This is a genomic window from Achromobacter sp. MFA1 R4, from assembly GCF_900156745.1.
In the GTDB taxonomy this organism is placed as follows: Bacteria; Pseudomonadota; Gammaproteobacteria; order Burkholderiales; family Burkholderiaceae_B; genus Achromobacter.
Genome location: NZ_LT707065.1, coordinates 5453842 through 5676937, shown reverse-complemented (window position 1 = coordinate 5676937; position 223096 = coordinate 5453842). Strand labels below are relative to the sequence as shown.

212 protein-coding genes (2 of these 212 running past the window's edge) are annotated in these 223096 nt (G+C 67.8%); 108 read left to right on the top strand and 104 right to left on the bottom strand.

Going from position 1 to position 223096, the window contains the following annotated elements; genetic code table 11:
- From BXA00_RS25985 to BXA00_RS25970, 5 genes are all read right to left on the bottom strand, one after another.
- Positions 1 to 90 carry the 5' end (the start) of a BcpO-related WXXGXW repeat protein gene (locus tag BXA00_RS25985; RefSeq protein ID WP_076521250.1) on the bottom strand. 1425 nt of this gene lie to the left of the window's left edge, so only the first 90 of its 1515 coding nucleotides appear in the window; its start codon is at positions 88 to 90; its stop codon lies beyond the left edge, outside the window.
- Between the two features lie 31 nt (positions 91 to 121).
- Positions 122 to 280 (bottom strand): hypothetical protein, encoded by a 159-nt coding sequence (locus BXA00_RS29130; RefSeq protein ID WP_172805890.1) that lies wholly within the window; start codon positions 278 to 280, stop codon positions 122 to 124.
- Positions 281 to 534: 254 nt separating this feature from the next.
- A complete protein-coding gene (locus tag BXA00_RS25980; RefSeq protein WP_076521249.1) occupies positions 535 to 942 on the bottom strand; it encodes a DoxX family protein in 408 nt (135 codons plus the stop codon).
- A gap of 191 nt (positions 943 to 1133) precedes the next feature.
- The gene (gene dbpA, locus BXA00_RS25975; protein WP_076521248.1) at positions 1134 to 2522 is read right to left on the bottom strand and encodes an ATP-dependent RNA helicase DbpA; all 1389 of its coding nucleotides are present in this window, start codon (positions 2520 to 2522) and stop codon (positions 1134 to 1136) included.
- 49 nt (positions 2523 to 2571) lie between these two features.
- On the bottom strand, positions 2572 to 3345 hold the full coding sequence (locus tag BXA00_RS25970) for an IclR family transcriptional regulator (RefSeq protein WP_076521247.1): 774 nt from the start codon (positions 3343 to 3345) through the stop codon (positions 2572 to 2574).
- Positions 3346 to 3506: 161 nt separating this feature from the next.
- On the opposite strand from BXA00_RS25970, the gene xsc reads away from it, so the two are divergent.
- The 11 genes from xsc to BXA00_RS25915 all read left to right on the top strand — a co-directional run bounded on the left by xsc (position 3507) and on the right by BXA00_RS25915 (position 16606).
- A complete protein-coding gene (gene xsc / locus BXA00_RS25965; protein WP_076521246.1) occupies positions 3507 to 5318 on the top strand; it encodes a sulfoacetaldehyde acetyltransferase in 1812 nt (603 codons plus the stop codon).
- 92 nt (positions 5319 to 5410) lie between these two features.
- A complete protein-coding gene (locus BXA00_RS25960) occupies positions 5411 to 6331 on the top strand; it encodes a bifunctional enoyl-CoA hydratase/phosphate acetyltransferase (protein WP_076521245.1) in 921 nt (306 codons plus the stop codon).
- A gap of 124 nt (positions 6332 to 6455) precedes the next feature.
- A complete protein-coding gene (locus BXA00_RS25955) occupies positions 6456 to 8033 on the top strand; it encodes an ABC transporter substrate-binding protein (protein WP_076521244.1) in 1578 nt (525 codons plus the stop codon).
- A gap of 11 nt (positions 8034 to 8044) precedes the next feature.
- Positions 8045 to 9013 carry an ABC transporter permease gene (locus tag BXA00_RS25950; RefSeq protein ID WP_076521243.1) on the top strand — a complete coding sequence of 323 codons (969 nt, stop codon included), beginning with the start codon at positions 8045 to 8047 and terminating at the stop codon, positions 9011 to 9013.
- Positions 9010 to 9912: an ABC transporter permease gene (locus BXA00_RS25945; RefSeq protein WP_076521242.1), complete on the top strand. Its 903-nt coding sequence runs from the start codon at positions 9010 to 9012 to the stop codon at positions 9910 to 9912. Before BXA00_RS25950 ends, BXA00_RS25945 begins: the two co-directional genes overlap by 4 nt.
- Positions 9909 to 10910, top strand: coding sequence for an ABC transporter ATP-binding protein (locus tag BXA00_RS25940; protein WP_083714343.1), 1002 nt, complete (start codon positions 9909 to 9911; stop codon positions 10908 to 10910). The genes BXA00_RS25945 and BXA00_RS25940 overlap by 4 nt, the downstream gene beginning before the upstream one ends.
- Positions 10907 to 11929, top strand: coding sequence for an ABC transporter ATP-binding protein (locus tag BXA00_RS25935; RefSeq protein ID WP_076521241.1), 1023 nt, complete (start codon positions 10907 to 10909; stop codon positions 11927 to 11929). The genes BXA00_RS25940 and BXA00_RS25935 overlap by 4 nt, the downstream gene beginning before the upstream one ends.
- Before the next feature lie 78 nt (positions 11930 to 12007).
- The gene (locus BXA00_RS25930; RefSeq protein WP_076521240.1) at positions 12008 to 13663 is read left to right on the top strand and encodes an amidohydrolase; all 1656 of its coding nucleotides are present in this window, start codon (positions 12008 to 12010) and stop codon (positions 13661 to 13663) included.
- A 1-nt stretch (position 13664) separates the two neighbouring features.
- Positions 13665 to 14669, top strand: coding sequence for a GTP-binding protein (locus BXA00_RS25925; protein ID WP_076521239.1), 1005 nt, complete (start codon positions 13665 to 13667; stop codon positions 14667 to 14669).
- Positions 14670 to 14789: 120 nt separating this feature from the next.
- A complete protein-coding gene (locus tag BXA00_RS25920; protein ID WP_076521238.1) occupies positions 14790 to 15182 on the top strand; it encodes a nuclear transport factor 2 family protein in 393 nt (130 codons plus the stop codon).
- An 8-nt stretch (positions 15183 to 15190) separates the two neighbouring features.
- Positions 15191 to 16606, top strand: a complete 1416-nt coding sequence (locus BXA00_RS25915; protein ID WP_076521237.1) for an FAD-binding oxidoreductase — start codon at positions 15191 to 15193, stop codon at positions 16604 to 16606.
- A 21-nt stretch (positions 16607 to 16627) separates the two neighbouring features.
- Here the strand turns inward: BXA00_RS25915 and BXA00_RS25910 are convergent, their stop codons facing one another.
- From BXA00_RS25910 to BXA00_RS25880, 7 genes are all read right to left on the bottom strand, one after another.
- The gene (locus BXA00_RS25910) at positions 16628 to 18178 is read right to left on the bottom strand and encodes a PLP-dependent aminotransferase family protein (protein ID WP_076521236.1); all 1551 of its coding nucleotides are present in this window, start codon (positions 18176 to 18178) and stop codon (positions 16628 to 16630) included.
- A gap of 107 nt (positions 18179 to 18285) precedes the next feature.
- Complete coding sequence (locus tag BXA00_RS25905) at positions 18286 to 19113, bottom strand: ABC transporter permease subunit (protein ID WP_076521235.1); 828 nt, start codon at positions 19111 to 19113, stop codon at positions 18286 to 18288.
- Entirely contained in the window at positions 19106 to 19939 is an 834-nt protein-coding gene (locus BXA00_RS25900) for a taurine ABC transporter ATP-binding protein (RefSeq protein WP_156902871.1), read from the bottom strand. The genes BXA00_RS25905 and BXA00_RS25900 overlap by 8 nt, the downstream gene beginning before the upstream one ends.
- A gap of 41 nt (positions 19940 to 19980) precedes the next feature.
- Positions 19981 to 21012 (bottom strand): taurine ABC transporter substrate-binding protein, encoded by a 1032-nt coding sequence (tauA, locus tag BXA00_RS25895; RefSeq protein ID WP_076521234.1) that lies wholly within the window; start codon positions 21010 to 21012, stop codon positions 19981 to 19983.
- A gap of 267 nt (positions 21013 to 21279) precedes the next feature.
- Positions 21280 to 21825, bottom strand: a complete 546-nt coding sequence (gene folE / locus BXA00_RS25890; protein ID WP_076521233.1) for a GTP cyclohydrolase I FolE — start codon at positions 21823 to 21825, stop codon at positions 21280 to 21282.
- Positions 21826 to 21967: 142 nt separating this feature from the next.
- Positions 21968 to 22624, bottom strand: coding sequence for a response regulator transcription factor (locus BXA00_RS25885; protein ID WP_076521232.1), 657 nt, complete (start codon positions 22622 to 22624; stop codon positions 21968 to 21970).
- The gene (locus BXA00_RS25880) at positions 22621 to 24042 is read right to left on the bottom strand and encodes a cache domain-containing protein (RefSeq protein ID WP_076521231.1); all 1422 of its coding nucleotides are present in this window, start codon (positions 24040 to 24042) and stop codon (positions 22621 to 22623) included. The genes BXA00_RS25885 and BXA00_RS25880 overlap by 4 nt, the downstream gene beginning before the upstream one ends.
- A 313-nt stretch (positions 24043 to 24355) precedes the next feature.
- On the opposite strand from BXA00_RS25880, the gene BXA00_RS25875 reads away from it, so the two are divergent.
- Together BXA00_RS25875 and BXA00_RS25870 are read left to right on the top strand one after the other, a co-directional pair.
- Positions 24356 to 26443 (top strand): carbon starvation CstA family protein, encoded by a 2088-nt coding sequence (locus BXA00_RS25875; protein ID WP_076521230.1) that lies wholly within the window; start codon positions 24356 to 24358, stop codon positions 26441 to 26443.
- Between the two features lie 21 nt (positions 26444 to 26464).
- A complete protein-coding gene (locus BXA00_RS25870; protein WP_085945451.1) occupies positions 26465 to 26677 on the top strand; it encodes a YbdD/YjiX family protein in 213 nt (70 codons plus the stop codon).
- Between the two features lie 638 nt (positions 26678 to 27315).
- On the opposite strand, the gene BXA00_RS25865 is transcribed toward BXA00_RS25870, so the two are convergent.
- From BXA00_RS25865 to BXA00_RS25850, 4 genes are read right to left on the bottom strand one after another with little or no spacing between them, the layout of a single operon-like run.
- Positions 27316 to 28524 (bottom strand): MFS transporter, encoded by a 1209-nt coding sequence (locus BXA00_RS25865; RefSeq protein WP_076521229.1) that lies wholly within the window; start codon positions 28522 to 28524, stop codon positions 27316 to 27318.
- Between the two features lie 40 nt (positions 28525 to 28564).
- Positions 28565 to 29095 (bottom strand): RidA family protein, encoded by a 531-nt coding sequence (locus BXA00_RS25860; protein WP_076521228.1) that lies wholly within the window; start codon positions 29093 to 29095, stop codon positions 28565 to 28567.
- A complete protein-coding gene (locus tag BXA00_RS25855) occupies positions 29083 to 29964 on the bottom strand; it encodes a PhzF family phenazine biosynthesis protein (protein WP_076521227.1) in 882 nt (293 codons plus the stop codon). The genes BXA00_RS25860 and BXA00_RS25855 overlap by 13 nt, the downstream gene beginning before the upstream one ends.
- Positions 29957 to 30925, bottom strand: coding sequence for a tripartite tricarboxylate transporter substrate binding protein (locus BXA00_RS25850; RefSeq protein WP_076521226.1), 969 nt, complete (start codon positions 30923 to 30925; stop codon positions 29957 to 29959). Before BXA00_RS25850 ends, BXA00_RS25855 begins: the two co-directional genes overlap by 8 nt.
- Before the next feature lie 217 nt (positions 30926 to 31142).
- Between BXA00_RS25850 and BXA00_RS25845 the strand changes: the two genes are divergently transcribed.
- Positions 31143 to 31931, top strand: coding sequence for a helix-turn-helix transcriptional regulator (locus tag BXA00_RS25845; RefSeq protein ID WP_076521225.1), 789 nt, complete (start codon positions 31143 to 31145; stop codon positions 31929 to 31931).
- A gap of 24 nt (positions 31932 to 31955) precedes the next feature.
- Here the strand turns inward: BXA00_RS25845 and BXA00_RS25840 are convergent, their stop codons facing one another.
- The 3 genes from BXA00_RS25840 to gcvA all read right to left on the bottom strand — a co-directional run bounded on the left by BXA00_RS25840 (position 31956) and on the right by gcvA (position 34268).
- Complete coding sequence (locus tag BXA00_RS25840; protein ID WP_076521224.1) at positions 31956 to 32456, bottom strand: hypothetical protein; 501 nt, start codon at positions 32454 to 32456, stop codon at positions 31956 to 31958.
- A gap of 97 nt (positions 32457 to 32553) precedes the next feature.
- Positions 32554 to 33297: an MBL fold metallo-hydrolase gene (locus tag BXA00_RS25835; RefSeq protein ID WP_076521223.1), complete on the bottom strand. Its 744-nt coding sequence runs from the start codon at positions 33295 to 33297 to the stop codon at positions 32554 to 32556.
- A gap of 89 nt (positions 33298 to 33386) precedes the next feature.
- Positions 33387 to 34268 (bottom strand): transcriptional regulator GcvA, encoded by an 882-nt coding sequence (gene gcvA / locus BXA00_RS25830; RefSeq protein ID WP_076521222.1) that lies wholly within the window; start codon positions 34266 to 34268, stop codon positions 33387 to 33389.
- A 127-nt stretch (positions 34269 to 34395) separates the two neighbouring features.
- On the opposite strand from gcvA, the gene BXA00_RS25825 reads away from it, so the two are divergent.
- Positions 34396 to 35379 carry a tripartite tricarboxylate transporter substrate binding protein gene (locus tag BXA00_RS25825; RefSeq protein WP_083714487.1) on the top strand — a complete coding sequence of 328 codons (984 nt, stop codon included), beginning with the start codon at positions 34396 to 34398 and terminating at the stop codon, positions 35377 to 35379.
- Positions 35380 to 35405: 26 nt separating this feature from the next.
- Positions 35406 to 36779: an amidase gene (locus BXA00_RS25820; RefSeq protein WP_076521221.1), complete on the top strand. Its 1374-nt coding sequence runs from the start codon at positions 35406 to 35408 to the stop codon at positions 36777 to 36779.
- Here BXA00_RS25820 and BXA00_RS25815 read toward each other — a convergent pair.
- Both BXA00_RS25815 and BXA00_RS25810 read right to left on the bottom strand, forming a co-directional pair.
- A complete protein-coding gene (locus tag BXA00_RS25815; protein WP_076521220.1) occupies positions 36755 to 37918 on the bottom strand; it encodes an NADH:flavin oxidoreductase in 1164 nt (387 codons plus the stop codon). The two genes, BXA00_RS25820 and BXA00_RS25815, sit on opposite strands and share 25 nt — an antisense overlap.
- Before the next feature lies 1 nt (position 37919).
- Positions 37920 to 38312, bottom strand: coding sequence for a RidA family protein (locus tag BXA00_RS25810; protein ID WP_076521219.1), 393 nt, complete (start codon positions 38310 to 38312; stop codon positions 37920 to 37922).
- Between the two features lie 169 nt (positions 38313 to 38481).
- Here BXA00_RS25810 and BXA00_RS25805 point away from each other — a divergent pair, with 169 nt between their 5' ends.
- Complete coding sequence (locus BXA00_RS25805; RefSeq protein ID WP_076521218.1) at positions 38482 to 39423, top strand: LysR substrate-binding domain-containing protein; 942 nt, start codon at positions 38482 to 38484, stop codon at positions 39421 to 39423.
- Positions 39424 to 39527: 104 nt separating this feature from the next.
- Here BXA00_RS25805 and BXA00_RS25800 read toward each other — a convergent pair whose 3' ends face one another.
- Positions 39528 to 40838: a sigma-54 dependent transcriptional regulator gene (locus BXA00_RS25800; protein ID WP_076521217.1), complete on the bottom strand. Its 1311-nt coding sequence runs from the start codon at positions 40836 to 40838 to the stop codon at positions 39528 to 39530.
- On the bottom strand, positions 40835 to 42220 hold the full coding sequence (locus BXA00_RS25795; protein WP_076521216.1) for a HAMP domain-containing sensor histidine kinase: 1386 nt from the start codon (positions 42218 to 42220) through the stop codon (positions 40835 to 40837). The genes BXA00_RS25800 and BXA00_RS25795 overlap by 4 nt, the downstream gene beginning before the upstream one ends.
- Positions 42221 to 42564: 344 nt before the next feature.
- Between BXA00_RS25795 and BXA00_RS25790 the strand changes: the two genes are divergently transcribed.
- The 4 genes from BXA00_RS25790 (at position 42565) to BXA00_RS25775 (ending at position 46454) form a co-directional block, all read left to right on the top strand.
- Positions 42565 to 43050 (top strand): tripartite tricarboxylate transporter TctB family protein, encoded by a 486-nt coding sequence (locus BXA00_RS25790; protein WP_076521215.1) that lies wholly within the window; start codon positions 42565 to 42567, stop codon positions 43048 to 43050.
- Between the two features lie 3 nt (positions 43051 to 43053).
- Positions 43054 to 44580, top strand: a complete 1527-nt coding sequence (locus BXA00_RS25785) for a tripartite tricarboxylate transporter permease (RefSeq protein ID WP_076521214.1) — start codon at positions 43054 to 43056, stop codon at positions 44578 to 44580.
- Positions 44581 to 44653: 73 nt separating this feature from the next.
- Positions 44654 to 45145, top strand: coding sequence for a hypothetical protein (locus BXA00_RS25780; RefSeq protein WP_076521213.1), 492 nt, complete (start codon positions 44654 to 44656; stop codon positions 45143 to 45145).
- A gap of 49 nt (positions 45146 to 45194) precedes the next feature.
- Positions 45195 to 46454, top strand: coding sequence for a putative Na+/H+ antiporter (locus BXA00_RS25775; protein WP_076521212.1), 1260 nt, complete (start codon positions 45195 to 45197; stop codon positions 46452 to 46454).
- Between the two features lie 37 nt (positions 46455 to 46491).
- Here the strand turns inward: BXA00_RS25775 and BXA00_RS25770 are convergent, their stop codons facing one another.
- From BXA00_RS25770 to BXA00_RS25760, 3 genes are read right to left on the bottom strand one after another with little or no spacing between them, the layout of a single operon-like run.
- Positions 46492 to 47994: a fumarate hydratase gene (locus BXA00_RS25770; RefSeq protein WP_076521211.1), complete on the bottom strand. Its 1503-nt coding sequence runs from the start codon at positions 47992 to 47994 to the stop codon at positions 46492 to 46494.
- 12 nt (positions 47995 to 48006) lie between these two features.
- Positions 48007 to 48987: a tripartite tricarboxylate transporter substrate binding protein gene (locus tag BXA00_RS25765; RefSeq protein WP_076521210.1), complete on the bottom strand. Its 981-nt coding sequence runs from the start codon at positions 48985 to 48987 to the stop codon at positions 48007 to 48009.
- Between the two features lie 51 nt (positions 48988 to 49038).
- Entirely contained in the window at positions 49039 to 50394 is a 1356-nt protein-coding gene (locus tag BXA00_RS25760; RefSeq protein ID WP_076521209.1) for an adenylosuccinate lyase family protein, read from the bottom strand.
- A gap of 136 nt (positions 50395 to 50530) precedes the next feature.
- Between BXA00_RS25760 and BXA00_RS25755 the strand changes: the two genes are divergently transcribed.
- Both BXA00_RS25755 and BXA00_RS25750 read left to right on the top strand, forming a co-directional pair.
- The gene (locus tag BXA00_RS25755; protein WP_076521208.1) at positions 50531 to 51253 is read left to right on the top strand and encodes a GntR family transcriptional regulator; all 723 of its coding nucleotides are present in this window, start codon (positions 50531 to 50533) and stop codon (positions 51251 to 51253) included.
- A gap of 206 nt (positions 51254 to 51459) precedes the next feature.
- Positions 51460 to 52458 (top strand): tripartite tricarboxylate transporter substrate binding protein, encoded by a 999-nt coding sequence (locus BXA00_RS25750; protein WP_076521207.1) that lies wholly within the window; start codon positions 51460 to 51462, stop codon positions 52456 to 52458.
- Between the two features lie 81 nt (positions 52459 to 52539).
- On the opposite strand, the gene BXA00_RS25745 is transcribed toward BXA00_RS25750, so the two are convergent.
- Positions 52540 to 53472 (bottom strand): LysR family transcriptional regulator, encoded by a 933-nt coding sequence (locus BXA00_RS25745; RefSeq protein WP_076521206.1) that lies wholly within the window; start codon positions 53470 to 53472, stop codon positions 52540 to 52542.
- A gap of 113 nt (positions 53473 to 53585) precedes the next feature.
- On the opposite strand from BXA00_RS25745, the gene BXA00_RS25740 reads away from it, so the two are divergent.
- The 5 genes from BXA00_RS25740 to BXA00_RS25720 are packed head-to-tail and all read left to right on the top strand — an operon-like array spanning position 53586 to position 58683.
- Complete coding sequence (locus BXA00_RS25740) at positions 53586 to 54263, top strand: RraA family protein (RefSeq protein WP_076521205.1); 678 nt, start codon at positions 53586 to 53588, stop codon at positions 54261 to 54263.
- A 2-nt stretch (positions 54264 to 54265) separates the two neighbouring features.
- Positions 54266 to 55648, top strand: coding sequence for an amidase (locus BXA00_RS25735; protein WP_076521204.1), 1383 nt, complete (start codon positions 54266 to 54268; stop codon positions 55646 to 55648).
- A gap of 58 nt (positions 55649 to 55706) precedes the next feature.
- Positions 55707 to 56765, top strand: a complete 1059-nt coding sequence (locus BXA00_RS25730; RefSeq protein ID WP_076521203.1) for a TRAP transporter substrate-binding protein — start codon at positions 55707 to 55709, stop codon at positions 56763 to 56765.
- A 16-nt stretch (positions 56766 to 56781) separates the two neighbouring features.
- Positions 56782 to 57390 (top strand): TRAP transporter small permease subunit, encoded by a 609-nt coding sequence (locus tag BXA00_RS25725; RefSeq protein WP_076521202.1) that lies wholly within the window; start codon positions 56782 to 56784, stop codon positions 57388 to 57390.
- A gap of 3 nt (positions 57391 to 57393) precedes the next feature.
- Positions 57394 to 58683, top strand: a complete 1290-nt coding sequence (locus BXA00_RS25720; RefSeq protein ID WP_076521201.1) for a TRAP transporter large permease — start codon at positions 57394 to 57396, stop codon at positions 58681 to 58683.
- Between the two features lie 21 nt (positions 58684 to 58704).
- Here BXA00_RS25720 and msrA read toward each other — a convergent pair whose 3' ends face one another.
- Genes msrA through BXA00_RS25695 form a run of 5 tightly spaced genes read right to left on the bottom strand, consistent with a single transcriptional unit; the run spans position 58705 to position 61837 of the window.
- Positions 58705 to 59424 carry a peptide-methionine (S)-S-oxide reductase MsrA gene (gene msrA / locus BXA00_RS25715; RefSeq protein WP_076521200.1) on the bottom strand — a complete coding sequence of 240 codons (720 nt, stop codon included), beginning with the start codon at positions 59422 to 59424 and terminating at the stop codon, positions 58705 to 58707.
- Between the two features lie 35 nt (positions 59425 to 59459).
- Positions 59460 to 59984: a peptide-methionine (R)-S-oxide reductase MsrB gene (gene msrB, locus BXA00_RS25710; RefSeq protein ID WP_076521199.1), complete on the bottom strand. Its 525-nt coding sequence runs from the start codon at positions 59982 to 59984 to the stop codon at positions 59460 to 59462.
- 60 nt (positions 59985 to 60044) lie between these two features.
- Positions 60045 to 60371 (bottom strand): pentapeptide MXKDX repeat protein, encoded by a 327-nt coding sequence (locus tag BXA00_RS25705; RefSeq protein WP_076521198.1) that lies wholly within the window; start codon positions 60369 to 60371, stop codon positions 60045 to 60047.
- Positions 60372 to 60411: 40 nt separating this feature from the next.
- Entirely contained in the window at positions 60412 to 61203 is a 792-nt protein-coding gene (locus BXA00_RS25700; RefSeq protein ID WP_076521197.1) for a molybdopterin-dependent oxidoreductase, read from the bottom strand.
- A gap of 10 nt (positions 61204 to 61213) precedes the next feature.
- Complete coding sequence (locus tag BXA00_RS25695) at positions 61214 to 61837, bottom strand: cytochrome b/b6 domain-containing protein (protein ID WP_076521196.1); 624 nt, start codon at positions 61835 to 61837, stop codon at positions 61214 to 61216.
- A 146-nt stretch (positions 61838 to 61983) separates the two neighbouring features.
- Between BXA00_RS25695 and BXA00_RS25690 the strand changes: the two genes are divergently transcribed.
- Both BXA00_RS25690 and BXA00_RS25685 read left to right on the top strand, forming a co-directional pair.
- On the top strand, positions 61984 to 62703 hold the full coding sequence (locus BXA00_RS25690; RefSeq protein WP_076521195.1) for a response regulator transcription factor: 720 nt from the start codon (positions 61984 to 61986) through the stop codon (positions 62701 to 62703).
- Entirely contained in the window at positions 62700 to 64178 is a 1479-nt protein-coding gene (locus BXA00_RS25685) for an ATP-binding protein (protein WP_076521194.1), read from the top strand. The genes BXA00_RS25690 and BXA00_RS25685 overlap by 4 nt, the downstream gene beginning before the upstream one ends.
- Here the strand turns inward: BXA00_RS25685 and BXA00_RS25680 are convergent.
- From BXA00_RS25680 to BXA00_RS25635, 10 genes are all read right to left on the bottom strand, one after another.
- Entirely contained in the window at positions 64175 to 66769 is a 2595-nt protein-coding gene (locus BXA00_RS25680) for a PEP/pyruvate-binding domain-containing protein (RefSeq protein WP_076521193.1), read from the bottom strand. The genes BXA00_RS25685 and BXA00_RS25680 overlap by 4 nt on opposite strands.
- Positions 66766 to 67413: a TetR/AcrR family transcriptional regulator gene (locus BXA00_RS25675; protein WP_076521192.1), complete on the bottom strand. Its 648-nt coding sequence runs from the start codon at positions 67411 to 67413 to the stop codon at positions 66766 to 66768. The genes BXA00_RS25680 and BXA00_RS25675 overlap by 4 nt, the downstream gene beginning before the upstream one ends.
- A 117-nt stretch (positions 67414 to 67530) precedes the next feature.
- A complete protein-coding gene (locus BXA00_RS25670) occupies positions 67531 to 68490 on the bottom strand; it encodes a DMT family transporter (RefSeq protein WP_076521191.1) in 960 nt (319 codons plus the stop codon).
- A gap of 141 nt (positions 68491 to 68631) precedes the next feature.
- On the bottom strand, positions 68632 to 69498 hold the full coding sequence (locus BXA00_RS25665; protein ID WP_076521190.1) for an AraC family transcriptional regulator: 867 nt from the start codon (positions 69496 to 69498) through the stop codon (positions 68632 to 68634).
- Between the two features lie 33 nt (positions 69499 to 69531).
- Positions 69532 to 70818, bottom strand: a complete 1287-nt coding sequence (locus BXA00_RS25660; protein WP_076521189.1) for an RNA polymerase sigma factor — start codon at positions 70816 to 70818, stop codon at positions 69532 to 69534.
- A complete protein-coding gene (locus BXA00_RS25655; protein WP_076521188.1) occupies positions 70815 to 71222 on the bottom strand; it encodes a VOC family protein in 408 nt (135 codons plus the stop codon). The genes BXA00_RS25660 and BXA00_RS25655 overlap by 4 nt, the downstream gene beginning before the upstream one ends.
- A gap of 78 nt (positions 71223 to 71300) precedes the next feature.
- On the bottom strand, positions 71301 to 71714 hold the full coding sequence (locus BXA00_RS25650; protein WP_076521187.1) for a YciI family protein: 414 nt from the start codon (positions 71712 to 71714) through the stop codon (positions 71301 to 71303).
- 451 nt (positions 71715 to 72165) lie between these two features.
- Entirely contained in the window at positions 72166 to 72519 is a 354-nt protein-coding gene (locus BXA00_RS25645; protein ID WP_076521186.1) for a YciI family protein, read from the bottom strand.
- An 82-nt stretch (positions 72520 to 72601) separates the two neighbouring features.
- Positions 72602 to 72793 carry a helix-turn-helix transcriptional regulator gene (locus tag BXA00_RS25640; protein WP_076521185.1) on the bottom strand — a complete coding sequence of 64 codons (192 nt, stop codon included), beginning with the start codon at positions 72791 to 72793 and terminating at the stop codon, positions 72602 to 72604.
- Positions 72790 to 73176 carry a hypothetical protein gene (locus BXA00_RS25635; protein ID WP_076521184.1) on the bottom strand — a complete coding sequence of 129 codons (387 nt, stop codon included), beginning with the start codon at positions 73174 to 73176 and terminating at the stop codon, positions 72790 to 72792. Before BXA00_RS25635 ends, BXA00_RS25640 begins: the two co-directional genes overlap by 4 nt.
- Positions 73177 to 73384: 208 nt before the next feature.
- Between BXA00_RS25635 and BXA00_RS25630 the strand changes: the two genes are divergently transcribed.
- Positions 73385 to 74104 (top strand): DUF6088 family protein, encoded by a 720-nt coding sequence (locus BXA00_RS25630; RefSeq protein ID WP_076521183.1) that lies wholly within the window; start codon positions 73385 to 73387, stop codon positions 74102 to 74104.
- Positions 74101 to 75171, top strand: a complete 1071-nt coding sequence (locus tag BXA00_RS25625) for a nucleotidyl transferase AbiEii/AbiGii toxin family protein (protein WP_076521182.1) — start codon at positions 74101 to 74103, stop codon at positions 75169 to 75171. Before BXA00_RS25630 ends, BXA00_RS25625 begins: the two co-directional genes overlap by 4 nt.
- Positions 75172 to 75391: 220 nt before the next feature.
- On the opposite strand, the gene BXA00_RS25620 is transcribed toward BXA00_RS25625, so the two are convergent.
- The 3 genes from BXA00_RS25620 to BXA00_RS25610 all read right to left on the bottom strand — a co-directional run bounded on the left by BXA00_RS25620 (position 75392) and on the right by BXA00_RS25610 (position 78040).
- The gene (locus BXA00_RS25620) at positions 75392 to 76405 is read right to left on the bottom strand and encodes an OmpA family protein (protein WP_076521181.1); all 1014 of its coding nucleotides are present in this window, start codon (positions 76403 to 76405) and stop codon (positions 75392 to 75394) included.
- Entirely contained in the window at positions 76402 to 77295 is an 894-nt protein-coding gene (locus tag BXA00_RS25615) for a motility protein A (protein ID WP_076521180.1), read from the bottom strand. Before BXA00_RS25615 ends, BXA00_RS25620 begins: the two co-directional genes overlap by 4 nt.
- A 169-nt stretch (positions 77296 to 77464) precedes the next feature.
- The gene (locus BXA00_RS25610; protein ID WP_076521179.1) at positions 77465 to 78040 is read right to left on the bottom strand and encodes a GNAT family N-acetyltransferase; all 576 of its coding nucleotides are present in this window, start codon (positions 78038 to 78040) and stop codon (positions 77465 to 77467) included.
- A 111-nt stretch (positions 78041 to 78151) separates the two neighbouring features.
- Between BXA00_RS25610 and BXA00_RS25605 the strand changes: the two genes are divergently transcribed.
- A complete protein-coding gene (locus tag BXA00_RS25605; protein ID WP_076521178.1) occupies positions 78152 to 79897 on the top strand; it encodes an NYN domain-containing protein in 1746 nt (581 codons plus the stop codon).
- Between the two features lie 25 nt (positions 79898 to 79922).
- Here the strand turns inward: BXA00_RS25605 and BXA00_RS25600 are convergent, their stop codons facing one another.
- Entirely contained in the window at positions 79923 to 80795 is an 873-nt protein-coding gene (locus BXA00_RS25600) for a helix-turn-helix transcriptional regulator (protein ID WP_083714340.1), read from the bottom strand.
- Positions 80796 to 80869: 74 nt separating this feature from the next.
- On the opposite strand from BXA00_RS25600, the gene BXA00_RS25595 reads away from it, so the two are divergent.
- The 3 genes from BXA00_RS25595 (at position 80870) to BXA00_RS25585 (ending at position 82097) form a co-directional block, all read left to right on the top strand.
- Complete coding sequence (locus tag BXA00_RS25595) at positions 80870 to 81130, top strand: hypothetical protein (protein WP_076521177.1); 261 nt, start codon at positions 80870 to 80872, stop codon at positions 81128 to 81130.
- A gap of 153 nt (positions 81131 to 81283) precedes the next feature.
- Positions 81284 to 81790, top strand: coding sequence for a DUF523 domain-containing protein (locus tag BXA00_RS25590; RefSeq protein WP_076521176.1), 507 nt, complete (start codon positions 81284 to 81286; stop codon positions 81788 to 81790).
- Positions 81780 to 82097, top strand: a complete 318-nt coding sequence (locus BXA00_RS25585) for a hypothetical protein (protein ID WP_076521175.1) — start codon at positions 81780 to 81782, stop codon at positions 82095 to 82097. Before BXA00_RS25590 ends, BXA00_RS25585 begins: the two co-directional genes overlap by 11 nt.
- Positions 82098 to 82109: 12 nt before the next feature.
- Here the strand turns inward: BXA00_RS25585 and BXA00_RS25580 are convergent, their stop codons facing one another.
- Positions 82110 to 82679: a hypothetical protein gene (locus BXA00_RS25580; RefSeq protein ID WP_076521174.1), complete on the bottom strand. Its 570-nt coding sequence runs from the start codon at positions 82677 to 82679 to the stop codon at positions 82110 to 82112.
- A 226-nt stretch (positions 82680 to 82905) separates the two neighbouring features.
- Between BXA00_RS25580 and BXA00_RS25575 the strand changes: the two genes are divergently transcribed.
- On the top strand, positions 82906 to 83517 hold the full coding sequence (locus BXA00_RS25575; protein ID WP_076521173.1) for a TetR/AcrR family transcriptional regulator: 612 nt from the start codon (positions 82906 to 82908) through the stop codon (positions 83515 to 83517).
- A 77-nt stretch (positions 83518 to 83594) separates the two neighbouring features.
- Here BXA00_RS25575 and BXA00_RS25570 read toward each other — a convergent pair whose 3' ends face one another.
- From BXA00_RS25570 to BXA00_RS25560, 3 genes are read right to left on the bottom strand one after another with little or no spacing between them, the layout of a single operon-like run.
- Complete coding sequence (locus BXA00_RS25570; RefSeq protein WP_156902869.1) at positions 83595 to 84482, bottom strand: DUF6708 domain-containing protein; 888 nt, start codon at positions 84480 to 84482, stop codon at positions 83595 to 83597.
- 56 nt (positions 84483 to 84538) lie between these two features.
- Entirely contained in the window at positions 84539 to 87370 is a 2832-nt protein-coding gene (locus BXA00_RS25565; RefSeq protein ID WP_076521171.1) for a toxin VasX, read from the bottom strand.
- A 10-nt stretch (positions 87371 to 87380) separates the two neighbouring features.
- Entirely contained in the window at positions 87381 to 88409 is a 1029-nt protein-coding gene (locus BXA00_RS25560) for a DUF4123 domain-containing protein (protein WP_083714339.1), read from the bottom strand.
- A 377-nt stretch (positions 88410 to 88786) separates the two neighbouring features.
- Here BXA00_RS25560 and BXA00_RS25550 point away from each other — a divergent pair, with 377 nt between their 5' ends.
- Positions 88787 to 91192, top strand: a complete 2406-nt coding sequence (locus BXA00_RS25550) for a mechanosensitive ion channel domain-containing protein (protein ID WP_076521168.1) — start codon at positions 88787 to 88789, stop codon at positions 91190 to 91192.
- Between the two features lie 6 nt (positions 91193 to 91198).
- Here the strand turns inward: BXA00_RS25550 and BXA00_RS25545 are convergent, their stop codons facing one another.
- The gene (locus tag BXA00_RS25545) at positions 91199 to 91900 is read right to left on the bottom strand and encodes a hypothetical protein (RefSeq protein ID WP_076521167.1); all 702 of its coding nucleotides are present in this window, start codon (positions 91898 to 91900) and stop codon (positions 91199 to 91201) included.
- A 244-nt stretch (positions 91901 to 92144) separates the two neighbouring features.
- On the opposite strand from BXA00_RS25545, the gene BXA00_RS25540 reads away from it, so the two are divergent.
- The gene (locus BXA00_RS25540) at positions 92145 to 93074 is read left to right on the top strand and encodes an MBL fold metallo-hydrolase (RefSeq protein ID WP_076521166.1); all 930 of its coding nucleotides are present in this window, start codon (positions 92145 to 92147) and stop codon (positions 93072 to 93074) included.
- Here BXA00_RS25540 and BXA00_RS25535 read toward each other — a convergent pair.
- From BXA00_RS25535 to BXA00_RS25505, 7 genes are all read right to left on the bottom strand, one after another.
- On the bottom strand, positions 93058 to 94458 hold the full coding sequence (locus BXA00_RS25535) for a M20 family metallopeptidase (protein WP_076521165.1): 1401 nt from the start codon (positions 94456 to 94458) through the stop codon (positions 93058 to 93060). The two genes, BXA00_RS25540 and BXA00_RS25535, sit on opposite strands and share 17 nt — an antisense overlap.
- On the bottom strand, positions 94455 to 95435 hold the full coding sequence (locus tag BXA00_RS25530; RefSeq protein WP_076521164.1) for an ABC transporter ATP-binding protein: 981 nt from the start codon (positions 95433 to 95435) through the stop codon (positions 94455 to 94457). The genes BXA00_RS25535 and BXA00_RS25530 overlap by 4 nt, the downstream gene beginning before the upstream one ends.
- Entirely contained in the window at positions 95432 to 96421 is a 990-nt protein-coding gene (locus tag BXA00_RS25525; RefSeq protein ID WP_076521163.1) for an ABC transporter ATP-binding protein, read from the bottom strand. The genes BXA00_RS25530 and BXA00_RS25525 overlap by 4 nt, the downstream gene beginning before the upstream one ends.
- A gap of 2 nt (positions 96422 to 96423) precedes the next feature.
- Positions 96424 to 97341 carry an ABC transporter permease gene (locus BXA00_RS25520; protein ID WP_076521162.1) on the bottom strand — a complete coding sequence of 306 codons (918 nt, stop codon included), beginning with the start codon at positions 97339 to 97341 and terminating at the stop codon, positions 96424 to 96426.
- A gap of 1 nt (position 97342) precedes the next feature.
- A complete protein-coding gene (locus BXA00_RS25515; RefSeq protein ID WP_076521161.1) occupies positions 97343 to 98260 on the bottom strand; it encodes an ABC transporter permease in 918 nt (305 codons plus the stop codon).
- Between the two features lie 63 nt (positions 98261 to 98323).
- Entirely contained in the window at positions 98324 to 99895 is a 1572-nt protein-coding gene (locus BXA00_RS25510) for an ABC transporter substrate-binding protein (protein ID WP_076521160.1), read from the bottom strand.
- 23 nt (positions 99896 to 99918) lie between these two features.
- A complete protein-coding gene (locus tag BXA00_RS25505) occupies positions 99919 to 100632 on the bottom strand; it encodes a GntR family transcriptional regulator (protein ID WP_076521159.1) in 714 nt (237 codons plus the stop codon).
- Positions 100633 to 100867: 235 nt separating this feature from the next.
- Between BXA00_RS25505 and BXA00_RS25500 the strand changes: the two genes are divergently transcribed.
- The 3 genes from BXA00_RS25500 to BXA00_RS25490 all read left to right on the top strand — a co-directional run bounded on the left by BXA00_RS25500 (position 100868) and on the right by BXA00_RS25490 (position 104283).
- Positions 100868 to 102064 (top strand): alanine--glyoxylate aminotransferase family protein, encoded by a 1197-nt coding sequence (locus tag BXA00_RS25500; RefSeq protein ID WP_076522123.1) that lies wholly within the window; start codon positions 100868 to 100870, stop codon positions 102062 to 102064.
- A gap of 22 nt (positions 102065 to 102086) precedes the next feature.
- The gene (locus tag BXA00_RS25495) at positions 102087 to 103145 is read left to right on the top strand and encodes a serine hydrolase (protein ID WP_076521158.1); all 1059 of its coding nucleotides are present in this window, start codon (positions 102087 to 102089) and stop codon (positions 103143 to 103145) included.
- A 127-nt stretch (positions 103146 to 103272) separates the two neighbouring features.
- Positions 103273 to 104283: an aldo/keto reductase gene (locus BXA00_RS25490; RefSeq protein WP_076521157.1), complete on the top strand. Its 1011-nt coding sequence runs from the start codon at positions 103273 to 103275 to the stop codon at positions 104281 to 104283.
- 51 nt (positions 104284 to 104334) lie between these two features.
- On the opposite strand, the gene BXA00_RS25485 is transcribed toward BXA00_RS25490, so the two are convergent.
- Positions 104335 to 104907, bottom strand: coding sequence for a TetR/AcrR family transcriptional regulator (locus BXA00_RS25485; RefSeq protein WP_076521156.1), 573 nt, complete (start codon positions 104905 to 104907; stop codon positions 104335 to 104337).
- Between the two features lie 215 nt (positions 104908 to 105122).
- Here BXA00_RS25485 and BXA00_RS25480 point away from each other — a divergent pair, with 215 nt between their 5' ends.
- The 3 genes from BXA00_RS25480 (at position 105123) to BXA00_RS25470 (ending at position 110981) form a co-directional block, all read left to right on the top strand.
- Positions 105123 to 106298: an efflux RND transporter periplasmic adaptor subunit gene (locus BXA00_RS25480; protein ID WP_076522122.1), complete on the top strand. Its 1176-nt coding sequence runs from the start codon at positions 105123 to 105125 to the stop codon at positions 106296 to 106298.
- A gap of 93 nt (positions 106299 to 106391) precedes the next feature.
- Positions 106392 to 109541 carry an efflux RND transporter permease subunit gene (locus tag BXA00_RS25475; RefSeq protein ID WP_076521155.1) on the top strand — a complete coding sequence of 1050 codons (3150 nt, stop codon included), beginning with the start codon at positions 106392 to 106394 and terminating at the stop codon, positions 109539 to 109541.
- 3 nt (positions 109542 to 109544) lie between these two features.
- A complete protein-coding gene (locus tag BXA00_RS25470; protein WP_076521154.1) occupies positions 109545 to 110981 on the top strand; it encodes an efflux transporter outer membrane subunit in 1437 nt (478 codons plus the stop codon).
- Between the two features lie 19 nt (positions 110982 to 111000).
- Here the strand turns inward: BXA00_RS25470 and BXA00_RS25465 are convergent, their stop codons facing one another.
- Both BXA00_RS25465 and BXA00_RS25460 read right to left on the bottom strand, forming a co-directional pair.
- On the bottom strand, positions 111001 to 112341 hold the full coding sequence (locus BXA00_RS25465) for an MFS transporter (protein ID WP_076521153.1): 1341 nt from the start codon (positions 112339 to 112341) through the stop codon (positions 111001 to 111003).
- Positions 112342 to 112429: 88 nt separating this feature from the next.
- Complete coding sequence (locus BXA00_RS25460) at positions 112430 to 114091, bottom strand: GMC family oxidoreductase (protein WP_076522121.1); 1662 nt, start codon at positions 114089 to 114091, stop codon at positions 112430 to 112432.
- 134 nt (positions 114092 to 114225) lie between these two features.
- On the opposite strand from BXA00_RS25460, the gene BXA00_RS25455 reads away from it, so the two are divergent.
- A complete protein-coding gene (locus BXA00_RS25455; protein ID WP_076521152.1) occupies positions 114226 to 115098 on the top strand; it encodes an IclR family transcriptional regulator in 873 nt (290 codons plus the stop codon).
- A 37-nt stretch (positions 115099 to 115135) separates the two neighbouring features.
- Here BXA00_RS25455 and BXA00_RS25450 read toward each other — a convergent pair whose 3' ends face one another.
- Positions 115136 to 115564 (bottom strand): VOC family protein, encoded by a 429-nt coding sequence (locus BXA00_RS25450; RefSeq protein WP_076521151.1) that lies wholly within the window; start codon positions 115562 to 115564, stop codon positions 115136 to 115138.
- Positions 115565 to 115730: 166 nt separating this feature from the next.
- On the opposite strand from BXA00_RS25450, the gene BXA00_RS25445 reads away from it, so the two are divergent.
- From BXA00_RS25445 to BXA00_RS25405, 9 genes are all read left to right on the top strand, one after another.
- Positions 115731 to 116342, top strand: a complete 612-nt coding sequence (locus BXA00_RS25445; protein WP_076521150.1) for an LON peptidase substrate-binding domain-containing protein — start codon at positions 115731 to 115733, stop codon at positions 116340 to 116342.
- Positions 116343 to 116369: 27 nt separating this feature from the next.
- Positions 116370 to 117260 carry a hypothetical protein gene (locus tag BXA00_RS25440; protein ID WP_076522120.1) on the top strand — a complete coding sequence of 297 codons (891 nt, stop codon included), beginning with the start codon at positions 116370 to 116372 and terminating at the stop codon, positions 117258 to 117260.
- Between the two features lie 180 nt (positions 117261 to 117440).
- On the top strand, positions 117441 to 118121 hold the full coding sequence (locus BXA00_RS25435) for an RraA family protein (RefSeq protein WP_076521149.1): 681 nt from the start codon (positions 117441 to 117443) through the stop codon (positions 118119 to 118121).
- Positions 118118 to 119320, top strand: a complete 1203-nt coding sequence (locus tag BXA00_RS25430; RefSeq protein ID WP_076521148.1) for an aminotransferase class I/II-fold pyridoxal phosphate-dependent enzyme — start codon at positions 118118 to 118120, stop codon at positions 119318 to 119320. The genes BXA00_RS25435 and BXA00_RS25430 overlap by 4 nt, the downstream gene beginning before the upstream one ends.
- 72 nt (positions 119321 to 119392) lie before the next feature.
- The gene (locus BXA00_RS25425) at positions 119393 to 120214 is read left to right on the top strand and encodes an ABC transporter substrate-binding protein (RefSeq protein WP_076521147.1); all 822 of its coding nucleotides are present in this window, start codon (positions 119393 to 119395) and stop codon (positions 120212 to 120214) included.
- 134 nt (positions 120215 to 120348) lie between these two features.
- Positions 120349 to 121038: an amino acid ABC transporter permease gene (locus BXA00_RS25420; protein ID WP_076521146.1), complete on the top strand. Its 690-nt coding sequence runs from the start codon at positions 120349 to 120351 to the stop codon at positions 121036 to 121038.
- Positions 121031 to 121720, top strand: a complete 690-nt coding sequence (locus BXA00_RS25415; RefSeq protein WP_076522118.1) for an amino acid ABC transporter permease — start codon at positions 121031 to 121033, stop codon at positions 121718 to 121720. Before BXA00_RS25420 ends, BXA00_RS25415 begins: the two co-directional genes overlap by 8 nt.
- 11 nt (positions 121721 to 121731) lie before the next feature.
- Positions 121732 to 122466, top strand: a complete 735-nt coding sequence (locus tag BXA00_RS25410) for an amino acid ABC transporter ATP-binding protein (RefSeq protein ID WP_076521145.1) — start codon at positions 121732 to 121734, stop codon at positions 122464 to 122466.
- A gap of 67 nt (positions 122467 to 122533) precedes the next feature.
- A complete protein-coding gene (locus BXA00_RS25405; protein ID WP_076522119.1) occupies positions 122534 to 123469 on the top strand; it encodes a LysR family transcriptional regulator in 936 nt (311 codons plus the stop codon).
- Here the strand turns inward: BXA00_RS25405 and BXA00_RS25400 are convergent.
- The 4 genes from BXA00_RS25400 to imuA form a co-directional block, all read right to left on the bottom strand.
- The gene (locus BXA00_RS25400; RefSeq protein ID WP_076521144.1) at positions 123466 to 123843 is read right to left on the bottom strand and encodes an I78 family peptidase inhibitor; all 378 of its coding nucleotides are present in this window, start codon (positions 123841 to 123843) and stop codon (positions 123466 to 123468) included. The two genes, BXA00_RS25405 and BXA00_RS25400, sit on opposite strands and share 4 nt — an antisense overlap.
- 143 nt (positions 123844 to 123986) lie before the next feature.
- Positions 123987 to 127226 carry an error-prone DNA polymerase gene (locus BXA00_RS25395; protein ID WP_076521143.1) on the bottom strand — a complete coding sequence of 1080 codons (3240 nt, stop codon included), beginning with the start codon at positions 127224 to 127226 and terminating at the stop codon, positions 123987 to 123989.
- A gap of 1 nt (position 127227) precedes the next feature.
- Complete coding sequence (locus tag BXA00_RS25390) at positions 127228 to 128697, bottom strand: DNA polymerase Y family protein (protein ID WP_076521142.1); 1470 nt, start codon at positions 128695 to 128697, stop codon at positions 127228 to 127230.
- Positions 128627 to 129331 carry a translesion DNA synthesis-associated protein ImuA gene (gene imuA / locus BXA00_RS25385; RefSeq protein ID WP_076521141.1) on the bottom strand — a complete coding sequence of 235 codons (705 nt, stop codon included), beginning with the start codon at positions 129329 to 129331 and terminating at the stop codon, positions 128627 to 128629. Before imuA ends, BXA00_RS25390 begins: the two co-directional genes overlap by 71 nt.
- A 289-nt stretch (positions 129332 to 129620) precedes the next feature.
- Between imuA and ypfH the strand changes: the two genes are divergently transcribed.
- Positions 129621 to 130325: an esterase gene (gene ypfH, locus BXA00_RS25380; RefSeq protein WP_076521140.1), complete on the top strand. Its 705-nt coding sequence runs from the start codon at positions 129621 to 129623 to the stop codon at positions 130323 to 130325.
- A 44-nt stretch (positions 130326 to 130369) separates the two neighbouring features.
- Here the strand turns inward: ypfH and BXA00_RS25375 are convergent, their stop codons facing one another.
- From BXA00_RS25375 to queE, 7 genes are all read right to left on the bottom strand, one after another.
- Entirely contained in the window at positions 130370 to 131791 is a 1422-nt protein-coding gene (locus BXA00_RS25375) for an efflux transporter outer membrane subunit (protein WP_076521139.1), read from the bottom strand.
- A 66-nt stretch (positions 131792 to 131857) separates the two neighbouring features.
- On the bottom strand, positions 131858 to 132772 hold the full coding sequence (locus BXA00_RS25370; RefSeq protein WP_076521138.1) for an HlyD family secretion protein: 915 nt from the start codon (positions 132770 to 132772) through the stop codon (positions 131858 to 131860).
- On the bottom strand, positions 132769 to 132987 hold the full coding sequence (locus BXA00_RS25365) for a DUF1656 domain-containing protein (protein WP_076521137.1): 219 nt from the start codon (positions 132985 to 132987) through the stop codon (positions 132769 to 132771). Before BXA00_RS25365 ends, BXA00_RS25370 begins: the two co-directional genes overlap by 4 nt.
- Positions 132984 to 135035 (bottom strand): FUSC family protein, encoded by a 2052-nt coding sequence (locus BXA00_RS25360; protein ID WP_076521136.1) that lies wholly within the window; start codon positions 135033 to 135035, stop codon positions 132984 to 132986. Before BXA00_RS25360 ends, BXA00_RS25365 begins: the two co-directional genes overlap by 4 nt.
- A gap of 2 nt (positions 135036 to 135037) precedes the next feature.
- Positions 135038 to 135511, bottom strand: coding sequence for a MarR family winged helix-turn-helix transcriptional regulator (locus BXA00_RS25355; RefSeq protein WP_076521135.1), 474 nt, complete (start codon positions 135509 to 135511; stop codon positions 135038 to 135040).
- 160 nt (positions 135512 to 135671) lie between these two features.
- On the bottom strand, positions 135672 to 136115 hold the full coding sequence (queD, locus tag BXA00_RS25350) for a 6-carboxytetrahydropterin synthase QueD (protein ID WP_076521134.1): 444 nt from the start codon (positions 136113 to 136115) through the stop codon (positions 135672 to 135674).
- 28 nt (positions 136116 to 136143) lie between these two features.
- Positions 136144 to 136776, bottom strand: coding sequence for a 7-carboxy-7-deazaguanine synthase (gene queE / locus BXA00_RS25345; protein WP_076521133.1), 633 nt, complete (start codon positions 136774 to 136776; stop codon positions 136144 to 136146).
- Between the two features lie 225 nt (positions 136777 to 137001).
- On the opposite strand from queE, the gene arfB reads away from it, so the two are divergent.
- From arfB to BXA00_RS25325, 4 genes are all read left to right on the top strand, one after another.
- Complete coding sequence (gene arfB, locus BXA00_RS25340) at positions 137002 to 137418, top strand: alternative ribosome rescue aminoacyl-tRNA hydrolase ArfB (RefSeq protein ID WP_076521132.1); 417 nt, start codon at positions 137002 to 137004, stop codon at positions 137416 to 137418.
- A 9-nt stretch (positions 137419 to 137427) separates the two neighbouring features.
- Complete coding sequence (locus tag BXA00_RS25335) at positions 137428 to 138120, top strand: DUF2238 domain-containing protein (protein ID WP_076521131.1); 693 nt, start codon at positions 137428 to 137430, stop codon at positions 138118 to 138120.
- Between the two features lie 69 nt (positions 138121 to 138189).
- A complete protein-coding gene (locus BXA00_RS25330; RefSeq protein ID WP_076521130.1) occupies positions 138190 to 138537 on the top strand; it encodes a helix-turn-helix transcriptional regulator in 348 nt (115 codons plus the stop codon).
- 28 nt (positions 138538 to 138565) lie between these two features.
- The gene (locus BXA00_RS25325) at positions 138566 to 139621 is read left to right on the top strand and encodes an alkene reductase (protein WP_076521129.1); all 1056 of its coding nucleotides are present in this window, start codon (positions 138566 to 138568) and stop codon (positions 139619 to 139621) included.
- A 111-nt stretch (positions 139622 to 139732) separates the two neighbouring features.
- Here the strand turns inward: BXA00_RS25325 and BXA00_RS25320 are convergent, their stop codons facing one another.
- Positions 139733 to 140581, bottom strand: coding sequence for a CPBP family intramembrane glutamic endopeptidase (locus BXA00_RS25320; RefSeq protein ID WP_076521128.1), 849 nt, complete (start codon positions 140579 to 140581; stop codon positions 139733 to 139735).
- A gap of 155 nt (positions 140582 to 140736) precedes the next feature.
- On the opposite strand from BXA00_RS25320, the gene BXA00_RS25315 reads away from it, so the two are divergent.
- Positions 140737 to 141111, top strand: a complete 375-nt coding sequence (locus BXA00_RS25315; RefSeq protein WP_076521127.1) for an MAPEG family protein — start codon at positions 140737 to 140739, stop codon at positions 141109 to 141111.
- 50 nt (positions 141112 to 141161) lie between these two features.
- Here the strand turns inward: BXA00_RS25315 and BXA00_RS25310 are convergent, their stop codons facing one another.
- The 10 genes from BXA00_RS25310 to BXA00_RS25265 all read right to left on the bottom strand — a co-directional run bounded on the left by BXA00_RS25310 (position 141162) and on the right by BXA00_RS25265 (position 151254).
- Positions 141162 to 141596, bottom strand: coding sequence for a carboxypeptidase-like regulatory domain-containing protein (locus tag BXA00_RS25310; RefSeq protein WP_076521126.1), 435 nt, complete (start codon positions 141594 to 141596; stop codon positions 141162 to 141164).
- A 204-nt stretch (positions 141597 to 141800) separates the two neighbouring features.
- Complete coding sequence (locus BXA00_RS25305; RefSeq protein WP_076521125.1) at positions 141801 to 142595, bottom strand: NRDE family protein; 795 nt, start codon at positions 142593 to 142595, stop codon at positions 141801 to 141803.
- A 3-nt stretch (positions 142596 to 142598) separates the two neighbouring features.
- On the bottom strand, positions 142599 to 144560 hold the full coding sequence (locus tag BXA00_RS25300; protein ID WP_231952159.1) for an FUSC family protein: 1962 nt from the start codon (positions 144558 to 144560) through the stop codon (positions 142599 to 142601).
- Positions 144561 to 144599: 39 nt separating this feature from the next.
- On the bottom strand, positions 144600 to 145082 hold the full coding sequence (locus BXA00_RS25295; protein ID WP_076521124.1) for a YbaK/prolyl-tRNA synthetase associated domain-containing protein: 483 nt from the start codon (positions 145080 to 145082) through the stop codon (positions 144600 to 144602).
- Positions 145083 to 145150: 68 nt separating this feature from the next.
- A complete protein-coding gene (locus BXA00_RS25290) occupies positions 145151 to 145876 on the bottom strand; it encodes a response regulator transcription factor (RefSeq protein ID WP_076521123.1) in 726 nt (241 codons plus the stop codon).
- 132 nt (positions 145877 to 146008) lie between these two features.
- A complete protein-coding gene (locus BXA00_RS25285; RefSeq protein WP_076521122.1) occupies positions 146009 to 147478 on the bottom strand; it encodes an efflux transporter outer membrane subunit in 1470 nt (489 codons plus the stop codon).
- Between the two features lie 5 nt (positions 147479 to 147483).
- Positions 147484 to 148629, bottom strand: coding sequence for an ABC transporter permease (locus BXA00_RS25280; RefSeq protein ID WP_076521121.1), 1146 nt, complete (start codon positions 148627 to 148629; stop codon positions 147484 to 147486).
- Positions 148626 to 149573: an ABC transporter ATP-binding protein gene (locus BXA00_RS25275; RefSeq protein WP_076521120.1), complete on the bottom strand. Its 948-nt coding sequence runs from the start codon at positions 149571 to 149573 to the stop codon at positions 148626 to 148628. The genes BXA00_RS25280 and BXA00_RS25275 overlap by 4 nt, the downstream gene beginning before the upstream one ends.
- Positions 149570 to 150523, bottom strand: coding sequence for an HlyD family secretion protein (locus BXA00_RS25270; protein ID WP_076521119.1), 954 nt, complete (start codon positions 150521 to 150523; stop codon positions 149570 to 149572). Before BXA00_RS25270 ends, BXA00_RS25275 begins: the two co-directional genes overlap by 4 nt.
- Positions 150524 to 150525: 2 nt before the next feature.
- The gene (locus BXA00_RS25265; protein WP_076521118.1) at positions 150526 to 151254 is read right to left on the bottom strand and encodes a TetR/AcrR family transcriptional regulator; all 729 of its coding nucleotides are present in this window, start codon (positions 151252 to 151254) and stop codon (positions 150526 to 150528) included.
- Between the two features lie 162 nt (positions 151255 to 151416).
- Here BXA00_RS25265 and BXA00_RS25260 point away from each other — a divergent pair, with 162 nt between their 5' ends.
- The 3 genes from BXA00_RS25260 (at position 151417) to BXA00_RS25250 (ending at position 153887) form a co-directional block, all read left to right on the top strand.
- Positions 151417 to 152466, top strand: a complete 1050-nt coding sequence (locus tag BXA00_RS25260) for an NADP-dependent oxidoreductase (protein WP_076521117.1) — start codon at positions 151417 to 151419, stop codon at positions 152464 to 152466.
- Positions 152463 to 153158 carry a type 1 glutamine amidotransferase domain-containing protein gene (locus tag BXA00_RS25255; protein ID WP_076521116.1) on the top strand — a complete coding sequence of 232 codons (696 nt, stop codon included), beginning with the start codon at positions 152463 to 152465 and terminating at the stop codon, positions 153156 to 153158. Before BXA00_RS25260 ends, BXA00_RS25255 begins: the two co-directional genes overlap by 4 nt.
- Positions 153159 to 153287: 129 nt before the next feature.
- Entirely contained in the window at positions 153288 to 153887 is a 600-nt protein-coding gene (locus BXA00_RS25250; protein WP_076521115.1) for an HD-GYP domain-containing protein, read from the top strand.
- Positions 153888 to 153893: 6 nt separating this feature from the next.
- Here BXA00_RS25250 and BXA00_RS25245 read toward each other — a convergent pair whose 3' ends face one another.
- Positions 153894 to 155492 (bottom strand): glycerol-3-phosphate dehydrogenase/oxidase, encoded by a 1599-nt coding sequence (locus BXA00_RS25245; protein ID WP_076521114.1) that lies wholly within the window; start codon positions 155490 to 155492, stop codon positions 153894 to 153896.
- 93 nt (positions 155493 to 155585) lie between these two features.
- Positions 155586 to 156377 carry a DeoR/GlpR family DNA-binding transcription regulator gene (locus tag BXA00_RS25240; RefSeq protein WP_231952158.1) on the bottom strand — a complete coding sequence of 264 codons (792 nt, stop codon included), beginning with the start codon at positions 156375 to 156377 and terminating at the stop codon, positions 155586 to 155588.
- Positions 156378 to 156597: 220 nt separating this feature from the next.
- Between BXA00_RS25240 and BXA00_RS25235 the strand changes: the two genes are divergently transcribed.
- From BXA00_RS25235 to BXA00_RS25200, 8 genes are all read left to right on the top strand, one after another.
- The gene (locus BXA00_RS25235; protein WP_076521112.1) at positions 156598 to 157683 is read left to right on the top strand and encodes an ABC transporter ATP-binding protein; all 1086 of its coding nucleotides are present in this window, start codon (positions 156598 to 156600) and stop codon (positions 157681 to 157683) included.
- The gene (locus BXA00_RS25230; protein ID WP_076521111.1) at positions 157683 to 158771 is read left to right on the top strand and encodes an ABC transporter ATP-binding protein; all 1089 of its coding nucleotides are present in this window, start codon (positions 157683 to 157685) and stop codon (positions 158769 to 158771) included. The genes BXA00_RS25235 and BXA00_RS25230 overlap by 1 nt, the downstream gene beginning before the upstream one ends.
- Positions 158768 to 159658, top strand: coding sequence for a carbohydrate ABC transporter permease (locus tag BXA00_RS25225; RefSeq protein ID WP_076521110.1), 891 nt, complete (start codon positions 158768 to 158770; stop codon positions 159656 to 159658). The genes BXA00_RS25230 and BXA00_RS25225 overlap by 4 nt, the downstream gene beginning before the upstream one ends.
- On the top strand, positions 159651 to 160463 hold the full coding sequence (locus BXA00_RS25220; RefSeq protein ID WP_076521109.1) for a carbohydrate ABC transporter permease: 813 nt from the start codon (positions 159651 to 159653) through the stop codon (positions 160461 to 160463). The genes BXA00_RS25225 and BXA00_RS25220 overlap by 8 nt, the downstream gene beginning before the upstream one ends.
- Before the next feature lie 11 nt (positions 160464 to 160474).
- Positions 160475 to 160783, top strand: coding sequence for a DUF2160 domain-containing protein (locus BXA00_RS25215; RefSeq protein ID WP_076521108.1), 309 nt, complete (start codon positions 160475 to 160477; stop codon positions 160781 to 160783).
- A gap of 137 nt (positions 160784 to 160920) precedes the next feature.
- Positions 160921 to 162651, top strand: coding sequence for an ABC transporter substrate-binding protein (locus BXA00_RS25210; RefSeq protein WP_076521107.1), 1731 nt, complete (start codon positions 160921 to 160923; stop codon positions 162649 to 162651).
- A 173-nt stretch (positions 162652 to 162824) separates the two neighbouring features.
- Entirely contained in the window at positions 162825 to 165959 is a 3135-nt protein-coding gene (locus BXA00_RS25205) for a 3'-5' exonuclease (RefSeq protein ID WP_156902866.1), read from the top strand.
- Between the two features lie 221 nt (positions 165960 to 166180).
- Complete coding sequence (locus BXA00_RS25200) at positions 166181 to 167053, top strand: alpha/beta hydrolase (protein WP_231952157.1); 873 nt, start codon at positions 166181 to 166183, stop codon at positions 167051 to 167053.
- A 15-nt stretch (positions 167054 to 167068) separates the two neighbouring features.
- Here BXA00_RS25200 and BXA00_RS25195 read toward each other — a convergent pair whose 3' ends face one another.
- A complete protein-coding gene (locus BXA00_RS25195) occupies positions 167069 to 168124 on the bottom strand; it encodes a sensor domain-containing diguanylate cyclase (RefSeq protein WP_231952297.1) in 1056 nt (351 codons plus the stop codon).
- A gap of 107 nt (positions 168125 to 168231) precedes the next feature.
- Complete coding sequence (locus BXA00_RS25190) at positions 168232 to 169128, bottom strand: NAD(P)/FAD-dependent oxidoreductase (protein ID WP_076521103.1); 897 nt, start codon at positions 169126 to 169128, stop codon at positions 168232 to 168234.
- A 302-nt stretch (positions 169129 to 169430) separates the two neighbouring features.
- Here BXA00_RS25190 and BXA00_RS25185 point away from each other — a divergent pair, with 302 nt between their 5' ends.
- From BXA00_RS25185 to BXA00_RS25175, 3 genes are all read left to right on the top strand, one after another.
- Positions 169431 to 170252, top strand: a complete 822-nt coding sequence (locus tag BXA00_RS25185) for a glucose 1-dehydrogenase (protein WP_076521102.1) — start codon at positions 169431 to 169433, stop codon at positions 170250 to 170252.
- A 7-nt stretch (positions 170253 to 170259) separates the two neighbouring features.
- Entirely contained in the window at positions 170260 to 172080 is a 1821-nt protein-coding gene (locus BXA00_RS25180; protein WP_076521101.1) for a glycoside hydrolase family 15 protein, read from the top strand.
- A 125-nt stretch (positions 172081 to 172205) separates the two neighbouring features.
- Complete coding sequence (locus BXA00_RS25175) at positions 172206 to 173333, top strand: acyl-CoA dehydrogenase family protein (protein WP_076521100.1); 1128 nt, start codon at positions 172206 to 172208, stop codon at positions 173331 to 173333.
- Between the two features lie 25 nt (positions 173334 to 173358).
- Here BXA00_RS25175 and BXA00_RS25170 read toward each other — a convergent pair whose 3' ends face one another.
- The 5 genes from BXA00_RS25170 to BXA00_RS25150 form a co-directional block, all read right to left on the bottom strand.
- Positions 173359 to 173751, bottom strand: a complete 393-nt coding sequence (locus BXA00_RS25170) for a DUF2784 domain-containing protein (protein WP_076521099.1) — start codon at positions 173749 to 173751, stop codon at positions 173359 to 173361.
- 51 nt (positions 173752 to 173802) lie between these two features.
- Positions 173803 to 174378: a restriction endonuclease gene (locus BXA00_RS25165; RefSeq protein WP_076521098.1), complete on the bottom strand. Its 576-nt coding sequence runs from the start codon at positions 174376 to 174378 to the stop codon at positions 173803 to 173805.
- Positions 174379 to 174411: 33 nt separating this feature from the next.
- Positions 174412 to 174654 (bottom strand): RNA-binding S4 domain-containing protein, encoded by a 243-nt coding sequence (locus BXA00_RS25160; protein WP_076521097.1) that lies wholly within the window; start codon positions 174652 to 174654, stop codon positions 174412 to 174414.
- A gap of 27 nt (positions 174655 to 174681) precedes the next feature.
- Positions 174682 to 175431, bottom strand: a complete 750-nt coding sequence (locus BXA00_RS25155) for a DUF502 domain-containing protein (RefSeq protein WP_076521096.1) — start codon at positions 175429 to 175431, stop codon at positions 174682 to 174684.
- Between the two features lie 157 nt (positions 175432 to 175588).
- Positions 175589 to 176056: a winged helix-turn-helix transcriptional regulator gene (locus BXA00_RS25150; RefSeq protein WP_076521095.1), complete on the bottom strand. Its 468-nt coding sequence runs from the start codon at positions 176054 to 176056 to the stop codon at positions 175589 to 175591.
- Between the two features lie 135 nt (positions 176057 to 176191).
- Here BXA00_RS25150 and BXA00_RS25145 point away from each other — a divergent pair, with 135 nt between their 5' ends.
- The 3 genes from BXA00_RS25145 to BXA00_RS25135 all read left to right on the top strand — a co-directional run bounded on the left by BXA00_RS25145 (position 176192) and on the right by BXA00_RS25135 (position 181473).
- On the top strand, positions 176192 to 177493 hold the full coding sequence (locus BXA00_RS25145) for a D-amino acid dehydrogenase (RefSeq protein ID WP_076521094.1): 1302 nt from the start codon (positions 176192 to 176194) through the stop codon (positions 177491 to 177493).
- A gap of 168 nt (positions 177494 to 177661) precedes the next feature.
- Entirely contained in the window at positions 177662 to 178789 is a 1128-nt protein-coding gene (locus BXA00_RS25140) for a DNA repair exonuclease (RefSeq protein ID WP_076521093.1), read from the top strand.
- Entirely contained in the window at positions 178786 to 181473 is a 2688-nt protein-coding gene (locus tag BXA00_RS25135) for an AAA family ATPase (protein WP_076521092.1), read from the top strand. The genes BXA00_RS25140 and BXA00_RS25135 overlap by 4 nt, the downstream gene beginning before the upstream one ends.
- Here the strand turns inward: BXA00_RS25135 and BXA00_RS25130 are convergent.
- On the bottom strand, positions 181470 to 182426 hold the full coding sequence (locus tag BXA00_RS25130; protein WP_076521091.1) for a hypothetical protein: 957 nt from the start codon (positions 182424 to 182426) through the stop codon (positions 181470 to 181472). The genes BXA00_RS25135 and BXA00_RS25130 overlap by 4 nt on opposite strands.
- Positions 182427 to 182843: 417 nt before the next feature.
- Positions 182844 to 183830 (bottom strand): tripartite tricarboxylate transporter substrate binding protein, encoded by a 987-nt coding sequence (locus BXA00_RS25125; protein ID WP_076521090.1) that lies wholly within the window; start codon positions 183828 to 183830, stop codon positions 182844 to 182846.
- Positions 183831 to 184415: 585 nt separating this feature from the next.
- On the opposite strand from BXA00_RS25125, the gene BXA00_RS25120 reads away from it, so the two are divergent.
- From BXA00_RS25120 to BXA00_RS25040, 17 genes are all read left to right on the top strand, one after another.
- Entirely contained in the window at positions 184416 to 187331 is a 2916-nt protein-coding gene (locus BXA00_RS25120) for a monovalent cation/H+ antiporter subunit A (RefSeq protein WP_076521089.1), read from the top strand.
- Positions 187331 to 187675, top strand: a complete 345-nt coding sequence (locus BXA00_RS25115) for a Na+/H+ antiporter subunit C (RefSeq protein ID WP_076521088.1) — start codon at positions 187331 to 187333, stop codon at positions 187673 to 187675. The genes BXA00_RS25120 and BXA00_RS25115 overlap by 1 nt, the downstream gene beginning before the upstream one ends.
- Positions 187672 to 189303: a monovalent cation/H+ antiporter subunit D gene (locus BXA00_RS25110; RefSeq protein WP_076521087.1), complete on the top strand. Its 1632-nt coding sequence runs from the start codon at positions 187672 to 187674 to the stop codon at positions 189301 to 189303. The genes BXA00_RS25115 and BXA00_RS25110 overlap by 4 nt, the downstream gene beginning before the upstream one ends.
- Entirely contained in the window at positions 189303 to 189785 is a 483-nt protein-coding gene (locus BXA00_RS25105) for a Na+/H+ antiporter subunit E (protein ID WP_076521086.1), read from the top strand. The genes BXA00_RS25110 and BXA00_RS25105 overlap by 1 nt, the downstream gene beginning before the upstream one ends.
- Positions 189782 to 190063 (top strand): K+/H+ antiporter subunit F, encoded by a 282-nt coding sequence (locus BXA00_RS25100; protein WP_076521085.1) that lies wholly within the window; start codon positions 189782 to 189784, stop codon positions 190061 to 190063. The genes BXA00_RS25105 and BXA00_RS25100 overlap by 4 nt, the downstream gene beginning before the upstream one ends.
- Positions 190060 to 190401 (top strand): monovalent cation/H(+) antiporter subunit G, encoded by a 342-nt coding sequence (gene mnhG, locus BXA00_RS25095; RefSeq protein ID WP_076521084.1) that lies wholly within the window; start codon positions 190060 to 190062, stop codon positions 190399 to 190401. The genes BXA00_RS25100 and mnhG overlap by 4 nt, the downstream gene beginning before the upstream one ends.
- Positions 190402 to 190557: 156 nt before the next feature.
- Complete coding sequence (locus BXA00_RS25090; RefSeq protein WP_076521083.1) at positions 190558 to 191058, top strand: hypothetical protein; 501 nt, start codon at positions 190558 to 190560, stop codon at positions 191056 to 191058.
- Positions 191059 to 191131: 73 nt separating this feature from the next.
- Positions 191132 to 191980: an HAD family hydrolase gene (locus tag BXA00_RS25085; RefSeq protein WP_076521082.1), complete on the top strand. Its 849-nt coding sequence runs from the start codon at positions 191132 to 191134 to the stop codon at positions 191978 to 191980.
- Positions 191981 to 191990: 10 nt separating this feature from the next.
- Entirely contained in the window at positions 191991 to 192482 is a 492-nt protein-coding gene (tadA, locus tag BXA00_RS25080; protein ID WP_076522116.1) for a tRNA adenosine(34) deaminase TadA, read from the top strand.
- Entirely contained in the window at positions 192479 to 193540 is a 1062-nt protein-coding gene (locus tag BXA00_RS25075) for an LD-carboxypeptidase (RefSeq protein WP_076521081.1), read from the top strand. The genes tadA and BXA00_RS25075 overlap by 4 nt, the downstream gene beginning before the upstream one ends.
- Positions 193541 to 193649: 109 nt before the next feature.
- On the top strand, positions 193650 to 195254 hold the full coding sequence (locus BXA00_RS25070; protein WP_076521080.1) for an ABC-F family ATPase: 1605 nt from the start codon (positions 193650 to 193652) through the stop codon (positions 195252 to 195254).
- Between the two features lie 140 nt (positions 195255 to 195394).
- Positions 195395 to 196621: an MFS transporter gene (locus BXA00_RS25065; RefSeq protein ID WP_076521079.1), complete on the top strand. Its 1227-nt coding sequence runs from the start codon at positions 195395 to 195397 to the stop codon at positions 196619 to 196621.
- Positions 196622 to 196730: 109 nt separating this feature from the next.
- Positions 196731 to 197501, top strand: coding sequence for an ABC transporter ATP-binding protein (locus BXA00_RS25060; RefSeq protein ID WP_076521078.1), 771 nt, complete (start codon positions 196731 to 196733; stop codon positions 197499 to 197501).
- A 67-nt stretch (positions 197502 to 197568) separates the two neighbouring features.
- Positions 197569 to 198567 carry an ABC transporter substrate-binding protein gene (locus BXA00_RS25055; protein ID WP_076521077.1) on the top strand — a complete coding sequence of 333 codons (999 nt, stop codon included), beginning with the start codon at positions 197569 to 197571 and terminating at the stop codon, positions 198565 to 198567.
- The gene (locus BXA00_RS25050; protein ID WP_076521076.1) at positions 198564 to 199337 is read left to right on the top strand and encodes an ABC transporter permease; all 774 of its coding nucleotides are present in this window, start codon (positions 198564 to 198566) and stop codon (positions 199335 to 199337) included. Before BXA00_RS25055 ends, BXA00_RS25050 begins: the two co-directional genes overlap by 4 nt.
- A 16-nt stretch (positions 199338 to 199353) precedes the next feature.
- Positions 199354 to 200160: a transporter substrate-binding domain-containing protein gene (locus tag BXA00_RS25045; protein ID WP_076521075.1), complete on the top strand. Its 807-nt coding sequence runs from the start codon at positions 199354 to 199356 to the stop codon at positions 200158 to 200160.
- Between the two features lie 32 nt (positions 200161 to 200192).
- A complete protein-coding gene (locus BXA00_RS25040) occupies positions 200193 to 200780 on the top strand; it encodes a YigZ family protein (protein ID WP_076522115.1) in 588 nt (195 codons plus the stop codon).
- 83 nt (positions 200781 to 200863) lie between these two features.
- On the opposite strand, the gene BXA00_RS25035 is transcribed toward BXA00_RS25040, so the two are convergent.
- From BXA00_RS25035 to BXA00_RS25025, 3 genes are all read right to left on the bottom strand, one after another.
- A complete protein-coding gene (locus BXA00_RS25035; RefSeq protein ID WP_076521074.1) occupies positions 200864 to 201238 on the bottom strand; it encodes a co-chaperone YbbN in 375 nt (124 codons plus the stop codon).
- Between the two features lie 174 nt (positions 201239 to 201412).
- Positions 201413 to 202435: an LLM class flavin-dependent oxidoreductase gene (locus tag BXA00_RS25030; protein WP_076521073.1), complete on the bottom strand. Its 1023-nt coding sequence runs from the start codon at positions 202433 to 202435 to the stop codon at positions 201413 to 201415.
- 251 nt (positions 202436 to 202686) lie between these two features.
- Positions 202687 to 203979 carry an NCS2 family permease gene (locus BXA00_RS25025; protein WP_076521072.1) on the bottom strand — a complete coding sequence of 431 codons (1293 nt, stop codon included), beginning with the start codon at positions 203977 to 203979 and terminating at the stop codon, positions 202687 to 202689.
- A 110-nt stretch (positions 203980 to 204089) separates the two neighbouring features.
- Between BXA00_RS25025 and tsaD the strand changes: the two genes are divergently transcribed.
- A complete protein-coding gene (gene tsaD, locus BXA00_RS25020) occupies positions 204090 to 205121 on the top strand; it encodes a tRNA (adenosine(37)-N6)-threonylcarbamoyltransferase complex transferase subunit TsaD (RefSeq protein WP_076521071.1) in 1032 nt (343 codons plus the stop codon).
- A gap of 51 nt (positions 205122 to 205172) precedes the next feature.
- On the opposite strand, the gene plsY is transcribed toward tsaD, so the two are convergent.
- Positions 205173 to 205811: a glycerol-3-phosphate 1-O-acyltransferase PlsY gene (gene plsY, locus BXA00_RS25015; protein WP_076521070.1), complete on the bottom strand. Its 639-nt coding sequence runs from the start codon at positions 205809 to 205811 to the stop codon at positions 205173 to 205175.
- 179 nt (positions 205812 to 205990) lie between these two features.
- Here plsY and surE point away from each other — a divergent pair, with 179 nt between their 5' ends.
- The 7 genes from surE (at position 205991) to rlmD (ending at position 212796) form a co-directional block, all read left to right on the top strand.
- Positions 205991 to 206749: a 5'/3'-nucleotidase SurE gene (surE, locus tag BXA00_RS25010; protein ID WP_076521069.1), complete on the top strand. Its 759-nt coding sequence runs from the start codon at positions 205991 to 205993 to the stop codon at positions 206747 to 206749.
- The gene (locus BXA00_RS25005; protein ID WP_076521068.1) at positions 206734 to 207558 is read left to right on the top strand and encodes a protein-L-isoaspartate(D-aspartate) O-methyltransferase; all 825 of its coding nucleotides are present in this window, start codon (positions 206734 to 206736) and stop codon (positions 207556 to 207558) included. The genes surE and BXA00_RS25005 overlap by 16 nt, the downstream gene beginning before the upstream one ends.
- Positions 207559 to 207574: 16 nt before the next feature.
- The gene (locus BXA00_RS25000) at positions 207575 to 208426 is read left to right on the top strand and encodes a peptidoglycan DD-metalloendopeptidase family protein (protein ID WP_076521067.1); all 852 of its coding nucleotides are present in this window, start codon (positions 207575 to 207577) and stop codon (positions 208424 to 208426) included.
- Positions 208423 to 209202 (top strand): 3'-5' exonuclease, encoded by a 780-nt coding sequence (locus tag BXA00_RS24995; RefSeq protein ID WP_076521066.1) that lies wholly within the window; start codon positions 208423 to 208425, stop codon positions 209200 to 209202. Before BXA00_RS25000 ends, BXA00_RS24995 begins: the two co-directional genes overlap by 4 nt.
- 189 nt (positions 209203 to 209391) lie before the next feature.
- The gene (locus BXA00_RS24990) at positions 209392 to 210018 is read left to right on the top strand and encodes a hypothetical protein (RefSeq protein WP_076521065.1); all 627 of its coding nucleotides are present in this window, start codon (positions 209392 to 209394) and stop codon (positions 210016 to 210018) included.
- Positions 210019 to 210374: 356 nt separating this feature from the next.
- Positions 210375 to 211127 (top strand): TorF family putative porin, encoded by a 753-nt coding sequence (locus tag BXA00_RS24985; RefSeq protein ID WP_076521064.1) that lies wholly within the window; start codon positions 210375 to 210377, stop codon positions 211125 to 211127.
- 175 nt (positions 211128 to 211302) lie between these two features.
- Positions 211303 to 212796: a 23S rRNA (uracil(1939)-C(5))-methyltransferase RlmD gene (gene rlmD, locus BXA00_RS24980; RefSeq protein WP_092575572.1), complete on the top strand. Its 1494-nt coding sequence runs from the start codon at positions 211303 to 211305 to the stop codon at positions 212794 to 212796.
- Positions 212797 to 212905: 109 nt separating this feature from the next.
- Here the strand turns inward: rlmD and cueR are convergent, their stop codons facing one another.
- Positions 212906 to 213298: a Cu(I)-responsive transcriptional regulator gene (gene cueR / locus BXA00_RS24975; protein ID WP_076521062.1), complete on the bottom strand. Its 393-nt coding sequence runs from the start codon at positions 213296 to 213298 to the stop codon at positions 212906 to 212908.
- Positions 213295 to 215577 carry a heavy metal translocating P-type ATPase gene (locus BXA00_RS24970; RefSeq protein ID WP_076521061.1) on the bottom strand — a complete coding sequence of 761 codons (2283 nt, stop codon included), beginning with the start codon at positions 215575 to 215577 and terminating at the stop codon, positions 213295 to 213297. The genes cueR and BXA00_RS24970 overlap by 4 nt, the downstream gene beginning before the upstream one ends.
- 153 nt (positions 215578 to 215730) lie before the next feature.
- Here BXA00_RS24970 and BXA00_RS24965 point away from each other — a divergent pair, with 153 nt between their 5' ends.
- From BXA00_RS24965 to BXA00_RS24955, 3 genes are all read left to right on the top strand, one after another.
- Entirely contained in the window at positions 215731 to 215931 is a 201-nt protein-coding gene (locus BXA00_RS24965; RefSeq protein WP_076521060.1) for a heavy-metal-associated domain-containing protein, read from the top strand.
- A gap of 181 nt (positions 215932 to 216112) precedes the next feature.
- Positions 216113 to 216841, top strand: coding sequence for a glutathione peroxidase (locus BXA00_RS24960; protein WP_076521059.1), 729 nt, complete (start codon positions 216113 to 216115; stop codon positions 216839 to 216841).
- Positions 216842 to 216974: 133 nt separating this feature from the next.
- The gene (locus BXA00_RS24955) at positions 216975 to 218405 is read left to right on the top strand and encodes a dihydrolipoyl dehydrogenase (protein WP_076521058.1); all 1431 of its coding nucleotides are present in this window, start codon (positions 216975 to 216977) and stop codon (positions 218403 to 218405) included.
- Positions 218406 to 218493: 88 nt separating this feature from the next.
- On the opposite strand, the gene BXA00_RS24950 is transcribed toward BXA00_RS24955, so the two are convergent.
- Together BXA00_RS24950 and ugpQ are read right to left on the bottom strand one after the other, a co-directional pair.
- On the bottom strand, positions 218494 to 219384 hold the full coding sequence (locus tag BXA00_RS24950) for a 23S rRNA (adenine(2030)-N(6))-methyltransferase RlmJ (protein ID WP_076521057.1): 891 nt from the start codon (positions 219382 to 219384) through the stop codon (positions 218494 to 218496).
- 12 nt (positions 219385 to 219396) lie between these two features.
- Positions 219397 to 220146, bottom strand: coding sequence for a glycerophosphodiester phosphodiesterase (ugpQ, locus tag BXA00_RS24945; protein WP_076521056.1), 750 nt, complete (start codon positions 220144 to 220146; stop codon positions 219397 to 219399).
- A 316-nt stretch (positions 220147 to 220462) separates the two neighbouring features.
- Here ugpQ and BXA00_RS24940 point away from each other — a divergent pair, with 316 nt between their 5' ends.
- Positions 220463 to 222427, top strand: coding sequence for a SurA N-terminal domain-containing protein (locus tag BXA00_RS24940; RefSeq protein WP_076521055.1), 1965 nt, complete (start codon positions 220463 to 220465; stop codon positions 222425 to 222427).
- Positions 222428 to 222443: 16 nt separating this feature from the next.
- Here BXA00_RS24940 and BXA00_RS24935 read toward each other — a convergent pair whose 3' ends face one another.
- The gene (locus BXA00_RS24935) at positions 222444 to 223091 is read right to left on the bottom strand and encodes an arylesterase (protein WP_076521054.1); all 648 of its coding nucleotides are present in this window, start codon (positions 223089 to 223091) and stop codon (positions 222444 to 222446) included.
- On the opposite strand from BXA00_RS24935, the gene BXA00_RS24930 reads away from it, so the two are divergent.
- On the top strand, positions 223090 to 223096 hold the beginning of the coding sequence (locus BXA00_RS24930) for an ABC transporter ATP-binding protein (protein ID WP_076521053.1). 671 nt of this gene lie beyond the right edge of the window; the window shows 7 of its 678 coding nt (coding positions 1–7); it begins with the start codon at positions 223090 to 223092; the stop codon falls past the right edge of the window. The genes BXA00_RS24935 and BXA00_RS24930 overlap by 2 nt on opposite strands.

The following is a 223096-nucleotide window of genomic DNA, read 5'->3' as shown; positions in this document are numbered from 1 at the left end:
GACGGTTTGCGCACTGGCCGCCGCACTGGCCGCCAGCAGGACTGCGGTGGCCAGCGGCCGCCATCGGGCAATCTGGAGGGAAGGGCTCATGGGGATGTCCTTGACGCAGCGGGTCCGCGGATCAATAGCCGCGGTAGTAATAGTGGGGGGCCGGGTAGTAGTAATAGTGCGGCGTGTAATAGACCGGGGTTGGCCGGTAGTAGGCGGGCCGCGCCGGCACGACCACGCAACCGCTCAGGGCACTTGCCATCGCCATCAACAACAACACAGTCTTCTTCATTTTGCGGCTCCCGCCAGGCGCCAGGCGCGAGGCACGCCTACATTGCGCTCATGGGGATTAGGCCACAGCCGCGACCGCGAGTTCGGGACTGTAATCGTTCCGAAACAGCTTTCGCGTGACCGATGTTTGCGTCGGCGTGACGGTCGATGACGTTCGTATCAATGCTGTAAAAAAAGGGACCGCTGTATGCGGTCCCTGCGGGGAGGCGACGTTGCGCCCGCGGCGTTGCGCCGCAGGCGGGACGGGGCCAGGCCTCAGTTCCAGCGGCCGCCGTTGCCGGCCAGGCTGAAGCGGCCGGCGCCCATGAAGGCGATCGCCAGGCCGGTGAAGAGAAACATGCCTTGCAGTTCCAGTGCCCAGCCGCCGTTGTTGGTCATGCTGCCGATCTGGCCGCTGTGGGCGAGCAGGATCGCGACGAGCATGTTGATGGCGATGATCAGGCCGCCCAGGCGGGTGTAGACGCCGATGATCAGCAGGACGGGAGCGATGATCTCGCCCACGTAGACGCCGTAGGCCAGGAACCCCGGCACGCCGTGGGAGGACAGCATGCCGCTGATGCCGCCGACGCCGCCGCCGGTCAGTTTGGCCAGGCCGTGGAGCAGAATCAGGATACCGAGGGTCAGGCGCAGGATCAGCTTGCCGGTGTCGTCGGACTTGATCATGGTGAGTTTCTCTTGTGATGGTTAAGGGGGACAGCGCGCTGCTTGGAGCGCGCCGCTTGCCTTTGGTTCCGCGCCCGCGGGCAAGCTGAATGGCAGCTTACCGGCGTGCAGGCGCGCCATTATGGCAAAGCCCGAGTGAAACCATCAAGCGTTGCGCGCGGGCGCGGCCATGGCGGGCCGCGCCCGCGGCATCAGAATTCTTCCAGGAACCGCATGCGGAACCGGCGGCCCTTGATGTTGCTGTTCGAGACCCGCGCAAACGCCTGCTTGGCGATCTGGCGGTCCAGCGCAACGTAGGACGTGAATTCGGTGATGTTGATTTTCCCGACCTGTTCAAAGGTCAGGCCGCCGTCGCCGGTCAGCGCGCCCAGCAGGTCGCCCGGACGCAACTTGTCCTTTTTGCCGCCCTGGATGCTCAGCGTGATCATGGGCGCGCGCAGGGGCCGGTCGGCCTTGGGACGCAGCGATTTGAGGTCGCCCCACACCAGCGGGGACCCCTGGTATTGCTCGATCAGGTTGGCCCAGCGCATTTCTTCGGGCGAGCACAGGCTGAGCGCCAGGCCCTTCTGGTCGCCGCGGCCGCTGCGGCCGATGCGGTGGACGTGGACTTCGGTGTCCTTGGTCACGTCCACATTGATGACGGCGCCCAGGTTCTGGATGTCCAGGCCGCGGGCGGCCACGTCGGTGGCGACCAGCACGGCGCAGCTCTGGTTGGCGAACTGGATCAGGATCTCGTCGCGCTCGCGCTGTTCCAGGTCGCCATTGAGGGCCTGCGCGCTGATGCCTTCGGCCTGCAGGCGTTCGACCAGGTCATGGCTGCGGATCTTGGTGTTGCAGAAGGCCAGCGTGGACGCCGGCCGGAAATGCGCCAGCAGCCGCACCACGGCGTCCAGCCGCTCGTCTTCGCGGATCTCGTAGAAGATCTGCTCGATGCGGCTGGCGTCGTGCTGCGCCTCTACCTTGACCTCGGCCGGGTTGCGCAGAAAGCGCGCGCTGAGCTTGCGGATGTTGTCGGGGTAGGTGGCCGAAAACAGCAGCGTCTGGCGCTTGGTGGGGCAGTGCGAGGCGATGGCGACGATGTCGTCGTAAAAGCCCATGTCCACCATGCGGTCGGCTTCGTCCAGCACCAGCGTGTTCAGGCCCGCCAGGTCCAGGCTGCCGCGTGCCAGGTGGTCCTGGATGCGGCCGGGCGTGCCCACCACCAGATGCGCGCCGCGCGCCAGCGATTCGGCCTGCGGCCGCGCCGCGGCGCCGCCGCACAGCGTCAGGATCTTCACATTGGGAATCAGGCGCGCCAGCCGGCGCAGCTCTTGCGCCACCTGGTCGGCCAGCTCGCGGGTGGGGCAGACGACCAGCCCTTGCGGCGCCAGGCGGTTGACGTCCAGGTTCTGGAGCACGCCCAGCCCGAACGCCGCGGTCTTGCCGCTGCCGGTCTTGGCTTGGGCGATCAGGTCGCGGCGCTCCAGGATCAGGGGCAGGGCTTGCGCCTGGATGGGCGTCATCTGCTCGAAACCCAGGCTTTGCAGATTGTCGAGCAGGGCGGGCAGGAGGGGGAGGGTGGAGAAGGCGGTGTCGGTCACGGGGGGCGGATCCGGAAAGGATCGGAGAAAGGCTGAATAGACCGCTAGTTTACGGCCTGGGGGATGGGACCGGCGCCTGATACGTCCCCGCCAGCGCCCGTGCCGCCTCCTGCATCCGCGGCAGCCACGCTCGGGCGCCGTCGATCGACAGCCTTGCCACCGGCGCATGCAGCGCCACCGCCGCGATGGCCCGCGTCCCGTGCAGGATGGGCACCGCCATGCAGACGATCCCCAATAAAAATTCTTCGCGGTCGAAGCTGGCGCCTTCCTTCCTGATGACGCGCAGTTCCTCTTCCAGCGCCGCCACGTCGCACAGCGTGTTGGGCGTGTAGCGCGGCAGCGCGGCCGCCGCGAGCAGCCGCTGGCGCGTTTCGCGGCGCATGTAGGCCAGGAACAGCTTGCCGCTGGCAGAACAGTGCAGGGGCACGCGCGAACCCGATTGCAGGTTGACGCGCAGGGGCCAGGCGGTTTCCACGCGGTCCAGGTAGATGACCTCGTCGCCGTCGAGCATGGTGCAGTTGCAGGTTTCGCCGATTTCGTCGACCAGGCTGTCCAGGATGCGGTGGCGCTCGCCCCGCAGCGGCGAGTTCAGCAGCGTGTCGCGGGCCAGGGCGCCCAGGCGCGGGCCGCTGACATAGCTTTTGCCCACGGGTTCGCGCAGCAGCATGCCGGCGTCGACCAGGCGCGACAGGATGCGCAGCACCGAGGGTTTGGGCAGGCCGGTGGATTCGGTCAGCTCGGCCAGCGAGACGGGCTGGGCGGAGCGGGCCACCTGTTCCAGCAGGGTCAGCGCGCGCAGCGCGGCGGAGGACTCGTCTTTCATCTTTCAATATTTGAAGATTCGGCGAATGGCTGCCCATCCTCGCACAGAAAATGCAGAAAATGAAACGGCGAGGGGTGGGAACCCGCGGATTTCTGGCGCAGTATCGGATCACACCGGCCAATGAGCAATCGGACGAGCGCCGGCCCGCCAGGAGAGAGACCATGAGCAGCAAGCAACACATGACCCCCAGCGAAGCGTTTGTCGAGACGCTGGTCGCGCAGGGCGTCAAGGATGTTTTCGGCATCGTCGGTTCGGCCTTCATGGATGCGCTGGACCTGTTTCCCGCGGCCGGCATCCGCTTCGTGCCGACGGTGCACGAGCAGGGCGCGGCGCACATGGCCGACGGCTATTCGCGCGTGACCGGCAGGCATGGCGTGTGCATCGCGCAAAACGGCCCCGGCATCACCAATTTCGTGACCGGCGTGGCCGCCGCGTACTGGGCGCACAGCCCGGTGGTGGCGATCACGCCCGAAACGGGCACTTCGGGCATGGGCCTGGGCGGCTTCCAGGAGACCGAGCAACTGCCCATCTTTTCCCGCATCACCAAGTACCAGGCGCACGTGAACCGTCCGGACCGCATCGCGGAGTTCACGGCCAAGGCGTTCGATAACGCGATGGCCGAACGCGGTCCCGCGCAGCTCAACATCCCGCGCGATTATTTCTACGGCGAGATCGACGTGGCCATCCCCGAACCGCGCCGCGTGCGCCGCGGCCCCGGGGCGGAAGAGGACCTGGAAGCGGCGGCGCGCATGCTGGCCGAGGCGAAATTTCCGGTCATCGTGGCCGGCGGCGGCGTGCTGTTTTCGGATGGGCAGGCCGAATGCGTGGCGCTGGCCGAATTGCTGGGCGCGCCCGTGGTGACCAGCTACTTGCATAACGACGCGTTCCCGGCCAGCCATCCGCTGTGGTGCGGCCCGTTGGGATACCAGGGCGCCAAAGCCGGAATGAAGCTGCTGTCGCAGGCGGACGTGGTGCTGGCGCTGGGCACGCGGCTGGGGCCTTTTGGCACCTTGCCGCAGCATGGCCTGGAATATTGGCCGCAGAACGCGCGCATCATCCAGGTCGACGCCGATCACCGGATGCTGGGCCTGGTGCGCCCGGTGTCGGTGGGGATCTGCGGCGACGCCAAGCCGGCGGCCGCGGCGTTGACGGCCCGGTTGCAGCAGCGCGACGTGGCCTGCATCCGCACCAAGGACCAGCGCGCCCGCGAAATCGCCGCGCAGAAGTCCGAGTGGGAACAGGAGCTGGACGGCTGGTCGCACGAGCGCGACGACTGGAGCCTGGACATCATCGAGCAGGGCGGCGGCCGCATGCATCCGCGCCGCATGTTGCGCGAGCTTGAACGCGCGATGCCCAAGCACGTGATGGTGTCCACGGACATCGGCAACATCTGCTCGGTGTCCAACAGCTACCTGCGTTTCGACGAGCCGAACTCCATGCTGGCCGCGATGAGCTTCGGCAATTGCGGCTATGCGCTGCCCGCGCTGATCGGCGCCAAGCTGGGCAGGCCCGACCGGCCGGCGGTGGCCTATGTGGGCGATGGCGCATGGTGCATGAGCTTCCAGGAGCTGCTGACCTGCGTGCGTGAACAGATTCCGGTGACCGCGGTGGTGTTTCACAACGGCCAGTGGGGCGCCGAGAAAAAAAACCAGGTCGATTTCTACGGCCGGCGTTTCGTGGGCAGCAATCTGCGCAATCCGAATTTCTCGGAGCTGGCGCGCGCCATGGGCGCCGAGGGCATCCGCGTGGAGCATGCCGACCAGGTCGGCGCCGCGCTGCAGGCCGCCTGCCAGGCGCAACTGGAAGGCAAGACCACCGTGCTGGAAATGATGGTCAGCCAGGAGCTGGGCGACCCGTTCCGCCGCGACGCCTTGAAGCAGCCGGTGCGGTTCCTGGACAAGTACCGCAAGTACGTGAACCAGCCGTTCCAGGCCGGCGAGGTGCCGCTCTCGATCGAGCCGGCCGGACGCTGACCGGCGCGCGCGGCGCGGCCCGGGGCGTGGCATCGGGCCGCGCCGGTCATCCACCGGGCCGCCGCGTGCGCGCCCGCGGCAGGAGCCAAGACATGGCATTCGACCGTTTGTTCGAGCCGCTGCGCGTCGCTGCGCTGGCGGCGGGGCGCTTGCGCACCGCGGTGGCGTACCCGCTGTGCCCCGTGAGCCTGCGCGCCGCCGCGCAGGCGCGCGAGGCCGGCTATATCGAGCCCGTGCTGGTCGGGCCGGCGGACCGCGTGGCGGCCTTGATGGCGCAGGAAGGCATGCGCCCCGGATCGATGGAGATCGTCGACGCCCCGGACGATGAGCTGCAGACCGCCCGCGCCGCCGCCGCGCTGGCGCGCGATGGCGCCGTCAGCATGCTGATGAAGGGCAGCCTGCACACCGACCATTTCATGGCGGCGGTCGTGACGCGCGAATCGGGCCTGCGCACGGGCCGGCGCATCAGCCATGCCTTCGTGATGGCCGTGGCCGCCTATCCCAAGCTGCTGATCCTGACCGATGCCGCCGTCAACATCGCGCCCTCGCTGCAGGAAAAGGCGGACATCGCGCAGAACGCCATCGACCTGGCCCGCGCGCTGGGCGTGGAGCGGCCCAAGGTGGCCGTGCTGTGCGCCACCGAATCGGTGAACCCCGCCATGCCGGCCACGCTGGACGCGGCGGCCTTGTCCAAGATGGCGGACCGGTTGCAGATCCGCGGTGGCGACATCGACGGGCCGCTGGCCTTCGACAACGCCATCTCGCGCGAGGCGGCGGACCAGAAGGGCATCGTGTCGCGCGTGGCGGGCGACGCCGACATCCTGCTGGTCCCGGACATCGAGGCCGGCAACATGCTCTACAAGGAGCTCACCTGGCTGGCGGGCGCGGGCGCGGCGGGCCTGGTGCTGGGCACGCGTGTGCCGGTGCTGCTGACCAGCCGCTCCGATTCCATGGAGGCGCGGGTCAACAGCTGCGCCGTCGCCGCGCTGTACGCCCGCGCGCTTGCCGGTTGACCGCGAACGGTCCTGGCACCACCAAGTCCGGCGGTTTGGTACTAAGCGCGCATCCAGGGGATGACTACGCTAGTCCGCAAGCCATCCATGAATGGTCCACGCCAATACATCAAAGGGGTAGCACATGCGCAGCGCAAGACTCGGCCTGGCCACGATTCTGTCGGTGTTCGCGATGGCGGGAGGCGCCGCCGCGGCGGACGCGCCCAAGCCGGGCGGCACGCTGGTCATCGGTTCCACCCAGGTGCCACGGCACCTGAACGGCGCGGTGCAGTCGGGCACCGCCACGGCGCTGCCCAGTTCGCAGCTCTTTGCCAGCCCGCTGCGCTACGACGCGGACTGGAAGCCGCAGCCCTACCTGGCCGAGTCCTGGGAGCTGGCGCCGGACGGCAAGTCGCTGACCCTGCACCTGCGCGGCGACGCGCTGTTCCACGACGGCAAGCCCGTGACGTCCGAGGACGTGGCGTTCTCCATCATGGCGGTCAAGCAGAACCATCCCTTCCAGACGATGTTCGCGCCCGTCGAGCGCGTGGACACGCCGGACGCGCGCACCGCCGTGCTGCGCATGAGCAAGCCCCATCCGGCGATCCTGCTGGCGCTGTCGCCCGCGCTGATGCCGGTGCTGCCCAAGCACATCTACGGCGACGGCCAGGACCTGAAGACGCACCCGCGCAACTCCGCGGACGTGGTGGGCTCGGGGCCGTTCATCCTCAAGGAGTTCAAGCCGGGCCAGGAGATCGTGCTGGAACGCTTCGACAAGTTCTTCCTGAAGGGCAAGCCGCTGCTGGACCGCGTGGTGGTCAAGATCAATCCCGATGCGACCAATCTGCTGATCGGCCTTGAGCGGGGCGACATCGGCGCGCTGCCTTTCATGACCGAGCCGACCATCCTGCGCCGCGCCAAGGACAACCCGTCCATCGTCATGACCAGCAAGGGCTATGAAGGCATCGGCGCGCTGAGCTGGCTGGCGTTCAACACGGCGCGCAAGCCGCTGGACGACGTGCGGGTGCGGCAGGCCATTGCCTATGCCACGGACAAGGGCTTCATCACCAAGGCGTTGAACGCGGGTTTTGCCGCGCCGGCCCATGGCCCCATCGTGGGCACCAGCCCGTTCGCCAGCGACGACGTCAAGAAGTATCCGCTGGACCTGAAGCAGGCAGAAAAACTGCTGGACGAGGCCGGCTTTAAGAAGGACGACAAGGGCGAGCGCATGACGCTGACGGTGGACTACATGCCGGGCAGCGACGTGCAGGGCAAGAACGTCGCGGAGTACCTGCGCAGCCAGTTGAAGAAGGTGGGCATCAACGTGCAGGTGCGGGCGTCGCCGGACTTCCCGACTTGGGCCAAGCGCATCGCCGGCAAGGATTTCGACATGACCACCGACATCGTCTTCAACTGGGGCGATCCGGTCATCGGCGTGCACCGCACCTACATGTCGTCCAATATCCGCGACATTATCTGGACCAACACGCAGTCGTACAAGAACCCGAAGGTCGACGCCCTGCTGGAGCAGGCGGGCACCGAGACCGACCTGGAAAAGCGCCGCGCGCTGTACGCCGAGTTCCAGCGCCTGGTCACCGAGGACGTGCCCATCGACTTCCTGACCGTCATCCCGTACCACACGCTGTCGTCCAAGAAGGTGCACGGCCTGCCCACCGGCATATGGGGCATGCTGTCGCCGCTGGATGAGACCACCGTGCAGTAGCGGGAGCCGTCATGCTGCGATATCTCGCGCGACGCCTGGCCTACGCCGCGATCCTGCTGCTGGCCGTGGTGACGCTGAATTTCCTGCTCATCCACATTTCGCCGGGCGACCCCGTGGAGACCATCGCGGGGTCCATGGGCGGCATCAGCGAAGACCTGCGCGCCCAGTTGCGCGTGCAGTACGGGTTGGACAAGCCTTTCCTCACGCAACTGGGCATCTACCTGTCGCAGGTGCTGCGGGGCGATCTGGGCTATTCCTACTTCTTCAATGTGTCCGTCGCCCAGCTGATCTGGGACCGCGTGCCCGCCACGCTGCTGCTGGTGGTGACGTCGGTGACCGCCGCCTTCCTGGCCGGCACGCTGCTGGGCACGCTGGCCGCCCGCAAGCCCAACGGCGCGCTGTCGCAGGGCATCACGCTGCTGTCGGTGGTGGGCTATTCCGCGCCGGTGTTCTGGACGGGCATCATCCTCATCATCCTGTTCGCCTCGATGCTGCCGATCTTTCCGGTGTCCGACATGCGATCGGCGGGCGGTCCGCAGGACGGGTGGGCGGGCGTGGCGGACGTGCTGCACCACCTGGTGCTGCCGGCGTTCACCCTGGCTTTCGTCTACCTGGCGCAGTACAGCCGGCTGGCGCGCGCCAGCGTCATGGACGCCTTGTCGGCCGACTACATCCGCACCGCGCGCGCTAAGGGCCTGCCCGAAAGCACCGTCCTCTACAAGCACGCGCTGCGCAACGGCGTGCTGCCGGTGGTGACCATGCTGGGCCTGCAGTTCGGCAACGTGCTGGCCGGGGCGATTCTGGTGGAGACGGTCTTCAACTGGCCGGGGCTGGGACGCCTGGCGTTCGACTCGGTGCTGCGCCGCGACTATCCGACCCTGCTCGGCATCCTGCTCTTTGCCTCGTTGCTGGTCGTGGTGATGAACCAGCTCACCGATCTGGCCTACCGCCTGATCGATCCCCGGATCAAGACATCATGAGACCCGCACCCCTTGCCATGCCCGGCGCCGCGCGCGACGACGCCCGGCCCAAGCCGCCGCCCCGGCCGTCCTACGAGGCGCTGCGCGTCTTTGCGCGCAACCCCAGCGCGCTGGCCGGCGTGCTGCTCCTGGCCGCGATCCTGGCGCTGACGATCTTCGGCCCGATGGCGATGCAGGCCGATCCGTTCGAGATTGCCGCGGCGCCCATGGAGCCGCCTGGCGGCGAGATGCTGCTGGGGTCGGACTACCTGGGGCGCGACGTGCTGACCGGCATGATCTACGGCGGGCGCGCGACGCTGCTGGTGGGCGTGGTAGCCGCGGTGCTGTCCATGGCCATCGGCATTACCATCGGCGCGCTGGCGGGCTATTACGGCGGCTGGATCGACGAAACGCTGATGCGCATCACGGAATTCTTCCAGGTGCTGCCCACCTTGCTCTTTGCCATGGTGCTGGTGACGCTCTTCACGCCGTCGCTGGCCACCATCGCGGTCGCCATCGGCGTGGTCAGCTGGACGGGCACCGCGCGCCTGGCCCGCGGCGAGTTCCTGCGGCTCAAGCGGCGCGAGTACGTCCTGGCGGAAAGGGTGATCGGCGCCGGCGACGCGCGCATCATCTGGCGCGTGATCCTGCCCAACGCGCTGGCGCCGCTGATCGTGTCGGCCACGCTGGCCATCGGCACCGCGATCCTGTTCGAGGCGGGCCTGTCGTTCCTGGGGCTGGGCGATCCCAACGTGATGAGCTGGGGGCTGATGATCGGCAGCAACCGCCCCTACATCCTGACCGCATGGTGGGCGGTGACCTTGCCCGGCGCGGCCATCTTCCTGACCGTGCTGGCCGTCAGCCTGATCGGCGACGGCCTGAACGACGCCCTCAATCCGAACTCCCGGGGCCGGGCATGAACGCCGCCGACATGGCCCCTGTACTGGAAGTGGACGGCCTCAGCCTGGCGTTCCACACGCGCGGCCGCGCCGCCGAGGTGTTGAGCGACGTGAGCTTCGACCTGCGTCCCGGCGAAACGCTGTGCCTCGTGGGCGAGTCCGGCTGCGGCAAGAGCATGACGGCGCTGGCCATCATGCGGCTGATTCCGCCGCTGGCGCGGATCGGGGCGGGCCGGGTGCGGGTGCGCGGCGCGGACCTGGCCATGCACGACGACGAGGCGATGCGCCGCGTGCGCGGCAACAACATCTCGATGATCTTCCAGGAACCCATGACGGCGCTCAATCCGGTGTACACGGTGGGCGACCAGATCGGCGAGCCGCTGCGGCTGCACCAGGGACTGTCCAAGCGCGAGGCCCGCGAGCGCGCCATCGACATGCTCAAGTCCGTCGGCATTCCGTTGCCGGAGCGGCGCGTGGACGATTATCCGCACCAGTTGTCGGGCGGCATGCGGCAACGGGTGATGATCGCGATTGCCCTGGCCTGCGACCCGGACGTGCTGATCGCCGACGAGCCCACCACCGCGCTGGACGTCACGGTGCAGGCCCAGATCTTCGACCTGTTGCGCGAACAGCAGGCGCGGCGCGGCACCGCCGTGCTGCTGATCACGCACGACATGGGCGCCGTGTCTGAGATGGCGGATCGCGTGGTGGTCATGTACGGCGGGCGCGTGGTGGAGCAGGGCAGCGTCGGCCAGATCCTGGCGCATCCGCGCCATCCGTACACGCAGGGCCTGATCGCCTGCCTGCCGGAGCTGGACCGCGAGCCCGGCGACGAGCGGCCCGACCTGCCCGAGATTCCCGGCGTCGTGCCGTCGGTGTGGGAGCGCGGCCTGGGCTGCCCCTTCGTCGACCGCTGCAGCCACGCCATGGCGCGCTGCAGCCGCGAGTTTCCGCCCATGACCGTGCTGGACGGCGGCCAGGGCGTGTCCTGTTGGCTTTACCCGGAGGCATCGCAATGAGCCAGGCGCATTCGTCATCCCTGTTGTCGGTGCGCGACCTGTCGGTGCATTTCCCGGTGGGCGGCCGCGGGCGCGATGGCAAGCCGGTGGTCGTGCGCGCGGTGGACGGCGTGTCGTTCGAGCTGGAGCGCGGCCGCACGCTGGCCATCGTGGGCGAGTCCGGCTCGGGCAAGACGACGACCGCGCTGTCGGTGCTGCGGCTGGCGGACCCGACCGGCGGCAGCATCCATTTCGACGGCAGCGACCTGACCGCGATGCGCGGGTCGGCGCTGCGCCGGATGCGGCGGCGTCTGCAGCTCGTTTTCCAGGACCCGTATTCGTCGCTCAACCCGCGCCAGCGCGCCGAGGAGATCGTGCGCACGCCGCTGGACCTGATGGGCATCGATCCGCCCGGCGGGCGCGAGGCGCGCGTGGCGCTGATGTTCGAGCTGGTGGGGCTGCGGCCCGAACAGCGCCAGCTCTTTCCGCACCAGTTCTCCGGCGGCCAGCGCCAGCGCCTGAACATCGCGCGGGCGCTGGCCAGCGCGCCCGACCTGATCGTCTGCGACGAGCCGGTGTCGGCCCTGGATATCGCCATCCGCGCACAGATCCTGAATCTGCTGCGCCGGATCCAGCGCGAGCACGGCCAGTCGTTTCTCTTCATCTCGCACGACATGGCGGTGGTGGAGCATGTGTGCGACGACATCGCGGTCATGTACCTGGGCAAGATCATCGAACGGGCCTCGCGCCGCGCGTTTTTCTCGCGGCCGCTGCATCCGTACAGCGTGGCGCTGATGTCCGCCGTGCCGACCGTCAAGGGCGGCCGCGAAACGGCCGCGCGCCGGGTCCGGCTGTCGGGCGATCCGCCCAGCCCGGTCAACCCGCCGCCGGGCTGCCGCTTCGCCGGCCGCTGCCCGGCCGCGCAGGCGCTGTGCGCCACGCGCGAACCCGAGTTGCGGGAAGTCGCGCCGGCGCATCACGTGGCCTGCCATTTCGTCGAGACGCGGGACGGCGTGACGGTGTCGCCGCTGCAGGGCTGAACCGGCCATGCGAACCGTCCGGCCCGCAGCTCGCCAGGCCTCCCGATCCCCAGCTCCCCAGACCGCCAAGGAAATCCGATGAATCCGCCCTCCGGCCAGACCACCCTCTACGTCGCACGATCCATCCTCACCATGAACCCCGCGCAGCCGCGCGCGACCCACGTCGCCGTGCGGGACGGGCGCATCCTGGGCGTGGGCAGCCGCGAGGACCTGGCCGGCTGGGGGCCGGCGCGGGTCGACGACCGCTACGCGGACAGCGTGCTGATGCCGGGGCTGGTGGAAGGGCATTGCCACCTGCCCGAAGGCGGGATGTGGAAGTTCGTGTACGTCGGCTATTACGACCGGCGCGGGCCGGACGGCACGCTGTGGCCGGGGCTGAAAAGCTTCACGGAGGTGGCGGGCCGCCTGCGCGAGGCCGAGCGGTCGCTGGCGCAGGGCGAGACGCTCATTGGCTGGGGCTTCGATCCCATCTTCTTCGGCGGAGACCGCATGAGCATCCACCACCTGGATGCCGTTTCGGCCGAACGGCCCGTGGTGGTGATGCACGCCAGCATGCACCTGATGAACGTCAACACGCCCATGCTGGCGCGCGCGGGCATCGACCGCGACACCGACATCGAAGGCGTGGCGCGGCTGGCGGATGGGCGCCCCAGCGGCGAGCTCTGCGAGTTCGCGGCCATGTTCCCGGTCATGCGGCTGATCGGTAGCCCGTTTCGCACGGTGGGCCTGACCGAAGAGGGCCTGCGGATGTTCGGCAAGGTGGCGCAGTGGGCGGGCGTGACCACCGCCACCGACCTGGTCAACGAGCTGAACGACGACGGGCTGGCGACGCTGGCGCGGGTCACGGCCGAGCCGGACTATCCGGTGCGCATCGTGCCGGCGGCGTCCGCGCTGACCTATGCGGGCGACCCCGCGCGCTGCCTGGAGAAGCTGGCGGCGGCGCGGCGCCTGAACCACGGCAAGCTGCGCCTGGGCATGGTCAAGCTCGTGGTCGACGGATCGATCCAGGGGTTCACGGCCCGGGTGCGCTGGCCCGGCTACTACAACGGCGCGCCCAACGGCATCTGGGTCATCGCGCCCTCGGAGCTGGATGCGATGGTGCAGGCCTATCACGACGCGGGCGCGCAGCTCCACATCCACACCAACGGCGACGAGGCCACGCAGCTTGCCATCGAGGCCGTGGACCGCGCGCTGCAACGCACCCCGCGCCGCGACCACCGCCACACCCTGCAGCACTGCCAGATGGCCGACGCCGCCCAGTTCCGCCGCATGGCCAGCCTGGGCATGTGCGTCAACCTCTTTGCCAACCACATCTATTACTGGGGCGACGCGCACTATGCGCTGACCATGGGACCGGACCGCGCCAACCGCATGGACGCCTGCGCGTCGGCCGCGCGCGCCGGCGTGCCGTACGCCATCCATTCGGACGCGCCCATCACGCCGCTGGGACCGATCTTCACCGCCTGGTGCGCCGTGAACCGGCAGACCGCCTCGGGCCGCGTGCTGGGCGAATCCGAGCGCATCGGCGTCGACGCCGCGCTGCACGCCATCACGCTGGGCGCCGCCTACACGCTGCACATGGACCATCTGGTCGGATCCATCGAAGTCGGCAAGCATGCGGACTTCTGCGTGCTGCGGGACGATCCCACCGCCGTGGCGCCCAAGGACCTGAAGGACCTGGAAGTGCTGGGCACGGTCGTCGGCGGGCATCCGCTGCCGCTGCGGGAAGCGTGAGATGGCGCGCATTCCGCTGACCGTGGTGGGCGGCTTCCTGGGCGCGGGCAAGACCACCTTGCTGAACCATGTGCTGGCGGCCAGTGCGCGGCGCGCGGCGGTGCTGGTCAACGATTTCGGGCCGGTGGACATCGACGCGGGCCTCATCGCAGATCGCGCCGACAACGTGATCCGGCTGGCCAACGGCTGCGTGTGCTGCTCGATGGCGGGCGGGCTGGACGATGCGCTGGCGCGCGTGCTGGCGCTGGACCCCTTGCCGGAGTGGATCGTCATCGAGGCGAGCGGCGTGTCCGACCCGGGGCGCATCGCGCAGGTCGGCATGGCCGACCCGATGCTGCAACTGGAAGGCGTGGTGGTGCTGGCGGACGCCGGCGGCATCCGCGACGCGGCGGGCGATCCCCTGCTGGCCGATACCGTGCAGCGGCAACTGCGCGCAGCGGACCTGCTGGTGCTGAACAAGACCGACCTGGCCTCGCCCGCCGACCTGGCGGCGTTGCGTGCCTGGCTGCGCGAGACGAGCGGTGGCGCGCCCGTCGTCGAGACCCGCGAGGGGCGGATTGACCTGCGGTATCTGAGCGGCGAGGCCGTGGCGCCGGATGCGGGACACGGCGGCGCGGACCACGTCTGCGATGGGCGGTGCGCGCATGCGGCGCCGCGGCTCGATCCGACCGCGCCGGCGCATCCGTTCCAGGGCTGGTTATGGCGCGCGCCCGCGCTGCTGGATGCCGACGCGCTGGCTGCGCGCCTGCGGCGACTGCCGCGCGACGTGCTGCGCGCCAAGGGTTGGGTCCGCACCGACCGCCACGGCTGGGTGCTGGTGCAACTGGCCGGACGGCGCGTGCGCTTTGACACGCAGGCGCGCAGGCCGGCTGGCGTGCAGGCGCCGTCGCTGGTGCTGATCGGCATGCGCGGGGGCATCGATCTGGATTGCATCGCCGCGTCGCTCGATCCGGCTGCGATGGCGGACGCCGGGTTGGCGGCCCCGGAGGCCGCGCACGCGCGCTAGCGCCGGTTGCTGGTGCAAGCGATTCCCCGCGTCTGGTCCTAGTCCCCGGCATGCCCCGCACGTACCTTGAGGGTTCAGCGTGGACGCATCTCGCGCCGCGCCAGAGAAGGAGGGTAGGCAATGCAAAAGACCGTCACCGTGGACATGCTGGCCGAGTTTGCGGCCGCCTGGAACCGGCACGACATCGACGCCCTGATGTCGTTCATGAGCGACGACTGCGTGTTCGAGACCGTGGGCGGACCCGAACAGTACGGCAGCCGCCATTCGGGACCGGAAGCGGTGCGCGCGGCGTTTGCCGCGGCCTGGAAGAATTTCCCGGATGCCCAATGGGAGAACGGCCGGCACTGGGTGGCCGGCGACCGCGGCGTGTCCGAATCCACGTTCCGCGGCACGGCGGCGGACGGATCGCGGATCGAGGCCGACATGGTCGATGTCTTCACCTTCAAGGACGGCAAAATCCGCGTGAAGAACGCCTTCCGCAAGCAGCGTCCGGCCTTGCCTGCCCGGACCTAGACGACGCCATGGATACGCAAATGTCGGCCGGCATTCCCCGCCCGGCGCCCGCGCCCGGCGCCGCCATCAATGCCTACAACCCGGCCTACGACCCGCTGGTGTCGCCGCCCGGCCAGGGGCAGGACTATGCGCCCACCTACTGGGTGGCGACGGCCGGCGCGCCGCCCGAGGACGACGGGCCCATCAACGGAGACATCGACGCCGACGTGGTGATCGTAGGCTCCGGCTTTACGGGCCTGTCGGCGGCGCTGACGCTGGCGCGCGACTTCGGCGTGAAGGCCGTGGTGCTGGAGGCCAACCGCGCCGTGTGGGGCTGCACCAGCCGCAACGGCGGCCAGGGCCAGAATGCGTCCGGACGCCTGTACCGCTCGCAGTGGATCGCGCGCTGGGGCCTGGACACCGCCAAGCGGCTGGATGCGGAGATCCGCGAGGGCTTCGAATACTGGAAGAGCCTGGTGGCGCAGGTGGACTGCGACGCGCAGCCCGGCGGCCACCTGTACACGGCGCATCGCCAGAAGAAAATGGCCTTCCTGGAGAACGAAGCCCGCGTGATGCGCGAGACCTTCGGCTACGACGTGAAAATGCTGACGCGCGCCGAACTGCGGGAACGCTATGTGGATGATCGCGAGGCGGTGGGCGCGATGCACGAGCCGGACGGCGTGGGCGTGCATCCGCTCAAGCTCGCCTACGGTTATCTGCGCCAGGCGCGGGCGCTGGGCGTGCGCATCCATCCGTCCAGCCCGGTGCTGGGCTGGCGCATGGAAAACGGCATGGTGCGGTTGCAGACCCCCGCCGGCACGGTGCGCGCGCGGCGCGTGGCGTTCGCCACCGGCGGCTACACCGCGCAGGGCGTGAACCGGCTGCTGGACAACCGGATCATGCCGGTCCTGTCCAATTCCATGGTGACGCGGGTGCTGTCGCCCGCCGAGCGCGAGGCGGCGGGGTTAAAGAGCACGGTGTTCATCACCGACACCCGGACCTTGCGCTTCTATTACCGGCTGCTGCCCGACGGCCGCATGCAGATCGGCAGCCGCAGCGCGCTGCGCGGGGCGGACGCCGAGAACCCCCGTCACCTTTCGCTGCTGCGCGAAGGGCTGGCGCGCAAGTTCCCGGCGCTGCGCGGCGTGGACGTGGCCTATTCGTGGTGGGGCTGGGTGGACGTCAGCCACGACATGATGCCGCGCGTGACGCAGCCCGATCCGGCGCAGCAGGTGTATTACGCCTTCGGCTACGGCGGCAACGGCGTGGCGTTTTCGGCCCACGCGGGCCGGCGGCTGGCGCAGCGGATGATGGGCCAGGACGGCATCGCCTGGAACCTGCCGATCTACGACACGCCGCTGCCAGGGCACCTGTTTGCGCCGTTCCGCCGAATCGGCCAGGGGTTGCTGTATCGGTGGTACTACTTGCGGGACGAGTTGCTGTAGCGGGGCCGGTGCCAGCGTTCTTCAGCCGGTCGGACAGGCGGCCAGGTCTTGCGCGGCGCGGCGCTGGCCGTCCACCACCCTGGCCAGCCGCGCGATGCCGGGCTCGATGTGTTCCGGACGGATGGACGTGAAGCCCACGCGCAGGAAATTGCGGGGCGCGTTCGCGCCGTCCATGAAGAACACGTCGCCCGGCTCGACGACGACGCCTTCGGCCAGCGCCGCGTCGGACAAGGCGACGGCGTCGAGCCATGCCGGGCCCTGCAGCCAGCACGAGGACGATCCGGTGATGGGAATGACCTTGAAATCCGGCAGGTGCCGGGCCAGGGCCTGCGCCAGCACGGTGCCGCGCTTCTGGTAGGCCTGCGACTGGCGGCGCAGCAGCGAATGGTGGTGTCCCAGCGAGATGAACAGCGAGAACGCGCGCTGGATGTAGGCCGAGGGATGGCGCAGCATCAGGCGGCGCAGCGCGCGCAGTTCGGCGGCCAGCTCGCGCGGCGCGACGATGTAGCCGATGCGCAGCCCGGGCGCGAAGGATTTGGCCAGGCTGCCCACGTAGATGACGCGGCCGTCGCGGTCCAGGCTTTTCAGCGCGGGAATCGCGCCTTCGCCCCAGCGGCTTTCGCTTTCGAAATCATCCTCGATGACCAGGCTGTCGGCCTGCCGCGCCAGCGCCAGCAGGGCGGCGCGGCGTTCCATGGACAGCGTGACGGTGGTGGGGCACTGGTGCCCCGGCGTCACGAAGAGGTAGTCGCAGCCCAGCAGTTGCGTGCCGGTGCGCAGGCCCTGTTCGTCCACCGGCAGGGGCAGCAGGTGGCGCGTGTGGCTGGCAAAGATGTTGCGCGCGTCCGGGTAGCCCGGATCTTCCATGCCGACCACCGTGTCCTCGTTCACCAGCAGGTCGGCCAGCAGGTAGAGCGCGTGCTGCGCGCCCACGGTGATGACGATTTCTTCGGCATCGGCCCAGACGCCGCGGCGCGGCAGCACCTGCGTGCGGATCTGTTCGATCAGCGCGGGGTCGTCATGCGTGATGAGGTCGGGCGCCCAGCTCCGGATGTCCAGCACCGACAGGGCCTTGATGCAGCATTCGCGCCATTCGGCGGTGGGAAAGAGGTCCTGGTCGAACTGGCCGTAGACGAAGGGGTAGGGCTGCTTCTGCCAGTCGCGCGGCTTGGTGATGTTGCGCTGGCGCGAGGGCCGGAAACGCAGGCGCTCGTCCCACCGCACGCCGCAGGATTCGCCGGCTTGCGCGGGCGCGGCGGCTTCGGCGGCCGGGCCCGAATGGCCCTGCATGACGCTGTCGCTGACGAAGTGGCCGCTGCGCTCGCGCGACACCAGGTAGCCTTCGCACACGAGCTGCTGGTAGGCGAACACGACGGTGTTGCGCGCGATGCGAAGCTGGTCGGCCAGATAGCGGCTGGAAGGCACCGGCATGCCGGGCGGCAGATGGCCGCTGAGGATGGCCGACACCAGCATCTGGCGCACGCGCCCCTGCAGGCTGAGGTTGGGCGCGCTGGCTTTTTCGAACAGGCGTTCCCACAACACAGGCTTGAGCATCGAGGCCTGGCTGGACATGGATGGCTCCTTGTGACTGCGGCACGAATGGACGCGCGCTGCCGCGCCCGGTGTTCCTGCCTCAGGATAAAGGAGCCGGATGGGGGAAGGAATGCGGGATTGCCCGGTCAGACGCGCCCCTTCCACGGGATGGCGAAGCGTTCCAGGTAGCGCACCAGCAGATCGAAGGCGAACGCGAAGAGCCCGATCACGATGATGCCCATGATGACGGTGTCGCTGGCCAGGAACTGGGCGGCGTTCAGCACCATGAAGCCCAGGCCCCGGTCCGCCGCAACCATCTCGGCGGCGACCAGCGTGGTCCAGCCCACCCCGATGCCGATGCGCATGCCCGTGAAGATTTCCGGCATGGCCGCCTTCAGGATCACGTGCCAGACGATCTGGCGGCTGGTGCCGCCCATGGCGTAGGCGGCGTGTATCTGTTCGATGGACACCGAGCGCACGCCCGCGCGCGCGGCGATCGCCATGGGCGCGAAGATCGCCAGGTAGATCAGCAGGATCTTCGGGAACTCGCCGATGCCGAACCAGATGATGATGAGCGGCAGATAGGCCAGCGGCGGCAGCGGGCGGTAGAACTCGATCGGCGGGTCGAAGACGCCGCGTGCGTACCGGTTCACGCCCATCAGGATGCCGACGGGGATGGCCGTGACGCAGGCCAGGAAGAACGCGCCGAACACGCGGCCCAGGCTGGCAAGTGCGTGCTCGGTCAGCGTGGAATTGGCCACGCCCTCGGTCATGGCGAAGACGAACTTGTCGTACACGGCGATGGGCGAGGGCAGGAACAGCGGCCGCACCCAGCCGGCGCTGGTGACCAGGAACCACAGCGCGATCAGCGCCAGGCTGGTGAGCAGGCTGATGTGGCCGCTATAGCCCGCGCCCGGCGCCCCGTAGACCTTGCCGGGCGCCGCGGGCGTGTGGCCGGGGCGGCGCTCAGGCATGGAAGGCGTGCGGGGCGGCGGCGCGCTCGTCCCCGTAGATGATGCCGAGGACTTGTTCGCGCATGGCGATGAAGTCGGGACTGGATTTGATGCCACGGCCATCGCGGGTCTCCAGGTAGCGCCGGTTGAAGGCCGGCTCGAACGTGTGCGTGATCCGGCCCGGGCGCGGCGACATGACGATCAGCCGGGAACCCAGGAAGAGGGCTTCTTCCACGCTGTGGGTGATGAAGAAAAACATCTTGTCGGTCTGCCGCCAGATGTCCAGCAGCAGCTCCTGGATGGTCTCCCGGGTCAGCGCGTCCAGCGCGGCCATGGGCTCGTCCATCAGCAGCATGGCCGGGTCGCAGGTCAGCGCGCGCGCGATCCCCACGCGCTGCTGCATGCCGCCCGACAACTGGTAGATCATGTGGCGGTGGAAGTCCTGCAGGCCCACCAGCTCCAGGTTGCGGCGGGCGCGGGCGCGCCGCGTCGCCTTGTCCACGCCTTGCAGCTTGAGCCCGAATTCCGTGTTCTCCAGCACGTTCAGCCAGGGCAGCAGCGCATGCTTCTGGAACACGACGCCGCGGTCGGCGCCCGGACCGACGATGGGCTTGCCGCCCAGCGTGATCTCGCCTTCGGTGGGGGACAGAAAGCCGGCCAGCAGGCTGAGCAGCGTGGTCTTGCCGCAGCCCGACGCGCCCAGCGCGACGACGAACTCGCCCGGCTGGATGGTCAGGTTGACGTCGTGCAGCGCGATGACCGGGCCGCTGTCGTGCAGGCCGGGATAGGTGACGCCGACGCCTTGCGCGCACAGGCGCTGCGCGGCGGTTGTGGACTGCATGGTCATGCCGTTCCCCCTGATCTGTGGGACGCCGCAAGCGCGTGGCCCTACTTGCCGGCGGCCGCTTTCGCGTACTGGTCCGTGACGAAGGGGCTGTAATCGTCCAGCGCCTTGTCGATCTGCTTCTGGTCCTTCAGGAACTTGGCGCTGGCCGCGAAGGCGCGCGCGGCGCCCGAATCCTTGCCGCCGCCCAGCCAGGTGGTGGAGGCCTGTTCCTCCACGGTCGGGAAGACCAGCAGGCCCAGCGCCTCGACGATGTCTTCCGGCTTGCCGCCGATCAGCTTCACGATACCCTTGACCTGCGGGGAATCCGCCGTCCACTTGGCGCCATTGGCGCGATAGTCGGCATAGGACTTGGCCAGCACGCCGGTAAAGGCGGCCATGAACTTCGGGTGCTTCTGCGCCCAGGCCTTGTCGACCACGATGCCGTCGAAGGTGGGCACGCTGGCGGCGCCGATCTGCTCGGAGTCGGCGATGATCTTGCCGGTCTTGGCGATCTCGGTCAGGGCGGGCGGCCAGACGTAGGCGGCGTCGATGTCGCCGCGCGTCCAGGCGGCCACGATCTGCGGCGGCTGCATGTTCAGGATGCGCACGTCGCGGGGCGGCACCTTCCAGACCTGCTCCAGCCCGACCAGCAGGTGAAAGTGCGAGGTGGACACGAAGGGCGTGGCGACACGCTTGCCCTTCAGGTCGGCGGTGCTGTTGATGCCGGACCCGTTGCGCGCCACCAGCGCCTCGGATTTGCCGATGTTGTCCAGGATCCAGAAAAGCTGCATGTCCACGCCGCGCGTCACGCCTGACGTGATGCCGGTCGAACCCAGCACGCCGACCGGCACGTTGCCGGAGGCGAGGGCGGTGGAGATGTCGCCGCCGGACGTGAACTGGCGCCAGTCCACCTGGTAGCCGGCCTCTTTGACCGCCTTGTCGAAACTGCCATCCGCGATCGCGGACAGGAAAGGCCCTACGATGAGCTGGTAGCCGACCACGAGCTTGGTCTGCGCATAAGCTGGCGCGGCGGTCAGCGCGGCGGCCAGGCCGGCCAGGGTGCAGCGGCGTATCAGGCGGTATATCGCGTTCATGGAGATCTCCGGGAGAGAACGGCCGCGCCCCGGCGCGACCGGCTTGCTGGTTCCAGTTTGCCCGGATGGGACCAGAACGCTAGGGCCAGATGTCCGGATCAGTAGGAGCCAAAAGCGCAGGCCTTAACCAAGCCTGAAACGCAGGAGCCCAAAACGGCCGGGCCCGCCTGCCGCGCCGGCGACGCCGGAAACGGCATCGTCGTCGCAGCGGGCGGGCCCGCGATATGCGCCAAAAGGATGAGGGACGGTGTCAGGCACCGCTACCCATCAGCGGATCAGGCTGAGGAATTCGGCGCGGGTGGAGGGGTTGTCGTGGAATTCGCCCAGCATCACCGAAGTGACCATGGAGGAATTCTGCTTTTCGACGCCGCGCATCATCATGCACATGTGCTGCGCTTCGATGACCACCGCCACGCCGGCCGCGCCGGTGACGCTTTGGATCGCCTCGGCGACCTGGCGGCTGAGGTTCTCCTGGATCTGCAGGCGGCGGGCGTACATCTCGACGATGCGGGCCACCTTGGACAGGCCCAGCACCTTGCCGGCCGGCAGATAGGCGACGTGCGCCTTGCCGATGAAGGGCAGCATGTGGTGCTCGCACAGCGAGTACAGCTCGATGTTCTTGACCAGCACGATCTCGCGCGTGTCGGACGTGAACAGGGCGCCGTTGACGATTTCGTCCAGGTCCTGGCCGTAGCCGCGGCACAGGTGGCGCATGGCCTTGGCGGCGCGCGCGGGCGTATCGGCCAGCCCTTCGCGGGACGGATCTTCCCCTAGTGCTTCAAGAATGGCGGTGTAATGCTTTTCCAATGACATGGGGAACTCCTGGCTGCGCGCGCCCTTTGGCGCGGGTGATGCGTATTGTGGCGAGTGGTGATGCGTCGGTGAACGCAAGTCTACCTCAGCGGGGCAGGCAGTCTGCGGGCGGTCCGGCGGCATGTGGGGGTATTGCCGGCATTCAGACCCCGCGATTTTCGACCGCGTATTTGATAAGTTCGGCCTGGCCGTCGATGCTCAGCTTGCGCTTGATGTTCAGGCGGTGCGTTTCCACCGTGCGCACCGACAATCCCAGCAGATGGGCGATCTGCTTGTTGGCGTGGCCGTCGGCAATGTGGCGCAGCACGTCGCGTTCGCGGTGGGTCAGCAGGGTCGCCAGGGCGCTCGCCTGCGACAGCCGGACTGCCGCCGCCGCGCTGAAGTAGCTGCGGCCGGCCATGACCGCCTCGATGGCGGTGATGATTTCCTGCGCCGGTTCATCCTTGAGCAGGTAGCCGCGCGCGCCGGCCTTTACGGCCTGCACCATGTATTCCGGATTGTCGTGCATGGACAGCACCAGGACCGCGATCTGGGGATAGCGCTCATGCAGCAGCTCGGTCAGCTCAAGCCCGCCGACCCCCGGCATGTTCAGGTCCATGAGCGCCAGGTGCGGCAGCGTGCCGCCCAGGGGATCCTCGGCCAGGCAGGCAGCCAGAAAGGCCTGGGCCGCGGCGGCGTTGCCGGCTTCGCCCACGACCCGCAACTGCGGCACCGTTTCCAGGCGCAGGCGCAGGCCGTCGCGCACCAGGGGGTGATCGTCGATCAGCAGGAGGCGGACGGTGTCGGGCAGGTCGGTCATGCTTGGGGATTCGCAAGAGGGGCGCCGGCGGGCGGCAGCGGTAGCCACGCCTGCAAGGTCGTGCCTTGGGCGGTGGAATGGAAGGTCAGGGTGCCGGCCAGCGCGTTCATGCGTTCGCGCATATTGCGCAGGCCGATGCCGCGCTGCGGGTCCTGCTGCACCTCGGCGTCGTCGAAGCCGCGGCCGTCGTCGCTGATGGTCAGGCGCAGATCGCGCGCGGAATAGGCCAGCGTCAGGTCGGCGCGGGTCGCGCCGGCGTGGCGCAGGACGTTGGTCAGCGCCTCCTGGGTCACGCGGAACAGCGCGGTGGCGTAGGCATCGGGCAGCTTGACGGGCTGCCCCGTGGTGCGCAGCGCCACCGCCAGCGGCGGCGCGCCGTCCTCGGCGCGGATGGCGAATTCCCGGCCCAGGTGTTCCAGCGCGGCGGGCAGGCCCAGGTCGTCCAGCAGGGTGGGGCGCAGGTTGTGCGAAATGCGCCGGACCTCGCCCACCGCCGTGTTCAGGCGGTCCAGGGCGCCGCCCAGCGGCGTGTCGATGTGCGCGAGCGCGCGCGGATTGTCCGAATGCGCCTGGCGCAACCGTTCGCGCGCGGCTTCGAGCGACAGCTTGACGGACACCAGCACCTGGCTGATCCCGTCATGCAACTCGCGCGACAGGCGGGCGCGCTCGTCTTCCTGCGAACGCACCACCTGCCGGGCCATCAGGCGCAGCTTGGCGTCGGACTGGCGGTGGTCGCTGATATTGAGGGCCAGGCCGCAGGCCGCCACGCCCAGGATGGACACGGCGGCGATGCCCGCCACCCAGGCGAACATGTCGCGGATGTTGGCCTGCGCGGCGGCGTCGATGCGCACCAGGGCCTGCTCCACGTCGTCCAGGTAGATGCCGGTGCCCAGCATCCAGCCCCAGCGCTCCAGCACCACCACGTAGCCCAGCTTCTCGACGGTGCGGTGGGTGGAGGGCTTTTCCCACAGGTAATGCACCACTTCGCCCTGTTGGCCGCCGCGGCGCGCGGCCGTCAGCAGGTTCTGGATGACGGCCTGACCCTTCGTGTCGCGCAGATTCCAGAGGTCCTGGCCGACCAGTTCCGGCTGGCGCGGATGCATCAGGTTGCGGCCGTGCAGGTCGTAGACGAAGAAATAGCCGTCGTGGCCGAACTCCATCTGCGCCAGCAGGTCCAGCGCCCGCTGGCGAGTGGCCTCGTCGTCGCCCGACGCCTGCAGCGGCGCGATGGCGCTGTAGGCCAGGTTCACGTAGTGGCGCAGCTCGCCTTCCTTGCTGGCAAGCCAGGCGGTTTCGACCACCTGTTTTTCGCGCTGCGCAAGCTGCAGTCCCTGCACGTACACAGCGACCGTGATGGCGGCGACGGCCGCCAGCAGGGGGACCGCCGCGAGCAGCAGGATTTTGAGGCGCAGCTTCATAAGGATTTGTATCAGCGCGGGCTGGGATTGCTGCGGCGCGTCAGGGACGGAGCGCCGGGAGGAAACGCGGAAATTCCCGTGGGATTTTACGTTTTCCACGAAATTTTGCTGCGCCGCACGGCGTAGTAACACGTAGCCGGCTTGCGTAGTTCCGCGCTTGTTGGGGTGGCGCCGCGGCGGAATACTGGCGCCCGCGTCGACGGGACGCAGTGCGGACGTGCGCGTCCGCCACCCCACAACAATGAGTCTGCCTTCCGCGGGACGAAAAAAGCGTTTCACGCCAAGAGCATGGCGGGAGGCAAGAGGAGCACTTATGCATACCAGCAGTAAGGGACTGGGTCAGCACCTGGTCTGGCTGGCGGTTGCGGTACTGGGCGCGTTCGCGCTGGGCACCGTGGCGCTGGCCAGAGGGGAGACCATCAATGCGCTATGGGTGGTGATCGCCGCCGTCTGCGTCTATCTCATCGCCTACCGCTACTACAGCCGGTTCATCGCGCGCAAGGTCTTCCAGCTGGACCCCACGCGCATGACGCCGGCCTGGAAGTACAACGACGGCCTGGACTACGTGCCCACCAACAAGCACGTGCTGTTCGGCCACCATTTCGCCGCCATCGCCGGCGCCGGTCCGCTCGTCGGCCCGGTGCTGGCCGCGCAGATGGGCTATCTGCCGGGCATGCTGTGGATCCTGGCCGGCGTGGTGTTCGCCGGCGCCGTGCAGGACTTCACCATCCTCTTCATCTCCACCCGCCGCGACGGCCGCTCGCTGGGCGACCTGGTCAAGTCGGAACTGGGCAAGATCCCGGGCGTGATCGCGCTGTTCGGCGCGTTCATGATCATGGTCATCATCCTGGCCGTGCTGGCGCTGATCGTCGTGAAGGCGCTGACGCATTCGCCGTGGGGCACGTTCACGGTGGCCGCCACCATTCCCATCGCGCTCTTCATGGGCGTGTACCTGCGCTACATCCGTCCGGGCAAGATCGGCGAAGTGTCCGTCATCGGCTTCCTGGGCCTGATGGCGGCCATCACCTTCGGCCAGGACGTGGCCGCGCACCCGGTCATCGGCCCGATGTTCGACTTCGACGGCAAGGGCCTGACCTGGATCCTGATCGTCTACGGCTTCATCGCCTCCGTGCTGCCCGTGTGGCTGCTGCTGGCGCCGCGCGACTACCTGTCGACCTTCCTGAAGATCGGCACCATCGTGGGCCTGGCGATCGGCATCGTGGTCGTGGCGCCCGAGCTGAAGATGCCCGCGCTGACGCAATTCGTCGACGGCTCCGGGCCGGTGTGGTCGGGCAACCTGTTCCCGTTCCTCTTCATCACCATCGCCTGCGGCGCGGTGTCGGGCTTTCATGCGCTGATCTCCTCGGGCACCACGCCCAAGCTGATCGAAAACGAAACCCAGGCCCGCTACATCGGTTACGGCGGCATGCTGATGGAATCGTTCGTCGCCATCATGGCGCTGGTGGCCGCCTGCGTTATCGAGCCCGGCATCTACTACGCCATGAACAGCCCGGCCGCCGTGATCGGCACGACGCCGGACCAGGTGGCCCAGGTGGTGTCGAGCTGGGGCTTTGTCATCACCCCGGCGGATCTGGTCCAGACCGCCAAGGACGTGGGCGAGAGCACCATCATCTCGCGCGCCGGCGGCGCGCCGACGCTGGCCGTGGGCATGGCCCACATCCTGCACCAGGCGATGGGCGGCCCGGGCATGATGGCGTTCTGGTACCACTTCGCCATCCTGTTCGAGGCGCTCTTCATCCTGACCGCCGTCGACGCCGGCACCCGCGCGGGCCGCTTCATGCTGCAGGACCTGCTGGGCACCTTCGCCCCGTCGCTGAAGCGCACGGACTCGCTGCCCGCCAACCTGATCGCCACCGGCCTGTGCGTGGCGGCGTGGGGCTACTTCCTGTATCAGGGCGTGGTCGATCCGCTGGGCGGCATCAACACGCTGTGGCCGCTCTTTGGCATCGCCAACCAGATGCTGGCCGCGATTGCGCTGACGCTGGGCACGGTGGTCCTGTTCAAGATGAAGCGCGACCGCTACGCCTGGGTGACGGTGCTGCCGACCCTGTGGCTGCTGGCGTGCACGCTGACCGCCGGCCTGCAGAAGCTGTTCCATTCGGACCCGCGCGTGAGCTTCCTGGCCCACGCCGACAAGTACAACGCGGCGATCGCCGAAGGCAAGGTGCTGGCGCCGGCCAAATCGCTGGGCGAGATGTCGCGTGTCGTGATGAACGACTACATCAACGCCGGCCTGTGCGCGATCTTCATCTTTGTGGTTGTCAGCATCGTGGTGTTCGGCCTGAAGTCCGTGCAACGCGCCCGCGACGAAAACAAGCCGACGTCGCGCGAGACGCCGTACGAGACGCTGCCCGCAGCCGCCGCTGCAGGCGCCGACTGATCGCCCACCAGGAGAGGCCGCATGCTGTTCAGCAACATGACTTCGGCAGCCGGCGCCGCCGGCCGGTATCTGGGGCAGACGCTCCGGTTGATGGTCGGCGTGCCGGACTACGAGACGTATGTGGAACACATGCGCCGCACGCATCCTGACCAGGAGCCGATGAGCTACGAGGATTTCTTCCGGGAGCGCCAGGAGGCGCGGTACGGGGGGAAGAAACGGATCGGGTGCTGCTGATTGAAGTTGAAGGCCTTGCTGGTGCGAGGCCTTTTTTTCGGCTATTGGAGTTCTTCGTAGGTCTGCTTGTTCGGGGCCGTTGCATCAGATCTTCGTAGGTCGCCCGACGCCGCGGTCGCCGAGGCGGGGGCGCTTGCGCGCTGACCACGAGGAGCTTGCTGATGGCAGGGGAGTGCCAGCCTCAACAAAAACCCAGATACAGTACAGCCACACGCGAAGCGTCATAGCAACGACGCAAGACCCCGCGTAAGCCCCCAAAGGCCGCCCGCGCGGCCGGCCGGGGGCGGGCCCCGCAAGACGCTCCAACACCCAACCATCGCAGGCAAGAACCTAAAGAACCCCACCCGTCCCAGCGCCCGCAAAGCTGAAACCACAATAGCCCGGTGTGGCGTGGGCCTGGGGTGGGCGGGGCGTTTAGGTGCGCCCGGCGGAATCCGAAGGCAGCCGCCGGAGGCGGCAACGAGGATGAGCACGGGGTAGTCCGGAGCGAAGGCTCCGGACCGCAACCGGAGCCCCGCCCGCCCCAGGCCCACGCCGCGCCGGGCGTCAAAAGAACTCAAAAGCCCGCAAGCCCCCACCTACACTCGCAAGAAAAATCACAGTAGTAGCAAAAATAATCACGATAGAGATACCCCCCATCACCCCCCCAACCCCCGCCGCAACCGATCCGAATACACCACCAACGGCACCGCCCCCACCGCACACACCGCCATGACAAGAAACCCTCCCGGCGCATAGCTGCGATACACCGCACCGCCCAACTGGATACTGGCGAACATGAACACGCCGCCGGAAAGCAGGGCGTACAGGGCAATGGCAGAGGTCTTGCACGCGGCCGGGACGTGGCGCGTGATGTACCACATGATCGCGGCGTTGTTGCCGGCCAGCGTGAAGCACTGCAGCACCTGCAGTCCGCCGATGACGGCAAGGTCCGTCGACGCGGACAGCCCGGCCCAGCGAATGGCGGTCATGATGGCCGACGTCAGGATCAGCCATTGGGCTCCCGTGCGCGCCAGGATGCGCGGCGCCAGGAAAAAGAACACCACCTCGCTCGTCACCCCCACCACCCACAACAGGGAAATCTGCGCCGTGGACAGCCCGTTCGCCGTCCAATGAAGCGTCGAATAGGAATACAGAAACCCATTGCTCGCCTGCACCAGCGACGTCGCCGCGATGCACATCAGAAGGGGGCGATCGCGCAGCACCTCCCGCATCGGAAACCTGACGCGGCCGGCCCCCGCCGCATCAGCCCGGGACGTGTCAGCCCGAAGCTCCGCACCCGCCGGTCGCGCCGCGTGCGGCAAGAAGCGCACGCAGGCCAGGCAAGCCACGATCAGCAGGATCGACAGCCACATCACCCAATCCGCATCGAACGTCTTGATCAGATACCCGCCCGCCACCGTCACCGTCGCAAACCCCAGCGACCCGCACGCGCGCATCACCGTATAGGAATTGCCCTGTCCGCGCCCACTGGCGATCGCCATGCGGTCCATCAGCGGCAGCACGGCCGGGAACACGGCGTTCAAGAGCAGCGTCACCGCCAGCAGGCAGGCCGGCGTCTGGCTGAACGGATAGCAGATGAAGAGAATCAGCGATGCCGCCAGCGCCGACGCAATCAGCCCATGCGCGCGGCCGGTCTGGTCCGCCACGTGGGCCACCACCGGCGTCGACAGAATCTTGGGCAGGAACGACGTGGCGACGATCAGCCCGATCAGCGCCGGGTCCAGGCCCCGGCTGGCGAACCACAAAGGCAGGAACGGGATGCTCACGCCCTGCAGGCCGTAGTACAGAAAGTAAAACCCGTGCAAAGCGATGGCGCCTTGCCTGGCGTCGGGATTGCCGCGCATGGTGCAAGAGGGATCAGAGGGGGATGCGAAGCGGCGTAGCTTACTCCTTGGCGGCGCCCGCTCCCCTTGGCAGCGTGCAATCCTCCAGCAGCGCGCTGATTTCGATTTCGGCCCAGCAACGGCCCGGCAGGCTCGTCACGCCGATCGCGCTGCGGGCCGGACGCGGCATGTGCGGAAACGCCGCTTCCAGCACTTGCGACGCGCCGTCCAGCACCGCGCTGTGTTCTTCGAAATCCGCCTCGCTGCGCAGATAGCCGCGCAATTGCAGGACGGCGCGGATCCGGCCCAAATCGCCCGCGCACGCCAGGCGCAGCGCGCTCAATGCGCTCAGCGCCGCTTGCGCGCAAGCCGTGCGCGCCATGGCCAGATCGGCACCGGGCCGACAGACCCCGACGATGGGCATGCCATCCCGGCGGCTGGCCTGGCCGCTCACGCAGACCAGCGTGGCGCCGTGCAACGACGCCAGATGATAGGGGGCATAGGCGCCGCGCGGGACCGGCGGCGCGGGCAAACGCCAGCCGGCCGCGGCCAGCCGCGACGCTGCCGCGTCGGGGCCGTTCAAGCCATCCATTGCGTTTCGCCGCTCAGCCAGCATCCGGGCGCGTCGCCGCGCCGGCGCAGCTGGATCGCCGACGGCGAGCCCATGGCCACGCCCTGACGAACCGTATACACCTGGTCGGGCGGCACGCTGCCGGTTTCGTTCAAGTAGCCCCACAAGGCCGCGGCCGCAATGCCGGTGGCAGCGTCCTCGGGGTAGCCGGACGCCTTGGGAAACTGCCGCGCGCTGGCGCCGTCCCCGGTCAGCGCATAGGGGTACAGGCCGGTCGAGCCGATGGCCTCGCACACGTCGCGCACGGCGTCGAAGTCGGGCGCCAAAGCGTCCAGCGCCGCCACGGTCGGAAGCCTGACCAGCGTTTTCACGCGGCTCGTGCTGGCGTTGATCATGTGCAGTCCCGGCAGCGCCGGATCAATGCGCAGCACGGCGGCGACCGCGCGGCATTGGGCGGGCGTCATGGCCGACGTGGCGACGGCGGGTTGCGAGACCCAGGCGCGGTTGCCGGCCTCGTCCCACGCGATGTCCACGCTGCCGCTCAAGGTCTGAACGCGCGCATGCGGCGTCGTCCACCGCCCCCACTGGCGCAGCGCCCAGAGCGTGCCGACGGTCGCGTGGCCGCACATTTCCATTTCGTGGCCGGGGACGAAGAAGCGAAGCCGGCACAGGTGGTCATCCAGACCGGCCGGAAAGACAAAGGAAGACTCGTGGCCGTAATGCGCGGCCAGGGCCTGCATCTCGCTTGCCTGCATGCCACGCGCATCAAGCACCAGCGGCACGGGGTTTCCGCCTTGCAGCGGCTGCGTGGAATCGACAAAGACACGCAGCAGCGCCGCTTCGCCGGCAGCGGGCTCGGCGGGCAGGCCGATGGGGTGTAGGTCAGTCAAACTGGACTCCGGTCGTGGTGATGAGATCGCTCCAGAAAGCGAGGTCTTGGGAAACGGTGCGGGTCATGGCCTCGGGCGTGTCGGGACGGACATCGACCCCCTTGGCGGCCAGGTCCGCCGCAATGGCCGGATCCCGCAGCGCCGCGTTCAGCGCAAGATTCATCTTCTGCACGATGGCTGGCGGCGTGCCCTTGGGAAAGGCCAGTCCATACCAGAGGGACTGCGTGTAGGCCGGCATGCCCTGTGCCGCGAACGTGGGGACGCCCGGCAGAATGGGCGTCGCGCGGGTGGTGGCCACGGCGATCAGCTTGCCGCTTTGCACGAAGGGAGCCAGGCCGACGGGGTTGTCGAACATGATGTCGACCTGGCCGCCGATCAGGTCCGTGTAGGCGGGCGCCGCCCCGCGGTAGGGCACATGCGTCAGGTCCAGCTGCTTGTCCTTCTTGAACATTTCACCCAGCAGATGCGACACCGTGCCCGCGCCCACCGAGGCATACGTGCCAACGCGGCGCGCCTTCAGCGCGTCGACCACTTCGGGGACCGTGGTTGCCTTCAGCGCGGGCTGCACCGCGAGGACATAGGGCGAGGTGCCGATGAAGCCGATGTAGTCGAAATCCTTTTCCGGGTTGTACGGCAGGTTCTTGTAGAGCTTGGCGGCCAGCGCGGTGGTGCTGGTCGTCACGGCGAGCGCGGTATGGCCGTCTGGCTTGGCGCGGGCCGCCTGGCCCGACCCCACCGTTCCGCCCGCGCCGCCGGTGTTCTGGATGATCACCGTCTGGTGCAACGCGCGCGATAGCGCCGGCTGCAGCGTGCGCACCACGAGGTCCGTGCCGCCTCCAGGCGGGAAGGGCACGATCAGGGTGACCGGCTTGTCCGGCCATTGGGACTCGGCCAGGGCGCGGGTGGCCGGCAACGCCATCACGGCGGCAGACAGCAATGCGATGGGTAGTGCGCGGTTCATGGTTTTTCCCCTTGTCTGGTTTCAACGATCCAGATCGTAGGCAGGGGCCGGCATGCCGGCGAACCGAGGCGCGACAACGGATGATCCCGCACGCGACAGGGGCAACGCGGCCGCGATGGGGCGCTTGCGGGAATTGCGCCACGCGCCGATACTGGCTCGACGGCCAATCCGGCCGTTGGCTGCCTCGCCTGATCCCGCCTTCGCCCAGCAAGCCCTCATGCCGCGTTCCGTCCCGCTTTCCTCCAAACAGGACCTGATTGCCCAGACAGGGTTTGCGCTCGCCGCCAGCCGGCAGCCGCGTTACGCCTTTCATTGGCATGAGCACGACTGCGCCATGCTGCTATGGCCGCGCGCCGGCGCCCTGGACAGCGCCTGGCGGGATGAGACCGGCGCGCGCCAGCGCTGCCGGCTGGTCAGGGGGCACGCTCTGTTGCTGCCTTCCCATGTTGAACACAGCACGCGGTCCGAAAGCGTGGCGCAGCAGCATGGGGAGCTCTATCTGGCCCCGGAACTGCTGCGGGCCTGCCGCGCCGGCGGACTGATGCAGCTGGACGGCGCCGCGCAGGCGATGCTGGATGCGCTATGGATGCCGGCGCTGTCGCCGTCGGCGCTGCCCGCGCTGGTGACGGCGCTTATCACCCAGCTCGACGCCAGTCACAGGCTGCAGGCCCGGACCCATGCGCAGCCGCCGCTGCCGCTGGCGCACCAATGGATGGCGCTGCTGCGTCAACGCCTGGAGGCCGGCCAGCCGTTGCCGGCGATTGCCGATTCGGCCGCCATCCTTGGCGCCACGACACGCACGCTGCAGCGCGCCTGCATCCAGTCCTATGGCCGATCTCCCATCGCCTTGCGCCGCCTGGTGCTGGCGCAGGCGGCGCGCCGGCGTCTCGCGCTGGGCGAGCCGGTCGCCAGGGTCAGCGCAGACCTGGGATTTTCCAGCAGCGGGCATCTGGGGCGGCTGCTGCGGGCAGTGGATGAGGCGGACGACGGCGTCTGGGCTCAGTAGGCCAGGGGCCGGCGTTCGCGCCTGTCAGCCTTGCTTGCCGAACCCGCCCGCCGCCCACGCCGACGCGCGATCCACAGTCAGCTTATACGTCGGCGGCACGCGGATTTCGGCCAGCGATTCCCCGAATTCGTCATAGGCGCTCAGCACGGCATAGGGCTCGTCTTCATCGGGAACGATATCCAGCTTGACGGTCAGGCGGCCGTCGTCGGTATCGATCTTCACGCTCTTGTGCAGCGTGGCATGCAATTGCTGTTCATGGCGGCGCAAGACTTCATTGGCCGTCTTGACCAGCGTGATGAAGGCCGGCGAGTCGAGCGGCTTGGGGTTCTTCTTGTCGCGGCCCATGGTCCAGGGACCCACGAGGGCGGGCTCGGCCTGGCCGTCCTTGGTCATCTCGACCGCCCAGCCGTCGTCGTCTTCGTTCTTGATGATGCGTGCCGTCCAGCCGTCGTCGCGCCAGAGCGTGGCTTGCTGTTCCTTGGGTGCATCGGAAATGCCGCTATCCGGCATGAGGGTGTCGTTCACTGCGTACTGCTCCTGAAGAATGGGGCGGCGCGGACTTGCCGGGCCACCCGCACTGTAGCCTACGGCGCGCATGGCCGTCCCGGCCGCCCGGGCGCCGTCAGGTCCGGTCCTCGTCTTGCTCGACGCTGTCGGCCAGCGCGCGCAACAGGGCCCCGCCATCGCCGCGCCACGCGCTGCCGTGCATGCAGGCCAGCGTGGCCGGCTGCAAGGCCGCCAGGCGTTCCAGCATGGCGCGGGCATGCTTGGTGTGCGAGAAATAGTCCATCTGGCGGCGGAACGCCTCGCTCGGCCCGAGGATGTCGCTTTCGGTCAGCGCGGGGGTGTGCGCGCCGCCCTGGGTGAACAAGTCGCCGCAGAGCAGCGTGGCGGTCGCGGTCTCCATCAGAAACCCGCATTCCCACGCATGGGGCAGATGCGGCGTATCCAGCCAGCGCACGCAATGCTGACCGAGCGAGAGCATCTCGTCGTCTTTCAGCGCGCGCGGCGGTCTGTCGGCGAAGTCTCCCACGGAGACCATGGCCGCCACCTGGCCGCACAGCGGTTCCGCGCGCGGCGCGACGGCAAGAAACGCATTGAGCGCGCCGCACTCGTCGGCCTCGAAATGCGAAAAGCCGATGTAGCGCAACTGATCGATGGGCAAGATCCGCGCGACCGCGGCGCTGACGACGGGAAACAGCTTGCGCAGGCCGGTATGGAACAGCAGCGGCGCATCGTCGTCGATGAGGTATTGGTTGAAGGAAAATCCGCCGGCGCCGGGGATCTGGACCGGGGTGGATATGCGGTAGATGCGGGGGGCAATCTCGTCGATCGCCGTGTCGCTGGAATGCGCTTGGGTCGCCATCGCGGGCTCCTTGGTTGAGCAACGGGCGTGGGCACTAGACTAACGGCCCTGCGCCCGGCGCGCCAGCGCCTGGCGCAAGACGCGCGGCGCTACACCGCGCAGGACGCCGCCCAGGCGCGAAACTGCGTCAGCTCGGGCGAGGGCCGCCGGTAATCCTCCGGCGGCAGTACAAAGTAATAGCTCTGGGCGCCCAGGTCCACCGTCAGATCGAACGGCGCGACCAGGCGGCCTTCATCCAGCTCCTTCTGCACCAGGGGCTTTTGCGCGATGGCCACGCCATAGCCTTCGAGCGCGGCCTCGTAGGCCAGGGCCGACGACTCGTAGCGCAAACCGCGCGAGACGTCGATCTGCGTCAGGCCGGCCGCCCGCAGCCAGATCTCCCAGTAGTCGGGCCGCGCCAGCGTATGCAGCAGGATCTCGCCCTTCAGGTCAGCGGGCGTGCGCAGCCGCGCGCATTTGTCGGGGACGCAGACCGGCAGCAGCTCGTTGACCATCAGCTTGTGGCTGATCAACCCGCGCCAGTGCCCATTGCCCATGCAGATGCCGGCATCGACTTCCTCGCGCTCGAAATCCGGCGGATCGACCGAGGTATGGAGCTTGACGTCGATGTCGGGGTACTGGCGGTGAAACCCGGACAGGCGCGGCAGCAGCCAGCGCATGGCGACGCTGTGGGGCGCCTTGATGACGAACTGCCGGCGGCGCGACCGCTCGCCCAGTTCCGACGTCGCGCGCTGCAGCCCCCCGAACCAGCGCGCAATATCGGCGTGATACCCCGCGCCCATGGCGGTGAGCACGATGCGGCGGTGCTGGCGCAGAAACAACTTCAGCCCCAGGTGTTCTTCAAGCAGGCGGACCTGGCGGCTGACGGCGGCGGGCGTCACGCTGAGTTCCTCGGCCGCGCCGGTGATGCTGCCCAAGCGGCCCACGACCTCGAAACAGCGCAGCGCATTGAGCGGGGGCAGGGCGGTCATGTCGGTGGTTCAGTTAACAAAAAGTTAAGTGTGCCATAGATAAAGTCGTTTGAACCCCGCCGCGCAAGCGCCCAAGATGGCACGGCCGCTCGACTTCGCGGCCAAGAACAGCCATAAGGGGAAATCCATGTTCAGAACGTTGGCTCGACGGATTGGAATTGCCGCCTTCTGCGGCGCCGCGGCGCTGGCCGGACCCGCTTTTGCGGCCGACTATCCGCAGCGCCCCGTCAGCATCGTGGTGCCGACCACGCCCGGCGGAACCGCCGACATCCTTGCCCGCCTGATCGGCCCCCGGCTCGCGGAGCGCTGGGGGCAGGCCGTCGTGGTGGAAAACAAGCCGGGTGCGGGCACGCTCATCGGTTCCGACTACGTGGCCCGGGCCAAGCCCGACGGCTACACCTTGATGTTGACCTTCAATGAGCTGGCCACGCTGCCCGCCCTGAATCCCAATGTCAGGCTGGATGTCGAAAATGGCCTGGCGCGTATCGGCAAGATCGGCAGCCTGCCCGTGCTGGTGCTGACGCGACCGGGCATCGACGATCCCGGCCTGCCCGCACTGATCGCGCGTTTTCGCGCCAATCCCGGCCAATACACCTACGCCTCGAATGGGGCGGGGTCATCGCTGCAGCTGTTCACCGAGATTTTCAAGCGCGAGGCCGGCGTGGATGTGATGCACGTGCCTTACCGCGGCGCGCTGGAGGCCTCGATGGCGGCCATCGGCGGCGAGGTCGACCTGCTGGTGCAGTTCGCCTCGGGCAATGTCATCAACCATGTGAAGGGCGGCAAGCTCAAGGCCTACGCCGTGGCTTCGCCGCAGCGCCTGGAAGCCTTGCCCGCCGTGCCCGCCGCCGCCGAGGCCGGCCTGCCTGAACTGCGGCTGGAGGCCTGGTATGGGCTCTTCGCGCCGGCCGGACTGCCCGACGATCTTGCGCTGAAAATCAACCGTGACCTGAACGACGTCCTGGCCGAGCCGGCGATCCGCGAACGCTTGAAGGGGATCAATCTGCAGGTGCAGACCGGCTCGCCCTCGGACTTCGACACGTTCTTCCGCGCCGAATATGCCCGATGGAGCGGCTTGATTCGGACCCTCGGCATCAAAAGCAGTGAATGACTGAACAAGCCCACCGGAGCCACGCCTTGACCTACGACCCACGCACCCGCGCCGCCCTGACTTTCCATGACGCGCGCGCCCGCTTTGCCGAACGCCGCGACACGCCGCGGGACTACCTGGAACGCTGCCTGGACGTGATCGGCAGGCGGGAGGGCGAGCTCAAGGGCTGGGTCGTCCTGAATGAAGCCGGCGCGCGCGCGGCCGCCGACGCCAGCGCCCAGCGCTATCGCGACGGGCGCCCGCTGTCGGCCATCGACGGCATGCCGGTCGGCATCAAGGACCTGATCGAAACGCGCGACATGCCCACGCAGATGGGCTGCGCCGCCTTTGACGGCAACTTCCCCAAGAATGACAGCGCCGTGGTGCGCGCCCTGCGCGACGCCGGCGCGATCGTCCTGGGCAAGACCGTCACCACGGCGCTGGGGTTTTTGGATCCCGGTCCGACGACCAATGCGTTCGATCCCCTGCGCACGCCGGGCGGATCCTCCAGCGGCTCGGCCGCCGTCGTGGGCGCCAACATGGTGCCCATGGCCATCGGTTCGCAACTCGTGGGCTCCGTCCTGCGACCGGCCAGCTTCAACGCCAATTGGGCCTTGAAGCCGACGTTCGGCGCCCTCAACCGCGGCGAGCGGCTGGGACTGAGCCAGGCCCATATCGGCATCCATGCCAATAGCGTCGAGGACATGTGGACGGCGGCCGCGGAAATTGCCCTGCGCGCCGGGGGCGATCCTGGCCATCCGGGGCTGTATGGACCGCTGCATCCGCCCGCCGCCCGCAAGCCCGCCCGCCTGGTCGCGCTGGAAACCGAGGGCTGGGAACGCGCCGAGCCGAACGCCCGCCAGGCGTTCGAGGCCTGCCTCGACGACCTGTCCCGCCAGGGCGTGTCGATCATCCGGCGCGGCGACTCGCCGCTGGTCGAGGCGCTGGAACGCGCCATCGCGCAGGCCGCGCCCCTGTCGCTCAGGCTCATCTCCTGGGAGCAACGCTGGTCGCTGGCCAACCTTGTCGACAACCATCCCGACACGCTCGGGCCCAGCCTGGTGCGGCAGCTTGAGAGCGGTCGCGGCATGACCCTGGCGGATTACCGCGAATGCCTGTTGCTGCGCGAACACGCCCGCCAGCGCCTGGCGGCCCTGGCCACGCAATGCGACGCGCTGGTGAGCCTGAACGCGTGCGGCGCGGCGCCGGTCGCGGCGGATATCCGCGACAGCAAATACCCCACCGGCGACGTCTCCTTCGCCTGCGCGTCGTCGCTGCTGGGAGCACCGGCGATCAACGTCCCCTTGATGGCCGTCGATGGCTTGCCGCTGGGACTGCAAGTGATGGGCATGCCGCACGGCGACGCCGCGATCACCGCCATCGGGGCGTGGCTGCTTCAGGCCTCGCGGCAACCCGCCTGATGCGCCGCCCGCCGGCGGGCCGCATTGGCCAGGTCGGCGATCGGCGCAAGCAGCCCGCGGTCGAAAGCCTCAAGCCGCGCACCGGCGCGCAGCCTGTCCGGCCAGTCTGCATGCGTGAGCGCGCCGCGGCCCAGCGATACGAAGTCCGCCTCCTGCCTGGCCAGCATGCCCGCGGCCTGCGCCGGATCATGCAGCGAACCGTTGGCCAACACCGGCACCGCGACGTGCCCGCGCGCCAGCGCCGCGAGACTGGGACCGTCTTCGCCGAAGGCGGGCCGCCAGGCCTCGAATTCGGTCGTATGCAGGTAATCGATCGGCTGACGGCCGAGCGTGCCGAAGATTCGTGCTGCCTCGTTCGCGCCGCCTTGCCACTTGTGCGTGAAGTCGTTGACCTTGCCTTGCGAGACGCGCACGCCGACGGCGAAGCGGCCGGTGGTCGATGGCCGGACCGCCTGGATCACCTCCACGGTCAGGCGCAGCCGGTTGTCCAGACTGCCTCCATAGTCGTCATCGCGCAGATTGGTGTGCGCGGTGAGGAACTGGTCCAGCAGATACCCGTTGGCGCCGTGGATCTCGACGCCGTCGAATCCGGCCGCCTGCGCCCGGCGCGCGGCTTGCGCGAATCCTTCGACCGCCCGGGCGATGTCGTCGCGGGTCATCGGCTCGGGCATCGGATAGGGGCCCGCGCCTCGGTAGAACGTCATCTGCTGTCCGGCCGGCATCACGGCCGATGGGGCCTTGTTGGTGCTGCGGTAGGGATTGCCCTGCGACAACGCGCCCGCATGCATGAGCTGCGCGACGATGCGCCCGCCTTGCGCCTGCACGCGCTCGACCACGGGCCGCCATGCCTCGCGCTGGGCGTCGTCGGCCAGGCCGGGCTGGTAAAGGTAGCCCTGCGCATGGGCCTGGTCCGTGTAGATGCCTTCGGTGATCACCAGGCCGAATCCGCCCGCGGCGAAGGCCGCATAGTAGTCGGCCATCTGCGCGGTGGCGTGGCCGTGCGCGGTGGCGCTGACCCGCGTCATGGGCGCGACGGCAAGGCGGTTGGGCAGGCGCAGTCCGCCCACCTGCAGCGGCTCGAACAGGCCGGCGTGGGGCCCGGGCGCGGCGCTTTCCGGACGATTGGCGGGCGTGCCCATGTCAGCGGCCCTCCTGCGGGATGGCGGCAATCGCTTCGATCTCGATCATCGCGGCGGGATCGTACAGCGCCTTGATTTCCGCGATGGTGTCGGCCGGGTAGGGCGCCGAAAAGAAGCGCCGCCGCAGCGCGACCACGTCGTCGAAGTGCCCCATGTCGGTCACGAAGATGGTGACTTTGATGACGTCCTTCAGGCTGGAGCCGCCCGCTTGCAAGGCGCGCTGCAGGTTCAGGAAGGCCTGCTCGCCCTGGGCCGCAAAGCCGCCGTCGACGATCTTGCCGTTGTCGCCGGCGCCTGCCTGGCCGGAGATGAAGAGCAGGTTGCCGAACTGGATGCCCTGCGACAGCAGGAAGGGGGCATAGTTGTCGGGCTGGGTGATGATCTGTTTGAGCATGGTGCGAATTCCTTCATCTATGTCCGGCCGGGGACGGGGTGGAGTGGGGTGGCGTAGTGAGGGCAAAGTGTCGGCCGATGTCGTCAATGTATGAGGGCCAGGGACGCGTGACAAAGGTTCGTTTGTCAGCTATAAGACGAGAAAAACTCATCTATAAGAGACGCCCGCCATGCAACGACGATCCCTCCCGCTTTCCGCGCTGCGCGCGTTCGAGGCGGCTGCCCGCCTGGGCAGCTTCAAGGCCGCGGCCGAGGAGCTGGCCGTCACGCCCACCGCGGTCAGCCACCAGATCCGCGCCCTGGAGGCCGGCACGGGCCTGGTCCTGTTCGATCGCCAGGTACGCAAGGTGACGCTCACCGAGGCAGGGGCGCAGCTGTACCCGGTGCTGCGCGACGGCTTCGATACCTTCGAGGCCACGCTGGCGCGGCTGACGCAGCGGCGCACGCGCGCGCAGGTCAGCATTTCCGCGACCAATGCCTTCACCGTGAAGTGGCTGGTGCCGCGCATGGCGGACTTCCGGCGGCGGCATCCTGACATCGACTTGCAGTTGCAGGCCAGCGACGACCTTGCCGATCTGCGTTCGGCCACGGTCGATATTGCCATCCGCTACGGGCGGGGGCCGTATCCCGGGCTGGTGACCCGGACGCTGTTCACCGACCGCTTTGCGCCCGTGGCCAATCCGCGCCTGGGGGTGGTCTCGCCCGATGATCTGGGCCGCGTGCCGTTGATACGCTTCGACTGGAAGCGTGCTCAGCCAGAGAATCCCACCTGGGAACGTTGGTTCGCCGTCGCCGGACGGCAACCGCCGCCGCTGGGCGGCCAGCTACGCTTTTCGGACGAAGGGCATGCGATCCAGGCGGCCGTGGCGGGACACGGGATTGCGTTGGTCAGTCTGGCGCTGGTCGATGAGGAACTGAAGGCGGGCCACCTGGTGCGGCCGTTCGGGCCCGAGATCGACGGGCACACGTATCGTCTGGCCATGTCCGGAGAGCGGACGCCCTCCGGGCCCGTGACGGCGGTCGCGGATTGGCTGTGCGCGCAGGCGGAAAGCGCGGGGAGGGCGGCGGAGGAATCGGCGGGGAAACGGGCGGCGAAATCGGCGGCGGAATAGGTAGCGCAGTTGGCAGCGGCGTCGGCGGTGCGGCGCCCCGGCGGCGTCGACTGGCGCGGTGCCGTGGCGGCGGCGTGGAGACGGGCCCCCGAGCCTGCGGCCGGTCAATCCGCTCCGGACTCGTTGCGGCCTGTTTTCAGCTTCTTCCACAACGTTGTGCGCGAAATGCCAAGCAGCCTGGCCGCCTGGCCCATATGGCCGCCGGATTCGGAAATGGCTTGCTGGATGGCGCGCTGTTCGGCGTCGAGCCGGGTGGCCGCCAGGTCCGGCTTGTCGACGAGCTTCTGTTCGGGGAAGAGGTCGCTGCCTTGCAGCAGGGCGCCGTCCGCCATGACGACGGCGCGCGCAATACGATTCTTCAACTCCCGCACGTTGCCGGGCCAGGCGTACTTCTGCAGGGCCTGGAGGGCGTCGGACGACAGCGACGCCTGCGTGGCGGATTGCTCGGCCAGGATGGCCCGCGCCAGGACGGGCAATGCACCGGGGCGATGCCGCAGCGGCGGCGTCGCGAGTCTGGCCACGGCCAGCCGGTAGAACAGGTCCGCCCGAAAACTGCCTTGCGCCATCGCGGCCTGCAAATCCGTGCACGTGCTGGCCAATACCCGGCAATGCGTCTGGCGCGCGGTGCTGTCGCCCAGCGGGCGGTACTGGCCGTTTTCCAGCACGCCCAATAGCGCGGCCTGCGCCCGGGGCGTCAGTTCCGCCACTTCGTCCAGATACAGCGTGCCGCCGGCTGCTTGCGAAAACAAGCCCTCGCGCGCCGCGCTGGCGCCGCTGAATGCCCCTTTCAGGTGGCCGAACAGCAGGCTCTCCACAAGGTCCGTCGCCAGCGTCGCGCAATTGACCGCGACGAACGGCCCGTCACGGTAGGGCGAGCGCGCGTGCAGATAACGGGCGGCGCGGTCTTTGCCCGAGCCGGTCTCGCCTTCGAGCAGCACCGGCAGGGTGCTGGCGGCAAGCCGTTCAAGCGCCTGCGCCAGCGCATGGGTCTCGTCGTTGAGCGCGTAGGGGTTTTCAAGCACCACGTCGTGCTGCCCGGCGGGCTGCGCGGCGATGACGGACCGGATACGCGCCACCAGCGCGTCGGTGTCGTAAGGCTTGGTCAAGTAGTCGTTCGCGCCCGCCGAGACCAGGCGGACGGCCTGGGCGATGTCGCCATAGGCCGTCGCGAACACCACGGTCGTGCTGGCCAGGTGCGGAATCAGGCGTCGATACAGATCTTCGCCCGAGCCATCCGGAAGCCGGATATCGGCCAGCAGGAATGCCGGCCGCAGGCGCGTCCGGCGAAACAGTTCGACGGCCTGCCCGCAGCTCTGCACCCACTGCGTGGAAATGCCTTCAAGCCGCAAGCGCTGCAGCAACGCGCCGCCCAGCAGTTCGTCGTCTTCGATCAGCAATACCTGTATGTCGTTCAACGCGCTTCTTCCTGTACACCGAAGGGCAGGCGCACGGTGATGCACGTGCCGATTGCCATGCGCGTGACGCGCAGGCGCCCCTGCGTGGCTTTGATCAGATCCGCCACGATACCCAATCCCATCCCGTCGCCATCGGTCTGCCCGCCGGTCAATGCCCGTTCCGCGGCCGCCGGCAAGCCGCTGCCCGCATCGGCCACGTGCAGTATCAGCGCATCGGCGCGCGCACGCGCAACGACCCGCACCAGCGCGCCCGGCGGCGAGGCCTGGATCGCGTTGAGCACCAGATTGAGCAGCATCTGCCGGACGGCGCCGGCCGGAAGCGCCAGGTGCCGGTCGCCCAGGCCCTCGCAATGCAGTTCGACGCGCACGCCGCCGCGATCGGCCTGGGCTCCCGCCATCAAGCGGATATCCGCGATATCTGCTTCGCGCAACAAGGCGGCGCCCGGGCGAAAGGTGCGCAGGCTGGCGTCCACCACGGTCTGCAAGGCTTCAACGCCGCGCTCGATGAAGTCCAGCGATTCGGCGCGCACGTCGCCGCGCTCGCCGAACTGCCGCAGCGTCTGCACGGCGGTTCGCAGGCCGCCCAGCGGATTGCGGACTTCGTGGGCAAGCGCCGCCGACATCCGCCCCAACAGGGCCTCGCGCTCGATGCGCGCATTGCGTTCGGTGAGCGCCTCGCGTTGCAGCACGCTTTCGGCCATCCAGTTGTATGCCGACAGCAATTCCGCGATTTCGGGGTCGGACGTTGTCAGCCGCATCGGGCGCATGCGATCGTCCGGCCCGGCGCGCAGCGCGTCGGTCAGCGAAATGATCGGGCGCTGAAGGCGCCGCGCCATGCCAAAACACAGTCCAGCCCCGATCAGGCTGATCGCCAATCCCACCAGGCCCAGCTCCCAGGCCAGCGCCTCGCGCTGCCGCAGAAAGTCGCTGACATCGAGATTGGCCACCAGCAGGCCCAGCGCTGGCCGTTCGTCATCCAGCGGGCGCCAGGTCCACACCCCCGCGGATCGCAGGCTGACGAGCGTGCCGGAGGGGGCCGTCAACAAGGCCAGCGGAATCGGTTCCACCTCGGGATAGCGTGCCACGTGCGCGACCATGCGGTGGTCCGGGGTGACGACGGCAAGCGTGCGGTCGATCACGCCCAGATGCGTGTCCAGCGCCCGGTTGAGCACGTCGATCATCTGCGCCTCGTCCCGGGCGCGCACCGCCGGCAGGATCGCGGCCGACAATCCATCCAGGTATACCTGTCCCAGATCGCGGACCTGCCTGTCGAACTGCCGGGACACGCCATGCAGCGCCAAGGAAATGAGCGCGGCGGAAATCACCAGGAACAGCAGCGACACCGCAAGGGGAATACGCACGGTGAGGGGCAGACGTAGCATGGCGGCGCGTTCAAAACCACAAAGACGCGATTATGCCTTGGCCCGCCGGGCGCGGGATTTGCAAGAAATGGAAAGCGCCACGCGCGCGGGAAATAACCGTGCCAACTGCCTTTTCAGGGGCGAATCTCGCCCGTGTTGTTCACAAAAGTGAACATCGGCTGTTAAGCGTTGCGCAGGGCTGTTCAGCCGTGCGAACAGCCCTTTGCCGGGCTGCTGGTTTTCCCGAAGGACGCGCCGTGGGCCGTGAAAGCAGATTGCAAGGCGTCATCCTTAAAGTGCCCCTCCTTCGGCTCGCGGCATCGAGCGCGGCCGGAGCATGTCGATAACGAACAGGGGGGCAGGCCGTGGGCAGCACCATATTTTCCAGGAAGCGTGATCTGTGGGGCGGTGCATTCGTCGCCCTATGCGGCGCGCTCACCATTCTTCAAGCAACGTCTTACAACATCGGAGAGCTCGCCCGGATGGGCCCGGGCTACTTTCCGCTGATGGTCGGCTGCTTTCTCGTCGCGCTGGGCATCCTGATTCCGCTCAGCCCGGATCCGGATGAAGTGCAGGAAGAACTGATCGAAGAGCACATGCCTCAGCCCACGCGCCACGAGCGCGTGCGCGGCATGGCCTGCATCGCGGCCGGCATCGCGCTCTTCATCGTCCTGGGAAGCTATCTGGGATTTCTGCCCGCCACGTTCGCGCTGGTGTTTGTTTCGGCGCTGGGCGACACGTCCAACTCCGTCAAGTCCGCCGCCATCCTCGCGATTGCGATGACCGTGTTCGGCGCGGTGGTGTTTTCCTGGGCGCTGCAATTGCAGTTTCCGATGCTGCGCTGGGGGTAGAAAATGGATTTGTTCGACAACGTACTGCACGGCTTTTCCGTGGCGTTGCAGTGGGAAAACCTGCTGTGGTCGCTGTTCGGCGTCTTCATGGGCAACATGATCGGCGTGCTGCCGGGCATGGGTGTGCTGGCGGCCATTTCGATCCTGCTGCCGCTGACCTACGCGATGACGCCGGTGGCCGCGCTGATGATGCTGGCCGGCATTTACTACGGCGCGCAATACGGCGGCGGCATCACCTGCATCCTGCTCAACCTGCCGGGCACGCCGTCGCATGCGGTGACGTGCCTGGACGGCAATCCGCTGGCCCGGCAAGGCAAGTCCGGATCCGCGCTGTTCATGCTGGTCATGGCCTCGTTCGTCGGCGCCAGCGTGGGCATCGTCATCATGATCCTGTTTTCGCCCTTGCTGGTTGAAGTGGCGTTTCAGTTCGGGCCGGCCGAGTATTTCTCGATGATGATGCTGGGCCTGTTCGCCGGCGCCACGCTTGCCAAGGGCTCCGCCATCAAGGGCATCGCCATGGTCTTTCTTGGCCTGCTGCTGGGCGTGGTGGGCACGGATGTCAACACGGGCACCATCCGCTACGGCTTCGGCATCATCGAACTGAGCGATGGCATACCGCTGGTGGCGCTGGCCATGGGCCTGTTCGGCCTGGCGGACTTCTTTGCCAACGTCAATCGCATCGGCAAGGCCACGACCGTGGGCGCCGGTCCCAAGATGTCGGTGCGGCCGGAACCGGGCGACATCAGGAAGTCGGCCATGCCGGTCGCGCGCGGCAGCGCCATCGGCGCGGTCCTGGGCATCCTGCCCGGAACGGGCGCGACCATTGCGTCGTTCATGTCCTACGCGGTCGAAAAGCGCGTCTCAAAAACGCCCAAGCGCTTTGGCAACGGCGCCATCGAAGGCGTGGCAGGTCCCGAAGCAGCCAACAACTCGGCGGCGCAGACCAGCTTCATCCCCACGATGAGTCTGGGCATCCCCGGCGACTCGGTGATGGCCTTGATGCTGGGCGCGCTGATCATCCACGGCATTCAGCCGGGTCCGCAGATGGTGACCGAACACGCGGATCTGTTCTGGGGGCTGATCGCCAGCTTCTGGATCGGCAACATCATGCTGGTCGTCATGAACCTGCCGCTGATCGGGATGTGGGCAAGATTGCTGAAGGTGCCCTACAAGTATCTGTTCCCGTCCGCGCTGTTCTTCGTGTGCGTGGGCGTCTACAGCACGAACAACAACCTGTTCGACGTGGGCATGGTGCTGGTGCTGGGCCTGGTGGGGTATCTGTTCCTGAAGCTGCGGTTTTCGCCCGCGCCCCTGCTGCTGGGGTTCGTGCTGGGGCCGATGGTCGAAGAGAACTTCCGCCGTGCGCTCCTGTTGTCGCGCGGCAGCATGAGCGTGTTCATCGATCGTCCGATCAGCGCCGGATTCGTCTATGCCATCCTCGCGCTTGCCGTCTGGCTGGTGTTCTCGACCGTGCGCAACCGCAAACGGGTTCGCGAACTTGAGCGGACCCAGGCGCAGGCCGGGGCCTGATCGCACTCGGGTCCGGTATTGAACGGGGGGACCGCAGTCTGGTTCCCCCTTTTCTCATTGACGGGAGGGCCTCATGGAATCATTGACGCGGCATCGAGAGGGCGATGGGCCGTACGGCGCGCAGACCGTCGTTCGCGCGCTGCCTTTTGTGGAATTCATCGAGCTGCTTGAATTCAGCCACCTGCGTTTCGACCTGCCCGAACACGGCTCGACGACGCTGGTCGGTTCTCAGGAATGGCTGCGTGACATCCGGGAGGAATCGGCGCAACCCGGCTCCGTCTATGTCTGCACCACGCTCGATGCCCTGCATCAGGCCGTATTGGCCCCCGACAACGCCGAACTCAGCATCGACATGCCGTCCGACAGCCGGGTGCGTCTGCGCGCGCTATCGCGGCAACGCGGGCGCGCGGCGCCGGAACCTTGCGTGCGGGTAGACTTGCAGACACTCATTCGGCGCGTCCTGGTGCCCGCCAGCGCTCCCGCGCATCTCTTCGACCTGGTCCGGCGGGTCGTCATGACGCGCCTGTGGGTCGACGTCGCGCGGGTATCGTCCTCTCGGATCTGACTTGCGCGGATCCTTCCCTCTCATCAGAAACTGAAGCAGGAATAGACACGTGACAGAGTCCGGCCTCGAAATCATCGCCGCCATTGTTTTTGCCATTGCCTTGCTGCACACCTTTTCGGCGCCGGTGTTTCTGCGCCTGGCGCACCGTAGCAAGCGCCATGGCGGACTGCTGCACCTGTTGGGCGAAGTCGAAGTCGTGTTCGGCTTCTGGGCGGCCATACTGCTGATCCTGATGGCGTTGGCGGCGTCCGGCGAGACGGCCATGGCCTACGCCGAGTCGCGCAATTACACCGAGCCTGCCTTCGTGTTCGTGGTGATGGTCATCGCGGCGTCGCTGCCCGTGCTGACGGTCGTGATGCGCCTTGTCGAGCGCCTGGCGCGCCTGCTTCCGGTACGCGACCAGACGGCCAAGGCCTGGCTGTGCCTGGCCCTGGTGCCCCTGGCCGGATCGCTGGTCACCGAGCCGGCCGCGATGACGATTGCCGCGATGATGCTGGCCCCGCAGGTGTTTCACCGCGAGATGCCGGAACGGCTGAAGTACCTGGCGCTGGGTGTCCTGTTCGTCAATATCTCGGTCGGCGGAACGCTGACGTCGTACGCGGCGCCGCCCGTCTTGATGGTGGCTTCGACCTGGGGATGGGACAGCGCCTTCATGTTCAGCCATTTTGGCTGGAAGGCGGCGCTGGCCGTTCTGATCAATGCCACGCTCGTGACCCTGGTGTTGCGTCCGTACCTGCGTTCGGGCGATGTGCTCTCGCTGAAGGCATCCGCCCCGCCCATGTCGCCGGTCGTCATCGCCGTCCACCTGTTTTTCCTGGCCGCGGTCGTACTCAGCGCGCATCATCCGATCATCTTCCTGGGTCTTTTCCTGTTTTTCATCGGCTATACCCAGGCCTATAAGGCGCACCAGAGCCCGCTCATCATCAAAGAAGCGTTGCTGGTGGGCTTTTTCCTGGCTGGCCTGGTGGTGCTGGGCGGCATGCAGCAGTGGTGGCTGCAACCCATCGTCAGCGGACTCGAGCCCGACGTGCTGTTCATCGGCGCCCTGGCGCTGACGGCGATCACCGACAACGCCGCGCTGACCTACCTGGGCTCGCTCATCGACGGGATCTCCAGCCAGGCGCAGTACATGCTGGTGGCCGGCGCGGTCGCCGGCGGGGGGCTGACCGTCATCGCCAATGCGCCCAACCCCGCGGGCGTGGCGTTGCTTCGAGGAGGGTTCGCCAATGGGGGGGTGAGTATGCTGGGGTTGCTGATGGCTGCGTTGGGGCCCACGGCCATTGCGGCGGCGATGCTTTTCTTTCTTTGATGCCGTGGGTGCAAACGTGGCAGGCTGAACCCGTCGACTACGCCGCCTTGATCCTGAAAAACGCATGGGTCGTCCGGCCCGCCGCATCCACCGCTACCGTGACCGGCATGTCGCGCACCTCGAATTCGTAGATGGCTTCCATGCCCAGGTCGGCAAATGCCACGACGCGCGACGATTGGATCGTGCGCGACACCAGATAGGCGGCGCCGCCCACGGCGGTCAAGTAGGCCGCGCCGTGCCGTTTGATGGCCTCCATGGCGAGCTTGCCGCGTTCGGCCTTGCCGATGGTGACCAGCAGGCCGGTCTGCGCCAGCAATTGCGGCAGGAATTTGTCCATGCGGGTCGCGGTGGTGGGGCCGGCCGGACCGACGGCCTCGCCCGCCACGGGATCGACGGGTCCCACGTAGTACAGCGTCCGGCCGCGCAGCGGCACCGGCAGGGGCTGGCCGCCATCCAGCAGGTCCGCCATGCGTTTGTGCGCCGCATCGCGGCCGGTCAGGAGCTTGCCCGAGAGCAGCAAGGTGTCGCCGGCCGTCCAGGTGGCGACTTCCGCGGACGTCAGCGTATCCAGGTCGACGTGCCGGCCGGCTTGCGCGGGCAGGGTGTCGGGAATGCCGTCCCAGAGGCCGGGATCGGCAGGCGGAAAATGCGCAGGGCCGTCCGCCGGCATGCTGAACGAGACGAACCGTGTGGCGGCGCAGTTGGGCACGAGCGCCACCGGCAGAAGCGCCGCATGCGAGGGCGCCGTGGCCACCTTCACGTCCAGCACGGTCGTATCGCCGCCCAGTCCTTGCGCGCCGATGCCTAGCGCATTGACGCGCTGGTAGACGTCTGTGCGCAAGCGTTCCTCGGGCGTATCCGCGCCGCGTTGCAGCAGGGCAGGCATGTCGATGGGGGTGAACAGGGCGCGCTTGGCCAAGGCCATGGCCTGTTCGGGCGTGCCGCCCACGCCCAGTCCCAGCACGCCCGGCGGGCACCAGCCCGCGCCCATGCCGGGCAACTGCGACACGACCCAGTCGGCGACGGAGTCGCTGGGGTTCAACATCGCGTAGCGCGCTTTGACGTCGCCGCCGCCGCCCTTGGCGACGACGGTCAGGTCCAGGCCGTCGCCCTCCACCAGCTCCACCTGCACGATGGCAGGCGTGTTGTCGCGCGTATTGCCGCGGGAACCCAGAGGGTCCCGCACCATCGAGGCGCGCAACGGATTGGATGGAAAGCCGTAGGCGCGCGCGACCGCGCGGTTCGCCAGGGTTTGCAGGCTGGGCGTGGGCCCGGCGCCGTCGTGCCGGACGCGCACGTCCATGCCCATGCGCACATACACGTGCACGACGCCGGTGTCCTGGCAGACGGGCCGCCGGGCCTGCGCGCTGAGCTTGCTGTTGATCAGCAGTTGCAGCAGGGCCTGCCGGGCGGGCGCATGCGTTTCGGCCGCATGGGCCGCTTTCAGCGCCTGCACGAAATCGGCGGGATGCGTGTGGCTGATGGCCTGCAGCGCATCCGCGATGCTGGTTTCGATGTGGTCGGCAAAGACGGCGCGCATGGCGGACGCTTCCTATTGCAGGGTGATGCCGGCTTGCTTGATGACCTTGGCCCAGCGCTGGCCTTCGTCCGCGGTGAACTGCTGGAAAGCGGCCGGGGCGTACTGGTCAGGCGGCAGAAGCTGGATGCCTTGTTCGACCATCTTGCCGGTGAAGGCGTCGTCCGCCAGCGCCTTCTGCCAGGCCTGGTAGAGCGTTTGCACCACGTTGTCCGGCGTGCCCTTGGGGGCGTAGAGGCCATACCAGGTGGACACCTGGAAGTTCGGGATCGCCTTTTCCGCCATCGTCGGCACGTCGGGAAATTGCGCCATGCGCTCGGAGGAGGTCAGCCCCAGCGCGCGGACCTTGCCGCCCTTGGTCTGCGGCAGCGCCGTGTTGGTCTGGTCGAACATGGCGTCCACCTGATTGCCCATCAGGTCGTTCAGCGCCGGCCCGGCGCCCTTGTAGGCGACAGGCGTGATGTCGATGCCCGCCTGGCTGGCGAACATGGCAGCGACCAGATGCGACGTGGACCCGACGCCGGCGTTGCTGAAGTTCAGCTTGCCCGGGTGCTGCTTGCCGTAAGCGATGAGATCGGGGACCGTCTTGTAGGGCGACGATTCTCCCACCAGCAGCACCAGCGGGGTATCGGGAAAGCGGAACACGGCCTGGAAGTCGCGGGTCGGGTCATAGGGCAGGCGGGCATAGAGGGACGGCGCCGCCGCCATGTACCCGATGTGGCCCACCAGGAACGTGTACCCGTCGGGCGGGGACTTGGCCGCCTTGGCCGAGCCGATGGTGCCGCCCGCGCCGCCCACGTTCTCGATCAGGATCGTCTGCTTCAGCTCCTGCGAGACACGGTTTGCGACGTTGCGCGCCATGGCGTCGGTCGGGCCGCCGGCCGCGAACGGGACGATCCAGGTGATCGCCCGCGCAGGGTAGTTGTCTTGTGCTTGCGCGCCCATCGGCAGGGCGAACGCGCCCGCGACGGTCAGTGCCGCCATCCAGTTCTTCATGAGTTGTCTCCGTCCTGTTGTGGTGTCTTCTGGTAAGGGATGGGCGGCCGGTCAGGCTTGCCCGGGATAGGGGCGGGCCCGCACGCGGTCCACCATGGCGGGGGCAGCCCCCAGGTAATTGGCGGGATCGCACAGGCGCTCGATGGCGGCGCCATCCAGGCGCTGCGTCACCCGCGCGTCCTCTTGCAGCACGTCGGCCAGGCGGCGGCGCGACGTGGCCGCATTGCGGCACGCGTCGTACACGACGTCGTGCGCGGTCTGGCGGCCGATGTGCGGGGCCAGCCCCATCATCACGGCTTCGGCCACGATCAGTCCGCCCGACAGGTCCAGGTTGCGCGCCATGCGCGCCGTGTCCACTTCCAGCCCGCCCAGCATGAACCGGGCCTGGTGCAGCGCGCCCGCCGTCAGCACGAAGGCTTCGGGCACGGCCGACCATTCGATGTGCCAGGGCCCCGTGGCGCGCTCGAAGTCCTGCAGCATGGCGTCCAGCGCGAGGCCGGCGTGCTGGCGCACGGTCTTGGACGCGCTCCACATCAATTCGCAGGAAATCGGATTGCGCTTTTGCGGCATGGTGCTGGAGGCGCCGCGGCCCTTCACGAAGGGCTCGAAGGCTTCGCCCAGTTCATTGGTCATCATCAGCATGATGTCCACGGCGATCTTGCCCAGCGAGCCGGCCACCAGCGCCAGGAACTGCACGGTCTCGGCCAGGCCGTCGCGGGCGACGTGCCAGGTGATGGGGGTGGCGCCCAGATCCAGCTCCTGCATCAGCGCGGCGTGCACGGCCAGCCCCTCGTCTCCCAGGGACGCCAGCGTGCCGGCGGCGCCGCCGAACTGCCCGATCAGCACGCGCGGGCGCAGTTGGGCCAGCCGTTCGCGATGGCGGCGGACCATCAGCAGCCACACGGCGGCCTTGTAGCCGAAGGTGATCGGCAGCGCATGCTGCAAATGGGTGCGCCCGGCCATGGGCGCATCGCGATAGCGCAGGGCCAGGGCGTCCAGGATGCCATCCAGCGCGGCGAGGTCCTCGTCGATGATCGCCAGCGCATCGCGCACCTGCAGCACCGTGGCGGTGTCCATGATGTCCTGCGTGGTGGCGCCCCAGTGCAGGTACTCGCCTTCGGGGCCGCACATCCGGGACAACTGGTGGACGAGCGGCAGGATGGGGTAGCCGACGATCTCGGTTTCGACGCGCAGCTCGTCCATGTCGATGGCGGCGGCGTCGGCGCGCGCCTCGATGGCGCGGGCGGCCTCGGGCGGAATGATGCCCAGCCGGCCCTGCACGCGGGCGAGCGCCACTTCGGTGTCGACATAGCGCCGCACGGTGGCGGCGTCGTCGAAGACGGCGCGCATCGCGGCGGTGCCGAACATGTCTTTGAACAGGGCGGATTCGAGGACGGAGACTGGCATAAATGTACGCTCTTAAGAAGTTGTACGTACATTTAAGCAGGGGCAAACCGGGACGTCAACGCCGGGGATTACCCGTAGGCGCTGCGTGGCGGGTGGCAGCAGATAGAATGCGGGAGTCGCCATTCCGCACCCTGCCATGTCCATCACGCTGTATACCCGCATCTCGGAAGAACTGGCGCGCCGCATCGCCGCCGAGGTGTATCCCGTGGGCGCCGCGCTGCCTGCCGAAAACGCCCTGGCCGAGGAGTTCGACGCCAGCCGTCACACCGTGCGCGCCGCCTTGCGTCAGTTGCAGGACTTGGGCCTGATCGCGCGTCGCCGGGGCAGCGGCACGGTCGTCATGGCCACGCGCCCCAAGGCAGGGTTCAGCCAGTCGCTGCGGTCCCTGGAAGACCTGGTGCAGCTTGCCGCCCGCACGCCGCGCAGCATCCGGCAGGTGCAGGAAGTGGTGGTGGACGTGGATCTGGCCGCGCGCCTGGGCGTGGGCCCCGGGACGCGCTGGTTGAAGTTTTCGTCCACGCGCGGCGCCGAAGGACAGCCGTCGGTGGTGTGGACCGAGCTGTACGTCGATGCCCATTACAAAGGCGTGCGCAAGCTGGCGCGCGAGCATCCCGACCGCCTGGTGTCGGACTTGATCGAAGAACATTACGGCCGGCGGATCGCGTCGGTCGAGCAGACGATTTCCGCCTGCGCCTTGCCCCCGGCGGTCGCCCGGGAACTGGAAGCGCCGCCGGAGTCCCCGGGCCTGTTCATCCTGCGGCATTACAAGGACCACGCAGGGAGCATCGTCGAAGTGTCGTGCTCCTACCATCCGGCGGGCCGCTACGAGTTTTCGACGACGTTGATACGAGAGCGCTAGGCGCCGCGTTGCGCGGCATCCGGCCTTCCACCCCTCGACGCCGGGATTACCCGTAATAAGAAAAATCTCTCAATTCAGCGGGCATTTGTGATTACTGGCGGCCCGAACCCGCATGCTAATTTTTCCCTGCAGTTCGAAGATCGCTTCATCACACACAGGGGAATCACACCATGCACGCCGTGGGTAAAGCATGCCGCAAGGCAGGGATGGCATCGTCCGTTCGCAGCACGTTTCTGAAGTTGATGGCGCCGGCGCTGATCGCTGGCATGGTCCTCGGCGCGGCCGCCGCGCCGGCGCGGGCCGCGGATTTTCCGGGCGACAAGCCGATCAGCCTGGTCGTGCCGTTCCCCGCCGGCGGCGGTACCGACTTCATCGGCCGCCTGTTGGCGTCGGAGCTGGGCAAGGCGCTCAAGACCACGATCGTGGTCGAGAACAAGGGCGGCGCCAACAGCAATATCGGCACAGCCTACGTGACCCAGGCCCGGCCCGACGGCCACACGCTGCTGGTGTCGGGTGTGGGGATCGCCACCAACCAGGGCCTCTACAGCAAGCTGCCTTACAAGCTCGGCCAGCTCGACCAGATCGCCGTCCTGGCCTTCGGCGCCGATGTGCTCGTGACCGCGCCCGATTTCCCGGCCAAGACGCTGGGCCAGTTCGTCGAGCTGGTGCAACAGCAGCCCGGCAAGTATTCCTATGCCTCGTCGGGCAACGGCACCACCGGCCACCTCGGCATGGAAATGCTCAAGCAGCGCGCCAAGCTCGACATCATGCATGTGCCCTATAACGGCGGATCGGCCGCGATCAATGATGTGCTCGCGGGCCGCGTCGACGTGCTGTTCGTGAACCAGGATACGGCACTGCCGCATGTGCGCGCCGGCAAGCTGCGCGCGCTCGCCATTGGCAGCGCCCAGCGTAATCCCACCTATCCCGACACGCCCACCGTGGCCGAAAGCGGCTATCCGGGCTTCTCGTCGGAGTACTGGTTCGGCCTGAGCGCACCGGCCGGCTTGCCGGCGCCGGTGTTCCAGCAATTGTTCGAGGCCACCCGCAGCGCCATGCAGTCGCCCGCCATTCAGGAAAGGCTCGGCGCGGTGGGCCTGGTGATTCCGCCGCTCACCGACCGCAAGCAGTTCGCGGTGTTGGTGGACGCCGAAGTGCGCAAGTGGGGCGAGGTCGTGCGGGTATCGGGCGCACGTATCGATTGAGGCGGACGCAGCGCGGGCCGGGCGAGCCGGGCCGGGCGCGATCACGGGACGCCGGACAGGGGCCGCTTACGCGGCCCTTTGTCATGCCTTGTCGGCGTGCGCAGGCGTGGCTTCGATGGGCGCCAGGAAGTTCAGGCGCGTGAGCGTGTCACGTGTGATGTCCACGATCGAGTCGATGTGGGCGCCATGCGAAGCCGTGAGGTACGAGATATAGAAGCGCGCTGGGGGGATCGGAGGATCGGCGGGCAGGGCGCGCAGCACCCCCATGTTCAGCATGTCCTGCAGCAGCGGTACCGGCAGGATGCCGATGGCGTGGCCGGCTGCGATCAGGCGCGAGATGAGCGCAAGCGAATTGGTGGTGCTGGGGCCCGACATGTCGACGCCGCCTGAGGCCAGCCAGTTTTCGACCACGGTATAGAGGGTGGACGGTGGCGAGTGCGTGGCGATGTGATGGCCGCGCGCGTGCTCAGCGCGAAATGGATCGGCCGTGATGTGCAAAGTGGGCGAGGCTACCCAATGAAACGTCATCCAGCCGATAAATACGTCGGTGACGGTGTCGCCCGTGGCCGGGTTGGTGAGCAGCGCCATGTCGAGCTCGCCCGCATTGAGCTTGCTGTTGAGCACCGAGCCCACGTCCACCGTCATCTCCAATGCCAGCGAAGGGTAGTGCTCCTTGAGTTGCGCGATCACCGCGGTCAGCCCGACGTTGGCCGAACACTCATCCGCGCCCAGCCGCAGCTTGCCGCCCAGGCTGCGATCTTTGCCGAAGTGTTCGAGCTGGCGTGTGCTGTGCAGCGCGCTTTCGGCGTGGCGCAACGCCGACTGTCCCACGTCGGTGAGGCTCACGCGCTGGCGCGAGCGGTCGAAGAGCTGCACGTCCAGCGCGCCTTCGAGTTCGCGGATGCGTGCCGATACGGCGGGCTGCGTCACGTGCAAATGGCGCGCGGCCGCGTGGATGCTGCCCAGCTTCGCCGTCCAGTAGAAGGCCTCGAGCTGGCTTAGGGTTATCCGCATGATAAGGAGTCTTTTTCAAACTGCGCCGAAACTTTGATTATTGGGCCGGAAAGCCTGCGTGATACCTTTTTTCCAACGGGTTTCGGCCCATCTCATTGTAGTGAAGACACACGATGTATCTGATTCATTCCTTGCCCGATGCGCTGCCGAGCGATGATCTGGCGCTGCTGCAGAAGGCTGAGCCGGCCACCATCGGCCATTTCCAGACCATGGGTTTCATGCGCAACGATATTCGCGCGCACCAGCGTGACGTGCGCATCGCAGGGACCGCAGTGACCGTTCGCATGCCGGGCAGCGATGGCGGCATTCTGCACCATGCCATGGCATGCGTACGGCCGGGGGACGTGCTGGTGATCGACCGCTGCGGTGAGACTGTTACTGCCGCTTTCGGCGGCGCCATGGCCTACGCCGCCAAACAGGCGGGCGTGGCGGGCATCATCGTGGATGGCGTGGTCACCGACCTGGGCGAGTTGCGCCAGCATGGCATGCCGGTGTGGTCCAGGGGACCGTCGGTGATCACCACCAGGCTGCTCGGTCATGAAGGCGAGTTCTGCGGCACGATCCATTGCGGCGGCGTCACGGTGTGCGCCGGGGCCGCCGTGCTGGCTGACGAAAACGGCGTGCTGGTGCTTGAGCGCGGCGCCGTGCGCGCCGCAGCCCAGCGCGCGATCGACTTCCAGGCCCAGGAGCAGACCACGCTGGCGCGCTTGCGCGCCGGTGAGAAATTTCCCGATATCGTGGGCTCGCGCGCGCTGATCGAACGCGCCATCGCGGCTGTCCAAGGAGTGTGAAGATGAGCATCGACCTCGACATCACCGAACTCGCTCAGCGGCTGCGCCGCCGCGAACTGCGCGCCGAAGCGCTGGTGGGCGACTATCTGGCTCGCATCCGCGCGCTCGACCCCTGGCTGCACGCCTACGTGGCGGTCTATCCCGACGAGGCGCTGGACGCGGCGCGCGCCGCCGATCTGCAAATGGATCGGGGCATCTGGCTCGGCCCACTGCACGGCGTGCCGATCGCACTGAAAGACCTGATCGACATCGCAGGCCGGCCCACCACCATCGGCTCGCCGATCCATGCCGAGACCATCGCCACGCGCACCGCGACGCTGGTCAGGCAACTGCAGCAGGCCGGCGCCATCATTTTGGGCAAGACGCACATGGTGCAATTCGCCATGGGCGCATGGGGCCCCAATCAGCATATGGGCACGCCGCGCAATCCCTGGGACGACGCTGTGCACCGCATCCCGGGCGGTTCGAGCAGCGGCTCGGCGGTGGCGGTGGCTGGCCGCCTGGCGCCAGCCGCGATCGGCACCGACACCGGTGGCTCGGTGCGCGTGCCGGCCAGTTACTGCGGCATCACGGGCCTCAAGCCGACCGTGGGCCGCATCTCGTCGCAGGGCGTGGTCACGCTGAGCCAGACGCTCGACAGCGTCGGCATCTTCGCCCACAGCGCCGCGGACGCGCGCCTGGTGTTTGACGCGCTTGCGCCGGCCGCGCCCGGCGAGTGGCGCGAGCCGCTCGACGCGTCGCGCTTTGGCATCGCTGGCGCCACGCTCGGCCGGCTGCCGGAGGCGTTCATCGCCGACGTCACGCCCGCCGTGCGTCGGGCCTACGAGGAATCGATCGCGCTGTACCAAAACCTGGGCGCGCAGATCGTGGAGATCACGCCGCCCGCGACGCTGGCTGAATTCAAGGCCGTGACCGGGGACATCATGATGACGGAGGGGGTGGCCTCGTTCGAGCGCGAGATGACCGATTTCTCGTTGCCGGTGGATGAGTCGGTGCGCCCCCGCCTGCTGGTAGGGCTGGACGTGCCGGCGGTGCGATATCTGGCTGCGCTGCGCGAGCGCGATCGGCTGCAGGCGGCGATGCAAGGGCGCCTGCGGGGCGTGGCCGGTTTGCTCACGCCCACCACGCTCACCACCGCGCTGCCGCTTACCGAGATCGATCATGGCAATGCGCCGGTGCATTACACCCGCATCGGCAACCTGCTGCAGATGTGCGGGATATCGGTACCCAACGGCCGCGACGACGCCGGCCTGCCCACCGGCCTGCAGATTCTTTGCCCCGGCGGCGAAGACCGGCTTGCGCTGTACCTTGCCGAGGTGTTCCAGCGTCATTCGGATTGGCATCGCGAGCGCGCCGAGGCGCGGGCGCCGGCGAACGCGGACTGACACGCCGCCGCATTCGGGCACGCGCTGCGCGCGGCTCTTCTCGAAAACAGGGGGAATTATGAAATGCAGCACTTTGGCGGCGCTGCTGGCGGCCGTCGCGACCTCATTCGCCGCGGCCGGACCGGCCCGCGCCCAGACCGGCGCCTTGCCCGAGACCCACTTCGCGGTGGTCGGCGGCGGCAGCCACAACTACACCTTTTCGGCCGTGGAAAAGCCGTTTTGGGAGAAGACGCTGCCGGAAGCGTCCGGCGGCAAGGTCACAGCCGAGCTGATCGGCTTGTCGGAGAGCGGCCTCAAGGGCCCGGAGATCGTGCGGCTGATGCGTGCTGGCGCGCTCGACGTGGGCATGGGCGTGTTCGCCTTCGTGAGCGGTGACGACCCGACCTTCGAGGGGGTGGACCTGCCGGGCATGGCGACCGACTTCGCCACCGCGCGCAAGATGGTGGCCGCCTACCGGCCCGTGCTGGAGCAGCGCATGCTCAAGCGCCACGGCGTGCGGCTGCTGGCCACCGTGCCCTACACGGCCCAGGTGTTCTTCTGCCGTGCGCCGGTGAATAGCCTGGCGGACCTGAAGGGGCGCAAGGTGCGCACGCGCGGCAGCAACATGGCCGAATACGTGCGCACCCTGGGCGCCGCGCCGGTGACCATCCCGTTCGCTGAGGTCATACCCGCCTTGCAGACGGGCGTGGTCGATTGTGCCGTCACCGGCATCGGCTCGGGCAACGCCGCGAAATGGTATGACGTGGCCAAGAACCTGTATCTGTTGCCGATCGACTGGTCCATCGGCTTCTACGCCATTGCCGAACGCCGCTGGCAGAAGCTTGATCCCGCCGTGCAGCGGTTCATGCTCAAGGAGGCGCAGGTGCTGGAGCAGCGCCTGTGGGACGAGACCGGCCGTGAGGGCGACTACGCGCTGGCCTGCAACACCGGGCAGGGCGAATGCCGCATCCACACCCAGGCCGACATGCAGGCTTCGGCCCCCACCGAGGCAGAGCGCGCCACGCTGCGCGAGGTGGCCACAGACATGGCAAGCCGCTGGGCGCGGCGTTGCGGCGAGGAATGCGCCGCCAACTGGAGCGCATCCGTGGGCCAGGCCCTCGGCGTGACGCTGCGCTGAACTTCAAGGAATCCTCATGACGACAGAAACGCATGGTTCGCTTCGCCTGCTCGAACGCGTGGCCCGCATCGGCGCCTGGATAGGCGGTCTCGGGCTGCTGCTCGTGTCTTGGCTCATCGTGATCGACTTGATCGCGCGCAAAGTCGCGGGCTTTTCGCTCGGTGGGGCGGACGAACTGGCTGGCTACACCCTGGCGGTGGCGAGTGCCTGGGCTTTTCCCATCACCTTGCTGCGCCGCTCGCACATCCGGGTCGACGTGGTCTACACCCATCTGCCCGCCAAGGCGCGCGTCGTGCTCGATCTGTTTGCGCTGGCGTGCCTGGGCGTGTTCGTGGGCACGCTGACCTGGCACGCATGGTTCGTGCTGGCCGATTCCATCGCCTTCCAGTCGGTGTCCAACACGCCGCTGCAGGTGCCGCAGTGGATTCCGCAGTCGCTCTGGTTCGCCGGCTACGCGTTCTTCCTGCTCACCATCGTGGTCCTGGGCGCTTGCGCGCTGGGCCGTGTGATGCGCGGCCGCTGGCAGGCGGTCAATGCGCTGATCGGCATCCATTCGGTGCAAGAGGGTATTGAAGAAGAAACCGCCGATGCACTCGTGCCGGCGCGCACACAACCCCAGGACTGATCCATGTTGATAATGACGATTTCCATGCTGCTCGGCCTGCTGGCGCTGAGCGTGACGGCGGCGGCCACTGTGGGCCTGCTGGGTATGAGTCTGGCCGGCGCGTATTCGCCCCTGAAACTGAGCAACGCCATCGGGGAACTGGCCTGGGGCACCAGCGCCGAATTCCTGCTGGTGGCGATTCCGCTCTACGTGCTGATGGGCGAGCTGCTGGTGCATTCCGGCGTGGCAGGCCGCATGTATGGCGCCGTGTCCAAGTGGGTGTCTTGGCTGCCGGGCGGGCTGATGAACGCCAACATCGGCGCCTCGGCCCTGTTCTCGGCCACCAGCGGATCGAGCGTCGCCACCTCCGCCACGATCTCCACGCTGGCGCTGCCGGAGCAGCGCAAGGCGGGCTACAACGCGCCGCTTTTCCTGGGTTCGATCGCGGCAGGCGGTACGCTGGGCATCCTGATCCCGCCGTCGATCAACATGATCGTGTATGCGCTGATCGCAAACGTGTCGGTGCCCAAGCTCTATCTGGCCGCCACGCTGCCGGGCGTGCTGCTCACCCTGCTGTTCGTCGGGCTGATCGTGGGCCTGTGCGTGTGGCGGCCGGGCCTGGCCGGCAAGCGCCCAACGGTGAGTTGGAATGAGCGCATCGCCGCCTTGCCGCACCTGCTGCCACCGCTCGCGATCTTTGCGCTTGTGATCGGCGTGATCTACGGCGGCATCGCCACAGCCAGCGAGTCGGCCGCGCTCGGGGTGGTGGCCGCCACCGTGCTGTGCGCCTGCAAACGGGTGCTAGGTTGGGCGATGCTGGGCCGCGCCTTCGAGGCCACGCTGCGCACTACCGGCATGATCATCTTGATCACGCTGGCGGCGTTCTTCCTGAACTTCGTGCTGTCCTCGATCGGTCTCACCACCTTGCTGGTGAATGCCATGACCAGCCTGGACCTGCCGCCGCTGGGCATGATGCTGGCCATCATTCTCTTCTACATCCTGCTCGGCTGCTTCATGGACACGCTCGCCATGCTGGTCACCACCGCGCCGCTCACCGTGCCCATCGTGGTGGCGCTGGGTTATGACCCGGTGTGGTTTGGCGTGATGCTGATCGTGTTGTGCGAAATGGGCCAGCTTACGCCACCCTTCGGCATGAATCTGTTCGTGGTGCACAGTGTGCGCGGCCAGGGCAGGTTCATGGACGTCGTGGTGGGCGTGCTGCCGTTCCTCGTCATGCTGTTGCTGATGATCGTGTTGCTGCTGGCCGTCCCGCAACTGGCGCTCTGGCTGCCGGGCCAGATGTCGACCCTCTGAGCAACTCACGGCGAAGCCTGGTTATCGGTTGTGTTCAGCCACCAGAACCGGCTTCTCCCGATACCGCTCCGGAAACGTCTTGGCCAGATTCTCCACCTTCGGAACGTCATTGATCACGATGTACAGGCTGTTCGGGTTGCGCACCAGATAATCCTGGTGGTAGTCCTCGGCAGGGTAGAACGCCTGCAGCGGTTCCAGCGTGGTCGCCAGCGCCTTGGGGTAGACTCCCGACTTGTTGAGCTGGGCGATGTAGGCTTCGGCCACCTTGCGCTGGCTGTCGTTGGCGGGGAATACGGCGGAACGGTATTGGGGGCCGTGGTCCGGGCCCTGGCGATTGAGCTGGGTCGGGTCGTGGGCGACCGAGAAATAGATCTGCAGCAGCTGGCCATAGCTGATCTGGCGCGGGTCGTAGGTGATCTCGACGGCTTCGGCGTGGCCGCTGCGTCCGCCGCTGACGGCGTTGTAGTTGGCCGTGGCGGCCTGGCCGCCGGCGTAGCCGGAGACGGCGTTGCTGACGCCTTTGACGTGCTGGAACACGGCCTGCACGCCCCAGAAGCAACCGCCGGCGAGGATGGCCTTTTCTTGCGTGGCGGCCTGGCCCGCGGGAGCCGCGGTCGTGTCCGCGGCGGGCGGGGGAATGATGAAGGCGCGTTCCGCGGCGGGCGCGGGGGCCGAGGCCAGCAGGCCGGCGGTGGCGGCCAGCGCCGCGCAGAGGCGGCGGATCGTGGGATGCTTGGACATGGTGCGAGGGTCCTGTGTAGGTTGCGGGCCGCGGGTCAGGCCTGCGGGGCGAAGGTCATGGCCACGCCGTTCATGCAATAGCGCAGGCCCGTGGGGCCTGGGCCGTCATCGAATACGTGCCCCAGATGGCCGCCGCAGTTGGCGCAATGCACGGCGGTGCGGACCATGCCGAAGCTGCGGTCGCGCGTCTCGCCGACCGCGCCGGGCAGGGGTTGCCAGAAGCTGGGCCAGCCGGTGCCGCTGTCGAACTTGGTGGACGAGGAGAACAAGGGGTGTGCGCAGCCCGCGCAGGCGAAGGTGCCTGGGCGGTGCTCGTCGTTGAGCGGGCTGGAGTAGGGGCGTTCCGTGCCGTCGCGGCGCAGCACCTGGTACTGCGCCTGCGTCAGCCGTTCGCGCCATTGCGCGTCGGTGAGCGTGTAGGGAAAGGTCGCGGCCGGCTTAGGCGCGGCCGGCGAAGCCGCTTGCGCCAGACCGCTGCGCGCGGCCAGCAGCGGAGCCAGGCCGGCGGCGGCAGCGGCCGCGCCGCCCAGGCCCAGGAAATGTCTGCGGTTCAAGTTCATGGCGATTTCCGTGCGGGTTGCGTTCAGGCGGGGGGCTGCAAGGGCGGCCCCCGCCCGGGATCACTTCTGCATGCCGTCCTTTGACATGCCGTCCTTGCCCATCGTGCCTTTCGACATGGAATCCTTGGACATCGACCCCTTGGACATCGAATCCTTGGACATCGAATCCTTGGACATGGAATCCTTCGACATCGAATCCTTCGACATCGACCCCTTCGACATCCCGTCGCGCGACATCGAGTCCTTCTTCATGCCGTCCTGCGCGGGCGCTTCTTTCGACATGCCGTTCTTGGTCATGCCGTCCTTGCTCATGGTGTCGGCGGCGTGGGCTGCCGCGGCGCCGAAGGCCAGGCACAGGGACAGAGCGGCGGTGGTCAGTTTCTTCATGATGCTTTCCTTTTGACAGTGGGAAAAAGACAGAATTCACCTAGCTTCCGCCGAACCAGTTGTAGCCCTGGTCCTCCCAGTAACCGCCCGGGTAGGTGTTGGTGACGAAAATCGCCTGGATGTGCTTGGGGTTTTTGTAGCCAAGCTTGGTGGGCATGCGCAGCTTCATGGGGAAGCCGTATTCGGGGGGCAGCGTCCGGCCGTCGTAGGTGAGGGCCAGGATGGTCTGCGGGTGCAGCGCGGTGGGCATGTCGATGCTGGTGTAGTAGTCGTCGGCGCACTTGAAGCCGACGTACTTGGCAGACAGGTCCGCGCCCACGCGCTTGAGGAAGTCCGAAAACGGCACGCCGCCCCATTTGCCGATGGCGCTCCAGCCTTCGACGCAGATGTGCCGCGTGACCTGGTCCACCTGCGCCATGGCGCGCAGTTCGTCCAGGCGCCAGCGGCGCTTGTCGGCGACCAGGCCGGTGACTTCCAGGCGGAACGCGTCCTCGTCCACCTGCGGCACGGCGTCGATGCCGTAGAAGGCATTGAAGGGAAAGGGCCGCGTGATCATGGATTCCGGGTAGGTCGGCGCGAGCTTGTTCGGATCGAAGATCCAGCCTTGCACGCGGTCGTTGAAGCGGGACACGGCCGAGAGCGCCTGCTCGACGTTTTCGTCGTCGGACAGCGAGCCTCCGGACAGCATGGCCAGGCCGCCCAGCGTGAGCCCGCGCCGCAGGAAGGCGCGCCGGGCGGGCTGCTCCACGCGCTTGTCCAGCAGTTTTCCGGCTTCGCGCAGGATGGCGGGGCCGTCCAGGCCCGGCAGCGGGGGGCGTCGCTTTTCGCTCATGGATGGCTCCTTATTTGCCGCGGATCATGGCGAGCAGGCTGCGGGGCACCAGCGCGACCATCGCCAGGTGGACAGCGACGAACGCCACCAGCAACGCCATCGCGACGAAGTGCACGCGGCGCGCGGCTTCGTAGCCGCCCATCAGCTCGCGCAAAAGGTCGAATTGCACGGATTTCCACAGCACCAGCCCGGACAGGATCAGCACGGCGATATCGGCCATGACAAACAGATAGGCCAGGCGCTGCACCTGGTTGTAGCGGCGCGGGTCCGCGTGGGACAGCCTGCCGCGCAGGGCCGAAACCAGGTCGCGCGCCACGCCGCCCGCGCTGACGGGCAGGAACTTGCGCCACAGGCGGCCGGTGGCGATGTTCATCGCCAGGTAGAACAGGCCATTGAAGAACAGCAGCCACATGCCGGCAAAGTGCCACTGCAGCGCGCCGCCCAGCCATCCGCCGAGCGTGATGCCGTTGGGAAACGTGAACGCGAAGAAGGGCGCGGCGTTGTAGATGCGCCAGCCGCTCATCACCATGATGACCACGGCAAGCGCATTCAGCCAATGCGCCACCCGCAGCCAGGCGGGGTGGATGGGCGCGTTCTGTGGCGGCAAGTCGTCGATTGCGGGTCGAGCCAGCATGGCGGTCTCCGGTGGGGGGGCTGTCGTTGGAGGCATTCTTGCCCCGCGCCAATATCGAAGTCCTCACGCAAAGTTAAATTAAATGTGAACTTTCACCCCCGCCGATTGGCGACAATAGGCGCATCGATCACGCCCCAGGTAGCCCCATGGATACGCCCCGCCGCGTACTGATAGTTGAAGACGACGCCCACATCGCGGAACTGCTGCGCCTGCACCTGCGCGACGAGGGCTATGACGTCGAGCACGCGGCCGACGGCGACGCGGGCATGCGCATGCTGGAAGAGGGCGGCTGGGACGCGCTGGTCCTGGATCTGATGCTGCCCGGCATCGACGGGCTGGAAATCTGCAAGCGCGCGCGCGCGATGGCGCGCTATACGCCCATCATCATCACCAGCGCGCGGTCCAGCGAAGTCCACCGCATCCTGGGCCTGGAGCTGGGCGCGGATGACTATCTGGCCAAGCCGTTTTCAATGCTGGAGCTGGTGGCGCGGGTGCGTGCGCTGCTGCGCCGCAGCGACGCCATCGAGCGCAATGCGCGCCTGGATGCCGGCAGCCTGGCTGTCCACGGCGTGTCGATCGATCCGATCGCCCGCACGGTGGACGTGGACGCGCGCCGCCTGGACCTCACGCCCCGCGAGTTCGACCTGCTGCATTTCTTTGCGCGGCATCCGGACAAGGTGTTTTCGCGCATGGACCTGTTGAACCAGGTGTGGGGCTATCAGCACGAGGGCTACGAACACACGGTCAACACGCACATCAACCGGCTGCGCACCAAGATCGAGGCCGATCCGTCCAACCCGCAGCGCATCCTGACCGTGTGGGGGCGGGGGTACAAATTTTCGGCGGCCCCGGGGGGACAGTCATGAAACGTTTCACGCTGACCCAGCGCCTGTCCGGCGTCTTCGCCTTGCTGCTGCTGGCGTGCTGCGGGGCATCCGCCTGGCTGCAGATCGCCGCCAATTCGCGCTACGAACAGGAGGTCGTGCAGCGGCTGTCGAGCGGGCTGGCCCAGCACATTGCCGGGTCCACCGAGCTGATGGACGCCGGCGGCTGGAAGCCCGGCGCGGTGCGGTCGCTGTTCGACATGCTGATGGCGGTGAATCCGGCCGTCGAGGTCTATTTGCTGGCCAGCGACGGACGCATCGTGGCCGATGCCGCGCCGCCCGGGCAGATCAGGCGCGACCGGGTGGATCTGGGCCCGGTGCAGCGCCTTCTGGCGGGGGGGATGCTGCCCATCGCGGGCGACGACCCGCGCAGCCTGGACGCGCAGAAAGTGTTCAGCGCCGCGCCGGTGCGCGTGGACGGCCGCGAGCAAGGCTACGTCTACGTGGTGCTGCAGGGCCAGGCGCATGATGCGCTGGCGATGGATGTGTCGCGCAGCTCGGTGCTGCGCACGACGCTGTGGTCGATCGCGTTGGTGGCCTTGCTGGGACTGGTGGCGGGCCTGGCCGCGTTTGCGCTGATCACGCGGCCGTTGCGCGCGCTGACGCGCGCGGTGCGCGCCTTCGATGGCGACGAAGGCCAGGCGCTGGCCGCGCTGGCGCCGCCGGACGAGCTGGCGGCGCGCGGCGGCGACGAGATCGCGGTGCTGCGGCGCACGTTTGCGCAAATGGGGCGGCGGATCTCCGAGCAGTGGCGCGAACTGACGCGCCAGGACCAGCAGCGGCGCGACCTGGTCGCCAATATTTCGCACGACCTGCGCACGCCGCTCACGTCCCTGCATGGTTATCTGGAGACGCTGCGCTTGAAGGACGAGTCGCTGGACCCGGCCGAGCGCCGCCGCTACCTGGACATCGCGCTGGCGCAAAGCCGCAAGGTCGGCCGGCTGGCGCAGGAGCTCTTCGAACTGGCGCGGCTGGAGTCGGGGCTGGTGCGCCTGGAGCCCGAGACGTTCTCGCTGCCCGAACTGGTGCAGGACGTGATCCAGAAGTTCGAACTGGCCGCCGAGGCGCGCGGCCAGCGGCTGACGACGGCCATCGCGCAGGCGCTGCCGCCGGTGCGCGCGGACCTGGGGCTGATCGAACGGGTGCTGACCAATCTGCTGGACAACGCCATCCGCCACAGCCCGCCGGGCGGGCGGATCGAATTGCAGCTTGGCGTGTCGCGCAACCGGGTGCAGGTCCAGGTCAGCGATTCCGGCACCGGCATTCCGGAGGAACTGCGCGCGGGGCTGTTCACGCGCGCGTCGGCGCTGAACCGGGGACCTGGCGACGCTGGCGGGCTGGGCCTGGTGATCGTGCAGCGCATCCTGCAGCTGCATCAGAGCGAGATCCGGCTGGTCGACGGGGCGGCCGGCGGTGCGGTGTTGCAGTTCGATCTGGCGGCGGGAAACCCGGCCTAGGGCATGTCGTCCGGCACGCGCCGGACCACGCCGCGCACGGCGTCCACCGCCAGCATGTCCCCCGTGGCGACGCCTTGCAGGATGCCCTGCACGTTCACCACGGCCGGAACGCCGAATTCGCGCGCCACGATGGCGGCGTGCGACAGGTAGCCGCCGGCTTCCATCACCACCGCGCCCGCGCGCAGGAAAAGGGGCGTCCACGCAGGGTCGGACGACGCCGCGACCAGGATGCCGCCCGCAGGCATGGCCAGGCCTTCGTCCGGCGTGCGGGCAACGAACGCGTGGCCGCGGGCGTGTCCGCCCGCCACCGGCGTGCCGCGCCACGAATCGCCCGGCGCTGCCCCGGGCGGGGGCGTTTGCGGTACGCCAACCCGCACGCCACCCCGCACGCCAACCGCCGCGTCGCCGGTGGCGTACTCGGTGATGACATCGGGATCCGGCAGCGCGGCCCAGGCCTGCAGTTGCTCGCGTCGTGCCGCCGACCGCCGGCCCAGGGCGGCGGGGGATATCCGGCCGTCCGCCAGCGCGAATATTTCGGCGGCGTTCAGATGGAAGATGTCGTCCGGGACGGCCAGCCCGTCCGGGCCGGCGGTGCGCCGGCCCAGTTCCTGCGCGCTTCTGCGGGCTACGGCCAGGTAGGCCACGAGCACGCTGCGCGCGGCCTCGCGCTGGTTGCCTTCCAGGCGGGACGCGGCCAGCAGTTTGGCGGCCAACGGCCGTTGCCAGAAGGGCAAGGCGCGGCGCACGCGCTGCCAGGCCTGCCGCGCCGCGTCGGCCTGCCGTGCGCGCAGCGCGGCGGGGTCGGCGCCGATCAGGTTCAACACGCTGTCCAGCAGGTAGCCCGGGGCCTCGCGCCAGCGCGGATTGCGCAGATACGTCTCGTAGACGGCGCGGTGGCCATAGCGGCGCAGAAAGTCCGCAAACGCCGTCTTGAACGGGCTGCCGTCCGGGAGGGCAGCCTGCCACGCGGCGCTGTCGCGCCCCGGCGCACGCAGCCAGGCCAGCGCCGGGGCGTCGTCCGCGGCCAGTTGCGCCAGCCGCATGAGTGCGTAGCCTTGCTCGGCGGTCACGCTGGGATCGCCGCCCGCCATCAGGGCGGCGGTCAGCGCGTGGCCTTCGCCGGGGGCGGCGCGCTCCACCATTTCCAGCAGCTTGGATAGCGCGCCGCCGCCCGAACCCTGCAGGAAAAACAGCTCATCGGCGGCCAGCACGGTCTGGAACTGCTCGCGCAGTTGGGCGCCCAGGGCGGCGTTGGAAGCGGGCAGCGGCGCATCCAGCCATGCCTGCGCGCGCGCCATGAACCGGGGCAGGTCGGCAGCGGCCTGGCGGCGCAACGGGGTGGCCCGGCGCAGATAGCGCACGAGGCGCAGGCCATGGCGCAGGCGCTGCGTAGCGGTCAGGGGCGGCACGCGGATCTCGGGCTGCGGGCCGCCCAGCAAGGCATTCATGTCGCGCGGCTTGACCCCCAGCGCGTCGTAGCCCACCCATTGGATGACCGACGCGTTCAGGTAGGCGCGGCCCTGGAACAGCGCCGCGAGCCGCACGCCGGGCAGCGTGCCGTAGCCGCTCAATTCAAAGCCGCAGGTGAGCATGCGCTGCGCCATGACGCGGCCCGCGTCCCATTCCAGCGCCGACATGGCCTGCGGCAGCACCTCGCGGGTGTTGCCGCGCGACCAGTAATCGGGCTGGTCTTGCAGCGCGGGATAGGTGCGGCGGGCGGAGGCGGTGACCGGCCGGGCCTGGACGATCCAGAACCGCTCGCCGTCCCAGGCCCACTCGATGTCGTAGCCCCCGCCGCCGTAGTCCAGCGCGCGGGCGGCGTCGCGGGCAATGTCGCCCAGGGCCTCGGCCTGCGCGTCCGTCAGCACGGCCCGCGCGGCGACCGCGTCGGGCGTGGCGGCCAAGCGGGTGCCCGCGCCGCGCGGGACAGGCTGCGTCGCGTGGCGCTTGGCGCCGATGCGCCGGGCCGCCAGCGGCCAGGCCTGGCGCAGGGTGTGTTCGCGCAGGCGGTATTCGTCGCCCTCGGCCTGGCCGTTCACGAGGGATTCGCCCAGGCCCCAGTTGGCGTGGATGATCATCTCGTCGTGGCGGCCGGTGGCGGGATCGATGGTGAAGACGATGCCCGAGGCCGCCGCCTCGATCATGGGCATCACCACCACGGCCATGCCATCCGCGTCGCTGCCGGCCAGGCCGAGGCGCTGGCGGTAGGCCTGGGCCTGGGGCGTCCATCGCGAATCCCAGATGCGCCGCAGCGCCTCCTGCGCCGCGTCCGGTCCGCGCACATTCAGGCACGAGAGATGGATGCCGGCGAACGACGCGCCCGCGGAATCTTCCTGCGGCGCCGACGAACGCAAGGCCAGCGGACGGTCCAGCCAGCCGCGGGCACGCAAGGCCTCCAGCAAAACCTGCGCGATGCCGGGGGGCAGATCCTGGCCGGGCCGATGCGCGTGGCTGGCCTGCGCCGCCAGCACGAAGCCGTCGGGCACGGGCACGCCGAATTGGGCCATGCGGCCCAACTGCCATCCTTTGCCGCCCGCCGCTTGCGGGCCGGCGTGGGCCGCCGCCGCCCAGTCCAGCACCAGGGCGGTCATGCCGCGCGCCGGTCGACGCCGTCCATGAAAAGGCCGATCGCGGCGTCGAACTCCGTCTTGAGCGACGCGCCGGGCTGGTCCAGCCAGCGCAGCAGGGCGCCCAGGTAGAGAAACTGCAGGTGGTGAGCCAGCAGATCCGCGGCCAGGTCGGACCGCGCCTGGCCCGCAGCCTGCGCGTCCTGGATCAAGGCGGCAAAGACGGCCTGCATGCCGCTGCGGGGGGAGCGCGCATCGTCGCGTCCGCCCGGCTGCACCGTGGCAAGGCGGTAGCGCAGATAGGGGCCCAGGTAGGCGCGATGCGATTCGGACCAGTGCGCCGAGGCATGCAGCAGGCGCGTGAGCCGCGCGGCAAGCGTGGGCAGCGCTTTCAATGCGGGCCCCAGGCCAGCCAGCGACGCCGCCAGTTCGCCATGGAACCGGTGCGCCAGCAGGGCTTCCTTGACGGGGAAATGGTTGTAGAGCGTGCCCTTGGACACGTCCGCCTGCGCCGCAATCTGTTCCATCGTCACCGCGTCGTAGCCCAGCGTTTCGAACAGGCGCCACGCAGTCTGGGTCAGATGCGCCAGGGTCTGCTGGCGCTTGCGCTCGCGGCGGCCGGTGTCGGTGGCGTCGGCGTCTGGAAAAACGGGGATGGCGTCGGGCATGGCGGATCCAATTGTTAGACAGCGTAGAAAATTATACGCCGTCTAACAATTTGCGAGTTGCCCGCCGGCGGTGGGCCGCCGCATTGGTGGTAGCGGGCGGCCCCCGCAGGCGCCGCTTCACGCGGCCGCCGCCACCGCCTGCGGCTTCACCCGCACGGCCCGCAGCACGCCCACCATCAGGCACGCAATGCCTACCAGCGTCAGCGGCGCCGGCATGCTTCCGCGCAGGATGAACGCATAGGCCAGCGCCGCCAGGGTTTCGAACACGATGAGCTGGCCGGCCAGCGCCGTGGGCAGCCGCTGGCTGGCTTCGTTCCAGCACAGGGTGCCCAGCCAGGACGCGAACAGGCCGATGGCGATCATCAACCCCAGAAACACGTCGGGGCGAGGCCCCAGCGGCATGTCAAACCCGCTGCCGGCGGCCGCCATGCCGATCCACAGCAGGCCGTAGCCCGCCAGCGCCAGCGGCAGCGTGGCCACGCCCTGCGCGGTGGCCCAGGTGCGCGGACTGCGGCCGGGATGGTCGCGCAGCCAGTCGGCGTTGCGCAGCGGATACCACGTCCAGCACGCCACCGCGCCCAGCGCGAGCAAGGCGCCGATCGCGTGGCGCGACATATCGGCGTCCGCCTCCTGGCGCAGCGCCTGCAACTCCACCTGGTTGACGCAGGCGATGCCGAGCGCGATGAGGCCCAGCGACGGCGCCAGCCGCCGCCAGGGCAACCGGCCGTCGCGGCGCGCATTGCGCAGATTGGCGCAGATGGCGATGACCACGGGCAGGGTGCCGATGATCATCGTCGGCACGGGTCCGCCCGCGCGTTGGATGGCGCTGGCCAGGCACAGGTAATACAGCAGATTGCCGATGGCGGCGAGCTTGAGCGCCTCGATCCAGTCGGCGCGGGTCAAGAGGAGCAGGTTGCGGCGGTCCAGCCAGGCGAGCGGCAGGGCGATGAGGCCGAACGCCAGGTAGCGCGCCACGGATTGCAGCGCGGCCGGATACTCCGGCAGCAGCAGCGGACCGATGAACACCAGCCCCCACATCAGGCCGGCGGCCAGGGCGTAAAGGGTTCCAGCCCACATACATCGCACTCCAGGTCTTGAATGCGGCCAGTCTAGCCAGGAGGGCGGGGCCGAATCTTGTACCAGATTGCGGCGCCGGCGGCGGGCCCCGCACCGGCAGTCATGCGCCCATTACCCGCGCACCCACTACCCGCGCACCTGTTACCCGCGCACCTGTTTCTGATAACGCGACGGCGTGACGCCATAGCGGCGCGAAAACGCGCGCGTGAGATGCGCCTGGTCGGTCAGCCCGGCCGCCAGCGCCACCTGGGCCGGCGCCACGCCCGCCGCCAGCAGGCGCTTGGCCTCGAACAGCCGCAGCGCCATCAGCATCTGCTGCGGCGTGGCGTGGTGATGCGCCTGGAAGCTGCGCAGGAAATGGAAGGGGCTCAGTCCGGCCACCGCCGCCAGCTCGTCCAGCGTCAGGCGGCGCGACAGGTTCGCGTGCAGGTAGTCGATGACCGGCGCGAAGCGGGGCGCGCCTTCGGCCGCGGCGGGACGCGGCACGCGGGCATGGCGGCGGAATTCGTCCAGCAGCGCGAACAGCGCGCTGTCGAAGGCCAGCGGCTCGGATGCGTGCCACAGCGCATCGAGCAGCGCAGTGACGCGCTGCGCGCCGGCGGCATCGCGGCCCACGGCGGCGCCGAACCACCAGCCGGTCTCCCCGGTCACCCGCGCGGCGACGTCCGGATCGATGTAGGCCATGCGGTAGCGCCAGCCGCCTTCGGTTTCGGCGCGTCCGGTGTGCAATTCGTCCGGGTTCATCGTCACCAGCGAGCCGGGGGGCGCCAGGTGGTCGGCGCCGCGGTAGCGGAAGCGTTCGACGCCGGATTCGATGGCGCCCAGTCCGAACGCCTCGTGCGTATGCGGTTCGAAAGCGTGGCGGACGATGTGGGCGCGGTACAGCTCCACCCCGGGCTGGTGGGCCGCGCGGCGAAACTGCGCGCGGTCATCGGGATGGTCGAACGCCGCCGGCACGCCCGTGAGGGGCGGCGCGGCGGGATCGGGCGTGGCGGCGGCGCGTGGCATGCCTGGGATTTAAGCACGCCACGTCGGGCCCCATCATTCCTCCGGCGCCGCGGCCATGTCGCGGGCCCGCGCCAGCAGCAGTTCGCGCTCGCGGGCGTTGCGCGTCATGCCGGCCGCGCGCTCGAATTCCTCGCGGGCTTCGGCCTTGCGGCCCAGCCGGGCCAGCAGGTCGGCGCGCACGCTGGGCAGCCAGTGATAGTTGGCGAGTGACGGGTCCGCCGCCAATTCGTCGACCAGATCCAGCCCGGCCTGCGGGCCGTATGCCATGCCGACGGCGACGGCGCGGTTCAGCGCCACCACCGGCGACGGCGCCGCCTGGGCGAGCGCATCGTACAGGGCCACGATGCGCGGCCAATCCGTCTCCGCGGGTGTGCGGGCGCGGGCGTGGCAGGCGGCCAGTTCGGCCTGCAGGGCATAGGGGCCACGCGCGCCGCCCAGCGCCTCGACACGCGCCAGCGCCGCCAGCCCGCGCCGGATCAGCAGCGGATCCCAGCGCCGGCGGTCCTGGTCCATCAGCAGCACCGGCCGGCCCGCGGCATCGGTGCGCGCATGCAGGCGCGACGCCTGCAGCTCCATCAGCGCGACCAGCCCGTGCACGTCGGCCTCGTCGGGCGTCAATTCTGCCAGGATGCGGCCCAGGCGCAGCGCTTCGTCGCACAGGCCAGGGCGCATCCAGTCCTCGCCCGACGTCGCCGAATAGCCTTCGTTGAATATCAGGTAGATGACCTCCAGCACCGAGGCCAGGCGGGGCGCCCGGTCCGCGGCCTTGGGCACCTCGAAGGGCACGTTGGCGGCGGACAGCGTGCGCTTGGCCCGCACGATGCGCTGGGCGATGGTCGATTCCGACGCCAGGAAGGCGCGCGCGATTTCGGCCGTGGTCAGCCCGCCCAGCAGGCGCAGCGTCAGCGCTACGCGGGCCTCGGTGGACAGCAGCGGGTGGCAGGCGGTGAAGACCAGCCGCAGCAGGTCGTCGCCGATGTCGTCCTGACGCGCCGCATCCAGCGCGTCGACGAAATCGGGCTCCACGTCGGCCTGCAAGGCCTCCAGTTCGTGGCCGATCTGTTCATGCTTGCGGGCGTGCAGCGCATCCAGCCGCAGGCGGTCGCGCGCGCGGTTCTTCGCGGTGGTCATCAGCCATGCTCCGGGATTGTCCGGCACGCCCGTCTGCGGCCAGCGTTCCAGCGCCGCGACCAGGGCGTCCTGCGCCAGTTCTTCGGCCAGTCCCACGTCGCGCACGAGGCGCGCAACGCCGGCGATGACGCTGGCGGCCTCGATCCGCCAGACCGCCTCGATGGCGCGATGCGTGGCCGCCTGCGTCATGCGCCAGCCGCTTCGCCCGGGACCATGTACGCCAGCTCCCAGATGTGCCCGTCCAGGTCTTCGAAGCCGTGCGCGTACATGAAGCCGTGGTCCTGCGGCGCGCGCGGCGCCGTGCCGCCCGCCGCCACCGCGCGCGCGACCAGGTCGTCGACCTCGGCCCGGCTCTCGCAGGACAGGCAGACCAGCACTTCCGTGCTTTGGGTGGCGTCCGCCACCGGCTTGCCGGTGAAGCCCTGGAAGAAATCCTTCACCAGCAGCATGACGTAGAGGTTGTCGCCGACGACCATGCAGGCGCCCTGGTCGTTGGTGAAGTCGGGATTGAAGTCGTAGCCCAGCTTCCGGAAGAATGCCTGGGACTTCTGCATGTCGGCGATGGGAAGGTTGACGAAAATCTGCTTGTGCATGGCGTGTCTCGCTTTGTGTGGGGGGCGTTTTGGTATGAGTTTTGGGTCTGCGTCTGCGGTGCGCGGGGGCTGGCGGCTTCAGTGGCTGGGCGAGGGCATCTGGCGGAAGCGCTCGACCTGCGGGCTGGGCTCGAAATCCTCCAGCTCGAACACCTGGCGCACCTCGATCTCGCATGCCTGGCCGGGGAAGGGCGACGGAAAGCGCATCGCCCATTGCATCGCCTCTTCGCGCGAGCGCACCTGGATCATGGTGTAGCCGGCGATCAGTTCCTTGGTCTCGGCGAAAGGCCCGTCGATAAGCCGGCGTTCGCCGCCGCCGTCATAGCGCACGCGCCAGCCCTTGGACGTGGGCTGCAGTCCATTGGCGTCCAGCAGCACGCCGGCCTTGACCAGGGCTTCGTGGTAAGTCGCCATCGCGGCGAGCAGGCTGTCGTCCGGCATCTTGCCGGCTTCGCTGTCGGGCGTGGCCCGAACGAGGATCATGAATCGCATCGGTGTGATCTCCTGGATCGATGGGCAAGTCCCGGAGGGGGGCTTGTATTGCATCGACGAACGGCGCTGATGCGGATCGACAAAGTTTTTGTGACCCTAGGGTAAACACCAGGTCAAACGGGGGCGATTCGCAGTTGGTTACGAAGATCCAGCCCTTGTTGCTGGCGCCTTCCCTACACTCGCAAGCTTTCCAAACGCCTGAAGCCACGATATGAAAGTCCTGTGCAGCCTTGCCCTTGTTGCCTCCTTGTTGTCCGGCTGTGCCGTGTACACGCCGCAAGGGTCTGTCGTCGTCGACCCGCATGATGGCGGCGGCCGAGGGGGCTTCTGTCCGCCCGGACAGGCCAAGAAGGGCAATTGCTGAAGCAGCCGCGTGTCCGCGTGGTGACGCCGGGCTGGCGGGGCGCCCCAGACGCCACGGACGCTATAGACGCCCCAGACGCCACAGACGCTACAGGAAGCAGGGCCCCAGCTCCCTGACCTCGACCGTGGCCCAGTGCGCCGCCGGGCATTCGGCGGCCAGGGCCAGCGCCTCTTCGCGCGAGTCGCAGGTCAGGAGGAAGAATCCGCCAATCATCTCCTTGGCTTCGGCATAGGGGCCGTCCACGATCTGCCGTTCTCCGTCGCGCACGCGCAGGCGCGCGCCTTCGGCCTCGGATTTCAGGGATTCAGCGCGGGCGAGCAGGCCGCGCGATTGCAGGGATTCGGCGTAACGCAGCATCTGCGCATAGGCCTCGCGGCCTTCTTCGGGCGTGCGCTGGGCGCGCTGGCCCACCGGTTCTACGATCAGAAGCAGGTAAGACATGGGGACTCCCGGGGCGGACTGCGAACGCCGCGAGCGGCGGGTCCGCTAGGTTAACGCCGATCCCCGCGTGCGCGCCACGGCGTCATTCTTCCTGGAAGATCGATTCGATCGCGGTGTCGAACACGCGGGCGATGGCGAACGCGAGCGGCAGGCTCGGGTCGTAGCGGCCCGTTTCGATGGCATTGACCGTCTGGCGCGACACGTCCAGGCGTTCGGCCAGCGCGGCCTGGCTCCAGCCGCGTTCGGCGCGCAATTCGCGGATGCGGTTTTTCATCGATGGCGCAGGGTGTCGACGAGGGTCGTGCATGCCCAGACCCCGCCCATCAGCGGCCAGACCACGAACATGCTCAGCTTCGGAAAGCCCGCGATCTCCAGGAAGCCATAAGTGAACGTGACGCCGGCCGTGACGGCGGCGGCGATGCCCAGGTGTTCCAGCGTGGTCTTGCGAATGAACTCGTCCGAACTGCGCACCGCGCGCACGACGGCGCGCAGCGCCAGCAGGAAGGCGAGCATGGGCGTGAGCAGCACGGCGGTGCGCAAGGCGCCTGCCGGCATGTCCAGGCTGAGGCGCAGGGCGCCCATCAGCAGCACGATGTAGAGGGCGAACGCGATGCCCAGTTCCTTGAAATAGCGGCGCTTTGCCTGGTTTTGATTCATGGGAATGCCTGTGTGGATGTAAAGCGTGCTTGACATTCTGGCGGGGTGGCCGGGGTGTGTCAAGCGTCCTTTACATGTCCGGTGTGGGCGCTTCGTCCGTGTTTGCACGCAGGACAGCGTTCATTACGTCCGAAATAAAACTACAAATTTCGGACAAGACATCGTCAAATGTCCGAAAAAGATATATAAATATCGGACAGGAGAGACAATGTCCGCACTCAAATCTCACATCTCTGCTCTGATTGAAGCGGCTGAACCCGGACAAGTTTGGGTGCCAACCGACTTTGCACAGTTGGGCAGTCGTGATGCCATCGACAAGACTCTGCAGCGCATGGTGCAGGCCGGAGAGTTGCGTCGCATCGACCGAGGCCTATATGACAGCCCCAAGATCAGTAGCCTGACCAAACGTCCAACAACCCCAGACTACCGCGCGGTGGCGCAAGCCATCGCCCGCCGCGATCACCTGCGCCTGCTGGTGGACGGTATGACCGCTGCCAATGATCTCGGTCTGACCGACGCGGTACCCGCTCGCGTCACCATCCATACCGAAACCCGTCGACGTGCAGTTCAACTCGACAAGCTCACCATCGAGTTCAAGCAGACCGCGCCCAGTCGTCTCTACTGGGCGGGGCGCCCGGCCATGCGCATCGTGCAGGCGCTGTACTGGTTAAAGGACACACTGACTACCGAGCGTTCTTCCATTCAAGGCAAGCTGACTAAAGTGCTGGCCGATCCCGTTCATGGTCCGACGATCCGCCAGGATCTGCTCGATGGTTTCAATGCATTGCCGGCGTGGATGCAAAGCTTTATCCGAGAACTCCCTGGGTGTGACCCGCAGGAAACAAGGGCCGCAACACCCCAAACTCTCGACACCAAAAAATCTCCGCCTGTACGCCGCCGTGCGGCCAAACACGGGGAGGCCCGGTGAATCCCGCATTCAGTACCATCATCACAGCTAGCGATGCCGACCGGCGAGACTTGTTTCTTGGTGCCTCAACCCGCCTCGGTACAGCGGTTCAGAACATCGAAAAGGATTTCTGGGTCTGTTGGACACTAGATGCTCTGTTCAACCGCCTGAAAACGGGTGGCCCGCGCCTGCTGTTCAAAGGAGGCACTTCGCTCTCTAAGGCCTTCGGCCTGATCTCCCGCTTTTCCGAAGACATAGACATCACGGTGTTTCGTGACGACTTGGGACAAAAGGCCGAAGTTGCCGATTTGGATGCGCTGACCGGCAAGAAGCGCCGAGCACGTCTTGAAGCCATCCGCAATGCGTGCCAGGCCTATATCGCGGGTCCATTGACCGCGCAGTTCACTCATCTCGCGGCATCGGTCATTCCCGAGAGCCGCTTTCGGCTGGAACTCGACCCCGACGATAAGGATGGTCAGAGTTTGCTGTTCTGGTATCCCTCCGTCACAGCCACCACCGGCGACTACATCCGCTCAGCGGTCAAGATTGAGGCCGGTGCGAAATCGGCACTTGATCCGCATATCACGGCTTCCGTCACTCCGTACGTCATACGGGATCTGCCCGACCTGGACTTGAACGTGACGAACGTAATCACCGTGAAACCCGAACGCACCTTCTGGGACAAGGTCATGATCTTGCACGGGCTACGCCAGTGGCATGACCGTCGCGGTGAGCTACGACACGGCGGGCAACGTGTATCACGTCATTACTATGACTTGCATCAACTGATGCAGGCACCGTTGGCGGCCACCTGGCAGGCGGATTACGTACTCGCGACCAACTGCGCTCACCACGCGAGGCTGTTCTTCGGCAGCGCCGATTTGGGGCTCGACAGTGCAGTACCCGGCACGTTCACGCTGACACCGAATAGGGCGATGCGAGAGGCACTCAGAAAAGATTATGAAGCGATGGCTGGCATGATTTTCGGCGATGTCCCTTCGCTCGATGCGGTGCTGCACAGCGCAGAACACTTCGAGCAGATCGTCAATGGCGCTGCAATAGCCGCGCTCACCACAAAAGGACCATAGCGATCGTGAACGATTACTTCGGTGATCGAGAGAATGGCCCTCGCGCCCGTACCGGTCAGGTGCTCTCGCCTGTCGTGTGGGCAGGGTTGGTGGGGACGGTGCAGGCATTAGCTAATAGCGGAGCTTTTTGGTCTGCGGTTTCCGCAACGATGCAGTGCCGGGATGGAGTCACGGTGCAATAAAAAAACCGGCTTGCGCCGGTTTCCGAAGGGAATCGCGATCAGGACCGGGCCGGCGCCTTGGCGGCGGTCTCGGCGGCTTTGGCCGCCGCGTCGGGGCGCGACGCCGGCTTGCCCGCATCGGCCGCCTGCGGGGTGGCGGCCGCTTTGGTCACCTGCTGCGGCGTGATGTCCATGATCAGCTCGACGCGACGGTTGGCGGCGCGCCCGGCGGCCGTGTCGTTGGACTCGATGGGGCGCGTTTCCGCATAGCCCACCGCGCGCAGGCGCTGCGGGTCCACGCCGTCGCGCACCAGTTCCCGCAGCACGCTGGTCGCGCGGCTGCTGGACAGCTCCCAGTTGGAGGCGAACTGTTTGGTCAGGATGGGCACCGGATCGCTGTGGCCTTCGACCGAGACCTGGTACGCGTTCTTGTTGAGGATGCCCGCCAGGCGCTTGATCACGTCCAGGCCTGCGTTGCTGAGCGTGGCCTGGCCCGAGGCGAACAGCAGCTCGTTGCTGATGCGAAAGCTCACCGACTGTTCATTGACGATCACATCCACCGAATTGCCCAGGTCCGCCAGGCCCAGCGACTCCTTGGACGGGGCGGTCAGCGGCTTGGCGGCCTCGGCCACCACGATTTCGTCGTCGGCCGCGGGGGGCGCGGATGACGCGACGACCGGGGCGGGGGGAGCAGGTAGTTCCTTCCAGCTGGCGGGGATGGCCACGCTGTCGAACTCGGAATACTCGCCGTCGTAGGCGGGCAGTCCGGCCGCGGCCAGGGTGCCGACGACTTCCACCGCTTGATCGGACTTGCCATAGCCGCCGCCGTGCAGCGCAATGGCCAGCATGACGACAAGCATGGCGAGCAGCAGCGTGATGAGGTCCAGATAGCTCAGCAGCCAGTTTTCGGAATCCTGTTCGACGGATTCCTCGACGTGCCAGCGCGCGTAGCGGTCCTGGCGGTCGCTTTCGCTGGGCCGCCAGCCGCTATTGGCGGCCGCTTTCTGTGCGCGTAGCTGCGCCTGGCGGGCCTGCTCGATCCGCTGGGCGAGGGAAGGGGAAATCAGGCTCATTGACGCGCGGCTGCCGGGCGGACGAGGGTGGCGGGAGCGCCGGCGGCGTTGCCTGCCGCGGCGGCGGGCGCCGGCTTGCCCTGGCCTTCCGGCTTGGCCTTCGGCCGGGCGTCGGCGCCGCCATCGTAGATTTCGTCTTCGACGTGCATCACGAACGAATTCAGGGTCTCGCGCACCATGGCCGGGCCGCGCTTCTCGCACATCATCGAGATGCCCTGCAGCACCATGTTCATGGACTCGACGCGGCGCGCCGTGCGGCGTTCCAGCTTCAGCGCGATCGGCTTGCAGACCAGGTTGGCGAGCAGGATGCCGTAGAACGTGGTCATCAGGCCGATGGCCAGTTGCTGGCCGATGGTCTGCATGCTGCCGTCGCCCAGCACGGCCATCAGGTTGATCAGGCCGACCAGCGTGCCCAGCATCCCGAAGGCCGGCGCAAACGTGGCCATGACGCGGAACATCTGGGCTTCGGCCTGCTCGCGGGCGCGCAGGCGGGCCACGCGCCACTTCAACAGCTCGATGATCTGCTCTTCGGGCGTGTTGTCGATGATGAGCTGCACGCCCGTGCGCAGGAACGGGTTCGAGACCTTCTTGAGCTCGTGCTCGACCTTGTGGACGTCGGCGTTCATCCAGAGCTGGGCCATCCCGACCAGTTCTTCGATGTCGCGCTGCTGGTCGTGCTGGTCATTGCGGAACACGGTGCGCACCAGCTTGAAGACGCGCACGACTTCCTGCAGCGGATACGCGATGAACAGCGCGGCGCAGGTGCCGCCCAGCACGATCGCCAGGCCCGGCAGATTGAAGTACAGGCTGGAGTCGTTGGCGGACAGCGCCACGACGATGACCAGGGTGAGCAGGCCGACAACGGCGCCGATGACGGTAGACGGATTCATGGATGTTGCCCGATGACAAGGCATCCCACGCGCGGAATGCCGGATTTTCGGGAATTCTAGCCAGCGCGGGCCCAGGTCAATCGGCCGGAAAGCGGGGCGAAATAGGCGATAAGCGCCGGGTTGACCGGCCAGGCGGCCGGCCGAGACGCCCGTCTTAATCGGGGACGAACTAGGCCGTGGGCGAGCCGGCCTGGCGCGCCATCCATTCGTCGCGGGTGATCTCCCAGATTTCGCAGGCATGGCGGCCGCTGACCAGGCCGCGTTCCTCGGTGGCCACGCAGCGCATGCCGCTGCTTTCCGATATCCGGCGCGAGGCCGTGTTGGCGATGGCCTTGGGCGCACGCAGCACGGGCTTGCCCAGCACGCCAAACCAGTAGGCCGTGACGGCGGCGCAGGCTTCGGTCATGTAGCCCAGGCCCTGCTGGGCTGGATCCAGCCAGAACCCCCGGTTGTTGCCGGGGTCGTCGTCCATCAGGCTGATGACGCCGATCAGCTGGTCCGGCTGCGCGCGCGTGCGGATCGACCAATGCCACTGCGTCCCGCGGCGCGCGGCGGGCAGGGCGGCCTGCTCGATGTACTGGCGCGCCCCGTCGTCGGGGTACGGCCAGGGCACCTGGTCGGCCAGGAATCGCACGACGTCCCATTGGGCAAAGATGCGCTGGATGGCGTCCGCGTCCGCCAGGCACAGGGGCCGCAGCAGCAGTCGAGCGGTGGTCAGTTCAGGAGGCGGAGCGGCGTCGGGCATGGCGGTAGCGGACTGGGAGGCCGGAGAGGTCAATCGGAAATGTATATCATGGGCGGATTGTGGCGGCGCCCAGCCCGGCTTGGCGTGGGCCGCCGCGGAATTGGAGAGAACATGAACAACCCCAACGAAAACGTCAGCATGGCGCTTTTCTGCGACTTCGAGAACGTGGCGCTGGGCGTGCGCGACACCAAATACCAGAAGTTCGACATCCGGCCGGTGCTCGAGCGCCTGCTGCTCAAGGGCAGCATCGTCGTCAAGAAGGCCTACTGCGACTGGGAGCGCTACAAGGAATTCAAGGCGCCCATGCACGAGGCCAACTTCGAGCTCATCGAAATTCCGCATGTGCGGCAGTCGGGAAAGAACTCGGCAGACATCCGGCTGGTCGTGGATGCGCTGGACTTCTGCTACACCAAATCCCACGTCAACACCTTCGTGATCATCAGCGGCGATTCCGATTTTTCGCCGCTCGTGTCCAAGCTGCGCGAGAACGACAAGAAGGTCATCGGCGTGGGCGTCAAGCAGTCCACCTCGGACCTGCTCATCGCCAACTGCGATGAATTCATCTTCTATGACGACCTGGCACGCGAAGGCCAGCGCACCGCCGACGCGCGCCGCGACACCCGCGGCGCCAGCGTCCAGCGGCGCTCGCCGGACGAGGAACGCCGCCGCAAGGAAGAGCAGGAAGCCCGCAAGACCCGCGCCGTGGAGATGGTCGTCGAGACGTTCGAGGCCCTGATGGCCGAACGCGGCGACAGCGGCAAGATCTGGGCCTCGGCCCTGAAAGACGCGCTCAAGCGCCGCAAGCCGGATTTCAACGAGTCCTACTATGGCTTCCGCGCGTTCGGGAACCTGCTGGAAGAGGCGCAGTCGCGCGGCTTCCTGGAGGTCGGCCGCGAAGAAAAGTCGGGCACCTATGTCTACCGCGACAGCACAGGCGGCGAGCGCGTCGCGGGCGGCGATGCGCCGGCCGAATCCGCGCCGGAAGGCGTGGCCGACCAGGCGGACGCGCAGGCCGGCGGCGGCAGGAATTCGCGCAAATCCCGCGGTGGCCGCAAGTCGGCGGGCGGGCGGACGGCGGCTCAACAGGGCGGCGCGGACCGGGATGATGGCGCTTCGCCGTCCGCGGATCATGCCGGCGAGCCGGACGCCTGGAAACAGCCCGATGCGCCCCGCCAGACCGAAGGCGGCACGGTCGTCGACGCGCCCGCGCTTGCGGGGCAGATGGCGGGCGCCGATCAACCGGAGGATGCCGGGCAGGCCCGCGGTCACGATCAGGACGAAGGACGTCCGCCCCGCAATGCGCGGCAGGCGGACCGGCGTTCGCGCGGCGCCAGGCCGGCAGGCGGTGCGCGGCGGGCGCGGGACGAGGCGCAGGCCGACGCACCCAGCCAGCCGGACGCGGCGCCTGCGGGCGACCGTGTGCCGTCCGACGCATCCCAGGCCCCGGCGGTCCGCCCGCCGTCCTTCGGCCGGCCCCCGCAACCCCTGCCGCAATCGGCGCTCGTGCCCATGCCGCCGCCGGTCGTGAACGTGGGCGAATGGACATTCGTCACGCCGCCGGTCCAGGCCGAACGCGAACGCCCTGCGAAGGCGGCCGATCCGGTCACCGGCCCCGCAGCCAGCCCGGCCGCCGAACCCGCACCCGCCGCCAAGCGAGGACGCGGTGCGCGCAAAACCGCCGCGAAGGGCGAAGACGGTGCGCAGAGCGAGGCCAAGCCCGCCGCGGGGAAATCCGCGCCCGCCAGGTCCGCGGCCGAGCCGGCGGCGGCAGAGGCCGCAACGCCCGCCAAGCCGGCGCGCAAGACGGCCCGCAAGACCGCGCCGCGCGCCGCCAAGAAGGCGGCCCAGGAGGGTTGAGCGCGCCAGGGCGGGGTGCCAGTGCTTAATCCGCCTGGCGGTCCGCCCGTGGCCTGAACCGGCCCGGCGTGGCGCCCAGTTCGCGCTTGAACATGGCGATGAACGCGCTGACGTTGTCATAACCCAGCTCCAGCGCCACCGTGGTCACCGCAGCCCCCGCCGCCAGCATTTCCTGGGCGCGCATCAGGCGCGCGCGCTGCCGCCATGCGCCCACCGGCAAACCCGTCTCGGCAAGAAAACGGCGCGCCAGCGTGCGCGGGGCCATGCCGACGGCGGCCGCCCATGCCTGCAGCGGCCGCGTGTCCGCGGGGTGATCCGACAACGCCAGCGCCAACTGCTGCAAGCGCGCATCGCGCGGCAGCACGAGCGCGACCCCGGCGTGCGGCAGGCTACGGATCTCGTCTCGAATCACCTCGACGATGCGCCGGCGCGCCGGATCGGCGGTGTCGTCGTCTTCTCCCCAGCTTGCCGCGCGTTCGATCGCGGCCAACAGCAAAGACGAGGCCTGCAACACGCACGGCCGTTGCGGCAGCCCTGCGCAGGCCGCGGGGCTGAGATAGGCGCTGTAGCCGGCGTAGGGGCCGTGCGATCGCAGCCCATGCGGGTGACCGGGAGGAATCCAGACGGCATGCTGCGACGGGACGACCCACTGCTGGTCTGCCGCGTAGACGGTCAGCAGGCCTTGCCACGCGCCCAGCAATTGACCCCGCGCGTGCTCGTGCATGGCCGTGTGCCGAAGCGCGCCGTCCTGCCGGGCGACGGCGATGAGCCGCGGGCCCCCACGCGCGCGGGCGCGCTCGGGAGCCAGCAGCGGCGCGCCCGGGGCGCAGGAAGAAGCGGACGCCGGACCGGGGCGGACGCCGGGACGCGGAGCGGGTGGCTGAAACGCGGTATTCATTGGCCAGACTGACGCAGTTATGCCGAAAGATAGGGCTTATCGTAGCGCCTGTACCCAACCCTCAGGAGTCAATCATGAAAGCCCAGGATGTGCTGCCGGACGGCAAGGACCAAGGAATCTTCCACGGTGTGGCGGTGCGCAAAGGCACGGTCGGCGCGTTTCTGGCCAATGCCCGCGTGTGCGTCGATCCGGCGGCGCCGCCCGAGGCCGTCGCCGCCGCGCGGCGGGACATCCAGCACGCGATGCCCGCCCTGCAGGCGCTGGGCCTGTTCGACATACTCCAGGTGCGAGATCCGGCGCTGCGGGACTGGATGCAGGCGTTGCCGGGCAACTAGCGGACCGGTTCCGCGGGCAAGGGCGCATGGCCGCGTTCGTGTTCTATGATTCGAGCCTCGGACGCCGGTCTGTACGTTCGGCCCCGGATTTCCGGCCCCGGCCCGCCCCAATCCACCGTCCGCCTCCACCGACTCCCCATTTCCCGGTCCTGCATGCATTACGTTCTGGTCAGCTCCTGCCTGTTGGGCAATCCCGTGCGCTACGACGGCCGCAGCGTGCAGCAAGGCGATGCCGTGCTCGACCGGTGGCTGCAGGAAGGCCGGGTCGTCGCGGTCTGTCCCGAGGTAGCGGGCGGCATGCCGATCCCCCGGCCGCCCGCCGAGATCGAGCCGGCCAAGGACGCGGCCGCGGTGCTGGCCGGCCGGGCGCGCGTCGTGGCGGTGACGGGCGACGACGTCACGCAGCCGTTCGTGCGCGGCGCCCACGAGGCGCTCGTCGCGGCGCAGGCGCGCGGCATCCGCATCGCCGTGCTGAAAGAAGGCAGCCCGTCCTGCGGCAGCGGCTATGTGTACGACGGCCATTTCGCCGGCCGCCGCCAGCCCGGCGTGGGGGTGACCGCTGAATTGCTCCGCCGCGCGGGCCTGCAGGTCTTCAGCGAAAAGCAATGGGGCGAAGCCGCCGCCTGCCTCGCCGCGCTGGAGGCGGGCGATGCTGACTGAAGCCGCTGACTGGCTGGTCCTGCTGGGCGTGGCCGCATGCGCCTATGCGGCATGGAAAAGCGCGGCGCGCGCGGGCCGCAGCCGTGCGATTGCGCGCGTGGCGGCGCTTTCCTGCCTGGCCTTGTCCGCATTCTTCTTCTACGCATGGTACGCGCAGTACCTGAAATGGGACTTCAACGAACTGGGCCGCTACTACGATCCGGTCGATCAGGTGGTCTATACGGACGCAGGGTTCGTCTGGGTGCTGCCGGCCGCCGCGCTGTTGATCCTGGGCCTCTTGTACGCCCGGCGCGGCTGGCGGCGCTGATCGCGCGGTGCGTCAGTTGGCGCGATACCCGCGGCTGGTCATGCAGGAATCCAACGCGCGGTTGTAGGTGTCCACCATGATCTGGGTGGTCCAGGCGTTGATGGTGGCCGGATCGTACCCGCTCTGGTTCATGGCCCAGCGCCGACAGTCGGTCGTGGCGTTCGCCTGGGCGGTATTGACCGCGGGGGCCGGTTCATACTGCACCGGCGCGTATTGCGGCACGGGCGTCGAATAGGCAACGGGGGGCGCTTCATACACCGGCGCCGCTTCATAAACCGGGGCGCCATACGCCGGCGCCGCATAGAGGGGAGGGCTCGTGTACCCCACGCCGGACGAATACACCCCGGTCTGCACGTAGGAAGGCCCCGAATTGGCCGCCAGCAGCAGCCCCACTGTCGCCAGCGCAAATGCGCCGCCGATCCACCAGCCGTCCGAACTGCTGCCGCCGCCACCGTGATGGTGGTGATAGCCGCCGCCATGGCCGCCGCCCCAATATCCGCCACGCCCGCCAGCCACCGCCGGCGCGCTGGCCACCGCCAGCGCCAATGCCGCCATGGCCACCCGGCCTGAAAACCGCTTCATGATCTTGCTCCTCGGCCGCCCGGAACCGGCACCGTGCACGGCGCCGGACGACAGCCTTACTTTACTGCTCCGTCGCCGCAATAAGTTGTCGCAAGCGATACGGGGATTTCAAGTGATTTCAGGCGCGTGACCGAGGCCGGGAACGGGTTGCACGCAGTGGCCGACCCGTGGCCGAAGCGTCCTGCCGCGTGTGGCGCAAAGGGGGGATAGGTAGTACTTTCTCGCGATGAACACGGCACTACCCATTTCGGCATCGCAAGACAAGCGTCTCACCAAGGGTGAGCGCACGCGGCTGCTGCTATTGGCCGTCGCCGCGGCAGAGTTCGCCGAGCGGGGATTCCAGTACACCCGGGTCAGCGACATCGTCGCCCGCGCCGGCGTGACCCAGCCCGTGTTCTACCAATACTTCGCCAGCAAACAGGCGGCCTACGACGAACTGGTGGGCCTGTTCGCCCAGCGCCTGCGCCAGGCCATCAGCCAGGCGCGCCTGCCCGGCGACCTGCAAGGCGCCGAACTAGCCGCCCGCATCCGCCAGGGCGTGGGCAGCCTGCTCGCCATCTTGCAGGAAGATCCCAACCTGACCCGCATCGGCTTCTTCCAGGCCGACGCCGCCGAGGCGCTCAAGGACGAACTGGTCGCCATGATCGCGGACAACGTGCGCGCCGAGCAGCAGGCCGGCCTGTTCCGCCCCGAAATATCACCCGAGTGGTTCGGCCAGTCCCTCATGGGCATCATCGAACGCTTCACCCGCCAATCCCCCGACGCCGCCCGCCAGCAGGCGCTGGCGGAATTCATCACGGATCTGCTGCTGGACGGGATGCGCAGGCGGCCAGGATAGGGGCGTTTCGCTTGTGGGCCTGCGATGGAGCGTGTGTTTGCGCTGCGTGTAATGGGGCGATGACACGTGAAGGTGATTTACGGCTCGATCCGCTCGCCGTTGACGCGAATGACCGGTGTGCGCTTGTCATCAAAGCCGCAGAGCCGGTCGATTTCCTTGGGAAACTGCGCGTAGGGCACGTTGTATTGAATGAAGGCTTCCACGCTGTCGGGAAAGGCGTTGATGAATAGCCAACCCAGCCAGAGCGGAAGGGTGATGGGTGCCTTTAGCCAGCCAAAGGGCTTGGCCAGCCTGCGCCGCAAACCGGCATACCAGTCCCGGTAAGGCTGAAGGGTTTCTTCTATGCGGGTTCGTCGGGGTGGCAGAGGAGCGGGTTCCGGCAGGCCCTCCGGGCCATGTGTCATAAAGACCTGCAGGTAAGACCAGAGCGTCTTGGCCGACCGATCTCCGTCGAACAATCCTAGATTGCCGCATGCTGCACAGATTTCAGTTGGCGGGTCCATGTTGTAGTCGACGCCGATCAAGTAGAGAGGATGCCTGCTGGCGTAGCCGCTTGCGGAGATGATGGGAATGTATCCGGCCAGGGCTTCAAGCTGGTCCCAATCGAGAACGTGCAGCCGCTTCTTGCGCGGGTAGACGAAGTAGAGCTTGCGTGTGCCTCGGTGAATGCGGATAAAAGCGCCTTTGCTCCGATTTGCTCCGCCAGCAAGGTAAAAAATGAATGCCATGACTGTTAAGGCAGGTGACATCGCGAGCATCGCCGTAACCCGCTCATGAGTCATATTTTGAATCCCCAGGGCGAAGACGGCGACGATGTACGTGGCGACGGTGATAATGACGGACATGCCGATAAAGCCCACCGCTCCGCGTTGCACATAATTTGCATATGTCTCGAGTTCGACGCACGTTTCGTTGACGCGTCGCACGCCATCTGGTTGTGGTGCAATGGCTATGGAGCTACTCACGTATAGCGGCGTACCCCCAAACCGAAAGCTCTTCGGCAAGCGTTTAATTGCGCTAGTCATTTTGGCACCCTGACAGGCTCAAGTTTCGAAGGATCGATCGAGTCGGTGAACCACCCGGCGGCAGTGAACACCAATGGGTGGGGCGCGTTTGGTTGCTGTAATGCGAGTTCGGGGTGTTTTTCGGGATCAGGGAAATACAGGTATTCCACAGTCACTACGGCGTCTTCATGCATCTGGATGGCCCAGCCACATTCTCTACCCGTGCCGCCCAAAGGCGTGACCAGGCACTCGCGGCGATAGTCGATTGGGTTTGTGCCTGGGGCGAACGCAATGGGTCCTGCGATCGGATAAAGCTTGTCGTCATCCAAGGTAAATGACAATCTCGTCTGAAATCTTTTCCCAGGCATGTCATCCACCCCGGGCAACTGGCATCTGATGCGGAGGGTGCCTACCGAATAGAAGGTGGCCTTGGACCATTCAGGTAGCAACCGTGGCCGATAGTACAGACTGTGGACAGCGTCCAATTCCTCTCGATTTGTGTAATGTCGTCGATCTACGCCCCATGCGCTGTGTTTGAGCCAGATTTCGACCGGCCCGTGCTTGGTCACGTCTGCAGCGAAGGCAAATCCGATGAGGAATGCCACCGCAGTACCCGCAACAATCGTCCATCCCAAGGGGGTAAGGCCGAGCACGGCAACGGCGCCCCCGCCGGCGCTAATGGTCGCCGCTGTGGCTGTACCGCCCGCCCATGTCGCGACTGTCAGCACGCCGCCAGCGAAAGCAGATCCGAGGAGCATTCTTCCATGTTCCGGGTTGTTGTCGCTAAATGCACTGATCGCTTTGATGGAGTCGGCAAGGGTCATAAGTCCCGCCCCTCCAGCTCCGAAGAGCGCTACCCCGAGCTTTGCCGAAACAGTTCTCGCGCCGATCTGCAAGACTGTGTTCCGTTGTCTCGCAGTACCAATAGCAATAATGGCTGAACCAATTTCTACGCTTGCGCCTACAAGCGCACTAGCAGCTCCTAATAAGGCTGCCAGGTTGGCGGCAACTTCATTCGGTTTTTGATAGTCTCTCCAAGCATTCCCCAGTCCCTTCAACGCCAAATATCCACCGAGGCCGGTGAACAAATGCCCACCAGGGCCACGCAAGCGATTCACCATATTGATGAAGGGATTGCCCTCCATTTGGACCGTACGCGCAGCCGGGAGCGCGGACGCTTCGGACGATCCTCGGTCGATCTCGCGATACGTTGTCTCACCGACCTTCACCCAGTCGAAAATCAGGACGCGTGCATCAAGATCGACCTGGCTTACCTTCGGAGACGGCATCTTCCACGCCCGCAGTCCTTCTTCACCCAGCGTTTGATACCCCTGGAATTCATAAGCAGCACGCTGCAGGTCCGCCCTGCTGACGTCGTACACAACAATGGTTGCATTAGCCCGGATTTCCATCACGTGCCGCAGGCGTCGTACCAATACGTCCGCCCGCCCGGCTTCCGGCAATGCCTGCAACAACCCGATCAAGGCATTGGTGGCGGGCGTGGCCATGTGCTCTTCGATGTACTTGTCCATGACGCTGAACACGTTCTTGGCGATATCGCCCGCACTGGATTTCAGGCGGGCAAGCAGGATCTCGTTGCCGTTGGCCAGCGCGAGCCAGTAGGGACTTTTGTCTACGGGCGTCATGACCAGGTCGCTCATCACCTGGATCCCGTCTTTGCCATGAATCAGGCCGCCGATGCATTGGAATACGGCATGCTCATAATCGCGCGCGTTGTGGATCACGCCGAGGTCAAAGCAACGCAGGGCTTTGCCCAGCAACCGGGAAGGGTCGATGAGGTGCACCCATGCGACGGAATCTCTGACCGCCGCGCCGATGCTGCGGTCAAACGTCTTGATCGTATTGGCGTAGATGTCGGGGAAGGCCATGGCGCCGGCATAGTTCACCAGGTTGCGCTGCCTGGCGAGGGCGTGGGTCAGGTCTGGTGAATTGGCCGCCTGCTGCTTCGTGGCCTGGAAATAGTTGCCGATGAGCGTTGCGCTCTGCAGCTTGTGCGCGTTCTGGCCGGCATACCGGGTCTTGTTGGCGACGGCATCCGTGATCAGGTAGTGAAGCTCACTGGCCACCCCGATGGGGTCTTGCAGGGCGACCGCGAGGGGTTTGATATCCATGCGCGGGCGCAAGGCGATATACATCTCGCCCAGGATGTTGCCATGGCTTGGCGCCCCGTCTGAAAGATGGATTTCGCTCCAGTCGAAATGCGTGGGACTGCCATACACCGCGGGCGGGACGAGTTCCCGCGTTGCGTTACCCAGCAGCGCGGCATCGAAGGCGTGTCGTTGAGGGGCTCCGCCGGTTGGCTTGCATGGGGTGGCCAGCGTGTCGCGCAGGCCATCCTTATTGGTTTCGAGGTTCCAGAGGGTGCGATGGGACAGCAGCGTATCGCTGACCAGGACGTGGACGACTTCCGCGGTGCTGGTTTCGGGGGCCAGGAGATAAGGTTTCGCGCCTGTCGTATCCGGGCGAGCCAGCCGGCCCGGGGTCGCATCGTTGTCATCGGCATGGCTCCACCAGATGCGGGCAAATCGGACGTCCTCGGTCACCTGATAATGCTGCGTCCACATGCGCGCGTTTTCGAAATAGCAGAGATAGACGTAGGTGCCCGGACGCAGCACGCGTAAGCCGTAGGCCTTACCTGCCAAGAGCGTGGGATAGTTTTCGGTGCCCAGGGTCGGAAACACCTTTTCATCCAGCGGTTTGTCGGCGATGCCATAGCGCAGCGGGTAGAGGGGCACGCCGCGTTCGCAGGGTGGGGGAGAAATGGCCTTGGCGAGCCGCTTCTCGTTGGGGGGCACCGGTCCCAAGGCCTTCTTATAAGTCGCGTTCATGGGGTTTCCTTCAGGACGTTGGGGTGGCCAAGGCCGCCAGCCGCGCTTCGGCTTCGATCAATCGCTGTTTGCCCTGAACGTGTCGGTTGACCAGGACGCTGCGCAGGGCGGCATCGTTCACGAAGAATTCCTGGGGGTAGCGAAGGCGCAGTTCCAGGTAGTGGCGAACGTCGCGCTCCGTGGTAAGCGCCAGTTGATCGGTCGCCTCTTGAACGAAAAGGTCCACATGCCGCCAAAGCGCGGGTTCGTCGTCTGGATGGGCGTAGGCCGGGATGTGCTGGCGAAAGCCGCGCACGCAGTCGCGCATGAACCACGCGAGGCTGGCATGGTCGAGCGAAAGCTCGTCGAACTCCGTCAAGGCGATGGGCTCGTCCTGGCCCGAGCTGGCTTGCTCCCACGCGGGGGCGTCCGCACATACCCATTCGCCCGATCGCTCTGTGCCGGCATACCAGATGATGCGGTGGATGGGACCGAACAGCGCAGCCAGGCGATGGGGCGGCAAGGCTTCACAAAGCTCTTCAAGCTGGCGCGCGGCATGAAGGCTGAAGCTGATGGTGGAACCGTCGGATCCTCTCAGCGAATGCAATGTCTGAAGGTGGGCGACCAGGTTGTCGCCATCTTCCGGGCCCAGCAGGATCAATCCGACCCGCTGGTGGAGCCAGTTGTCTTGCGCGTGGGCGTACAGCGCCTCGGTCAGCGGGATCAGCAGGGGGCCGTGGCGATAGCCGGGGGAGCCATACTCCCACGCGGTATCGCGCCAAACCCACCGATACGCAAAATTCCTGGTGATCGCCTGAACGTCTTGTTCGAGTGTCTGGCTGTGAGCGCCATCCAGGCAGAGCCAAGGGCGCCTTTCGGGTTGAATCGTGGCCCAGTTCATGCATGGGAGGGTTTGCACTACCCGGCGAGACCACTTGGATTGCTCGATCGTCAAATTAACCGCCTCTACAGCCAGGTACACGTCACGAAATAGCGAGACCGTGAAGGGAATGTGAATGAAACATGAACGGAAAAAAAGCCGTTCAGTCTGATTCGACATTCACCCGCGTGCCTATATGAATATTTCGAAAATCATGCGGCCCGCCTGGACATGACGACGGCGCCGACGCGCGGCCGTGCTGGCACCCTAGATCCCGCGAACCTGGGGCCCCAGCCCATGCTCCCCCTCGCGCCACACCGCCCGCGCCCTGGGGGACAGACCCATGGGCTTTATCATGTGCCCTGTGCCCAAGCACGCGACCTTGTTCGCGTGCCCGCTTGATTGCCTGACATTCATGCCCTGATCGCAGAGGAGATTCATTAGTGGTTCGATCCGCAACGACAGCATCCCTATCCCTTCCCACCCGCCATCACGCCGCCATTTCCTGGCGGCGCAGACGGGAGAGACCCTGGCTGGCGGTCCTGCTGCTGGGGGCGATGCTGAGTTGCCTGTCGGTGTTCTGGCACGCAACCGCGATGGCCGCGCTTCCGCTGCTGTCACAGACCCAGACACAGGAACCCGCGGCCGCGTCTCCGGCGCTGACGCCCGCCGCGCTGGCTGACCTGCTGGACAATCCCGAGGCGCGCCAGGCCCTGATCGACCAGTTGCGGGCGCAGGCGGCCGGGGATAAGCCGGCGGCTGGCGGAACGGCGCCGGCGCGGACCGCGTCGTCGCAGGCGCCGCCAGCCGAGCCGGCCGAACCCACGCTGCTTGAGCGCATGACCGATGGCGTGCAACGCTTCCTGACCGGCGTGGCCGCCGACATGGGGCAGGGCGTCGACGACATGCGCGCGCTGGCCTCGGGCCGCAGCCTGCGCCTGGACAGCGGCACCGCGGGCGCCGCGCTGCTGCCGCTGGCATTGGCCGCCGCGGTCACGCTCGTCGCGTTCCTCCTGCTGCGCATGATCGCCATGCGCATCTACACCCGGATCGACCATTGGGTGGCCGAGCTGGGTTGCGATGCGGCGGCGTCACCCGCGCGCGGCGCGCCCGCGTCCATGCGGGTGCTGGCCCGCCGGGCGGGCGCCATCGTGGGGGCGCTGGCGATCGACGTGGTTGTCGTGATGCTGGCCGTCATGGCGGGCGGCGCCGCGGCGCTGTGGGGCACGCCCGGGCGCGGCGCGCTGGATGCGCTGGCGGCCGTGTTCCTGCAGGCGTTCGTGGCGGTGGAGATCGTCAAGGTGCTGATCCGCACGGTGTTCGCCGTCCGCCATCCGCACCTGCGGCTGCTGCCCATGTCGGATGAGCTGGCCAGGTACTGGTGCGGCTGGCTGTTGCGCATCGCGGCGATGGCCGGCTACGGCACGCTGCTGGTCGGTCCCGTGATGGCGGCGACGCTGTCGCCGGCGCTGGGGCGGCTGGCGACCATGCTCATCATGCTGGCGGTGTACATCTATGCCGTGCGCGTCATCTGGCAGAACCGCCGGGCCGTGCGCGAGCGCCTGGACCGGCGCGCCGCGGGGGCGGCCACGTTCATGGGATCGAGGCTGCGTTTCCTGTCGCGCGTCTGGCACGTGTTGGGGATCGGCTATTTCACGATCCTGCTGGTGGTCAGCCAGGTCGATCCGACCAACGCGCTGCCCTTCATGGCCCGTGCCACGGCGCAGACCTTGCTGGTCATCGGCGTGGGCAGCCTGCTGATCCTGCTGCTCAATACCGTGCTGGCCAAGCCCATCCGACTGTCGGACGACCTGCGTCGGCGCCTGCCGCTGCTGGAGGCGCGCGTCAACGCCTACGTGCCGGCCACGCTGAAAGGGGTCGGCTGGATCATCCGCATCGTCATCGTGCTGCTGATCCTGGATGCGTGGCAGGCCTTCGACCTGTCGCGCTGGCTGGCCTCGGACGCCGGCGCCGCCGCGATCAAGGTGGTGCTGAACATCGTCATCGTGCTGCTGATCGCCACGCTGGCCTGGACCGTCATCGCCAGCATCATCGAGCATCGCCTGAGCCAGAGCGAAGAGCGCGGCATGCCCAGCGCGCGCGAACGCACGCTGCTGGCGCTGTTCCGCAACGCGGCGCTGATCGTCATCGTGACGATGACCTTGATGGTGCTGCTGTCGCAGATCGGGATCGACGTCGGCCCGCTGATCGCGGGTGCCGGCGTGGTCGGCCTGGCCATCGGCTTTGGCGCGCAGAAGCTGGTGCAGGACATCATCACGGGCGTCTTCATCCAGCTGGAAAACGGGATGAACGAGAACGACGTGGTGCAGGTGGCGGGCGTGTTCGGCACCGTCGAGAAGATGACCATCCGCTCGGTCGGCATCCGCACGCTGGATGGCGGTTATCACCTCGTGCCGTTCTCGTCGGTGGATGTGGTGGCCAACCATATGCGCGACTTCTCGTACCACCTGGGCGAATACACCATTGCGCACCGCGAAAGCATCGACGACGCGATCGAGCATCTGCGCGCGGCCTTTGCCGAGCTGATGACGGATTCGGTGCTGGGACCGGAGATCCTGGAAGAGATGACCGTGGCCGGCGTCACGGCGGTCAACGACAAGGGCGTGACCATCCGCATCCTGATCAAGACCACGCCCGGCATGCAGTGGGCGGTGCAGCGCGGCTACAACCGGCTGCTCAAGAAGCACTTCGACGCCGCGGGCATTGAGCTGCCGTACCCGCACACGGTGGTGTACTTCGGGCAGGACAAGCGCGGCTACGCGCCGCCGGCCAACGTGGCCCTGCAGACTGAACGCGTCGACGAAGGCGAGAATGCCCGCGCCGCCGGCCACACGCGCCGCCGGCTCAAGCCGGAGGCGGCCGGCGAGGACTCGGCCGAGGTCCTGGGCAACGAGCTGGAGGCCCGGGAGGAGCCCGACGCGGACCCCGCCCGGACGTCGTGACGGTCTTCAGTCGATGACCTTGACGCCTGCGGCCCGCAGGCGTTTTTCGACGGCCTGGTATCCGGCCTGCGTCATGTCGGTCTTGCGGATGGCCTGGTCGCACGCCGCGCGGTCGTCGGGGCAGCCGGACTTGGCCGGCATGTCGCCCGCGACCACGAAGTAGTCGATGACGAACTGCGCGACGTGCTTGCTGGTGGGCTTGCCTTGCAGGAAGCCGGCGATGTCGGCGCGGAATGTTGCGACGGTCTTTTCGGCGACGGGCTTCCAGTCCTGGCATTGCGAGAACGTCACCACGCCCTCGGCCCACGCCAGCTTGCGGCACAGGAGCATCGCGTCGGCGGGCGCGGCGCCCGCGGGCAGGGCGACGCGCACCGTGGCGCCGCTGGTGCCGGCGAAAGTGAGCACCCCGGCCTGCGCCGCGGCGGCATCGATCCTGGCCTTCAGCACGAAGGCTTCTTCGATCACGGCCGGCAATTGCTTTTTGGGGCCCGTCGCGTACATGTCGGAGACGACCTCGGCATCGACGCGGGCCAGGTCCATCTGGCGGCCCAGCAGGCGGCGCTCGGCCAGGAGCAAGCCATCGTGCTCTTCACGGATGGCGTATTCGAGCACGGCTTGTTCTTTGGCGTTGGGCGTGTAGGCGGCGTGGGCCAGCGAAGGCTGCAGGGCGCAGGCCGCGGCGGCGAGTGCGAGGGAAAGCGATTTCATGAAGGCTCGGCGGAGGGTGAAAGGCCGCAAGCGTAACCGAGATTGCGCGACGTGATCACGGCTTGCCCGCGCGCATTGGTGCGCATCGCACAACATCGTGCTTCCGGCGCCGTGTCTACCGCGCGCACGGCCCCGGTCCTACGATGCCCTCACTGTCTCTTCCCTGCCTGAGGCCCCCCATCAAGGATGCATCCGACCCGGGGCGCCGCACGGCCTGTCCGCCCGCCATCAAGGAGCTTTCGCCATGTATTCCGCAGACACCCAGGATTCCATTACCCAGGATTCCATCACCCAGGAACTCATCGACCTGGTCCCGTCCCGCTACGCCGTGCAGATCGGCGACATCGACGCGCTGGTCGTCAGCGACGGCGTGCTGCCGCTGCCCACCTCAACCATGGCGACCAACGCCGATCCCGCCGACCTGGCCGTCTGGCTGGACCACATGTTCATGCCGCCGGACGCCTTCGACTGGCCGCTGAACGTGATGGTGGCGCGCAGCGGCGACCAGACCATTCTTATCGACGCGGGGCTGGGCGGCCAGTTCCCGGGCTTTCCGCGCGCGGGCATGTTCCCGCAGCGCCTTGCCTCGGCCGGCATCCCGCTCGAAACCGTGACGGACGTGATCATTACGCACATGCACATGGATCACGTGGGCGGGCTGCTGGTCCCCGGCGTCAAGGAGCGCCTGCGCCCCGATGTGCGCATCCACGTGAATGCGACCGAGGTCGCGTTCTGGACCTCGCCGGATTTCTCGCAGACGGTCATGCCCAAGCCGGTGCCCGCGGTGCTGCGCTCGACCGCGACGAGCTTCTATGAAACGTACCGCGACCGGATCCGCGTCTTCGAGGACCGCCACGAAGTGGCCCCGGGCGTGACCGTGCGCCTGACCGGCGGGCACACGCCCGGCCACTGTGTCGTGGACCTGGTCTCGGGCGGCGAACGCCTGACGTTTGCCGGCGACGCCGTGTTCCCCGTGGGCTTTGACCATCCCGAATGGCACAACGGCTTCGAACACGACCCCGAGGAATCGGCCCGCGTGCGCTTTGCGCTCTTTAACGAACTGGCCGAAAACAAGGGCCTGCTCGTGGCGGCACACCTGCCGTTCCCGTCCGTGGGACGGGTGGCGGTGGAAGGCGATGCGTTCCGCTGGGTTCCGGTCATCTGGGATTACTGATCGCGGGCGTATTCCCCGCGCCCAGATCCCAGTACAGCCCGGTCATCAGGCTGAGCGCCTGCCGCAGCAGTGCCGGCGGCAGGTGTTCGTTGGGCGCGTGCTGCGAGCAGCCGGGATAGGAGTGGGGCACCCAGATCGTGCGCAGGCCCAGCACGTCGGTGAAGATGTCGTTGGGCAGCGAGCCGCCCAGGTTGGGCAGCAGCGCGGCCTTCTGGCCCGACGTGCGTTCCAGCGATTCCACGGCCCAGCGCACCCAGGCGTCGTCGGGATCGATGCGCGTCGCGCGGAACATGGATTCGCGGGTCAGGGAGATCTTGACCATCGGAAAGCCGTGGCTGTCCAGGTGCCGGCGCAGGGCGGGGATGAGGTCGTCGGGGTCCACGCCCACCACGAAGCGCAACTGGCAGCGCGCCCAGGCGCGCGGGGGGATGGCATTGACGGGCGTGTCGGGGTTGCCGGTCTTGTAGGCCAGCACCTCGAACGAGCACCAGCCGAACACGCGCTCGGCGGGCGACAGGCCCGGTTCGCCCCAGTCGGGCTCGATGTCGGGGCCGTCCGCGCCGCCGTCGACTTCGCAGTCGGCGAGCGCGCGCCGCACGGCGGCCGGCAGCGCCTTGGGCACCCACTCGGGGATGAGGATCTTGCCGGTGGGCGAGGCGATGCTGGCGATCGCGTGGGCAAGCTGCAGGCCGGGGTTGGAAATCAGCCCGCCCCAGTTGCCGGAATGATGGCCGCCGGCGCGCGCCTCGATCGTGAGATCGAAATTCAGGCTGCCGCGCGCGCCCAGGAAAATGGTGGGCCGATTGGCGCTCAGGCGCGGGCCGTCCGAGGCGATCAGCAGATCGGCCGCCAGCAGGTCCCTATGCTCGGCGCACAGTTCGCGCAGGCCCATGGAGCCGGTTTCCTCGCCCATCTCGATCAGGTACTTGGCGTTAAAGCCCAGCGCGCCGCGCGTTTCCAGCACCAGCCGCAGGGCCTCCATGTTGATGGTGTGCTGGCCCTTGTTGTCGGCGATGCCGCGGCCGTACCAGCGGCCTTCGGCCTCGGTCAGCGCCCACGGCGACAGGCCTTCCTTCCATTCGCGTTCCAGGCCCCGGATGACGTCGCCATGCCCGTAGCCCAGCACGGTGGGCAGGGCGGGATCCTCGATGCGCTCGGCATAGAGAAAGGGCGCCAGCGCCTTCGGATGCGTGAGGGTGCGGCAGGTAAAGCCCAGGGCCTCGAAGGCCGGGCGAATCTCGCACTCGAGGTAGTCCGCCAGCACGGCGGCGCGTTCCGGGTTCTGGCTTTCGGTGGGCAGCGCCAGCCGGCGCGCCAGCAATGCGCGGAAGGCGCCGGAATCAAAGCATTGTTCCGCCTGGGCGATGGCGTGTGCGCGGGTCATGGCTGGGTAACTCCCTGGGAGATGGGGGTGACGGACGGATAGAGGTGGCAGGCGACGAGCGCGCCGTCGCGCTCGGCCAGCGCGGGGCGCTCGGTCTTGCATTGCGCCATGGCGTGCTGGCAGCGCGGATGGAAGGGGCAGCCGGAAGGCGGGTGCAGCGGATCGGGAAACGACAGGCCCAGGCCCATGTCGGGAATGCCCAGGCCGGGCTCGGGCGTCAGCACCGACGCCAGCAGCGCCTGCGTGTAGGGATGGCGCGGGTCATGGAAGAGGCGGGCGGTGGGCGCCGACTCCACCACGCGGCCCAGGTACATCACCGCCACGTGGGTGGCGATGTGCTCGACCACCGCCAGGTTGTGGCTGATGAAGACATAGGTCAGGTTGAAGTCGCGCCGCAGATCCATCAGCAGGTTCATGATCTGCGCCTGCACCGACACGTCCAGCGCGGAGGTCGGCTCGTCGCAGATCACGATCTCGGGTTGCATCACCAGCGCGCGCGCGATCGCCACGCGCTGGCGCTGGCCGCCGGACAGTTGGCCCGGCGTGTTGTGGGCCAGCCGCGGCGGCAGGCCCACGCGCTCCAGCATGTCGATGGCCTTGTGCATCCTGGGATTGGGGATGCCATGCACCTCCAGCGGCAGGGACACGATGGAGGCGATGGAGCGGCGCGGGTTGAGCGACGAATACGGATCCTGGAAGATGGGCTGCACGCGCCGGGCCAGCGCGCGCCGGTCTATCTGGCGGATGTCCTGGCCTTCCAGGCGGATGGCGCCTTCGCTCGGCGGGGTCAGGCCCAGCAGCATGCGCGCCAGCGTGGACTTGCCGCAGCCGGACTCGCCCACGATGCCCAGCACCGCGCCGCGGTCCACGGCCAGGTCCACGCCATTGACCGCGTGCAGGGTGGCGCGCGGGCGGAACATCCCCGCGCGGACGGTGAATTGCCGGCTGACGGCGTCGGCTTGCAGCAGCGCGCTCATGCCGGCACTCCTTCGGCGCCCAGGATGCAGCGCCATTGCTGGCCAGTCGCCTGGCCGTGGACGGGAACCGCTTGCCTGCATTGCGGCTGGGCATGCGGGCAACGGTCGGCGAAGGCGCACCCGCGCAGCTCGCCCACCAGGGACGGCACGACGCCGGGAATGGTGCCCAGCGCCTGGCCGGGCGCCGTGCGGCCGGGAACGGGAATACAGCCCAGGAGCCCCTGCGTGTAGGGGTGGTGCGGCGTGGCGAAGATGTCGGCCACGGGGCCTTCCTCGACGATCTGCCCCGCGTACATCACCGCCACCTGCCGCGCGATGCGCGCCACCACGCCCAGATCGTGCGTGATCAGCACCATCGCGATGCCCAGTTCGGCCTGCAGGTCGGCCAGCAGCCGCAGGATCTGCGCCTGGATGGTGACGTCCAGCGCGGTGCTGGGCTCGTCGGCGATCAGGAGCTCCGGCCCGCACATCAGCGCCATCGCGATCATGACGCGCTGGCGCAGCCCGCCCGACAACTGGTGCGGATACTGCCCCAGGCGCTGGCCGGCCGACGCGATGCCGACCTTCTCCAGCAGCTCCACGGCGCGGTCGCGCGCCTGCTGGCTGCTGGCCTTGCGGTGGTGGATGTAGTGTTCGGTGAGCTGTTCGCCGATGGCGTAGGCGGGGTTGAGCGCCGTCATGGGCTCCTGGAAGATCATTGCCATCTTGCTGCCGCGCAGCGCGTTGATGCGCCGGCCGCGCGCCGTGGACAGGTCCTCGCCCAGCACCGCCAGCCGGCGCGTGCTGCGCCGGGCGGCCTTGGGCAAGAGGCCCATGATGGCCAGCGAGGTCATGGACTTGCCGCAGCCCGATTCCCCCACGAGGCACAGCGTTTCGCCGCGGCGGACCTGGAAGGACACGTCGCGCACCGCGTGCAGCGCGCCGCGCGGCGTGGCGATGTCGACCGTCAGGCCCTGGACGTCCAGGACGATATCCGTGCTGTTCATGCTCAGGCCCTCTCTTCAGGCGTCAGGAGTTGATGCAGGCCGTCGCCGGCCAGGTTGATCGCGAAGATCAGGAGCGCCAGGGCCGATCCCGGGATGGCGATCAGCCAGAACGAGAAGAACATGTAGGCCTTGGCTTCGGAGATCATCAGGCCCCAGGACGGCAGCGGCGGCTGCACGCCCAGGCCCAGGAACGACAGCGACGCCTCCAGCAGGATGGCGCTGGCGGCTTCCAGGGTGGCGATCACGATGAGCTGCGGCACCACGTTGGGCAGGACCTCGCCCCAGACGATGCGCCAGGTGCTGGCGCCCGCGGCCTGCGCCGCGGCCACGTACTCCAGCGAGCGCACCTGCTGCGTGGCGCTGCGCATCACCACGGCGTAGCGGTCCCACTTGAGCAGGCCCAGCACCAGGATCACCACCCACAGCGATCCGCCGACGATGGCCACGGTGGCCAGCGCCACCAGGATCACCGGCATGGACAGGCGCGTGGTGATGAGGAACGACACGGCCATGTCGACCTTGCCGCCGAAGTAGCCGGCGGCCATGCCCATCGCGGTGCCGATGAGCCCCGAGATGAGCGCCACGCTGATGCCGATCAGGAGCGAAATGCGCGCACCGTAGAAGAGCCGTGACATGTAGTCGCGCCCGAGCTGGTCGGTGCCCAGCGGGTGCAGCCAGGTGCCTTTTTCGTACCAGACGGGCGGCGCGGTGCGGTAGGCCAGGTCCTGGAAGTAAGGATCGTGCGGCGAGATCCACGGCGCCAGCAGCGCGATCAGCACGATGACGAGCAGGATGCCGCCGCCGGCCAGAAGCGCCTTGTTGCGGCGCAGCCGGCGCCAGCGCAGCGCGGAGGCGGACAATTCCAGCGGCGCCGGCGCGGGCGCGCCGGGCGCGGAAGGAGTGAGGATAGGCGTGTTCATGTCAGGACACCCGGATGCGCGGATCGAGCCACGCGTTGGCCACGTCGCTGGCGAGCGTCAGCAACACGTACAGCACCGACAGCAGCAGCACGATGAGCTGCATGACCGGGTAGTCCTTGTACGTGATGCTCTGGTAGGCGAGGTACCCCAGGCCGTCCAGCGCGAAGATGGTCTCGATGACGACCGAGCCGCCCAGCAGGTAGCCCAGTTGCACCGCGGCCAGCGCGACTACGGGCACGATGGCGTTGCGCAGGGCGTGCTTGAAGATGATCTTCCTGGCCGGCAGGCCCTTGGCCCGCGCGGTGCGGATGTAGTCGGCGCCCAGCACCTCGATCATCCCCGCGCGGATCAGGCGCATGAAGGCCGGCGCCACGTAGTAGCCCAGCGCGATGGCCGGCATGACGAAGTGCTGCCACGTGCCGCTGCCCGACACCGGCAGGATGCGCAGCGAAATGGAGAACAGCATGATCAGGATCAGCGCGAAGAAGAAATTCGGCAGCGCCTGGCCCAGCACGGCGATGGCCAGGCAGACACGGTCGATCAGGCTGCCCTTGTACAGCGCGGCCAGCACGCCCAGCGGGATCGAGATCAGGAGCGCGAAGGCCAGCGCGGCCATGCCCAGCTTGAGCGTGGTGGCCAGCTTGGACAGGATCAGCGGTCCGGCCTCGGTCTTGAAGTACACCGAGGTGCCGAAGTCGCCCTGCAGGATGTGCCAGAGCCAGTCGGCGTACTGGACGATGATGGGCCGGTCCAGCCCGTAGGTCTTGCGGATCAAGTCGATGTCGGCCTGCCGCGCGCCTTCGCCGGCCAGGGCCAGCGCCGGATCGCCCGACAGGTGCAGCAGCAGGAACGCCAGGACGGACACGGTCAGCGCCACCAGGGCCGCCAGGCCCAGGCGCCTCAGCGTGAAATAAAGCATAGGACTACCTCTCTGTTCAGCAGCGCCGGGCAGGCACGGGGCCGGCCCGGCGCGGACCGCGCCTTACTTCCAGCTCATGTCCCAGAAGCGCACCAGCTCATCCGAGTAGGGCTTGAAGTTCACGTCCTTGGTGGCGACGTAGTAGGCGGGCAGCGTCCACAGCGGCACCGCGTAGGCCTTTTCCGCGATGATGTCCAGCGCCTCTTTGTAGGCTGCCTTGCGCGGCGCGAGATCGATCGTGTGGTCGCCCTTGTTGAGCAGGTCGCGCACCTTGGGATCGCGGGTAATGTCGTCGTTGCCGAAGGCGAAGTACACCGGCGTGGACGCGGACACGTCGTTGACCAGGTTCGAGCCCCAGGTCTGGTGCGTGAGCGACGCCTTGTTGGCGCGGATCATGTCGCGCATGGCGGCGTACTGCAGGAAGTTCAGCTTGGCCCGGATGCCGACGGCCTGCAGGTAATTGATGATGGCCTCGGTCTGGTTGCGCTCGCGGTAGGCCACGATGTCGATGTCAAAGCCATTGGGATAGCCCGCCTCGGCCAGCAGCTTCTTGGCCTGCGCCGGATCGTACTTGTAGGTCGGCGCGCCTTCCTGCGTGCAGCCCACCTGCGAGGGCGTGCAGATGGTGTTGATGAGCCCGCCGCCTTCGCCCACGATGTTCTTGAGCATGGATTCGCGGTCGATCGCGTGGATGATGGCGCGGCGCACGCGCTCGTCCTTGAGCTGCGGCGCGGGCGTGCCCTCCAGGATGTTCATCTGCATGAACACGATGCGCATGGTGTTGCCCGTGACCATCTGCAGGTTGGGCATGCCGCCCAACTGTTCGGCCTGGTCCTTGGGCACGCTCATGATGAGGTCTTCGCCGCCCGAGATCACTTCCGCCATCTGCGTCTGGCGGTCGGGGATGAAGCGGATGACCACCTTGCCGATCTTGGGCTGCGCCTTGGGCGAGTCCTTGAAATAGTCGGCGTTGCGTTCCAGGGTGATGGACTTGCCGGGCTGGTAGTCCACCACCTTGTAGGGACCTGATCCGACCGGCTTGGCGTTCATGCCCTTGGGGCCGACTTCCTGGTAGTACTTGGCGGGATGGATGGCGGCCGTGGTGGACAGGTATTCCTTGGCGCCGGGGAAGGGCTGCTTGGTGGTCAGGCGCACCGTGTATTTGTCGATCTTCTCGACCTTGTCGATCCACGACACGTTCTGCTGCGTGACCGCCTTGTTCTTGGGGTCGGCCACGAAGTTCAGCGTGTACACCACCGAGTCGGCGTCGAACTCCTCGCCGTTGTGGAATTTGACGCCTTGGCGCAGCTCGAACTCCATGGTCTTGTCGTCGATCTGCTTCCAGCTCTTGGCAAGCTGGCCCTTGTACTCATTGGTGACCGGGTCGCGGTAGAGCAGCGTGTCCCACACGTTGGCGGCGATGATGACGCCGATGCGCACGTTGTTGAAGTAGGGATCGACGCTTTCCGGCGCCTGGTCGTAGGCCATGCGCAAGGTGTCGTCTTTCTTGCCGGCAAAGGCCGGCTGGGTGGCAAGGGCGGCGCAGGCCAGGAGCGAGGCGGCCAGGGCCTTGAGCGCGGGCGTGCGACGGGAGGACAGCGCAGGTGTAGCAAGGGTGAAGCGACAATCAGCCATGGTGAAGGCTCCTCTTGAAGACACTACATGTGTTGCGTATCTATCGTCTCGCTCCGGCTTTTGAGCGCCGCCTCGCATTTGCGCTGCAGGTGCTGCCGCATGATGGCTGCCAGCCGGTCCGCGTCGCGCGCGGCCAGGGCCTCTGCCATTTCTATGTGTTCGCGCATCGCCAGATCCCATTTCTGGCGGTTTTCGTTCGACACGAAGCGCAGGTTCTGAATCCGTGCGTTCTGCGCGTCGTAAAGCTGTTTCAGCAGGCTGTTGTGGGCCGCCAGGCTGATGCGTTCGTGGATTTCCCGGTTGATCCGGAAGTACGTCGGCAGATCGTGGCGGGCATGGCTGGCCATCATTTCGAAGGTCAGCGCGCGGATCTCCGCGATCTCCACGGCCGAGGCGCGTTCGCAGGCCAGCCGGCAAGACATGGCTTCCAGGCCGCCGATGACTTCGAAGATCTCGCGGATGTTGGCCAGCGACAGCGCCACCACCTGCGCGCCGCGGTTGGGTTCGATCTGCACCAGGCCTTCGGCGGCCAGCAGGCGGAACGCCTCGCGCAGCGGCGTGCGCGACACGCCGAGCAGGTCGCACAGCGCGCGTTCGTTCAGCCGTGTGCCGGGCGGGAACTCGCCCTGGATGATGCGTTCGCGCAGCGCGCCCGCCGCCGTGCCCGCCAGCGTGCGGCCGTCGCCGGCGGCACGGGCCGCCGGTTGCGGCGCGGGATCGGGCGAGGCATCGGCCATCGCGTGATCCGGCATCAGGCTAGGATCGCTGCGCATTGGTATACAAAAATTCCCCTTGTTTTCGCAGACTATAAACCTGACTTTGTCTCCGCTCTGATGGGTGCATACCCTAGGTTATCCAGGAAAAAACAATGGGATAGAGTGACGCATGCCGCATATCCGCCTGCCGGCAGCGCGCGGCTCGCCTGCCGCGCCGCACCGGCTGGTATACAAATCGTCCACCTTGGGGCCCCGCATGCTCACGCTGAACTCCCATCCGTCCGGCCGGCATTTCCTGCAGATTCCCGGACCCACCAACGTGCCGGACCGGGTCCTGCGCGCCATCGACCAGCCCACCATCGATCACCGCGGACCCGAGTTCGGCGCGCTGGGGCGGGCGGTGCTGGCGGGCATCAGGCAGGTCTTCCAGACCGAATGTCCCGTGGTCATCTTTCCGGCCTCGGGCACCGGGGCGTGGGAGGCGGCGCTGGTCAACACGCTGTCGCCGGGCGACCGCGTGCTGATGGTCGAGACCGGCCATTTCGCCAGCCTGTGGCGCAAGTTGGCCGGGCGCCTGGGCCTGGAGGTGGACAACATCGAAGGCGACTGGCGCCATCCGGTCGACCCGGACGCCATCCGCGCCCGCCTGGCCGACGACGCCCAGCACCGCATCAAGGCGGTCTGCGTGGTGCACAACGAGACGTCCACCGGCGTCACCAGCGACATCGCGGCGGTGCGCGCCGCCATGGACCAGACCGGCCACCCGGCGCTGCTGATGGTGGACACGATTTCGTCGCTGGGCTCCATCGACTACCGCCACGACGAATGGGGCGTGGACGTCACGGTGGCCGGCTCGCAGAAAGGGCTGATGCTGCCGCCGGGCCTGTCGTTCAACGCGGTGGGGCCGCGCGCGCTGGCGGCGGCCGAGACCGCGCGCCTGCCGCGGTCCTACTGGGACTGGCGCGAGATGCTGGGGCCCAACGAGAAAGGCTATTTCCCCTACACGCCGTCGACCAATCTGCTGTATGGCCTGCATGAAGCGCTGGCCATGCTGCACGCCGAAGGGCTGCCGCGCGTGTTCGCGCGCCACCAGCGGCACGCCCGCGCCACGCGGCTCGCGGTGGCGGCCTGGGGGCTGGAGCTGCTGAGCCTGGACCCGGCCGCGCACAGTCCGGCGCTGACCGCCGTGCTGATGCCCGAGGGCCACGGCGCGGACGCGCTGCGCAAGGTGATCCTGGACCGCTACGACATGTCGCTGGGACAGGGGCTGGGCAAGCTCTCCGACCGCATCTTCCGCATCGGCCACCTGGGCCATTTCAACGATCTGACGCTGTGCGGCACGCTGGCCGGGGTGGAGATGGGGCTGGCCGCGGCCGGCGTCCCGCACCGCGCGGGCGGGCTGCAGGCGGCCATGGAATTTTTGTCCCGCGCGCCGGAACGCGCGGCGGGCTGAACCAATCACTACGAGGGAACCGATGAATACGCTCATGCAGCAGGCAATCCAGTTCGCCAATGACCACGAATCGCCCTGGGACCGCAGCGTCAAGGGCAATTTTGGCGTGCACCTGAATGATCCGCCGCCCTGGAACCGCCTGCTCGGCCCCATCCATGACCGCGGGCCGGTGTCCGGCGTGGTCGTGGTGGACGGCAAGACGGTGGCCGCCTGGGGCGAGCCCGACCGCGCCGACCTGACCTTCAGCGTCGCCAAGCTGTACCTGGCCATCCTGGCGGGCGTGGCCCATGACCGCGGCCTGCTGCCCGACGTGGACGAGCCCGTGGGCAAGCGCGTGCCGGGCATCGGCTTTGACGAAGGCCGCAACGCGTCCATCACCTGGCGTCACCTGTTGCAGCAGACCAGCGAGTGGGAAGGCGAACGCTTCGGCGTGTCCGACCAGGCGGACCGCTACCGCGCCGTCACCTTCGGCGTGCCGCCCGACGGCAAGAAGGGCGATGCGCGCCCGTTGCAGACGCCCGGCACGTACTGGGAATACAACGACGTGCGCATCAACCAGCTGTCGTATGCGCTGCTGCACCTGTTCAGGAAGCCGCTGCCGGAGGTCTTCCGCGAGGCGGTCACGCGCCCCATCGGCTGCAGCGAAGACTGGCAGTGGGTGGGCTACGACAACGCCTGGGTCGAGATCGACGGCCAGCGCATGCCGTCCGTGCCGGGCGGGTCGCACTGGGGCGGCGGCATGTCCATCAGCGCCAACGACCAGGCGCTGATCGGCCAGATGCTGCTGAACGACGGCCAGGCCAATGGGCAGCAGATCCTGTCGCGCGAATGGCTGCAGGCCATGCGCACGCCGTGCGACATCGCGCCGTACTACGGCTACCTGATCTGGCTGAACCACGAGGGCAAGGTGTTCCCCAGCGTGCCGTCGTCCAGCTTCTTCGGGGTGGGGGCGGGCAGTTCCTTCACGTGGGTGGAGCCGGAGCGCAAGATGGTGGTGATCGTGCGCTGGCTCAACTCGGCCCATGCGGATGCGCTCTTCGGCAAGATCCTGGCCGCGGTGGATGCTGGCGCCGGTGTCTGACACCTGGCAAAGCCCGGCGCACCGCGCGGGTTTTGCGGCGTGTCAGGATTTTTCGGGCAAGATGTGGCGTTCGGCCGCGCGGCTGCGCGGCCACGCCTGACCTCTTCATCCGATCAAGGAAAACGCCATGAATTACCGCCGACTGGGAACCAGCAATCTCCGGGTGTCGCCGCTCTGCCTGGGCACCATGATGTTCGGAGAGCAGACGCCCGATGACGAGGCCGCGCGCATCGTCGCGTCGGCGCGCGACCATGGGCTCAATTTCATCGACACGGCCGACGTCTACAACGAGGGCCGTTCGGAAGAGGTGGTTGGCAAGCTGCTCAAGGGCCAGCGCCACGACTGGGTGCTGGCCAGCAAGATCGGCAATCCCGTCGGCAAGGGGCCGAACCTGGCGCATTACTCGCGCCAGTGGCTGATCCGCGGGGTGGAGCAGAGCCTGTCGCGCATGGGCACGGATTTCATGGACATCCTGTACCTGCACCGCGACTACCACGAGGAAAACCTCGAAGAGGCGCTGTGGGCGCTGGGCGACCTGATCCGCGCGGGCAAGCTGCGCAGCTTCGGCCTGTCGAACTTCCGGGGCTGGCGCATCGCCGAAGTGATGCGCCTGTGCGAAAAACTGGGCGTGCCGCAGCCGGTGGTGTGCCAGCCTTACTACAACATGCTGAACCGCGGACCGGAGGTCGAGATCCTGCCGGCCTGCAAGCATTACGGGCTGGGCGTGGTGCCGTACAGCCCGATCGCGCGCGGCGTGCTCACGGGCAAGTACCTGCCGGGCCAGGCCCCCGCGGCGGATACGCGCGCCGGGCGCGGCGACCGCCGCATCCTGGCCACCGAGTTCCGCGAGGAGTCGCTGCAGATCGCCCAGAAGCTCGTCCAGCACAGCGCCGCGCGCGGCGTGCAGCCGGGGCATTTCGCCACCGCCTGGGTGCTGGCCAATCCTGTGGTCACGGCCGTCATCGCCGGCCCGCGCACGCTGGCGCAGATGGACGACTACTACGCGGCGCTGGACGTGACGATCACGCCCGAAGACGAGACCGTGGTGAACGACTGGGTGACGCCGGGCCACGCGTCCGCGCACGGCTACAACGATCCGAGCTATCCGTTCTATGGGCGTCCGGTGACGGCTGTGTAGCGGTCAAACCCGCGGTCAACCCCGCGGTCAACCCCGCAGTCAGCCCAGCGATCATCCCCGCGCCGCCGAGGGCTCGGCGGCGATGCCGTGCAGCATCATCTGTTCGGCGACCTGGGCGATCCCCATGCGGGCGATGCGCCCGCGCCGCTCGGCGTCCACCATGCTGGTGATGACGGCAATCAAGAGTTCGCTCAGCGCGGCGGCGGTCATGTCCACGCGAAAGACGCCTTCGCGCTGGCCTCGCAGGAAAAACGCGTCCAGCGTTTCCTGATACCCGGACCAGCTGTTCATGATGTCCGGCTCCAGTTCGGTGTCGGGCTTCCAGTTGTAGATCAGGAACGCGGTCAGCTCCTTGTGCGCCAGATGCTGTTCGATCAGGCTGCGCAGCGCCGCGCGCGGCGGGGCCGTGTCCAGCTGCGAATCCGCCAGCGCCTGCTTCATGACGTGCGCGCAGTGCGTCATGAGCCGCAACACCAATTGGTCCCGCGTCTTGCAGAACCGGTACAAGGTCGCCTTGCTGACGCCGACCGCCTTGGCCAGTTCCTGCAGCGTCGCGCGCGGCTGGTCCACCATGGCAAGCGCCAGCGCGACGAGCAGCCGTTCGTGGCCGGCTTCTTCAGACATTGCTTCCTCCCCGTTTTTGCTTATCCCTTGGGCCGGTATTGGATCATGGTCGATTCACTTTGTACAAACTTTGGTCATTTGATCAAGTAAAGACTTGTTTTTGGTCAAAGTCAGTCTGCATAGCCGCAAATGAATCATTATTGATTCAAATCATCCTTTAAGGTAGCATCGGCGTCTCTTTGAATTCAAGACGCGGTGCGCGGGGGATGTGAATGATGTGGAACAAGGCATGGCGACTGCCCCTGGCGGCGTTGGCGGCGGCAACCTTTCTGGCCGCGTGCGGCGGGAAGGAGGGCGGCGAGCCGCAGGCGGCCGGACCGCGTCCGGTGCAGGCGCTGGCGGTGCAGCCCCAGCGCTACGCGCTGACCAGCGAACTGCCCGGCCGCGTCGAGCCCATGCGCGTGGCCGAAGTCCGCGCCCGCGTGGCCGGCATCGTGCTCAGCCGGGATTTCGAGGAAGGCGCCGACGTGCAGGCCGGCGACGTGCTGTTCCGCATCGACCCGGCGCCGTTCAAGGCCGCCTTGTCGCGCGCGCAGGGCGAGCTGGCCAAGGCCGAGGCCGCCGTGTCCGACGCGCAGGCCGTCGTCAGGCGCTACGCGCCGCTGGTCAAGATCGAAGCCGTCAGCCAGCAGGACTTCGATACCGCCAACACCACGCTCAAGAGCGCCGTGGCCGCGCGCCGCTCCGCCCAGGCCGACGTCGAGACCGCGCGGCTGAACCTGGACTACGCCACCGTGAAGGCGCCCATCTCGGGCCGCATCGGGCGCGCGCAGGTGACCGAAGGCGCGCTCGTGGGCCAGAACGAAGCCACCGTGATGGCGACCATCCAGCAGCTCGATCCGGTCTACGTGGACTTCAACCAGCCCGTGGCCGACATGCTGCGCATGCGCGCCGCCATGCAGGACGGGCGCCTGGGCGCCGGTGAGGGCGCCAGCATCTCCATCACCATCGACGGCACCGACCAGCAGCGCGAAGGCCGTCTGCTGTTCTCGGACATCGCCGTGGACCGCGGCACGGGCCAGGTCGCGTTGCGGGGCGAGTTCGCCAATCCCGACGTGTTGCTGTTGCCCGGCATGTACGTGCGCGTGCGCACGCAGCAGGGCGTGGACCCCGAAGCGATCCTGGTGCCCCAGCGCGCCGTCACGCGCAGCACCGATGGCAAGCCGCAGGTGCTGGTGGTGGGGGCGGATGACGTCGTGGAGAGCCGCGCGGTGCAGACCGGCACGATGCGCGGCGGCGACTGGCACATCACCGAGGGACTGGCGCCGGGCGACCGCGTCATCGTCGGGGGCGCGAGCGGCGCTGTCCCCGGCCAGAAGGTCAGCGTGACGCCCGTGAACCCGGCCAAGCTGGCGGACGCCCGCGATGCCGCCGCGCCTGCCGCGCAATGAGCGGGCTGTGTGATCGGCCTCTGTTTGATCGGCTATTTGATCGGCCTGTGTAAGCAGCCTGCGATGCATCGCGCGCAAACCCGAAGGTAGAACATGTCCAAGTTTTTCATTGGCCGCCCCAATTTCGCCTGGGTGGTGGCCATTTTCATTTCGCTCGCCGGCCTGCTGGCGATCCCGTCGCTGCCGGTGTCGCAGTTTCCGGAGGTGGCGCCGCCGCAGGTGACCATCGCGGCCACCTATCCCGGCGCGTCCGCGACCGTGCTGGTCGATTCGGTGACCAGCGTCATCGAAGAGGAGCTGAACGGCGCGAAGAACATGCTGTACTACGAGTCGTCCAGCAGTTCCAGCGGCAGCGCGGAAATCACCGTCACGTTCGAGCCGGGCACGGATCCCGACCTGGCGCAGGTGGACGTGCAGAATCGCATCAAGAAGGCCGAGGCGCGCCTGCCCACGGCCGTGACGCAGCAGGGCGTGCAGGTCGAGCAGGCCAGCTCGAACTTCCTGATGATCTATGCCCTGACGTACAAGGGCGATGACGCGAACAAGGACGTGGTGGAGCTGTCCGACTACGCCGCGCGCCACATCAACAACGAGATCCGCCGCGTGAACGGCGTGGGCAAGGTGCAGTTCTTCGGGGCCGAAGCCGCCATGCGCGTCTGGATCGACCCGCAGAAGCTCTTGGGCCTGGGCCTGTCCGTGGCCGACGTGAACGCGGCCATCGCCGCGCAGAACGTGCAGGTGCCGGCCGGCAGCTTCGGCAGCCGTCCCGGCGCGCCCGAACAGGAGCTGACCGCGACGCTGGCCGTCAAGGGCACGCTGGACAATCCCGAGGAGTTCGGCCGCATCGTGCTGCGCGCCAATCCGGACGGTTCGTCCGTGCGCCTGGCCGACGTGGCGCGGCTGGAAGTCGGCCGCCAGAGCTATGACTTCGAAACGCGCCTGAACGGCAGGAAGTCGGTCGGCGCGGCGGTCCAGCTTGCGCCGGGCGCCAACGCCATCGACACCGTCAAGGCCGTGAAGGCCCGGTTGCAGGAACTGTCGGCCTCGTTCCCCGAGGACGTGGCCTATTCGGTGCCGTTCGACACGTCCAAGTTCGTCAGCGTGGCGATCACGAAAGTGGTGCACACGCTGTTGGAAGCGATGGTGCTGGTGTTCCTGGTGATGTTCCTGTTCCTGCAGAACTTCCGCTACACGCTGATCCCGACCATCGTGGTGCCGGTGTGCCTGCTGGGCACGTTTGCGGTGATGTCGGTGCTGGGCTTCTCGGTGAACATGATGACGATGTTCGGCATGGTGCTGGCCATCGGCATCCTGGTGGACGACGCCATCGTGGTGGTCGAGAACGTGGAGCGGATCATGGCCGAGGAGGGCCTGTCGCCCCGCGAGGCCACGGTCAAGGCCATGGAGCAGGTGTCCGGCGCCATCGTCGGCATCACCCTGGTGCTGTCGGCGGTGTTCCTGCCGCTGGCGTTCATGAGCGGGTCGGTCGGCGTCATCTACCAGCAGTTCTCGCTGTCGCTGGCGGTGTCGATCCTGTTCTCGGGGTTCCTGGCGCTGACGTTCACGCCCGCGCTGTGCGCCACGTTCCTCAAGCCTATCCCGAAGGGCCACCACGAGGAAAAGAAGGGGTTCTTCGGCGGATTCAACCGCGTCTTCAACCGCCTGACGGGCCGCTTCGAGGCGCTGAACTCGCGGCTGGTGCGCCGCACCGGCCGCTACATGGTCATCTACGTCGCCATTGTCGCGGTGCTGGCCGTGCTGTACGTGCGCGTGCCGGAGTCCTTCGTGCCGCCGGAAGACCAGGGGTATGTCATCGTCGACGTGCAGTTGCCGCCGGGCGCGACCCACATGCGCACCGACAAGGTGGTGGCGGATGTGGAGGAGCACCTGTTGTCGCTGGACGCGATGGGCGACGCCTTCACCGTGATGGGATTCAGCTTTTCGGGCACCGGCCAGAACGCGGGCATCGCGTTCCCGACGCTCAAGGACTGGTCCGAGCGCGGCGAGGGCCAATCGGCCACCGACGTGGCCGACAGCGTGAACGCGCGCTTTGCGGCGATCGACGACGGCGCGGTCATGGCCGTCAATCCGCCTCCCATCGACGGGCTGGGCAATTCGGGCGGCTTCGCGCTGCGGCTGCAGGACCGCGGCGGCCTGGGCCGCGCGGCGCTGACCGACGCCCGCAACCAGTTGCTGGCGCAGGCCAACAGTTCGCCGGTGATCGCCTACGCCATGATGGAAGGCCTGGCGGATGCGCCGCAACTGCGGCTGGACATCGACCGCGAAAAGGCCGAGGCGCTGGGCGTGGGGTTCGACGTGATCAGCACGGCGATCTCGTCCGCTTACGGGTCGGCCACGATCAATGACTTCGCCAATGCCGGCCGCCTGCAGCGCGTGGTGGTCCAGGCCGACGTGCGCGACCGCATGACGCCCGAAAGCATCCTGCAGCTGAACGTGCCGAACAAGACGGGCGGGATGGTGCCGCTCAGCGCGTTCGTCAAGACGGACTGGGAGACCGGGCCGGTGCAGATCTCGCGCTACAACGGCTATCCGGCCTTCAAGATCGCGGGCGACGCGATGCCGGGCAGCAGCACCGGCGAGGCGATGGCCGAGATCGAGCGCATCGTGGCCGGACTGCCCGAGGGCATCGGCTACGAGTGGACGGGCCTGTCGTACCAGGAGAAGTTCGCCGGTTCGCAGGCGCCCATGCTGTTCGCGCTGGCTTTCCTGGTGGTGTTCCTGGTGATGGTTGCGCTGTACGAAAGCTGGGCGATTCCGGCTTCCGTGATGCTGATCGTGCCCATCGGCGCCCTGGGCTCGGTACTGGCGGTGACCCTGCTGGGCATGTCGAATGACGTGTACTTCAAGGTGGGCCTCATCACCATCATCGGCCTGGCGGCCAAGAACGCCATCCTGATCGTGGAGTTTGCCAAGAGCCTGCGCGAACAGGGCCACACGCTGGCCGACGCCGCCATCCAGGCCGCCAAGCTGCGCTTTCGGCCCATCGTGATGACGTCGCTGGCGTTCATCCTGGGCGTGGTGCCGCTGGCGCTGGCCACCGGCGCGGGCGCGGCCAGCCAGCGCGCGCTGGGCGTGGGCGTGATCGGCGGGATGCTGACCGCCACGCTGCTGGGCGTGATCTTCGTCCCCATCTTCTTCGTGTGGGTGCTGTCGCTGGTGCAGCGGTGGCGGGGCAAGTCCTCGCCGGCATCCGCCGCCGCGCCGCGCACGGTGCAGGAGTAATCCATGATGCAGACCTTCTTTCCCTTGCGGATTTCCGCGCTGGTCCTTGCCGCGGCGCTGGCCGGTTGTTCGATGGCCCCGGTCTACGAACGCCCGGCCTCCCCGGTAAGCGAGCACTGGGGCAACGCCACGGCCGGTCCCGGGCGCTCGGCCGCGACGACGCTGGACTGGCAGTCCTTCGTCACCGACGACGCCTTGCGCAAGCTGGTGGAACTGGCGCTGGAGAACAACCGCGACCTGCGCCAGTCGCTGCTCAACATCGAAGCCGCCCGGGCGCAGTACCAGATCACGCGCGCGGACCGGCTGCCGACCCTGGACGCGCAGGGCACGGGCACGCGCCAGCGCGTGCCGGGCGACCTGAACACCACCGGCTCGTCCGGCGTGCAAAGCAGTTACCAGGCCGGCGTGGGCCTCACGGCGTTCGAGATCGACCTTTTCGGGCGGGTGCGCAGCCTGTCCGATGCGGCCCTGCAGGAGTTCCTGGCGACCGAGGCCACCGCGCGCAGCGCGCAGATCAGCCTGGTGGCCGAGGTGATCCAGGCCTACGTGGCCCGCGACAGCGCGCAGCGGCGCCTGGACGTCACGCGCCAGACCCTCGCCAGCCGCGAGGCGTCGCTGGAACTGATCGTCAAGCGCCGCCAGGCGGGCACGGCCACCGCCCTGGACTACCAGGAGGCGCTGGGCCTGACCGAACAGTCGCGCGCCGAGCTGGAACGCATGGACCGCGAGGTCCGGCAGGCCGGCAACGCGCTGGGCCTGCTGGTGGGCGTGCGCGACCTGTCTCCCTATCTGCCCGCGCGCACGGCGGATGCGCCCATGCTGGTGCAGGAGATCGCGGCCGGCGCGCCGTCGGACCTGCTGGAGAACCGGCCGGACATCCTGGCCGCCGAGCGTCAGTTGCAGGCGCGCAATGCCAGCATCGGCGCGGCGCGGGCGGCGTTTTTTCCCAGCATTTCGCTGACCGGCCTGTTCGGCAGTTCCAGCGCGGACCTGTCGGGCCTGTTCGACTCGGGCCAGCGCGCCTGGTCGTTCACGCCGCAGATCACGCTGCCGATCTTTGCCGGCGGGCGCAACATCGCCAATCTGGACCTGGCGACCGTGCGCAAGGACATCGCCGTGGCGGAGTACGAAAAGACCATCCAGACGGCGTTCAGGGAGGTGTCCGACGCGCTGGTGGCCACCGAGACGCTGCGGCGCGAAGAGGCCTCGCGCCGCGCGCTGGCGCAGTCCAGCCTGGTCGCGATGCGCCTGTCCGAGGCGCGCTACCGGGGCGGCGTGGACAGCCATCTGCGCTATCTGGACGCGCAGCGCAGCGCGTACACGGACCAGATTGCCTACATCGACGTCAGTGCGCAGCGCCAGGCGGCGCTGGCGACCCTGTTCAAGGCGCTGGGCGGCGGCTGGCCGGCCCAGCAGCCGCCGCAGGCCGCGCGGGACTGAGGCGCGGCCGGCCTTCCGGCTACGCCTTGCGCAGGCCGGCCGCCTGCATGGACGGCTGGTTGGCGCCGTCCAGCTCGGCCGGCTGCCTGCCGCGGCCGATCAGCCAGGCGCACACCGCCGACACCACGCCCGCGAACATCACGTACAGGCAGATCAGCCAGGGCTGGCCACCGCCTGTCTTGAGCAGCGCCGTGGCGATGATGGGCGTGATCCCGGAGGCGAAGATGCCGGAGAACTGATAGACGAAGGAAATGCCGGTGTAGCGCACCTTGGCGTCGAACAGCTCGCAGAACAGCGCGGCCTCCGGCCCGTAGACGGCGGCGTACAGGATGCCGAACGGGATGATGATGGCCAGCCAGATCAGCATCACGTTGCCGCCGCTGTTGATCATCATCCAGAACCCCGGGAAGGACGCGGCCGCGGTGATGAGCGATCCCCAGAAATACACGCGGGTGCGCCCGATGCGGTCGGACAGCCGGCCAAAGAACGGGATGAAAAAGCACATGACCAGCGCCGCGGCCATCACCCCGATCAGCGCCTCGGTTCGCGTGATCTGCACGGTCTGCGTCAGGAACGAGATCGAGAACACGCCGAACACGTTGAAGAACACGCCGTCGATGTAGCGCGCGCCCATGCCCTTGACCACGTTGCCCGGATAGCGCCGCATCATGTCCATGAAGGGGATGCGGCTCTCGGCGTTCTGCGCCTTGACCGCCGAGAACTCCGGCGTTTCCTTGATGTTCAGCCGGATGTACATGCCCACGGCCACCATGACGGCCGACACCAGGAACGCGACGCGCCAGCCCCAGGCCATGAACTGCTCGTCGGTCAGCAAGACGGACAGCAGCGCCACGGTGCCGGAGGCCAGGCACAGCCCGATGGCCAGGCCGATCTGCGGCAGCGACGCGTAGAAGCCTTTCTTGTCGGGCGGGGCGTATTCATACGCCATGAGCACCGCGCCGCCCCATTCGCCGCCCAGGCCGATGCCCTGGAACACGCGCAGCAGGAGCAGAAGAATGGGCGCCCAGACGCCGATGGTCTCGTAGGTGGGCACCAGGCCGATCAGGAAAGTGGCCACGCCCATGATCATCAGCGTCATCACCAGCATGCTCTTTCTGCCGATGCGGTCGCCGAAATGGCCGAAGATCAGCCCGCCCAATGGCCGCGTCACGAAGCCGACGGCAAAGGTCGTATAGGCCAGCATGGTGGAAACCAGCGGGTCGCCCGCCGGAAAGTACAGCTTGTTGAATACGATGCCGGCGACGACGCCATACAGGAAAAAGTCGTACCACTCGATGGTGGCGCCGATCAGCGAGGCGGTGACGACTTTGCGCACCGCCGCTTCGTTTTGCTTGGCCATGTCTAGTCTCCTTTGGTGGGTCGGCCGGGCACTCTGCGTTGCCGCGGACCGGGTCTGTCTGCGATATGCGATATGCGATATGCGATTCCTATCCTGGGTCCGTCATTGCCACGCGGGCCGGCGCGCGCACGGCCTGCGCACGCGCCTGCCGCACGTCCTGCAGCATGAAATCCGCCGCGCGCTCGGCCAGCATCACGACGGGCGCGTTGGTGTTGCCCGAGACCAGCGTGGGCATGATCGAGCAATCCACCACGCGCAGCGCCGACACCCCGTGCACGCGCAGCCGCGCGTCGACCACGGCCATGGGATCGCTGCGCGGGCCCATCTTGGCCGTGCCCGACGGATGGAAGATGGTGGCGCCGTATTCGCGGCAGAAGTGCAGGATCTCGTCGTCGGAACGCACGTGCGCGCCGGGGCGGAACTCGCGTTTCATCAGGCCGGCCAGCGGCTCGGTCGCGGCGACCTGGCGCGCATAGCGCACGGCGGCGACGGCCATGCGGCGGTCCAGCTCCGTCGACAGGTAGTTGGGCTGCATCGACGGCGCCTCGAACGGATCCGCGCTGCGCAGGCGCACGCGTCCGCGCGAGGTCGGGCGAAGCTGGCATACGGAATAGGTGCAGCCCGAGAACGGATGCACCTTGCCGCCGGCCATGTCGGCCGACAGCGTCGCGAAATGGAACTGGGTGTCGGGCGTGCGGCTGGCCGGATCGACCCGGCAGAACAGGCCGCCCTGGTTGATGCCCACGGCCAGCGGGCCGCTGCGCAGCAGCAGCCATTGCAGCCCCATGCGCAGGCGTCCGGTCAGCGTGCGCAACTGGTCATTGGTGGTGATGGGCCGGGTGGTCTCGTAGATCAGGCGGATCTGCAGGTGGTCCTGCAGGTTTTCGCCCACGCCGGGCAGGTCGCGCACCACGCCGATGCCGAATTCGCGCAGCAGGCTGGCCGGGCCCACGCCCGATAGCTGCAGCAATTGCGGCGATTGCAGCGCCCCGGCGCACAGCACCACCTCCCGCCGCGCGCGCAGGGTGCGCACCTGGCCGCCCTGGCGGTAGCGCACGCCGCAGGCGCGCGTGCCTTCGAACAGCACGGCCATGGCGTGCGCGTCGGTCTCGATGCGCAGGTTGGGCCGGTCCTGCGCCGGACGCAGGTAGGCCACGGCGGTGGAACAGCGGCGGCCGCGGCGCGTGGTGAGCTGGTAGTAGCCCACGCCCTCCTGGTCGCCGGTATTGAAGTCGCGCAGGTGCGGGATGCCCAGTTTCCCGGCGGCGCCGATCAGCGCTTCGACCAGCGGGTGGGGCGACTTGATGGACGTGGCATTCAGCGGGCCTTGCGTGCCGCGGGTGGGGCCGGGGCCCAGGTCGTTGTTTTCGAGCTTGCGGAACCAGGGCAGGCAGTCGTCCCAGCTCCAGCCTGGATTGCCGGCGTCGGCCCAGGCGTCGTAGTCGCCCTGCTGGCCGCGGATGTAGATGAGGCCATTGATGGCGCTGGAGCCGCCCAGCGTGCGTCCGCGCGGCCAGTAGATGCGGCGGCCCAGCATGTTCGGATCGGGGTCGGTGTAGAAGCCCCAGTTCACGACCTTGTGGAACATCGTCTTGCCGTAGCCGATGGGGATATGAATCCACGGATAGGTATCCCGGGGGCCGGCTTCCAGCAGGCAGACGGCATGCGCGCCGTCCGCGCTCAACCGGTTCGCCATCACGCATCCGGCCGAGCCGGCGCCCACCACGATGTAATCGACGGTATCGGACATTTCCACGCGGTCTCCCTTATATTTGTCCGGCAGGGCCGCGGTCCGCGCTACGCCATGCGGACCGGGCGGGCATCTGAGGCGATTCTAGGAAGCGCGCGCACAGAACAAAGCACAACACGCGCAGGGGCGGAGAAATGGAACAGAACATGCAGCTTCGGTTTCAAAATCGCAGTGCAGCATCGGACCAGGCGGCCGATGGCCGCGCCGACGACGCGGGCGGGCAGCAGGAGGCCGCGCGGTCGTTGCGGGCGCTGCTGGTGCTGGATCACCTGGCCCGCGCCCAGCATCCGCCCACGCTGGCGCAGTTGGCCCAGCGGCTGGACATGCCCAAGACCACGCTGATGCGGCTGCTCGCCGCCATGCAGCGCGCCGGCTACGTGGCGGCCACGCCCACCGAAAACGGTTTCGTGCCCGGACCGCAGGCCACCTCGCTCGCGCTTGCCACCTTGCGCGCCTGCGCCTTCACGCGCGCCTGCCGCGCGGTGCTGACCAAGCTGGTGGGCACGCTGGGCGAGACCTGCAACCTCACCGCGCCGGACGGCGACCGGGTCGTCTATATGGAACGCGTCGAGACGTCGGAGCCGCTGCGCCTGTTTTTCGCGGTGGGCAGCCACGTGCCCATGCATTGCACCGCGAGCGGCAAGCTGTTCCTGGCGTCGATGAACCGGCTGGAGCGCAGCCGCGTGCTGGCGCGGCTGCCGCTCACGCGCAATACGCCGCGCACGCTGACCGATCCGGCCCGCCTGGAAGCGGAACTGGAGCGCCTGGCCGCGCGCGGCATCGGCATCGACAACGAGGAATTCGTGCGCGGCATGAGCGCGGTGGCGGTGCCGGTGCGCGACGGCGAAGACCGCGTGGTCGCGGCGGTGGCCTGCCATGCGCCCACGGCGCGGGTCATGCTGGACGATCTGCTGCGCGCGGTGCCGGTGCTCCAGGGCGCGGCGCAGGCGCTGCACGAGGTGCTGGCGGCGCACCGGCCGGGCGGCCAGGGCGCAGCGCGGCCCTGAGGGCCGGGCCGGCCGCCCGGGCTGGCCGCCCGCGCCCTCAGTGGCTCAGGCGTCCGCCGCTCACCATCCAGCGGGTGCCGTAACGGTCGATCAGGGCGCCGTAGGCTTCCGCCCAGAACGTCTTTTGCAGGGGCAGGGTGACGCTGCCGCCCTCGGCCAACTGGTCGAACACGCGGTGCGCGTCGGACACCGTGGGATAGGCCAGCGCCAGCGCCACGCCCTGCTTGCCCGGATACGGGTGCCCGGCGGTGGCGTCGCTGGCCAGCAGCGTCTGCTCGTCCAGCGTCAGCCGCGCATACATGACGCGCGCGGCGTCCTCGTCGGACAGCACGGGCATGGCGGCGTCCGCGGGCGCATCCGCATAGCGGACGAGGGCGTCCAGGCGGCCGCCGAGCACACGTTCATAAAAGCGCATGGCCTCGGCGCAATTGCCGTCGAAACTGAGGTAGGCGGATAGCTGGGGCATGATGTCTCCGTGCGGGATGGGGGCCGGTGCGCGCGCCTGGCCAAGGCGAGCCGCGAAACGGGCCTATGATGGGAGTCTGCCGCGAAACGGTGGCGGCGTAACGTGTTTTTTCACCTGCAGGTGCCCGTGGAAGATGTCTTCCACGTGACATGAACTGGAGGCGGCCATGTCGCTGATTCCCTTGTTTCCGCTATCCAATCCGCTGTTTCCGGGCGGCGTCGTCCATCTGCGCATCTTCGAGGTGCGCTATCTGGACATGATCCGCCGCAGCATCGCGCAGGGCGCCGAGTTCGGCATCGTGGGGCTGCTGGCGGGCAGCGAGGTGCGCTCTCCGGAAGGCGTGGAGACGCTGTCTCCAGTGGGCACCATGGCGCGCGTGGATACCTGGGAAGCGCCCATGCCGGCCCTGCTGGAAATCCGCTGCATGGGCACCACGCGCTTTCGGCTGCGGTCCAGCGAGGTGGCAAAATACGGGCTTTGGATGGGCGAGACCGAGCCCATTCCCGATGACCCGCCCACCCCCGTGCCGGCGGCCATGCAGGGCAGCGCCGATGCGCTGGGCCGGCTGGTGGCCCAGTGGCAGCAGGAAGGCGTGCCCGCCCGGAAGATGCCGCTGGCGCCGCCGTTCCGGCTGGACGATTGCGGCTGGGTGGCGAACCGCTGGTGCGAACTGCTGCCGCTGCCGCCGGACGACAAGGCCACGCTGCTGGGGCTGACCGACCCGGTCGCGCGCCTGGCGGCGATCCAGGACGTGCTGCGCGGGCAGGGGCTGGCGTAGGGCGGGGCCGTACACGATTTGGACACCATGGATATCAGGATAGATGAAGGCCTGCGCGCCTATATAGACCCGCTGACCGAAGACGAGCACGCCGCGCTGGAGCGCAGCCTGCTGGCCGAAGGCTGCCGCGACGCCCTCGTCCTGTGGGGCGACCTGCTGATCGACGGCCACAACCGCTATGCGCTGTGCATGAAGCACGGCATCCCGTTCCGCACGACGCAGAACACGCACTTCAAGTCCATGGACGACGTGCATCTGTGGATGATCGAAAACCACCTGGGCCGGCGCAGCGTGTCGGACTTCCAGCGCGGCGTGCTGGCGTTGCGCAAAAAGGAAATCCTGCAGGCGCGGACCGCCGCCGAGCAAGCGCCGGTCGAGGGGGCGCCGCAGGACGGACCGCCCGATGACGGCTCTCCGCCCTGGGATGAGGACGCTCCGGCGCAGGAAGGGGCCGCGCCCCGCATGCCGGCCAACACGAACTGGAAGCCGGCCGTGCCCAGCCGCCAGGCGCTGGCGCGCGCCGCCCGCATCAGCAGTAATACGCTGGGCCAGATCGAGAAAATCCAGAAGAGCGCGGCGCCCGAATTGGTGCGCGCCGTGAAAGCGGGCGCGATTTCCATCAACGCCGCGGCGGCGGTGGCGTCGCTGCCCGCCGAACGCCAGGCCGCGGCCGTGGCCGGCGGGCGCAAGGAACTGCAGCAGGCCGCCAGGGAAGTGCGCCAGGCCAAGGCGCCGGCGCCGCGCGAGGCGCCGCCCGAGGTGCCGATTGAAAGCATCGAGGACATGCCCGCCGAAATTGCGCGGCTGCGGCAGTTGCTGGCCAGGCTGACCGACGAGCGCGACCAGTTGAAGAAGAAGGTCATGCATCTGACGGTGGCCTTGTCCGAGGCGCGCAGCGCGGCCGGCGGGGACGATTGACGGCGTTGTCCAAGGCCGTCCGCACCCGGATGCACGAATAAGGGATAACCCTTAAGGCCTGAAATCCACGAAAAAAATTCGTGGATCGATGGGAATTTATATCGTTTTGAGGAAAGGCTTGTGCGGCTTTGTAATGCAGGTTCGCTTTAACGCATCCCGCATTCACACCTGACTTCCCTTATGAATCCCATCGGATATCGCATACTTTCCCGGCCTGGGCCGGCCGTCGCCGCCGACGTGCTGGCCGGCTTCGCCAGCATCGGCTCGGCCCAGATCAGCGACTGCATGAACCGCCTGTATGGCGTGTCGGGCCTGCGGCCGCTGCATGGCGGCACGCGCCGCACGGTCGGCCTGGCGCTCACCGTCAAGACCCGTCCGGGCGATAACCTGATGATCCACAAGGCGATTTCGCTGGGCGGCGCGGGCGACGTGATCGTCGTGGACGGCGCGGGCGACACCAGCAATGCGCTCGTCGGCGAACTGATGATGATGGACGCGCAGTCGCGCGGCATCGAAGGCTTTGTGATCGACGGCGCCGTGCGCGACGCGGACGTGTTCGCGCAGGGCGAGTTCGGCTGCTTTGCGCGCGCCGTGTCGCACAAGGGTCCCTACAAGGACGGCCCCGGCGAGATCAACGTGCCCGTGTCGGTGGGCGGCCAGGTGGTCCAGCCCGGCGACGTGATCGTGGGCGACGCCGATGGCGTGGTGGTGATCCCGGCCGAACATGCCAGCGCGGTGCTGGCCCTGGCCCTGAAGAAGGAAGCCGACGAAGCCGTGGCCAAGGAAAAGCTGCGCGCCGGCACGTACACCAAGCCGTGGCTGGAAAAGACCCTGGCCGAAAAGACGGGGGCGGCCCAATGAGCATCGTCGCCGACCGCATCAAGCGCATCAAGCTGTCGCCCAGCGTAGCCGCGCGCGCCATCATTGCCGAACTGCGCGAGCAGGGCCGCCGCATCATCGACCTGACCATCGGCGAGCCGGATTTCTCCACGCCCGAACACATTCGCCAGGCGGCCACCGCCGCCATGAACCGCGGCGAGACCAAGTATCCGCCGGCGCAGGGCACGGTCGCCCTGCGCAAGGCCGCGGCCGCCCATCTGCGGGAAGCCACCGGCGTGGAATATCCGGCCGCGCGCGTCATCGTCAGCACGGGCGCCAAGCAGGTGATCTTCAACGGCCTGGCCGCCACGCTGAACGACGGCGACGAAGTCCTGATCCCGGCGCCGTTCTGGGTGTCGTATCCGGACATGGTGCTGGTCAACGGCGGCGTGCCCGTTGCCGTGGAAACGTCGCCCGCCACGGACTACAAGGTGACGCCGCAAGCGCTGGAACGCGCCATCACGCCGCGCACCAAGTGGCTCATGATGAATGCGCCCAGCAATCCCACCGGATCGGTCTACAGCGCGGACGAGCTGCGCGGCCTGGCCGAGGTCCTTCAGCGCCATCCGCACGTCTGGCTGATGACCGACGACATCTACGCGCGCCTGAACTTCACGGGCGAGCCGACGGTGCACCCGTTGCAGGTGGCGCCGGACCTGGCCGCGCGCACGCTGGTGGTCAACGGCGTGTCCAAGGCCTATGCCATGACCGGCTGGCGCATCGGCTATGGCGCCGGTCCGGACGAACTCATCAAGGCGATGGCGATCCTGCAATCGCAAAGCACGTCGGGCGCCTCGTCGGTCAGCCAGGCGGCCGCGCTGGAAGCCCTGACCGGCCCGCAGGACTGCGTTGTCGAGTTTGCCAAGGTGTTCCGCGAACGCCGCGACCTGGCGATCGCCGAACTGTCCGGCGCGCCGGGCCTGGACATCGTCGTGCCGCAGGGCGCCTTCTATGTCTTTCCGGACTGCTCGGGCCTGTTGGGCAAGAAGACGCCGGCCGGCGATGTGATCGCCACCGATACCGATTTCACGCACTACCTGCTGCGCGAAGCCGGTGTGGCCGTCATCGACGGCCACGCCTACGGCGCGCCGGGCACGTTCCGGCTGTCGTTCGCCGCATCGCTGGACGATATCCGCCAGGGATGCGCCGCCATCCGCGAGGCCTGCGCCAGGCTGGCCTGACGCCCGCCGGAGCGATTCATTCAGCGCCACATCCAGTCTGTTCACCACACAACCATTCAAGGGGAATCAACAATGAAGCGTCACACTCTATTTGCCGCCTGCCTCGGCTTGGCCTCGCTGGGCATGGCCGGACTTGCCCATGCCGACCAGGTGGACGACATCAAGGCGCGCGGCGAGCTGATCTGCGGCACGCTGGGCACCTCGCAGCCGTTCAGCTTCCAGGATGGCGCGACGCGCCAGCTCGTGGGCTACGACGTGGACGTCTGCAAGCTCGTCGCCGACAAGCTGGGCGTCAAGATCAACTACAAGCTGCTGTCCGTGGCGGCGCGCGTGCCTGAACTGAACGAAGGGCGCGTCGACATCCTGGCGGCCAACCTGGGCTATTCGCCCGACCGCGCCCAGCAGATCGCCTTCAGCCACGCCTATTACGTCAGCCCGCAAAAGCTGCTGGTGCGCAAGGATTCGGGCCTGGATTCGATCGAAGCCCTGAACGGCCGCCGCATCGGCGCGACCAAGGGCTCCAGCTCCGAGCGCGAAATCAAGCGCATCCTCGACAAGTCGCAGGTCATCGGCTATGGCGACAGCTCGGCCACCTACCTGGCCCTGCAGCAGAAGAAGGTGGACGCGCAGTTCGCCTCCGAGCTGGTGCTGGTGCGCCTGGTGCTGCAAAGCCCGCCGACGGCGCCGGTCAGCGTGATCCCGAAGGCGGTGTTCGACGAGCCCTGGGGCCTGGGCGTGCGCAAGTCCGAACCGCGCTTCCTGCAAACGGTGAACCAGGCGCTGGATGAGGCCGAGGCCTCGGGCGCGGCCGGCAAGCTGTTCGACAAGTGGTTCGGCCCGGAAACGCCCTACAAGCTGGAACGCAGCTTCAAGATCGGCCCGATCGCCGGCTGAGGGCGCGGACCGCAGCGCTGTCTTTCGCCAGGCCCCGTCACGGCTTCCCGCGTCTTGCAAGGCAACGCCAGGCAACGCGCGGGGAGCCGTGACGCTTGGCGTCGAGTGCCCGATCGCAGGAGATTGATAGTTTTATGAGCTTTCTAGACGCTTCCCAATACCAGCTACTGCTCAGCGGCATGGCCGTCACCGTGCAGCTTTTCCTGGTCGCCTGGGTCATGGCGTTTTCCATCGCGGTGACGCTGGTCGTGGTGCGCGCCACCAACCTGGCCCCGTGCCGCTGGCTGGTCGACGCCTATGTCGAATACCACCGCAACGTGCCGCTGCTGGTGCAGGTGCTGTTCTGGTATTTCGGCATGCCCGAGCTGCTGCCGGAAGGCTTTCGCATGTGGCTGTACGCGCACAACGCCGAGATGTCGCTGGCGGCGATCGCGCTGGCGCTGGGTTCGGCCGCCTACATCGCCGAAGACATCCGCAGCGGGCTGCGCGCCATTCCGGGCACCCAGTTCGAGGCCGCGCGGGCGCTGGGCGCAAGCTATCTGCAATGCATGCGCTTCGTGATCGTGCCGCAAGCGGTGCGCATCTCGATTCCGCCGCTGGTCGGCCGCGCGCTGCTGCTGTTCAAGAACACCAGCGTGGCCATGGCGATCGGGGTGATGGAGCTGACCTACCAGGCGCGGGAAATCGAAAACGAGACCTACCGCACCTTCGCCACCTTCGGCGCGGCGACGATCATGTACCTGCTGGGATCGTTCCTGATCATGGCATTGGGATCGCGCCTCTACGCCCGTTATCGTCTGAACCGCGGAGGCCATGGTGCTTGATCTCCTGATGCAATACTGGCCCACGCTGCTCGTGGGCCAATACCCGAACGGCCCGCTGGGCGGACTGGCGCTGACGCTGATTCTGGCGGCCCTGGGCCTGGCCATGTCGCTGCCGCTGGCGCTTTTGATCGCGCTGGCCCGGGTCAGCCCCTACGGCTGGCTGCGCACGGCGAGCAAGGCGCTCGTCAATGTGGTGCGCGGGATGCCGCTGCTGATGCTGATCTTCTGGGCGTATTTCGTCGTGCCCAAGCTCACCGGCCAGGTGGTCAGCGGCTTCTGGACGCTGATCTTCGCGCTGGTGGTCTATGAAAGCGCCTATCTGTCCGAGGTGATCCGCTCCGGCATCGAGGCGGTGCCGCGCGGTCAGATCGAGGCCTCGCGCTCGCTGGGCGTGGGCTATTGGACGACGATGCGCAAGGTGGTGCTGCCGCAGGCGCTCTTTAACGTGCTGCCCAGCATGACCAGCCAGTTCGTCTCCACCATCAAGGAAACCTCGCTGGGCTATGTCATCAGCGTCAACGAACTGACCTTTGCCGCCAATCAGGTCAACAACCTGGTGCTGACCCAGCCGCTGCAGGTGTTCGGCATCCTGGCCATCATCTACTTCGTGGTGTGCTTCAGCCTGAGCCGCGGCGTGAGCTGGCTGGACCTGCGCATCCGCCGCTCGCGCGCCATGGCCTAAAGGAACAAAACATGATCAAACTCGAGAAAGTCAACAAGTGGTACGGCGAGCATCATGTGCTCAAGGATGTGGACCTGGCGGTGGCGCGGGGCGAGGTCGTGGTGGTGTGCGGCCCGTCGGGGTCGGGCAAGTCCACCATGATCCGCACCGTCAACCGGCTGGAGCCCATCGAGAAGGGCCGCATCCTGATCGATGGCGCCGATATCTACGAGAAGGGCGCCAACCTGAACGCGCTGCGCCAGAAGATCGGCTTCGTGTTCCAGCAGTTCAACCTGTTCCCGCACATGAGCGTGCTGGAGAACGTGATCTTTGCGCCCGTCAACATCCGCAAGCAGCCGCGCAAGCAGGCGGTGGAACTGGCGCGCGGCCTGCTCGACCGCGTGGGGCTGGCGCACAAGATCGACGCCTATCCGGGATCGCTGTCGGGCGGCCAGCAGCAGCGCGTGGCGATCGCGCGGGCGCTGGCCCTGCAGCCGCCGGTGATGCTGTTCGATGAGCCGACCAGCGCGCTGGACCCGGAGATGGTGGGCGAGGTGCTGCAGGTGATGAAGGGCCTGGCCAAGGACGGCATGACGATGGTGTGCGTGACCCACGAAATGGGCTTCGCGCGCGACGTGTGCGATCGCGTGGTGTTCATGGACGCGGGCGAGATCCTGGAAGTGGACACGCCCGAGCGCTTCTTCAGCGCCCCGGCGCATCCGCGCGCCCAGCGTTTCCTGGCGGACATCCTGCATCCGCGCGGCTGAACTCCCGGGGCCGCGCGGCCGCGAGGATAATGTGAGGGTTTCCATGCGCTTTTCTTCGTCCGCGGCGATGTACACCCTCAAACAGCTAGAGGCTTTCTACTGGAGTTCCGAACTGGGCAGCTTCAGCGCGTCGTCGCGCAAGCTGCACACCACCCAATCGGCCGTGGCCAAGCGGGTGGGGGAACTGGAGGCCTTTGCCGGCTCGCCCTTGTTCGAGCGGCGGGCCAAGAAGCTGCTCATGACGCCGCAGGGCCGCAAGCTGTTCGAGCTGGCGGGCCAGATGCTGGAACTGAACAGCCGCATCGTCCAGAACATGGCCGATCCGGCCAGCTTCGAGGGCGTGGTGCGGCTGGGCGTGACGGAACTGGTCGGCATGACCTGGCTGGCGGGGCTGATCAAGCAGATCAGCCAGCGCTACCCGCGCGTGCAGCTGATGCCCGAGATCGACGGCGGCATCACGCTGTACGAGCGGCTGGAAAAGGACGAGCTGGACCTGGCGATCATGCCGGGGCCGTTCTGGGGCTACCAGTACGATTGCACCCACCTGGGCGCGGTCACCAATGTCTGGATGGCCAGTCCGGCGCTGGATATCGATGTCTCGGCGAACCTGACGCCGCAGGACCTGGCGCCCTATCCGGTGATTTCCCAACCCACGAATTCCGCGCTCTCGCACCTGTATGACGCCTGGTTCGCGGAGCAGGGGATGCCGGTCAAGCGCGTGCTGACGTGCAACAGCCTGGGAATGATGGCCCAGCTGACGATGCTGGGCCTGGGCATCAGCTACCTGCCGGGCGCGTATTTCGCGCCCTTGGTGGCGCGCGGGGCGCTGTGCCGGCTGAATGTGCAGCCGGACCTGCCGACCATCAATTACTACGCGGTCCATAAGAAGAACATCGTCAACCCGGTGGTCTCCCGGGTGATCGACATCGCGCGCGAAGAGTGCGCGTTCGAAGTGGCGGGGGCGTTCCTGCCCCATGTGCCGCCCGCCGCCGGAGTGGCCTAGCCGCAGCGGATCGCGGTCATGACGTCCTTGTCGTCCACGATGAGGTTCAGGCGGGTGTTGTTGTATTCCATCGTGACCACCTGGCCCGGGCGCAGCATGCGCGCGGTGGTGCTGCCGCTGCGCGTGCGCAGGTCTTCCATGACGGACGGCGTGGCCTTCTGGCCGATCTGCGACTGCAGCGGGCCCGCGTCGCAGGTCTTGCCGCTGGTGCTGCCGGGCATGGCCGACGACGAACCGTAGGAAGTCCCGGCGCCGACGCTCGAGGACGCATCCGAGGAGCTGGAGGCCGGCGCGCTGGACGTGCGCGAGCCGCCGGTATTGGCGCACGCGGCCAGGCTGGCAACCAGCAGGAAGGGGATCAGCTTGCGGATCATGTAGGACTCCTTACAACGAGCGGACAAAAAGCCATGATAGACCAGCGGCGAGGCGCTGTGCTTAGGGCGCGCCGGGCGCGTGCACGCCCTGCAACGGTCCGCGGCGGGCCGGGGGCCCCGAAAAGGGGCCAGGTCGGAAAACCTCAGTGAAAGTTGCGGCTGTGCGCCGCCAGTCCGCCCAGCAGGTCGGACATGTCCACCAGCCGCTGCGCGATCAGGTGGCGCACGCCGTCGACGCTCTGCCAGGCGCCGAACACGCCCAAGAGCGTAGCGCCCAGGAGTTCACGGCGCTGGCGTTCGATCAGGTCGGGGCGCACCACCACGTTGACGGGGCCCGTCTCGTCTTCGAGCGTCACGAAGATGACGCCCTTGGAGGTCTGGGGGCGCTGGCGCACCGTGACGATGCCGCAGGCGCGCGCGACGCGCTTGTTGGGGTAGCCGTTCAGCACCGAGGCCGGCTGGAAATTGCGCGCGGCCAGTTGGGGGCGCAGCAGCGCCACGGGATGGCTGTGCAGCGTCAGGCCCACGCTGCGGTAATCGGCGGCCACGGTCTGGCTTTCGGTCGGGGCGGACAGTTGCGGGGCCTGGGCGTCCACGATTTCGGCATCGCGCAGCAGGTCGCGGCTTTGCACGCTGGCGGCGGCCTCCCAACTGGCCTGGCGCCGGTGGCCCGCCAGCGTGCGCAGGGCGTCGCCAGCGGCCAGCGCGTTCAGGTCGTGGCGGTTGAGTCCGGCGCGCCGGGCCAGGTCGGCCGTGTTGGCAAAGGGCGCGTCGGCCCGGGCGGCCTCGATGCGGCGGACGGCGTCCTCGCGCATGCCCTGGATCAGGCCCAGGCCCAGCCGCACGGCGGGGCGGGGCGGCTCGGCCGGCGGCGCGTGGGCGTGCGCGCGGCGCGCGGCGCCCGGATGGCCGGGAGGCGGTTCTTCCAGCGCGGCGTCCCAGCCGCTGACGGTGACGTCGGCGGGCAGGATGCAGACCCCGTGGCGCCGGGCGTCCTGCACCAGTTGCGCGGGCGCGTAAAAGCCCATGGGCTGGGAATTGAGCAGGGCCGCGAGGAAGGCTTCCGGTTCGTGGCGCTTGAGCCAGGAACTGGCGTAGGCCAGCAGGGCGAAGCTGGCGGCATGGCTTTCCGGAAAACCGTATTCGCCGAACCCCTCCACCTGCCGGAACAGGGCCTCGGCGAACTCCAGCGTGTAGCCGTGCGCCAGCAGCCCGCCCACCAGCTTGACGCGGAACTTGTCCACGCCGCCCTTGCGCCGCCACGCGGCCATGGACCGGCGCAACTGGTCGGCCTCGCCGGGCGAGAAGCCGGCCGCCACCACCGCGATCTGCATCACCTGTTCCTGGAAGATGGGCACGCCCATGGTCCGGCTGAGCACGCCGCGCACCCTTTCGCTGGGGTAGGTTTCGGGCTCTTTCTTCTGGCGGCGCCGCAGGTAGGGGTGGACCATCCCGCCCTGGATCGGTCCAGGGCGCACGATGGCCACCTGCACCACCAGGTCGTAGTATTCGCGCGGACGCAGGCGCGGCAGCATGGTCATCTGGGCGCGCGACTCGATCTGGAACACGCCGATGGTGTCGGCATCGCAGATCATGTCGTAGGTGGGCGCGTCGCCTTCGGGGATGTCCTGCAGGGTCAGCGGCCGGCCCCGGCGCTGGCTGGCCAGTTCCAGCGTGCGGCGCAAGGCCGACAGCATGCCCAGCGCCAGCACGTCCACCTTCAGCAGCTTCAGGGCGTCCAGGTCGTCCTTGTCCCACTGCACGACGCTGCGGTCCTGCATGGCGGCGTTCTCGATGGGCACCAGGCGCGAGAGCTTGCCGCGCGAGATCACGAAACCGCCCGGATGCTGCGACAGGTGGCGCGGAAAGCCCATCATGGTCTGCGCCAGCGACGCCCACTGGCGAGCCACCCGGGATTCGGGGTCCAGGCCGCAGGCGCCCAGCGTGCGCAGCATTTCTTTTTTGCCGTCCCACCACTGGTGAGCGCGGGCCACGGCATCGATGACGCCCGGGTCCACCCCCAGCGCGCGCCCGGTATCGCGCAGCACGCTGCGCGGCCGGTACGAGATGACCACGGCGGTCAGGGCGGCGCGTTCGCGGCCATACTTGCCGTAGATGTACTGGATGACTTCTTCGCGCCGCTGGTGCTCGAAGTCCACGTCGATGTCGGGCGGTTCGTTGCGCTCTTTGCTGATGAAGCGTTCGAACAGGTTGTTGCCGCGCTGCGGGTCCACCGCGGTGATTCCCAGGCAATAGCACACGGCGGAGTTGGCGGCCGAGCCCCGGCCCTGGCACAGGATGCCGATGCTGCGGGCGTGCTGGACGATGTCGTAGACCGTCAGGAAGTAGGCTTCGTAGCCCAGGTCGGCGATCAGCTCCAGCTCTTTTTCGATCTGCGCGGCCACGTTGTCCGGCACGCCCGCCGGAAAGCGCCGGCGGGCGCCGGCCAGCGCCTCCTGGCGCAGGTAGCTGGCCGGCGTATGGCCGGGCGGCACGATCTCGTCGGGATATTCGTAGCGCAGCTCGTCCAGCGAAAACGTGCAGCGGCGCGCCACGGCCAGGGTCTGCGCCAGGGCGTCGGGCGGGTACAGGCTGGCCAGCCGCATGCGGCTGCGCAGGTGTTGTTCGGCATTGCCGGACAGTTCGTAGCCGCATTGCGACACCTGCCGGCGGGTGCGGATGCCGGTCAGCGTATCGTGCAGCGGCTTGCGCGAGCGGATATGCATCTGGACCTGCCCGACCGCTACCACGGGCAGTTGCGACGCCTGGGCCGCGTGTTCGACGGCGGCGCGGTGCAGGTCGTCGCGCGACTGGTGCAACAGGGTCAGTCCCACCCAGGCGCGGCCGGGGAAAAGGCGCGCCAGCCAGCTCGCCTGCTCGGCCATGCGGTCGGCGTCGGTGCCGTAGGCGGGCGTCAGGATGGCCAGGCATTCCGGCAGGCTGCGTAGATGCGCGTAGCCGCCGGGCGGATCGGCGAGGTCTTGCGGGGAGAGCCGGTACTCGCCCTTGGGCGCCCGGGTGCGGGCCAGCGTGATGAGTTCGGAGAGGTTGCCGTAGCCTTCGCGCGTCTGCGCCAGCAGGGTCAGGCCCAGCGGCGCGGCATCGGGCGCGGCGCGCAACTGGAAGGTGGCGCCGACGATCAGGGGCAGCTTCAGGGTCTTGGCCTCGGTGTGGGCGCGCACCACGCCCGCCAGCGAGCATTCGTCGGTCAGGGCCAGCGCGGCGTAGCCGAGTTCGGCGGCGCGCGCGGCCAGTTCCTCGGGGTGCGAGGCGCCCTGCAGGAAGGAAAAATTGGACTGGCATTGCAGCTCGGCATAGCCGGGCAAGCCGGCCAGGGTGTCAGCCGGGTCCAGCGGATCGGGGGCGTCGTCGTCGTCGCGCATGTCAGGCGTACAGTCCGTGCAGGAACCAGCGGGCGTCCTCGGCATCGCGCTCGCGGTAGATCCAGTAGCGCGCGCCGGCCGCGTCTTCGGCGACGAAGTAATCGCGCACGGTCAGGACCGGATCCCACCAGCCGCTTTCGATGCGTTCGGGACCGCGCATCAGCCGCAGCGCCTGCCCGCCGTATTGGGGCCGATGGCCGGACAGCTTCAGGGGCTGCGGGGTTTCCAGCAGCCAGAAGGGACGTTCGAGCAGGGGCGGCAGCGGGTCGGGGCGCTGGGGCGCGGCCAGCGCGTCGCCCCAGGCATTGGCGGTCTCGGGGCGGTGGTCGGCGACGGGCCGGGCGTGGCGCACCCGGTCGCGGCCCAGGCGCGCCACCAGCAGGTCCAGGAGCCGCGCGTGGTCGGCGGCGGTGCCGCCCGGCTCGGGAAACAGGGTGGTGCTGGCGGCGGGCTGCTCGACCGTGTCGGGCGCCTGCAGCGTGACGGCGATGACGGGAGCTTCCAGCGTGAAGTGGTTCAGTTTTTCGCGCAGCAGCGGCAGGAGCTGCCGCGCCTGCCAGACGGGCTGCGCGAGGGCCAGTTCCAGTTCGGTGGGCGGCCGGGCGTGGCGGCCGCGTTCGTGGTCCATGCTGAGCACCACGCGCTGGACGGCCAACTGCCGGGCGGCCAGCCAGCCGCCCAATTGTTCGGCCAGGCGGCCCGCGACGGCCAGCACCGCGTCGGTGTGCTCCATATAGTCCATGAGTTCGATGCGCCGCGAAAACCGATGCGGCGGTTCGATCCAGCGGTGGAGTTCGGGCACCTGGCCGTAGGCGGCGTCCAGGGCCTGCAGCAGGTCGGGCGCGCTGCGCCGCTGCAGGCCCGCGCGCGGCAGGGCGCGCAGGTGTGCCAGCGTGTGGCAGCCGATGTCGTCCAGCCAGTGCCGGCGGTCGTGCGCCTGGGGCAGCAGCGACAGGGGCAGGGCATCGAGCCGCCGCGCCAGGGTGGACAGCTTCAGCGTGCGCCGGGGGACGCCCCGGCCGGCACGCCGCGCCAGCAGCCAGGCGCCCGTGGCGGTGGGGGCCATGCCCAGGGTCATGCGCAGGTCCAGCGCGCGCAGCGTCGCGGCCACCCGCCGTGCCAGTGCGCGCGGCCCGCGGAAGAACATCAGGCTGGCGCCCACGTTCAGCAGCACGGTGTCGCCGTCGGCCAGCGCGATTTCAGGGGTGTACTGCAGCAAGGCCAGCGCCGCGCCCTGCAGGGCCTCGGCTTCGGCCTGCGCATTGCGCGGCAGCAGTTCCACGCCGGGGGCGATGGCCGCCGCGCCCGCGCGGCGCATGCCGGGCGTCACGCCGGCCTGGCGGGCGGCGGGTGTCAGGGCGGCGACCCGTTCCTGGTCCAGAACGGCGAACGCCTCCTGTTCATGCGGCCAGTGCGGGCGTATGACGTCCAGCGGCAGGCAGCGCAGGCAGGCGGCGATCCAGAGGCGCATGGCGGGGAGTGGAAGGGGTAAGGGCGCCGGGCTCCAGGCCCACGTACAGCGGGGTGTCGCAGACAGGCCCCCGGCGCTTGAGGATGTGCACGGACAAGCCGCCCGGCGCAGGCGCCAGCGCCAGCCGCAGGGCGGCGGGCGTGGCGTTCTGCGCGGCGCGGGACGGGCGCACGGCGATGAACAGCAGGTCGCTGGCCTGGGCGGCCAGGTGCAGGCGGCGCAGGGATTCGGGGCGCACATGGGGCAGCCAGCAGATCAGCGCGCCGCAACTGCCGTTTTTCAGGATCTGTTCGGTGGCCCACAGGGCGTCGACCGGCTTTTCAGGCGCCACCCAGAGCAATTGCCGGGGATCCAGCCGCCAGCTCATCCAGCTGGCGATGTGGGGAACATGCGGCGGCTGCACCAGGGCAATGGGACGGCGTGTTTCCAGCTGGGCAAGGGCGGGACGCAGCAGGCGGATTTCTCCGATGCCGGGGTGCGGGGTCAGCAGTTCGACGAGCGATCCCAGCGGCCAGCCGCCGTCGGGCAGTTCGGCCGAGAGCGCCGCATGCCCGGTAGGCAGGGTGCGTGCGGCGCCCTGGGCCAACTGCGTGGCGCGCCACAGCGCGGGATGGATACGTTCGGGGGACTGCATGGCGGGGACGCCTGGTGGTAAATGACTGTATGAATATACAGTATTGTACCGGCTTTGGCGCCGGGGACCGGGCTGGGGGGCCAGACTTAGACCCGCCGGACGTATCGCCATGTGCTGCGCCGCGGGCCACGAACGGGCCGGTGCCCAGGGCTCGTCCCGGCGCTATCATGGCCAGGTGACGCGCCGGGCGGCGCGCAGCAAACCCGGGCAGGCTCCCAGGCGGCGCGCCTTTTACAATGCGGCAATCGGGGCGCCGTTTGACGTCCCCAAGCCAGTACGGAGCGGTTTCATGGCGTCTTCCAGTTCTATCGAATTTCTTCCCGATCCGGGCGTCGACGTGCGCCAGCTCTTCATTCTGCTGCACGGCGTGGGCGGGTCACCCGACAACCTGGCGCCTCTCGCCCAGGCGCTGCGCGCCGCCTTCCCGAGCGCGGCCGTGCTGATCCCCGAAGGCTTCGAACCGTTCGACGGCGGCGGCGCCGGCCGGCAGTGGTTCTCCGTGCGCGGGGTCACCGAGGAAAACCGCGCCGACCGCGTGGCCCAGGCAATGCCGCCCCTGGAAGCCTACGTGCGCGACGCGCAGGCGCGCTTCGGCCTGCTGCAATCCGACACCGCGCTGGCCGGTTTTTCGCAAGGCGCCATCATGGCGCTGGAACTGGTGCAGGCCCACGACGGCATGGCCGGCCGCGTCCTCGCGTTTTCGGGCCGCTACGCGCAACTGCCCAAAACCGCGCCGCAATACACCACCATTCATCTGCTGCACGGCGCCAACGATCCCGTCATGGCCGTGGCCAACGCCCAGGCGGCGCAGGCCCGGCTGGCCGAACTGCACGGCGACTCCACCATCGACATCGCCTCCCAGGTCGGCCATGAACTGCATCCCGCCCTGATCCAGCGCGCCATCGTGCGCCTGCAGACCTGCGTGCCGCTGCGCAGCTGGGAAGCGGCGCTGGGGCTGAACCAGACGCCGCCGGATGGGACGACGGTGCATTGAGCTGACGCGCCTGCATCGTCCGGCCGAAGCGGCCGGAAACGTCCTTACTTCTCCCACCCCCCGCCCAACGCCAGAAACAACGCAATCTGGTCGCTGCTCAGCTCCGCCTGCGACGCCGCCAGCGCGCTTTCGTTGCTGGCCAGCGTGCGTTCGGCGTCCAGTACGGTCAGGTAGTCGGTCTTGCCGTACTGGAACAAGCGCCGAGCCTGCGACGCCGCTTCGGCGCTCTGGTCGCGGGCGGCGCGCAGGGCGGTGTCGCGGTCGAGCTGGCGGGCGTAGACGACCAGCGCGCTCTCGGTTTCGCGCAGGGCGTTCAGCACGGTGGCGTCAAAGCGCGCGGCGGCGGCCTTGGTGTTGGCTTCGGCTTGCGCGATGCGCGCTTGCGCGGCGCCGGTGTTGGGGATGGTCCAGGAAATGAGGGGGCCGACGCTCCAACTGAAGGTGCCGCGGTCGCCGAACAGGGTGGCCGGGCCGCCCGACGCGGCCGACAGGCCCAGTGTGATCTTGGGATAGAGGTCGGCCGTGGCCACGCCGATGCGCGCGGTGGAGGCGGCCAGGGTGCGCTCGGCCTGGCGGATGTCCGGGCGGCGGCGCAGCAGTTCGGCCCCGTCGCCGACCGGGATGGTGTCGGTCAGTTTCGGCGCGGTGGCGCATTGCAGCAGCGCCGGGGAGATCTCGTGCGGCGTCTGGCCGGTCAGCGCGGCCAGGCGGTACAGCGCGGTGCGCTGCTGGGCCTGGAAGGGCGGCAGGTTGGCCTGCAATTGTTCGAGCTGGCTGCGCGCGCGGGTGACGTCCAGCGTGGTGCCGCGGCCGGCGCGCTGCAGGCGGCTGACGGCGTCGAGCGATTCCTTCTGGACCTGCACGGAGTGCTGCGCCGAGGCGAGCTGCATGCCCGCGGCACACAGGTTGGCGTAGGCACGCGCGGTCTCGGCGGCGACGGTGACGCGGGTGGCGTCGTAGGCGGCCTGCGCGGCCTGCGCGTCATCGGTGGAGGCTTCCACGGCGCGGCGGATCTGGCCGAAAAGGTCGAGTTGATACGACACGCTGGCGCCGGTGGAATACGACCAGCGGTTGGGAGGATCGATGCCGGGTTGCAGTTCCTGCAGGCCGGACACGTGACCGAAGGTGGGCGACGCGTTGACGCCGAGGGTGGGCTGCTGCTGGGCGCGGGTCTCCTGCAGCGCGGCCTGGGCGCGCTCGAGATTGGCGCTGGCCACACGCAGGTCGGTGTTGGCGGTCAGGGCCTTTTCCACCAGGCCGTCCAGCATGGGGTCGTTGTACAGGCGCCACCAGTGGCCGGGCACCGCCTCTTGCCGGTACACATCGTCCTGCGCTTCTACGAAGGACGATTGCGCGCTCGGCCGCTGGGACACCGACTCCGGCGGCACCTTGTAGTCGGGGCCCACGGAGGCGCATCCGGCCAGCGCGAGGGCCAGCGTCAGCGGGAGGAGAAGTCTGGTTTTCATGGCAGGTACGGCTTGGCGTCGATAGGAAGTTGAGGGCTTCGAAATGGCGTGCGGCGTGCGCTCGCGTCAGGAGGCGTGGGGCGCGGTGGCTGCGGCCTGGGCGGGGCGGTCGTCGACGGAGACGGTGGCGGTCTGGCCGGCGACCAGGCGCACGCCGTCGGGCACGTCGTCGATCTTCACGCGCACGGGAATCCGCTGCGCCAGGCGGACCCAGTTGAAGGTGGGGTTCACGTTGGGAAGCAGGTTGGCGCCCGTGCTGCGGTCGCGGTCGGCGATGCCCATGGCGATGCTCTCGACGTGGCCGCGGATGTGGCGCGATTCGCCCATCAGGGTCACGGTCACGGGATCGCCTTCGTGGATGCCGGGCAGCTTGGTTTCCTCGAAGTAGCCTTCGACGTAGAAGGAGCCGGCGTCCACCAGCGCCATCACGCCGTGGCCGGCCGTGGCGTAGGAGCCCGCGCGCAGGTCCAGGTTGGTGACGCGGCCGTCGCTGGCGGCGACGACGCGGCTGCGTTCCAGGTTCAACCGCGCGGTGTTCAGTTGCACCTGCGCCTGCGCCAGCGCCGCTTCGGTCTGCTGCACCTTGGTCTGGCTTTGTTCCAGCGTTTCGGCCGCGACGAGCTGTCCGAGCGACCGGTTGCGCTTGGCGTCGCGCAGCGCCTGGTCGTGGGCGACCTGCTGCGAGCGCACGGCGGCCTCGGCCTGGTCGTACGCAAGCTGGAAGCGGGCGCGGTCTATCTCGAACAGCAGGTCGCCGGCCTTCACGTCCTGGTTGTCGTGCACGGGCACGCGGGTGACCAGGCCGGAGACGTCGGGCGCGACCTGCACGACATAGGCCTTGACGCGGCCGTCGCGCGTCCAGGGTTCGACTTCATAGTGGTCCCAGAGCTGCCAGCCGGCGTAAGCGGCGGCGGCGACGACGACGGCCGTGACCGCGAACTTGCCGATGGCAGCAGGACGAAGGGCATTGGGGAGTTTCATACCGGTCTTTGCAGAAAATAGGGGGAAATGAGGGAGACGCCGTACAGCAGCACCACAAAGAGCGCCAGGTCAAAGAGCGCGGGGTGCCACACCAGGCGGTAGAGTCCGGCGCGGGCGAGCACGCGGCGCACCGCCCAGGCCACGCCCAGGGTGATGACGCCCAGCACCAGCAGCCAGGGGAAATAGATGCCGTAGAGATTGAATTCGCCGATCATGATGCTTGGCTCTCCAGCGTGGGATGAGCGGGTTGGTAGTCGGGCGCCTCGGGGAAGAACGCGCGGCGCAGGCCGACCAGCGCCACCACGGCGCGGTCGCGCGCGTGAGGGCCGTGCGGCGTGGCGGCGACGCTGCCCAGCGCGCGGTCGATCTGCGCCAGGAACTCGGGCGTCTTGTCCTGCACGCGCCCCGATGAACGGACCCGGAAAAACTGCGCCAGGCTGTCGAGCACCGGCCCGATCGTGGCGTCGGCCATCGGCAGGTGACGGCGGGCCCGTTGCAGTTCGGTGATGTCGCGCCCCACGCGCAGGTCTTTCAGCGCGTCGGCCGCGACCAGGTCGTCGGGCCGCCTGGCCAGCGCCAGCCGCGGCTGCAAGAGGCCGATGCGGTCCAGCATGCGGGCGGTGTACGTATGGCGTGAAGGCGCGCGCGGCGAGCTGGCCAGCGTCGCCAGCTCTTTCCAGTTGGCGGCCTGGATGCGGCGCGCGCTCCAGTCGGCGCTGACGGTGCGGAAGATGGCGGCGATGATCGCGGCCGTGGCCACGCCCATGCACTGTGCGACCTGCGTGTCGATGAAGGAAACGACATTGGCGGTGTTGGTGTCCTGCAGGGCCATGGTGCCCAGAAAGCCGAACAGCATGGCCATGCCTTTGCCGGTGCTGGCCGGCCGGGCGATGAAGATGCCCAGCACGAAGGCCGTCGGCAGCATGGACAGCGCCAGCATTTCGAACGAGTGGATGGCCGGCATGATGCCCAGCAGATACAGCGCCGACAGCGGGATCGAATACACCGTGTAGGTCAGGAACTGCATGATGCCCGGCACGGGATTGTCCTGCGAGGCGAAGAAGCAGCTGAAGATCGCGGCCATCAGCGCGGCGGTGGCGCCATTGCTCCAGGCCGTGCCGATCCAGAAGGCGCAGCAGACCGAAATGGCCAGGCCCGCGGCCAGCGCGGACAGCAGCGCCAGGCCGTGATCGCGGTGCAGCGCCGAATTGGGGTCGCGGGCCGCGCGCGGGGCCCGCACCGGCGCGCCCGCCAATCCCGCATGGATGTCGCGGCGCAGGGCGAGGCATTCGTCATAGGTGTCAATCAGCTCGCGCAGCCGCGTCATCAGGCTGGCCAGGAGCGCATCGCGCCAGGTCGAGCGGCTGTCGATGCCGGGCGTCAGCCGGGTGACGGCGGCGCGCAGCCGCACCGCGGTCTCGTGCGAGGCCTGCGCGCCGGCGTTGATCCATTCCGAAATGTCGGACAGCAGCGACTGCACCGGCTCGGGCAGGTCCTGGCCGTTGGCCTGCAAGGCGCGCATGCGGTCCTCGACGGCCGACACGGCGGGCGTCAGCGCGGCGATCTGGTCCTGCATGGCGCGCACGGCGCCCGCGGTCCAGCGCAGGTTGCTGGTGTCGAAGGGAACATGGGTGGACAGCAGACGCAATTGCGTGATGTCGTTGGCCAGCACGCGGCGGTCCTTGTCGCGCTGTTCGGCGTTTTTGCCGCTCAAGGTGTCGTGCATCCAGTTGCGCGCGTCGCGCACCGCCTTGTCCAGTTGCAGCGTCAGCGCGGGGGCAAGGCCGCGCGGCAGGATGATGCTGTGGATCAGCGTGGCGCACACGATGCCCAGGCTGATCTCCTCGACGCGCGCAAGCGCCGTGTCGAAGACGAGGGAAGGGTCGGTGACGCTGGGAAAGCCGATCATCGCCGCGGTGTAGCCCGCCAGCATGAACAGGTAGGACCGCGGCGTGCGGTCCAGCACCGACATGTACAGGCAGGCGCCGACCCACAGCACCATCGCCCCGGTCATGACGACCGGCGAATTCGACAGCCGGGGCACCAGGTAGACGGTGGCGGCCGACCCGAAGAAGGTGCCCACCAGGCGATACAGCGCCTTGGACCGCACGGCGCCCGACCAGGGCTGGGCCACGACATAGGCGGTGGTCATGGCCCAGAACGGACGCGGCAAACCGATGCTGTAGGCCAGGTAGAGCGCCATGATGGCGCTCAGGTAGCTCTTGAGCGAGAAGACCGTTTCGCGGACGTTGGGCAGATTCACTTTCATGGCCGCGCGTCCTCTTGCGCCCCGGCGCCGCTGCGGCCCAGCGACACCTTCATGGCGTCGAAGACGCGCAGGCAGGCTTCGAGGTCGGACTCGCTGATGCCGTTGAAGATGCGGCGGCGCAGTTCGACCAGCACGTCTTCGACCTGGGCGCGCAGCGCGTGGCCGGCTTCGGTGAGGTGCAGGGTGCGGGCGCGGCGGTCGTGGGGGTCTTCGCGGCGTTCCATCAGCCCGGCGGCGACCAGTTGGTCCAGCACGCGCACCAGCGAGGGGCCTTCGACGCCCAGCGCCTCGGCCAGCGCGCCCTGGCGCACCCCATCGCCCAGCCGGCCGGCCAGGATGACGGGCCAGGCGGTGGCCTGCGACAGGCCGTAGTCGACGAGCGCCTTGTCGGCGGCGCCGCGATAGGCGCGCGACAGCACCATGAGGTTGGCGGTGGTGGCCATGAGCTGGGAGTCGGAAGGAGTAGGCATGGAATAGATTGTATCCTATCTATTAGCTTACTAATGATTGAAAATGACGACTATCTCGATAGATCTTTTCAATTGGAAAAATAGGGGGGCGGTTTTCCGTGGGTGGAAAACCGGGGACAAAACTGCGGCCGGCCGGCGCGACGGCAGCCGGCCTATCCGGTCAACCGTTGCAGTCGGCCCAGCAGTTCGGCGTTTCGTAGAGGCGCACGCGCGTCAGGCGCAGTTCGGCGCCGTAGTGGCCGTGGTAGTGCGGGGCCAGCGTTTCGAAGACGATGGCCGCCAGGTTTTCGGCGGTGGGGATGCGGTCCAGCACCACGGTCTTGTGGCCGGGCAGGGAATCCAGGAATCCGCGCACGGCGGCATCGCCTTCATAGACCAGGAACGCGTGGTCCCAGACGTCCACGATGTGCGTCTTGGCGATGTGCTTGATCTCGGAGAAGTCCATCACCATGCCGTTGTCGGACTCGCCGGGCGCCTGCACCACGTCGCCCGTCAGGGTGATCTCCAGCACGTAGCGATGGCCGTGCAGGTTGCGGCACTGGCTGCGGTGGTCGGGGATGCGGTGGCCGGCGTCGAACTCGAGCCTGCGGGTCACGGAAATCATCGCGCGCTCCGCACGGCGTGGGGGTGAATCATGGAATGCCTATGTATTTGTGGGTTTGCAGGCTGAGCCGCCATTGCGGGTGCTGCATGCAGTACTGGACGGCCTGCTCGGTGTTGGCCGCGCGCGCGGGTCCGTCCATGGGTTGCAGGAAGAAGTGTTCGAAATCGAGGTGCGCGAAGGCGTCGGGCAGGGCATTGAGCTGGGGGTAGACCAGCTTGAGCTCGTTTCCGCGCTCGACCACGACCGGCGCCGTGCCTTTGGGACTGACGCAGATCCAGTCGATCCCCGCGGGCGGCTTGATCGTGCCGTTGGTTTCGATGGCGACGGTGAACCCGCGGGCATGGATGGCGTCCAGCAGCGGCGCGTCCAGTTGCAGCAGCGGCTCGCCGCCCGTGAAGACCACGTAGCGGTTGTGCGTGTCCGGACCCCAGGCCGCGGCGATGGCGTCGGCCAGGAGGTCGGCCGAGGCGAACTTGCCGCCGCCGTCGCCATCGGTGCCGATGAAGTCGGTGTCGCAGAAGGTACAGGCGGCGCTGGCGCGGTCGCTCTCGCGGCCGGACCACAGGTTGCAGCCCGCGAACCGGCAGAATACCGCCGCGCGGCCTGCGTGGGCGCCTTCGCCTTGCAGGGTCTTGAAGATTTCTTTGGCGGTGTAAGTCATAGGGGGGCGGGCGGCCGGGCGCCGCGCGATTCGAGCAAAAGCGCGCTATTTTACTTGGCGCGGCGGATATGCGCCGAAAGACCCTGCTGGGCGGGGGTTCGGCGCAGCCGCGCGAGCCGCCGGCGCCCCGGCCCGCTCCGCCCCGCGTCCGCGTCAATCGCCGGCCCCGCGACCCGCCGGCCCACGCCGTGCAGGAAGCGTGGCGGCCCTGTAGACTTCCCGCCTATGTTTCACGTCCAAGACTCGCTTTTCATCGACGAACGCGACCTGACCTTCTCCATGATCCGCGCCCAGGGCGCGGGCGGGCAGAACGTCAACAAGGTGTCCAGCGCCGTCCATCTGCGCTTTGATGTGCGCGCTTCCCGTCTGCCGCCCGAGGTACAGGACGCGCTGTGCGCGCTGAGCGACCATCGCATCTCCAAGGAGGGGGTGATCGTCATCAAGTCGCAGGCGTTCCGCAGCCAGGAAAAAAACCGGGCCGAGGCCATCGAGCGCCTGGTGGCCATGGTCCGCGCGGCGATCCGGGTCGACAAGCCGCGCCGGGCCACCAAGCCGACGCGGGCCTCGCAGCGCCGGCGCGTGCAGCGCAAGGTGCTGCACGGCGAGGTCAAGCGGCTGCGCGGCCGGGTGCAGGGCGAATAGGAGGGGATCATGTCAGACGCGCGCCGCCGCTATCTGCTCACGCTGGCCGGGGTGTTCGCCGTCATCTGGACGGCGTTGGCCATCGATCCGCACGACCGCTCGGCCTGGGCGCTGGAAAACGCGCTGGTGCTGGCCCTGGGCGCCGTGCTGTTCGCCACGCGGCACGCGTTCGTGTTTTCGCGCGCGTCGTACACGCTGATCTTCCTGTTCCTGTGCCTGCACACCGTGGGGGCGCATTACACCTATTCGCTGGTTCCGTACGACGAGTGGTGGCGCGCCCTGACCGGCCACAGCCTGAACAGCCTGCTGGGCTGGGAGCGCAACAACTTTGACCGGGTCGTGCACTTTTCCTACGGGTTGCTCCTGGCCTATCCGATCCGCGAGATCTTCCTGCGCGTGGCCGAGGTGCGCGGCTTCTGGGCGTATTTCCTGCCCCTGGACGTGACGCTGTCCACCTCCGCGCTCTACGAGCTGATCGAGTGGGGCGCCGCGGAGTTCTTCGGCGGCGACCTGGGCGCAGCCTATCTCGGCACGCAGGGCGACATCTGGGACGCCCAGAAAGACATGGCGCTGGCGGCGCTGGGCGCGGTCATCGCCATGACCGTGACCGCGCTGGTCAACTGGAAGGCGCAGCGCGATCTGGCCCGCGATTGGGCCGACAGCCTCAAACCCGCGCGACGGCGGCAGGCCGATAGTCCTTGATGCCCGCAGGGGCATTTCTATATATCGGACAAACCCGATATATGATTCGATAAATTGCGATATACCAATATGACCGCAACTCCCTCACCCTCCGACCAGAACATCGCGCAGCCCGCCATCGACGCCGACGCCATCCTCAAGGCGCTGGCCAATCCGGTGCGGCGCGACATCCTGGCCTGGCTGAAGACGCCGCATGCGTACTTCGAGGAGCGCCCCGGCCACACCTTCGAACACGGGGTGTGCGCGGGCCACATCGACGACCGCTGCGGGCTGTCCCAGTCGACGGTGTCGTCGCATCTGGCCGTCTTGCAGCGCGCGGGCCTGATTTCGGCCACGAAGGTGGGGCAGTGGGTCTTTTTCCGTCGCAACGAGCCCGTGATTGCCGCGTTTCTGCGGCAGTTGAACCAGGATATGTAGCCCCATTGCCGGGACGAAAGGACTTTGCATGAACCCCTTGTTTGAACCGCTGAAAGTTGGCGACCTGACGCTGCGCAACCGCGTGGTCATGGCGCCTTTGACCCGCCAGCGCGCCAGCGCCGGCCGCGTCCCCAACGACCTGATGGTCGAGTACTACACCCAGCGCGCCGGCGCCGGCCTGATCCTGACCGAAGCCACCGCGGTCACGCCGCAGGGCGTCGGCTATGCCGACACGCCCGGGTTGTGGTCGCCGGAACAGGTCAAGGGCTGGCGCAAGGTGACGTCCGCCGTGCACGACAAGGGCAGCCTGATCGTGGCGCAGCTCTGGCACGTGGGCCGCATTTCCGATCCGATGTTCCTGGACGGCGAACTGCCCGTCGCGCCCAGCGCCATCGCCGCCAAGGGCCACGTCAGCCACGTGCGCCCCAAGCGCGCCTACGTGACGCCGCGCGCGCTGGAGACCGACGAGATTCCGGGCGTGGTGCAGGCCTACCGCCACGGTGCGCAGATGGCGATGGAAGCCGGCTTCGACGGGGTGGAAGTGCATGCCGCCAACGGCTACCTGCTGGACCAGTTCCTGCAGGACAGCACCAACCACCGCACCGACCAGTACGGCGGTTCGGTCGAAAACCGTGCGCGCCTGCTGATGGAAGTGGTCGACGCCTGCGTGGCCGTCTGGGGCCCGGGACGCGTGGGCGTGCACCTGTCGCCGCGCGGCGATGCGCACGACATGGGCGATTCGGACCGGGCGGGCCTGTTCACATATGTGGCGCGTGAACTCGGCAAGCGCGGCATCGCGTTCCTGTGCGTGCGCGAACATGAAGGCCCGGACAGCCTGGGGCCGGTGTTGAAGGCCGCGTTCGGCGGCGTGTATATCGGCAACGAGGGCTACACGCGCGAGAGCGCCGAAGCCGCCGTGGCCGCCGGCAGGGTCGACGCCGTGGCGTTTGGCGTGCCCTACATCGCCACGCCCGACCTGGCCGAGCGCCTGCAGCGCAACGCGCCGCTCAACACGCCGAACCCGGCGACCTTCTATGCTTCCGGCGCGGAAGGGTATACGGATTATCCGGCGCTGGCGGCTTGACGTTGCTGCTTGACGTTGCAGCTTGACGTTGCAGCTTGAAGCCACCCCCTGCAGCCACCCCCTGCAGCCACCCCCTGAAGCAATGGCCCGCCCTCGGCGGGCCTTTTGCTTTCACAGCGCGGCGCGCATCGGATAGGTGAACAGCCCGAAGTGCGCCACGTTCAGGCCCAGGTGCGCCAGCACGGCGGCGGAAAGGCCGCCGTAGCGGTAAGCCAGGCCATAGGCCGCGCCCGCCAGCCCGGCCAGCAGCATCCATTGCCATCCGCCCGCAAAATGGGCCAGCCCGAACAGCGCGGCCGCCACGGCCAGCGCCGCCCAGCCGCCCCACGCGCGGCTACGCCAACGCTGCGACAGGCGCTCTTGCACATACCCGCGAAACAGCGCCTCTTCGGCCAGCGTCACCAGCAGCGCATTGTTGATCAGCCAGATCCCGCCCGACGGCGGCCACTTGGGCGCCCACTGCACCACGCCCAGCGCCAGCGCCAGACCCAGGCATATTGCCACCGCGGCCCCGCAGGCCAGCAACGCCGCCGACAGCGTGAGGCGCGCACTGGCCGCGGCCATCGGCGGCGCCATCGCCAGCACCACCCAGAACGCCACCAGCGGTTTGTCCAGGTTCAGGAACATGCCGAACGGCACGGCGCCAGGACTGAGCGGGGCGGGTTCGATCACGCGCAGGTTGTGAAAGCCGGGCAGCAGATGCGCAAAGAGCAGCACGGCCACGGCCACGAACAACGCGTGCCCGGCCGCGCGCGCGGCCGGCCCCGCCTGCGAACGCGCCAGCAGCGCGGCCCCGAGCAACAGCGCCGGCCACGCCAGCGCGACCGGGTCGGCGACGCCCTCGGCCAAGGCCCAGGCCCACGCCACCGCCAGGGGGGCAAGGGCCCAGCGGCGCGTGCAGGGCGGCCACAGCATGGCTGCGGCCAGAAACAGGGCGGACCAGGGCAGGTCGTGAGGCATCGGCGGGCGGGGATTCGGGCGAACGCCAGAGTGTAAGCGCGGCCTGCGCCGGGCGCCGCTTTTGCCATGCGTGCATTTTCAGGCGACCATGCGGCAGCGGCGGCAGACGCCCCGCGTGTCCGGCGGGCCGGGAACCGCCATCCAGGGAGTCTGGGATGAAGAGTATCGCGTGGTTGATGTTGGCGGCGGCGCTGCTGCCGTTCGTGTGCACCATCATCGCCAAGGCCGGCGGCAAGCAGTTCGACAACAACGATCCGCGGACGTGGCTGGGGCGGCAGGAGGGATGGCGCGCCCGCGCCAACGCCGCCCAGGCAAACACCTTCGAGGCCCTGCCGTTCTTTTACGCCGCTGTGCTGTTCGCGCTTTACAACCAGGCGCCCGCCGCGCACGTGGCCACGCTGATGGCGTGCTGGCTGGGCACGCGGCTGGGTTACGTGGCGATGTACCTGGCCAATTGGGGCGCGCTGCGCTCGCTGGTCTGGACGGCGGGGGTGGGCTTCGTGATCGCGATCCTGTTCGCGGGCGTCTGAGGCCCGCGCCGGATCGTGGCGGCGGCGCTATCGGCAGCCGCCGCGCCGCGTCACTTCCATTCGAACATGGCGCGCGCGGTGCCGGAATCCTGCACCGAGACCTGGCGTTCCTGCGCCTTGCCGTCGAAGGTGGCCGAGATCCGGTAGCTGCCGGCCGGCAGCTTGACCAGCATGTAAGGGCCTTCGGCCGTGACCTGCAACACCGATTTGCCCTGCGCGTCCCGGATGACGACGGCGACGTCGGCGACGTAATCGGCCTTGCCGCCGCGCTGGGCGGCGAAGGTGAGCGCCAGCGGGTAGTTGCCGGAGGCGGCCTTCATGGCTTCGGATTCGTCGATGCCGATGCCGCCGCTGACGTATTCCACCGAGCCTTGATGCTTGACGGGCGGCATCCCGGCCTGGGCCGTGGAAAGAATGCCGGCGATGGCCATGCTGCCCACCGCCATGGCGGCGGCCATCGTGCAGCGTTCAAAACGTTTGTTCATGGAATTCTCCTGCGGGTAGGTCCGGCGCCGCCGAGCGGTCGCTCGCGTCCACCGGACGATTGCACTTCATTCGACCCGGTCGCCTGAACCGAGTTCGCGTCGTCTCGGCTCGGAAATCAACCGTTTGTATCAGCCGCAATTTTCTTGAGCGCGCGCGGCAGCCGTCCGCATCACGCATCTCGATCAGGCATCTCACATTACGCATTACGGATTACGCGGCAGGGCAGCCGCCGCGTGCCAGGTGAAGGTCAGCTGGCTCTCGCCCCTGACCGAGCCGTCCGGCGCGAATCGCCGTTCGTGCAGTTCGCCCGCGCCGTCGCCGTGCAGCGCCATCACGCTGGAGCTGCGGGTGCCGTAGTCCGGGCTGACGATGAACGGGCTGCTGAGCAGCTTTTCGCGGTCCAGGGGCAGGCCCGTGGCGGGCAGGTCGGCGTCATCCGCGGGCAGGGGATCGGCAAGCGCCGCGAACAACGCGGGCAGGTCGGGCTGCGGATGGCTCTCCAGCACGGCCGTGAAGGCGGCCTTGGTCCGCGCCAGCTTGGGCCAGGGCGTGTCCAAAAGGTGGTTGGACAGCGCGTACACGCCGGGCGCAAGCGCGCGGGGCCCGCCATCGCGGTTGCTCAGATACCAGGCCTGCGCGGCATCGCCCACGATCAGGTTGAACCCGTTGTAGGCCTGGTCCCGGCGATGCACGTCCTCCAGGTACGCCTGCGGGGCGATGTCCCCGCGCAGGAAGTCCTCGACCAGCGCGCCGCGCGACGGCGCGTTGTCCAGGTGCCGGCCCGGTTCGCGGAAATTGGTCACCAGCGCATAACGCCCGTGCGCCGTTGCCCCCATCCAGGTGCCGCCCGCCAGGCCGTCGCGGCCGGCATAGATGCCGGGGGCGTCGGGCCATTGCGCGGCGGGCAGGGTGGGGCGGGCGTGGAATTCATCGCGATTCGCGGCGATCAGCACGGGGATGCCCGGCAAGGTGTGCAGGGCCAGTACGGCAAGACACATGATTCAGACCTGATGAAGAGGAGAAGGGGGGGCGGGACGCCCGGGCGCCGCGGTGAAGTCGGGGCCGGCCAGGGTGGCGCGCAACGATTCGATTTCGGCGGCGACGTCCCGCAGCGCGGGCGACGGCGCCTCGATGGCGTCCGGGGGCACGGGCTGGCCCTGGTTGACGGCGGCCGCAATGCGGTCCAGGGCGGCGGCCAGTTGGGCGACCTGCGCGGCAGGGGGCGCGGGCTGGCCGGCGGGCAGCGACCAGACCGTGTCGGAGATGGCGTTGGCCACGCGTTCCAGCGCCACTTCCACCGGCCACCAGGCCAGGGCGCGGCGGCTGACGAGCCGCGGTTCGGACAGTCCGCGCTGCAGCGCGATGCGCAGGTCGGACAGCCGCGCGTAGGCCCGCGCGCGCAGGTCATGCCGGCTGCCGGGATCGGCCTGGAACACGGTGTTCAGGTAGGCGGCCAGCGTCGAGGTGGCGGCGGACACGGCATGATCCAGGTTGCTGCGTTCGATGCGCATCCAGGGCAGGTAGCCCACCAGCAGCACGATGGCCGACGCGACCCCCACGTCCACCAGCCGCGCCAGCGCGATGGACCAGCTTCCGGGTTGCAGCGCGCCGATCAGCAGCATGAGGATGGGCACCAATATGGCCGAGAACAGCCCGTAGTTGCGCCGTATCGACCAGGGCAGCAGCGCCGCCAGCCCGGCGACCGTGAGCAGGCTCGCGACGCCGCCGCGGTCCAGCGCCAGCACGGTGGCGCTGATCGCGACGCCCACCACGCTGCCCGCGCAGCTTTGCAGCGCGCGGGCAAAGACCGACCCGAAATTGGGCTTGAACACCACCACGACGATCAGGGGCACCCAGTAGGACCGGGGCAAGGCGGCGGCCAGGGCGACCGCCTCGGCGGCAAGCAGGCAGAGCCCCAGACGCACCAGATACCGCACGGTGGTCGGCCCGGGGCGGTAGGTCCGGACCAGCACGCGCCAGGGCGTTCGCGCGGGCGCGGGCGGCAGGTCGGCGCAGTCATCGGCGGGCGTGGCCCGCGTGCCGTTCAGCAACGGCTGCGCCTGCTCCAGCGCGTCCGCAAGCTGCGGCATGCCGGCGCGGCGCAGCGCGGCGATGTCGTCGCGCGCGTCCGGCTCGGCGTCATTTTCGACGCGGTCGGCCAGATGGTTCATGACCCGGGCGCATTCGGCCGGCAGCACGCGCCCGGCGCGCGCCAGCGCTAGCGCGGCGTTGGTGAGCGGCGTGCAGGCCTGCAGTTGCGCGACCAGGCGCGCCAGCCGCGGCGACGGGCCCGCCGACCGGCCCCGCGCGGCCAGGACGGTGTCGTAGGCGGTGGCCATGGCGCCTTCCATCTCGCGGCGCGCGGCCATGACGCGCGAGGTGCCGGTGGCCGCGAACATCGCGGCCAGCTTGCGGTAGGCCTGCGCCACCGCGGCCCGCTCCGGCGCGATGGGATTGACGACCCAGCCGGACAGCGTGAGCGCCAGGCCGAACAGCCCGCCCACGCCCACCAGCGCGGGCGGCAGCCACGGCGGCAGGGTCGAGGCCAGGCTGGAACCGACGATCACATAGGTGGCGAATTGCAGGGTGGCGACGGCCGCGATGGTGTTGAACGTGCCGACCAAACTGGCCGCCAGGACCAGCAGCATCATGCCGGCGGCGGTCCAGAGCCCGTGGCCGGCCATCAGGCTTCCCAGCAGATAGCCCAGCGCGCCGCCGAACACCGTGGCGCCGATGGACAGCGCGCGGTTGCGGTAGGGGCCGCCGTTGTCGCCCGTGATGGCGGGCAGCGCGCCCAGCGCCACCAGCGCGGCCGCCGGGCCCTGGTCCAGGACCAGCCCCGCGGCCGTCGGCAGTCCGATGGCCAGGGCGGCGCGCAGCATCACCCAGGGGTTGACCGGCGAAGGCTCCAGGTGCGCCAGGCTCATCAGCCAGCGCATGTTGGACGCGTGCGGGTGGCTCATCGATGGGCGGCGGGACAAGGCGGCCTCATGGGACGGTGCTCAGGCCCTGGTCAGCGGCGCCTCGTCGGGCGCCGCCAGGCGGAAGTAGTCTTCGGTGTTCAGGAGGATGGACGCGTCCAGGCGTCCGGCGTTGAAGACGATTTCCTCGTGCCGCTCGCGCAGGCTGGGATCCACCAGCAAGCACAGGTCCGGATTGAAGCTGAAGGGCGGGATGGCGCCGATCTCGCAGCCGGTGAGCTCGCGCGCGAGGTCGCGCGACGCGAGCGAGGCTTTCTTGCCGCCCGCGGCGCGCGCGATCGCGTCCAGATCGGCCTGCTTGTCGGCCGGAAACACCGCGAGCACGTTCTTGCGCAGATTGGACGAGATCTTCACCCGGCAGACCAGCGCCTTGGCGCCCTGGCTGACTTCGGTGCCGCGCACGGCGGCGACTTCGACGGACCGGCCCGCCGCGGCGTGTTCAAGCAGGCGATAGCGGGCCTGGTGCTGGGTAAGCAGGGCTTGCAGGCGTTCAAAGACTTCCATGGGGGCGACGGGGGAATGGGGCGGGCCGGGAGTCGGCCTCGTACGCGGAATCATACGCCCGCGCGGCGCTAGATTTCCCCAGTGAAGGCGTAGCCCCAGCCCCAGACCGTGCGTATCGGCAGCTCGACGTTGACATCCTGCGCCTTGCGCCGCAGGCGGCTGACCACGACGTCCGTGCGGCGCATGGATTCGCGGCCCGAATGCGGGTCCAGGCCGGGCGGGTCGCCGCGCGGCATGCGCTTGTCGGGCGATCCGGTCAGTTTCAGCAGGAACTCCCGCTCCGCCTGGGTCAGCGCCAGGCGCGTGCCCTGCGGGCTGACCAGGGTCCAGGCGGCGTCCAGGAATTGCCACTTGCCGGTGGGCACGGCGGGCGCCGAGGACGCCGCGGGCCGCGCGTCGGCCTCGGGGGCGCGGCGGCTGGCGGCGGCGGGCACGCGGCGCACCAGCGCCTGCAGGGCGGCCGCGATCTCGGCGGTGGCCACCTCGGGCGAAAAGCAGGCGTCGGCGCCGCAGTGCAGGCCAAGAATGCGGTTCTCAGGGGTGTCGAAGGCGGAAACGGCGACGATGCCGGCGGTGGTGTCCATGGCGCGCAGACCTGCGACGGCCATGCAAAGATCGGTAAATTCGGCTTGCATCACGAGCAGCGGGGTGCGGCGGGCCTGGAACAGGCGGAACAGTCCGTTGGAGTCTTCGCAAGGACGCGGCGAGAACCCCATTTCGGCCAGTTCGTCGCTGCGGCGCACGCGCTGGCTGGCGTCGGGAGCGAAGACGATCAGGTCTAATAGGTCATTCATGAATCGTTGTGAACATCATGCAGCTTGAGCGCTTGCATGATGCATCGGTTACAACGGTTTCCCAAACCGCGCACAACGACACTTTCCTACCCGAATTCTCGGCCATGGCCGCGAGATGTGCCTTTCGCGGCGTCAGGGAGCGTCGCCGGAGACCTCATTCCACCAGCCGCCGCCCAGCGCTTGTAACAACGCGGCCGTGTCGGTGTAGCGCGCCGCATCGGCCTGGATGCGCGAAATTTGCGTCTGTAACACCTGGCGCTGGCTGTCCAGCAGGCTCAGATGGCTGATGCCGCCCGCCTGGTAACGTCCCGCCGCGATCCGGCCGGCCTCGTCGGCGCGGCGCCAGGCGTCGTCATAGGCCGCGAAGGCCTCGCTGTCCGTCTGCACGGCGCGCAGCGCGTCGGCCACCTGGCGGAATCCGTCCAGCACCGTCTGCCGGTAGGACGCGGCGGCCGCGTCATAGGCCGCCTCGGCCGAGCGCTTGCGCGCGCGCAGCTCGCCGCCATGAAAAAGCGGCTGGACCAGTCCAAGCCCCAGATTCCACACGTTCACGCCATCGGACAGCTCGTTCACGCCCGTGCGCTGCGACCCGAAACTGGCGGTCAGGGTGAACTGCGGATACAGGTTGGCCGTGGCCACGCCCACGTCCGCCGACGCCTTGTGCCACAGGGCCTCGGCGGCCAGGATGTCGGGCCGCTGGCGGGTCAGGGCGGAGGGCACGCCCGTGGGAACGTCCGGCGGCAGCGTCAGGTCCGCCAGGCGCAGGGGCGGCGACTGCAGGGCGGCCGGCGCCACGCCCAGGTAGGTGGCCAGTTGATGGGTGACCTGCGCCAACTGGTATTGCAGCGGCGGCACGGTGGCGCGGGTCTGGGCGACCAGCAGTTCCTGGTTGCGCAGGTCGGCCAGCGCGATGCCGCCCGCGTCCAGGCGCTTTTGCATGATCTCCTGCTGGCGGACCTGCGCCGCCAGCAGCGCGTCCGTGGCCGCCAGCCGCTCGGCCAGGTCCGCCTGGCGGATCGCGGCGGTCACGACGTTGGCCGCCAGCGACATGCGCGCCGCCTGCAGTTCGTGCGCCTGGTAGTCCATCTGCGCGGCCAGGCCCTCCAGCACGCGCTGGTTGGCGCCGAACACGTCCAGCGTGTAGGACACGTCGATGGAGGCGTTGTAGAGCGTGAAAGGCGGGGGCGGCTCTGTCACCGGCACGCCGTAGGCCGCCGGATCCACTTTTTTGCGGGCCACCGACAGATTGCCGTCCACCGAGGGCAGCGTGCGGCCGCCGGTCTCGGCGGACAGGTCCTCGCGCGCCTGGCGCAGCCGCGCGCGCGCTTCATCCAGCGTGGGACTGGCGGCGAGCGCCTGGCGCACCAGCCGGTCCAGTTCCTCCGACCGGAAAAGCTGCCACCACTGCGCGGGAATGTCCGCGCCCGGCTGCAGGCGCTGCTCGCCCGCGGGCAGCGCATCCTGTCCCTGCGGGGTGTAGGACGCCACGTCCGGCGTGGCCGGCTGGGGGAAGTCGGGGCCGACCGCGCAGGCGGACAGCAGCGCGCACAGCGCAAGCGGGGCCAGGGGGCGGGGAGCGGACAGGCGGGCGGGGCGGCGCATGGGTATCAATCCAGGGTGCGGCGGTAGAACTTCACGGCGGCGGTCATGACGATGACGGTAAAGACCATCAGCGGCCAGATGTTCGGCCACAGGTCCCACCAGCCGTTGCCTTTGAGCAGGATGCCGCGGATCAGCCGGTTGAAATACGTCAGCGGCAGCAGGTTGCCCAGGTGCTGCGCCCACATCGGCATGCCCTGGAACGGGAACATGAATCCCGACAGCAGCATGTTGGGCAGGAAATAGAACATGGTGAGCTGCATGGCCTGAAGCTGGTTCTGTGCCAGCGACGACAGGGTGATGCCCACCGTCAGGTTGGCCGCCACGAACAGCAGCGCGGCCAGGTAGACCGACAGCAGGCTGCCCATGATGGGCACGTGAAACACGAAATGCGCGGCCGCCAGGATGATGCTGGCCTGGATCAGGCCGATGGCGATATAGGGCACGATCTTCCCGGTCATCACCTCGATCGGGCGCACCGGCATCGCCAGCAGGTTTTCCATGGTGCCGCGTTCGCGCTCGCGGGTCATCGCCAGCCCGGTCATCATCACGAGCGTCATCGTCAGGATCACGCCCATCAGGCCCGGCACGGTGTTGTATTGCGAGATCTGCTCTTCGTTGTAGAGCTGGTGGATGCGCACGTCGAAAGGCGGCTGGCCGCCCGCCAGGCTGGCGAGCGGTCCGGTCAGGTCCTTTTGCGCGACGGCCTGGGTCAGCTGCGTGGCCGCGCCCAGCGCCATGCCGGTCGCCATGGGGTCGGTGGCGTCGGCCTCGATCAGCAGGGCGGGGCGCTCGCCGCGCAACAGGCTGCGGGTGAAATCCGGCGGAATCGTCACCACGAACAGCACGCGCCCCTGCGCCAGCGCGGCGCGTCCCGCTTCTTCGTTGTCCAGTTCCTCGACGATGTGAAAGTAGTCCGACGAGCGCATCGCCGCGATGAAGCTGCGTGTGAAGGGGCTGTGGTCCGACGCGATGACGGCGGTGGGCATCTGCCGCGGATCGGTGTTGATGGCGTAGCCAAAGAGCGCCAGCTGCATGATGGGCAGCCCCACGATCATGCCGAAGGTGATGCGGTCGCGGCGCAGTTGCAGGAACTCCTTGAGCACCATGCTCCACCAGCGCGACCAGGAAAATCCGTTCAGGCGCAAGGTCATGGGGCGCTCGCAAAGTTGTCGGTGGACCGGTTCATCAGGTAGATGAAGACGTCCTCCAGGCTGGTGTCGATGCGTTCCAGGCGCAGGTCCTGGCCTTCGATGGCGGCGCGCAGCGTGCGCTCCAGCAATGCCGCATCCCGGCCGCTGACGTGCAGCGCCGAGCCGAAGGCCACCGTCTGGTCCACGCCCGGCGCGCGGCGCAGTTGCTGGCCCAGCGGCACCAGGTTCTGCCCGTGGATCGCCCAGGTGGTCAGGCCCTGTTCGGCGATGACCTCATCGGCGGTGCCCTGGGTCAGCAGCTTGCCGTAGGAAATGTAGGCCAGCTTGTGGCAGCGTTCGGCCTCGTCCATGTAGTGGGTGCTGACCAGCACCGAGATGCCGCGCGCGGCCAGCTCATGCAGCTGTTCCCAGAAATCGCGCCGCGCCGTGGGGTCCACCCCGGCCGTGGGCTCGTCCAGCAGCAGCAGCCTGGGCTGGTGCAGCAGGCAGGCGGCCAGCGCCAGCCGCTGTTTCCATCCGCCCGACAGCGATCCGGTCAGTTGCCCGGCGCGGCTTTGCAGGCCGAGGTCCTGCAGGGCGCGGTCCACCGCCTCCTTGCGCTGGGCCATGCCGTACATGCGCGCCACGAAGTCCAGGTTCTCGCGGATGGTCAGGTCCTCCCAGTACGAGAACTTCTGCGTCATGTAGCCCACGTTGCGCTTGATCTGCGCGCTGTCGCGCAGGATGTCGTAGCCCAGGCAGGTGCCGCTGCCCGAATCCGGCGTGAGCAGGCCGCACATGAGGCGGATGCAGGTCGTCTTGCCGCTGCCGTTGGGGCCCAGAAAGCCGAAGATCTCGCCCTTGCGCACCTGCAGCGTCACGTCGTTCACGACGTGCTTGCTGCCGAAGTGCTTGTTCAGGCCGTGAACGTCGATGACGTAGCCGCCGGCATCGGTTGCGCTCATGGCAGGGTGGCCTCCACGGGCTGGCCGGGATGCAGCCGCGCCGCCGCCTCGGGCGCGGGGCGGGCCTCGACCATGTAGACCAGCTTGCTGCGGCTTTCGCGGCTGTAGATCACCGGCGGCGTGTATTCCGCCTGGTCCGAGACGTAGTCGATGCGCACGGGTATCGGATCGCCGCAGCCGTCGCAGCGCAGCGTGGCCTCCTGGCCGATCTTGAGCGATCCCACGATCGTCTCCGGCACGAAGAAGCGCACCTTGACGTTGCCCGGCGGCAGCAGGCTGACGACCGGGCTGCCGGCGGGCACCCATTCGCCCACGCGGTACATCGTGTCGAACACGCGGCCGGCCGCGGGGGCCGCGAGCTGCTTCTGGGCCAGCGTCCATTCGGCCTGCGCCAGCGCCGCGTCGGCGGCCTGGACCTGCGACGCCTGCGCGCGCCGCGCCTCGTCGCGGCCGGGCAGGCGGTTGACTTCGACCTGCGCCTGCAGCTCGCGCACGCGGGCGGCATCCGACTGCGCCTGTTCGCGGCTGTCGTCCAGTTGCGAGCGCGCGATGCCGCCGATGCGGAACTGCGCGATGTCGCGCTGCAGTTGCGCGGCGGACCGCCGGCTGGCGGCTTGCGCCTGCGCCAGTTGCGCCAGGCTGACGTCGACCTCGGGCGGCCGCTTGCCGGTGGCGATGTCCTCCAGTTGCGCACGCGCCGCCGCCAGTTCCGCTCGCGCCTGATCGCGCGCCGCGGCCTCGCGCGTGGCGTCCAGCGTGTACAGGGGCTGGGCCGCGTCCACGAGCTGGCCGCGCCGCACCGCCAGGGAGTCCAGGCGGCCGGCCTCGGACGAGGCCACATACACGTAATCGCCCTCTACGTAACCCTGGTAGAAGGCCGGTTCATGGTTGCCGCAGCCGGACAGGGACAGCAGGGCCAGGGCGGCGGGCAGGGGAAGGCGGGTGCGCATGGTCAGCGTCCTGAAGGCGGGGCCGGGGAAAGGCCGGGCGGCGTGAACAGGCCGCCCGTCAGCATGGCGATGGCGTGGGCCGCGATCGCCTCGTTGTCGATGGATTGCGCCACCGGGTCGTCCTGCCAGATCCGGCGCCACAGCGTGGATGTGGCCAGCGGCAGCAGGGTCAGGCCCAGGATGGAAAGAAACACCAGCCGCGGTTCGACGCCCGGCGTGATCGCGCCGCGGCGCTGGCAGTCGGCGATCAGGCCGGCAAAGGCTTGCAGCCGGTCCGAAGGCAGGTGGCGCAGCACGCGGTCGCGCAACTGGCCGCCTTCGTTGACGACCTCGTGCATCCACAGGGACGGCAGCCAGGGCTTGTCGGTGGCGCTTTGGACCACGCGGCCCACGATCTCGGTGATGTAGCGCCGCGCCGCCGCGGCCGGGTCTTGCGGCGCCTCGGCGGCGGGGGCGCCCAGCGGCACGGGCGCCCACACGAAGCCGATCACCGGCACGATCCGTTCCAGGACCACGGCGTCGATCAGCTGGTCGCGGCTCTTGAAGTAGTAATGCAGCATCGCCGGCGTGACGCCAGCCCGTTGGGCGATGCTGGCGATGGTGGTCGCGGCGACGCCCTGGGCGGCGAACAGTTGCGTCGCCAAGTCCAGCAGGTTGGCGCGGGCGGCGGCGTTGTCCGGGCGCGGCGGGCGGCCGGGACGGCGTGCGGGAGCGGAGGGTGCGGAAGACATGCGGCAGATTCTAATTAAAGAATTAATTAATTAAAAGGGGCGCGATCATCAAGGTTTCAAGCCCGGGGGACGGGGCGTGGATGGTGTAATGGACCGGTTCCCCGTCCCGCCGGCCGCACGCCATCACCGCGCCAGCCGGCCTCTACAAGGAGACCGCACGTCATGCCGCAATCCTCTTCGACCAACCGCCGGATCGTGCTTGCCGCGCGTCCGCAAGGCGAACCCGCCGACAACGACTTCCGTCTCGAAACGGGCGAGGTGCCGCAGCCCGGCCCGGGCCAGGTGCTGCTGCGCACGGTCTACCTGTCGCTCGACCCCTACATGCGCGGCCGCATGAGCGATGCGCCGTCCTACGCCGAGCCGGTCCAGATCGGCGAGGTGATGGTGGGCGGCACGGTCACGCGCGTGCAGGCCTCGAACCATCCGCAGTTCCAGGTGGGCGAATGGGTGCTGGCGCAATCGGGCTGGCAGGACTATGCCGTGTCCGACGGCGCCGGGCTCCTGCGCCTGGGCCCCAATCCGGAGCACCCGTCCTGGTCGCTGGGCGTGCTGGGCATGCCCGGCTTCACCGGCTACATGGGCCTGCTGGACATCGGCCAGCCCAAGGCCGGCGAGACCGTGGTCGTGGCGGCGGCCAGCGGCGCGGTGGGCGCGGTGGTGGGCCAGATCGCCAAGATCCATGGCTGCAAAGTCGTGGGCATCGCGGGCGGACCGGACAAGTGCCGGTACGTGGTCGAGGAACTGGGCTTTGACGACTGCCTGGACCACCGGCAGCCCGACCTGCCCGGGCGCCTGGCAAAAGCCGTGCCGCAAGGCATCGACGTGTACTTCGAGAACGTGGGCGGCGCTGTCTTTGACGCGGTGCTTCCGCTGCTGAACCCGCGCGCCCGCATCCCGGTCTGCGGGCTGATCTCGGCCTACAACGCCACCAGCCAGCCCGAGGGCCCGGACCGCCTGGCGCTGCTGATGCGAACCATCCTGACCAAGCGCCTGCGGATGCAGGGCTTCATCATCTTCAATGAATACGCGCACCGCTACGGCGAATTCCGCGAGGCGATGCAGGACCTCATCAAGCAAGGCCGCATCAAGTATCGTGAAGACGTGGTCGACGGCCTGGAAAATGCCCCGCGCGGGCTGATCGGGCTGCTCAAGGGCGAAAATGCCGGCAAACGCATCGTGCGGGTCGGTCCTGACGAATGGAGCGCAACATGAACATATTGATCGTGCTGACTTCCCACGACACGCTGGGCAATACGGGGCGCAAGACCGGCTTCTGGCTGGAGGAGTTCGCGGCGCCGTATTACGCCTTCGTGGATGCGGGCGCCAAGGTCACGCTGGCCTCGCCGCTGGGCGGGCAGCCGCCGCTGGACCCCAAGAGCGACGACCCCGACGCCCAGACCGACGACACGCGCCGCTTTCGCCAGGACGAGCAGGCGCAGCGCCTGCTGGCGTCCACGCACCGATTGTCCGAGATGCAGGCGTCGGATTTCGACGCGGTGTTCTACCCGGGCGGCCACGGTCCGCTATGGGACCTGGCCGAAGACGTCAAATCGGTCGCGCTGATCGAGACCATGCTGGCGGCGGGCAAGCCGGTGTCGGCCGTATGCCATGCGCCGGGCGTGCTGCGCCATGCCAAGACCGCGGACGGCAAGCCGCTGGTGCAGGGCAGGCAGGTCACGGGCTTTTCCAACGCGGAGGAAGCCGCCGTGGAACTGACCGACGTGGTGCCGTTCCTGGTCGAGGACGAACTGAAAAAGCTGGGCGGCCAGTACAGCAGCGGGCCGGATTGGCAGCCGCATGTGGTCTGCGACGGGCTGCTCATCACGGGCCAGAATCCCGCCTCCTCGGTGGGTGTGGCCGAGGCGCTGCTCAAACGCCTGAAGGACCTGGCGGCGCCGGGCTGAAGCCGAACCGCGCGCGGGCCCGGCCGCCCGCGGCGTGCCGGGCGGCCGGGAACCGCCACGCCTTGTGTCAGAATCGCGGCTTTTCGATATTTGCGCGTCGCCCCGGTGTGGCGGCGCGCTCGCTTTCCCATGCCTTCCGACGTTCCCGAAAACCCAGCAGGATCCTACGAAGCGGTGCTGTTCGCCGCGATGCAGGCGCGTGACCCGGCCACCGGCCGGCATTGCAACAGAGTCGTTGCGCTGAGCGTTGCGCTGGCCCGGGCCTGCGGGCTGGCCGAGGCGGAACTGGAAGTGATCGCCCCGGCCGCGCGGCTGCACGACGTGGGCAAGATCGGCACGCCCGATCGCGTGCTGCATCACCCGCACCGCCTGGAAAACGAAGATTGGGAAATCATGAAGGCGCACGCCGCGGCGGGCGCCGCCCTTATCATGCAGACCGCCATGCCGCAGCGCGAGGCCATTGCGCTGGCGGTGCGGCACCACCATGAGCACTTCGACGGCTCCGGCTACCCGGACGGACTGGCCGGGCATGCCATTCCGCTGCACGCGCGGATCATTTCGGTGGCCGATTCCTACGACGCGCTGGGCGACGCGCGGCCCTACCATCCGGCGCGCACCCATGCGCAGATCATGCGCATCCTGAACCAGGAGCGCGGATCCAAATGCGATCCCGACCTGCTGCGCGTGTTCGAATCGATGATCGGGGAAAGCCGGCTGCGCGTGCCGTAGCGGGGTCTACTTCAGGCGATAGTGCGCCGCGACGGCGGCCAGGTCCTGCAGCGTGCGCTGCTGCCAGGCCGCGTCGTGGCCCAGTTCCTCGGCCAGGATGCGCGCGACTTCGGGGGCGGCCAGCATCGCGGCCTCGGCATCCAGGAACAGCGCGCGATTGCGGCGCGCCAGCACGTCTTCGGCGCTGCGCGCCAGTTCGAATCGCGCCGCGAAACGGACGTGCGCTTCCGAAAGCCCGCTCGCCTTGACCAGCATGCGCTGCGCGCCGGGCAGGGCCTGCAGCGTCGGCAGGTCGCTGCCGTAATAGCTGTCGGGCGTGCCGGCATGTTCCTGCGAAGGCGCCAGGCCCCCCGCGCCGTGCAGCGGCAGCGATTCGGTGCGGCATGACGCCTGGGTCAGCAACTGGTGCTGGATCGCGGTGTCCACCACGTCCTGCGCCATGCGGCGGTAGGTGGTCCACTTGCCGCCGGTCACCGTGACCAGCCCGGCCTTGGACACCAGGATGGTGTGTTCGCGCGACAGCTTCTTGGTGGATGCTTCTCCGGTGGCCTTGACCAGCGGACGCAGCCCGGCCCATACGCTGGTGACGTCGGCGCGCGTGGGCTTGCGGCTCAGGTAGCGCGCCGCGGTGTTCAGGATGAAGTCCACGTCCTGTTCGCCGGCGTCGGGGTCCAGCGGCAGGTCCTGGCGCGGCGTGTCGGTCGTGCCCACGATGGTGTGGCCGTTCCACGGCACCACGAACAGCACGCGGCCGTCGTCGGTCTTGGGAATCAGGACGGCGCGCTTGCCGGGCAGGAAATCCTGCGGCAGGGTCAGGTGCACGCCCTGGCTGGGCGCGACCATGCTTTGCGCGTTCTTGTCTTCCATGCGGCGCACTGCATCCACCCAGACGCCGGTGGCGTTGACGACGCAGCGCGCGCGCAGCGTGAAGGTCGAGCCGCCGATCACGTCCTGCGCGGTCACGCCGTCCACCTTGCCGCCCGTGGTGGTCAGGCCGGTGGCGCGCACGTAGTTCACGGCCGTGCCGCCCAGATCGAAGAGGGTGCGCATCAGGCTCACCGCCAGGCGCGCGTCGTCAAACTGGCCGTCGTAGTACAGGACACCGCCCTTCAGGCTGCGGCCATTCACGCTTTCGGCCAGCGTGGGCGCATTGGCCAGCGTCTCGCGGCGCGACAGCCAGCGGCTGGGCGACAGGTTCAGCTTGCCGGCCAGCATGTCGTACATCTTCAGGCCGATGCCGTAGAACGGCTGGTCCAGCATGCTGTAGGCAGGCACCACGAAGCCCAGGGGCCACACCAGGTGCGGCGCGTTGCGGTTGAGCAGGCCGCGTTCGTGCAGGGCCTCGCGCACCAGGCTGACATTGCCTTGCGCCAGATAGCGCACGCCGCCGTGCACCAGCTTGGTCGCCTTGCTGGACGTGCCCTTGGCAAAGTCGGCGCCTTCGATCAGGAGCGTGCGGTAGCCGCGCGAGGCGGCATCGACCGCGGTGCCCAGGCCGGTCGCGCCGCCGCCGATGACGATGACGTCCCAGGAGTGCGTGTTGTCCAGCGTGTTCAGGAGTCGGCTGCGGTCGGGCGGGGTGACGGAGGCGAGGGGTCGGTTCATGTTCTTTGATGGCGGCGGGGCCGCGAGGTAAATGCGTCGGTGGTCGCGTCGGCGGCCCGGCAGCGGACAACGGGCCCGCTCGGGCGCGCGCGGTCAGGGTGTGGGTTTCAGGGTGTTCGGCGCCGCGGCGACGTCGCAGCGCACGCCGGCGTCCAGCAGCACCTGGGCCAGCGGCTCCTGCGGGTGGGCGTCGGTGAAGAACCGGTCGATCTGCGAAATATGCGCGAGCTCCACCATGGCCTGGCGCTTGAACTTGCTGCTGTCGGCGGCCAGCCAGACCTCGCGCGATTGTTCGATGATGGTGCGGGCCACGCGCACCTCGCGGAAGTCGTAGTCGCGCAGGGTGCCGTCGGCCTCGATGCCGGAAATGCCGATCAGGCCGATATCGACCTTGAACTGGCGGATGAAGTCCATTGTGGCCTCGCCGACGATGCCGCGGTCGCGCGAGCGCACCACGCCGCCCGCCACGATGACTTCGCAGTCCGGGTTGTCGGACAGGATGTCGGCCACGTGCAGGTTGTTGGTGATGACGCGCAGCCCGCGGTGGCGCAGCAGCGCGCGCGCGATGGCCTCGGTGGTCGTGCCGATGTTCAGGATCAGCGAACAGCCGTCGGGCACGGCGCGCGCCACGGCTTCGGCGATGCGCTGCTTGCCCGCGGCGTGCAGCCCCTGCCGCTTGCGGTAGGCGATGTTCTCGATGGTGGAGGCTTCGATGCGGACGCCGCCATGAAAGCGCGACAGCAGGCCGGCTTCGGACAGGATGTTGACGTCCCGCCGCACGGTCTGCAGCGTGACGTCGAAGTGTTTGGCAAGCGCTTCGATCGAGGCGGAGCCCTGGGCCCGGACCATTTCGATCAGCGCGCTCTGGCGTGGATTCAGTGTCATGTTCGCATGATAAAACAACAAAAGCGAAAAATAATGACGCACCGCAAGATTGTTTTTTGTTCGCTTCTTGAGTAAAACGCACAAAAAACGAAAGCCATCTGAAAGAGTATGCTCATCGTGTTGTCCCGGCGTGTGCGCGCGCCGGTGCACGGAGCAGGGCGCTGTACCGAATACCGAAGTCCACAAAAACAGGGACATATAAGTAGGTTGAGGAGACTAGATGCAGCTGACCTTGGACGGGATCGTGTTGCGGGCCGGCTCGCAGACGCATCTGTATCCCATGAGCCTGGCCCCGGTTGCGGGCGCCATGACCGTCCTGCTGGGGGCCACCCTGGCCGGCAAGACCTCGCTGATGCGCATCATGGCCGGGCTGGACCGTCCCACCGAGGGCCGCGTGCGGGTCGACGGGGTCGACGTCACCGGCGTGCCGGTGCGCCAGCGCAACGTGGCGATGGTCTACCAGCAGTTCATCAACTATCCCTCCATGTCGGTCTACGACAACATCGCCTCGCCGCTCAAGTTGCGCGGGGCGCGCGACACGCGCGAAAAGGTCCACGCCATGGCCGCGCGGCTGCACATCGACCATCTGCTGGACCGGTATCCGTCGGAACTGTCCGGCGGGCAACAGCAGCGGGTGGCGCTGGCGCGCGCGCTGGCCAAGGAAGCGCCGCTGATCCTGCTGGATGAACCGCTGGTCAACCTGGACTACAAGCTGCGCGAAGAATTGCGCGATGAACTGTCGGAACTCTTTGCGGAAGGGCGGTCCACGGTGGTCTATGCGACCACGGAACCCGGAGAGGCGCTGCTGCTGGGCGGCCACACCGCCGTGCTGGACGCGGGAGAGCTGCTGCAATACGGCCCCACGGCCGAGGTCTTTCACCGGCCCAATTCGATCCGCGTGGCGCGCGCCTTCAGCGATCCGCCCATGAACCTGTTTGCCGCCCGGCGCCACAATGGCGGTTTCGTGCTGCAGGGCGACGTGGCGGTGGAACGCGCGCTGCCGCCGGGCGCCGACGCCGACATCACCGCCGGCCTGCGCGCCGGCGCCCTGGACGTGACGCCGCGCCCGGGTTATGTCGCCTTGCCCGGGCGGGTGACGCTGGCCGAGATCTCCGGGTCCGATACCTTCGTGCACGCCGCCACGGCCGCCGGCGACGTCGTGGCGCAACTGCCCGGGGTGCACCGCTACAGCCTGGACGAGCGCGTGGCGCTCTACTTCGATCCGGCGCAGACCTATGCCTTCGGCGCGGACGGCGCGCTCTTGACCGCGCCGCGCCAGCCGGCCAGCGTGGGGGAGGCGGCCTGATGGCGCAGATCGAGCTGGACCTGTCCCATTCGTACGTGGCCCATCCCCGGTCGGACGAAGACTATGCGCTGCTGCCGCTGCGGTTCACGTTCCGCGACGGCGGGGCCTATGCCCTGCTCGGGCCGTCGGGCTGCGGCAAGACGACGCTCCTGAACTGCGTGTCGGGCCTGCTGCGGCCGTCGCAGGGGCGCATCCTGTTCGATGGCCAGGACGTCACCGACAAGAGCCCGCAGGCGCGCAACATCGCCCAGGTGTTCCAGTTTCCGGTGGTGTACGACACGATGACGGTGGCCCAGAATCTGGCCTTTCCGCTGCGCAACCGGGGCGTCGCGCCCGAGCGCATCCGCGAGCGCGTCGGCCGCATCGCGGAAATGCTCGAAATGTCCCATGTCCTGGACCGCCGGGCCAGCGGCCTGACGGCCGACGCCAAGCAGAAGATTTCGCTGGGCCGGGGTCTGGTGCGCAGCGACGTGTCGGCCATCCTGTTCGACGAACCGCTCACGGTGATCGACCCGCAGCTCAAGTGGGAGCTGCGGCGCAAGCTCAAGGAAATCCACCACGAGTTCAAGCTGACGCTGATCTACGTGACGCACGACCAGACCGAGGCGCTGACCTTCGCCGACCAGGTGATGGTCATGGCGCGGGGCCGCGCCGTGCAGGTGGGCAGCGCGGACGATCTGTTCGAGCGGCCCGCGCACACCTTCGTGGGCCATTTCATCGGCTCGCCCGGCATGAACTTCCTGCCGGCGGAGTGGCGCGACGGCGCGCTGATGGTGGGCCGGCACCGTCTGGACGGCCTGCCGGAGGCGCTGGCCGCCAAGCTGGCGGGCGCCGGTCCGGTCAAGCTCGGCGTGCGCCCTGAATACCTGCGGGTGACGCAGGCCGGCGCGCCCGGCGCGGTGCCCCTGCGCGTGGAACGCGTGCAGGACGTGGGCACCTACACGCTGCTGGTGGCCGATTTCGACGGCACGCCGGTGCGCGCGCGGCTGGGCAGCGATGTCGTCCCCCCCGGCCATGGCGGCGACGTGTGGCTGTCGGTGGTCAATCCGCACACCTGCTTTTATCGCGACGAGGCGCTGATCCCATGAAACCCACCGATCACCGGGCCTGGTTCCTGGTCATGCCAGTCGTGCTGTGCGTGGCGTTCTCGGCCATCCTGCCGCTGATGACCATCGTCAACTATTCGGTGCAGGACATCATTTCGCCGGACCGGCGGGTGTTCGTCGGCACGGAATGGTTTGCCGCCGTGCTGCAGGACGACGAGCTGCACGGGGCGCTGCTGCGCCAGATCGGATTCTCGTTCGCGGTGCTGCTCATCCAGATCCCGCTGGGCATCCTGCTGGCGCTGTCCATGCCGGCCAGCGGCTGGCGCGCGTCCGCGGTGCTGGTGATCATCGCGCTGTCGCTGCTGATTCCCTGGAACGTCGTGGGCACCATCTGGCAGGTCTTCGGGCGCACCGACATCGGCCTCCTGGGCGCCACGCTGTCGTGGCTGGGCGTGGACTACAACTACACCGGCAACGATTTCGACGCCTGGATCACGGTGCTGATCATGGACGTGTGGCACTGGACGCCGCTGGTCGCGCTGCTGTGCTACGCGGGGCTGCGCGCGATTCCCGACGCGTATTACCAGGCGGCGCGGATCGACGGCGCCTCGCGCTTTGCCGTGTTCCGCTACATCCAGCTGCCCAAGATGCGCGGCGTCCTGATGATCGCGGTGCTGCTGCGCTTCATGGACAGCTTCATGATCTACACCGAGCCCTTCGTGCTGACCGGCGGCGGGCCGGGCAACGCCACCACCTTTCTGTCGCAGTACCTGACGCAGAAGGCGGTGGGGCAGTTCGACCTGGGGCCGGCCGCGGCGTTCTCGATCATCTATTTCCTGATCATCCTGCTGTTGTGCTTCATCCTCTACAACTGGATGCAGCGCGCGGGCACGACCGGCGGCTTCGACGAGGAGCGGGCAAATGCGTGAGAAAACCACCTGGTGGCGCGGCGCCTTCCTGACGCTGTACCTGGTGTTCGCCATCCTGCCGCTGTACTGGATGCTGAACATGTCGTTCAAGTCGAACACCGAGATCGTCAGCACGCTGACGCTCTGGCCGCGCGATTTTACCTTCGAGCACTACCGCACCATCTTCACCGATCCGGCGTGGTATTCGGGCTACATCAATTCGCTGATCTACGTGGTCATCAATACGGTCGTGTCGCTGGGCGTGGCGCTGCCGGCCGCCTACGCCTTCTCGCGCTACCGCTTCATCGGCGACAAGCACGTGTTCTTCTGGCTGCTCACCAACCGCATGACGCCGCCCGCCGTGTTCCTCTTGCCGTTCTTCCAGCTCTACAGTTCGCTCGGGCTGATGGACACCCACCTGGCGGTGGCGCTGGCGCATCTGGTGTTCAACGTGCCGCTGGCGGTGTGGATCCTGGAGGGCTTCATGTCCGGCGTGCCGCGCGAGATCGACGAGACCGCCTATGTCGACGGCTACTCGTTCCCGCGTTTCTTCCTGACGATCTTCCTGCCGCTGATCAAGTCCGGCGTGGGCGTGGCGGCGTTTTTCTGCTTCATGTTCAGCTGGGTGGAGCTGCTGCTCGCCCGCACGCTGACCTCGGTCAACGCCAAGCCTATCGTCGCCACCATGACGCGCACCGTGTCGGCCTCCGGCATGGATTGGGGCGTGCTGGCGGCGGCAGGGGTGCTGACCATCGTGCCGGGCGGCATCGTCATCTGGTTCGTGCGGCACTACATCGCGAAGGGTTTCGCGATGGGCCGCGTGTAGGAGGGGGCGCCATGTTCAGCTGGATGGTGTGGACCACCCCGGTCGCCGTGTTTTTCACCTGCATCGTCCTGATGCTGATCGGCATGACGATCTGGGAACTGAAGTCGCCCACGCAGGAGCGCAAGGGGTTCCTGCCCCTGCCCACCACGCGCGGCGACCGCCTGTTCATCGGCCTGATGGCCGCGGCCTGGGTCAATCTGGCGTTCCTGGGTCTGGGCCAGAAGGCGATGGCGTGGTTTTCGCTGGACCAGCCGCCCTCGGTGTGGATCAGCTTCGTGGTGTCCATGCTGCTGCTGGCGTTCATCATGAAGAAAGGGTGAAAAAGGGGCGAAAAAAGGTGAAAGAGGGGCGCAGATCCCTCGTCCAATTCGGGCAGTCGGAAAGGACTATCGGCCAGCGTCTTCCCCGGCCCGCGGTCCGCAGCACGATAGGGGAAGACTCATCGAGGAGACAGGTCATGAAATTGCGCATGCACGCCATGGCGGCCGCCATCGCCCTGATCGGAACGTCAGGGGCTTGGGCCGGCGAGCCGGAGGCAAAGAAATGGGTCGATTCGGAGTTCCAGCCCTCGTCGCTGTCCAAGGACCAGCAGATGGCCGAAATGAAATGGTTCATCGACGCCGCGGCCAAGCTCAAGGCCAAGGGCGTGAATGAAGTCAGCGTGGTGTCCGAAACCATCACCACGCACGAGTACGAGTCCAAGGTGCTGGCCAAGGCCTTTGCCGACATCACGGGCATCAAGGTCAACCACGACCTCATCCAGGAAGGCGACGTCGTCGAAAAACTGCAGACGTCCATGCAGTCCGGCAAATCCATCTACGACGGCTGGATCTCCGATTCCGACCTGATCGGCACGCACTATCGCTACGGCGCCATCCTGCCCCTGTCCGACTACATGGCCGGGGCCGGCAAGGAATGGACCAATCCGCAACTGGACCTGAAGGACTTCATCGGCACCAAGTTCACCACCGCGCCGGACGGCAAGCTGTACCAGTTGCCGGACCAGCAGTTCGCCAACGTGTACTGGTTCCGCGCCGACTGGTTTGCCCGCCCGGACCTGAAGGAAAAGTTCAAGGCCAAGTACGGCTATGAACTGGGCGTGCCGACGAACTGGTCCGCCTATGAAGACATTGCCGCGTTCTTCTCCGATGACGTCAAGGAGATCGACGGCAAGCGCGTCTACGGCCACATGGACTACGGCAAGAAGGACCCGTCGCTGGGGTGGCGCTTCACCGATGCGTGGCTGTCCATGGCGGGCGCGGCCGACAAGGGCCTGCCCAACGGCATGCCGGTGGACGAATGGGGCATCCGCGTCGCCGACGACAAGTGCACGCCGGTCGGCGCCTCGGTGTCGCGCGGCGGGGCCACCAACAGCCCGGCCGCCGTGTACGCGCTGACCAAGTACATCGACTGGATGAAGAAATTCGCGCCGCAGCAGGCCATGGGCATGACGTTCTCGGAAGCCGGACCGGTGCCCGCGCAGGGCCAGGTCGCGCAGCAGATCTTCTGGTACACGGCCTTCACGGCCGACATGACCAAGAAGGGCCTGCCCGTCGTGAACGACGACGGCACGCCGAAGTGGCGCATGGCCCCGTCGCCCTACGGCCCGTACTGGAAGGACGGCATGCAGAACGGCTACCAGGACGTGGGCTCGTGGACCTTCTTCAAGTCCACCAACCCGGACAAGATGGCGGCGGCCTGGCTGTATGCGCAGTTCGTCACGTCCAAGTCCGTGTCGCTCAAGAAGTCGATCACCGGTCTTACCTTCATCCGCGACAGCGACATCAACAGCGAGTTCTTCACCAAGAACGCAGCCAATTACGGCGGCCTGATCGAGTTCTACCGCAGCCCGGCGCGGGTGGCGTGGACCCCGACCGGCACCAACGTGCCGGACTATCCGAAGCTGGCGCAGCTCTGGTGGAAGAACGTCGCCACCGCCGTCACGGGCGAAAAGACCCCGCAGGCGGCCATGGACAACCTGGCCAACGAAATGGATCAGGTCATGGCGCGGCTGGAGCGCGCGGGCATGGCGCAGTGCGCGCCCAAGCTCAATCCCAAGAGCGATCCCGGCAAGTGGCTGTCCGACCAGCACGCGCCGTGGAAGAAACTGGCCAACGAGAAGCCCAAGGGGGAGACGATTCCCTATGAACAGCTGCTGTCGGCCTGGAAGGAAGGGAAGGTGAGGTAACGCGCGCGCCGGCAGGGAATGAACGCCACAGGTTGACTGTGGCGTTCTTCATTTGCGGGCAAAACTGCATGCGCTAGCATGGAAATGTTTTGATACTATGCGGAACAAGTTAGGCTGCTTCAGACTAGATCGGAACGCGAGCATACCGCTCCAGCGCAGATAAGAGACACAACGTGAAGAATACTCCGCAGTTTCTGGCGTATAAGGACTTTTTGCCATCCTTAAAAAAACTGATGCAAAAAGGAGGCGCGTACGGGCGGGCGGGACGGACAGTGGAGGCGGCGTGGGGCCGTGCGAATTCGAAAGGAGCCTATTCTTACGACGAGGTTTTCGAGGGGATACCACTCACGAACCGGGGGGAAAACAGGATTTCGAATTGCGTGAAATATGATTTGGCGCAGTATTCTCGGTTGGTTACGACGTATAGCAAGGATATTTGCATATTCTTGTTTGCCGGGGATCATGATGCCGTGGATGGATGGTTAGACAAAAACGTTGGGCTGAACTTTATTGCAAAAAAAATCGCTGACACATTTAGCGTGGAACCCGTATTTGTATCCAATACCGCACCCGATACAAATCGAATTATAAACTCTGCCACCGATTGGATGAGTTCCGGTCCTGTAGTCGACCTGTTGTCGAAGGAATGCCGTGATCAATTGCTGAGCCCTTTGTCTGGGAGTGCTAAACGCAAAATTAGTGCAATCGAATCGCATTCCAGTGAGGATGAGGTCTTGGACGCGGTCGCACATATTGATGACGAAGAGTTAGGGGACGCGCTGCTCGATGTTTTGCTCGCACTTCGCAGCAGCGATTTGAACAAAGCGAAGAATCGCATTGATCTATATCTTAAGAAAGCAGTAACGGCATCATCTTTGACTCCCGAAGAAGTTAAGAAAGTCATTTCGAGTGAAAGTACCGTAAGGGTTGAAGATGTAGATCCTGTATTGTTTTCCCATTTTTTGAGAAATGCGGATTTCAAGGAGTGGATGCTGTATTTGCATCCAGCTCAGCGCGAGTACGTAAACAGGAATTTCAACGGGCCCGCTCGACTCGCCGGCGTATCGGGTTCCGGGAAAACATGCGTAGTTATCCATCGAGCGTTACGATTGGCGAACGAGCCCGGGAACAAGTTGGTGTTAATTCTAACGCTGAACGATGCTTTGGCGGTGCTTATCAAGGAATTGATTCTTGCTGAAAATGGCGGCGACCTTCCAGCGAATATTTCTGTCAAGTCTGTGTTTGAAATGTGCAAAGAGCAGCTCGTCCGGCTCAATCCAGGGATGGAGGAATATTACGTTAAGACTACGGTGCAAAAGAATGGTTACGCGATCGTTGAGCATATCGACGAGATCTGGGACGAGTATTTTAACTGCGAAAACAATAATACCGACGCGGATGTGATGTTTGATGTGGTTCGAACGCTTTTGGTAAGAGGTGTTTTTCCTAAAGATTATTTGCGTCAAGAGTTTGATTATATTCGCAGCGCATTTTCCCCGACAGAGCGAGGCGATTATCTTCAGATGGAGCGTGTCGGTAGAGTGATTGCGTTGGAACAGCGTTATCGTGAAATGCTTCTTGAAGGGCTGGATGGATGGGAACGCAAGATGAACGCCGTAGGAGCAATTGACGATATTGGCGTGGTGACCGCGCTTTACGATTATCTCGACAGGTTGACACCGATCTATGATCACGTCTTAGTTGATGAGGTGCAAGACCTAGGTACGCTAGAGCTAAAAATAATTCGTCATCTTACGAGATTTGGTGAAAATGACTTGTTTTTGAGTGGTGATGCTGCTCAGACCGTGCACACAAAGCACTTTGACCAAAAGTCGTCAGGAATCGACCTGCCGTCCGCTCGTTGGATTCGGTTGAGTCAAAACTATCGAAATAGTCGCCAAATTTTGACGGCCGCTCACGCGGTTCTTACGCGGTCATTCGAAAAAATACCAGCGGGGACCGTTGATCTGGAGATCATTCGCCCCGAGTACGCGAACTTCTCATCAGCAAAACCGTTGCTGCTGAAGGCGGAATCGCTCGAAGAGGAGATGCGCATGGCACTCAGCTATGTTGAATCGTTCCTTCTCGGAGAAGTTAAGCGGAAAGCTTGTGTTGTCATTTGTGGATATTCCCAAGTTGCTGTTGAATTGCTCGGAAGGGCTCTGTCGCTGCCAGTTCTTTGCGGAGTCACGCAAATTGATGCATCGGACCTGTTTCTCTCTGATCTCGAGCAAACCAAAGGCTTTGAGTTTGATTTGGTGGTTGTGGTTAACTGCGGAGATGCCGTAATTCCGCACCCGGAACTTCCTGAAAATGAGTCTTTCCGGGAGCTGTGTAGGTTGTATGTGGCATTGACGCGAGCGAAGACTGAGTTGATAGTAAGCTCCCATACAGCGCCATCGAGGTTCATCACGGTTGCGCAAGATGACTGCTTTAACGTCGGAACATGGGCCGAGCATATCGATTGCAAACTTGCGCCGCTTCAAGTTCAATGGCCGTCTCCGATGCTGCAAAAAGTGGGCCGCACAGAATCTTGGACGGTCAAAGGGCGAGATTTCTTGCGTCTTAGAGATGCCGTTGGTTTGTCTACGACTGTGCAGGAGGAAATACTTGTTCATGTAACCGGTTCGGCGCGTACGCAAACCGGTCCAGGCGGAACTCGTAAACAGGTCGAATGGAGGGATTTTTCGTCATTTTACCGAGCCATGAAAGATCCGAAGAACAGAGGCGGTGTATTAAGTGAGGTCGCGTGGGAGGAAATTCGATCAAAAATGGAGTATGCGATCGGACAGCGCGTCGCAGATACTGATACCACGAGGGAAAGCGCGTCAGGCCGAGGAAACGAGCGAAATGCTACTGAATCCGTCGTGGAGCCGGTCGTAGTGTCCAAAGAAGAGGTAGTGCACCGCAGTCACGTCATACTTGCATATAGTCAGGAACAGATTACCGCACATGTGATCGCTAGCTTCATGGCTGTTCAGGGGGTGTCAAAACTGGAAGATCTTGAAGTCGGTTTCGGAATGGATAAGGCCCTTATCGACTTTCTCATCCCTCGAACTGTTCTGCGAGAGTGGGTTATAAAAGCCAAACTGCGAGATTTGAAAACTGATTCGACGAGGGTTGCACTCACTAAAGCGGGCCGTGACCATTGTCTCAGTCGTTCGATAATAACCACGTCGGTCGGTCCGTGGTCTAGACCGGCTGGAATGACGTCGATTTCTGAGCAGAGCGTCATCGACAGCCTTGCCAAAATATTTTCTGGATGCAGTGGGCATGACGGTGAAAAGTTTTATCGACGAGTCGTTTAAGCAGGGAAATTGAGAGGGCTTGCCGCGCTTAGGTTTCCTCCGCCGGATGGATTGTCTCCACGCATTTTCCACGGTAGAAGTCTCGATAGAACGCTTTTTCGATATTCGTTATGTTTCGTATGTTTAGTCTCAAAAAAGGATTGCAAGCCTTTTCGCTGTCTGTAGTATGTTGCTCGACAGCTAATATATCTGCCGCCGGTTTCCAGCGGCTGAACCTGCCGATGGACCAGAACGGCCCGGGTCTGCAAGGGGCGGTCTGGACGCCCTGCGCCGAACCCGCGGGCGAGATCAAGGCGGGGCGCAGCGTCATCGCGGGCGTGCAGGGTTGCAAGATGCCCGCCGGCCGCTATCCGCTCATCGTCATGTCCCATGGATCGGGCGGCTCATACCTCAGCCACCATGACACCGCGGCGGCGCTGGCCGACGCGGGCTTCGTGGTGGCGGCGATCAACCACGTGGGCGACAACGCGCAGGACCGGTCGCGCCAGGGTTATCTGTCCATCTTCTCGACGCGGCCCCGGGAGATGCGGCGGCTGATCGACTACATGACGGTCGCCTGGCCGGACCGGGCGGGACTGGATGCGGAAAAGATCGGCTTTTTCGGTTTTTCGCGCGGCGGCTACACCGGGCTGGTGCTGGCCGGCGCCGTGCCGGATCTGCGCGCGGGCCTGGCGACCTGCGCCGACTCGCCCTCGCTGCCGATGTGCCGCGACATCGCGGCGGGGAAGGTGCCGCAGCAGCCGTACCCCGCGGATGCGCGCATCAAGGCGGCGGTGATCGCCGATCCGCTCAATGTGTTTCCCGGCGACGCGCTCAAGCGCGTGGCCGTGCCGATCCAGCTGTGGGCCTCGGCGCAGGGCGGTGACGGGGTCAGCCCGGCCAGCGTGGAATCGGTGCGCCAGGGACTGGGCGCCGCGCCGGATTACCAGGTCGCCGCGGGCGCGGGGCATTTTGCGTTCCTGGCGCCGTGCTCGGCCGACCAGGCCTCATCGCTGCCCGGGATCTGCCGCGATGGCGAGGGATTCGACCGCCAGGCGTTTCACCGCGACCTGAACGCCCGCATCGTGGGGTTTTTCAAGGCTCAACTGCGATGAACGCCTGACCGCGCCTCAATGGATGGTGCGCGCCGCGCGGCGCGCGTGCTTGATCTCATACATGCGCGCGTCGGCCAGCTGGACGGCGGCCTCGGCGTCCAGGCCGGCGGGGTCCAGCGCCACGACGCCGGCGCTGGCGCCTTCGTAGGCGACCGAGGCTTCGCCCAGCGCATAGCGGCCCAGCGTCGCGGACAGGACGCGTTCTTCCATGGCGCGCGCGGCTTCCTCGGCTTCGGCGTGGTGCGTCACGCCGCCCGCATCCGCGTGCTTGCGAGGCAGCGCCGGGCCCGGGCCGATCAGCACGAACTCGTCGCCGCCCAGCCGCCCCAGCATGTCCGACGAGCGCAGCGCCGCGGCAATCCGGCGCGAGACTTCCTGCAGGAAGACGTCGCCGGCCTGGTGTCCATGGGTGTCGTTGATGCCCTTGAATCCGTCCAGGTCGATCACGCCCACCAGCACGCTGCCGTGCTCGCGCACGGCGCGCGCCATCAGGCGGTCCAGCGCCTCGTAGAGCGCGCGGCGGTTGGGCAGGCCCGTCAGCGTATCGGTCAGCGCGTACGACATGAGCCGGACATTGGCGGCATGCAGTTGCTCGACCAGCATTTCGCGTTCGATGAAGCTGGCGATCACGCTGGAAAAGAGCTTGAGCACCGACTCGGCCTGCGGATCGATGTCGTGGCGCCTGGCGCTGGCCGCGCACAGCGTTCCGTACAGGACGCCGTCCTCGGCGCGCACCGGCGCGCTGACGTAGGTCTGTATGCCAAGCTGCCGCGCCGCTGCGGAGTCGGGCCAGCACCGCGCAACGTCGCTGGTGCACATGCGGCCTTCGTCCAGCGCGCGCTTGCAGAGCGTGTCGCCCCACTGCACGGACAGCCCTTCGGGTATCTGCAGCTGACCCACGTTGCGCGCGTAGCGCACGTGCTGCAGGTCGGCCTGCAGGTCGATCGAGGTCAGGTACGTCGACTCAAGTCCGGTGACCGCGCCCAGCATGTCCAGCAGGGGGCGCGTCAATTGCTCGACCGACTTGGCGGCGGGCAGGGTGGTCGACAGTTCGGCGAGGATGGGATCCAGCACGGCTGCTCCTGGATGCATGGTCGGATGAACTTTCGGCCCGTAGTCTGCAAGCAGAGCGGGCCGGCCATCCGGCATTATGCACGCGCGCGGGCCGTGCCAGGACGCTAGGCCATCACGAGCGAACGATGCGCGCAGATGCCCGCCATCACGCCCGAGGCGCTGGCCAGCGTGGCGTTGGACATCGGCGTGGATGCGTCGCCCGCGGCGAAGACGCCCGGCACCGTGGTCTGCTTGAGCTCGTCCACGCGGATCACGGGTCCCAGCGGCCCCTCATCGAACGCGCACCCGAGTTGCCCGGCGAGCGGGCTGGCCATGTGCGTCCTGCTCGCCACGAAAAGCGCGTGGACCGGCACCTGGCGGCCGTCGGCCAGCGCCACGCCGCGCAGCGCGGGCGCTTCGCCCAGCAGGCGCACGACCGGCGTGCGTTCCAGCCGGACGCCGCGCGCGGCCAGGTGCCGCGCTTCCTCCGGCGAGGGCTCGTACTGGCCCTGCGTGAAGTAGGTGGTCGGCCCCCAGTCGGGCAGCAGCAAGGCCTGGTGCGCGGACATCGGATGCGCGGCCAGGACGCCCAGCGGTTCTCCCGCCACTTCATAACCATGGCAATACGGGCAATGCAGCACCGTCTGGCCCCAGCGTTCCTGCAGGCCGGGCAAGGCCGGCAATTCGTCGCGCATGCCCGTGGCCAGGATGAGGCGCGCGCCGCGCACGCGCTGGCCGGCGGCCAGGACAAGCTCGAACCCGCCGTCCACGGGCGCGGCCTGGAGCGCCTCGTCGTCCAGGAATGCGACGGTCGGATACCGGGCAAGCTGCTCGCGGGCGCGCGCCACGATCTCCTGCGGCGGCACGCCGTCCTGCCCGAGGAAGCCGTGGGCGTGCGCGGCGTAGCGGTTGCGGGGGCGCGCGGCGTCGACCAGCAACACCTGCCGGCGCGCGCGCGCCAGTTGCAGGGCGGCGGAAAGGCCGGCGAAGCTGCCGCCGACGATGATGACGTCGTATTGCATGGGGGGTCCTTTCAAGGTGGGGGGGTCTCGATACTTTATAAGTTGCATGATAGGCAGGCTTGGTGTTTTACGCAACTTATGATGTTTCATTTCCGCGTCCGGCGCGCGTCCTGCGCACGTCCAGCGCACGTCCTGCGCATATCTCACCCATGCCTCGCCCCGTCCATGGCGCCCTGCGGGAACGCCGCTTGCTCGAACGAGCGCCAGCCGCGGGCGGGTTGCGCCGGCCCCCGGGCCAGGACTACCCTGGAACCCTCTACACCGGCGGCCGACCCCAAGAGCCGGCCGCCAAGGAGACTGGCATGCAGCAGACGATTGGGTTACGCGGCCGGGTGGCCGTGGTGACGGGAGCGTCCTCCGGCATCGGACGGGCCACGGCGATCGGCCTGGCGCAGGCGGGGGCGCGGGTGGTGGTGAACCACCGCGCGGGCGGCGATTCCCAGGCCCGCGGCGCGGCGGTGGTGGAAGCGATCCAGCGCGAGGGCGGCACGGCGGTGGCCGCGGCGGCCGACATCAGCCGCGAAGCCGACGTCGATCATCTGTTTGCGCAGGCGGTGCAACACTTCGGCCGGGTGGACATCCTGGTCAACAACGCCGGCGTCGAGCATCCGTCGCCGATCGCCGACATGACGCTGGCCGACTGGCAGCGGGTCATCGACGTGAACCTCACCGGCCATTTCCTGTGCGCCCGCGCGGCAGCCCGGGCCTTCAAGTCGCAGCCGCCGGACCCGGCGCGGCAGAACCTCTCGGTGGGCAACATCTTGTTCATCAGCTCGGTGCATGAAGTGATCCCGTGGGCGTTCCAGGTGAACTACGCGGCGTCCAAGGGCGGCATTTCGCTGCTGATGAAGTCGCTGGCGCAAGAGCTGGCGCCGGACCGCATCCGCGTCAACTCCATCGCGCCGGGCGCCATCCGCACCGCCATCAACCAGCCGGCGTGGGACACGCCGCAAGCCTTGGCCAAGCTGCTGGAACTCATTCCCTATGGCCGGATCGGCGAACCGGAGGACATTGCGCAGGCGGCCGTCTGGCTGGCGGGCGATGCGTCCGACTACGTGACCGGCACGACGCTCTTCGTGGATGGCGGCATGACGCTGTACCCCGAATTCCGCGGCGCGGGCTGAGGCCGGCATGTCCAAACCCCTGGAAGACTACGGGCTCATCGGCAACATGCTGTCCGCCGCGCTGGTGGCGCGCGACGGGTCGATCGACTGGCTGTGCCTGCCGCATTTCGATTCGCCGGCCTGCTTTGCCGCGCTGCTGGGCGACCAGAATCACGGGCGCTGGCTCATCGCGCCGCACGGCAAGGTCCGGGCGACCTCGCGCCGCTACTTGCCCGACACGGCGGTCCTGGAAACGCGCTTCGAAACCCGGACAGGCTCGGTGCTGCTGTACGACTTCATGCCCCTTAGTGACGACGACGAGCGCGCGGACGTCGTGCGCATCGTGCGCGGCGAATCCGGGCACGTGCAGATGGACATGGAGCTCATCCTGCGCTTTAACTACGGCCAGAGCGTGCCCTGGGTCCGGCGGCGGGACTACGGCCTGAATGCCATCGCCGGGCCGGACGCGATCGAGCTGCACACCCCCGTCGAGCTCGAAGGCCACGACATGAAGACGACGGCGCGCTTTTCCGTGCACCCGGGACGCGTCGTGCCGTTCACCCTGTCGTATCACCGCTCGCACCGCACCCCCCGATTCGTGCCGGACCGCGTCGAAAGCATGGACCGCACGGTCTCGTGGTGGCAGGAATGGTCCAAGCGCTGCCACTGGGAAGGCGCGCTGGACGGGCGCCGCGATGCCGTGGTGCGCTCGCTCATCACGCTGAAGCTGCTGACCTTCCACCCGACCGGCGGCATCATCGCGGCGCCGACCACCTCGCTGCCCGAATTGCTGGGCGGCAGCCGCAATTGGGACTACCGCCACTGCTGGCTGCGCGATTCGGCCCTGACGCTGTACGCCTTGCTCAACGCCGGCTATCGCGAAGAGGCGGAGGCGTGGCGCCAATGGCTGCTGCGCGCGGTGGCCGGGCATCCGGACCAGTTGCAGATCATGTACGGCATCGCGGGCGAGCGCTGGCTCCCCGAGCTGGAAATCCCCTGGCTGCCCGGCTATGAGGGCAGCCGGCCGGTGCGCCGGGGCAACGGCGCGGCGGGGCAGAGCCAGCTCGACATTTATGGCGAACTCATCGAAACCCTGTATGCCGCCCGCGTGGCGGACCTGGCGCCGCTGGCCGAAGCCTGGCGCCTGCAGAACGTGCTGCTCAAGCCGCTGGAAACGCGCTGGCGCGAACTGGACCACGGCATCTGGGAGGTCAGGGGCGAGCGGCGCGCCTTCACCCATTCCCGGCTCATGTGCTGGGTGGCGTTCGACCGGGCGGTGAAGGCCTGCGAACGATGGGGCCTGAAAGGCCCGGTGGACGACTGGCGGCGGCTGCGCGAGCGGATCCGCAAGGACATCTGCGACCGCGGTTACGACCGTGCGCGGGGCTGCTTCGTGCAAAGCTATGGTTCGCCGGCGCTGGACGCGAGCCTGCTGCTGATCCCGCAGGTGGGCTTCCTGCCGCCCAACGACCCGCGCGTGGCGGGCACCGTGCACGCCATTGAAAGCGAGCTCATGCATGGCGGGCTGTTGCGCCGCTACTCGGTCGAGCACACCGACGACGGGCTGGAGGGCGAGGAGGGCGTGTTCCTTGCGTGCAGCTTCTGGCTGGCAGACGCCTACGTGATGCTGGGCCGGCTGGGCGATGCGGAAAGGCTGTTCGACCGGCTGCTGTCGCTGCGCAACGATCTGGGCCTGTTGTCGGAAGAGTACGACGTCGTGCGGCGGCGATTGATCGGCAACTTTCCGCAGGGCTTCTCGCACATCGGCCTGGTGAACACCGCCTACAACCTGAGCCGCGCCATGGGGCCCGCGCAACAGCGGGCCGAGCAGGACGCGCCGCGCGCGTAGCCGGATCCGGGCCGGTGTATTCTCGCAATCGGGCGGCCCGGTCCGTTCATCGCCGCCCGCACACAACATCGAGAGACCGCCGTGGCGCCCGCCGCGCGCCGGCCCCTGCACCAGGAGAGACAAGCATGCTTTTGACCGATGAACAGCAAAGCGTCCAGGAGATGGCGCGCCGGTTTGCGCAGGAGCGCCTCGCGCCCAATGCCGAGCGCTGGGATCGCGAGCACCACTATCCGGCCGACGCCATCGCCGAGATGGCGCAACTGGGCTTTTTCGGCATGCTGGTGCCCGAGGCGTGGGACGGCAACGACAGCGGCTACCTCGCGTACGCGGTGGCGCTGGAAGAGATCGCCGCGGGCAGCGGCGCCTGCTCCACCATCATGAGCGTGCACAACTCGGTGGGCTGCATGCCCATCCTGAAATTCGGCAATGACGCGCAGAAGGCGCAGTTCCTGCGCCCGCTGGCGCGGGGCGAGCATATCGGCGCATTTGCGCTGACCGAGCCGCAGGCGGGCTCCGACGCCAGCAGCCTGCACACCCGCGCCCGGCGCGACGGCGAGGACTACATCCTCAATGGCGCCAAGCAGTTCATCACCTCCGGGCGCAACGGGCAGACGGTGATCGTCTTCGCGGTGACCGATCCCGACGCGGGCAAGCGCGGCATTTCCGCCTTCATCGTGCCTACCGATACTCCGGGCTACAAGGTGCTGCGGGTCGAGGACAAGCTGGGCCAGCATGCGTCCGACACCTGCCAGATCGCGTTTGAAGACATGCGAATTCCCGCCGCCTGGCGCCTGGGCGAAGAGGGCGAGGGCTACAAGATCGCGCTTTCCAACCTGGAGGGCGGGCGTATCGGCATCGCCGCGCAATCGGTGGGCATGGCGCGCGCCGCCTTCGAGTGCGCGCGCGACTACGCCCGCGACCGCCAGGCCTTCGGCAAGCCCATCATCGAGCACCAGGCGGTGTCGTTCAGGCTGGCGGACATGGCCACGCAGATCCATGCGGCGCGCCAGATGGTGCTGCATGCCGCCGCCCTGCGCGAAGCCGGCCGGCCCGCGCTGACGGAAGCTTCCATGGCCAAGCTGTTTGCCTCGGAGATGGCCGAGAAGGTCTGCTCGGCGGCGATCCAGACCCTGGGCGGCTATGGCTACCTGAAGGATTTCCCGGTCGAGCGCATTTACCGGGACGTGCGCGTCTGCCAGATCTATGAAGGCACCAGCGACATCCAGCGCCTGGTGATCGCGCGCAACCTGTAGGCAGGGCCGGGCGGCTCGGCGGGCGCTACCTGCGCGCCGCGGCCGCCGCGTGTCGGGCGCCGGCCCGCCGGCGGGCCCACACGGCGTACACCACGATATTGCCCACGATCAGCAACGCGGCCAGCAGCATCTGCGTGGTACGGGTGATGCCCTCGGGGTAGATGATGCCCAGCACGTAGTGTTCGATGAAGCCGCCCGCATAGCCTTCCTGTCCCGCGCGTTCGCGCAGCGACACTTCCAGCGGCGTCAGCGGACAGATCCAGCCCATGCCGATCACCAGCGCGCCCCAGGCCAGCGCCGGCAGATGCCAATAGGCGGCCCGCGGCTTCCACAGGGCCAGCAGGCCGCCGAACATCACGAATGCGACAAAGAGGCCATGCACGACCAGCACCAGGTCGGCAAGGATGCGATAGATCATCGGAAAAAACGCCCAGGGTTCGGTGAGGGAGATCCAGGCCCGGCCGGGCCGTCAGGTTTTCAGGTCCCGCAGGAGCTTGGTCAGTTCGGGCGCCGTCATCAGCGACACGCCCTGGGCCTTGGCATATTGCCGGGCATTGTCGGACACGTCGCCCAGCGCGATGTAGATGGCTTCGCGGGCGCCGCGCCGCTCGCGCACGGCCTGCAGCTCGCGCAGCGGCTCCACGCCATGCCTGGCGGCTTTCCAGCGCTTGGCGCCGACGATGGCCACATGGCCGTCCTTGCTCAGCGCGAAGTCGGCGCCGGGCGCCTGGATGCGCTCGACCTCGCAGCCATCGCGCCGGAATCCCGCTTCGACGACCCGCGAAAACTCCGCCCACGACATCGCGGCGACGGCCTGGGTCACGGCCTGCACGCGGGCGCCGGATGGCGCGCGCAGCTGCTTGTAGGCCGCCATGATGGCGATCACGGCAAACGGCACGGCAGCGAAGACGCCCATGGCGGCGTACTCCAGCGGCAACGCGGCAAAGCCGCCCGCGCTCAGCAGCACGGCCACGCCGGCGGCCATCCACCACGGCGAGCGCAGCAGCACGGCGAAGATGGAGTTCTGGGACATCTTGAGTTTCATGGCGGCTCGCGGCGGGTCAGGTTCAACGGGAAATCAGGCTTGGCCGCCGGCGTCCGGCGCGCGCACCACAATGCGCACGTCGCCGCAGGTCACGATCTGGCCGTCGCGGATCTTGGCCGTCTTGCGCGTTTCGACCTCGCCGCCAACGCGGACCTGGCCGTCGGCCACGAGCATCTTGCCCGCGCCGCCGCTGTCGCAAACGCCCGTGGCCTTCAGGAGCTGGTTGATTTCAATATAGGGGCTGCCTGCGGCAAGCGTGAATTCGATGATGCGCATACTGGGTGAATCCGTGGGGGCGAGGGGTCAAACGGGACCGCTGCCCGGGGCGCCGGGGTTGGCGGGGTTGGCCGGATTGGCGGCATTGGCGGCATTGGCGGCATTGGCCGTATTGGCCGGATGGGCGGCCTCGGCGGGCTGCTGGGCGGCGGGCGCCGGCGGGCCGGCGGGCGGCACCGGACGGCCGTTGCCGGTTTCGGACCGCGCCATCCAGGCGATCAAGGACGAACGCATGGCTTCCTCGACCGACATCTCGATGGGCTGCACCCACTCTTGCGGCACGAAGACCGTATAGCCGCCGATCATGTAGCCCATGGGCAGGTAGACCGCGACGCGCTCGCCCTGCGTGAAGCCTTCGGGCAGGCCGTCCATGCCGCGCCGGGTCACCAGGCCCACCAGTTCGAGCTGCTGGCCCGGAATGCGCAGGATGACGACCTGTTGGGCGGTGTTCTTGGAACTTGGCGAAAAGTAATCGGCAAAGCTCTTGAGCGACGAATAGATGCTCTTGACCACCGGCAGGTTGGTAAAGGGCATTTCCACCAGCGTCAGGAAGCGCTGCACGCGCTCCTTGGAGACGAGGTAGCCGATGGCCAGGATCCCCAGGATGCCCAGCAGCAATCCCATGCCCGGCACATAGAAGCCGCCGATGAACGGGCGCAGGAAGGTCAGCGCGACGCCTTCGGTCCAGGCCAGGAAGAGATACAGCAGGTAGATCGTCAGCGCCAGCGGCAGGACGGTGATCAGGCCACGGAAAAAGTATTTGTAGAGGCGAGTCATAGGCAAGAGCAAAAAATGGGGGCGGACGAATGTGATGGCGCGCCGGAGGGCCGCAGCATAGCAGCCGTCGCAGGATTTTCCGGTAACAAAACCGGCCGGACGGGGCCGGCCCGGGTCATGTTTTATGGGACATGTCTTCTTTTAGTGTGAACCGGCCCTAGCGGTCCACCGGCAGGAACAGCGTCTCCTTGATCTCCTCCATGACGACATAGCTGCGCGATTCGGCGGACGCGGGCAGACGCTTGAGGATTTCACCCAGGAGGCGGCGGTATTCATTCATTTCGGTCAGGCGGGCCTTGACCAGGTAGTCGAAATCGCCCGACACCAGGTGGCACTCCATGACCTCGGGCACGTACAGCAGCTCTTTCTTGACCTTGTCGAACACGTCGCCGGACTTGGCCGACAGCTTGATTTCCAGGAACACCAGCAGGTTCTTGCCCAGCGCCGCCGGATTGACGCGCGCATGGTAACCCGTGATGACGCCTTCGCGTTCCATGCGCTTGACGCGGTCGGAGCAGGGGGTGGCGGACAGGTTCACGCGCTCGGCCAGATCGGTGACCGAAATGCGGCCTTCACGCTGCAGGATATCCAGGATTTTGAGGTCGATTCGGTCGAGTTCGCGCATTTCACTTTTGCCGGTCAGAAAACCCGATCTTGCCGAGAAAAAGCCCTGGCAAAACAAAATCTTCAGTGCTTTTCACTGCTGAGGGGCTCATAGACTACCGAAATTCCCGTACAAAACCAAACACTGGAAAGCATCATGCATGTGATCGTCCTTGGCAGCGGCGTCATCGGCACCACCACCGCCTACTATCTGGCCCGTCAGGGCGCCAAAGTCACCGTGCTGGACCGCCAGCCCGCCGCGGCGCAGGAAACCAGCTACGCGAACGCCGGGCAGGTGTCGCCCGGCTATTCGACCCCCTGGGCAGCGCCCGGCATCCCGCTCAAGGCCTTCAAGTGGCTGTTCCAGAAGCATGCGCCGCTGGCGATCCGCCTGGACGGCAGCCTGTACCAATTGAAGTGGATGGCGGCCATGCTGGCCAACTGCTCGGCCGACCGCTACGCCGTCAACAAGGAGCGCATGCTGCGCCTGGCCGAGTACAGCCGCGACTGCCTGCGCGAATTGCGCGCCTCCACCGGCATCCACTATGAAGAGCGCACGCGCGGCACGCTGCAGCTGTTTCGCACCGACGCCCAGATGGAAGCCGCCCGCCGCGACATCGCCGTGCTGGAAGAGGTGGGCGTCCCCTACGAACTGCTGGACCGCCACCGCCTCGTGACGGCGGAGCCCGCGCTGGCCAATTCGGTCCACAAGCTCTCCGGCGGCCTGCGGCTGCCCAACGACGAGACCGGCGACTGCCAGCTCTTTACCCGCCGGCTGGCCGACATGGCCGCCGCCCTGGGCGTGGAATTCCGCTTCGGCCAGGCCGTCGCGGGCCTGGACACGGCGGGCGGCCAGATCGCCGGCGTGCGCGTCGGCAACGAGGTCCTGACCGCCGACCGGTACGTGGCGGCGTTCGGCAGCTACACGCGCGGGTTCCTGGAGCCCCTGGGGCTGGACCTGCCGGTGTACCCGGTCAAGGGCTATTCGCTGACCATCCCCATGAAAAACGAAGCCGCCGCGCCGGTGTCCACCATCCTGGACGAAACCTACAAGATCGCGGTCACGCGCTTTGACAAGCGGATCCGCGTGGGCGGCATGGCGGAACTGTCCGGCTTCGACCTGCGGCTCAAGGACGCCCGCCGCAAGACGCTGGAACTGGTGGTGAACGACCTGTTCCCCGGCAGCGGGCACGTGGCCCAAGCCGAATTCTGGACCGGGCTGCGCCCCATGACGCCGGACAGCACGCCGGTCGTCGGCCCCACGCGCTACGGCAACCTCTATCTGAATACCGGTCATGGCACGCTGGGCTGGACCATGGCGTGCGGGTCCGGCAAGCTGGTAGCCGACCTGGTGATGGGCCAACGGCCCGCGATCAGCACCGACGGCCTCGGGTTGTCGCGCTACGACCGCAAGGCCGCGTCCAGCCAGCCGCTCGTGCTGGGCGGCAAGGGCGCCTGACGCCCCGGCACCGTCCACCCGTCGCTCCGGGACGGTCCAACCCATTCGCGCCGCGGGCGCGAACGCAAACGCCCACGGGCCGCGCCAACGCGGCCCGTTGCTTTTTGGGTGGACAAATGCGCGCGTGCACCGGCGGGAGCGTCCGTTTCTTTGTGCCAAAATCGCCGCATGACCCATTTCCTGCACACTGCCGACTGGCAGATCGGCCGACAGTACGGCCAGTTCGAAACCGACGATGCCGCCATGCTGGCCGAGGCCCGCTTCGATGTCGTCGCCCGCATCGCCGCCCTGGCCGCCGAGCGCCGCGTGGACGCGGTGCTGGTCGCCGGAGACGTCTTCGACACGCAAGGCGTGTCGGACCGCACGATCCGGCGTCTCTTTGCCGCCATGGCGGGCTACGCCGGGCCATGGGTAATGATCGCCGGCAACCACGACGCGGCGCTGGCCGACAGCGTCTGGAGCCGCGCCATGCAACTGGGCTGCATCCCCGCGAATGTCCACGTTCCGCTCGCCACGGGCGTGGTGGATCTGCCGGACGCCAATCTGGCCGTCCTTGCCGCGCCGCTCACGCAGCGCCACACCTACGACGACGTCACCCAGGCGTTCGACGCGCTGGCGTCCGCGTCCGGCCGCTTGCGCGTGGGCCTGGCGCACGGCAGCGTCGCAGGCCGCCTGCCCGACACGGTCGATGCCACCAACCCCATTGCACCGGACCGCGCGGCGCGCGCCCGGCTGGACTACCTGGCGCTGGGCGATTGGCACGGCTGCCTGTCCATCGACGAGCGCACCTGGTATGCCGGCACGCCCGAACAGGACCGCTTTCGCGGCAACGAGCCCGGTTACGTGCTGGACGTGCGCATCGCCCAGGCTGGCGCCGTGCCCGTGGTCGAGCGCATCGCCACCGGCAAGTACCGCTGGTCCGCCTGGACCGAAACCCTCAGCCTGCCCACCGATGCCCAGGCGCTGGCCGAGCGCATGGCCGCGCTGCGGGCCGAGGACGTCCTGCGCCTGGACGTGCAGGGCCACGTCAACCTGGAAACCTGGGACGCGCTGCAAAAGGCGGTGGACCAGGCCGCGGCGCAGGTGAGGGCGTTGCTGCCCGACCTGTCGGGCCTGCGCCTGGAGCCCGACGAGGCCGACCTGGCGGAGCTGCGTGCCAGCGGTTACGTGGGCGAAGTCGCCGCCCAGTTGCAGGCATTGCAGGCGGACGAGGAGCAATCCGCCGTGGCCGGCGAGGCCTTGCGGCTGCTGCTGCGATTCCAGCGCGAGACGCTTGCGCCGGGAGCCGCAAAATGAAACTGTCGCGCATCTTCCTCGAAGAATTCCGCAAGTTCCGCCAGCCGCTGTCCCTGGAAGGACTGCAGGACGGCCTGAACCTGTTCGTCGGCCCCAACGAGGCGGGCAAGAGCACCGTGGCCGCCGCCATCCGGGCCGCGTTTCTTGAACGCTACAGCACCAGCAAGGTCGCCGACCTGGCGCCGCGCGGCGAGTCGGGCGCGCGCCCCACCGTCGAACTGGCCTTCACCCACGCGGATCACGCGTACCTGCTGAAGAAGCAGTTCCTGTCGCGGGCCCGCTGTGAACTCGTCATCGACGACGGCGCGCAGCGGCTGGACGGCGAAGAAGCCGAGAACGCGCTGGCCGCCTTGCTCGGCTTTGAACTGACTGGACGCGGCCAGAGCAAACCGGACCTGGCCGGCGTTCCGGGCCTGCTCTGGATACGCCAGGGCGACGGCCAGAATCTCCAGGAGGCCGCCAGCCACGCGGGCGCGCATCTGCGCGACGCCTTGACCCAACTGTCCGGCGAGCTGGCCTCCGGCGACGGCGACCGCCTGTTCGAGCGCGTGTCCGCCGAGCGGGCCGCGCTGCTGGATGCGCGCAACGGCCGTCCGAAGGGCAGTTACAAAGAGGCCGAAGACGCCTTCGTCCGCGCCGCCGCCGAACGCGACGAGTGCGAACAGGCCATGGCCCAGCTCAATGCGGACGTCGACCGCCTGGCTGTGCTGCGGCGCGAGCACGAAAGCGCGCAGGCGACGCAGCCCTGGAAGGACTTCGAGGCCAAGGCCGCCCAGGCCCGCGCGCGCCTGGCGGCGCTGGCCAAGGAGCGCGAGGCGTTCGAAAGCCTGCAACGCGAGCAGGCCCAGGCCGCCCAGACGCTCGCCCTGTTGCAGGACCAGGTCCGGCGCGACCAACAGGACGACACCGACTATCAGGCGCTGCTGCGCGACGCCCGTGCCGCCCGCGCCCACGTGCAGGCCGCGCAGGAGCCGCTGGCCCGCGCGCAGCAGCAGCGCCAGGCCCGTGCCGCGGCGCTCGAGTCCGCCCGCCGGCGCGTGACGCAGTTGCAGGCCCTGGCCGACCGCCGCGACCTCGACCGCCAGCTGGCCCAGCTCAGTCCCGAGATCGAACGCCTGGACGGCGCCCTGAACGCGGTGGCGCAGTTGATCGCCGAGGGGTCGGCCCTGAAGGCCGAGGCGGTCCGCCTTGAGATGTCGGACGCCGAGATCGAGGCGCTGCGCAAGGCGGGGCGCGAGGTCGGCAACCTGCAGTTGCAGCAGCAGTCCGTCGCCACGCGCCTGCGCTATCGGCTCGATGCCGGCCGCCAGGCCCTGCTGGATGGCAAGCCGGTCGACGGTGCCGGCGAGGTCCTCATCACCGCCGCCGCCGAGCTGGATCTCCCGGGCGTGGGCCGGTTCCAGATCGAGCCCGGGGGCCAGGACCTGCCAGCCCTGCAGCGCGATCTGGCGCGCGCCGAGGCCGCCTTCGCCGCCTTGCTCAAACGCGCGGACGTCGAAACCCTGGCCGAAGCGGAACAGCGCCATGCGCGCTATGGCGCCTTGCAACGGGAACTGGACGCCATGCGCAAGACCCTGGCCATCCACGCGCCACGGGGCGTGGATGCGCTGCGGACCCAACGCGACGAGGCGCTGGCCCGCAGGTCGCAATTGCAGGAGCGCCTGTCCAAACTGCCGGCGGCGCCGGAGCTGGCGGCCGGCGATCCGGCGGCCGGCGACCCGGCGGCCGGCGTCCCGGCGGCGGACTCGGACACGCCCGACGATGATCTGCCCGCCGCCGTCCAGGCGCTGCGCGAAGCCGAGGCCGCGGCGGTCCAGGCGGAGCAGGCGCTCGTCGATGCGCAGCGCGCCCTCGACGCCGACGCGGCCCGCGCCCATGTGCTGGAAGGGCAGGCGCAGGCGCGCGGCGCGGAATTGCAGTCGCCCGAGCGGGCCGCGCAGCGGCAGGCCCGCGCCGGACGCCTTGCCGAAGTGCGCAGCGGCCACGATCAGCTCGAACAGCGGGTGCGCGCCGCCCAGGCGGCGCTGGCCGAACACCGGCCGGACCTTGCCGAACAGGACATGCAACGCTTCGAGAAGTCCGCAGCCATCGAGCGCGAGGCGCAACTCAAGCGCCACGGCGAGATCCTCCAATTGCAGGGCAAGCTGGACCAGGCCGGCGCGCAGGGACTGGGCGAACGCCTCTCCGAAGCGCAGGCGGCGTGCGAGCGCCTGCAACGGCGCCGGGACGAATTCGCGCGGCGCGCGGCCGCCCTGGATCTGCTGCAAAAGCTGCTGGCCGACAAACGCGCCGCGGCCACGCAGCGCCTGCAGGCGCCGCTGGCCCGCAGGCTGAATCACTACCTGGCGCTATTGTTTCCGGACGCGGCGCTGCGCCTGGACGACGCGCTCCTGCCCACGGCGCTGCGCCGTGGCAACGGCGAAGACCTGCTCGACGCGCTGAGCTTCGGCACGCGCGAACAACTGGGCATCCTGGCGCGCTTTGCCTATGCGGACCTGCTGCGCGAGGCGGGCCGGCCCACCTTGCTGCTGCTGGACGACGCGCTGGTGCACACCGACGACGCGCGGCGCGACTTCATGAAGCGCGCGCTGTTCGACGCCGCAACGCGGCACCAGATCCTCATGTTCACCTGCCACGGCGAGGCGTGGCGCGACATGGGCGTGGAGCAGCGCAGGATCGGCTAGCGCGCGGGCCCGGCGCTGCGCCCCGCGCCCACGTCCAGCCAACCGCTCCAGGGCTGGCCGTCCGGCGCGCTGCCAGCGCGGCCCGTGTCGTCGGGCCCCGCCCAGTGCCCGCTCACGAGCTGAGACGGCCGCGTTTGCGCGACCACGCGCGCGCACACGTCCCAGGCGTCCAGCCGAACGCTCAGGCCGGCGTACACGCCATGGCCCGAGCCGGCCTGGATGACCCCGGCGGCCTGCACGCCTTCGCCTGCCCGGATGGCGCCCTCGGCACGGATGTCCTCGCCCGCGATCAGGCCCCAGCCGCAGGCGAGATGGTCGCCGCACTCGATTGCCCCGCCCGCCTGGATGCCGCAGGCGGCATGGATTTCCTTCTCGGCGCGCACCGCGCCGCCGGCCTTGATGCCTTGCCCGCACTTGATGGCGCCTTGCGTGGCGATGTCCTGGCCCGCGTGCAGGTGGCCCGTCACGGCCAGGTCCTGTCCGGCGCAGATGTCCCATTTGGCGCGCACGTTGCCGCCGCAGTCCAGGCGCGTGGCGGTTTCGATGCCCCAGTCGGCGGCCACGTCGCCGCCCGCGCGCAGGTTGCCGCCGCTGGCGATGTTGCCGCCGGCCGTGATGTTCTCGCCGGCGACGATCGATTCGCCCGCTCGGATTCCGCCGCCCGTGACGATGCTGCGGCCCGCGCGCACCACCGTGTCCACGCTGATGCCCATGCGCACTTCCAGCGTGCCGGCGAACACGATGGCGTTGGCATCCAGGCTGTCCAGCCGCAGCACCGCATCGGTGGGGCCGAACTGGTCCAGCAGCCAGCAGGCGTCGCCGACGCGGCCATCGGCGACCAGGGCATCGAGCACGGCCTGGTAGTCCCCCTGGCCGTTGTGGTCGCGGATAAACCATTTGTAGCCGCCCGCGCAGGGGTTCTTGGCTTTGACGAATTTCTTGGTGAGTTGCATGGCGCTTGAACGAAAACGGTGCGTGGCCGCCCGCGAGCCGTCGTGGGCAGGCGCAGGCGAAGGGGAATGCGGGCGCCCGCCACGCGGCAGTGCGCCCGCCGGCCGGGTGCGGGCTGCAAGGCGCGTGGATGTGCGCAGGCAGCCGGCAACGGGCCGGAGCAGTGAGTCAGAAAGGGGAAGGGCGGGCGATTAGCCGGGCTTGGACCGCGCGTAAGCGGAACGCGCGGCGACCTCCTGCGAGCTCAACATCGTTGAGCGCAGGGCGCAGAGGGCGCAGGTGACGCAGGGAAGGGGGGAAATGTCGGATCGCACGGGGGCAGATGCTACCACCCGGGCATTTGCAGTCAAGCCGGCAACACGGCGCGGCGGCGCAAAAAGGGCGCTTGCACGCGGCAAGCGCCCCTTCGCCAGCGTCGGTCAGTTCGTCAGGACGATGTTGCGGTCCTTGGCGATGCGCTGGCGCAGTTCGAGTTCATGCTTGATCTGCGCGGCATACTGGGCGGGCGTGTTGCCGTCCACCAGCGAACCGCCGTCCGCCAGGCGCTGGGCGATCTTCGGATCCTTCAGGGCCTTGACCGCCGCGGCGTGGACGCGGTCGATCACGGCCTGCGGCGTGCCGGCGGGAGCCACCAGGCCATACCACGCCATGTTGTCCATGTCGGGCAGACCGCCTTCGGCGAAGGTCGGCACGTCCGGCAGGGCGGGCAGGCGCTTGGGGGCGGCCACGGCCAGGGCGCGCAGCTTGCCGGCCTGGATGTGCGGGATGGACGAGGGCAGGTTGTCGAACTGCGCGTTCACCTGGCCGGCGATCACGTCGTTCAGCGCCGGGCCCGATCCGCGGTACGGCACGTGCACCATGTCGGTCTTGGTCAGGGACTTGAACAGTTCACCGTCCAGGTGGCTGATGCCGCCCGCGCCCGACGAGGCGTAGCTGTACTTGCCCGGATTGGCCTTGAGCAGGGCGATGAACTCGGCCAGCGTCTTGGCGGGCACGCTCGGGTTCACCGTCATGACGTTGGGCACGTTCACCAGGTTGGTGATGGGCGCAAAGTCCTTGAGCGGGTTGTACGGGTTCTTGGGGTTGGTGGCCGGATTGGTCGCCATGGTGCTGACCGTGGCGACGCCCAGCGTGTAACCGTCGGGCTCGGCGCGCACCACGGCGTCGGCGCCGATGGAACCGCCGCCGCCGCCGCGGTTTTCCACGACGACGGGCTGGCCGAGTTCACGGCCCAGCCCTTCGGCCACGATACGGGCGACGATGTCGGTCGTGCCGCCCGCGGCGAAGGGGACGATCAGCCGGATCGGCTTGTTGGGGTAGGGGTCGGCGGCCTGGGCGGCGGAGGTCAAGCAGAGGCCGGCGACGGCGGCGGCCAGGACGGCCTTGGCATGTGACAACACGTTCAAGAGTCTTCTCCATATTGTTGTTCCGAGCCGGCCGGCTTCTTGGGCCGGCTTCGGTGAGGCGCGCCTTGCCGGGGTGCGGCAAGACTACGCCTCGTGGGCGCAATTCCACACAGGTATGCCCCCAGGGTCAACTCGGGATTGTCCCTGCCATGACGAATCTCAAATGTGATCGCGGATCGGCGAATTCGGCGGAAATGCCGGCATTTGCAGGAAAAAGACTGTCTGACGGTCGGTTCGGCCCCCGTTGCACCGGGTGAAATCCGCCAGGACACAATTTGAGCGGCTTGCGTTGCGCATTGATTGCGCAGTCATCGTGCTGTCATTAGCCGGGTAAATGCATAAATCTCTGCATAACTTACAAGAATCTGATATTTTTCGGATGAGATTCTTGCCCGGTCTTGCAAGAAAGCTATTGCGTTTGTTTCTGTCTGCGCCGTTCAATGGCGTTGGTTGATGTCCCCGCGGGGCAACGTGTAGTGCAGCGACGCACCGGGCCAGGGTTCCGTCCGTCTTTCAATCCCCGGTCTGTTTCGTCTCTTGCTGCCTCGTGCTGGCGGGAGGGGGCCCGGACATTCTCGGAACGCCATGTCGCTGATCCTGATCCTCGCTCTGCCTTTCATCGGCAGCCTGTGCGCCGCGCTGCTGCCGTCCAACGCCCGCAACGCCGAGGCGTGGTTGGCTGGACTCATCGCCCTTGCCTGCATGGTTCTGGTCGCTACGCTGTATCCCGACGTCGCCGACGGCGGAGTGATCCGGGCGGACATGCCCTGGGCCCCCGCGCTGGGGCTCCAGTTCACGCTGCGCATGGATGGCTATGCATGGCTGTTCGCGCTGATCGTGTCGGGCATGGGCGCGCTGGTCGTGCTGTATGCGCGTTATTACATGTCGCCGGAAGACCCGGTGCCGCGCTTTTTCTCGTTCTTCCAGGCCTTCATGGCCGCCATGCTGGGCGTGGTGCTGTCGGGCAACCTGATCCAGCTCGTGCTGTTCTGGGAAATGACCAGCCTGGCGTCGTTCATGCTGATCGCCTATTGGCACCATCGCCTGGACGCGCGCCGCGGCGCGCGCATGGCGCTGACCGTCACCGGGGCGGGCGGGCTGTGCCTGCTGGCCGGGGTGCTCATCCTGGGCCATATCGTGGGCAGCTACGACATGGACCGCGTGCTGGCGGCGGGCGATCTGGTCCGGGCCGATCCCTGGTATCCGGCCGTGCTGATCCTGGTGGCGCTGGGCGCGCTGACCAAGAGCGCCCAGTTCCCGTTCCATTTCTGGCTTCCCAACGCCATGGCCGCCCCGACGCCGGTGTCGGCCTATCTGCACTCGGCCACCATGGTGAAGGCAGGCGTCTTCCTGCTGGCGCGCTTCTGGCCGGTCCTGTCGGGCACCGACGAATGGTTCTGGATCATCGGCGGCCTCGGTCTGGTCACGCTGGTGCTGGGCGCCTACGCCGCGATCTTCCAGCAGGACATGAAAGGCGTCCTGGCCTACTCCACGATCAGCCACCTGGGCCTCATCACGCTGCTGCTGGGGCTGAACAGCACCCTGGCGCTGGTGGCCGCCATCTTCCACATGATGAACCATGCCACGTTCAAGGCCTCGCTCTTCATGGCGGCCGGCGTGGTCGACCACGAAACCGGCACGCGCGACCTGACCCGGCTGTCCGGCCTTTACAAGGCCATGCCCATCACGGCCACGCTGGCGATGGTGGCCGCGGCCTCGATGGCGGGCGTGCCGCTCCTGAACGGCTTCCTGTCCAAGGAAATGTTCTTCGCCGAGACCACCTTCGTCAGCGGCGACCGGTACGTGCAGCTCGGCCTGCCGCTGCTCGCCACGATCGCGGGCGCTTTCAGCGTCGCCTACTCGCTGCGCTTCATCCTGCAGGTGTTCTTCGGCCCGCCCGCCACCGACTTGCCGCGCGCGCCGCATGAGCCGCCGCGCTGGATGCTCCTGCCCAGCGCGCTGCTGGTGTTCATGTGCCTGCTGGTGGGCATCGTGCCCAGCCTGACCGTCGGGCCTTTCCTGGCCACCGCGGCGCAGAGCATCCTGGGCGAAAACATGCCCGAATACAGCCTGGCCGTCTGGCATGGCTTCAACCTGCCGCTGGCCATGAGCCTGGTCGCCACGACGGCGGGGGTGCTCCTGTACCTGGCCCTGCGCGCCCATCAGCGCGCCAATCCCGGGCGCGTGCCGTTCATCTACCGCCTCGATGGCCGCCGCACGTTCGAGGCGCTGCTGGAGGGCTCCAGCGTCGCGGCCTCGTGGCTGCTGCGCTGGGGGTCGTCCACGCGCCTGCAGGTGCAGATGGTGCTGATCGTCGTGGGCACGCTGTTCGTGGCGTGGCTGCCGCTGCGGGCAGGGGGCTGGCTGGACGGCGCGATGCGCCTGACGCCGGTCGACCCGGTATTCGCGCTGCTGTGGCTGGTCGGCGGCACCTGCGCGCTGGCCGCGGCGTTCCAGGCCAAGTACCACCGCCTGGCGTCGTTGGCGCTGGCGGGCGGGGCGGGCCTGATCACCTGCCTGACGTTCGTCTGGTTTTCCGCGCCCGACCTGGCCTTGACGCAGTTGTCGGTCGAGGTCGTCACACTGGTGCTGCTGCTCCTGGGCCTGCGCTGGCTGCCGCGCCGCATCGAGCAGGACGACGAGGAAAGCCTCAAGGCTACCTTGCTGGCCCGGGGCCGCCGCCTGCGCGACCTGGCGCTGGCCGTGGCGGCCGGCAGCGGCATGGCGGCGCTGGCCTACGCGGTGCTGGCGCGGCCCCAGACCAATCCCATTTCCTCTTATTTTGTCGACCGGGCGCTGCCCGACGGCGGCGGCACCAACGTGGTCAACGTGATCCTGGTGGACTTCCGTGGCTTCGATACCTTTGGCGAAATCACGGTGCTGGGCATCGTGGCGCTCACGGTCTACGCGCTGCTGCGGCGCTTCCGTCCGGCGGCCGAAAGCGCCGACCTGCCGCGCCAGCAGAAAGAGCAGGACGGCGGCATCCCGGACGCGCCCGACATCAAGTCGCTGGTGCCGCCCGGGTCGATGATGGTGCCGGCGGTGCTGGTGCGCCTGCTGCTGCCGATCGCCGCACTGATCTCCGTGTACTTTCTCCTGCGCGGCCACAACCAGCCGGGTGGCGGCTTCGTGGGCGGCCTGATCTTCGCCACGTCCGTGATCCTGCAGTACATGGTGGGCGGCGTGTACTGGGTCGAATCGCGCAGCCGGCTGAACCCCCAGAACTGGATCGGCATCGGGCTGCTGTGCGCGGGCATCGCGGCGGTGAGCGCGTGGCTGGCCTACAAACCGTTCCTTTCCGCGCTCGCCTGGGATGTCGCGCTGCCCTTGATCGGCCACGTGCATGTGTCCAGCGTGCTGCTCTTTGACCTGGGCGTGTACATGCTGGTCGTGGGATCCACCGTGCTGGTGCTGGTGGCGCTGGCCCACCAATCGCTGCGCGCGCAACGCAAGGCCGCCGCCGAACTCCAGGCGGCCGCCGCTCAAACAGGAGAAGCCTGATGGAATTGATATACGCTGCCGCGATCGGCGTGCTGGCGGGCTCGGGCGTCTGGCTGCTGCTGCGGCCCCGGACGTTCCAGTTCATCATGGGCCTGTCGCTGGTCTCTTATGCGGTGAACCTGTTCATCTTCGGCATGGGCCGGTTGACCTCCGGCCGTCCGCCGGTGGTGGACCCTGCCTCGGCGCATGATCCTTCCTGGTATGCCGATCCGCTGCCGCAGGCGCTGGTGCTGACCGCCATCGTCATCGGCTTTGCCACCACCGCGCTGTTCCTGGTGGTGCTGCTGGCCTCGCGTGGCCTCACGGGCACCGACCACGTCGACGGACGGGAGTCCCAATCTTGAGTTTCTGGCTTCAACATCTTCCTGTCCTGCCCATCATCATCCCGCTGGTCGCGGGCGCGGCCATGCTGCTGCTTGCGGACACCAGCCGCTATGCGCGCGGCGGCATCGCGCTGGTGTCGACCCTGGCCCAACTGGCCGCCGCGATCGCCTTGCTGTTCGTGGCCGGCGGCGGCGTGCCGGACGTCTGGCCAAACGGGGTAGGGGCCTACCTGGTGGGCGACTGGCCCGCGCCGTTCGGCATCGTGCTGGTGGTGGACCGGCTGGCGGCGGTCATGCTGACGCTGACCGCCGTGCTGGGACTGGCCACGCTGATCTACGCGTTGGCCCGCTGGGACCGCGCCGGCGTGCATTTCCATTCGCTGTTCCAGTTTCTGCTGATGGGCCTGAACGGCGCCTTCCTGACGGGCGATCTGTTCAACCTGTTCGTGTTCTTCGAAGTGCTGCTCGCGGCCTCGTACGGCCTCTTGCTGCACGGGTCCGGCGTGGCGCGCGTCAGCGCGGGCCTGCAGTACATCGCCGTGAACCTGGTGGCCTCGTTCCTGCTGCTCATCAGCATCGCGCTGATCTACGGCGTGACGGGCACGCTCAACATGGCCGACCTGGCGCTGCGCGCCGGCAACCTGGCGGGCGTGGACCGCATGCTGTTCGAAGCGGGCGCCGCCATCCTGGGCGTGGCCTTCCTGGTCAAGGCGGGGGCCTGGCCGCTGAACTTCTGGCTGGTCAAGGGATATGGCTCGGCGGGCGCGCCGATCGCCGCCATGTTTTCGATCATGACCAAGGTCGGCATCTACGCGCTGCTGCGCATCGGGTCGCTGCTGCTGCCCACGGGCGCGCCCGCGGCCTTCAGCCTGGACTGGATGTTCGCCGCGGGGATGGCCACGCTGCTGTTCGGCGCGGTGGGCCTTCTGGCGACCCAGCAACTGGAAAAAATGGTCGGCTACTGCGTGATCGTGTCGGCCGGCACGCTGCTGACCGCGCTGGGCATGCCGGGCGTCACGCTGACGGGGCCCGCGCTGTTCTATCTGATCAGCTCGGTGCTGACGACGGGCGCGTTCTTCCTGCTGGCCGAACTGATCGAACGCACGCGCAGCTTCGGCGCCAACGTGCTGGCGGTCACCCTGGATGCCTTCGACCTGGACGACCCCGCCTCGGTGAACCGGTCCGACGACGTGGTGGGCGTGGCGATTCCCGCTGCCATGGCCTTCCTGGGCCTGGCCTTCATCTCCTGCGCCTTGCTCGTGACCGGGCTGCCGCCGCTGTCGGGCTTCGTGGCGAAGTTCTCGCTGCTGTCGGCGGCCGTCTCCGCCGCGACCGAGTCGGCGCCGCCGCGGGACGCCTGGCTGCTCGTGGCGGCGGTGCTGGTGTCGGGACTGGCGGGCCTGATCGGGCTGGGCCGCACCGGCATCCGCGTGTTCTGGGCCAGCGACGACCGCAGCACGCCGCGCCTGCGCCTCATCGAGGCCGGCCCGGTGGCGGTGCTGGTGCTGCTGTGCGTGGGCCTGGCCGCGGGCGCCGGACCGGTATCGGCCTACCTGGACGATGCGGCCCGGTCGCTGGACCAGCCCGCATCCTATATCGACGCCGTCATGTCCGCGCAGACCGTGCGCGGCGCCATGGGAGGAAGCTGATGCGCCGACTTTACTTCCTGATCCTGCCCACGCTCCTGTTCGTCCTGTGGCTGGTTCTGAACGAAAGCGTTTCGCCCGGACAGATCGCGCTGGGCCTCGCGCTGGCGCTGTGGTTCACGTGGGCCGCCGCGCGCCTGCGCCCCTTGCACGCGCGGCCGCGCCGGCTGTGGAAGGCGGTTCCGCTCATGCTGCGCGTGACGCTGGACATCATCCGGTCCAACATCGCGGTGGCAAAGCTGATCCTCAATCCGCGCCCCAATGAGTTTTCGCCCGGGTTCATCAAGATCCCCCTGACCATGCGCGATCCGCATGGCCTGGCGCTGCTGGCCTGCATCGTCACGTACACGCCCGGCACCGTCTGGGTGGACCTGACCGAGGACCACAGCCTGAAGCTGCATGTGCTGGACCTGCAGAACGAAGACCACTGGTTCGAGCTGGTGCAACAGCGCTACGAGCGCCCGTTGATGGAGATGTTTGAATGAATTCCGTACTGTATTGGGCGGCATCCTTTGCCTTGCTGTGTTTTGCGCTGGGCATGGTGCTTGCCACCATCCGTTTGCTGCGCGGTCCCACCGCCCAGGACCGCGTCCTGGCCCTGGACACGCTGTATATCAACGGCATGCTGACGATGCTGGTGTTCGGCATCCGTTCCGGCACGTCCGTCTATTTCGACATCGCGCTCTTGATCGCGCTCTTTGGCTTCGTGGGATCCACCGCGATGGCGCGTTTCCTGCTGCGCGGCGAGGTCATCGAGCCATGATGGACGTCGACCTCCCGCTGTGGGCCTCCATTCCCGCCAGCATCCTGCTGGTGCTGGGCGGCCTGCTTGCCGTGACCGGCTCGGCCGGTCTCCTGCGCTTCCGCGATTTCCAGTCGCGCATCCACGCGCCCACGCTGGGCAACACCCTGGGTTGCGCCTGCGTGCTGGCGGCCTCCATCCTGGTGTTTTCGGCGATGTCCGCGCGGCCGGTGTTTCATGAGGTCATCATCACGCTGCTGCTGATTGTGTCGTCCCCGGTCACGGCCATGCTGCTGATGCGCGCCGCCACCTATCGCAGCCGCTTGACCAAGGCCGAGGCGGACAAGGACGCCCGCTGATCTTTTGCGTCCCCATTTTTAGCGCTGAAACGTAACCTTACGAATTCACGTCGCTGGACATGTCCCCCATCGCGCCGTCATGGGATAGTGAGGTCAGTGGGCAGCGCAACGCAACGACGCGCCGCCCGGGTTCAATCTCTTCTAAAGGAGCTGACCATGAAACCTGTTTCCATGCCCTCGAAGCGTCTTGCTGCGATTCTCTGCACGGCCGGCCTGATGCTGGCGTCCGGCGCCGCCAGCGCCGCCGACACCAACGGCTCGTCGCAATCCCGCTACCAGCAGGACGTTGCGGCCTGCAAGAGCGGCACTACCGGGCAATCGCTGGATGCGTGCCTGCGCGAGGCCGGCGCCGCGCGCCAGGAGCGTAGCCGCCAGAATCTGCAGGAAGGCAGTCCTGACCAACTCCAGCAGAATATGCTGGCCCGCTGCAATCGCCTGCCGGAAGCGCAGCGCCAAAATTGCATCACGCAGATGACTTCGCCCACCAACGTGCGAGGCAGCGTGCAGGGCGGCGGCGTGCTGCGCGAAACCGTGATCCAGGTGCCCGCCGACACCATGGCGCCGGCCGGCACCACGCCGGGCATGGCGCCCGCACCGGGCATGGCGCCTGCGCCGGGCACGGGCACGGGCACGATGAGCTCGCCCATCCGCCAGTAGGGCAGTGCGTGAGGGCGCAGCCGCTGCCGCATTCAGGCAAAATGGCGGCTGTCGCCTTATTTCACGCATATTCATGTCCGACGTCATCGCCCTGATTTTCGATTTCGACGACACCCTGGCTTCGGACAGCACGTCCGGTTTCCTGGACAGCATCGGGGTGGACACGGCCGCCTTCTGGAAGGAAGAGGTCGACCCGCTGCTGTTCCAGCAGGACTGGGACCCCGTTCCCGCCTACCTCTATAAGATGATCCAGTTGTCGCAGTCGGGGCTGCATGGCCTCATCACGCAGCAGCGCCTGAAGGACTGGGGCGCGCGGCTGGACCTGCACGACGGCGTGTCCACGCTGTTCCAGCGCCTGCGCGCCGCCGTGCGCGCCGAGCATCCGCAGGTGCAACTGGAGTTCTACCTGATTTCCAGCGGCATCGGCGATGTGGTCCGCGCCACCCCGATCGCGCACGAATTCACCGAGATCTGGGCGTCGGAGTTCGTCTATGGCGACGACGGCGGCATCGCGTTCCCGCGCCGCATCGTCAGCTTCACCGACAAGACCCGGTATCTCTTCCATATCCAGAAGGGCATCATCGGCCGCGAATTCCGCAACAAGCCGTTCGAGGTCAACCGCAAGGTGCCCGAGGACCGGTTGCGCGTGCCGTTCGACCAGATGGTCTTCGTGGGCGACGGCTACACCGACATTCCCTGCTTTTCGCTGATCCGCCGCGCCGGCGGCTTTGCCTTCGGCGTCTGGGATCCCAAGCACCGCGACAAGCGCAGCCGGGCCTGGGGCTTCATCGAAGAAGGCCGCGTGTCCAACCTGAACCAGGCCCGCTATGACGAGCAGGCCGAACTCTATCAATGGCTGGAAGAGGCCGTCACCAGCCTGGCTGGCCGCACCGCCCTGAAATCGCGGGTGTACCGTGGTTGATCCGGTCGCCGTGGCGGCCGTCCCGCCCTGGACCGAACAGGACGCGCGATTCATGAGTTTGGCCCTGGAACAGGCCCAGGCCGCCTATGACATCGGCGAGGTGCCGGTGGGCGCGCTGGTCGTGTCCGCCCAGGGCGACATCCTGGGCCGGGGCTTCAATCGCACCATCATCGACCACGACCCGACCGCGCACGCGGAGATCGTCGCCTTGCGCGGCGCCGCGCGCCAGCTCGAAAACTACCGGCTGCCCGGCATCACGGTCTATGTGACGCTGGAGCCCTGCGTCATGTGCATCGGCGCCATGCTGCACGCGCGCCTGGCCCGCGTGGTGTTCGGCGCCTACGATCCCAAGACCGGGGCCTGCGGCAGCGTGCTGGACGTCGGGTCCGTGCCCAAGCTCAATCATCACACTTCAGTCACCGGCGGCGTGCTGGCGGAACCTTGCGGCGACCTGCTGCGCCGGTTCTTCCGGGAACGCCGCGCCAAGGAATCCATCGCATGAGCACCCCCAAAGCCGCCAAGCCTGCCGCCAAGCCCGCCGCCAAGGCGCGCCGCGCCCAGGCCGCCGCCGTCCCGGCCCACGATCACCCGCACGATCACGGCCCGGACTGCGGCGACGACTGCGGCCACGATCACGATCACGGCCATGCCCACGGCCCCCTGCCGGACGCCCGCGGCATCTACCTGATTTCTCCATCCTCCGCCGTGCGCGACCCGGCCACCGTGGCGCTGGCGCGCCAGCGGCTGGAGGGGCAGGGCTTCAAGACCGCCCTGGACCGCACCGCGCTGGCCGAACATCAGCGATTCGCCGGCACCGACGCGCAGCGCCTTGCCAGCCTGACGCGCGCCGCCAAGCAGAAACTGCCCATCGTCATGGTGACGCGCGGCGGCTACGGCATGGGCCGCTTGCTGCACGCCATCGACTGGAAGGCCATGGCCGACAGCGGCAAGCGCTTTGTCGGCATGAGCGATTTCACCGCGTTCAACCTGGCCCTGCTGGCGCAGACCGGCGCGGTCAGCTATTCGGGCGCCACGGCCGTCCAGGATTTCGGCGGCAAGAAGGTCGACGACCTGACCGAAGCGCTGTTCGGCGAGCTGATGCGCGGCGAACTGGAGATCCTCAGCTTCGAGACGCTGGACGCCGATCCGGTCGACGCCCGCGGCGTCCTGTGGGGCGGCAACCTCGCCATGGTGGCCTCGCTGCTGGGCACGCCCTACATGCCCAAGATCCGCGGCGGCATCCTCTTCCTGGAAGACGTGGCCGAGCATCCGTACCGTGTCGAGCGCATGTTGATCCAGTTGTGGCAGGCCGGTATCCTCGCCAGGCAGAAGGCGATCGTGCTGGGCCGGTTCACCGACTACCGGCTCGCGCCGCACGACAAGGGTTACGACATGCACGAGGTCGTGGCCTGGCTGCGCAAGACGGTCAAGGTCCCGGTCGTCACCGGCCTGCCTTACGGCCACGTCGCCACCAAGGCCACCTTGCCGATCGGCCAGAAGGTCGGCATAGCCACCGAGAAAGGCCTTGCCCACCTGGTGCTGGACGAGCATCACCACTGATCCGGGCGGCGCGGGCGCCGGGGCGGCTCCAATTGGGGCCGCAGCCCCTTTGCTACACTAGCCGGTTTCCCCGCATGCGCCTTCGGGCGCCTTCAAACGCAAATACACCGTGATATCCACCGCCAATCTCACCATCCAGTTCGGTCCCAAACCCCTTTTCGAGAACGTCAGCGTCAAGTTCGGGGAAGGCAACCGTTACGGGCTGATCGGGGCCAATGGGTCGGGCAAGTCCACGTTCATGAAGATCATCGGCGGCGACCTCGAACCCTCCGCCGGCAACGTTTCGCTCGAGCCCGGGGTGCGCCTTGGCAAGCTGCGCCAGGACCAGTTCGCGTTTGAAGACGTGCGTGTGCTGGATGTCGTGATGATGGGCCACACCGAGATGTGGGCCGCCATGTCCGAGCGCGACGCCATCTACGCCAACCCGGAAGCGACCGAAGACGACTACATGCGCGCGGCCGACCTGGAGGCCAAGTTCGCGGAATACGACGGCTACACCGCCGAAGCCCGCGCGGGCGAGCTGCTGCTGGGCCTGGAAATCGCCGTGGACCTGCACAACCTGCCCATGCGCGAAGTGGCGCCGGGCTGGAAGCTGCGCGTGCTGCTGGCGCAGGCGCTGTTCTCGAATCCCGACGTGCTGCTGCTGGACGAGCCCACCAACAACCTGGACATCAACACCATCCGCTGGCTGGAAAACGTGCTCAACGGCTACCAGAGCACGATGATCATCATCAGCCACGACCGCCACTTCCTGAACCAGGTGTGCACGCACATGGCCGACGTGGACTACGGCGAGATACGCATCTACGCCGGCAACTACGACGACTACATGCTGGCCTCTACCCAGGCCCGCGAACGCCTGGTGGCCAACAACGCCAAGGCCAAGGAACGCGTGGCCGAACTGCAGGACTTCGTGCGCCGCTTCGCGGCCAACAAGTCCAAGTCGCGCCAGGCCACCTCGCGCCTGAAGCAGATCGACCGCATCAAGGCCGACCAGGTCGTGGTCAAGCCCTCGTCGCGCCAGAACCCGTACATCCGCTTCGAGCAGAACAAGGTCATGCACCGCCTGGCCGTCACCGTCGAGAACCTGACCAAGGCCTACGACGCGCCGGTCATCACGAAGTTCTCGGCCATGGTCGACGCCGGCGAGAAGATCGCGATCATCGGCGCCAACGGCGTCGGCAAGACGACGCTGCTGCGCCTGCTGGCCCTGGACCTGCAACCCGATTCGGGCACGGTGAAGTGGTCCGACAACGCCGACCTGGGCTACATGGCCCAGGACGTGTCCGATCACTTCCTGCAGACCGACATCAACCTGTTGGACTGGATGGGCAACCATCGCCAGCCGGGCGACGACGACCAGTCGATCCGTTCGGTGCTGGGCCGCCTGCTGTTCTCGGCGGACGACCTGCCCAAGGCGCCCAAGGTGCTGTCCGGGGGCGAAAAGAACCGCATGACCTTCGGCCGCCTGATGCTGGGCCGGCACAACGTCATGCTGCTCGACGAGCCCACCAACCACCTGGACATGGAATCGATCGAGTCGCTGCAATTCGCGCTGGAAAAGTACGAAGGCACCCTGGTGTTCGTCTCCCATGACCGCGAGTTCGTGTCCGGCCTGGCCACGCGCGTGATCGAAATCCTGCCTTCCGGCGAGATCGTCGACTATCGCGGCGGCTACGAAGACTACCTGTCCTCGCGCGGCATCGAGGCCTGATCCCGCACGGCCTTCCATGAAGCGGCGCACTCGGTCGGGTGCGCCGCTTTTTGTTTCTGTTCAGCCCGGCGCAACCCGCGCGCGCTATCATCCGGCCCGTTCCTGGCCGGTGTCCGGCCAGGCCTTCTCCTGTTTTCCCAATGTCCTCCACCCAGCATGCCGCGCCCGATGGCGCGCAGATCGGCACGTTCACGCTGACGGCCCGCATCGTCGCCATCGCATTCTTCACTTTCATCTGCTATCTGGCGATCGGCCTGCCGCTCGCCGTGCTGCCGGGCTACGTGCACGGCAACCTGGGCTATGGCTCCGTGCTGGCCGGCCTGGCGATCAGCGTCCAATACCTGGCCACGCTGCTCAGCCGCTCGCATGCCGGGCGCATGGCCGACACGGTCGGGCCGAAGCAGACCGTCGTCATCGGCATGGCGGCATGCGCGGTCAGCGGGATCTTCCTGCTGCTGGCGTATGCCTTCGAACGGACCGACTGGCTGAGCCTGACGGCGATCATCCTCAGCCGCCTGGCGCTGGGCTTTGGTGAAAGCTGGGTGGGCACCGGGGCGGCGACCTGGGCGATCTCGCGGGTAGGGCCGCTGCACACGGCCCGCGTGATTTCCTGGAACGGCATCGCCACCTACGGCGCGCTGGCGCTGGGCGCGCCGCTGGGCGTGCAGCTTGAAAAGCACTGGAGCATGGGCGCGCTGGGCGGGGCGGTGCTGCTGTTGGGGCTGGCCGGCCTGGGGCTGGCCATGGCCCGGGCCGCGGTCGCCATCGTCGGCGGGCACCGCATGGCGTTCAAGAGCGTGGTGCTGCGCGTCTTTCCGCACGGCATGGCGCTGGGCCTGGGGTCGGTAGGCTTTGGCACGCTGGCGGCCTTCGTGGCGCTGTACTACGCCAGCCGCTCGTGGGAAGGCGCGGCCCATGCGCTCAGCGCCTTCGGCGGCGCGTTCATCGGCGTGCGCCTGCTGTTTGCCGGCACCATCACCCGCTTTGGCGGCTTCCGGGTCGCGCAGGTGTCCTTCCTGGTCGAAGCGGCGGGGCTGTTGCTCCTGTGGCTCGCGCCCAATCCCGGCCTGGCCCTGATGGGCGCCGCGCTGACCGGCTGCGGCTTCGCGCTGGTGTTCCCGGCCATCGGCGTCGAGGCGGTGGCGCGCGTGCCGGCCGGCAGCCGGGGCGCGGCGCTGGGCGCCTACTCGGCCTTCCTGGACCTCGCGCTGGGCGTGACCGGACCGGTCGCCGGCTATATCTCCAGCGGCTTCGGCTATCCGGCGATCTTCCTGGCGGCCTCGCTGTCCGTGCTGGTGGGCCTGGCGATCGCCTTCGGGTTGCAGCGCGCCGCCAGCCGGCAGCAGGCGCCGTCGGCGCCGATCTGATGCGTTATTACTGGAAGCAGTAAAGACATTCGATATCAATCGTTTGGATTCATATAACGAATTGTTAGATTTGAGGCTCGTTTTTCACGCGCGCCCACGATCCGTTTCCATGAATCTGACCTTCGATCACGTCCACAAGCACTTCGGCGACCTGCCCGTCGTGGATGGCTTCACCAGCGAATTCAAGACCGGCGAACTGGTTGCGCTGGTCGGGCCGTCCGGCTGCGGAAAATCCACCTTGCTGCACCTGGCCGCGGGGCTCGAAATGCCCACGCAAGGCCGCGTGCTGGCGGACGGCAAGCCGGTCGCCGGTCCGCATCCCAGCCGCACGCTGGTGTTCCAGGAGCACGCCCTCTATCCCTGGCTGACGCTCGAAGACAACGTGGCGCTGGCCCTGGAATTCCAGAACACGCCCAAGAAGCGCGCCCGCGTCGCCGCGCGCGAATGGCTTGCCCGGGTCAGCCTGGCGGGTTTTGAACACTACTATCCGCACCAGGTGTCCGGCGGCATGCGCCAGCGCGCGGCGCTGGCCCGCGCGTTCATCGCGCAGCCCCAGACCATGCTGATGGATGAACCCTTCGGCGCGCTGGACGCGTTGACCCGCCTGAGCCTGCAGGACGTGCTGCGCCAGCTCATCGCGCAGGAAAAGCCCACCGTGCTGCTGGTCACGCACGACGTCGACGAAGCCCTGTTCCTGGCCGACCGCATCGTCGTCTTCAGCCCGCGCCCGGCGCGCGTGCTGCGCGAATTCAACCTGGCCCACCGCGCCAAGACCCACGACCTGGCCGACCTGGCCGCCGAAAAGCGCGAGATCCTGCGCCTGTTGGGCATCGCAGTCGACGGCTCGGACGCGCACTCGAACATGGCCCTGGCCGCCTGACCCCTTTCTGACATACCCCTCGGCCGCGCCCCGGCGCCGCCGGACCGTGAATCCCCTGGAGCTCCTGATGAAACTGAAGCAATGGTTGTCCCTGCCGCTGGCTGCGGCGCTGCTGGCGGCGGCCCCCGCGATGGCGGCTGAGAAATTCCGCGTCGGCTACCTGCGCGTGATGGACGATGCGCAAGCCATCGTCGCGCAAGAGGGCGGCTACTACAAGAAGGCCGGCCTGGATTCCGAGCTGATCGAGTTCAAGTCGGGCACGGACCTGATCAAGGCCATCGTCGGCGGCCAGCTCGACATCGGCGTGCTGGGGTTCACCAACGCCGTGGCCTGGGCCTCCAAGGGCGCGGACCTGAAGGTCGTGGGCGGCGCGCAGCAGGGCTATCACTCGCTGGTCGTGCGCGACGATTCCGGCATCAAGGACATCGCCGGCCTGAAGGGCAAGACCCTGGCTTCGCAAGCCGAGGGCAGCACCGCGGACGTGGTCCTGAAGGGCGTCGTGCTCAAGGAGGGCAACCTGTCGGCCGACGACGTCAACGTCATGGGCGTGAGCCCGGCGGTCGCCGTGCAGTCGCTGGTGGGCAAGCGCGTGGACGCGGCCTTCCTGTTCGAGCCCTACGACCGCATCGCGCAACTGGTCGCGCCGGTCAAGCAGATCTACGAAGTCGGCCAGGCCTGGCCGTTCCCGTGCATGGTCGTCATCACGTCCGGCGAAACCCTTGCCAAGCGCAAGGACGACGTCTGGAAGGCGCTGGACGCGCAGAACCAGGCCATCACGCTGCTGCAGAAGGAACCCGCGCAGGCTTCCAAGCTCATCGCCTCCTACTTCATCGCCGAGCCCACGCTCAAGACGCTGTCGCGCGGTGAACTCCCCCGCGAAACCGTCATCGCCGAAGCCATCAGCACCCAGGTGTTCACGCCCAAGCTGACGGACAAGGACACGGCCCGCATGCAGGAGATCGCAGACATCCTGCAGGCCCAGGGATCGCTCAAGACGCGTGACGGCAAGCCGTACGACGTCTCCAGCATCGTTGATCTGTCCTGGCAAGAGGCTCGCAAGCTTTGAGCGCATCGACTCGTGTGACCGGCGCCCGCAAGCACATTGCGGGCGTTTTGGGCGTCCTGTTCATTCTGGCCCTCTGGCAACTGGCCGCGTTCGCGCTCCCCGACTTTCTCATGCCGGGCGTGCCCGCGGTGGTCGAGCGCCTGTTCGAAGACCTGGGCAAGCAGTCGTTCCACCAGAGCCTCATGGGCACGCTGGGACGCCTGGGCGCGGGCTACGGCCTGGCGCTCGCGGCCGGCGTCGGCTTCGGGCTGGTGGCCGCCGTGCTGTTCTTCTTTCGCGAAGTCCTGCGCAGCGCCATCGTCATCCTGCAATCGATCCCGTCCATCGCCTGGGTGCCGCTGTTCCTGATCGTGATGGGCTTCGGCAACACGCCCATCATCGTGGTCGTGGCGCTGTCCGCGTTCTTTCCGGCCGCGCTCAGCGTCATGAACGCCACCGAATCCGTGCAGCGCGTGCACGTGTCGGCGGCGCGCGTCATGGGCGCCACGCGCTGGGGTCTGGTCAAGCGGGTGTACCTGCCCGCCGTCATGCCCGAACTCATCACCGGCGCGCAGCTTGCTTTCGGCAATGCGTGGCGTGCGCTGATCTCGGCGGAAATGCTGATCGGCTTCGGCAAGGGGCTGGGACGTTCGCTGGCCTATTCGGGCGAAATCGCCGACATGACGGGCGTCATGACCAACATCCTGGTCATCGCCGTGCTGGCCGCGCTGATCGACCAGTTCGTGCTTGAAAACCTCAAGCACCGCCTGTTGCGCTATCAATACGTCTGAGGCCGCGGAGCAAGCCATGATGTCGCGGTTGCGTCCATTCGTCCTTGCCGCCAGCCTGGCGCTGGCGGGCCTCGCGCTGGCGCAGCCCGAGACCTTCCCGGCGGCGCGCGCCCGCGGCGAACTGATCGTGGGCGTGCCGTACCTGGCGCCGCCGCCCGCGGCCGGCGCCAAGGTGCGCACCCCGGAAGGCCTGGACGCGGCCATCGCCGACAAGCTGGCGGCCAGCCTGAAACTGCCTGTGCGCCTGGTGCATTTGCCGGCGGGGCAGGCCGCCACGGCGCTGGCTTCCGGCCAGGTCGATCTGGTATTGGCCGAGCGCGCGGACGGCCAGCCCGCGTCGGTCGCGGCGCAGCCCACCGGCTACGCCGCACGCCCCAAGGCGGTGATCCGCAGCGACACGCCTTTGCGCAAACCCGCCGACGCGAAGGGGCGCACGGTCTGCATGGCCGAGGCCGCCGCCCACGCGCAGGCCCTGGCGCAGGGCTGGGGCGCGGTCGTCAAGACCTACCGCGTGCCGTCCGACGCGCTGGTCGCGGTGCGCGAAGGGGCCTGCGATATCGGCCTGGTCGACGACGCGGTGTGGGAGCCGCTGATGCGCTTTCCCGAATGGAAGAAATTCTCGTCCACGCTCACGCCCGACGGCGCGCGCCAGGAGCGGGTCTGGTTGCTGCCGGCGCGCGACGACGCCTCCCGTGCCTGGCTCGGCCAGGAAATGCGCGCGTGGGACCGCGCCGGCGCCTGGAAGTCCATGGCGTCGAAGTGGGCGCGCGACGTCGCGTTCGACGTCTACCTGGACCAGGAAGTCCCCGACTGCCACGGCTAGCGCCGCCGGTCCACGCACTTACAATGCCGGGCATGACGTACACGTTGACCGCGCCCTGCACGTACCAGGAAGACATCAAGAAGAGCCGCTTCGTCGCTTACGCGGCGCCCGTGGCGGCGATCGAAGACGCCATGCGTTTCTTTGCCGAACACAGCGACCCCGAGGCCACGCACAACTGCTGGGCCTACCGCATCGGCCAGGAATACCGCTTCAACGACGATGGCGAGCCCGGCGGCACGGCAGGCAGGCCGATCCTGCAGGCCATCGAAGGCCAGGACATGGATCGCGTGGCGGTGCTCGTGGTGCGTTGGTACGGGGGGATCAAGCTGGGTGCGGGCGGACTGGTGCGCGCCTACGGCGGCTGCGCGGCCAATTGCCTGCGGCTGGCCGACAGGACCGAGATCGTCGACCTGGCAACCGTACGCTGCGCGTGCGGATTCGCGGAAATGGCGCTGCTGAAATCCCGCCTGTCGCAGGCGGGCGCGGCCATCCGGCAGGAAGACTACGACGCTGATGGCGTGACGCTGCTATTTGCGGTGCCGCGCGCCGCCGTGCCCGAACTGGAAGTCACCGTGGCGAACATCACGCGCGGCCGTTCGGCGTGGGAGGTCATTTCCTAGCCTGACGCAGGGCGCATGGGGCGAACAGGGAGTCGTCCAGCGCCAGTGCAAAAAGAAGGGGCCCAACCGGGCCCCTTGCTCATTTACGCGTCCTGGCCGTCCTGGGCCGCCGCGATTTCCTTGTGGACTTGTTCCATGTCCACTTCCTTGATCTTGGCCAGCAGCTCATTGAGCTGGCCGCCGGACAATGCGCCCGGTTGCGAGAACAGCAGGACTTTTTCGCGGAATACCATCAACGTGGGGATCGAGCGGATGCCCAGCGCGCCGGCCAGTTCCTGCTCCACATCGGTATTCACCTTGGCGAACGTGACGTCCGGATGTTCGGTGGCCGCCTGCTCGAAGACCGGCGCGAAGCCGCGGCACGGGCCGCACCAGGGCGCCCAGAAGTCGACGATCAGGGTGCCGTCGGGCGTGATGGCTTCCTGGAAGCTGTCTTTGGTGAGTTCAACAATACTCATATGAAATCCTTGCCGCGCGGGCGGCGAAAAGCAAAAGCAGTGGCGAAGACCCCCGGATTACGCCCCGGCGTGCGGCGGCGACGCATGGTTGCCAAAGGCCCGATGACCAATAGTAGAGCCGGTCACGGCTGCGTCGCAATGGTTGGCGCTGTACGCAAGCGCAGTCGGCGGCCCTCAGGCCGCGGTTTTGGTGGAGACGCCGGCGCCGTTCTTCAAGGAGGCGACGATTTCGAAAGAGCGCAGGCGGTCCGCGATGTCATAGAAGTCGGACACGATCATGACCTCGTCGGCCTGGGTTTCCGCGACCAGGGCTTCGAGTTCGCGCTTGACGGTATCCGGCCCGCCCACGATGGAGGCGCCCAGTCTCTGATTGACCGCTTCGCGCTCCCATTCGTTCCACAAGCCGTCCATGCTTTCCACGGGCGGCTGCAATTGCAGGCGGTGGCCGCGCACCAGCGACAGGAACTTCAATTGCTGCGTGGTGGACTGGAAACGGGCGGCCTCGTCCGTTTCCGCGGCGATCACCGGCACGCCGATCATCGAATACGGGCGCGACAGCGTCTCGGAGGGTTTGAACAGGTGGCGATACAGGCGCATCGCGGCCATGCCCTCGGGAGAAAAATGGCCCGCGAACGAAAAGGGCAGGCCCAGTTCGGCCGCCATGCGCGCGCTGAAATCGCTGGAACCCAGCAGCCAGATCGGAATGTCCAGGCCTTCGCCGGGAATGGCGCGCACCGGCTGGCCGGGGCGCGAAGGCGCCAGGAAGGCGCGCAGTTCCTCGACCAGCGCCGGAAACTCCAGGCCGCTGCGCGGACTGCGGCGCAGCGCCTGCTGCGTCGCGCCATCGCTGCCGGGCGCGCGGCCCAGGCCCAGGTCGATGCGCCCGGGGTACAGGGTCTCCAGCGTGCCGAATTGCTCGGCGATGATCAGCGGCGCGTGGTTGGGCAGCATGATGCCGCCCGAGCCGACGCGCAGGGTCTTGGTGTGGCCGGCCACGTGACCGATCAGCACGGCCGTCGCGCTGCTGGCCACGCCATTGATGTTGTGGTGTTCGGCCAGCCAGAAGCGGTTGTAGCCCAGCTGCTCGACATGCTGCGCCAGCGCAACCGTATTGCGGAAGGCGTCCGCGGCATCGCGCCCCTGCACAATCGGGGCCAGGTCCAGCACGGAAAAGGGGATGTTGGCCAGGGCGCTCATGCGTGCGCCTCCGCGGCGTGGGAACAGGCGTGCCGCGCGGGAATGAAACGGGAAGGGCGCAAAACGGACTCCATATGCTGATCTACCCAGGCAGTGTATCGGCGATTCCAGTCTCACCCGCCAGCAACCATGCGGTCGGCCGGGTTGATTGATTTTTTCGATCCCGGCGATGGGGATCGCCTAAAAATGAAAAAAGCCGCCGCGGGCGTGACCCGCGGCGGCCTGGACGGATGACGTGCCGGCCGCGCCGCCTATTCCGGGAAGAATGCGTAGCGGATGACGAACAGCACCGCCACGAGCCACGTGGCCGGGTGCACGTCGCGCATCTTGCCGGTGGCGGTCTTGAGCACCACGTAGCTGATGAAGCCGAACGCGATGCCGTTGGCGATCGAGTACGTGAACGGCATGACCAGCGCGGTCAACGCGGCCGGCGTGGCTTCGCAGACGTCGTTCCAGTCGATGTCGATGAGCTCGCGCATCATCAGCCCGGCGACGTAGAGCAGGGCGGGCGCGGTGGCATAGGCCGGGACGGCGCCCGCGAGCGGCGAAATGAACAGGGCGGCCAGGAACAGCAGGCCCACGACCAACGCGGTCATGCCCGTGCGGCCGCCGGCCTGCACGCCGGATGCGCTTTCGACGTAGGCCGTGGTGCTGCTGGTGCCCAGCATGGACCCCGCGACGATGGCGGTGCTGTCGGCAAAGAGCGCGCGGCCCAGGCGGTTGGGACGATCCTCGGGAACCAGCCCGGCGCGCTTGGCCACGCCCACCAGCGTGCCGGTGGCGTCGAACACTTCGACCAGGACGAAAACCAGGATCACGTGCACGAAGCCCGTGTGCAGCGCGCCCAGGATGTCCAGCTTGAACAGCGTGGGCGACAGGCTGGGCGGCGCCGAAAAGATGCCCTTGAATTCGTTGTAGCCCAGCACCATGGACAGCACCGTGACGACGATGATGCCGATCAGGATGGCGCCGCGCACCCGCAGCGCGTCCAGCGACGCAATCACGAAGAAGCCCAAAATGGCGAAGAGCGGGCCATGCGAGGTCAGGTTGCCCAACGTGACCTTCGTGACCGGATGCGCGACCACGATGCCGGCGCTGGATAGCGCGATAATGGCCAGGAACAGCCCGATGCCGGCCGCGATGGCGCTGCGCAGGGAATGCGGAATCCCCTTGACCAGCCAGACCCGGATGCCGGATATGGTCAGGAACAGGAAGATGATGCCCGAAATGAACACGGCGCCCAGCGCCTGCTCCCAGGTGTAGCCCATGGTCTTGACCACGGTGAAGGCGAAAAAGGCGTTCAGGCCCATGCCGGGCGCCATGCCGATCGGCCAGTTCGCGATGAACGCCATCACCAGCGAGCCCAGCGCGGCGGCCAGGCAGGTGGCGACGAATACCGCGTCGCGGTCCATCCCCGTCGAGGACAGGATGTCCGGATTGACGAAGATGATGTACGACATCGTCAGGAATGTCGTCAGGCCCGCGACAATTTCCGTTCTTGCGGTCGTGCCGTGCTCACGCAGCTTGAAAAGCTTCTCCAGCATTCGAGTCCCCACGGTTTTTGCAGGATTTTAAGATTGTGTCGGGCGTGGCCGGACACCGCGCCCCGTTCATGAACAGGCGTATTTTCGCATCAGTTGTAAACTCTGCCGCCATGATTATTCTCGGCTTTGAAAGCTCCTGCGACGAAACCGGCGTCGCAGCCGTCTGCACGGAACGCGGCCTGCTCGCGCACGCGTTGCACACCCAGATCGCCATGCACCAGGAATACGGGGGCGTGGTGCCGGAACTCGCCTCGCGCGACCACATCCGCCGCGTCGTGCCGCTGACTCGCCAGGTGCTGCAAGAGGCGGGCATCCAGATGTCCGACATCGGCGCGGTGGCCTACACGGCGGGGCCTGGCCTGGCCGGCGCGCTGCTCGTGGGCGCGAGCGTGGCGCAGTCGTTTGCCTGGTCGCGCGGCCTGCCGGCCATCGGCATCCATCACCTTGAAGGCCATCTGCTGTCGCCGATGCTGGCCGATCCGCGCCCTGAGTTTCCCTTCATCGCCTTGCTGGTGTCCGGCGGACACACGCAACTCATGCGCGTGGACGGCGTGGGCCGCTACGAACTGCTGGGCGAGACCCTGGACGACGCCGCGGGCGAAGCCTTCGACAAGTCCGCCAAGCTGATGGGCCTGGGCTATCCGGGCGGGCCGGCGCTGTCCCGGCTGGCCGCCAGCGGCGATGCCTCGCGCTTCGATCTGCCGCGCCCCATGTTGCACAGTGGAGACCTGGATTTCAGCTTCAGCGGCCTGAAGACGGCCGTGCTGACGCGCGTCAAGGCGGCCGAACGCGATGGCGGCCTGGACGAGCAGACCCGCGCCGATCTGGCCGCCGCCACGCAGGCGGCTATCGTGGAAGTGCTGGCGGCCAAGGCCATCCGCGCGTTGAAGCAGACCGGCTTGCGCCGGCTCGTCGTCGCGGGCGGGGTGGGGGCCAACCAGCTCCTGCGCGCCAAGCTCGACGCCGCGCTCAAGCCCCTGAAGGCGCGTGCGTACTTTCCGCCGTTGGAACTCTGCACGGACAACGGCGCGATGATCGCGTTTGCGGCCGCCGAGCGGGTCAAGGCCGGCTTGGCGACGCTGGACGCCAGCGCGCACAGCTTCACCGTGAAGCCGCGCTGGGACCTGGCCGATATCGCCTGAAACGACGCGGGCGGCCAGGGCCGCCCGCGAAACCCGGCATCAGGCCCGGATTTACTTCTTTTTGCTGCCGAGGCGGCTTTCGGTGCCCTGGATCAGGCGGGCGATGTTGGCGCGGTGGCGATAAAAGAGCAGCACGCCGATGATCGCCAGCGCCACGCCCAGCGCGGGCTGCGCCTGCCAGGCCAGGCCCGATCCAAAGACGTAGTACACCGGCGCAAAGAACGCGGCCACCAGCGCAGCCAGCGACGAGTAGCGGAAGAAAATGGCGACGATCAGCCACGTGGCGGCCGTGGCGACGGCAAGCCATGGCTGGATCGCCACCAGCACCCCCAGCGCGGTGGCCACGCCCTTGCCGCCCTTGAAGCCCAGGAACACGGGGTAGAGGTGGCCGATGAAGACGGCCAGCGCCACGCAGGCCAGTGCGACGGGGCCGATGCCCGGCGCCAGCCGTTCGGCCAGCCAGATCGCGAACCATCCCTTGGCTGCGTCGCCCAGCAGCGTCAGCGCGGCGGCGGTCTTGTTGCCGGTGCGCAGGACATTGGTGGCGCCGGGGTTCTTGGAACCGTAGCTGCGGGGGTCCTGCAGGCCCATGACCTTGCTGACCACCACGGCAAACGGCACGGAGCCGATCAGGTAGGCCAGCACGACGAGCGCGACGGAAAACGCCAGGGAGGGTTCGGTTATCGCCATGGAAAGGGAGTCCGTTGTTGTAGTAATGGCTGCGGATTCTACCGCGCCCGGGCAGGCGCGGGGTTCGGGTTATCGAGCGGGCGCCGCGAATCCGGGACGCGTCGCCGGGCAGCCGCGACGGGTCGGCGGACGGTACAATCCGCAACGTCACCCGCGTTTTATTTTCTTTCGGATGCACAATGCGAATTCTGGTTTCGAACGACGATGGTTACTCGGCCCCCGGGCTTGAGGCGCTGGTAGCGGCGCTGGAAGGCCTGGGCGACCTGACCGTCGTCGCGCCCGAAACCAACCACAGCGGCGCCTCCAACTCGCTCACGCTGAACCGGCCGCTGTCGGTGCGGACCGCCTCCAACGGCTTCATCGCGGTCAACGGCACGCCGTCGGATTGCGTGCACGTCGCGCTCACCGGCCTGATGGACGCGCGCCCCGACCTGGTCGTGTCGGGCATCAACAATGGCGCCAACATGGGCGACGACACCCTGTATTCGGGCACCGTCGCCGCCGCCAGCGAAGGCTATCTGTTCGGCATTCCCGCGATTGCCTTCTCGCTGGCCGAAAAGGGCTGGGAACACATCGACTCCGCCGCGCGCGCGGCGCGCAAGGTGGTCGAGCGCCATCTGGCCCAGCCGCTCGCGGCGCCGGTGCTGCTCAACGTCAACATCCCCAACCGCCGTTTCGAAGACATGCACGGGTTTGCGGTCACGCGCCTGGGCAAGCGGCATCCGTCGCAGCCGGTCGTGCGCACCACCACGCCCTATGGCGACACGGTCTATTGGATCGGACCGGTGGGCCTGGCCGCGGACGCCACGCCCGGCACGGACTTCCATGCGGTCGAGCAGGGCATCGTGTCGGTCACGCCGCTGCGCCTGGACCTGACCCAGCACAGCCAGCTTGACGAGATCCGCACCTGGGCGGAGCCGCTATGCGCAAACGGATAAGCCAGCCGGACCTCACGCCGGGCGCCGCCGGCCGCGCCAGCCCGGCGCGTCACGACTCCGGACGCCTCGGACCGGGCTATACGCCGGCCAACAGCAACACCCGCATTTCCGCCGCCACCTTGCAGCGGCAATCGCAGGCGCCGCTGCCGCAGGCGGGCAGCAACCTGGGCCTGAACTCCGAACGCCTGCGCCAGGCCATGGTGCAGCGCTTGAGGACGCAGGGCATTACCGACGAACGCGTCTTGAACGCCATGGCCGCGGTGCCGCGGCACCTGTTCGTGGACGAGGCCCTGGCCAGCCGCGCCTATGAAGATGCCGCGCTGCCCATCGGCCATTCTCAGACCATTTCACAGCCGTGGGTCGTGGCGCGTATGATCGCGGCTGCCTGCGAAGACCGCGCACCCACGCGGGTGCTCGAGGTCGGCGCGGGCTGCGGGTACCAGGCCGCAGTGCTCGCCCAGTTCGTGCGCGATGTCCACACCATCGAACGCATACGCGGACTGTACGAGCTTGCGCGCGAGCATTTGCGCGCCTTGCGGCTGACCACCCGGATCCGGCTGATCTATGGCGACGGCACCTTGGGGCTGCCCGGCGTGGCGCCGTTCGATGCTATTGTTGTGGCTGCCGCTGGTCTGGCCATCCCGCAAGCGCTGCTTACGCAGCTTGCGCCGGGCGGTCGCCTGATCGCTCCGGAAGGGGGCTCCAACCAGCGCCTGGTTCTTATCGAACGCACAGGCGCGGCCAGCTGGAAACGTACTGAACTAGAGGCCGTGCGCTTTGTGCCGCTACGGTCCGGAATACAATCTTGAGCGACAGGAGAAACGTATGCTCAACGGGCAGTTGCAACTGACCGATATGAATAGGGGCGCTTCTTTGACGCGCCTGCGCCGCCCGCTCTTCGCAGTGGGGGTCCTCAGCCTCGCCATCCTGGCCGGCTGCGCATCCAAAGGTACCCGTGCCCCGGTGGTCGACATGACCGGCGGGCAACCCGCGCCGACGGCCACGTCAGGCAGCTATGTGGTCAAGCCGGGCGACACGCTCTACAAGATCGCCCGCGCCAACAACGTCGACATCGAAAACATCAAGCGCTGGAACAACATCAGCGACCCCAACCAGATCTCGGTGGGACAGGTGCTGCGCATGTCGGCAGGCGCAGGCGGCGGCGCGCAAACCGCGCCGGTCTCGGGCGCCAAGCCGCAGCCCCGTCCGCTGGACCAGCCCGAAACCCCCGCGGCAAATACGCCCGAGCCCGAGGCCACGCCCACGCCGGCTCCCGTGGACACCAAGCCGGCCACGCGCGCGGCTGACGCGGGCGTCATCAACTGGGCCTGGCCGGCCAGCGGCCAGATCGTGCAGGGATTCAACACCAGCAGCAAGGGCATCGACATTGCCGGCGCGCTGGGCGACCCGATCACCGCCGCGGCCGACGGCCTGGTCAAGTACAGCGGCAACGGCGTGCGCGGGCTGGGCAACCTCATCATCGTCGAGCACCAGAACGGCTTCATCACCGCCTATGCGCACAATCGCGCGCTGCTCGTGAAGACGGGCCAGACGGTCAAGCGCGGCGCCAAGATCGCCGAACTCGGCCAGAGCGACACCACGTCGCCGCGCCTGCACTTCGAGATCCGTCGCCAGGGCACGCCCGTCGACCCGATGCAGTACCTGCCGCCCAAATGACGCCCACCCTGGTATTCGACCTCGAAACCATCCCCGATGCCGATGGGCTGCGCAAGCTCAATGGCTGGGGCGCCGACGTGCCCGACCAGGAAGTCGTCGAACGCGCGCTCACCGCGCGGCGTGAGGCCGTGGGTCACGACTTCCTGCCCCTGCACCTGCACAAGGTCGCGGTGGTGGGGTGCGTGTTCCGCGACGACCAGGGCTTTCGCGTCAAGACGCTGGGCCAGCCGGACGATCCCGAAGCGGCCTTGCTCGCGGGTTTCTTCAAGACCATCGAACGCTACACCCCGCGGCTCGTGAGCTGGAATGGCTCGGGCTTCGACCTGCCGGTGCTGCATTACCGCAGCCTGATACAGGGCGTGCCCGCGCCGCGGTATTGGGACATGGGCGAAGAAGACCGCGACTTCAAGTTCAACAACTACATCTCGCGCTACCACACGCGCCACGTCGACCTCATGGACGTGCTGGCCAAGTACAACGGCCGCGCCAATGCGCCGCTCGATGAACTGGCCAAGCTCTGCGGCTTTCCGGGCAAGCTGGGCATGGACGGCAGCAAGGTCTGGGAGGCCTGGAGCAGCGGCCGCGCCGACGAGGTGCGGGCGTATTGCGAGACCGACGTGGTCAATACGTGGCTGGTGTATTGCCGCTTTCGCTTTCTGCGGGGCGAACTCGACCGCGCGGCCTACGAGGCCGAGATCGCGCTGGTGCGCGATACCCTCGGCGCCAGCGACGCGCCGCACTGGAAGGAATACATGGCGGCCTGGGACGCGGGCTAGCCGCGACGCCTGCCGCATCGGATGCGCTTGCGTCGCGACGCAAGCCGCAAGACGGACGGGGCCTGCAGGGCCCCGTTCTTGCGTCGGCAGGTAAGCAATCGACTGAAACAAGACGGGCGCGCGCGAAACCTGGATGAAACCAGCGGGATCGCACAATGGCCTCGCTTTCTTCACTTTCAGGAGACACACATGTCCCGATTCGCTATCCGCTCCAATCTGGTTGCCCTTGCAATCGTCGCCGCGTCCAGCGGCTTCGCGGCCGGCACCGCGATGGCTGCGCCGCCGCCTCCCGCCGATGGCGGTCCGGCCGCCATGCACGAAGGTCACCGCGGCGGCGGTTTCCACAAGGGCATGCGCGACGGCCTCTTCATCCCCGGCCTGGGCCCCGTGTCCAAGGCCCAGGTCGCCGAACTGAAGCTCGACGCCAAGCAGGAAGCCCTGTTCAAGACCGCCCAGGAAAGCCAGCGCAGCCTGCATGAAGCGATGCGCGCCGCCGGCGGCAAGCGCCACGATCTGCTGAAGGCCCAACTGGACAGCGGCAAGCTGGATCCCCGCGCCCTGATCGAACAATCCGAAAAGCGCCGCGACCAGTTCGGCGATCAGGCCAAGCAGGTCCGTGACCAATGGCTGGCCGTCTGGGACAGCCTGAACGAGACCCAGCGGGGCCAGGTCACCAAGATCGTCAAGGAACGCGAAGCCCGCATGGCCGAGCGTCACGCCAAGATGGAAGGTCGTCATGGCAAGGGCCGCGCCGGCATGCCGCCGCCTCCGCCCGCCGGCGACGTGCCCCCGCCGCCGCCGCCCCAGGCCAGCTAAGCCTGCCATCCCCGGCTTGACCCCACGGCCCGGCCCCTGTCGCAAGGCGGGGGCAAGCCCCGCCGGCTGCTTCAAACCCCGGACGCCCCGCGCGTGCCGGGGTTTTTGTTCGTGAGGGTGGACGCGTCGCTCCCCGTTATGACGCATGCGCTGCCAACGCGCCCCAAAGCGGGGCACCAAACTGGTGCGTCAGGCTCGCCGCCGCGCGCCGGCCATGCGTTTGTGTGCATGGCCAGACCTGGCATGGACATTGCTTCATGGAATTTGAGCCGGCAATACCCTTGCAGCAGGGCCGGTCAGCCGGATGCGCCATGCGCTGTCCGCTTTCTCGTAAATCCGATCAGGACTTCCGCACCATGAAGAAGACGTTGCTAGCCTTGCCCTTCGCGCTTGCCGTTTGCTTTGCAGGTCTGGCGCAGGCCGAACCCACCGATCTCGGAGGCGGCTTTTCACTCAGCGGTAACGCAACCATAGTCAGCGACTACCGGTTCCGGGGCTACTCCCAGACCGATTTTCGCCCCGCCGTGCAGTTGGGCTTTGACCTGAACCACAGTTCGGGCTTCTACCTGGGCAACTGGAACTCCAACGTCTCCAGCTTCGTCTTCACCGACGGCAACCTGGAAATGGACTTCTACGGCGGCTGGAAGGGCGACGTCGGCGGCGGCTTCACGCTGGATGCGGGCGTGCTGCATTACTACTATCCCGGCTCCAGTTCGCCCAAAGGCGGCAACTACAACAACACCGACCTGTACCTGGGCGCGTCCTACGGCAACTACAGCCTCAAGTACTCGTACACGCCCAGCGACTTCTTCAGTACGCCGGACAGCAAGGGCACGTGGTATCTGGACGGCACGGCCACCTTCGACCTGGGCGACGGCTGGGGCCTGGTGGGTCACCTGGGCTACCAGAAGCTCAAGAACCAGACCAACATGGACGGGGATTCCATCGGCCACTATGTCGACTACAAGGTCGGCGTGACCAAGGACCTGAAGGGCTGGATCCTGGGGCTGGCGGCGGTCGGCGCCACCAAGGACAACTGGCTGCCCACCAAATACGGCCATCCGTCGGGCCGCATCGGCGCCGTCTTCTCGGTGGCGCGTTCATTCTGAAATCCGTGGCGGCGCCCTGAACAGCGCCGGCTTTTGGGGTTTGCGGGATTTCGCCCGGCCAGGGCGGCGTCCGGCAAGCCCCTTTTTTTACGTTCCGGCCCCATCGGATCCATTTCCGGGAATGCGCGAAGTCCTTTTACAATCACGGGTTGCGTGCAATTCTGGACTGCGTGAGATGTCTGACGTTTTGAGTATCGAATCCCTGGACCTGGAAGCCAGGGGGATCGCCCGCCGCGACGGGAAAGTCATTTTCGTGGAAGGCGCCTTGCCCGGCGAGCGGGTCACCGCGGTGACGCTGCGCCGTAAGCCTTCCTATGAAACCGCGCGCGTGGACGAGGTGCTGCGTCCCTCGTCGCAACGCGTCCGGCCGCGCTGTCCGCATTTCGGCGTCTGTGGGGGCTGTGCCATGCAGCACCTTGAGCCCACCACGCAGGTGGCCATCAAGCAGCGCGCGCTGGAAGACACGTTCTGGCATGTGGGCAAGCTGCGCCCGGCGCTGATCCTGGCGCCGCTGCAGGGCCCGACCTGGGGCTACCGCTACCGGGCGCGCCTGTCCGTGCGCGTGGTGCCCAAGAAGGGCGGCGTGCTGGTCGGGTTCCATGAACGCAAGAGCAGCTACGTGGCCGACATGCGCGAATGCCATGTGCTGCCGCGCCACGTCAGCGACCTGCTGATCCCGCTGCGCGAGATGATCTCGTCGATGTCCGCGCCGGACCGCATGCCACAGATCGAAGTGGCGCTCGGCGAAGGCGTGACCGCGCTCGTGCTGCGCCATCTGCTGCCCCTGACCGATGGCGACATCGCCATCCTGCGCGCCTTCGCGGCCCGGCACGACGTGCAATGGTGGCTGCAGCCCAAGGGCCCGGACACGGTGCACGCCCTGGAGCGCGAGCACAACGACGCGCTGTCCTACACCATGCCGGAATTCGGCCTGCGGATGCCGTACCGGCCCACCGATTTCACGCAGGTGAACCACGCCATCAACCGCGCAATGGTGTCGCGCGCGCTCAAGTTGCTGGACGTGCAACCCACCGACCGCGTGGCCGATCTGTTCTGCGGCCTGGGCAATTTCACCTTGCCCCTGGCGACCCAGGCCCGCGAAGCCGTGGGCGTCGAAGGCAGCAAGGCGCTGACCGACCGCGCCTTTGACGCGGCCTCGCGCCATGGCCTGGGCGACCGCACCCGCTTTGCCACCCTGAACCTCTTCGAGGTCGACGTGACCTGGCTGCGCAGCCTGGGCTACTTCGACCGGATGCTCATCGATCCGCCGCGCGAAGGCGCCCATGCGGTGTCGCAGGCCTTGTCGGAACTGTCTTACGAAGAGCGTCCCCGCCGCATCGTCTACGTGTCCTGTAATCCGGCCACCCTGGCGCGCGACGCGGCCATTCTCGTCCACGAAGGCGGCTATGTGCTCAAGGCCGCGGGCGTGATCAACATGTTCCCGCACACGGGGCATGTGGAATCGATCGCCGTGTTCGAATCGCTCGATGCGCAAGGCGTGATCGACGCGAAGGAACGGGCCCGCCAGCGTGCGGTGCAGGCAGCCGCCGACGCCTTGGCGGCGGAAGAGGCCCGCCTGGCCGCCGCTGCAGAAAAGGCCGCCGCCAAACAGGCCGCCACCGAAGCCTACGAGGCGCGGGTCGCCGCCGAAGCGCAGAGCGGACAGTAAACCCGCCCGCCCCGTCGGGATCGGTGCGCGGGGCAAAGCCGGAAAGGGCGGCGGGCGCCGCTTTTCGGCCCGCGCACCGGTCCGCGCCGCGCTGGGCCGGGCGCCATTCTCAAGGGGCGCAGCCCAGGTTCTCCAGGATGGGGCAATCGGGCCGGTCGTCGCCATGGCAGTGCTGCGCCAGGTGCTTGAGCGTGGCGGCCATGTCGCGCAGCGCCTCGGCCTTGCGCTCCAGTTCCTGGACATGTTCCAGCGCGATGCGCTTGACGTCCGCGCTGGCGCGGCTGCGATCCTTCCAGAGCGCCAGCAGCTCGTTCATCTGCTCCACGGAGAACCCCAGGTCGCGCGCGCGGCGCACGAAGCGCAGCGTATGCAGGTCCTGGTCGCTGTAGACGCGGTAACCCGAGTCGGTGCGCACGGCAGGCCCGATCAGTCCGATGCTTTCGTAATAGCGGATCATCTTGGCCGAAATGCCAGACTGCCTGGCGGCTTGTCCGATGTTCATGCCGGGCTCCCATGGGGGCGGAATGTCTTCAGGCGCAGCGCGTTGCCCAGCACGAATACGCTGGACAGGGCCATGGCGCCTGCCGCAAAGATGGGCGAGAGCGACAGGCCGAACGCCGGATACAGCGCGCCCGCGGCCAGCGGAATCAGCGCCGCGTTGTAGGCGAACGCCCAGAACAGGTTCTGCCGGATGTTGGCCAGCGTGGCCCGGCTGAGCGCGATGGCGTTGGGCACCCCGTGCAGGTCGTCGGACATCAGCACGACGGATGCCGCCTCGATCGCCACGTCCGTGCCGGTGCCGATGGCGATCCCCGTGTCGGCCGCTGCCAGCGCGGGCGCGTCATTGATGCCGTCGCCCACGAAAGCCACCTTGCGGCCGCCTTCGCGCAGCGTGGCGATGGCCTGCACCTTGCCGTCGGGCAACACCTCTGCGCGCACTTCGTCAATACCCAGCTGGCGCGCGACGGCCTGCGCGGTGTGCCGGTTGTCGCCCGTGATCATGGCCGTCTTGAGGCCTTGCGCATGGAGCGCGGCGATCGCGGACACGGCAGACGGCTTGACCGGGTCCGTCACGGCCATCATGGCGGCCGCGCGGCCGTCGATGGCCACATAGATCGGCGTCTTGCCATCGGCGCCCCAGTCGGCGGCACGCGCGCCGAACGCGCCGACGTCGACGCCGCGCTCGGCCATCAGGCGGGCGGCGCCGGCCAGCACTTGGCGGCCGTCAACCGTGGCTTGGACCCCGGCGCCGGTGATGGCGGCAAAGCCATCGGCCGCCAGCAATTCGATCTTGCGTTCGGCCGCCGCGGCCACGATGGCCAGCGCAATGGGATGCTCGGAGCGCGCCTGCACCGAGGCGACCCACTGCAGCACCTGCCGCGCGTCATGGCCGGGCGCGGGTTCCAGTTCGGTCATGGCCGGCTTGCCCAGCGTCAGCGTGCCGGTCTTGTCGAAGGCCACCACGTCCACGTCGCGCAGCGTCTGCAGCGCGTCGCCCTGGCGGAACAGCACGCCCATCTCGGCGGCGCGCCCGGTGCCCACCATGATGGACGTGGGCGTCGCCAGCCCCATGGCGCACGGGCAGGCAATGATCAGCACCGCCACCGCATGGACCAGCGCGTGAGACAGCGCGGGTTGGGGCCCCAGGAAGAACCATACCAGGAAGGTGAGCAGGGCGGCCGCCATCACGGCCGGCACGAACCAGGCGGTCACCTGGTCCACCATCGCCTGGATCGGCAGGCGGGCGCCCTGGGCCGCTTCCACCATGCGGATGATCCGGGCCAGCATGGTGTCCGCCCCGGTGTGCGTGACGCGCAGCGTGAAGCTGCCCGAGGTGTTCAGCGTGCCGCCGGTGGCCTGCATCCCCGGCTGTTTTTCGACCGGCACGGGCTCGCCCGTCAGCATGGATTCGTCGACGTAGGAGCTGCCTTCGATGATGTCGCCGTCCAGGGGGATTTTTTCGCCGGGGCGCACCATGACGATGTCGCCAGTGCGCACGCGTTCGATCTCGACGTCCTGCGCCTGGCCGTCGCGCACCACGCGCGCCGTGCGCGGTTGCAGTCCGATCAGCCGCTTGATGGCCGCGCCCGTCTTGCCCTTGGCCCGCGCTTCCAGCATGCGGCCCAGCAGGATCAGCGTCACGATGACCGCGGCGGCCTCGAAATAGACGTTGCGCGCGGCGTCCGGCAGCCAGCCCGGCGCGAACGTCGCCACCACCGAATACCCCCACGCCGCGCCGGCGCCCAGCGCCACCAGCGAATTCATTTCCGGCGCGCGGCGCCACAGCGCCTCAAAGCCTTTGGTGAAGAACTGCCGGCCCGGCCATGCCAGCACGGCGGTGGTCAGCGCGAATTGCAGCAGCCAGCTGTTCTGCCTGCCGATGGTGTCCAGCACCCAGTGGTGCATGGCCGGGATCAGGTGCGATCCCATTTCCAGCGCGAACACCGGTAGCGTCAGCAGCAGCGCGGCGATGAAGGCGTGCTGCAGCCGCTGCGCCTCGGCGTCGCGCGCCTGCGACTGCCGCTCGGCATGGTCGTCCTGGGCCGCGATGGGATGCGCTTCGTAGCCCATCTTGCCGACGGCGGCGACCAGCGCCTGCGGCTGGGCGGCGGCCGGGTCGAAGGAAACCAGGGCGCGTTCGGTCGCGAGGTTGACTTGCGCCCGCGCGACGCCCGGGACATTGGTCAAGGCCTTTTCCACGCGCTTGACGCAGGATGCGCAGGTCATCCCTTCGATGGCGAGTTCCAGTTCGGAAAAAGAGGAGGGAGGGGCAACGCTCATGGCAGTCTCTGTCTGGATGGGAACACCCAGTTTCATCCTTCCCATCGTGGGAAGGTCAAGCATCATTCTAGACTTGACCTTCCCACGATAGGAAGGTCTAAGCTGCCGGTGCGGTGGCTGAGCCAGTCCACCCTCAATCCTCTGGAGAAAAATATGAGCATCGCGTTCCAAGTCCCCGACATGACCTGCGGCCACTGCGTCAAGACCATCACCGGGGCCGTCAACCAGGCCGTTCCGGGCGCCGTCGTGGCCGTCGACCTGCCCACGCACCGGGTGACGGTGACGGGCACGGACCAGGCCGACAAGGTCGAAGCCGCCATCCGGGAGGCGGGCTACGAGCCGGCGCGGGTCTGACGCAGCATCCCCCTGGGGCGAGGCTGTGATAGTTTCGGTCTTTAAGGCTGTGAATCTACGATTGCCTGAAACTATCAATCAATTGAATTAATTAAATTGGTTTAATTGATAGCTGGGATTTATGATTCTGTTCATGGCGGGTCGTCAATCCGCCACCCCAAGCCACCAAGGAGAAATTCGAATGCTGCAAAACCGCGAAGGCCAACGTGTTCCCAACGTAACGTTCCCCGTCCGCGAGGACAACACGTGGAAGAAGGTCACGACCGACGACCTGTTCAAGAACAAGACGGTCGTGGTCTTCTCGCTTCCCGGCGCCTTCACGCCGACCTGCTCGTCGACCCACCTGCCGCGCTACAACGAACTGGCCCCGGCGTTCTTTGCCGCCGGCGTGGACAGCATCGTGTGCGTCTCGGTCAACGACACCTTCGTCATGAACGAATGGGCCAAGGACCAGGAATCGGCCAACATCACGCTGCTGCCGGACGGCAACGGCGCCTTCACCGAAGGCATGGGCATGCTGGTCGACAAGAGCGACCTGGGCTTTGGCAAGCGTAGCTGGCGCTACTCGATGCTGGTCAAGGACGGCGTGGTCCAGAAGATGTTCATCGAACCCGAAAAGGAAGGCGACCCGTTCGAAGTGTCGGACGCCGACACCATGCTGGCCCATGTCGCGCCGTCGGCCAAGAAGCCCGACCAGGTCGTGGTGTTCTCCAAGCCGGGCTGCCCGTTCTGCGTCGAGGCCAAGGCGCTGCTGGACAGCAAGGGCTACGCCCCGATCGAGATCCCGCTGGAAAACAAGGTCCGCGGCCGCGTGATCGGCGCAGTGTCCGGCAAGGGCACGGCGCCCCAGGTGTTCATCAACGGCGCCCTCATCGGCGGCCTGGAAGACCTGAAGGCGCACTTCGCCTGATCGGCGGACGCATGACCGGGCAGGGGACGCGATCCCCGTCCGGCCAGCCGGGCGCCGCGCGACGTTGGTCGTCGCGCGGCACCGGCGCCACTCGCTATCCTGAACATCACGCTACACCGGGGGATCTCCAACCATGAATACTCTGCACACCGATATTGCGGTCATCGGCGCCGGCACCGCAGGCCTGGCCGCCTACCGCGCGGCCAAAGCGGCGGGCAAGCGCGCGCTGCTCATCGAAGGCGGTCCCTATGGCACCACCTGCGCCCGCGTGGGCTGCATGCCCTCCAAGCTGCTGATCGCGGCCGCCGAGGCCGCGCATGCCGCCGCGCACACGGAGGCATTCGGCGTGCATATCGGCGGCGAAGTCACGGTTGACGGCGCCCTGGTGATGGACCGCGTCAAGCGCGAACGCGACCGCTTTGTGGGATTCGTGGTCGACGGCGTGGAGAGCATCCCGGCGCAGGACAAGCTGCGCGGCTACGCGAAGTTCGTGTCGGACACCGTGCTGCGCGTGGACGACCACACCGAAATCCATGCGTCGCGCGTGGTGATCGCCACGGGCTCGCGCCCGTCCGTTCCGCCGCCGTTGCGCGAGCTGGGCGACCGCCTCGTCGTCAATGATGACGTGTTCGAGTGGGACGATCTGCCGAACCGCGTCGCGGTCTTCGGGCCGGGCGTGATCGGGCTGGAACTGGGCCAGGCCCTGGCGCGCCTGGGCGTGGAAGTGCGCGTCTTCGGCATGAGCGGCAGCCTGGGCGGCATCAGCGACCCGCAGGTGCGCCAGACCGCGCGCAAGATCTTCCAGCGCGAGTTCTACCTGGATACGGACGCCCGCGTGCTGGAAACGACCCGCGTCGGCGACGAAGTGCAGGTGCGCTATGTGGCGCTGGACAACACCGAGCGCACCGAACGCTTCGACTACGCGCTGGTCGCCACGGGCCGCCGTCCGAATGTCGACGGCCTGGGACTCGAAAACACGTCGCTCACGCTGAATGCCCAGGGCGTGCCGGTGTTCGACCGCCTGACCATGCAGGCCGGCGACGCGCCCATTTTCATCGCGGGCGATGCCAATGCCGACGCGCCGCTGCTGCACGAGGCGGCCGACGAAGGCCGGATCGCGGGCGAAAACGCGGCGCGTTTCCCCGAGGTGCGCCAGGGCTTGCGCCGTGCGCCGCTGGGCGTGGTGTTCTCGGATCCGCAGATCGCGCTGGTGGGGGCGGGGCACGCGAAACTCGTGCCCGGCACCTTCGTCACGGGCGCCGTCGACTTCAGTGACCAGGGACGCTCGCGCGTCATGCTGAAGAACCGCGGCATGCTGCATGTGTACGCGGATATCGAGACCGGCCGCTTCCTTGGCGCCGAAATGATCGGTCCGAGCGCCGAACACATCGGCCATCTGCTGGCGTGGGCCGTCCAGCAGGACCTCACGGTGGCGCGCATGCTGGAAATGCCGTTCTACCATCCCGTGATCGAGGAAGGCCTGCGCACCGCGCTGCGCGATGCGGCATCGAAGCTGGCCCAGGCGCAGGACGCGCTGCGCCAGGCCGACGTCGAAACGGTCTGAAGGCGGCGCAATGCGGCAAGGGCCGCGCCTACCAGGCGCGGCCCTTGCCGTTTGCGTGCTTGCCGCGCCCCGGGGGCGCGGCGCCGCGTCAGTCGTCCGAGTGCTTCTTGGCGACCGGGAACGGATTCTCGCGGTATTGCAGCGTGAAGCCCGCCCGCTCGTCCTGCCCCAGTTCGCGGGCCAGGTAAGGCATGGCCTGCTTGAGCGCGTCGTGCAGCGTCCAGGGGGGATTGATGAGGAACATGCCGCTGCCGTGCAGGCCGTAGCCGTCAATGGTGGCCTTCTTGACCGTCAGCGTCGCGTGCAGCCAGCTCTTGACCTTCAGGTTCTCGAAATGGCGCGCCATTTCGCTGGCCTCGCGGCGTTGCACCAGCGGATACCAGATGGCGTAGGTGCCCGTGGCAAAGCGCTTGATGCACTCTTTCACGGTGAGCAGGGTGCGGCGATAGTCGTGCTTGTCCTCGTACGAGGGGTCAATCAGCACCAGGCCGCGGCGCGTAGGCGGCGGCAGCAGCGCCTTGACGCCCTCGAAGCCGTCGTCGCCGTAGATCGTGGTCTGGCGCTGCGCGGCGCGGCCCTGGTGCTCCAGGTTGCCGACCAGCGTGTCGATCTCGGTCGGGTGCATCTCGAACAGCCGCAGGCGGTCGGACGGGCGCAGCGCGTCCAGCGCCAGCCAGGGCGACCCGGGATAGCGCCGCAGCCGGCCGTTGGTGTTGTAGCTGCGGATGCGGGCGACGTAGTCGGCCAGGATGGGCGGCAGGTCCTGCGCTTCCCACAGCCGGCCGATGCCGTCGGCGAATTCCGAGGTCTTGGCCGCCCAGTCGCTGTCCAGGCTGTACAGGCCGGCGCCCGCATGCGTGTCGATGACCCAGTAGGGGGCGTCTTTCTTGTTGAAGTAGTCCAGGGTGTGGACCAGGATGGCGTGCTTGAGCACGTCGGCGTGATTGCCGGCGTGGAAGGCGTGGCGGTAGCTGAACACGGGCGGTCTGCCTCAGGCGGCCGGCCGGATGGCGGCCAGCTCGTCGGTGAAAATGCCGTCGATGCCCCAGTCGAGCAGCAGGCGCGCGCGGTCGGGGTCATTGACGGTCCAGGCCGCGATCCGGTAGCCGGCGGCATGCACGGCGTCGATCAGTTCGCGGGTGGCGTCCTTCTGGTTGATGTTCAGGGCCACGCAATCGTATTTGGCCAGGCGTTCGCGCCAGTCGGCCGGCACCTTTTCCACCAGCAGGGCGCGCGGCAGCTCGGGTGCGGCGTCGCGCGCGGCCGCCAGGGCGTCCTCGGCAAACGAAGACAGCAGGGGCGCGGTGTCCGCGCCTTGCCACAGTTCGCGGGCGGCCAGGGCGACGGCGCGCCCGGTCTCGGCCTCGCGGCCAGGGCAGGGCTTGATCTCGACATTGCTGGCGATGCCGTTGGCTACCGTGTACCGCGCGACGGCGGCAAAGGTGGGCAGCGGTTCGCCGGCGTAGGGGGCCGAATGCCAGCTGCCGAAGTCAAGCTGGGCAAGCTCGGCGTAGGGTTTGGCCGCGGCGGGGCCCTTGCCGTTGGAGGTGCGGTCGACGTCGTCGTCGTGCATCAGGACCAGCACGTTGTCGCGGCTCAGCTTCACGTCGTATTCGAACATCGTGAAGCCATGTTCTGCGCCGACGCGCATCGCGGCCAGCGTGTTCTCCGGCGCCAGACGGCCGCCGCCGCGGTGCGCGATGTAACGGGAATAGGGCCAGGAGGGAAGATTTGCGGTCATTTGGGTGCTGCGGTTGGATTCTTCTGGAACAGCTTGCAAGGATACCTTGTCTTCGCGGGCGTTACCTGCGCCCCGCGCCCGTCCCACACCCGGCGGGGCCCTGGAACCCGGGCGAAATGGGCCGCGCCGGGCCGCGCATCTCAACAAAGCGGCCGTTTGGGGCCGTTTGCCTCCGTAATGAATGAGAAATGCTAAAATCCGCCCGCTGATTCCGGTATAGCCGGTATGGGAATAGGGCGAATCGACTTCGCCTTTTTTTATGCGTTTTTGTGCGGCCCCCGGGCGTCTACCCTCGGAGCGCGGCAACAGGGATTCCATGTTCGAATTTATTCGCAGCCATCGGCGCTGGATGCAGTTCATCCTGCTGATTCTGATTGTGCCGTCCTTCTTCCTGGTCGGGATTCAAGGCTATGACAGCTTCATGCGCCAGGAGCCCGAGTTGGCCACCGTCGCGGGCCAGCCGATTTCCCGCGCCGAGTTCGACCAGGCGCACCGCAACCAGCTCGAGCAGTTCCGCCAGCGCCTGGGCGCGCAGTTCGACCCGGCCGTGATCGACACGCCGGCGCTGCGCGAAAGCCTGCTGAACCAGCTGATCAACCAGCGCCTGTTGGCCAATGTGGCCGCCGACAACCGCTTCTCGGTGTCGGACGAGACGTTGCGCAACACCATCGCCGCCATCCCCGAAGTCCAGGACAACGGCCGCTTCTCGCCCGAGCGCTATCGCCAGGTGCTGGCGGCCCAGGGCATGTCGCCGACCTCGTTCGAAGCCGGCCTGCGCCGTGATCTGGCGATTGCGCGCGTGCTCGAACCCGTGGGCCAGTCGGCCCGCGCGCCCGCCGAAGTCGTGTCTGCCCTGGAGGCGGCGCTGACGCAGACCCGCACGGTCCAGTTGCGCAGCTTCTCGGCGGCGGACTACCGCTCGCAGGTCAGCGTGACGCCGGCCGACATCCAGGCCTGGTACGACGCCAACAAGCAGCAATTGCAGGTGCCCGAGCAGGTGCAGGTCCAGTACATCGTGCTGGACGAAGCCGCCGCCACGCAGGGCGTGCAGGTCAAGGACGAGGACCTGGCTGCCTACTACGAACAGAACAAGAGCCGCTTTGGCCAGCCGGAACGCCGCCGCGCCAGCCACATCTTCATCGAACTGCCGTCCGGCGCTTCGGAAGAGGCCCGCAAGGCCGCGCGCGCCAAGGCGGAAGACATCGCCAGGCAGGCCGCCGCCGATCCCGCCAAGTTCGCTGAACTGGCGGCCAAGAATTCGCAGGACTCGGGCTCGGCCGCCAAGGGCGGCGACCTGGGCTGGATCGCCCCGGGAGCGCAGGCAGGCGCGCTGGACAAGGCCATCTTCGGCCTGGGCCTGAATCAGGTGTCCGGCGTGGTCGAAAGCCCGTTCGGCCTGCACATCCTCAAAGTCACCGAGATCAGTCCCGCCGCCATCAAGCCGCTGGCCGAAGTCAAGGATCAGATCACCGCCGAAGTCCGCAAGCAGATCGCCGCGGAGCGCTTCTCCGAAATGGCCAGCCAGTTGAACAAGCAGGTCTACGACCAGCGCGACAGCCTGCAGCCGGCTGCCGATGCCGTCGGCCTGAAACTGCGCACCGCTTCCGGCGTCACGCGTGAAGGCCTGCTGCCCGCCGACAAGGCAGGCCCCGGTTCGGCTGCCGACAGCCCGGACGCCGCGCTGCTCGACAACCCGCGCGTGCGCCAGGTGCTGTTCTCGCCTGACGTCCTGCGTGAAAAGCAGAACTCCGGCGTGATCGAACTGGCGCCCGACACGATGCTGGCCGTGCGTGTGGCCGCGGTCGAGCCCGCGCACGTGCCGCCGCTGGACAAGGTCAGCGAGGTCATCCGTGGCAAGCTGCTCGATGAGCGCTCGGCCGAAGCCGCCCGCAAGGCCGGCGAAGCGGCCCTGGCGGCCGACAAGGCCAACCCGGCTGCCGCGCCCGAAGGCTTCGGCCCGGCCATCACCGTGTCGCGCCAGGATCCGAAGGACCTGCCGCGCCCGGTGCTGGATGCCGTGATGCGCCTGCCGTCGTCCACGCTGCCGGCCTACGCGGGCGTGCAGTCGGGCGTCGATTACACGCTGGTGCGCCTGGAAAAGGTGGAGGCCGGCAACGCCGACGCCGCCGGCAAGGAGCGCCTGGCGCAGCAATTGTCGGGCGCCTGGGGCCAGGCCGAGACCGAGGCCATGATCCGCATGCTGCGCGAACAGTACAAGGTCAACGTCCTGCCGTCCGCCGCCGAGGTTATCCGCGGCGATCAGGCCCAGGCCGCGGGCTGACCGCCCCGGCGCAGGTTCAGTTCAACATGGGCCGCAGCGCCGGCCACACGTTGTCCAGCAGTTGAGGCTGCGCATCCTCGTTCGGATGGATGCCGTCAGCCTGGAACATCGCCCGGTTCGTTGCAATACCTTCCATCAGGAAGGGCACGAGCCGGGCTTTTTCGTCTTTGGCGACCTTGGAAAACACGGCCGCGAAGCGCTGTGCGTAATCCCGGCCGTAATTGGGCGGGATCTGCATGCCGACGATCAGCACGTCGGCATCGGCCTTGCGGGCCGCCTGGGCCATGGTGCGCAGATTCTGCTCGGTCATGTTCAGGGGCAGGCCGCGCAGGGCGTCGTTGGCGCCCAGCTCCAGCACCACCACGGCCGGCGCATGCTGGCGCAGCAGGGCAGGCAGGCGCGCAACGCCGCCGCTGGTCGTGTCGCCGCTGATGCTGGCGTTGACGACCTGGAACTTCGGGTATTGTTCGGAGATCCTCGCCGACAGCAAGGGCACCCAGCCGGTGCCGCGCTTGATGCCGTATTCGGCGGACAGGCTGTCGCCCACCACCAGCACGGTGCGCGGGGCGGAACCCTGGGCTGCCGCGGCGGTCTGAGCGAGGGCGGGCGCCGCCGAGGCGGTCGCAAAGGCAGTCACAAGAAGCAGACGGGAAAATAGGCGCATGGATA

Excerpts from the sequence above, each read along its gene's own strand:
- BXA00_RS29130 (WP_172805890.1), bottom strand. The coding sequence starts at position 280 with ATGAAGAAGACTGTGTTGTTGTTGATGGCGATGGCAAGTGCCCTGAGC.
- BXA00_RS25980 (WP_076521249.1), bottom strand. The coding sequence starts at position 942 with ATGATCAAGTCCGACGACACCGGCAAGCTGATCCTGCGCCTGACCCTC.
- BXA00_RS25970 (WP_076521247.1), bottom strand. The coding sequence starts at position 3,345 with ATGAAAGACGAGTCCTCCGCCGCGCTGCGCGCGCTGACCCTGCTGGAA.
- xsc (WP_076521246.1), top strand. The coding sequence starts at position 3,507 with ATGAGCAGCAAGCAACACATGACCCCCAGCGAAGCGTTTGTCGAGACG.
- BXA00_RS25960 (WP_076521245.1), top strand. The coding sequence starts at position 5,411 with ATGGCATTCGACCGTTTGTTCGAGCCGCTGCGCGTCGCTGCGCTGGCG.
- BXA00_RS25955 (WP_076521244.1), top strand. The coding sequence starts at position 6,456 with ATGCGCAGCGCAAGACTCGGCCTGGCCACGATTCTGTCGGTGTTCGCG.
- BXA00_RS25950 (WP_076521243.1), top strand. The coding sequence starts at position 8,045 with ATGCTGCGATATCTCGCGCGACGCCTGGCCTACGCCGCGATCCTGCTG.
- BXA00_RS25945 (WP_076521242.1), top strand. The coding sequence starts at position 9,010 with ATGAGACCCGCACCCCTTGCCATGCCCGGCGCCGCGCGCGACGACGCC.
- BXA00_RS25940 (WP_083714343.1), top strand. The coding sequence starts at position 9,909 with ATGAACGCCGCCGACATGGCCCCTGTACTGGAAGTGGACGGCCTCAGC.
- BXA00_RS25935 (WP_076521241.1), top strand. The coding sequence starts at position 10,907 with ATGAGCCAGGCGCATTCGTCATCCCTGTTGTCGGTGCGCGACCTGTCG.
- BXA00_RS25930 (WP_076521240.1), top strand. The coding sequence starts at position 12,008 with ATGAATCCGCCCTCCGGCCAGACCACCCTCTACGTCGCACGATCCATC.
- BXA00_RS25925 (WP_076521239.1), top strand. The coding sequence starts at position 13,665 with ATGGCGCGCATTCCGCTGACCGTGGTGGGCGGCTTCCTGGGCGCGGGC.
- BXA00_RS25920 (WP_076521238.1), top strand. The coding sequence starts at position 14,790 with ATGCAAAAGACCGTCACCGTGGACATGCTGGCCGAGTTTGCGGCCGCC.
- BXA00_RS25915 (WP_076521237.1), top strand. The coding sequence starts at position 15,191 with ATGGATACGCAAATGTCGGCCGGCATTCCCCGCCCGGCGCCCGCGCCC.
- BXA00_RS25910 (WP_076521236.1), bottom strand. The coding sequence starts at position 18,178 with ATGTCCAGCCAGGCCTCGATGCTCAAGCCTGTGTTGTGGGAACGCCTG.
- BXA00_RS25905 (WP_076521235.1), bottom strand. The coding sequence starts at position 19,113 with ATGCCTGAGCGCCGCCCCGGCCACACGCCCGCGGCGCCCGGCAAGGTC.
- BXA00_RS25900 (WP_156902871.1), bottom strand. The coding sequence starts at position 19,939 with ATGACCATGCAGTCCACAACCGCCGCGCAGCGCCTGTGCGCGCAAGGC.
- tauA (WP_076521234.1), bottom strand. The coding sequence starts at position 21,012 with ATGAACGCGATATACCGCCTGATACGCCGCTGCACCCTGGCCGGCCTG.
- folE (WP_076521233.1), bottom strand. The coding sequence starts at position 21,825 with ATGTCATTGGAAAAGCATTACACCGCCATTCTTGAAGCACTAGGGGAA.
- BXA00_RS25885 (WP_076521232.1), bottom strand. The coding sequence starts at position 22,624 with ATGACCGACCTGCCCGACACCGTCCGCCTCCTGCTGATCGACGATCAC.
- BXA00_RS25880 (WP_076521231.1), bottom strand. The coding sequence starts at position 24,042 with ATGAAGCTGCGCCTCAAAATCCTGCTGCTCGCGGCGGTCCCCCTGCTG.
- BXA00_RS25875 (WP_076521230.1), top strand. The coding sequence starts at position 24,356 with ATGCATACCAGCAGTAAGGGACTGGGTCAGCACCTGGTCTGGCTGGCG.
- BXA00_RS25870 (WP_085945451.1), top strand. The coding sequence starts at position 26,465 with ATGCTGTTCAGCAACATGACTTCGGCAGCCGGCGCCGCCGGCCGGTAT.
- BXA00_RS25865 (WP_076521229.1), bottom strand. The coding sequence starts at position 28,524 with ATGCGCGGCAATCCCGACGCCAGGCAAGGCGCCATCGCTTTGCACGGG.
- BXA00_RS25860 (WP_076521228.1), bottom strand. The coding sequence starts at position 29,095 with ATGGATGGCTTGAACGGCCCCGACGCGGCAGCGTCGCGGCTGGCCGCG.
- BXA00_RS25850 (WP_076521226.1), bottom strand. The coding sequence starts at position 30,925 with ATGAACCGCGCACTACCCATCGCATTGCTGTCTGCCGCCGTGATGGCG.
- BXA00_RS25845 (WP_076521225.1), top strand. The coding sequence starts at position 31,143 with ATGCCGCGTTCCGTCCCGCTTTCCTCCAAACAGGACCTGATTGCCCAG.
- BXA00_RS25835 (WP_076521223.1), bottom strand. The coding sequence starts at position 33,297 with ATGGCGACCCAAGCGCATTCCAGCGACACGGCGATCGACGAGATTGCC.
- gcvA (WP_076521222.1), bottom strand. The coding sequence starts at position 34,268 with ATGACCGCCCTGCCCCCGCTCAATGCGCTGCGCTGTTTCGAGGTCGTG.
- BXA00_RS25825 (WP_083714487.1), top strand. The coding sequence starts at position 34,396 with ATGTTCAGAACGTTGGCTCGACGGATTGGAATTGCCGCCTTCTGCGGC.
- BXA00_RS25815 (WP_076521220.1), bottom strand. The coding sequence starts at position 37,918 with ATGGGCACGCCCGCCAATCGTCCGGAAAGCGCCGCGCCCGGGCCCCAC.
- BXA00_RS25810 (WP_076521219.1), bottom strand. The coding sequence starts at position 38,312 with ATGCTCAAACAGATCATCACCCAGCCCGACAACTATGCCCCCTTCCTG.
- BXA00_RS25805 (WP_076521218.1), top strand. The coding sequence starts at position 38,482 with ATGCAACGACGATCCCTCCCGCTTTCCGCGCTGCGCGCGTTCGAGGCG.
- BXA00_RS25795 (WP_076521216.1), bottom strand. The coding sequence starts at position 42,220 with ATGCTACGTCTGCCCCTCACCGTGCGTATTCCCCTTGCGGTGTCGCTG.
- BXA00_RS25785 (WP_076521214.1), top strand. The coding sequence starts at position 43,054 with ATGGATTTGTTCGACAACGTACTGCACGGCTTTTCCGTGGCGTTGCAG.
- BXA00_RS25780 (WP_076521213.1), top strand. The coding sequence starts at position 44,654 with ATGGAATCATTGACGCGGCATCGAGAGGGCGATGGGCCGTACGGCGCG.
- BXA00_RS25770 (WP_076521211.1), bottom strand. The coding sequence starts at position 47,994 with ATGCGCGCCGTCTTTGCCGACCACATCGAAACCAGCATCGCGGATGCG.
- BXA00_RS25765 (WP_076521210.1), bottom strand. The coding sequence starts at position 48,987 with ATGAAGAACTGGATGGCGGCACTGACCGTCGCGGGCGCGTTCGCCCTG.
- BXA00_RS25760 (WP_076521209.1), bottom strand. The coding sequence starts at position 50,394 with ATGCCAGTCTCCGTCCTCGAATCCGCCCTGTTCAAAGACATGTTCGGC.
- BXA00_RS25755 (WP_076521208.1), top strand. The coding sequence starts at position 50,531 with ATGTCCATCACGCTGTATACCCGCATCTCGGAAGAACTGGCGCGCCGC.
- BXA00_RS25750 (WP_076521207.1), top strand. The coding sequence starts at position 51,460 with ATGGCATCGTCCGTTCGCAGCACGTTTCTGAAGTTGATGGCGCCGGCG.
- BXA00_RS25745 (WP_076521206.1), bottom strand. The coding sequence starts at position 53,472 with ATGCGGATAACCCTAAGCCAGCTCGAGGCCTTCTACTGGACGGCGAAG.
- BXA00_RS25740 (WP_076521205.1), top strand. The coding sequence starts at position 53,586 with ATGTATCTGATTCATTCCTTGCCCGATGCGCTGCCGAGCGATGATCTG.
- BXA00_RS25735 (WP_076521204.1), top strand. The coding sequence starts at position 54,266 with ATGAGCATCGACCTCGACATCACCGAACTCGCTCAGCGGCTGCGCCGC.
- BXA00_RS25730 (WP_076521203.1), top strand. The coding sequence starts at position 55,707 with ATGAAATGCAGCACTTTGGCGGCGCTGCTGGCGGCCGTCGCGACCTCA.
- BXA00_RS25725 (WP_076521202.1), top strand. The coding sequence starts at position 56,782 with ATGACGACAGAAACGCATGGTTCGCTTCGCCTGCTCGAACGCGTGGCC.
- BXA00_RS25720 (WP_076521201.1), top strand. The coding sequence starts at position 57,394 with ATGTTGATAATGACGATTTCCATGCTGCTCGGCCTGCTGGCGCTGAGC.
- msrA (WP_076521200.1), bottom strand. The coding sequence starts at position 59,424 with ATGTCCAAGCATCCCACGATCCGCCGCCTCTGCGCGGCGCTGGCCGCC.
- msrB (WP_076521199.1), bottom strand. The coding sequence starts at position 59,984 with ATGAACTTGAACCGCAGACATTTCCTGGGCCTGGGCGGCGCGGCCGCT.
- BXA00_RS25705 (WP_076521198.1), bottom strand. The coding sequence starts at position 60,371 with ATGAAGAAACTGACCACCGCCGCTCTGTCCCTGTGCCTGGCCTTCGGC.
- BXA00_RS25700 (WP_076521197.1), bottom strand. The coding sequence starts at position 61,203 with ATGAGCGAAAAGCGACGCCCCCCGCTGCCGGGCCTGGACGGCCCCGCC.
- BXA00_RS25695 (WP_076521196.1), bottom strand. The coding sequence starts at position 61,837 with ATGCTGGCTCGACCCGCAATCGACGACTTGCCGCCACAGAACGCGCCC.
- BXA00_RS25690 (WP_076521195.1), top strand. The coding sequence starts at position 61,984 with ATGGATACGCCCCGCCGCGTACTGATAGTTGAAGACGACGCCCACATC.
- BXA00_RS25685 (WP_076521194.1), top strand. The coding sequence starts at position 62,700 with ATGAAACGTTTCACGCTGACCCAGCGCCTGTCCGGCGTCTTCGCCTTG.
- BXA00_RS25680 (WP_076521193.1), bottom strand. The coding sequence starts at position 66,769 with ATGACCGCCCTGGTGCTGGACTGGGCGGCGGCGGCCCACGCCGGCCCG.
- BXA00_RS25675 (WP_076521192.1), bottom strand. The coding sequence starts at position 67,413 with ATGCCCGACGCCATCCCCGTTTTTCCAGACGCCGACGCCACCGACACC.
- BXA00_RS25670 (WP_076521191.1), bottom strand. The coding sequence starts at position 68,490 with ATGTGGGCTGGAACCCTTTACGCCCTGGCCGCCGGCCTGATGTGGGGG.
- BXA00_RS25665 (WP_076521190.1), bottom strand. The coding sequence starts at position 69,498 with ATGCCACGCGCCGCCGCCACGCCCGATCCCGCCGCGCCGCCCCTCACG.
- BXA00_RS25660 (WP_076521189.1), bottom strand. The coding sequence starts at position 70,818 with ATGACGCAGGCGGCCACGCATCGCGCCATCGAGGCGGTCTGGCGGATC.
- BXA00_RS25655 (WP_076521188.1), bottom strand. The coding sequence starts at position 71,222 with ATGCACAAGCAGATTTTCGTCAACCTTCCCATCGCCGACATGCAGAAG.
- BXA00_RS25650 (WP_076521187.1), bottom strand. The coding sequence starts at position 71,714 with ATGCGATTCATGATCCTCGTTCGGGCCACGCCCGACAGCGAAGCCGGC.
- BXA00_RS25645 (WP_076521186.1), bottom strand. The coding sequence starts at position 72,519 with ATGTCTTACCTGCTTCTGATCGTAGAACCGGTGGGCCAGCGCGCCCAG.
- BXA00_RS25640 (WP_076521185.1), bottom strand. The coding sequence starts at position 72,793 with ATGAAAAACCGCATCCGCGAATTGCGCGCCGAACGCGGCTGGAGCCAG.
- BXA00_RS25635 (WP_076521184.1), bottom strand. The coding sequence starts at position 73,176 with ATGAATCAAAACCAGGCAAAGCGCCGCTATTTCAAGGAACTGGGCATC.
- BXA00_RS25630 (WP_076521183.1), top strand. The coding sequence starts at position 73,385 with ATGTCCGCACTCAAATCTCACATCTCTGCTCTGATTGAAGCGGCTGAA.
- BXA00_RS25620 (WP_076521181.1), bottom strand. The coding sequence starts at position 76,405 with ATGAGCCTGATTTCCCCTTCCCTCGCCCAGCGGATCGAGCAGGCCCGC.
- BXA00_RS25615 (WP_076521180.1), bottom strand. The coding sequence starts at position 77,295 with ATGAATCCGTCTACCGTCATCGGCGCCGTTGTCGGCCTGCTCACCCTG.
- BXA00_RS25610 (WP_076521179.1), bottom strand. The coding sequence starts at position 78,040 with ATGCCCGACGCCGCTCCGCCTCCTGAACTGACCACCGCTCGACTGCTG.
- BXA00_RS25605 (WP_076521178.1), top strand. The coding sequence starts at position 78,152 with ATGAACAACCCCAACGAAAACGTCAGCATGGCGCTTTTCTGCGACTTC.
- BXA00_RS25600 (WP_083714340.1), bottom strand. The coding sequence starts at position 80,795 with ATGAATACCGCGTTTCAGCCACCCGCTCCGCGTCCCGGCGTCCGCCCC.
- BXA00_RS25595 (WP_076521177.1), top strand. The coding sequence starts at position 80,870 with ATGAAAGCCCAGGATGTGCTGCCGGACGGCAAGGACCAAGGAATCTTC.
- BXA00_RS25590 (WP_076521176.1), top strand. The coding sequence starts at position 81,284 with ATGCATTACGTTCTGGTCAGCTCCTGCCTGTTGGGCAATCCCGTGCGC.
- BXA00_RS25585 (WP_076521175.1), top strand. The coding sequence starts at position 81,780 with ATGCTGACTGAAGCCGCTGACTGGCTGGTCCTGCTGGGCGTGGCCGCA.
- BXA00_RS25580 (WP_076521174.1), bottom strand. The coding sequence starts at position 82,679 with ATGAAGCGGTTTTCAGGCCGGGTGGCCATGGCGGCATTGGCGCTGGCG.
- BXA00_RS25575 (WP_076521173.1), top strand. The coding sequence starts at position 82,906 with ATGAACACGGCACTACCCATTTCGGCATCGCAAGACAAGCGTCTCACC.
- BXA00_RS25565 (WP_076521171.1), bottom strand. The coding sequence starts at position 87,370 with ATGAACGCGACTTATAAGAAGGCCTTGGGACCGGTGCCCCCCAACGAG.
- BXA00_RS25560 (WP_083714339.1), bottom strand. The coding sequence starts at position 88,409 with ATGTCGAATCAGACTGAACGGCTTTTTTTCCGTTCATGTTTCATTCAC.
- BXA00_RS25550 (WP_076521168.1), top strand. The coding sequence starts at position 88,787 with ATGCTGAGTTGCCTGTCGGTGTTCTGGCACGCAACCGCGATGGCCGCG.
- BXA00_RS25545 (WP_076521167.1), bottom strand. The coding sequence starts at position 91,900 with ATGAAATCGCTTTCCCTCGCACTCGCCGCCGCGGCCTGCGCCCTGCAG.
- BXA00_RS25540 (WP_076521166.1), top strand. The coding sequence starts at position 92,145 with ATGTATTCCGCAGACACCCAGGATTCCATTACCCAGGATTCCATCACC.
- BXA00_RS25535 (WP_076521165.1), bottom strand. The coding sequence starts at position 94,458 with ATGACCCGCGCACACGCCATCGCCCAGGCGGAACAATGCTTTGATTCC.
- BXA00_RS25530 (WP_076521164.1), bottom strand. The coding sequence starts at position 95,435 with ATGAGCGCGCTGCTGCAAGCCGACGCCGTCAGCCGGCAATTCACCGTC.
- BXA00_RS25525 (WP_076521163.1), bottom strand. The coding sequence starts at position 96,421 with ATGAACAGCACGGATATCGTCCTGGACGTCCAGGGCCTGACGGTCGAC.
- BXA00_RS25520 (WP_076521162.1), bottom strand. The coding sequence starts at position 97,341 with ATGAACACGCCTATCCTCACTCCTTCCGCGCCCGGCGCGCCCGCGCCG.
- BXA00_RS25515 (WP_076521161.1), bottom strand. The coding sequence starts at position 98,260 with ATGCTTTATTTCACGCTGAGGCGCCTGGGCCTGGCGGCCCTGGTGGCG.
- BXA00_RS25510 (WP_076521160.1), bottom strand. The coding sequence starts at position 99,895 with ATGGCTGATTGTCGCTTCACCCTTGCTACACCTGCGCTGTCCTCCCGT.
- BXA00_RS25505 (WP_076521159.1), bottom strand. The coding sequence starts at position 100,632 with ATGGCCGATGCCTCGCCCGATCCCGCGCCGCAACCGGCGGCCCGTGCC.
- BXA00_RS25500 (WP_076522123.1), top strand. The coding sequence starts at position 100,868 with ATGCTCACGCTGAACTCCCATCCGTCCGGCCGGCATTTCCTGCAGATT.
- BXA00_RS25495 (WP_076521158.1), top strand. The coding sequence starts at position 102,087 with ATGAATACGCTCATGCAGCAGGCAATCCAGTTCGCCAATGACCACGAA.
- BXA00_RS25490 (WP_076521157.1), top strand. The coding sequence starts at position 103,273 with ATGAATTACCGCCGACTGGGAACCAGCAATCTCCGGGTGTCGCCGCTC.
- BXA00_RS25485 (WP_076521156.1), bottom strand. The coding sequence starts at position 104,907 with ATGTCTGAAGAAGCCGGCCACGAACGGCTGCTCGTCGCGCTGGCGCTT.
- BXA00_RS25480 (WP_076522122.1), top strand. The coding sequence starts at position 105,123 with ATGTGGAACAAGGCATGGCGACTGCCCCTGGCGGCGTTGGCGGCGGCA.
- BXA00_RS25475 (WP_076521155.1), top strand. The coding sequence starts at position 106,392 with ATGTCCAAGTTTTTCATTGGCCGCCCCAATTTCGCCTGGGTGGTGGCC.
- BXA00_RS25470 (WP_076521154.1), top strand. The coding sequence starts at position 109,545 with ATGATGCAGACCTTCTTTCCCTTGCGGATTTCCGCGCTGGTCCTTGCC.
- BXA00_RS25465 (WP_076521153.1), bottom strand. The coding sequence starts at position 112,341 with ATGGCCAAGCAAAACGAAGCGGCGGTGCGCAAAGTCGTCACCGCCTCG.
- BXA00_RS25460 (WP_076522121.1), bottom strand. The coding sequence starts at position 114,091 with ATGTCCGATACCGTCGATTACATCGTGGTGGGCGCCGGCTCGGCCGGA.
- BXA00_RS25455 (WP_076521152.1), top strand. The coding sequence starts at position 114,226 with ATGGAACAGAACATGCAGCTTCGGTTTCAAAATCGCAGTGCAGCATCG.
- BXA00_RS25450 (WP_076521151.1), bottom strand. The coding sequence starts at position 115,564 with ATGCCCCAGCTATCCGCCTACCTCAGTTTCGACGGCAATTGCGCCGAG.
- BXA00_RS25445 (WP_076521150.1), top strand. The coding sequence starts at position 115,731 with ATGTCGCTGATTCCCTTGTTTCCGCTATCCAATCCGCTGTTTCCGGGC.
- BXA00_RS25440 (WP_076522120.1), top strand. The coding sequence starts at position 116,370 with ATGGATATCAGGATAGATGAAGGCCTGCGCGCCTATATAGACCCGCTG.
- BXA00_RS25435 (WP_076521149.1), top strand. The coding sequence starts at position 117,441 with ATGAATCCCATCGGATATCGCATACTTTCCCGGCCTGGGCCGGCCGTC.
- BXA00_RS25430 (WP_076521148.1), top strand. The coding sequence starts at position 118,118 with ATGAGCATCGTCGCCGACCGCATCAAGCGCATCAAGCTGTCGCCCAGC.
- BXA00_RS25425 (WP_076521147.1), top strand. The coding sequence starts at position 119,393 with ATGAAGCGTCACACTCTATTTGCCGCCTGCCTCGGCTTGGCCTCGCTG.
- BXA00_RS25420 (WP_076521146.1), top strand. The coding sequence starts at position 120,349 with ATGAGCTTTCTAGACGCTTCCCAATACCAGCTACTGCTCAGCGGCATG.
- BXA00_RS25410 (WP_076521145.1), top strand. The coding sequence starts at position 121,732 with ATGATCAAACTCGAGAAAGTCAACAAGTGGTACGGCGAGCATCATGTG.
- BXA00_RS25405 (WP_076522119.1), top strand. The coding sequence starts at position 122,534 with ATGTACACCCTCAAACAGCTAGAGGCTTTCTACTGGAGTTCCGAACTG.
- BXA00_RS25400 (WP_076521144.1), bottom strand. The coding sequence starts at position 123,843 with ATGATCCGCAAGCTGATCCCCTTCCTGCTGGTTGCCAGCCTGGCCGCG.
- BXA00_RS25395 (WP_076521143.1), bottom strand. The coding sequence starts at position 127,226 with ATGCGCGACGACGACGACGCCCCCGATCCGCTGGACCCGGCTGACACC.
- BXA00_RS25390 (WP_076521142.1), bottom strand. The coding sequence starts at position 128,697 with ATGCGCCTCTGGATCGCCGCCTGCCTGCGCTGCCTGCCGCTGGACGTC.
- imuA (WP_076521141.1), bottom strand. The coding sequence starts at position 129,331 with ATGCAGTCCCCCGAACGTATCCATCCCGCGCTGTGGCGCGCCACGCAG.
- ypfH (WP_076521140.1), top strand. The coding sequence starts at position 129,621 with ATGGCGTCTTCCAGTTCTATCGAATTTCTTCCCGATCCGGGCGTCGAC.
- BXA00_RS25375 (WP_076521139.1), bottom strand. The coding sequence starts at position 131,791 with ATGAAAACCAGACTTCTCCTCCCGCTGACGCTGGCCCTCGCGCTGGCC.
- BXA00_RS25370 (WP_076521138.1), bottom strand. The coding sequence starts at position 132,772 with ATGAAACTCCCCAATGCCCTTCGTCCTGCTGCCATCGGCAAGTTCGCG.
- BXA00_RS25365 (WP_076521137.1), bottom strand. The coding sequence starts at position 132,987 with ATGATCGGCGAATTCAATCTCTACGGCATCTATTTCCCCTGGCTGCTG.
- BXA00_RS25355 (WP_076521135.1), bottom strand. The coding sequence starts at position 135,511 with ATGCCTACTCCTTCCGACTCCCAGCTCATGGCCACCACCGCCAACCTC.
- queD (WP_076521134.1), bottom strand. The coding sequence starts at position 136,115 with ATGATTTCCGTGACCCGCAGGCTCGAGTTCGACGCCGGCCACCGCATC.
- queE (WP_076521133.1), bottom strand. The coding sequence starts at position 136,776 with ATGACTTACACCGCCAAAGAAATCTTCAAGACCCTGCAAGGCGAAGGC.
- arfB (WP_076521132.1), top strand. The coding sequence starts at position 137,002 with ATGTTTCACGTCCAAGACTCGCTTTTCATCGACGAACGCGACCTGACC.
- BXA00_RS25335 (WP_076521131.1), top strand. The coding sequence starts at position 137,428 with ATGTCAGACGCGCGCCGCCGCTATCTGCTCACGCTGGCCGGGGTGTTC.
- BXA00_RS25330 (WP_076521130.1), top strand. The coding sequence starts at position 138,190 with ATGACCGCAACTCCCTCACCCTCCGACCAGAACATCGCGCAGCCCGCC.
- BXA00_RS25325 (WP_076521129.1), top strand. The coding sequence starts at position 138,566 with ATGAACCCCTTGTTTGAACCGCTGAAAGTTGGCGACCTGACGCTGCGC.
- BXA00_RS25320 (WP_076521128.1), bottom strand. The coding sequence starts at position 140,581 with ATGCCTCACGACCTGCCCTGGTCCGCCCTGTTTCTGGCCGCAGCCATG.
- BXA00_RS25315 (WP_076521127.1), top strand. The coding sequence starts at position 140,737 with ATGAAGAGTATCGCGTGGTTGATGTTGGCGGCGGCGCTGCTGCCGTTC.
- BXA00_RS25310 (WP_076521126.1), bottom strand. The coding sequence starts at position 141,596 with ATGAACAAACGTTTTGAACGCTGCACGATGGCCGCCGCCATGGCGGTG.
- BXA00_RS25305 (WP_076521125.1), bottom strand. The coding sequence starts at position 142,595 with ATGTGTCTTGCCGTACTGGCCCTGCACACCTTGCCGGGCATCCCCGTG.
- BXA00_RS25300 (WP_231952159.1), bottom strand. The coding sequence starts at position 144,560 with ATGAGCCACCCGCACGCGTCCAACATGCGCTGGCTGATGAGCCTGGCG.
- BXA00_RS25295 (WP_076521124.1), bottom strand. The coding sequence starts at position 145,082 with ATGGAAGTCTTTGAACGCCTGCAAGCCCTGCTTACCCAGCACCAGGCC.
- BXA00_RS25290 (WP_076521123.1), bottom strand. The coding sequence starts at position 145,876 with ATGAATGACCTATTAGACCTGATCGTCTTCGCTCCCGACGCCAGCCAG.
- BXA00_RS25285 (WP_076521122.1), bottom strand. The coding sequence starts at position 147,478 with ATGCGCCGCCCCGCCCGCCTGTCCGCTCCCCGCCCCCTGGCCCCGCTT.
- BXA00_RS25280 (WP_076521121.1), bottom strand. The coding sequence starts at position 148,629 with ATGACCTTGCGCCTGAACGGATTTTCCTGGTCGCGCTGGTGGAGCATG.
- BXA00_RS25275 (WP_076521120.1), bottom strand. The coding sequence starts at position 149,573 with ATGAGCGCAACCGATGCCGGCGGCTACGTCATCGACGTTCACGGCCTG.
- BXA00_RS25270 (WP_076521119.1), bottom strand. The coding sequence starts at position 150,523 with ATGCGCACCCGCCTTCCCCTGCCCGCCGCCCTGGCCCTGCTGTCCCTG.
- BXA00_RS25265 (WP_076521118.1), bottom strand. The coding sequence starts at position 151,254 with ATGTCTTCCGCACCCTCCGCTCCCGCACGCCGTCCCGGCCGCCCGCCG.
- BXA00_RS25260 (WP_076521117.1), top strand. The coding sequence starts at position 151,417 with ATGCCGCAATCCTCTTCGACCAACCGCCGGATCGTGCTTGCCGCGCGT.
- BXA00_RS25255 (WP_076521116.1), top strand. The coding sequence starts at position 152,463 with ATGAACATATTGATCGTGCTGACTTCCCACGACACGCTGGGCAATACG.
- BXA00_RS25250 (WP_076521115.1), top strand. The coding sequence starts at position 153,288 with ATGCCTTCCGACGTTCCCGAAAACCCAGCAGGATCCTACGAAGCGGTG.
- BXA00_RS25245 (WP_076521114.1), bottom strand. The coding sequence starts at position 155,492 with ATGAACCGACCCCTCGCCTCCGTCACCCCGCCCGACCGCAGCCGACTC.
- BXA00_RS25240 (WP_231952158.1), bottom strand. The coding sequence starts at position 156,377 with ATGACACTGAATCCACGCCAGAGCGCGCTGATCGAAATGGTCCGGGCC.
- BXA00_RS25235 (WP_076521112.1), top strand. The coding sequence starts at position 156,598 with ATGCAGCTGACCTTGGACGGGATCGTGTTGCGGGCCGGCTCGCAGACG.
- BXA00_RS25230 (WP_076521111.1), top strand. The coding sequence starts at position 157,683 with ATGGCGCAGATCGAGCTGGACCTGTCCCATTCGTACGTGGCCCATCCC.
- BXA00_RS25225 (WP_076521110.1), top strand. The coding sequence starts at position 158,768 with ATGAAACCCACCGATCACCGGGCCTGGTTCCTGGTCATGCCAGTCGTG.
- BXA00_RS25220 (WP_076521109.1), top strand. The coding sequence starts at position 159,651 with ATGCGTGAGAAAACCACCTGGTGGCGCGGCGCCTTCCTGACGCTGTAC.
- BXA00_RS25215 (WP_076521108.1), top strand. The coding sequence starts at position 160,475 with ATGTTCAGCTGGATGGTGTGGACCACCCCGGTCGCCGTGTTTTTCACC.
- BXA00_RS25210 (WP_076521107.1), top strand. The coding sequence starts at position 160,921 with ATGAAATTGCGCATGCACGCCATGGCGGCCGCCATCGCCCTGATCGGA.
- BXA00_RS25200 (WP_231952157.1), top strand. The coding sequence starts at position 166,181 with ATGGACCAGAACGGCCCGGGTCTGCAAGGGGCGGTCTGGACGCCCTGC.
- BXA00_RS25190 (WP_076521103.1), bottom strand. The coding sequence starts at position 169,128 with ATGCAATACGACGTCATCATCGTCGGCGGCAGCTTCGCCGGCCTTTCC.
- BXA00_RS25185 (WP_076521102.1), top strand. The coding sequence starts at position 169,431 with ATGCAGCAGACGATTGGGTTACGCGGCCGGGTGGCCGTGGTGACGGGA.
- BXA00_RS25180 (WP_076521101.1), top strand. The coding sequence starts at position 170,260 with ATGTCCAAACCCCTGGAAGACTACGGGCTCATCGGCAACATGCTGTCC.
- BXA00_RS25175 (WP_076521100.1), top strand. The coding sequence starts at position 172,206 with ATGCTTTTGACCGATGAACAGCAAAGCGTCCAGGAGATGGCGCGCCGG.
- BXA00_RS25170 (WP_076521099.1), bottom strand. The coding sequence starts at position 173,751 with ATGATCTATCGCATCCTTGCCGACCTGGTGCTGGTCGTGCATGGCCTC.
- BXA00_RS25165 (WP_076521098.1), bottom strand. The coding sequence starts at position 174,378 with ATGAAACTCAAGATGTCCCAGAACTCCATCTTCGCCGTGCTGCTGCGC.
- BXA00_RS25160 (WP_076521097.1), bottom strand. The coding sequence starts at position 174,654 with ATGCGCATCATCGAATTCACGCTTGCCGCAGGCAGCCCCTATATTGAA.
- BXA00_RS25155 (WP_076521096.1), bottom strand. The coding sequence starts at position 175,431 with ATGACTCGCCTCTACAAATACTTTTTCCGTGGCCTGATCACCGTCCTG.
- BXA00_RS25150 (WP_076521095.1), bottom strand. The coding sequence starts at position 176,056 with ATGCGCGAACTCGACCGAATCGACCTCAAAATCCTGGATATCCTGCAG.
- BXA00_RS25145 (WP_076521094.1), top strand. The coding sequence starts at position 176,192 with ATGCATGTGATCGTCCTTGGCAGCGGCGTCATCGGCACCACCACCGCC.
- BXA00_RS25140 (WP_076521093.1), top strand. The coding sequence starts at position 177,662 with ATGACCCATTTCCTGCACACTGCCGACTGGCAGATCGGCCGACAGTAC.
- BXA00_RS25135 (WP_076521092.1), top strand. The coding sequence starts at position 178,786 with ATGAAACTGTCGCGCATCTTCCTCGAAGAATTCCGCAAGTTCCGCCAG.
- BXA00_RS25130 (WP_076521091.1), bottom strand. The coding sequence starts at position 182,426 with ATGCAACTCACCAAGAAATTCGTCAAAGCCAAGAACCCCTGCGCGGGC.
- BXA00_RS25120 (WP_076521089.1), top strand. The coding sequence starts at position 184,416 with ATGTCGCTGATCCTGATCCTCGCTCTGCCTTTCATCGGCAGCCTGTGC.
- BXA00_RS25115 (WP_076521088.1), top strand. The coding sequence starts at position 187,331 with ATGGAATTGATATACGCTGCCGCGATCGGCGTGCTGGCGGGCTCGGGC.
- BXA00_RS25105 (WP_076521086.1), top strand. The coding sequence starts at position 189,303 with ATGCGCCGACTTTACTTCCTGATCCTGCCCACGCTCCTGTTCGTCCTG.
- BXA00_RS25100 (WP_076521085.1), top strand. The coding sequence starts at position 189,782 with ATGAATTCCGTACTGTATTGGGCGGCATCCTTTGCCTTGCTGTGTTTT.
- mnhG (WP_076521084.1), top strand. The coding sequence starts at position 190,060 with ATGATGGACGTCGACCTCCCGCTGTGGGCCTCCATTCCCGCCAGCATC.
- BXA00_RS25090 (WP_076521083.1), top strand. The coding sequence starts at position 190,558 with ATGAAACCTGTTTCCATGCCCTCGAAGCGTCTTGCTGCGATTCTCTGC.
- BXA00_RS25085 (WP_076521082.1), top strand. The coding sequence starts at position 191,132 with ATGTCCGACGTCATCGCCCTGATTTTCGATTTCGACGACACCCTGGCT.
- BXA00_RS25075 (WP_076521081.1), top strand. The coding sequence starts at position 192,479 with ATGAGCACCCCCAAAGCCGCCAAGCCTGCCGCCAAGCCCGCCGCCAAG.
- BXA00_RS25065 (WP_076521079.1), top strand. The coding sequence starts at position 195,395 with ATGTCCTCCACCCAGCATGCCGCGCCCGATGGCGCGCAGATCGGCACG.
- BXA00_RS25060 (WP_076521078.1), top strand. The coding sequence starts at position 196,731 with ATGAATCTGACCTTCGATCACGTCCACAAGCACTTCGGCGACCTGCCC.
- BXA00_RS25055 (WP_076521077.1), top strand. The coding sequence starts at position 197,569 with ATGAAACTGAAGCAATGGTTGTCCCTGCCGCTGGCTGCGGCGCTGCTG.
- BXA00_RS25045 (WP_076521075.1), top strand. The coding sequence starts at position 199,354 with ATGATGTCGCGGTTGCGTCCATTCGTCCTTGCCGCCAGCCTGGCGCTG.
- BXA00_RS25040 (WP_076522115.1), top strand. The coding sequence starts at position 200,193 with ATGACGTACACGTTGACCGCGCCCTGCACGTACCAGGAAGACATCAAG.
- BXA00_RS25035 (WP_076521074.1), bottom strand. The coding sequence starts at position 201,238 with ATGAGTATTGTTGAACTCACCAAAGACAGCTTCCAGGAAGCCATCACG.
- BXA00_RS25030 (WP_076521073.1), bottom strand. The coding sequence starts at position 202,435 with ATGAGCGCCCTGGCCAACATCCCCTTTTCCGTGCTGGACCTGGCCCCG.
- BXA00_RS25025 (WP_076521072.1), bottom strand. The coding sequence starts at position 203,979 with ATGCTGGAGAAGCTTTTCAAGCTGCGTGAGCACGGCACGACCGCAAGA.
- tsaD (WP_076521071.1), top strand. The coding sequence starts at position 204,090 with ATGATTATTCTCGGCTTTGAAAGCTCCTGCGACGAAACCGGCGTCGCA.
- plsY (WP_076521070.1), bottom strand. The coding sequence starts at position 205,811 with ATGGCGATAACCGAACCCTCCCTGGCGTTTTCCGTCGCGCTCGTCGTG.
- surE (WP_076521069.1), top strand. The coding sequence starts at position 205,991 with ATGCGAATTCTGGTTTCGAACGACGATGGTTACTCGGCCCCCGGGCTT.
- BXA00_RS25005 (WP_076521068.1), top strand. The coding sequence starts at position 206,734 with ATGCGCAAACGGATAAGCCAGCCGGACCTCACGCCGGGCGCCGCCGGC.
- BXA00_RS25000 (WP_076521067.1), top strand. The coding sequence starts at position 207,575 with ATGCTCAACGGGCAGTTGCAACTGACCGATATGAATAGGGGCGCTTCT.
- BXA00_RS24995 (WP_076521066.1), top strand. The coding sequence starts at position 208,423 with ATGACGCCCACCCTGGTATTCGACCTCGAAACCATCCCCGATGCCGAT.
- BXA00_RS24990 (WP_076521065.1), top strand. The coding sequence starts at position 209,392 with ATGTCCCGATTCGCTATCCGCTCCAATCTGGTTGCCCTTGCAATCGTC.
- BXA00_RS24985 (WP_076521064.1), top strand. The coding sequence starts at position 210,375 with ATGAAGAAGACGTTGCTAGCCTTGCCCTTCGCGCTTGCCGTTTGCTTT.
- rlmD (WP_092575572.1), top strand. The coding sequence starts at position 211,303 with ATGTCTGACGTTTTGAGTATCGAATCCCTGGACCTGGAAGCCAGGGGG.
- cueR (WP_076521062.1), bottom strand. The coding sequence starts at position 213,298 with ATGAACATCGGACAAGCCGCCAGGCAGTCTGGCATTTCGGCCAAGATG.
- BXA00_RS24970 (WP_076521061.1), bottom strand. The coding sequence starts at position 215,577 with ATGAGCGTTGCCCCTCCCTCCTCTTTTTCCGAACTGGAACTCGCCATC.
- BXA00_RS24965 (WP_076521060.1), top strand. The coding sequence starts at position 215,731 with ATGAGCATCGCGTTCCAAGTCCCCGACATGACCTGCGGCCACTGCGTC.
- BXA00_RS24960 (WP_076521059.1), top strand. The coding sequence starts at position 216,113 with ATGCTGCAAAACCGCGAAGGCCAACGTGTTCCCAACGTAACGTTCCCC.
- BXA00_RS24955 (WP_076521058.1), top strand. The coding sequence starts at position 216,975 with ATGAATACTCTGCACACCGATATTGCGGTCATCGGCGCCGGCACCGCA.
- ugpQ (WP_076521056.1), bottom strand. The coding sequence starts at position 220,146 with ATGACCGCAAATCTTCCCTCCTGGCCCTATTCCCGTTACATCGCGCAC.
- BXA00_RS24940 (WP_076521055.1), top strand. The coding sequence starts at position 220,463 with ATGTTCGAATTTATTCGCAGCCATCGGCGCTGGATGCAGTTCATCCTG.
- BXA00_RS24935 (WP_076521054.1), bottom strand. The coding sequence starts at position 223,091 with ATGCGCCTATTTTCCCGTCTGCTTCTTGTGACTGCCTTTGCGACCGCC.